Below are 230,686 nucleotides of genomic sequence, written 5' to 3'. Positions count from 1 at the left end.
TTTTACATTCCGACCACTGAATAAGTTGAAGTTTACAATCTTGTATCCCAAGCCGATAACGAAATCGCGGGAAGCGGTTTCTACCAGTTGACAAGCGCTCATGCTGAGGTTTAATATACGACTGGTTTTATATTCCACTTTGGCGGTAAGTCCGTTTTTGAGGGTGGCATCCATACCGATAAGGGGGGAGAATTGCTCGTTAATGGATACCATGCTGATGTCAAAGCGCGATGAAGGGATAGGATTTCCTGATTGCACGTCTTCTACAAAGCCTATATCACCCATATAGCTCATGAAATTCTGGAAAGTGTTGTAGCTGCCAACGCTGTAGGTGCTGCGATAGGCATGATTCAGATTGACACTGCGGAAGTTCTTTTTGAACCATGCTATCTTGGTAAGTCCTGTGTAGGTGATACGCCAGTTCGGCATCATGGAGAACAGGCTGGGAAAGAAGTCGAGGGCGGAGTTCCGGGCGCTCCTTCCGGTATAGGCGGCGAGGAAGGCAGGGATCATGACATCCGGTGAGTGCTTACTGATTGTGCCGTTTGCCGGATCGAATGTCTTTCCGGCAAGGGCGCTGCCTCGCGGATATTGTGCACCGAGGAATTGGGATTCCACACGGTCACGGATAACGTCAAGGTTGCGGCGGAAGCGTTCGAATGTACCGGAATGGTAACCGTCGCCGGCGCTGGGGCGTTCGAAAGCGCTACCGATAGAAATGATACTCATAGAGAAGTTACCACTGCGGGTATCCGGCATACCTTCGAACATATATTGTATTTCGCGGCTGCGGTTTCGGGTACGATTGGCGGTAAGGTCTATTTTGAGGTCGCGTATCGGTTCAAGGGAGATGCGCAATTGGAGATCTTCAAGGGCATTGCTGCTGGCGGGGCTGACAACGGAGTCGTTGCAGATGAGCCATTCGTTTTGCAAGGCACGGTCGATATAGCCGTCTCCGGTGAAACCGAATGCAAAGTCCATTCCCGGAGCAAGGAAGCCTCCGTGTTTCTTCTGGCCGAACATGTCACCGACTTCAGGACGGAAACCGGGAAGGGTCATGGCATACGTATTTTTGTAGGTAAAGCTGAAATTACGTACGCTCATGGCAATGCGGGCGGCATGCTGGCCGAATTTATACCACCAACCATCTTCCGGATCAGGACCGGGGATTACAGTGAGCTTTACGCGTGCCGTGTCTTGCGTATCAATACGTAGTGAATTAGCGTTTATAACCTTATAACGTACGGGATAACGACGTCCGTCCACTGTGAGAGCGGTGACTCTGGGACGACGGGAGTTCATGCCGTGCTGAATGGTAACCGTAGTGTCCGCGCGCAATTGTACTTCCTTGTCGAAGCGACGGGGCTTTTGTTCTTTGGGTGAGGCGGGTTTACGATAGGAAGCGGAAAAGCGGCGGTTTACTTTCTTTAAATAAGGTACCTTGTTATAGAGTGCTTCGAGATTGAAACGCGAGTTTACGTCGATGCTGCGCTGATTGCTGACAGTATTGCCCATTTCTACGCCATCGGAAAGGGAAACGCCCCGGTCCCAGTTGTAAGAAGAGGTGAAACGAAGGTCGGCACTGATCCAGTCGGTAGCGGGGAACTTGTCGAATGGGAGCTTATAAGTGGCATTGAATGTCTGCTGGAAATCAATAGGACGGCCGAGCGAGAACAGGCTGCGGCGTACTGTATCTTTCCAGGCTGAGTATTCATCGGGATAAAGGTCTTTATTTACTACACCGTAAGGTTCTTCAATCTCGGCGTGGGTAGCGGAGGTAAAGTTCAGTTTCAGGTTCTTTGTCAGGTCCCAGCGCAGGGCGAAGTCACGGTTCCAGAGGAATTCTTTAGCGACGGAGATGGGGATACCTTCGATACTGATATCTCCGCTACCGGCGGAACTGTTTCCGGCGGTCAGTGCTTCCAGGTCGCGGAGTTGAAGTTCGTAATAGTGACGCGTCATATCGGTATTGAACGAGACGCTTTGGGGTAGCCAGTTCAGGTTGAGCTCTTTGATGAAACGCATCCACGGAGATTTGCTTTCCATAGCTTTGAAAGGTTCCCACGGACGATAGACAGGAGCATAATTATAAGTCATCGCAGCGCGCCAGTCTGTTTCGTTTTCGTAAGCTGTGGTGCTACCCTGGTTGTGGCGGAGGGAACGGGAATAGCTGAAAGTAAAGTTTCCCGGATCGTATGGCATGGGGTTTTTACTTGTAATACCCAGTCGTGCATTGCTGAGGCTGAAATTGCGGTAGGTTGTAATTTCACGGGCGATATTCATCAGCGAGTCTCGTTCCCAATCGGTGGTACAGGCATCCAGGGCGTCATCCAGCAACATATCTTTATCCAGGGGATTGTACTTTGGCGTAGTGGCCTCCTTGGAGTAAGAGAAGTAAATAGGAGCGGTCAATTTAGCTTTTTTAGGAAAGAAGCGTCCCAGATCGAATGTAGTGGTGAAACTATACTGATAATAGTCGTCCAGCCGGCGCTCGCTGACGCTCTGTTCCAGTCCGCCGAAACCGGCTGTTTCCACGTGACCGGCCAGGTTGATACTGCCGATATCGGAAAGCTGTAAGTTGAGATTGCCTTGTGCGGCCCAGCCGCCGTCTTCGTTGAATTCGGTCAGGCGCAGTTCGTTCACCCAGACCTCTGCCGATTTGACGGTGCGTGAGTTGTTTCTCACACCAATCATCATTGTCTTGACCTCTGCCAGTGAAGGATTACCAATCACGCTTATCTTATTGGAGGGTTTATCCGGATCGTATTCCGAATACACTTTAGCATAGCTGACACCACTGTTCGAGATATTCTTCAAGCGATTACGGGCTTTCTTGACATTAGTAAGCACACTGAGGTCAATGTCCAGATTGTTGTCTTTGGGCCAGACGGCAAGGCAACCGGCAACGGTACTTCCGTTGTATTCTCCGTGCGGAGTGAGTGTGAGGGGGATTTCGTATTCATAATAGTTGCTGCGGTAATCTGATCCGAGGCGGATGAATACGGAAAGTTCTCCGTTCTGCGGATCTGTGGAGAGATCGGGCAGAGCTTCGGCATGAGCAAACATTTGCAGCCGGCGGTATTGCCGCATGTCCATACCCGTATTCTTGTAGACGGCACGGGCATCACCCGGAGCCAATTTTTCCAGCTTCAGGCTCATGGCTTGCTCGTTCTGCTGGCGAAGTTGCGGTTGTCCCGGATCGATGACACGGGAGATACCCGGAGGCATTACATAGTTCACCGGAGTACGGTCTCCATTTTCTTCGATATTGACGGCAGAAACGTCCAGTGCAGCAGAACTGGTGGTAGAAGTGCCTTGCTGTGTATTGCTCAGTGCATCGGTATAGGTGCGCCATTCGCCGCGTACCAACTCCAGGGTGGCAAAACGCAGCACGATGGGTTTCTCAAACCCGGTCAGGAACATGCGCATGAAGCGGATGGATTTGAAGTCTTTGATGTTTCCCACAGCCTCACCACTGCGTACGGGAACTTTGAACTGATACCAGGTCACTTCTTCCGTTTGTCCGTTGCGCAGGCGGACACTGGCGGTTCGTTTATCCGTGATGTAATTCTGCCCTACTTTCAGGTCGGCAGGTGTCAGATTGATGCGATATTGGAAATACTTCTCAGTCTCGTTCAGTGTATTGTCCTGATTGATATCCTCTACATCGGGCACGGTTTTTGAAGATATATCGTATCGTTCCGGAGAATCTTCACTGGCGGTGGAGTTCCCTTCGGTATTGTTATAGTATTTATAACGCTCCAGAATGCTACGCTCTTCACGGTCATAGTCCGAGCCACGGAAATAGTGATAATTGTCGCCTGCCGGATCGTTGTAGAATTTTTCGTAAGTGGAGGCATCCACTTTGCCTTGTATGTCTGTCAGATATTTCTGATAAGTGGAGAAGGTGCGTTCGTCTTCAGTAGAGAGCCCGTTCAGTCCGACATCTTGTCTACGGCGTGCACCGGCTGCATTATCAAAGGCATATACCACACTGCGGTCGCGGGGAACACGCCCCCAAACAGTTTCTTCGGTCTTTGTGGCATCTCCATCAATGGGCAGACCGTTTTCAAAGAACTTCTTGCCATCTTTGAGGATGTCTTCGGATACTTCGCCGAGGTTGATGTAGAGAGTGCCTTTGGAAGAGTTCCCCGCAGGGTTACGCTCCTGCACCCCTGCAGGGTTATGCTCCTGCACCCCCGCAGGATTACTACCCCCCTCTCCATAGATGAAGGGGTCGAGCAACCAAAACGTGACGTATTCAATGTTTGCCGCTTCAAAATCACTGGTATCCAGTTTACGCATCATGCCTCCCCAGCGATTCTCCGGATTTTGCAGAGTACCGTCGGAATTCAGGTCTGTATCCAGATTATACGGCCCTCGTTCCTGTGGATAATAGGCTAGGTTCAGCACGTTCATGGAAGCCGATTCCTGATAGGGAGTTTCTTTATTCGGAAACAGTTCCTGCTCATAGACCTCACGTACATAGTGGTTGCTGAGCTGGTTGAGGTCGTTTTTGATGTGTGTAGGTGTCAATGAAGAGTTACGGCGGGTGAAAAGTCCGTCAATATGGTACCATGCCAGCAGTGCCCGGTTCTTTCCATAATTGATATCATTGCTGCGGGTTGCTTCGGGAAAGAGGGGAGAGGGGGTGCTTGCCAACATCCAGTATGAGGGCTGGCGAAGGTCGATACCACTTTGCGTGCTTTCGAAATCGTCGATGTACGAAGCGTTTTGTTGCAGTCCTTTGGCATGTCCCGGAATGAGATGGGCGAATTCCACACCGAGATTGATGCTGCTGGGGGCGGTTGCGGTGACGAACGGTAGTTTGTCCAGCATGTTTGTCAGCCACTGGCTCTCTTTTTTCCATGAAGCATTCACTCCCCACAATGTATTGGAGAGAGGTTCGTCACCCATTGCCACTTTGCTCGTCAGCGGTTTCTCGCTGAGGTGCATGATGCTTCCTCCGAAAGAGAAGTTCTGTGAGAAATCGTAGGTGAAGTTTAGGCCCATCATCGTTTTGCGTTGCATGCTGTAGAGCGTATTACTTTCCAGATTTACGCTGATGGCTGTGCCGGCGTCAATGATGCTTTGGTTGAGAATGGTAACTACTCCCAATGTGTAGTCTACTGTATAGTCCGAGTTTTCTACCAGTGTCATGCCTCCTGCCGTTACCCGTACTGAGCCTTGTGGAATATTCATAGCTCCTAACCGTATTTCATTGGCATTGGAGGCACGGTATTCACCTGTTAGCCGGAATTTATTCTTTTCAGCTGTTTGTTGCGCTACGGTGCGGGTGGAGTCGTACAGTTCCTGAAACACATATTTGTCCGCCAGTGCATCATTCCCGATGGCTTTGCGCAGGTGGCTGCCGAAAGGTTCTACTACAGGAAAGTAGATACGTCCGTCCGATGCTGTCACCGTATAGCCTTCGACAAAGTCGAAGAAACCGTCCGCACCTGTTTGGTTCTGGCTATTAAGGCGGTCGAGGTTCATGACACGCAACAGGGGTGTTTTGGCAATCTTTCCTTCCGGGATATAGCGTAGATATACGCCTGTTGTATCGCTTTGGTAAGTGATATTCAACTGGAATTTCTCTTTCTGCACGGAGTAGGCATTGAGACTGTAGACGTTCTTCATCATCAGATCCCAGCAGGCTGCGTCCGGGGAGTTTGCCGTGTTCTTCAGTAATTTTACGAACAAACTTTGTCCGGTCTCCTTGATGTCTGAAGAAAACTCACCTACCTGATAACTTCGTCCACCGAGTGTGTATTCAAAAGCGACTGCCAGTACTTCGTCCGGTTGAAGGGTTTGCTTCAGTGAGATGTAACCCAGTTTACTGTTCAGTGTGTATTCTGAGGAAGTGAGCAGACGGGCACTTTCTATTTTTTCGTAATCCATGCCGGGTTCGGATCCGGGGATTGTACTCATGACATTACTTACCTGGCTGATATCGCGTGCGGCTGCATAACTGCTAATCATTTTCGCATAGAGGTTATTGGCGCTATTGGCGGGAGCGTTGACGTTTGAACTGGGGTTGGCCGGGTTGCCCACTCCGCTCCAGGCGGTAGTGTTGCCTATGTGAAAGGCTTCTCCAAGATCAGTTAGTGCTACGATGTTTCGCGGATTATCATAGTTATTTCGTTTGTTGGTTACCCATACTTCGATCCTGTTAATTGTGATTCCCGAAAGGATATTCGGAAGCTGTGCCAGGTTTTTGTCATAGACATCCCGAAAATAATGGGCAAGGAAAAAGTGTCGGTTTCCTTCGTAATTGTCTGCTGAGAAGTCGAAAGTAGTGGTTTGTGCACCGCCGCGGCTGGTCACTGTTTTGGCTTCACTCTCTTGCTGGCTGATAACAGCCTGTAGCTTTAGTTTGCCAAATTGCAGGTCTGTACGAATGCCGAACAGTGCGGATGCTCCGCGTATTAGTGAGTTATTGGTGGACATGCTCACATTACCGGCTTCAATCAGTTTGATGATCTCATCTTCTTTTCCCTCATATTTCAGTTTCAGCCGTTTGGTGTCAAAATCAAAGGTAGCATCAGTGTTGTAGTTCATGTTCATATTCACCTTGTCACCTACCTTACCATTGACGTTGATATTAATTTTCTCGTCAAAGTCAAAACCAAGTGTTTTGCGTTGACTTTCCGGAAGTGAGGGATTCTTTATGTTTTTGTATGTCATGCCGAAGCTGAGTTCTGCATTACCTTGTGTACGTATTTGTACCCCACCGGGGCCGAACAACTTCTCTGCCGGTCCAAGGTTGAACTTCATATCCATAAAGTCGAAAGCTTCTTTTCCTTTGCCGATTTGTTCTCCGTTCTTTTGGCGGTAATAAGATTGCATGGATTGTTTCAACGTCCAATCCAGATATTCTTCGGGGGTTAGTATCATCGGTACACCGATTTCGGTATTCCCTAATTTTGTGCGTATGTAGTACCTGTCTGTTTTTGCATCATATTCTGCCTCGGTTCGCAGGTTCATAGGTGATTGCAAGTCGGCAGGGTGGGGAGAAAGGTCTTTTAGTGTACCCGGCACGGTCTTGCGAACGGAATATCGCGGAGCTATTGCATCTTGTATGTTTTCCGCTTCCGTTTCTTGTGTATTTTTCCCATTTACATTCTGCCCCATAACGACAAAGCTGCTAGGCATGAGCCATAGCAGCAATAACCAGATGATATGTCGTATACGAGGAGACTTCATAATGTGTTTAATTGACAGTTGACAATTGACAATTAGGCTGCGCTATATTAGGTTTAAACAATCGTTCCGAATGGTAATTGTCAACTGTCAATTGTCAATTGTTAAAGTCTTTTCAGCGCCAACTTAATAACTTGTTCCACCGGTACATCCGGCTCTTCTTTCAATATTGCCAAAACTACCTTTTGTGATGGTGCCTGTGCAAATCCCAACATAGTCAATGCTGCAATAGCTTCTTCCTGCACCTGTGCATTAGTGGCAGATAGCATTCCGCCAAGGCTTCCTATCGAACTTCCTGCGGTTGCAGCACCTGTCTTGATTTTATCTTTCAAATCTACAATCACCCGTTGGGCTGTTTTTAGTCCGATACCTTTCACTGTCTTCAGTAAATTGGCGTTTTCAGTACTGATAACATTCACAAGTTCGGCTGGTGAAAGTGCTGAAAGTATCATTCGTGCAGTATTACCGCCAATGCCCGAAACGGAAATCAGTAACAAGAATAATTCACGCTCTTGTTTATCTGCAAAGCCGTAAAGGATGTATGCATCCTCACGTATAGCCTCGTAGATATACAGTTTACACTCTTTTTTGCCTTGGATGGCAGCATACGTATTTAATGAAATATTAACGGCATATCCCAATCCGTTACAGTCGATAACTGCGGTTGCCGGGCTGAGCTCGGCAAGTCCGCCTCTAATGTATTCTATCATAATACTTACTATAACGCATGCGCGCGAAGAATATTGTGTGGAAGAGCTACGAGTTCCCTTTCGGCATAATAGCGCAGCCACTTGTAGCTCGTAGCTTGTCACTCGTAGCTCTTTCATCTTGTTAATAAAGAAAAAACTCTGTGGAACACTGAATTGTTTTGTGGTTAAATTGAATGAAAATGATTACTTTTGTGCCGATAAAATAGAAAACTGATAAATAAATTCAATAAAAGAATGAAAAAAGTAAGAGCAGCCATTGTTGGCTATGGCAATATCGGGCAATACGTGCTCGAAGCGTTGCAAGCGGCTCCCGACTTTGAAATTGCCGGTGTAGTACGCCGCGCTGGAGCTGAAAACCGTCCCGCAGAACTGAGTGAATACCCTGTTGTAAAGAATATTAAGGAATTGGAAGGTGTTGATGTTGCAATTCTTTGCACGCCAACCCGCAGTGTAGAGAATTATGCTAAAGAAATCCTTGCACTTGGCATTAATACGGTTGACAGTTTCGATATCCATACCGGTATTGTCGATTTGCGTCGCACGCTGTCTGCTTCTGCAAAAGAACATAAAGCAGTTTCTATTATTTCTGCAGGTTGGGACCCGGGAAGCGACTCTATCGTACGTACCCTGTTGGAAGCTATTGCTCCGAAAGGAATTACTTATACAAACTTTGGTCCGGGAATGAGTATGGGACATACAGTAGCTGTAAAAGCTATTGATGGTGTAAAGGCTGCTCTTTCCATGACTATTCCTACTGGAACAGGAATTCACCGCCGCATGGTTTATATCGAATTGAAAGACGGTTATGAATTTGATAAAGTGTCTGCTGCCATCAAAGCAGATCCATACTTTGTGAATGACGAGACACATGTGAAATTAGTTCCCAGCGTAGATGCTTTGCTTGACATGGGACATGGTGTAAACCTCACTCGTAAAGGAGTTTCCGGTAAAACTCAGAATCAATTGTTTGAGTTCAATATGCGTATTAATAATCCTGCACTTACTGCTCAGGTATTGGTTTGTGTAGCTCGCGCTTCCATGCGTCAACAACCTGGTTGTTACACTATGGTAGAGGTTCCGGTTATTGATCTTTTGCCGGGAGATCGTGAAGAGTGGATCGGACACTTAGTGTAAGAAAATACGATAGATATTTCATATAATAAATAGACCATCTACTCACTTCGAATAGATGGTCTATTTGTTTTAAGCAGATAGTCCGTTTGGCATAAACAGACCATCTGTTTTTATAAAGTAGAACCTACGTTAGAACAGGAACCGCAGAATATCATTAAAGTTTGCCCAAAGCAGCAATCCGAATAGCAGGAACATACCCACCATTTGTGCACGTTCCATAAACTTATCACTTGGTTTGCGACGAGCCACAATCTCATAAATAAGAAACAGTACGTGTCCGCCGTCCAGTGCCGGAATAGGCAAAATATTCATGAAGGCGAGGATAATAGAAAGGAATGCCGTCATGTACCAGAACTGATGCCAATCCCATGTAGCAGGGAAGATGCTTCCGATAGTTCCGAAGCCACCCAATTGCTTGGCGCCTTCTTTAGAGAAGAGATATTTCATCTGTCCTACATAGCCTTTCAGAGTTTGTACTCCCAATGCTGCACCAGCGGGGAAAGAGGCCAGAAAACTATATTCTTTCTTTACAACCGGCAGTAACTGATTGGTTGCCGTACGTACTACTACACCTATCTCATAAATTGAATCTGTAGCAAAAGTTATAGTATCTATCACTCCGGCACGTGCATAAGTCAATGTGATATTATGAGAAGCCGAATCCGCTTTCTGACGGCGTAACATCTCTTCTTTGAAATCGAAATAAGCAATGTTCTTTCCGTCCAATTGCATAATGCTGTCACCCGCTTGCAGGCCGGCAAGGGCAGCAGGACGGTTGGCACAAATACTATCAATAACATATGGATAGCGGAATGAGGCAAAACGTACACTGTCTGCCAGCAAACGCTCCATAAAATTCTCAGGAATATAAACGGATACTTCTTGCCCATCACGGCGTACTGTTACTTGGCGGGCATCGACAACGCTTGTCAGCATATCACCACCGTAACGTTCAAAGGGTACACCATCAGCAGATATAAGTACGTCACCGTCACGGAAACCGATAGCTTTTGCTGTTTCGTTGAATTCCATACCCAACGGAGCTTTTTGTACCGGTACATATTCATCTCCCCAAGTAAAAAGTATCATAGAATAGATGAATAATGCCAATATGAAATTGAACAATACACCACCTATCATGATTAACAACCGTTGCCATGCCGGTTTGGCCCGGAACTCCCACGGTTGCATTGGCTGTTGCATCTGTTCGGTATCCATAGACTCATCTATCATACCTGCTATCTTTACATAACCACCTAACGGTAGCCAACCAATACCATATTCCGTATCACTATTTTTCGGCTTGAACTTGAACAGGGTAAACCAAGGGTCGAAGAACAAACAAAACTTTTCTACCCGTGTCTTGAAAAGGCGGGCGAAGAGGAAGTGCCCTCCCTCATGAACGATAACGAGCAACGAAAGGCTCATAATGAGTTGCAGGGCACGAATCAAAAATGTTTCCATCTAATAATTTTTCTATTTTACTATTAACTACTATTATCTTTACTATTCTTATTCTCCTCCTTCAGGGAAGAGGGGGATTGAGATTCTCTATTTATACCTGTACGATTTATTTTATCAACTCTTGTGCAATACGGCGTGTCATCGCATCCGTAGCTACATAGTCTTCATATTCCGGTTTTGCCACAAATGATACGGTGGACATTGCTTTCTCTATCACGTCACTCATGCCGAGGAATGAAATCTCATCCCGCAGGAAAGCGGCAACTACCACTTCATTGGCTGCATTCACGATACAAGGCATATTTCCGCCTTTATGCAAAGCTTCGTAAGCCAAAGCCAGATTACGGAAACGGGTGGTATCCGGTTGTTCGAATGTCAGGTTTGTGCACATCTTGAAATCTAACCGGGGAAATGAAGCCTTCAGGCGTTGCGGATAAGAGAATGCATACTGAATAGGCAGACGCATATCCGGCATACCCAATTGTGCCTTTACTGCACCGTCTTCAAACTGCACCATCGAATGTATAATAGATTGCGGATGTACTACCACTTCAATCTGATCCGGACGAACACCGAATAACCATTTTGCTTCTATCACCTCGAACCCTTTGTTCATCATTGAAGCGGAATCAATCGTGATCTTCGCTCCCATATCCCAATTAGGGTGTTTCAAGGCTTGGGCTTTGGTTACCGTAGCCAGTTGTTCCATTGTGCAATTGCGGAACGGGCCACCGGATGCCGTAAGGATCACCTTCTCTATCGGATTGCCGAGCTCTCCCGCTAAACATTGGAAAACAGCTGAATGTTCGGAATCTACCGGTAATATAGGTGTACCGGATAGGCGTGCCATATCGTTAATCAGCTCACCTGCCACAACAAGCGTCTCCTTGTTGGCAAGAGCGATAGGTTTACGGGCACGAATAGCATTCATGGTTGGTTTCAGTCCGGCATAACCTACCATTGCAGTCAGTACGATGTCAATTTCCGAGTCTTCCACAATCTGGCAGATAGCATCCGTTCCTGCATATACTTTGATAGGCAGGTCGGCGAGGGCTTCTTTCAGTTGGGCATATTTCGTTTCGTTGGCTATAACTACCGCTTCAGGCTTGAATTTCCGAGCCTGGGCAATGAGTTCTTCTACACGGTTATTGGCGGTCAGCACATACGCTTCGTACTGGTCGGATTGTTCTTCAATCACCTGTAATGCCTGCGTACCTATGGAGCCGGTAGAACCGAGTATAGCAATTTGTTTTTTCATTTATCTATCACTTAAAATACAATATATTGTTCCGGATTCACCGCCCGTCCTTTGTGCCATAACTCAAAGTGCAGGTGAGGACCGGTTGTCAGTTGTCCGCTGTTTCCTACCAAAGCAATAGCCTCTCCGGCCTGTACAGTGTCTCCTTCACGTTTCAATAAGGAACTGCAATGCTTATATACGGATATAAAGTCTTGATTATGTTGTACTTCTATCACATACCCTGTTTCGGCCGTATAAGTACTCAAGATAACTGTACCATCCAGCGTAGCAAGTACGCTCTCTCCGGGATTGGCGGCGATATCTGTACCGTAATGTTTTCTGTCAGCATCAAATTTTTCTGTGATCATCCCTCGCGTGGGACGATAAAATATCAATCCTTCTATGTCCGGGCGGGCTGTAATGCTTGTCAGATTATACTTTTCTGTTTCTTCATATTGTTTCCGGAACTCCGCTTCCCGCTGTGTGCGTTCCATCAACGAGTCTTCGCGTACGGTAGTCAGTGAGTCCATATTGTGCACAGTATCTACCCGTATGGTTCCACTGAAAATATCCTGTATATTCATGATATACAAATTCTGGCGATCTACCAACTGTTGAAGTGAATCTACTCGTAAAGCATTCTCTACCACTTGGGCACGGATTTCACTGTTCATATATCCCGGTAAGTAGTTACGCAACGGAGTGAAAGCAATGATAACTGAGGCAACCAAAAACAAAACAGTCAGCACAGAAAGTAATACCGAGATGCCGTTTAACTTGGATACACGGAGACCGACTACTTCTTCGAGTGTATTCTCGTTGATGATAGTCAGCTTATATTTGAATTTGATATTACTCCAGAATGCTTTATGTCGTTTCTTTTTCACCATATGCGTTTATCACTTTATCGCCCTATCGCTTTATCACTCATATTACACTTCCTCTGTTTCATCCAAAGCCAGCAATCCTTCGGGTAAATCCATTGTGATTACTTTGTGCTTTTGGTCAATGTTCAGGATGAATTCTTCTTGTGCAGGAATCAGTAACTCTTCTCCCTGATGATCCACTACAAACAAGGTGTTGATGGTTGCAGTATCCACCTCTGTCACTTCTCCTAAGTCTCCGTGGTTAACTTCTTCTACGCGGAAACCTACGAAGAAATCCCAGGTCAGTTCTCCCGGTCCGGCATCTTCGGCATGTTTGGCAGGAAAATAAACTTCCACGTTGGTGAACATCCGTGCACGTTCTGCCGTATCTACTCCTTCCAGCTTTACCAATGCAGTGGAGTCGGAACGGAAACGGTATTCTTCCAGGAAGAAAGGTACGAAAATACCATCCAACAGGCAGATTAGGTATTCAGCTTCCACCCGGTCAAAAATGTCATCGCTGAACGTGAATGACAACTCGCCGTGAATGCCGTGCGGTTTGTTGAATACTCCTATCTTATATATATCTTCTCTTTTTATCATCTTATCATCCTACCATTCTTAATCATCTTCCATCATCCCATATCATATTCTCGTAATTCTTGCTCCGATAGCGTTCAGGCGTCTTTCGATGTCTTGATACCCCCGGTCTATTTGTTCAATGTTGTGGATGCGACTGCTTCCTTCCGCACTCATGGCGGCAATCAGCAATGCAATGCCGGCACGAATATCAGGTGAAGTCATATTCCCGCCTCGCAGACGCATGGCATGGTTATGGCCAATGACGACGGCACGGTGAGGGTCACAAAGAATAATCTGTGCTCCCATATCTATCAGTTTATCCACAAAGAACAGGCGGCTCTCGAACATCTTCTGATGGATAAGCACGCTGCCTTTTGCCTGAGTGGCAACTACGAGCATTACACTCAGCAAGTCCGGCGTCAGTCCCGGCCAGGGAGCATCGGCAATGGTCATGATGGAACCGTCCATGAACGACTCTATCTGATACGTTTCCTGTGCAGGAACATAGATATCGTCTCCCCGTTGTTCCAGTTTGATGCCCAGACGGCGGAAACTTTCAGGGATGATGCCCAGGTTTTCATAAGAAACATTCTTGATGGTGAGCTCACTTTGCGTCATGGCTGCCATACCGATAAAACTGCCGACTTCGATCATATCGGGAAGTATCGTATGTTCGGTACCGTGCAGTTCGTCCACTCCTTCAATGGTCAGCAGATTGGAGGCGATGCCTTGTATCTTGGCGCCCATGCGGTTCAGCATTTTGCAAAGTTGTTGCAGATACGGTTCGCAGGCGGCATTATAAATAGTGGTTGTTCCTTTGGCTAGTACCGCTGCCATCACGATGTTGGCAGTTCCGGTTACCGAAGCTTCGTCCAGCAACATGTAGGTGCCTTTCAGTTTGCAAGCTGAAATCTCATACGCTTCGCGTTCTGCATTGTACGAGAAATCTGCACCCAGGTTCTGTATACCGATAAAGTGAGTATCCAGACGTCTGCGACCTATCTTGTCCCCACCCGGTTTTGATATCATCGCTTTATGGAAGCGTGCCACCATTGGGCCGATTAACATAACCGAACCTCGCAAACTGGAACATTTCTTCAGGAATTTATCACTTTCCAGATAACTCAAATCCAGCTTTTCAGCTTTGAAACAATATGTATCAAGCCCTTTTCTGGATACTGTAACGCCCATGTCACGCATCAATTGAATGAGATTGTTGACGTCCAGTATGTCCGGAATGTTATGTACGGTCACCTCTTCGGCTGTCAGCAGCGTGGCGCAGATAATCTGCAATACCTCGTTTTTTGCGCCTTGCGGATGAATCTCGCCGGATAATCTGTGTCCTCCTTCAATTACGAATGATGCCATTGGGATTTATGATTTATGATTTATGATTTCAGATTTATGAACAGATATACCGCTTATAAATCATAAATCTGAAATCATAAATCTATTAGTACTTTCTCTTATTATTTCGATTATCTCTCCGGTTATTCTGATTGTTCATTTTCGGACGGTAGTTCTGATTAATACGTTCAGCCATCAGTTTGATGATGTCATCCGTCATCTGCAATTTGCCACCCGAATATTCATTAAGATCTTCTGCAATCTTGCGGTCGTCTACCGTATCCTTGTTCCAGGTCATGTAGTCTTTCTTCATGTGATTGCAGATCAGAGCAATCAGATTCTGCTTTTCATCTCCTTCGGGGAAGTCAATTGCTTTCTTTATCAATACTTCCAGTGTACGGCCGTAGTGGCGGTAACGGATTTTTGTACTGGGATAGGGGATCACCTCCGGACGGGTATTCAAATTATCTTTGCGGATAATTTCATACGGGTAATCGATATCCAGTCTGAAGTCGGACATGATAGCCAGATGATCCCATAGTTTATGTTTAAAATCAGGTACATCACGCAGATGCGGGAACATATTACCCATAATGTTGATAATGGTGTTTGCGCAACGTTGGCGTTCGGTGCGATCTTTGATTGTTAACGCGTGGTCAACCATGTTTTGGATGCTGCGTCCGTATTCCGGCAAAGGCATCCGCTTTTGTTGAGTGTTATATTGCATATATTATAAAAGTTTTTTCGGTTGGGAAGCTACAAACTCTTTCAGATAGAATGGTTCAAAATAAGCTACATCTTTAAAGTCGTTTTCGGCTATTGCTTTTTCTGCAAGTGGGAACATCATCTTTGCCAACGGACGAATATCGTCAATGAAGTGCGCATTGGGATGAGTTATTTTATCTTTGCACTTGGCAGCTCCGTCTCCAAAGAAATAAACAGGATGTTGATCCAGAAATTCCGTATAAGAGTTTTCGTCTACAATGTCAGCGGCTATATCGCGCACAGGTTTTAAGGCACGGTCGTAGATGGCGGCATATACTTCCATGCGGCGTGCGTTGATCATCGGGCATAGCAATGCGTCTTCGGGCAATTCATCATGATAAAGCAATACTGGCACGCATTGTACTTTCAATGTCGGAAGACCGATCAGCGGAATATTGCGTCCGTAACAAACTCCTTTTGCCATAGATACGCCGATACGTAGTCCGGTGTAAGAACCCGGTCCGCAACTCACCGCCACTGCATCAATCGGCATGGCGTGACTGTCGGCAAACGACAGAGCTTCGTCTATAAAAACTCCTAGCAAAGCGGCATGAGACGGGCCGTTCAGGTCTTCTTTGTTAAATACATTTTGTCCATCTTCACTCACAGCAACGGAGCATGTCGAGGTGGACGTTTCAATATGCAAGATACACGACATAGTCTTTTGTTAGTTTAATTGTGGCAAATTTACAGGTTTATTTTCAGATACACAAGCGAATCCAAAAAGGGTTCGGTATCTTTCTTATGGCATAATTGGCAGGTTTTTAGATTATTTCTATCTTTGCTATCTGATTTTAGGAATAAATACTGAATTCGTTAACATAAAATAACCGGCACAAGGAGGTCGTTGTATCTGTAATTATGATCGTAGCTATTATTATTGTACTTTTTATTTTGGTGGTGATTTCGATGTACAACTCATTGGTGAGAAAGAGAAATCAGATAGAAAATGCTTTTTCCACTATCGATGTCATGTTAAAACGTCGCTTCGATTTGATCCCCAATCTGGTTGCAACAGTTCAGCAATATGCCAAGCATGAAGCGGATACATTTGCTGCAATAACGGAAATGCGCAACAAGACTTATACTTCTCTTAATGACAGCGAAAAGGCTGACTTTGACAAAATGTTTTCTAAAGTGCGTACTCAATTCTTTGCAGTGGCGGAGAACTATCCCGAACTAAAAGCTTCTGAAAATTTCCTGCAATTGCAGCGTTCGCTCAATGAAACGGAAGAACAGTTGGCGGCTGCCCGCCGCACTTACAATGCTTCTGTAACCGACTACAATAATGCTGTCCAGACTTTCCCTATAAATCTGTTGGCAGGTATGTTTGGCTTTACAAGAAAAGCGGTGCTGACAATTCCGGAAGCGGAACGTGTAACTCCGGATGTAAAGAACTTGTTCAATTCATAAAATAGCCGGCAATGGATTATGTAGATTTTGACTCTTTGGCGCAGAAGCTGGCCCCCACATTGCAAGTTCTGGAAAATAAGCGTAAGGAACTCCTGAGGAAAGGGCGTTCAGAGGGTTTGGCTTATGCTGCCATTTTTTTTGTAGTAGGAGTGATTGCTTTGTTAATACTTAAATTGGAAGGGATCTTTGGACCGATAGTTATTGTTGTTATTTCTGTAATCATTTTTATTACTTGTATCAATAATAAGTCGAAAATATTCTCCTCTTTTTATAAAGAAGAAGTGGTAGATGAAATAATCCATGCTTTTTGTCCGAATGCGACCTATTCTCCGAACGACGGAGTGGGTGAGGAGCTTTTTAGAAATAGCGGACTGTTTACTTCTCCCGACCGTTATCATGCCGAAGATCTGATAGAAGGATGTCTGGATAAAACCAGCTTTATTTGTTCCGAAGTACATGCTGAAGAGCGTAGGGCTCGTTCTACCAAGAATGGAGTGCAGTATTATTGGGAAGATATTTTCAAGGGATTTCTTTTCATTGCTGATTTTCATAAGGAATTTCAGGGAGAAACGACCCTCTTACGGAACAGTTTGTTTAAGGTTAAGATGGGAGCTTCAAGAGTGAAAATGGAAAATCCCGATTTTGAAAAAGTTTTTGATGTCTTTTCCACGAACCAGATTGAGGCCCGCTATCTGATTACCCCTTCCATGATGGAAAGAATGTTGAAGTTGGATAGCAATTTCAAGAAAGGAGTTACCATCAGTTTCCGGAATTCTACGATTCTGGTCGCCATTCCGGATTCAAAGAACCGGTTTGAAGCAGATGTGTGGAGTTCTTTGAACGATATGAGCATCCTTAAATCAGACTTTGCAGTGCTTCAATCCTTGTTGGATATTGTAGATGAACTGAACTTGAACACACGTATTTGGAGTAAAGAGTAAACGATAAATACATCACTTATTTCTTGAATAATTTTCACTAATGAAAATATTCATGTAATTTTGCGGAAAACTAAAGAATCTTATGATACAATCCATGACCGGATACGGTAAAGCGACCGCTGAACTGTCCGATAAGAAAATCAATGTAGAAATCAAATCGCTCAATAGTAAAGCGATGGATCTGTCAACCCGCATCGCTCCCCTCTACCGGGAAAAAGAAATAGAAATCCGTAACGAAATTGCTAAGGCACTGGAACGTGGTAAAGTGGATTTCAGTCTGTGGATTGATAAAAAAGATGCCTGTGAACTGGTTACTCCCATTAATCAGGATGTGGTTGTGGCGTATTACGAACGGATTCGCACTATCTCCGAAACTACCGGTATCCCTGCACCCGAAGACTGGTTCTCTACTTTGCTCCGCATGCCGGATGTGATGACAAAGAACGATATTCAGGAACTGAGCGAGGAAGAATGGAAAGCTGTGCATGCCACTGTGCTTCAGGCCATTCGGAACCTGGTTGATTTCCGTATACAGGAAGGCGCGGCTTTAGAGAAGAAATTCCGCGAAAAGATTTCAAATATTGCCAAGTTGCTGGCTTCTGTTGATCCGTACGAAAAAGAGCGTGTAGAGAAAATCAAAGAACGCATTACAGATGCTTTGGAAAAGACCATCAGTGTGGACTATGACAAGAACCGTTTGGAGCAGGAACTCATCTACTACATTGAGAAACTGGATATCAACGAAGAAAAACAACGTCTGAGCAACCACTTGAAATACTTCATCAATACTATGGAGGATGGAAGCGGACAAGGTAAGAAGTTGGGTTTCATTGCCCAGGAAATGGGACGTGAAATCAATACGTTGGGAAGCAAGTCCAATCATGCTGAAATGCAGAAGATTGTAGTGCAGATGAAGGATGAGTTGGAGCAAATCAAAGAACAGGTATTGAACGTGATGTAATTACTATTCCAATTTCAATATGGCTAAACTTATTATATTCTCAGCCCCTTCAGGGTCCGGGAAATCAACCATTATCAACTATTTGTTGGAGCAGAACCTGAATCTGGCTTTTTCTTGTTCCGCTACCAGTCGTCCGCCACGCGGAACAGAACAGCATGGAGTGGAGTACTTCTTTCTTTCTCCCGAAGAATTTCGTACCCGCATTGCCAATGACGAGTTTCTGGAATATGAAGAAGTGTACAAAGACCGTTATTACGGTACATTGAAGTCTCAGGTAGAAGCTCAGTTGACTGCCGGGCAAAATGTGGTTTTTGATGTGGACGTTGTAGGTGGTTGCAATATAAAGAAGTATTATGGCGACCGTGCTCTGTCAGTATTCATTCAGCCACCTTCGGTAGAGGAACTTCGTAAACGTCTGATAGGGCGTGGAACGGATGCTCCCGAAGTGATAGAAGCCCGCGTAGCCAAGGCGGAATATGAACTGACGTTTGCCCCTAAGTTCGATAAAATCATTGTAAATGATGATTTGGAGAAGGCAAAGACGGAAGCTTTGCAGGTAATCACAGAGTTTTTATCGAAATAATAAGGTCTGTCATGTATCAGCCGAAACCTGTTTCTCCTAAACAGAACAAGTCTTTGTTGATTCTCAACGCACTCCTGGCACTTATATCTTTGGTGTCAGGTCTGATGGCGTTGTATTATAGCCAATGGACAATAGTTCTTGGTATGACATTGGTATTGCTTTCAAGTTGCATCAATGTTTATACTTGCTGGAAACGTATGAAAACAAAAGAATGAAAACGGGTATCTTCAGTGGCTCCTTCAATCCGGTACACATCGGACATCTTGCCCTTGCCAATTATCTTTGCGAATATGAAGGGCTGGATGAAGTGTGGTTTCTCGTAACCCCTCATAATCCGTTGAAGGAAGAAGATGAATTGATGGATGATACCTTCCGTTTGAAGTTAGTTCAACTTGCCATTGAGGCGTATCCCAAGTTTAAAGCTTCTGATATTGAGTTTAATCTGCCCCGTCCGTCCTATACCATCCATACATTGGATAAACTGAAAGAAACCTATCCCGATCGGGAATTTCATTTGATTATCGGTTCGGATAACTGGGCACTCTTTCCCTGTTGGTATCAGTCGGAGCGTATTCTTGCCGAAAACCATATTCTTGTGTATCCTCGTCCCGGTTATCCGGTTTCTTCCGATTCCCTTCCGGAGAATGTAAAAGTAGTTTCTTCGCCTACTTTCGAGATTAGCTCTACCTTTATTCGCCGGGCGATGGAGGAAGGGAAAGATATTCGTTACTTCCTCCATCCTGCGGTTTTCGAGGCATTGCTTTCTGCGTTTTCCCGCTGAAAGGAGTATGGCTTATTCTTGATTCCTCTTTATATAAACCACTGAACGTCCTCCGCCCCGTTTGCGAATAATGCCTTCTGCCAGATATTCTTGTAAATCACTACTGGCGCGGCGGTCCGTTACATTCGTCAGGCGGGAGTACTCGGTGCGTGTGATGCAGATGTTTGCTTCCAGGAATTTCAGCATCATTTCTTTTCTTTTTTCCGGGGCTACTGCCGGTTTCTTTGTCGCCATCTTCTTGTCCAGCCTTTCCAAATGCATTTGATGCCTCACGTATTTTTTAAATTCTTTGCTTGGACGGAACTTTACCGTTTCGAACCGTACGGATTCGGCACGGATGTCTTTTTTGTTCATGGCGGGTCGCGTGCATTTCAGTGTAGTGCTGAAATAGCCCAACTCGTCAAATTCCACATTGTAGCCTTCGGCAAGCCAGTCGCCCAGCGCATTGCTGATGGCTTGCATGATGCCTACTATCATAGCGTGTGGCATATGTTGCTCTTTCATCACCCGTTCCTGAAATTCTTTTGCTGTAATGGTACCTTTGGAGTGTACACGTGCGTGCAGTGGTTTCTTCTTACCTTCGCCACTGGGGTCCGGTGTTTCGTAGAGGTCATAAAAAGTACTCATATATACATTGTTTTAAGAGGTTTATACTTCCGTAGAAACAAACTGGCATCGGAACCGCAAGAAACTAATGTCGGATGTGCTACAAACTAATATCTCAGATACAAAAAAGTATTCTTACTACAAATATAGTAGTTTCTTACAATAATTGTTCTATTTTCTTACAATAATTATAGAATTTTCTTACAACAGTTGATGTATAAATAATTTTTAGGCAACGAATTATTAGTTTCTTGCGGTGCAGGGATTAGTTTTTAGTAAGGATGATATTAGTTTTATTAAGGCATCAAGGCTTGGCTCTTGCTGGCCAGATTTACTACGCTTTCTTCTGTTTTCTGGTTTATTTTGTTTACTTTTGCAAAAGATTATTTAAACACGCTTATAACAACATTTGCTATAATTTGTCAAACCGAAAATGAGAAAAAGGTAATAAACCAAGTGAGTGCATGAAACCCAAAAGAAACAGGATATTTTGTCGTGATTGCAATAGATACAAAACACTATTTGAGTCAGAGTCAAAAGCGGATAATTTTATTAAATTCAATCATGAAGAGATAGAGGCGTGCAGTGGCCATGCTCCTAACCGGAGTTATTATTGCCGTTCGTGTGCTGGTTGGCATGTCACCAGTAAGCAGGAGTATGATGATAGTCTGCCTTCTTTGACCGATAAAGTGCTTGATGCTTATAGGGCAACTTTCTCAAAGACGTTAGTCCCCGATAATAGAATGTTGCTGCGGCACGCTGATGAAATAATGTCTGATATTGCAAAGCTCATAAAAGAGGAGAAGCCTGAAAAATGTGCTTCTCTTTTCCAAGAGGTAAATAGTATATTTCAGCGTATTCCTGATACGGATGATATCATTAAATATAAGGAGAGTCTGCTTTTGCGTTATAAAAAGCTGATAACTAAAATGGATTGTAATATGTTGGATGCATCTATTATCCCAATGGACAAAATGCAAGTTTCAGTTACAGAGTCTAAGTTGAAAGAACTTGAAATACAATATGATATGGGAAATTATGATGTTGTTAATGAACTTTTGCAAGATGCTTTGGATGCTGTGTCGAATGTTGATGATGGGCCGTATAAATTGGAATTAAATAAGCGCATTAAGGTAATAGGAACAAAGAGCAGTATCAAGGCAGGCATTGAGGCAATAGAGAGGATGCGGAATCCGGACAAAAATAGTTTGCTTACAGAGTGTGAGGAAAATCTTATTAAAGTAGACTTGTCGTATGTATACGGAGAGTATCATGAATGCGTAAAATTGATACAATATGTAAGAAGGGTATATGATGTGGCATTGACTATCGAAGGTTCTGAAGCAAGAAAGAAGAAGATAGAGAGTCAGTTACATAAATACATAGAATTAGTTTCTGTTGCATTGCAAGCTCTTTGATTCTATATATAACTACTATTCCCAAATATTCAATGTTTTCAGGATATCTTCTGTTACATATTCCCGGCTTTGGGTGTGAAGTACATCCTAAAACTCCCAAATATAGTTTTCAATCAGATTGATGCGCTTCATGCGCAAATACATTTCTGATGCCGGACATCCCATTGCACGGGCGGCGGACTCAATGCATGAGGATGCAAATATAGTTTTTAATTCTTCTTCTGTTACTGGCATAATAAATTAAGGAATAAAGCTATAATTGAAAAAATAGAGATTTTCTTTGGAAAAGCATGCAAAAGTTGGTCTTTTTATATAATAGCACTCATAGGTGTCTGAGAAAAAGAAAATCCCCTTCACACCGGGTGCAAAGGGGATTCTCATATATAACAACTATAGCTTTCTTTACACGATACCTTGTGCCATCATAGCTTTCGCCACCTTCATGAATCCGGCAACGTTAGCACCCTTCACATAGTTCACATAACCGTCAGCTTCTGTACCATACTGTACGCAGGCTTCGTGAATGTTCTTCATGATGCTCTTCAGTTTCTCGTCTACCTCTTCAGAGCTCCAGCTCAGTTTGATAGAATTCTGAGTCATTTCGAGGCCGGATACTGATACACCACCTGCATTGGCAGCCTTACCCGGGGCATACAGAATTTTGGCATCCTGGAATACTTTGATAGCTTCCGGAGTAGAAGGCATGTTAGCACCTTCGGAAACAGCTATACAGCCGTTTGCTACTAACTGGCGAGCGTGATCGCCGTTCAGTTCGTTCTGAGTTGCAGAAGGCAGAGCGATGTCAGCTTTTTCACCCCAAGGTTTAGCTCCTTCTACATACTTAACACCCGGATATTGCTCTGCATATTCGCGGATACGTCCACGGTAGAGGTTTTTCAATTCCATGATGTAATCCAGTTTCTCGCGGTCGATACCTGCCGGGTCGTAAACGTAACCGTCAGAGTCGGACATTGTCAGAACTTTACCACCCAGTTCGAGAACTTTTTCAGCAGTATATTGAGCTACGTTACCGGAACCTGAAATCAGACAAGTCTTGCCTTTCAAGTCGGTACCTTGCTTCTTCAGCATTTCCATCAGGAAGTAGATGTTACCGTAACCGGTAGCTTCCGGACGAATCAGTGAACCACCGAACTCACGGCCTTTACCGGTAAATGTACCGGTGAACTCACGAGTCAGCTTCTTGTACATACCGAACATGAAACCTACTTCACGACCACCTACACCGATATCACCGGCAGGTACGTCAGTTTCAGGACCAATGTGACGCCACAGTTCCAGCATGAATGCTTGTACGAAACGCATTACTTCGGCATTGGATTTACCGCGCGGAGAGAAGTCGGAACCACCTTTACCACCACCCATAGGCAGCGTAGTCAGTGAGTTTTTGAAAGTCTGCTCGAAAGCAAGGAATTTCAGGATTGAAAGGTTTACAGAAGCGTGGAAACGGATACCACCTTTGTACGGGCCGATAGCGTTGTTGTGTTGAACGCGGTAACCCATGTTGGTCTGAATGTTACCCTTATCGTCCATCCAAGTCACGCGGAACTGGTAAACACGATCGGGGATGCAAAGACGTTCAATCAGATTGACTTTGTCAAACTCCGGGTGTTTGTTGTACTCTTCTTCAATTGTAGAAAGTACTTCTTCCACTGCCTGATGATACTCTGGTTCGTTGGGGAACCGTCTCTTCAAATCTTCTAATACCTTAGCTGCGTTCATAATCTATTTCTTTTATTGGTTATTTTTCAGTTGACGAGAGTTCAGTTGACAAGTTGACGAGGGGTTCAGTTGATAAGGCATTTGCGCTGCCGCAGGGAATTCCTTGTAACTTGTTTCCTCGTATCTCGTTTCCCTTTTTCTCTGTTGCGGTTGCAAAAGTACACATAAAAATGAGACAAACAAACAATTTATAAAGAAAATGCGGTAGAAAACAACATTTTTATTGTTTTCTACCGCAAAAAGGAATAAAAAGACATTATTTATCCTCTCTTTAATGATTTTATTACCGGAATGAACACTAACGCTGCCGAAATGATAAGCGTCATGATGACTGGGCCATCAATTCGTTCGACAGTAGTCAGAACTATGTAGCAAAGTGCTGCCCAAAGCAGCACAATGCAAACACTTTGTGATTTCGATAACGGACGTCTCATTTACCTGCTTTCTTTTTGTCCACGATAGCATCGATAACGGCTACTGCGGTGATATTTACGATGTCGCGCACGGAACTTTCGAAGTCGGTGAAGTGGATAGGTTTGTTCAGGCCCATCTGTATCGGACCAATCAGTTCCATTTCCGTATTCATAGCCTGCAACAGTTTGTATGCGGAGTTGGCAGAGCTCAGGTTCGGGAATACGAGGGTGTTCACATCCTTGCCTTTCAAGCGGGTGAAAGGATATTTGGCGTCGCGCATCTTGCGGTCCATGGCAAAGTTCACCTGCATCTCACCGTCGATGGCGAGGTCGGGATAGTTCTGCTGCATGTACTCTACGGCTTCGTGTACGCTTACCGGACTACCTTCGGTGTCAGCGCCGAAGTTGGAATAGCTCAGCATGGCCATTACCGGGGTATGGTTGAAGAAACGTACGGTGTGCTCTGACAGTTTGGCAATGTCAATCAATGTTTCGGCATTGGGGTGACGGTTGATTAATGTGTCGGCAAGGAAATACGTTCCCTTCTTGGAGTTCAGGATGTGCATCGTACCGAAATGCTTGTATTGCGGTTGTATGCCGATAACTTCCTTGGCTACCTTGATGGTGTTGCTGTACTTCGTATAAAGACCGGTGATGAATGCATCCGCATCGCCTGTTTCCACCATCATCATACCGAAGTAGTTGCGTTCGAACATCTTGTCGTTGGCTTCCTCATAGGTAGCACCTTGGCGGGCACGCTTTTCAGAAAGGATGCGGGCATAACGTTCGCGGCGTGCTGCTTCATTCGGATGGCGCAGGTTTACAATTTCGATACCTTCCAGACTGAGGTCGAGTTCTTTTGCCAGTTTTTCGATGGTCTCGTCGTTACCTAAAACGATGGGATGGCAGATACCTTCGGCTTTGGCTTCTACGGCTGCTTTCAGCATATTGGGGTGAGAACCTTCGGCAAATACCACACGTTGCGGATTGCGGCGGGCGGTGTCGTAAAGCTGGCGGGTGAGTTTGCTTTCGTAACCCATGAGTTCGCGGAGTTGTACGCAGTAAGCATCCCAGTCCTCGATGTTCTTGCGGGCTACACCGCTTTCCATAGCTGCACGTGCCACGGCGCAGGAAACTTCGGTGATGAGGCGCGGGTCAACCGGTTTCGGGATGAAGTATTCAGGGCCGAAACTAAAGTTGTTTACATGGTAAGCCTCGTTCACAACATCGGGCACAGGCTGTTTTGCCAGGTTGGCGATGGCGTGTACGGCGGCAATCTTCATTTCCTCGTTGATGGCCTTTGCCTGCGTGTCGAGCGCGCCACGGAAGATATAGGGGAAACCGATTACATTGTTAATCTGATTCGGATAGTCTGAACGTCCGGTTGCCATCAATACATCGGGGCGGGCTGCCATGGCATCTTCGTAAGAGATTTCCGGTGTCGGGTTGGCGAGTGCGAAAACGATAGGAGACGGGGCCATGCTGCGTACCATGTCTTGTGACAGTACATTGCCTTTGGATAATCCCAAAAATACGTCTGCGCCTTTGATGGCTTCTTCAAGAGTATGGATGTCGGTGCGGTCGGTGGCGAAGTAACGCTTCTGTTCGTTGAGGTCAGTACGTGTCTTGCTGATTACGCCTTTGCTATCCACCATCACGATGTTTTCCAGGCGGGCACCCAGCGAAACGTACAGCTTCGTACAGGATACAGCCGATGCACCGGCACCGTTCACTACGATTTTTACATCTTCAATCTTCTTGCCTGCTACCTGCAAAGCGTTCACAAGTCCGGCACTGGAGATGATGGCCGTTCCATGTTGGTCGTCGTGCATCACGGGGATGTCGAGTTCTTCTTTCAGGCGGCGTTCTATTTCGAAACATTCGGGAGCTTTGATGTCTTCCAGGTTGATACCACCGAAGGTAGGGGCGATGGCTTTGACTGCCTGGATAAATTTTTCAGGGTCTTTCTCGTTCACTTCGATGTCGAACACGTCGATGCCGGCGTAAATCTTGAAAAGCAATCCTTTACCTTCCATTACGGGTTTGCCGCTCAACGCGCCTATGTCGCCCAGACCGAGCACTGCGGTACCGTTGGAAATTACAGCTACCAGATTACCCTTCGCTGTATATTTGTATGCGTCCTGCGGGTTCTTTTCTATTTCAAGACATGGCTCCGCCACACCGGGGGAGTATGCAAGTGAAAGGTCGGTTTGGGTACTGTAGGGCTTGGTGGGCACTACTTCTATCTTACCTGGTTTGCCTTGTGAATGATACAGCAAGGCAGCTTCTTTGGTTATCTTAGCCATGGTAGTTGATTATGAGTTGTTAGTTAAAAGTTATAATTTGGGCGCAAAGGTAGGAATAAATGTGATAAAATGTAAGTGCGTGTGCGATAAAAACTATTAAATTGTACTTATTTAGGGCTTATAGAAGGAAAAAATAAGCAAACTGTCTCTGAATAGCAACTTGCCGTTATTTTGCTCCGGATGACAGAGTGATGGGCTTCTTCCTATTCAGAGACAGTCTGAGGTTTGTTTTTGGGATTATAATTTTTCCCTATGTTTCTGCCTGTGAGTTAAGTAATTGCAGGCAGTATTTACTTTATTCGGCTTTTTCTTCTCCTTCCGCTTCCGGCGCCTTGTCTATCAGTTCCAGGAACTGGTCGAGCTTCGGAGTGATGATAATTTGCGTACGGCGGTTGCGTTGCTTGCCCAGTTCGGTGTCATTATCCGTGAGGGGATTGTATTCTCCACGGCCGGCAGCGGAAAGACGTTTGGGGTCAACGCCGTATTGATTCTGCAAGGCTTGCACTACGGATGAGGCACGCAGGGCGCTCAAGTCCCAGTTGTTGCGGATGTTGGGGCGGGAGATGGGCACATTGTCCGTGTTACCCTCTACCAATACTTCGTAATCCTTGTAATCGGTGATAATCTTGGCAATTTTGCTCAACGTTTCACCGGCGCGTTCGTTGATTTCGTAACTGCCGCTCTTGTATAGCATGTTGTCTGCCAAGGAGATGTAAACCACGCCTTTCAAGACCTTTACATCCACCTCTTTTAGCTCTTCGCGGCTCAGGGAGCGGGTGAGGTTGTTGGTCAGCACTACGTTCAGTGAGTCTGATTTGCTCTTGGTGTCCACCAGTTGCTTGATGTAGCGGTTGGAGGCGTTAATCTCATCCACCAGTTTGGAGATGTTGATGTTGCCTTGGGAGTTCTGCTGGAGGCTCTTGTCGAGGGAACCTTGCAGGGTGGCATAGCTGTTGCGCAACTCCTGATTGTTTTTTCGGGCTTCGCTTAGGCGATCCTCCAAGCTTTTGGCCTGCGTGCGGTACTCGGCAAGCTGGATTTGCGCATCCTGATAGGATTTATCGAGGGTGGTCTTCTCGTCCTTCAGCTTGTTATAATCTGTTTGAAGATTCACTAATTCTTTCTTGCTTACGCATCCCGTCAGGAGCAGAGTCCCGATCAACAGAAAGGATGCAGCTAATTTTGTACGTTTCATAAATCTTTCTATTATAATGTTTATAAGTAATATAACGCTAATAGTTTCCAAATGGTTGAACTGTTGCAAAGATAGTGAATACTATGCAATTATTCTTCTGCGGACATCACTTTTCTGATTTCAATGTCCGCATCAGCTCCTTCCGGCAATCCCAGTTTTATGCGTATCCGGTATCGTGTTTTCGAGACACTGGATTTGCTGATACCCAAGGTGCGTGCCATTTCGAAGTTGTCCAGTTGCAGCATGGCGAGCATGCAGAAGAGTTCGTCGCTGTAGGTCAGGTCGGGGCAACGGCTTCGCAGACGGTTCAGTGCTGTGGGATAAACGGCGGAGAAGTTTTGGCGGAAGCGTTCGGTGTCTTCTTTGCTGAAAAGGCTTTGTTGCAGGCTCTCCATGATGTTGTCGAGGTTGCAGGTGCTTTCGTGTGTGGCCTGGATGTCGGAGAGTTGGCGGACCAGGTCGAGATTGCGGTCGTTGAGTTGCTGGCGGTCGCGGATGAGGCTGTGCAGTTGCGTTTCCTGTTCGCGCAGCAGGGTGGCGGCGGCTTCCTGCCGGATGCGGATGGCACGATGTCTCATCACTACCCAAATGATGATGCCGGCAGCCAGCAGCAGGCAGAGTGTGCCAACGAGGAGGGTGGTGCGCAGACGACTGTCCTTCAGTGCCACTTCGGCGGTGAGGGCGCGGTTTTCCTGCTCTTTCTTTTCGGTTTCGAAGCGGATGTTGGCGGCGGCAAGCTGGCGTATCTTTGCGTCGCTGGCTATGGAGTCGGAAAGGGCTTGATAGCGGGGCAGGAAGTCGGCAAGGAGGGCGAGACGGCCGGTATGGCGGTAGCACTCAGTGAGCAGGCGGGCAGCCTGGTGGGCCATGAGGCGTTCGGAAATGTTCTCCGATTCCGTTACGGCACTTTCCAACAGGGGGATGGCGCGGAGGTATTGTCCGGCTTGGGCACAGGCGCTTCCGTAATAGTAAAGGTAGAAGGCTTGGCGATGGGCAGGTATCTGTCCTTCGAGGGTGGTGAAAATGCGCAGGCCTGCTTCCAGTGAGTCGGGCTGCAAAGTGAGCAGATGGGCGCGTTCGAGGGCGGCTTGCAGCTTATAGTAATCGTTGCCTGTACGGTTGAAGCAGCTGTCGGCTTGTTGCAGGGCGACGAGGGCATCAGCGGAACGGTTCATTTCGGCAAGGACGGCGGCTTTGTTGATGTAGGAGCGTCCGCGCAGGTTGTTCAGTATCTCGAAGTCTTTGGGGGCGTCGGTCACGATGGCGCAATAGCGCAGGGCTTCGTCGTAAAGGCCGAGACGGCGGTAGGCTTCGGTCAGGTTTTCGGCGGCGATATATTGCCCTTGTTCGTCGGGTTTGTCGGAGGGAGTGGAGGCAATGGCTTGGCGGCAGAGGGCGATGCTCTGTTCATATTTACCCTGGTGCAGGTAGATGTCGGCGAGGCGGGCGATAGCATGGGGATAGAGGCCACCCCGGAAACCGGTGTGGCGGGCAATGTCGATAACCCGCAGGAAGGCTTGCTCGGCACGGGTGCTTGCGCTGTCCACGCCCATGTAGGTGATGCCGGCGGCGGCACTCCAGTAGCTGTCGTTCTCGGGACATTCGAAGCGTCCGGTGGCTTGTGCGCGGGCAAGGAGGCCGGAAGGGAGGGTGGCGACGATACTGTCTTCTGTCCGGGCGAGCTTCATGGCTTGGTCGAGGCATTGCAGGGCTTCGGCGTGGCGGTCGAGGGGCATCAGCATCTGGGCTTTGGCGGTGAGGAGGCCGCGCAGGCAGTAGCGTTCCAGAAAGGGGAGGTGCAGGCGTTGGAGGCTGTCAAGGTGGCGGTAGCCGCCTTCAAAGTCTATTAGCAGGTTGTAGCTTACCATCAGGTAGCGCAAGGCACGGTTGCAGAGCAGGCGACCTTCGGCAGTGCTGAGGGTGTCAGAGTGTTGCGGGGCATCGGGATTGAGGCTGGCGGGCAGCAAGAAGATGGAGTCGAGATAGGGGATGGTTTCACGCTCCCGCCTTTGGTCGTAGAGTGGCTCTGTGGCGGCGAGGAAACGCAGGCTGTCGGCGTGGTAGCGGGGAGAACGGAGAGGGGCGGCTGCATTTCCGGTGATGGTTTCACTTCCGTTGCCGGTATGACAGGCGATGAGGCACAGTGGTAGTAACAGTAGTAGTAGCGGTTGTGGTATTTTATGCATGGTGGTTGTTTTCAGGTTTATACCGTAATTTGCTGACAAAGTTATATAACCAGATTGTTTCTCATATCAGTTTCTTTATCTTTTCGACAAGTTCTCTTGCTGGGGCACGCATTGCGCTGATTTCTTCTTCACTTAAACTCATACCTGTATAATTCCTTCTTGTTCAACGTTTTTATAAAACGGAGTGATGTGGCTTGCGGTCCACTCCTTCAGGGTGTACATGATGGGATTGATGCGTTCACCCAAGTCCCAGCCTAGCGTGGTGAGCGGATAGCTGACAGTGTCGTAATCGGCAGTTTCGAGTTTCTCCTTGTCAAGTACGATAAGTCTGTCCCAGTCCGAGTCCGGGCGTGCGTCGCCGCGTGCTTGCGATCCGAACAGCACGGCACGTCCGCCGGAAGGCAGGTGTTGAGCCAGCGACTGGCGGATGCTTTCGAGTACTTTATTGGCGTTGCGTTTCATAATGTCTCTTTTTAGGATACTTTTTTCGTGAAACAAAGATAAAGAAAAAAGTGTTACCCTCTGCACATAAACTCTTAAAAATGACCGATTATTCACGTACCATAACAACAGATGCCGGGGCAAACTTCGTAAAAATGAGTGCGTAGCGGTATATTTTCCGCGGTATGTCTTCTCTTTCTTGAGGAAATCGCTAACTTTGTACCTGTCACTAAAAGAAGTAAGATATGGAAACCACCCAGGAGATCGTCGACCGTCTGCGGGCTTATAAGGAAAAGTTTGCCGACAAGTATGGCATCGAACAGTTGGGACTGTTCGGTAGCGTGGCGCGGGGGGAACAGGACGAGAAGAGCGATATTGATGTCATAATCAAGTTGCGTCGTCCCAGTTGCTTCACATGCTTCGGCATTCAGGAAGAGTTGCGGAAGCTTTTTCATCGGAAAGTAGATTTGATAACCTTGCACGAAAACATGTTCCATAGTTTTCGCCAAAACCTTGATCGTGATGCGATATACGTCTGAAATGAGTGTGTAGGAGCGAATGGAGTTCCTCACGATGAAAGCGAAACAGGCTGTGGAGCGGGGTTATTTTCTCTTAGTTTTCCGCATCTTCCATATCTTTTAAAATCTCTTTAATGAACTCATCTGAAACATTTTCCATTTCATTCTTATCATAAATAAAGAGAAAGAAGACAATCCCTTCTTGTTGGTACAGACTGAGGATGAGGCGAGCACCGCCACTTTTTCCCCGCCCTTTTGCTGAAATAGCCATACGCATTTTACGGACGGTTGCAAAAAGAGGAACGCCGACCTCCGACGGAGATTCCTGAATTTCGTCCATAACCTTCAACAAATCTTGTTTCAACGTACGATATTTTTTCAATAGTCGTTTGAAGGCGACCTTAAAATCGTCCGAGAACTGGAACTTTACAGCTTCTCTTACCATTTTTCTATTTCCTTTTCAGCCTCCTCACGACTCAGTTCAGGATATTTATCACGTTCGTTCAGGCCGCGGCGGATAGCTTTGGCCACTTTGAAGCTTTCTTCCCATTGCATCATTCTCTTGAAGAAACTTTTACTTATTTCCACTGTGACATGGTCTTGACCTTCACTGATGATTTTGTAATTTCTCATAATTTTTCTCCTTTGTAATAAAATGTTTTATACCCATATTCCTCTTAGAGGTTTGGTATGCCAAAGGTACGAAAAAAAGGTGTACTCTAACGAAATATCCCCCTTAAAATCAGTTCGTTTCTAAATAGAACAACAGCAAATAGCTGTCCGCCTGTCTGCTGCTGTTCCTCTCTCTGCATCGAGGGAGGGCGTAGGGGCGCATGAGTGCCGTGTTCGCCTCCCGCCCGGTTATCGCAACGGAGTTCGGTTTCGGTTATCCCAACGGATTTTCCTCTATTCCTCCGTCTCCGCCGCTGCTGCCGCCACTGCCTGTGCCGTCCAACTGGCTGATGGAGTTGATATTTGCCCACGTCACGTTTTCGCCGACGAGGCCGCGGGTGATGGTGCTGCCTTGCCGATGCGACTCGGGCACGAAGCGTACGCGGGTGCCGGAGATTTGGTTGGCGTTCACCTTTTCGGCCGTGTCCAGGCCTTTGCCGGTGGAGATGCAGGTGTAGTAGAAGGTTCCCAGACCCTCCACGTGTACCGTGCGACCGGTGTTCATACATGTCCCCAGCACAAGGCCGAGGGCTTCGAGGGTAGCTTTGGTGTCGGCGCTGCTCACGGTGGAGATGAGCGCTATCTGCTTGCAAAGCTCGTCCATTTCGATGGGTTTGCCCACGCTCACGGCTTGGGGATGCCACTTCTTGGACAATTTTTTGTAAATAGGTTTGAAAAATGCCATATTCTATGGTTTTTTAAGTGAAACATCTGCCTGAGCCTTGTGCAGAGGGCTTGTGGAGCGGTTTTTTAGGGGTGCTGACACTTGTGCTAAGTGTCAGCGATACTTGTGCTAAGTGTCATGGACACCTGTGCTAAGTGTCGGGGATACTTGTGCTAAGTGTCAGCGAGGTGAAGCCGTATTCCGCTAAGTCTGCATTTATTATCAGGATTTATCTTAATATTCGTCAATCAAGGGGGACGCATCAGAAGTGCTTTTCTCCGCTTACTTCAGCCAGGCCACTACGTTGAGGTAGAAGTCGCTGAAGTTAGCATCCGTATAATCTTCGGCACACACGGTGTAGGAGATGCCTTTCAGACGTCCGTCGCTGCCGTATATCTGGGTGGCGCTGACCACGGTTTGGAGTTCTTCGGGATAGGAGTTCTCAATACTCACCTTCAGTTGGCTGCCGGCGCAGGTGTCCGAGCCTTCGCCCAGGAACTTGTAGGCGTAGTGACCTGTGCCTTCGTCGGCTTTGTTGAGGGTGAAATATCGATGACCCGTTTCGTCCGTCATGCTGACGGTGATTGCGCGGCTGGCGCGTGTGAAAGCGCTCCATGACAAGGCATAGCCTTTTTCTGCTCCTGATAGTATAATTTCTTTTTTCATAATGAATTTGTTTTTATCTGTGTTTCCCTCTCTCTTCCTCTTCGCAGCTTTCCCGGCAGGGAGGAACGGCAAAAAAACGAGAGTGAGGGTGAGGCAGCGTGCCGCCGACTGTATTCCCCGGTGGCTTGGGAAGTCTTTTCTGTGTGTGACCTCTCCTGCGATGTCTTCCTCCTTTCCTGATGCAGGCGGATTAGGGTGTTTCGTCCTTTTTTGTGTGGGTGAGGCTGCCGTCCGGGCAGGGACGTATGGCCCGGGATGGCAGTCTGTATTTCCTTCTTTCTGCACGCCGTATTTCGGCGGGGCAGGTTTAGTTGGCAACCTTCTTTGTGAGGTTTGCCGTTACGGTGTAGTATTTACCCGAAGATATCGCGCCACCGCTCAGCGTTACGGTGTATTCGCTACCCTCAGTATCCGTCACTGTGATGATGATTCCCCCGCTACCTGCATTGCCACGCACTAAGTAGGCTATCAGCTTTCCGTCAGTACACTGGAAACCATTTTCACCCTCTCCCAAGTGGAGAATTAGACGAGCATCTCCGATACCTTGCCCTCCGGCATACCCAGACTTCAGATTAACACTACGGTAGAGTGAGAGCCCATAGCTGCTGTCACCGCCGGTAGCGGTTAATTCCAGTTTCTTCACATTCTTATTCTTTGAATTATCAGGTAGCTGCAGGGTGAACTTCATCAGTGATACGTGTTGTTTAAAGGAAAAATGAGTTTGACCTTCGTCGGTATAAGTAGCGGTGGCGTACATGAAATCGTAATCGGAGATGTGGGCGGTGCTGTTGTTCGTGGTCTGCCGTTGCTCAACGAATGAATCCGGTTCTTTTTGTACAGTAGGAGCGGCATTTTTCGGCTTCTTTGTGAGATAGCTGAGGCAAGCTCGAAAATCCTTTCCATTGTCGTATATGAGTGCATTCTTGGGATTTACGTGGAAGGCAAAGAGTTTCGTTCCCGAGGTGACGCCGGTAAGTCCGCCTGTGGATGTAAATGTAGCTTGGGTTCCATTGGCTTGGTTGCAGGTGTATTTCTTGAAGCCGGCTTGCTCAAGGGTTTTTCTGCTTTCTTCCGTTCCTTGGGCAGGCGGCACGCCTATGTATATTTCGTCCCCCGTCTTCCAGATTACGTCCATCTTACCGCCGTTTTCTTGGTAGTTCAACCTTGTCTGCGCGCCTGCGTCTTGCGATACGGTTACGGTGGTCAGTGTGCCGGTTACGGGTTTGGTGTCCGGTTCTTGTGCGTTGTCCGGTAGGGGCATTTCGTTGGTGCAGGCTGTGGCGGCGGTCAGCATGAGGGCTGCTATGGCTGCTTTATATACCTTATTATATATATGTTTCATGGTTTTGTTTCCTTTCTTTTCTTTTAGGATGATTACTTGTTTTTGTTATTGCTCCACGGTGAGGATGTCGTTTATTAGGTCTTCCAAGTCGCTGCTCGACGCGGAGTTATAGCCTCGGTGGGCATTGCTGCTTCGGGAGGGGCTTCCCCAACTGCCACCACTCTCAAAACCCGTAAGGCTGGCACTCATCACGCTGCCTTCCAGGTCCATCTTAATCACTTCCATTTGCGGTGGCGTGTAGGTCATCTTGTTGCCGGCGGGGGTATGTGTGGCCGGGGCTTGGTGTTGTTTCATTTGTTCTGTTCTCATAATCATTTGTTTTTTAAGGGTTAATAAAAATGTTGTCATTATCTGATTTTTGTTTCTTTGTCTTCGGCGGGCTGCTCTCCGAGGAACATCATGTGTCCGGGCGGCAGTTTGTCCAGCGGTTCGCCCAGTAGCTGGAGCCATCGTGTCAGGTCTTCGTCGGCGGGCAGGCCTTTCAGTTTCTGTCGCAGGCGTTGTTTGGTCTTTATCACGCTGTTGGGCGTGATGCCCATGCTTTGGGCTATCTGTTTGTTTCGCAGACCCAGCTTGATGAGAAAACAGGTATGCTCTTCGCTGTCGGAAAGGCGGCCGTCGGTGTGTGCTGTCAGTTGCTTCAGGAAGTCGGGGTAGTAGGTCATCATGAAGCCCACCAGCATCTGGTGGCTTTGGCTCTTCACGGCGGGAGGGCTGTAGAGGATGTTTCGCTGGGCGTGCATCTGTGCCATGGGGCATTCTGCCTCGTGGCGGTGCAACTGCTGTTCTACGCGCAGCTTTATCAGGGTGTCTATGCGTCGGCGCATTCGGGGCCATCGGTGTGTTTGCAACCATTGCTGTGCCGTGATGGCAAGGGCGCATCCGCCTATAAAGGCGGCCGTGGCGAGTAGTGTGGTGTTTATATCCATTGTCAATATTCTTGTTTGTCAGTACATGTTTTGCCAATCAGCAAAACTTACGAGTTCAAGATAGGGCTTATCTGTGTAACCACCGCACTTTGTCTATGGACAGTTTGATGGACAGGTAGTGTAATTTTGCCGTGACAAGGCAAGTGAACGGCATGGTTTGTGAAAAATAACGGAAGCATGAGGGCACGAAACAAAAAAGGCGAAAGACTTTTCGGTCTTTCGCCTGAGTGGGGGATGAATGAGGAAATGTAAATATGTGTTGATGAAGGTGGGGGCTATGGCTTGTTAATCTCTTCGGAAGATAATCCGGTAGCTTTGATTATCACTTCTTCTGAAGCGCCAAGCTGTTTTAAATTTCGTGCGATAGAATAGCGTTCTTCTTCTCTTCCTTCTGCACGTCCCTCAGCACGTCCTTCTGCACGCTCCGTATATATATTGTCACGGAGAATGACGATATTATCTAAGTGACGGTAATATGCTTCGAGTTCTTCTTTTTTCATTCGGTCCAGTTTCAAACGTTCGCGTGCTTCATGTAGCCCCGGAGCTGTGGCATTGTCCGGAATATCTCCTGTATTCAGGTAATAAATCCACTCTTCCAGAGGGCTTTTAGCTACCTGATTAAAGTCATTTACTTTTAGAATATAGTATTCAGGATAAAGTTGACTTACTTGGTTCACCTTGAAGGTTTGTTTTTGGAAAGGAGTTAGTTCCAAAATGTCACCTTCGTGAATACCGCGGAATTCGGTTTTACCATGATATACGATATCTTTTCCGTTGCCTAAGGAGAAGTATACTATGTTGACGCTATATACTTTTCGTACCTTGTCATAGCCTTCTCCTCGATTGATGTATTCGGTCAATGTTTTAGATAACCCGAAAAGAATTCGTTGATAATAAGCATATTCATTATTATTCTGTATTTCGACTAATATTTGTTGTCCTTTTGTATTCTGAATTAACAGATTGATTCGAAACCTTTCACAGATATCATCGTCTGCATTTCGTTTGGTTTCAAAAATATCTAAAATGGTAATGGCTTCATTAAATAAGATGGACAGAAACCCTTCAAGTATTCGGAAATTGGCTTTATTGCGCGATAAACGCTTCATAGCCCAATCGAAACGAATATAATTACTTGCCATCAGTTCGTCTCCTTTTTCTTGTTTTGTTTTCATGCTAACAAAGGTAAAGTGAAAATGTTGAATTACAAGTCATTTGTAGTTATTTTATTTATCACTTTATTAACTGCTTGCCAAAGATAACAATTATCCCCGTACTCCGGTTGGGGAGTCGGGGATAATCTTATGGGAATAATACGTTGGCAGTCGCATTTAAGCGGAGCGATCCATCTAGTTTTCAATGATGATACTAGGCAGTCTGCCTAAATATTTAACATTATCCGTAACCATCATTCAATGATTAAGGATAGCGGTACAATTAATATATCAAAATCATCAATTAGTTTTCCTTCTCTTCTTAAATCGGCTTTAATATCGCCGAATAAAGGTATTTCATTTCTTCTTCCACTGAAGTACCGTCTTCCCATGCACCAGACAATGCATCAAAGAAGTTCTCAGAATTAGATGTCTTTTTTGCAAGATGAGATACCTTTTTTTAAAAAGAGCCACATACCCCATTTCTTATATATACGTAAATGTGGATAATGTGGCTCGTTAGTACTATTGATTATAAGAATCTGCTCTTACGCGTTCAGCGCCTGTTCAATATCTGCAATGATATCATCCGCATTCTCGATACCAACCGAGAAACGGATCAGGTCGGGACGTACACCGGCTTCCATCAATTGTTCGTCCGAAAGCTGACGGTGCGTATGGCTGGCTGGGTGCAGCACGCAGGTGCGGGCATCGGCTACGTGGGTGACGATAGCTGCCAGTTTCAGTGAGTCCATAAATTTGATGGCTACTTCGCGACCTCCTTTCAAGCCGAAGGTGACAACACCGCAAGAACCGTTTGGCATATACTTTTGTGCCAGTTCGTGATATTTGTCTCCGGGCAGGCCACAGTAATTAACCCATGCCACCTTATCGTTCTTGGAAAGATATTCGGCAACTGCCTGTGCATTTTTGCAATGTTGCGGCATACGCAGATGGAGCGTTTCAAGACCGATATTCAGCAAGAATGCATTCTGCGGAGACTGAATGCTGCCAAGGTCACGCATCAACTGTGCGGTAGCTTTGGTGATATAAGCCATTTTGCCGAAAGCTTTTGTATAAGTCAGGCCGTGATAAGATTCGTCGGGCGTACACAATCCGGGGAATTTGTCGGCATAGGCATCCCAATTGAAGTTTCCGCTATCCACAATGGCACCGCCTACGCTGGTGGCATGGCCGTCCATATATTTGGTGGTGGAATGCACCACGATATCGGCGCCCCATTCGAACGGGCGGCAGTTAATAGGAGTCGGGAAGGTATTGTCTACAATCAAAGGCACGCCGTGGCTGTGGGCGATGCGGGCGAACTTTTCGATATCGAGCACTTCCAGCGTCGGGTTGGAGATGGTCTCACCAAACAGTGCCTTGGTGTTCGGGCGGAAAGCGGCTGAAATTTCTTCTTCCGGTGCGTCCGGGTTGACGAAAGTAACTTCGATGCCCAACTTCTTCATTGTCACACCGAAGAGGTTGAAGGTTCCACCGTAGATGGTAGATGAACAGACGAAGTGGTCGCCTGCCTGACAGATATTAAAAATAGCGTAGAAGTTGGCAGATTGTCCGCTGGATGTCAGCATGGCGGCCACACCACCTTCGAGGGCGGCTATCTTGGCGGCAACGGCGTCATTCGTAGGGTTTTGCAGGCGGGTGTAGAAGTAGCCGTTCTCTTCAAGGTCGAAAAGGCGTGCCATTTGCTCGCTGGTTTCATACTTGAAGGTTGTACTTTGGTAGATGGGGAGCACGCGGGGTTCACCCTTCTTTGGAGTCCATCCGGCTTGTACGCAGAGTGTCTCCGGTTTTAATTGTTTTGCCATAATGCTATCTATTTTTATAGTTTCTTATCAATTAACGCATTTATGGGCGCAAAAGTAGGGAAAATAATTGTATTTTTGTCCGCAACAGTTGAAGTATGTTTGCTAAAAGCAGAGTAATTATGGTTCGGATATTATTTTTGTTGTTTATATCTTCTTTCCTGTTTTTCACTCCTTTCCACGCTTCGGCGCAGGAGGAAAGGGCTGCACCGAGGTCTGGTGAGGGCATTTCGGCCTTCTTGCAGCGCAATAAGCGTCCCGGTAAAGCCTACTATCTGGAGTTCCTTGAACTGAATAAAAAGCAATTACGCGGAAAACAGGAATTGCGCTTAGGGGTGAAGTACCTGCTTCCGCCACTGAGATCCAAAACCGAAACTGCTGCTAATTCATCTACTTCTTCTGCCTCTGCTGCCGGTTCCGGCAAAACAATTCATGAACCTCTTTTCGGAAAAGAACTGGCTAAAGTCCAGGTGACCGGTAACCGTTTGAAGGGTGCCTGTTTCTATGTGGTCAGCGGACATGGAGGACCCGACCCCGGTGCTATCGGTAAGATAGGGAACGTTGAACTTCATGAAGATGAATATGCTTATGATGTCGCCCTACGTCTTGCCCGTAATCTGATGGAAGAGGGGGCAAAGGTTTATATCATTATTCAGGATGCCAAAGACGGCATTCGTGACGACCGCTACCTTAATAATAGTAAGCGCGAAACTTGTATGGGAGACGCTATCCCTCTGAACCAAGTGGCTCGCCTTCGTCAGCGATGTATCAAAATCAATGAACTTTATAGAAAAGACCGCAAGAACTACACCTATTGCCGTTCCATCTTCCTGCATGTGGATAGCCGCAGCAAGCGACATCAGACGGATGTATTCTTTTATCATGCCCCCAACAGTGCCAACAGCAAGCGTCTGGCAACTACGATGAAGAATACTTTTGAGTCTAAGTATGATATGCATCAGCCCAATCGCGGCTTTACGGGCACGGTAGGCCCGCGCAACCTGTATGTATTGGCCAATTCTACTCCTGCCGGAGTTTTTGTAGAACTGGGAAATATTCAGAACACTTTCGATCAACGCCGTTTCGTAATCAGTTCCAACCGCCAAGCTTTGGCGAAATGGATGATGGAAGGCTTTATTACTGATTATAAAAAGAGTAAGTAATCACTCTTGTCAGCTTGTTTTCTTCTCGTGCATAATGACGACGGTGACTGCCGTCAATATCAACAATATGCCCAGGCCACTGCCCGGGGTGAAACTTTCTTTGAAGACCATACATCCGATAGCTACCGCCGTAAGAGGTTCTAAGGTTCCGATTCAAATTTTCATACAGGATTCTGGAATCCGTTGCAAAAGTACAAAATACAAAGGTGAAAAAATCCATAATCGAGAGCAAAATCGCTTTTATATTGTTATAAGCTCAACATCGGCTGTGTTCTTAGTTTATAAGGAGACTGTTTCCTTGTCAACTAATAAGTTGAGTATTTACGAAACTGAAATTAAAATGAAAAATTCTATGAGAAAGAAATTGTTAGTCTTGGGCGCATTTGTAAGCGCTGTTATGTTGGTATCCTGTACGGGCAGTAAGAAGGAGGCGGTGACTTATACCCCCGAAGAGATTGCAGATGCAGGGCAAGTGATGAAATATTACGATACTTCATTGGCTCTGTTGAAGAATATGGTGAAAGAGAGAGACATAAATGCTGTTCTGGGGTATATGGAACAACAGTCTAAGGTGCAGATGTTTTCGCATATCATGTCTCCAGTCATTTCAAAGAAAGATTCTGCGGTGGTGATGCAGCCGGGTGATTACTTTGGTGATGATGTGCGGCAGAACCTGATACAGAACTATACTGAACTTTTCCAGTCAAGAGGGCAGTTCTATGCTAATTTTAATAAATACCTGTCTCTGCTGAAAGAGAAGAAGACGGAAGGAATAGCGGATTTGCTGAATGATAACTATGAACTGAATGTGGAGATGTCCGAATGCAAGCAGAACATATTCGATATTCTGAGTTCTATCGTTGGGCAGGCTCAGCAAGTCTTGCTGGCAGAGAACCCGGTGAAAGAGCAGATTATTGCAATGAAAAAGATGAGCCTGACAATGCAGAGCATTATCAACCTCTATGCCCGCAAGCATGTGGAAGACAAAGCCCGTCTGGACCTGAAGATTATGGAACTGAGACTGCAACTGGACGCAGCCGAGAAACTGCCTGCCGTGAAAGGGCATGAGGGACAGACAGAGAAATTTAAGGATTTCTTGTCGAAAGCCGAAGAGTTCATGAAGATAGTGCAGGATATCCGCCAGAAGAACTCATATACTGAGGAAGACTTTGATGAAATCAGTAGCTACGGATTGAGTATCATATAATTATACCTATTATATAAGCTCTTTCACCACCCGCGGCACAATCATCTTGTGGAAAGGCTTGATAAAAAAGAAATAAATCTTTCCTAATGCATTGTGATACTGAACCACTGTCGTCACGTCTATCAGGTTATTGCCTATCTTGGCAATGGAAACATAAAACAACAGATGCTTGTCGTCCTTCCTCATGATGGCTTCGTTCTCAGTGTCTTCTATTATATAATCTTCCGATGTCAGAATGTCTCCACCTTCAATACCGAAAGGCTTCACCAGGATATTTCTGACTTTGTAAAGGAAACTAAGCCATGCCGGAGAGTGATTGAATATTTTCTTGATTACTTCTTTAGGAACAATCAGTTCCGCAGGTCTGCTGGCTTTGATGACGAATGTATCATGATAATCTGCCGGGAGGAATTTGTCGATAAGCTTTTCCATAATCAGAATAGAGGGGATTAGTTAAGATGTTCATTTCTGCAAATGTAGTGTTTCTGGGTGAAATAACCGGGATATTTGGGCAATCAATACATAAATTCAATATCTTTGTGATTTACCGTAAAATTAGATTCCTATGATAATTATCCGAAGATTAGAACTGCCTGAGTATGAGAATGCCGCAACACTTTCATTGGAAGTGTATCTTCAGTGTGGCAAGGAAGATTTTGACGAACAGGGTCTGGAAAGTTTCAAAAGCTTTGTCAAAGATAGAGAAGTGGTGAATGGGCTGGTCATTTACGGTGCGTTCGATGGAGATAATCTGGTGGGAGTGCTGGCTACGAAGAACCACGGAGAACATATTTCTCTCTTCTTTATCAAGGAAGAATATCATCGGAAAGGCATAGGGCGGAAACTGTTTGACGCCCTTATTGCAGATAATCCCGTATCCGGAATGACGGTGAACTCATCTTCTTATGCTGTTCCTTTCTACAGGAGTCTGGGTTTTAGGGAAGTGAAGGAGCCGCAAGTGACGAATGGATTGAGATATATACCGATGAAAAGAGAATAAGAAAACAGATTTTATTATCATTTCTTTCTGTCATCCTGAGCTTGTCGAAGGATCTCTTCTCTTGCACCTATGAGGAGAGATACCCCGACTACACTCAGCCTGGCAGACTCTTATTCCACCGGAATATAAATTTCTGTCAACAAATCCTCCGGTTTCGTATTGCACGGGTCATTCAGATAACGTTCGGCACTCGACTCATCTCTCATTGTACATTCCATTTCAGGAATGAACTTACCGTAAATCGTGTCGTATACGCTTTGTAGATATTCATAAGATCCTTTGTAAGTAAACACTGCATAACGTCCGGCAGGCAATTGCTTGAAGCCGACATCACCTTTGGGAGTTACGGCTACAGGCATCACCATGCAAACATCGGTACGCAACTTGTCGGCAGGCGTCACTTTGGGATCATCGTGATAGATGCAGTACGGAGACATATCGCCCATCGGCAGCTTTTCTTCTTTGATGAACTGGAACAAACGCATCCATGTGCCACCGTAATCATTCAGTTTATAATCTCCGAACAAGCGGATATAAATCACATTTCTGGCGGGCACTTCTCTTATTTCTTTCTTTAACTCTAAATCGGGTCTGATAATTGCTGGTTTCATAATTACAAAGTTTTTATTGTTACGATACTCATTAGGTGAAATTCCATAGAACTGCTTGAATATTTTCGACAGTGACGATGGTGAGGAATATCCGATGCGATAAGCAATGTCCGCTATCGGCAAATCCGAGTAACGCAACAGGCGGGCGGCGGCTTCAGTTCGTGTCCGGACTATGAACGTCCCGATTGGCTCGCCCAGAAATGCTTTCATGATGCGGTGGAAGTAGAACGGAGAGAAATGAGAAATCTTGGCCAACGATTTCAAATCTATCTCTTCTCCAAGATGGAGGTTGATGTAGTCCACCACTGCATTTACACACTTCTGATACTCTTCACGCGTTGTCTTCTTGCTATGTTCCATAGGTTCTTTATTGAATTTCACGATGCAAAAATAAGAGGAAATAGAATAGGGGACTTGTCCAAAGTTGCTATAAATTCAATATCTTTGAAATAAGATAAGCGGCATCTCAGCATAACTTTTTCATGCAAGCATGAAAGTTCTGCATTCGATTTGCATTATCTTTGCGTCCTCCTGATTTTAAAGAAATGACCAAAGATATAAAAAAGAAACTACAAGAGTGGGCTGCGACCTATCATTGTGCCGATTTTATTCAGAATGACCCGGTACAGTTCCCTCATCGCTATACGCTGAAACAGGATATAGAAATCAGTGGTCTGCTGACCGCCATCATGAGTTTTGGCAACCGCAGGCAGATTCTGAAGAAGGCGGATGAATTGCATGCGTGCATGGGAGCGTCTCCTTATCAATATGTTCTTTCGCGTCGGTGGGAGAAGGATTTCCCTGTGGAAGAGCGGCGCAGTTTTTACCGGATGCTTTCGTATGCGGACTTCCATTCTTATTTTGAACGCCTGCATACGGCTTATTCGGGTTATGACAGTCTGGAAGATGCATTGCAGGTATATCCGGGAAAGCCGATGGAGAAGCTTTGCCGGTTTCTGGAAGTTTCGTACAAAAGTCCGCAGAAGAAGCTGAATATGTTCCTGCGCTGGATGATACGGAAAGGACCGGAAGTTGATTTCGGTATTTGGGAAAGTTTTGATTGCCGGGAATTGATTATTCCTTTGGATACACACGTCTGCCGTGTAGCCCGCTTGCTGGAACTGACCGAGACGGAAACCTTTTCTTTGAAAAACGCACAAAGGATAACTGCCGCATTGGCGGAAGTATTTCCGGATGATCCCTGTTTCGGAGACTTCGCTTTGTTCGGGTATGGGGTGAATAATAAATAGTTTTTTGTTCAAGAATTAACCTTGGATTTGATATCAACTGAAAATCAGTTTTTTTGTATCGTATCCATATTGGGTAGCTGTGTTGAGAAGTTGTTCTTTTACATTTTCCGATAGTTGTTTCTCACGACACAATATCCACAGAAACTTATCATTACTGCTGCCTACTAATGCATAACTATAATTTTCTTTATCCAGTTCCAATATGTAATAGTCGGAATAGAACCACAGAAAAAAGGAAACCTTCAATTTGCCCGGTTGCTGCGGATCTGGCAATTTGGCATGTCCGGTTGCTTTCTTGCGCACACCGTTCAGGTAACCTGCATTTTCTACTTTGATACTTCCGTCGGATTGCAAAGTATAAGTTGCGGTGACATCTGTCATATCTTTCTCGAAATGATTTTCGTAACGGGCAATTTCATGCCATGTACCCATATAACGGGGAATATCCACTTCCTTCACGGTATGTCTGGTGATTGTTCTCATATCTTTTAGGCTTTAATTTATAACGTCTCCTATGTCGTGTTTGTTCTTGGCTTTTTATTTCGTTGATATTTTCAGCCGTTTGCTTACTTTCAACTGCAAAGTTTGCAGTTGGCGATATTCTATTTTACTGCAAGCGGGCAGATTCTATAAATAATGTCCCTTTTTTACTATTCCCCCTAAAACCCTTTGTCTACCTTTGCCGCAAAAATCAAATCCTTTATATTTGCACTATGCAAACCTTCCGTATCGTAAAACCTGCTCCTGCATTGTCTCCCTATATCCGTTATTACTGGATATTGCGGGATGATGCCGCTTTGCCGGTGTCGGAACGTACCTTGCCCGTCGGCTGCGTGCAACTGGTGTTTCATAAAGGCAAACGCTTGATGTGCCTGCAAGATTCGCAGTTGCAGCCGCAATCCTTTATTAGCGGACAAACTTTCGGTTTCTCCGATGTCGTGTCGACAGGAGTTATAGAAATGATAGCGGTCGTCTTTCAGCCCTATGCGGCAAAAGTCTTTCTGCAAATGCCCCTGCATCTTTTCAACGGGCAGAATGTTTCCACGGATGAAGTGGAAGACAGGGAACTCTCCGATTTATCCTGCCGGATAACGGAAACTCCGGATAACGACCAGTGCATCCGGTTGATTGAACAATTCTTTTTCCGTCGCCTGGTCTCCGGTTCCGAATATAATCTGAAACGGTTATCGACTGTTCTGGACGAAATCAATCTTCATCCGCAGGTAAACACTTTGCAACTTTCCGATGTAGCTTGTCTCAGTACCAAGCAGTTCGGTCGTGTCTTTACCGATTATATCGGTACTACCCCAAAAGAATTTCTCCGCATCGTGCGTATGCAGCGTGCCTTGTACGTCCTGCAACAGAATCCCAGTTCACCTTTCGCGCAAGTGGCCTATGAATGTGGCTTCTCCGACCAGTCGCACATGATTAAGGAGTTTAAACTCTTCTCCGGTTACACTCCTGCGGAATACCTGTCCGTATGCGCTCCCGTTTCCGATTATTTCTCCACTCTCTAAAGATGTCCGTTTTCTTCTATGGAGGTTTCCCGTCTTGCTCTACTTTTGCAATGTCTTTGCAAAGGCATAGTAATAACCCTAAAAAGAAACCAAAATGAAAAAGTTGATTGCATTTTTTGAGATTCCGGCTACTGACTTCCATCGGGCTGTAGATTTTTATGAGACCGTGCTGAACATGAAACTTCCGGTCTTTGAGTGTGAACAGGAGAAGATGGCATGCTTCACCGAAGACGGTGAAACCGTAGGAGCCATCTCACAATCTTTTGACCTCCTGCCTGATTTTCTCCCTTCTGAGAAAGGTGTACTTATCCATTTCAATACGGATAATATATCGACTACCCTTGAGCGTGTGTTGCAGAAGGGCGGGAAAGTACTCATTCCCTGCACGAAGATAGAAGCCGATGGCAAAGGCTATTTTGCAGTATTTGTCGATTCGGAAGGCAACCGCATCGGTATTTATGCAGACAAGTGAATCAGAGTTCCGACTTTTCTGTTTACATTTGCAGCGTACTTTTAAAATTCTACAAATATGATTAGACTGAATGTTTTTATTCAAGTAAACGAAAGTAACCGTGCTGCGGTGTTGGAAGCTGCAAAAGAGTTGGTGGTATCTTCTTTGAAAGACAAAGGCTGCATTGCCTATGATGTTTTTGAAAGCGCTACCCGTAATGATGTCTTGATGATTTGCGAAACATGGCAGGATGCAGAATCATTGTCCGCCCATGAGAAAGCGGAACATTTTGTGACGTTAGTTCCCAAAATACAGGGATTGGCTTCCATGAAGCTCGAAAAGTTTGATTTCTGATATCAACAGAGGATATGCTCCACAAGGGTATATCCTCTGAACTTTTTGCCACCATGCTGGCAAAATAACGGGAAAAGATAGACGTGTACTTCCCTACTATTTTCATCGCAATGATTTCTGTTTTTCATCGCTATAGAGCATCTGGGTGAGCTTTCTCTGGCGATAGCCAATATCCTGCGCAGTATCAACACCTGCTTCTTTATGGTGATTTTTGCATTTGCTGATACGGTCTGACTATCCCAGGCATCCAAAAGGAGGATACAGAAGGTTATTTCTTCTTTTCCTGTTTGCAATAGATGCAATAATCATAATGTACGGTTCTTAGTTTGCCGCAATCCAGACAAGTATATTTCTGGCTTTGACTGGTAATAAACGCCTCTTCTCCTTTCTGCCTGATGTAATCGAGGTTTTCAAGAATACTCATCTTGTATTTTAGTCGGTATTGCCTATCTAAATATTTCAGTCGCTTGCAGGGATATTCCATGCATTCAAAGCAATAGTTTCCTTTCTTATCACAGTTGGATATGGCGCAGTTCAGGCAGCTTTTACGAATTATCCCGATTATGCTTCTGCAACCGGGGCACTTCTTTTTTACGTTCTGAAAGGCGTGGCATAACGTGCAGTTGATGCCACAAGGAGCAATTGTAGTTATGGTTCCCATTATCTTAATGTGACATAATATTCTTCCTGTTTCTTCTTTGGCAGTTTCTTAACCACCTCCTCTATGGAATGATTGATTAATTCCTTTATAAGACTATCCGGCACATCACTTTCCAGATAGATGGTAATCCAGTATTTCTTATCGGAGTAGGGGCCGAATGTAATGCCGCTATACTGCTCCATCAGTTCCGTTGATTTGGTAGTGTCGCATTTCGTATCCGCCCAGAAACGTCCCTCTTTAGGATTCAACGGAGCAAAGGTAAACATCTTATCCATGATTTTATAGACAAGTGTATGCTCGTCAAAGGGGAAACTCTCTGTTACTCCCTTGATACTTAAACAATATTCCCGGTATTCTTCAATATTCATACTTACTCCTTTTTCATTGCTTCTTTCCTCAATTCCTGTGGCATTTTCTCAATAGCATACCTCAGTGCCGTCCGTGGCATGGTTGCCTTATGGCTGACTACAAAATCGAAGACCTCTTTCTGATAAGCCTCACTTGCCGCTTTCAGCATCCAGCCGTAACCTTTCTGTACCAGGTCATCCTTGTCGTGAAGCAGGGTGGTTGCTATTTGGAGAATATCATCGAAGAATAATCCTTTACGTGCAGGAATTATCAGCGTGACGGCAGCACCACGCCTTACCCAACGATTATCGGATGTCGCCCATTCCTTCAACTCAGAAATAAATTCAGGAAATATTTCGACGAACGTTCCGATAGTATGGTTGCATAGCGTGTCACAGGCTCCCCAATTATTTACATAGTCCTGCAACCAGTGTCTGAAAACATGAATGTCTTCCGGTGTATATTCTTTCCGGAGAGCATACGCCCATTCGCAGGCAATCACATTCTCTTCCAAGTATCCCGATTGCCACAACTCCTCGCAAAGTCCGAAAACATCAGCTTTCGGCAGTTCTTTGATTTCCTTGAAAGATTCTTTGGCTATCTTGCCTACATTATACATTCTAACTCCGTAGACAGGCACATTTTCTCCTTTCTTGAAGAAGTGCCCCGAAGTTTTCAACACTTTTTCATCTATATTGTCTTGTAAACACTGCCTGACTTCCCTGATAACTGAATTCATATAATCCTTCTTTATCCTTCTTTTAAATCTGGTAATTTCGTCTCAAAAATACGATTTCTTTTTATAAGCGCATGTAAAAGTTCCATAAAAAGAACTCAAATGCTACTTGGAATAAGGACTATGTGTTACTTTGTAAAAGTAACTGCTCTCACTAAATCATCCCTGCTCAAAATCTTATTCTATAGTCAGCATGCGGGAACTTTAATAGCTCGAATGTTTTGTCCGGTAGAAATGAATGTTTTATCAAATGTAAACACTTGAATGTATTACAAGCTTAATTGTTGTTTTGCATAAAACCGGCTTATCTCTTTTCTTATCTCGATAAAAACCTGTAACTTTGCCCTCCGATTTTAATAGTAATTGAAACAATTATGGCAGCAAAACCCAGTATTCCTAAAGGAACCCGTGACTTTTCGCCGGTAGAAATGGCGAAGCGTAACTATATATTCAATACCATTCGCGATGTATATCATCTCTATGGTTTCCAACAGATTGAAACGCCTGCAATGGAAATGCTTTCCACACTGATGGGGAAATATGGTGAAGAAGGTGATAAACTTCTATTTAAAATACAGAACTCAGGTGATTATTTCTCCGGATTAACCGATGAGGAATTGCTGAGCCGTAATGCAACCAAACTCGCAAGTAAATTCTGTGAAAAAGGTTTGCGTTATGATCTCACAGTGCCATTTGCCCGCTACGTGGTGATGCACCGTGATGAAATAACTTTCCCTTTCAAACGCTATCAGATACAACCTGTGTGGCGTGCCGATCGTCCGCAAAAAGGCCGTTATCGTGAGTTCTATCAATGTGATGCTGACGTGGTAGGTAGTGATTCTTTACTGAACGAGGTGGAATTAATGCAGATTGTCGATACTGTATTTACTCGCTTTGGTATCCGTGTTTGCATCAAGATCAATAACCGTAAGATTTTGACGGGCATTGCGGAGATTATCGGTGAGGCTGATAAGATCGTGGATATTACTGTGGCTATTGATAAACTGGATAAAATCGGTCTGGACAATGTGAATGCCGAGTTGAAAGAAAAAGGTATCAGCGATGAGGCTATTGCCAAATTACAACCTATCATTCTACTGAGCGGCACCAACGAGGAGAAACTGGCTACCCTGAAAGAAGTACTTTCCGGAAGTGAAACAGGTCAGAAAGGAGTGGAAGAAAGCGAATTTATCTTGAAAACTCTATCGGCTTTCGGTCTGAAGAATGAATTGGAACTTGATTTGACACTTGCCCGTGGGTTGAATTACTATACCGGTGCCATTTTTGAAGTGAAAGCATTGGATGTACAAATCGGTAGTATTACAGGCGGTGGTCGCTATGATAATCTTACCGGTGTATTCGGTATGGCAGGAGTTTCTGGTGTAGGCATCTCCTTTGGTGCGGATCGTATCTTTGATGTGCTGAACCAGCTTGATCTTTATCCTAAAGAAGCTGTAAACGGTACACAACTTCTATTTATCAACTTTGGTGAAAAAGAAGCAGCTTTTTCCTTGAATGTACTTGCCAAAGTACGTGCAGAAGGTATTCGTGCGGAAATCTTCCCGGATTCATCTAAAATGAAAAAACAGATGGGCTATGCCAATGCCAAAAATATTCCGTTTGTAGCTCTTGTAGGAGAGAATGAAATGAACGAAAATAAGGTGACACTCAAGAATATGGAGACTGGTGAACAGACTCTGGTTTCGGCCGAAGAATTGATACAAACTTTAAAGAAATAAAAACTTCATAAAAGAGTAAGCTCTTTGTAATCCATCTTGGTTATCTTTGTAGTACTAACCTAACAAAGATAACTATTATGGATGTTTTAGAACCGAAGTATTACGCAGCCATCGGTATGGTGATGACATTAATAGCCGTAATATTCCTTTTCTTGATGGGGAGTGCTTTAGTACATTCTACCAAGAGCTTCTGGCAGGGATATTCGACTGAATTGAGTTGTGATACAGACTTGGATATTGACTAAACTGTCTTAGTCTTGTTATTTATCAGTCGTCAACAGCTTGTTGACAAGAACTTAACTCCCTGTTGACAAGAAGTTAACTTTTTGTATGCAAAGTCTTAACTTCTTGTATGGGGGATTTTGGGGTACCATGACTGGCTACGGTGTTATTTCCGCTTCACTATTCCCACATATACTAATAGAATTATATTCATCATCAGTGCATAAATTATAGCCGGTATGGCAATTATGTCATTGTTGAAAATAAACGGGCTACTTGCAATAGCAATACTTTGGGCTGCATTTTGCATGCCTATTTCAATGATAAGCGTACGCTGTTCTTTCCTGTTCAATTTCATTGACCGGGAGATTAAATATCCTCCACCCATAGCCAATAATATCATTAGTGTGATGCACAGGCCTAATCGGCCGATCTGTGCAGCTATCGTTTCGTGATGTTGTATGAAGAAAACAGTAGCTAATAAAATCAAGGCAGGGAAGGCTATCTTAGATAATACTTTGTGTATCCGTTCGGCTGCTTTAGGACAAAAGTGTTTGGTTAAAACGCCTATTGCAATAGGAAGCAACATGAGCAGTAGATTCTGGATAATGAGGCTGCCGATAGGTAAATGTATAGTTATTCCACTATTGTCTCCTGCAATTTGCGTGGCAAGCTCCATAATGACAGGAATAGTAAACAAGGTGATAATACTGCTGAGTGCAGTCAGTGATACGGAAAGTGCGACATCACCTTTGGCTATCATAGAGAATATATTGGAAGAACTCCCACCCGGAGAACAAGCTATGAGCACAAGTCCGATAAAAAACAGAGGTTCCAAATGAAACAGATAACCCAATGCAAAAGCCAATATTGGTAAAAGGACTATCTGTCCTATCAATCCTGCAAAAACAGGATAGGGACGTTGACGAAATAATTTAAAATCTTTAATTTCAAGTGTTAGTCCCAACTCAAACATTAATAATGTGAGAATAGGTAAAACAATCCAGACTGTATTCATGTTCTAAAAACGTTTTTTGAGGGTACAAAGATAATGTAAATCGAAAGCATAACTTTTATGCTTGCATGAAAAAGTTATGCTGAGATGCCAATTTGTCAGTTTTTATACTGACAGAAATTTCGCTTTACCGTTTGGCACGATTTTCGCAATTTGTTCTGCGTCTCGCTAAAACGAGACAAGACATTACTATAATAAGTGTATAACATATAAAAAACAAAAGAACTATGAACATTAAACCATTGGCAGACAGAGTGCTGATACTCCCTGCACCTGCAGAAGAAAAAACAATTGGCGGTATCATTATTCCGGATACAGCAAAAGAAAAACCTTTGAAAGGTGAAGTTGTGGCAGTTGGTCACGGTACGAAAGATGAAGAGATGGTATTGAAGGTGGGCGACACTGTTTTGTATGGCAAGTATGCCGGTACTGAACTGGAAGTTGAAGGCACTAAATATCTGATTATGCGTCAAAGTGACGTACTCGCTGTGTTAGGTTAATATAGTAATTATAAAATATTTAAATTGTAAATATCATTATGGCAAAAGAAATATTATTCAATATCGATGCCCGCGACCAATTGAAAAAAGGTATCGATACACTGGCAAATGCAGTGAAAGTAACTCTCGGTCCCAAAGGTCGTAACGTGATTATCGAAAAGAAATTCGGTGCTCCTCACATCACGAAAGACGGTGTAACTGTAGCTAAGGAAGTAGAACTGTCTGATGCATACCAGAATACGGGTGCACAGTTGGTGAAAGAAGTAGCTTCCAAGACTGGTGACGATGCCGGTGACGGTACTACTACTGCTACTGTATTGGCGCAGGCTATTGTTGCTGAAGGCTTGAAGAACGTAACTGCCGGTGCAAGTCCTATGGATATCAAACGTGGTATTGACAAGGCTGTTGCCAAAGTGGTTGACTCAATTAAGTCACAAGCAGAAAAAGTAGGTGACAACTACGATAAGATTGAACAGGTTGCTTCTGTATCTGCCAACAATGATCCGGTTATCGGTAAGTTGATCGCTGATGCAATGCGTAAGGTTTCTAAAGACGGTGTAATTACTATTGAAGAAGCTAAGGGTACTGATACTACTATTGGTGTGGTAGAAGGTATGCAGTTTGATCGTGGTTATCTTTCCGCTTACTTCGTTACTAATACGGAGAAGATGGAGTGCGAAATGGAAAAACCATACATCTTGATCTACGACAAGAAGATTTCTAACCTGAAAGATTTCTTGCCTATCCTGGAACCTGCTGTACAAACCGGACGTCCTCTGTTGGTAATCGCGGAAGATGTGGATAGTGAAGCTTTGACTACGTTGGTTGTAAACCGTCTGCGTTCTCAGTTGAAGATTTGTGCTGTGAAGGCTCCGGGCTTCGGTGACCGTCGTAAAGAAATGCTGGAAGACATTGCCGTATTGACTGGTGGTGTAGTGATCAGCGAGGAAAAGGGTCTGAAGTTGGAACAAGCTACCATCGAAATGTTGGGTACTGCTGATAAGATCACAGTTTCTAAAGATAACACTACCATCGTAAACGGTGCCGGTGACAAACAAAATATCAAGGAACGTTGCGAACAGATCAAAGCTCAGATTGCTGCTACTAAATCTGATTATGACAAAGAAAAATTGCAAGAACGTCTGGCTAAATTGTCTGGTGGTGTTGCTGTTCTTTACGTAGGTGCTGCTTCTGAAGTTGAAATGAAGGAGAAGAAAGATCGTGTAGACGATGCTTTACGTGCAACACGTGCTGCTATTGAAGAAGGCATCGTACCGGGTGGTGGTGTAGCTTACATTCGCGCACTCGATGCATTGGAAGGTTTCAAAGGTGATAACATTGATGAGACTACAGGTGTTGACATTATTAAGCGTGCTATTGAAGAGCCGTTACGTCAGATCGTTGCCAATGCAGGTAAAGAAGGAGCTGTAGTTGTACAGAAAGTACGCGAAGGTAAAGGTGACTTCGGTTACAATGCTCGTACTGATGTATATGAAAATCTGCATGCTGCCGGTGTAGTTGATCCTGCAAAAGTAGCTCGCGTAGCTTTGGAAAACGCTGCCTCTATTGCAGGTATGTTCCTGACTACTGAATGTGTAATCGTTGAGAAGAAGGAAGACAAACCTGAAATGCCAATGGGTGCTCCCGGCATGGGCGGTATGGGTGGTATGATGTAATACCCGTTTTTCCCTGAATTCATAATTATAATAAATGACCACAGCATCTCTTTGAAGGTGCTGTGGTCTTTTTTTCTCTTTTTTGGCCTGTTTTTTCTCATATTACCTGTATATTATTACGAAACTGTTACAATTTTGATTAAAAAGAATATCTTTTGTTCGTTTTTTATGTTTTATAAATAAAAAGTGATACCTTTAGGCTGATAATAGGATAACCTAAACAAATCACCAATCAATTATTTAACCTTTTTAATAACGAAAAGAGATGAACAAAAGCGACATCGGCCTGAACGCAGGCAAAATTTGGAGGTTGCTTAGCAATTATGCCAAGTGGGACTATGGGACTTTGAAGAGAAAGTCCGGGCTGAAGGACAAAGAACTGGGAGCGGCCCTGGGATGGTTAGCTTGTGAAGACAAGATCGTATTGCACCAGGAGGACGGAGAGCTCTACATTTTTTTGGGCGTGAATGTTTATATCGGGTAAGAACGAAAAAACCGATTGAAAACCTAAACGAAAGCGTGGATTGTAAAATCCACGCTTCTTTTTTTCTACTAACGAATTATTTCGTTCCTTTGCATATCCTTTAGAGCTAAAGGATTATTTATACGCTATAACTATTTATCGATAAAATCAATATAACTATGAGAAGTTTTGCTTCAGACAACAATTCCGGTGTACATCCATTGGTGATGGAGGCGCTGAACCGGGCAAACCAAAATCACGCAGTTGGCTACGGTGACGATCCTTGGACAGAGGAAGCCATTCGCAAAATCAAAGAGACATTTTCGCCTGATTGCGAGCCACTGTTTGTTTTCAATGGGACAGGAAGTAATGCAGTAGCTTTGCAGTTGGCTACCCGCCCTTATAATTTAATTCTTTGTGCGGAGACTGCACATATTTACGTAGATGAATGTGGTGCACCTGCCCGTATGACAGGATGCCAGATACGTCCTATTGCAACACCGGATGGTAAACTGACGCCGGAGTTGATACGTCCTTATCTGAAGAACTTCGGGGAACAGCACCATTCTCAACCGGGTGCTATTTATATTTCTCAATGTTCGGAATTAGGTACTGTCTATACTCCGGGAGAATTGAAAGCGCTGACTACCCTGGCGCATGAATATGGTATGTATGTGCATATGGACGGGGCGCGTTTAGCGAATGCTTGTGTTGCGTTGAATCTTAGCTTCAAGGAACTGACAGTGGATTGTGGCATTGATATTCTTAGTTTCGGTGGAACGAAGAATGGATTGATGTTAGGTGAAAGTGTAATAATCTTCAATCCGGACTTGAAAAAAGAAGCGCTTTATGTACGGAAACAGTCGGCTCAGTTAGCTTCTAAATTGCGTTACCTTTCTTGTCAGTTCACAGCGTATCTTACGGATGATTTGTGGAAAAAGAATGCTGCACATGCCAATGCGATGGCACAGAAACTATATGAAGGGTTGCAAACATTGCCGGATGTACAATTCACACAAAAGATGGAGAGTAATCAGTTGTTCCTGACTATGCCTCGTCCGGTTATTGATAGATTGATGAAGTCTTACTTCTTTTATTTCTGGAATGAAGCTGAAAATGAAATTCGTTTTGTGACCTCTTTTGATACGACGGAGGAAGATATTCAGTCTTTGTTGCAGGCTGTGAAGGATAGTTTCTGATTCTTCGTTATCACGCATTTATTTAAATCTGACAATAGAAAAAGCTCCGGACCTTCGCAGGCATGGAGCTTTGGTTTGTAACTTTTTCCCTTGGGGGTGGGAAAAAGTCTACTGAAAACAAACCGATTGAATATTACCTTAAATACCTTTGCATGATAACCTTTAACTAACCTTTTTATAATAACTATGGGTATGAACTATATTCCTGTTGCTTCAAGGACAGGTACGAAAGTATAACCTTTCCGTTTCAACGTTTTAATCATTTTGTCCAGATAACCATTGTAGAACTTATCTGTACGGCGGTCGTCTGTACCGAAGTGTATCAACATCAGATGCCCGTTTAGTCCTTCTTTTTTCTCTACCTCCATGATTTTGTCATAGATGAACTTACTGCTACGGTATTTGGCACCCATGTCTGGAGTGGTATAGTCCGCATTGCTCATCGTGCCGGGTGTATAGTTGATAAGTTGTATACCCATATTCTTTGCCCATGCGGCAATTTCTTTATTATAATATTCGTAAGGTGGAATATATACCGGAGCATCTTTGTATTCGATACCTGCTTTGCGCATAACTTCGTAACTCTTCAGCATATCCTGCTCAAATTGCTCGCGTGTCACCAATAAAGAATCACGGTTTTCCCATGGCATATACAATAAGTGTCCATAACTGTGGCTACCTACCAGATGGCCTTCTACACGCAGTCGTTTCACTACATCGGGGTAAAGCTCATAAAATTCACCGGTGAAGAAGAAACCTCCTTTGATACCATGTTTCTTCAGTGTACTGATAATAGCATCAGCGCCGTCTGCTTTATCGGCGGCAGTAAAGACAAGCGTTATTTGTTTCTTTGATGGATCAGTGCGGATGATACCGCCATTTACATATACATTCTTATCACTCTGAATGTCCGCCTGCTTCATACCTTCTTTCTGCATGGCGGAGAGATAATAAGTGAGACAAGCTGTTCCGTCCATGGTCGGTTCGTTCGTGGAGTAGTCATGAATGGCATCATGATATACCATCAGGTTAGGCTGGAAACGTTCATAATCCTGTCCGGGAGTGCCGGGAATACCTGTCATGTTTACTCCGCGGAGGCTTTCGAAAATAGTGCGGTATACAGGGCCGTCTACGAGACCGCCTGTAGTATTTCCTACACCTGCGTTGAGTAATGAAGAGTGCGGTTGAGAAGGGTAATCTCCATATAGAGGGAGTTCTACAATCATGCTGGTTCCCCAGGGATTGCAACCGAACAACCAGTCAAGCATGCCGGCTTCCATTTCTTTATAAGTTTCGTCACCTGTTGCTTCACGATACAGACGGCATTGTGTCAGCATGGCAGTTGTCAGGTTATTGGAACACCAGGTGTAAGGAATGCCGTGCATGAAAGGACTTTCAACAGCTTTCTCATAGGTGCGTGCTATGCCGGCATGCATATTCCGGATAAATTCTTTGCTAAGGCGCTCGTTATGTACTTTTGCCAGATGATAATGTCCTATATTCATGAATGGATACCATTGGTAGTGGCGGGCACTGTCAGCCCCCATCCATGGAGTAACGGGTTCGCGACGTCCGTATTCAACGGCTTGTTCCAGGTATTTAAAATCTCCGGTACTTTTGAAAAGTTCCATAGCGCCCAGTTCCATATCGTCTACCCAATTGTCTTCTTCATAAATATAAGGAGACTTGACGGAGGCTGTCTGACAAGCACCCGGTTTCTTTACACCTTCCTGATAAGCTGCGTCCGCTTTTGTACCAATCTCCGCAGCAAATTCCGGATAGAAGTCTTTTAATAGGCGGGCACCAAGAGCGAAACAGGAAGCAAACTTACCTGCTGTGCTTGCCACGCCTGTGGTAGCATTCATAAATTGACCGCGTACCTGAGGTTCGCCACTACAAAAGTAAACGGGGCGTCCTTTACCCGGACCGTAACCATAATCTACCTCATCTTTATTGGGCAGGCGCATACCGGCATGGTCGCGGTCGTCGGCAATCTGATTATATAGTTCACCGGGAGCGGGGTTCATACGATTCAGCCAGTCCAGTCCCCATTTGATTTCGTCCACAATGTCGGGAATGCCGTTAGCGCCGGGGAGTCCGGCAGCATCATAGAAATCACCGAATGAGTTTGGATTTTCCTGATAGGCAAACATCATCTGATAAATGGCATTGGCAGAAGTTGTGGTATATTGCAAATAATCAGTTGCATCGTGCCAACCGCCTCGAACATCAATGTGTTGTCCGGTCTTGGTGGGATGGTATAGGATGTAGCCGTCGTGCACATGGCAACTGTCTTTCAAAAAGGGATTATAGCCGCAACGTTGCTGACGCATGTAGTTCAGCAAGAAGTCAGCAGTCCCATTGTACACATGATTGTTGATGGGAAAACGAGGTGAGACCGCTTTGCCCGCTTTCAGATAATAAGTTCCCGGCTGGTTAAAATCACTGAAGTCCAGACGATAGGTACTCTTCATGAGTCCCATTTTTCCGGTTGCTTTGGTCGAATTGAAAGTTCGGACGGTTTGTTCTGTGAAGGCGTCTATCAGTGCATACTCTTGTATGTCAGCTGGTTCTTCACTCATAAATACTGCCACTTTTACAGATTGCGGCAAGTAGCCAAGTTGGTTAATACGTATCCATGAATCCGCTTTTACTTGCAGGACGATGAAAGTGAGTGCTACCGTAAGTAGCCAATGGTTACTTTTCATAATAAGTCAATATATTAAGGTTGGGGAAAATTGTTTTCTGTGACTACCTTACTCACATGCAAATAAAGCGTTTTCTATTTATTTTAGGAAGTTTTAGTGTGGATAATTAATTGATGTTATGTGTCATTTACATTATTTTAAAATTTGAGTAGCATCGGTAAAAGCTGTTGTTACTGGTTAATATGTTGATTATCTTTGTATTATTGTTTTTAATACTTCTTTTTAATTTTCGTTTACGTATTTTAGTATTCAAAACTCCTGATTGGTGCGTTATTTGTGATAGGGTATATAAGAATAACAAAATTAATAGACTATGGCTTATATAGATTATTATCAAGTCCTTGGGGTGGACAAGACGGCAAGTCAGAATGATATAAAAAAGGCGTTCCGTAAGTTGGCACGTAAATATCATCCTGACTTAAATCCGAATGACTCTACTGCTAAGGATAAATTTCAGGCGATTAATGAAGCAAATGAAGTGCTGAGTGATCCTGAAAAGCGTAAAAAATACGATGAGTATGGTGAGCACTGGAAACATGCCGATGAATTTGAGGCGCAAAAGCGTGCCCGTCAGGAGGCGGGTGCCGGTGGCTTTGGTGGCTTTGGCGGTGGCGGATCGGGTGCAGGATATGGTACGGATGGTAGCTCTTACTGGTATTCATCCGATGGACAGGAATTTTCCGGTCATGGTGGCGGCTTCTCCGATTTCTTTGAATCTATGTTCGGAAACCGGGGGCGTGGAGGTGCTAATGCAGGCTTCCGTGGGCAGGATTACCATGCAGATTTAAACCTCTCGCTTCGTGATGCGGCCCAGACTCATAAACAAGTGCTGACTGTAAACGGTAAGAATGTGCGCATTACTATTCCTGCGGGGGTAGCAAACGGGCAAGTAATCAAATTGAAAGGTTATGGTGGCGAAGGTGTGAATGGTGGACCTGCCGGAGACTTGTACATAACGTTTGTGATTGCGGATGATCCGGTATTCAAGCGTTTAGGGGATGACTTGTATGTGGATGTGCCTATTGATCTTTATACCGCTATCCTGGGTGGTGACCAATTGGTGGACACTTTGGATGGAAAGGTGAAACTGAAAGTGAAACCCGAAACACAGAACGGTACGAAGGCCCGTTTGAAAGGCAAGGGATTCCCTGTATATAAGAAAGAAGGACAGTTCGGTGACCTCATTGTGACTTATTCCGTGAAACTGCCGACGAACTTAACGGAAGAGCAGAAAGAGTTGTTCCGTAAACTTCAAAGTATGAACTAAAAGGAGGTATCACTATGCAGAATGAATTAATCATAGTCAGCGAATATTGTCGCAAATGCCACATTGAGCCGTCGTTTATCGACTTATTACAGGAAGGTGGCCTGATAGAAGTAATGACTGAAGGTGGGGAACGCTATCTGACGTTTACTCAATTACCGGACATAGAACGTTACAGCCGCATGTATTATGACTTATCCATCAATATTGAAGGGATTGATGCTATCCATCACCTGTTACAGCGTATGGAGGAGATGCAGCATGAACTTCATGAGCTGCGCAGTCAATTGAGACTGTTCAGATGATGTGACGGAAGAATTGAACTAGTCCCCATTTACATGAAAGCGGTATACTAATGTACCCGAACACAGAATCACAGGGGCACAGAGGATTCTCTCTGCTTATTCTTATTTGTTTCTCTGGTCTCCGTGATTCTGTATTTGTTTTTTAAGAAGTGAAGAACTCTCCAAAGATGAACTGTTAGCATAATTTCCGTTTTATAGTCATAATGATATAATATCTGTGCTTTTAACGACGTGAGATATTTTAGAATCTTTCATTTTAGGACATCCTGTGAATAAATAAAGAATAATAATGTATTATTCTTGTATGTTTTTACATCTTTTAAGCAGTTTATGCAGAAAAGGGTTACTACTTAAGAGCGGTATCATTACTACTTTTAGGTGATATCATTACTACTTATGGGCAAAAGGGTTACTACTTATGCTCAATACACTTATTTACATTCTAATTTACTCTTATTATAAAGTATTTTGAGCTATATTCAGCTCTGGAAGAAATATACATATTTCAGTATTGTTTTCATAATCTGTTTATTGCAGACTTTTGTTCACGTATTTGCATTTCTTGTACGTATGGGATGGAAAGAACGCATTCTCAGTCAATCAAAAATGCAAAGTGTCAAAAAGACAAAGTTGAACTGTAACTCATACCTCCTTGCTGTATTATAGCCCGCTTTTTTCTAAATGACCATACCTGAATTGATAAATCATCAAGATTTCCATAGAACGACAAGTTTTGTCGTCAAGCCTCGTTATCTTTGCTACTATAATTAATCATAACCAAGATGAAAAAGTATGGGTAGAAAACTGGAAGGCTTGCAACGAATGCTGGTTATTATTAACAGATTGAGAGGACCTCAGCAATACGTTCCGAGAGAAGAACTGGAAAATTATATTGCATGTCGTATGGAGGAACGTGATGGAAGCTCCGTAGACCTCCGCACTCTGCAACGGGATTTTAACGAGATAGAAGAGTTGTTCGGCATTCGTATCTGTTTTGACAAACAGCGGAAAGGCTATTTTATCAACGAAGAAGATAGTTTGAAACAAGAACAATACGATCGGCTTTTGCTGAACTTTGATTTATTGAATGCTATTGATCGAACTTCCAATCTGCACACTTACGTTTTGGCCGAACACCACCGTCCAATGGATTATGAATGTCTTCCATTATTGATAAAAGCTATTAGGTTTTCACATCCGGTGGCTTTCAACTATATCTATATACGTGAAGGAGGCAAGATTCGTGAAAAGAAAGTTCTTCCCCATTACTTGAAAGAAGATCAGCAGAGATGGTATCTCCTTGCCTACGACAACGGGACATTGAAAACATTCAGCGCGAACTGTATCCGCAATCTCCGGATTATTAATGAAGAGACCTTTAGGCGTAACATGGATATTGACGTGGAAGAGTTATTTAAAGACAGTTATGGCATTTGGAATCAAACAGACATTCCTGTTGAAGAAATCGAATTGAGTTATGATGCGCTTGACGGCAGTTTCTTGAGATCTGTCCCCCTGCACCATTCGCAGGAAATCCTCACGGATAATGAAGAAGAGTTTCGTATCCGCCTTCGCTTGCGTATTACAAATGACTTTGTAATGGCTTTATTGGCAAGAAGCCGTTCGCTGACGGTCATCAAGCCAATGCGCCTAAGGGAACGGGTGAAGAAGGTCTATGAGGAGGCGTTGAAAAGGAACGCTTAGTGGCAAATCAAATTGTAGAATTTTATATCTAAAGAAGAAGACTATGAGTAACGGTTGTAATAAGAGAAAGGCTAATTTACTGAAAGGTATAAGTGTGTTTTGTGTTTTTGCCGTCTTCGGCTACTACTCTTATCAAGATGCAATGAACAGAAGTATGTTGGAAAAAAGTCTTAATGAAAACGCTGCTCCTCCGCAACGTGGCTTTAGTTATAAGTCATCCCGACTAAAAAGTTCATCTGCATCGCAGAGAAATGTATCTTACAAGAAAGCTACAAAAGAAATTTATAATTCAACTTCCGATTATGCCAATGACTATGACACTTTCAATGAACATCTGGACGAATATCTTGACGACCCGGAAGATGAAATCACTTATCCACCGGAAATTTATGATGCGTTGGCGGATGATGAGGAAGAAGAACTATAAACCTAAACTTGGTGAATGTAAAGCTGACGTTTAGGCGGCTAAACCTCAGCTTTGGAATTTAGCCGCCTAAAAACAGATATTTATCAAAGGAGGTGCCACATAACAATATCCCCGTTTTGAGCTTGATAATCAATAAACTTTTTTGTAGCTTTGCACAGTCTTGGCTTAATAGGTTAGGACATACATAGTTTATTGATGAAAGTGTAGCTTTTATCCTTCGTGGAAAGTCTGGTAAACTTTAAAAGTACGAGGAATAGCAATCACGCTCATCACTTGTCTGTATATGCTTACTCAAGTAATATACATTACAAGTGTGGGGATATTGTCTATTTGTACTTGGGCTTTACCAGACGCCTCCAACGAGATAGATGATATGACTCCACACTTTCTTTTTGATCATTAATGCCATTTAGGAGCCATAGTGGTACAAATAAAAGATAATCATGGAAACAAAAACAACGAATAATCCGACGATTGAAAGGATTATATTATCTAAAAGTATCGGTGTCAAAAAGTATGAATTCCCATATGTACTGCTTGCTATCTTATCAGGATTATTTTTCATATGTTGGATTCTTGCTCTCTTAAACCTTTTAGGAATTTCTTTTGAGAGTAAGAATACTACAAATGTTTTTAATACTCAAAGTAATACTCAAATTCCTAAAAATACTTTCACGAACGCCTCCATAGAAGAAACAGAAAAGCAGGAAGAGAAAGAAGGGAGAGAGGTTGATTTTCAGAATGTTGGAACTTGGAAAGGTAAAACTTTTAGTGGTGACAATTGCTCCTATACTTTATTAAAACATATCACAGATGGAACGTTTAAACTAAGAGAGAATAGTACTAATACTATTTTTGAATGTACAAAACGTTCTATTAAGAACAGTACAGACTACTATTTTGTAGATCCCGATATAGCAGACGTTAATGTCAATCTTGCATGCTTCAATCTTAAGAAAGGAGCAATAATATACATCATCCACAATTTTGATTATGATTCGATTGAACAAAAAAGCATGGACGGAATATTAGTGCCTTTTTCTGATAATAATGTGAGAATATATCTTGATATGCAAATCAATGGAACGGCTTATTACTGTAATAATGGGAATCCTCCCATTAGTCGCATCAATGAAAATGGTGTTTTAGAGTATTATAATAGTGATGGCTCAAATGACCCAGTATATGAATGTTATGCCAAGCTTCATTAATAGTAATATTATAAAATAGGAGAATAAAAATGGATAATAAAGAAAAAATAAAAGAGTTTACAGAATACGAAAAAGCACGAATCGAATTTTTAAAAGGAAAAGCTGAGTTTTTGCAAGGTTGTGGAGGGTGTTTGGCAATACCTATCATACTTGTTATCTTGTTTTGTATATTGATTTTGATATCTATGATTCTTGCTCCGTTTATAGATTAACAAATAATTTAAATTTTATATCTATGGATCACAAATGTTATATAAATCAAATGGAAGATATACAAGTCCATATCTTAATATCGAATAAGATTGGTGTCAGAATTTGTTATTACAGAAAAATAATAAGAGTGTTGTTAGATGTATTATTAATACCACTAAGCATTCTTTTTTGCTATTTGCTCAGCATGTCTATTAAAAAATTTTACGCATACATATAAAATAGCTAAATATAAATTGAATATGAAACAGAGTAATATCAAAATGGAAAAAAAAGGGGAGATTGCTATGGTTGAATGCCCTTCCTGCAACAGAGTTATCGAAGCACCAGCAAAATCCGATATCATTTTTGAGTGTCCTCATTGTCACAAAGAATTAATTACCTTTGATAAACATAAAGAGCAGCTACAAAAGCAATACAATAATAATATGAAGCAGAAGATGCAAGAATCCATAAAGCAGAAGAAGCAACTATTGATATGGGGATGTATTATAACTTTTCTATGTCTGTTTGTTTACACTTCTATTATCGATAAACCGGATATGCATGCTATTTACATTATCACAAAGGATTATGATGCCGCAATTAATGTGGAAGTTGAAAAAGCCTTAGTGAAAGCAGCCGTGGATGGTGACCGAATGAAAACCTTGGAAATAATAGGGAACAAACAAACCATCCATTTTTATCAAGGAGATCAAGTAAAAATAACAAGAGATGTAGTACGAGGTTTTCCCGACCATTATAGGGTAGAAAGGCTTTCTGATGGAGCATCGGCTCTCATACCTGTAAAATATCTTGTAAAAAAATAATATATCAATTTGAAACATACATAATATGCCAATAACCATCAAACAATTAGTAGAAAAAGTCGGGTTACCATCCACTGCCATTGAAGTGGTAAAATGGAACACCCCGATTGAGTGCAAAAACGAAGGTATTTATATCGTATCTTTATCAGAAAATGCAGAGTTGAACAGGACGATAGAAGAGATCCCTATTTCAATGACTATTTTAGAAGATTGGATTCAGAAACTAGGTTACTTTACTATTGATAAAGAAGAAACTCAAGATGCTGAAGTTATAAAAGGAAGACTGGCTGAGTTTTGGATTCCCGATGAAAACATTTTATACATCGGAAAAGCACCATTGCGAAAATCAAGTGGAGGAGTTGGTAATAGAGTTCGGGAGTATTATAAAACTGCTATAGGAGAGTCAGGACCACATGCAGGGGGACATTGGATAAAGATGCTCGAAAACTTGAATGACTTACACGTTTTCTATGTTGAATGTCCGAATTCCGGATATGTTGAAACTAAGATGTTTTCAAAATTTGGAGAGCTGGTTTCCGACAGTGTCAGAGAGAGGTTATCTATAAAGGGACCAATACTTCCATTTGCTAATCTTGAGGATGGAAAAAGAAAGAAGAAGCATGGATTGGGGCATATGAAGATAAAAAAACGACCGCAGTTTTCTGAATAGGTATATGCTAAGTGAATGGATTGGTCATTAAAAGAAAAAGTGAACCCTAATAGTCTTATATCCGGACTTTTAAGGTTCACCCTTATTTTGATTGTCTTCAAAGTCTTATAACTTCAGATCTCAATTACTTGCGATAGCTTTCCAGCTCCTCAGCCTTGAACTTGCGGATGAAATTGAAGTGTTTTTCTACTTCAGCTTCAGCATAGTTCAGATAAACAACAGCTGATTTTGCGAACAACTCAGGTGCTTTGGTTGCATCCTGGATGAGAAGATGAGACATGACGCATACAGCTGCCATTTCGTAAAGACGGCGGGCTACGAAGTCCAAGAGTTCTTGGTTGGCGGCTTCTTTCGTTGCATTGGTGACAGCCTCGAACTTATTCGTCATCTCTTTCAGGCGATCCATCAGCGGTTGCATTTCTTCACTGCAAGGAATTGTTTCATAATCACGGAGAGTAGCGGCATACGAACCGTTCGTTACGTAACGGATAGCGGCTACGGTCTGTAATTGAGTAGTGCCTTCATAGATGCTGGTAATACGTGCATCACGATAAATACGTTGGCAGGCATATTCTAACATGAAACCGGAACCACCATGAATCTGGATACAGTCGTATGCATTCTGGTTTGCATATTCTGAGTTCATACCTTTAGCCAGTGGAGTGAAAGCATCAGCAAGCTTAGAATACTTCTTTTGTTCCTGACGCTCTTCCGGAGTCAGTTTACGTTCGCGGGAGATATCATCCAAAGCTTTGTAAATGTCCACATAGCGAGAAGTTTGGTACAACAGAGCACGACCTGCATCCAACTTAGCTTTCATGATAGCCAGCATGTCATATACAGCCGGGAATTCAATAATAGCTTTATTGAATTGTTTACGATCCTTCGCATAAGCTAAACCTTCGTTGTAGGCAGCTTGTGATAGACCTACAGACTGTGCGGCGATACCCAGGCGGGCGCCGTTCATCAATGCCATTACATACTTGATCAAACCGAGTTTACGGTCACCACAAAGTTCAGCCTTTGCATTTTTGTAAACAAGCTCACAAGTAGGAGAACCGTGAATACCTAACTTATTCTCGATACGACGTACATCCACACCACCTTCGCGTTTGTCATAGATGAACATAGAAAGTCCACGGCCATCTCTGGTTCCTTCTTCCGAACGGGCCAGCACGAGGTGTAAGTCTGCATCACCATTCGTGATGAAACGCTTTACACCGTTCAGGCGCCAGCAGTTTTCTTTCTCATCAAATGTAGCTTTCAGCATTACGCTCTGCAAATCGGAACCTGCATCGGGTTCTGTCAAGTCCATAGACATGGTTTCTCCGGCACAGATACGTGGAATGAAACGGCTGTGTTGATCTTCGTTACCGAACTCATACAGGGTTTCGATACAGTCCTGTAAAGACCAGATATTGCCGAAACCAGCATCGGCAGCAGCCACGATTTCAGCGCACATGGTGTACGGAGTGATGGGGAAGTTCAGTCCACCGAAGCGGCGGGGCATGGTCATACCGTTCAGTCCGGCTTTCACCATTGCATCCAGATTCTGTCTTGTTCCACTGGCATATTCCACACGACCGTTGGCACAGTGGGGACCTTCTTCGTCCACGCCTTCGGCATTCGGGTTGATAATCTCTCCGGTAATTTCTCCGGTGATTTCGAGCACCTTATCATAAGAGTCCATTGCATCCGTATAGTCTTGCGGAGCGTAGTCAAATTTGTCTTTATCTTGGTATCCGCGCTCTTTCAGCTCACAGATACGTTCCATCATCGGGTTGTTCAGTTGGAACTTCAATTCAGGAACTTCGGTATAAAAATTAGCCATAGCTTACTTACTGTTCTGTTTGTAGTACTTAATCATTTTCGGGATCACTTCTTCTACCGTACCGTTGATTACATAATCAGCGATGGTATTGATAGGAGCATTTTCATCATTATTGATAGAGATGATAATGCCACTTTCCTGCATACCGGCGATGTGTTGGATTTGTCCGGAGATACCGCAGGCGATATAGAGCTTCGGACGTACCGTAATGCCAGTCTGACCGATCTGACGGTCATGGTCGCAGAAGCCTGCATCAACAGCTGCGCGGCTGCCGCCTACTTCAGCGTGAAGTTCTTTAGCCAGTTCGAACAACATGTCGAAGCTTTCACGGCTACCCATACCATAACCACCGGCTACAACGATAGGAGCACCTTTCAGGTTGTGCTTTGCTTTCTCCACGTGGCGGTCGATAACTTTCACTACATAGTCTGTAGTAGGCACATATTTGGCAACGTCATGATTGATAACTTCACCCTGATACTTATCGTTAAGAATCTCTTTCTTCATTACGCCTTCGCGAACGGTTGCCATTTGCGGGCGATGTTCGGGGTTGACGATGGTTGCCACGATATTACCACCGAATGCGGGGCGGATCTGATATAACAGGTTTTCATATACCACCCCTGCTTTTTTATCTTCGTGTTCACCGATTTCCAGTGAAGTACAGTCGGCAGTGAGGCCGCTGGTCAGTGCAGAAGAAACGCGTGGACCGAGGTCACGACCGATAACAGTGGCGCCCATCAGACAGATCTGCGGTTTTTCTTCCTTGAACAGATTGATAAGTACGGAAGAGTGGGGCAGTGAAGTATAAGGGAACAAGCCCGGAGCGTCGAAGACGTGAAGACGGTCAACGCCGAAGGGCAATACTTGTTTTTCGATGCCTGCAAGGTTAGTACCGGCAACAACGGCTTCCAGTTGGCAGCCCAGTTGGTTAGCTAACTTGCGTCCTTTGGTAAGGAGTTCGAGACTTACTTCGGCAACTACGGTGCCTTCAAGCTCACAATATACAAATACGTTATTCATAACTTTTATCCGATGGTGTGGTTAGCTAACAGTTCAACAATAAGATCTTCTACATCCTGGTCGCTTCCGGTCAGTGTACGGCTTTCTTTGGCTTGGAAAGAGATGTTCTGAATGGCTTTTACTTTAGTCGGTGAGCCGCTGAGACCGCATTGTGCCAGGTCACCGTTCACGTCTGCCACACTCCATTCGGTGATGTTCAGATAAGGGTACTTCTCGTAGAGGTCGGCATAAGGCAGGGTAGCACCTTCTTTGGTAATAGCCGCTTTTTCCTGTGCACCGAGAGCACGTTTGTACTTCTGTACCAACTTAGCGTTACGTGGGCGGCAGGGAGCTGCACTTCCGTTCACAGTGATAACGATGGGCAGAGGGCCTTCTACAGTTTCCACACCACCGTCAATGTGACGTTTCACGACAACACGTCCGGTAGTTTTCTCCACATTCAGAATTTCTTCGGCATAAGTGATCTGTGTCAGACCGAGCTTTTCCGCAACTTGCGGACCCACTTGAGCCGTGTCACCGTCGATAGCCTGGCGTCCGCCGATGATGATGTCATACTCGCCTATCTTCCTGATGGCAGTAGCAAGAGCGTACGAAGTGGCAAGGGTATCTGCACCTGCAAAAGCACGGTCGGTCAACAGATAGCCGTTGTCGGCACCGCGGAACAGTCCTTCACGAATAACTTCGGCTGCGCGTCCCGGTCCCATTGTCAGGATGGTTACGGTAGAGCCCGGATGTGCATCTTTCAGTCGGAGGGCTTGCTCAAGAGCGTTCAAGTCTTCGGGGTTGAAGATGGCGGGGAGTGCCGCACGGTTAATGGTTCCGTCGGCTTTCATGGCATCTTTCCCAACATTACGTGTGTCGGGAACTTGTTTAGCCAATACTACGATTTTCAAACTCATGTTATTAATTATTAGTATTAGTATTTCTCAAAGTGTCAGTGCCGGGAATAGGAGTAGGAGGTACATAGTGTCCAGCTACTGAAATTATCCGGTTAACTAATTATCAGCGTGCAAAATTAGTCAAACTGTTCGTTCTGACAAGAAATGCGGGCAAAAAATGCACATACAGAACGGTTTTGAGCAAAATAGGGTGGAAGAACTACATTATTTTTGATTGTGTTTATCGTTAAAAATCACTTGTTGGTTGAATCTATTTTCTTTGTTTCACTCCTGCGGTTACATTTGTCACAAAAACGAAACAGGTATGCAACAGAAGAAACATTGAAGGATATAGCGGAAATGCTGGATAGATTCGGTCCTGTCACGCTGGAAGAGTGGTTGGCATTGGTAATGAGAACTTTGCCTTCCTCTCAGTTTATGCGGGTACATCGTTCTTATATTGTCAATTTGAAAAAGATAACGGAAGTTTCTCGCCTGCGCATCGTCTTTGGAGAGACCTATATTCCGGTAGGAGAGAATTATAAGGATCAGTTTACGGAATATATTAATAGTAGGATGATGAAATGAAAGAGAAGTATTAAATATGAAGTATTAAGTATTAAGTGTGTTGCTTTACAGCGCAGCTTCAATACTTAATACTCCATACTTCATACTTTATTTAACTCCCAGCTTCTTCAACAATGCTTTGGGCACTGCATCCTTGTGTACCAGGATATTGATAGTTTTGTAAGCAACGAAAGGTTTAGAAGCATACCAAGTACCTTTGTATTTGTTGTTGGTACCCCAGGAGTTCTTTACCATGTAGTATTCCTTACCGTTCTGGTCTTTGGCTATACCGTAGATAAGCATACCGTGGTCATCGGTAGTTTCCCAATTGTCGAATGCTGTTTGGCGCATTTCCTGAGTTACGGTGATTTCCGGTAATGGACGGGAAGTCAGTTCTTTGCGTTTGTCGGCAGCTGTAAGACCTGTCCAGCGTGCCATGTCAGAACCGGTGAGTTCGGCACCACGATCCGCGTCGGGCATAACGGCGATACCGTCACGAGTGAAACCGCTTTCGCTGACGTCGCTACCCCAAGCTACAGTGTAACCGTTGTTAACGGCATTGTCGATAACAGACATGAATTCCATCAAAGGCAGGTTATAAGAAAGGCCGTTGCGCCAATTGTCCTGGATTTCGATGTTCATCTGAGTGTAGAATGGATGGTGGGTAAATGAAGTCAGAGATATGTAATCGTCCGGATTGATTCCGAGGAATTCGGCAAATGTCTTCGGAGTATATTCTTTTCCTTTGTAAGTGAAGCTTTCGGGGCACTTGCCGAGGTAAGTATCATAGATAGAGCACAGGCCTTTCTTCCATACCGGAGTCAGTTTGGTCAGTTTGCCTTTGGCAATAGCGTTTACGTAAGCACCGGCCACGGCATCCAACTCGTTGTGTACCGGCAATGTGTCACCGTACATGATGCCCGGCATAGCTTCCTGCGGAACAAGACCGTAGTTTCTCAGGCAGAACATGATGTCGTAGAAGCTTCCACCGGGTGAGAAAGAACTGTCACCGTGATAGCGTACGTAGTTCACGCCGCGGTCCATCATGGTGTGGTGTACCACAAACATTTCAGATAAATCATATTCGCCTTTGCCCATACGCAGCAATTCGCTTTCAAGGAAACCAAGAGCCGAAAAACTCCAGCATGTGCTGGAACGGTTTTGGTTTTTAACGGAAGTAATCGGGTTTTCTTTAACGGTTGTGAAGATGAAGCCTTCTTCCGCTTTCGGAGTGTCCTGTGCTGACACATTGAAACTCAATAAGCCTAAAGTGGCAATAAGTATTGACTTTTTCATCATAATTAAATTGATATTAAATGATTGTTACTGCCACAAAGATAGGGAGATTTCGGAAACAAAAGCTATCTTTGGAGCGTTTTATCAGATAATTATGGAGAAAAAGATACATATCAACCCCCAGACAGGATTGGTTCTTGAAGGCGGCGGCATGCGTGGTGTCTTCACTTGTGGCGTGCTGGACAGCTTTATGGACCGTGGCATCCGCTTCCCCTATACTATCGGAGTCAGTGCCGGAGCATGCAATGGACTTTCTTATATGTCCGGTCAGCGCGGACGTGCCAAGTACAGTAACATTGACTTACTGGAGAAATATCAGTATATCGGGTTGAAATATTTGTTGAAGAAACGTAATATTATGGACTTCGATCTGCTGTTCCAGGAATTTCCCGAGCATATTCTTCCTTATGATTATGAAGCATATTTCTCTTGCCCGGAGCGCTATGAAATGGTGACTACAAATTGTGTGACGGGCGAGGCTAACTATTTTGAGGAGAAACGGGACAAGCATCGTGTGATTGACATTGTGCGTGCTTCAAGCAGCCTGCCTTTTGTCTGCCCTATTGCTTATGTGGATAATGAGCCGATGCTTGACGGAGGTATTGTCGACAGTATTCCTCTGATGCGTGCCAGGAGTGAGGGATTTACTCATAATGTGGTAGTGCTTACCCGTAATCAAGGATATCGTAAAGAAGCGAAGGATATGCATATACCTTCTTTCCTGTACCGTAAATACCCAAAGATGCGTGAGGCTTTAAGCCGCCGTTGCCGTGTATACAACGAGCAGTTGGAGATGGTGGAACGTATGGAAGCGGCAGGAGAGATTACTGTAATCCGTCCGCAGAAACCTGTAACGGTCGACCGTATCGAACGGGATATCAGGAAATTGACTGATTTGTATGAAGAAGGTTATGCATGTGCGGCGAAGTATGACTTTCAGTGATTAATCAAAATATTGTAAACGCATTGCCAAATGATGATTGCTATAAAGTGGCAATCATTATTTGGCAATGCGCTTCTTTATTCTTATCTTTGTCGGACTACAAACTTTAGGAGGTCTGATATGAACAATCCATTTGTAACTAACGGTTATGTTTCTCCAAAGTATTTCTGCGACCGGGAAACAGAGACTAAAGATATTACAACGTTGCTGCTTAACGGAAATAACATAGCACTTATTTCTCCCCGTCGTTATGGAAAGACGGATTTGATTCGTCATTGTTTTTCCCAACCTGAGGTAGAGGAACACTATTATACTTTTATAGTAGATATTTATGCTACCCGTTCGTTGCGTGATTTCGTGAACAAGTTCGGAAAGGTTATTCTGGATGCTTTGAAACCGCGGGGGCGTAAAGTCTGGGAGATTTTTGTGAATGCTATTGCTTCTTTACAGGCAGGTATCACTTATGATATAGGTGGAGTTCCTTCCTGGAACATAGGACTTGGCGACATAACCAATCCTGCCGCTTCTCTTGATGAGATATTCCATTATTTGCAGCATGCTGACCGTCCATGCTTGATAGCTATTGATGAATTTCAGCAGATAGGGAAGTATCCGGAAGATACTATTGAGGCTACATTACGTACCTATGTGCAATATTGTAGTAATGCCCGCTTCGTCTTTTCCGGCTCACAGCGTCATCTGATGGGGACTATTTTCACCTCTCCCTCACGGCCATTTTACCAGAGTGTCACTATCATGAATTTGCCTCCTATCCCTCTTGAAAAGTATACAGAGTTTGCTATCTGTCATTTTCGAGAATATAAAAAGGTACTTTTGCCCGAGGTGGTGAATGTGCTTTACGACCGTTTTCATGGCGGGACTTTCTACTTGCAGAAAATAATGAATATCCTTTTTCTGAAAACTCCTGAGGGAGCTATATGTGGTATGGAAATGATAGAAGACGCTATCAACTACATTGTTAATTTCACAGCAGATACTTATGCCGAATTATTATACCAACTGCCCGAAAAACAGAAACAGGTGCTGATTGCCATCAATCGGGAAGGACAGGCGCGTAATGTAGTTTCCGGTGCCTTTTCTAAACGTCATGGATTGGTATCTCCCAGTTCTGTGCGCTCAGCGTTGGCGGGATTGCTTGATAAGGATTTCATCACAAAAGAACGTGACTCTTATCAGGTGTACGACCTTTTCTTTAGTATCTGGCTGTCTAAGGAGGAGCATTAATTCATTGATATAAGGAAATCATGCGGAATGTAGCGTTTTTCCGGCATTCGTAAATGCAGGGGGAGGATTGAATACACTTTAACTGATTTATAGAGAAATAGAGATGGTTAATTTATAGAAAATGGAAAAGCATAATAGTCCAAGAGGAGATTAAAAAGTACCTCTTGGACTATCTTAAGCTCTGTTCCGGCTATGTTACATCCAGATATTATCAAGTGGACGTATTTGTGCTTTTAGTTCCATATCAGTAGTTTGTAAACGATTGTATATACTGCGTGGAAATATAAGATTGGTTTGAGCCATCGAACCGTTTTGGGTAAATATCTCTACTGAAGACTGGTCGACAAAAATATCAAGTATAATTTTGTCTCCTTCAGTATTGAATGGCGATTTGATAGTAGGAATGGCATAATTGGAAGCAAAGGATATTAGTCCCGTATTACCGGTGCGACGGGTTACCAACTTTCCGGTAGTTGCACTGACAAATATTTCCAAATACTCACCGCTTTCATTGGCCAATGAAAAAGTACCGTCTTTGGTAATATCAATTTCCAGACGTAGCTGATAAGGCCCGCTGATATTCAATGATTCCGATGTTACGTTTTGCCATTCTCCGGCAATAGTCTCAATTTCACGCACTACAGTATTCGCTAAAAGTGGTTTCCCGTCGTATTCTATAAGTTTTAATTCGCGTGGGAGGGTCATAGCTGATCGCCAAGGAGATGTAGGTACAACACCGGCATAATTCCAGTTGTTCATCCAACCTATAAGGATAGTCCTGTTAGCCGTATTGCTCCAAGTCACGCCGGCATAATTATCCATGCCATAGTCTAACCATAAAGGATAATTATAACTATCAGCAACAAACTGCCTCCCATCGAAGTCTCCGATAAAATATTGTATTCCGGAACCGGAAACCGGACCTCCCGGGTTGACACTGACAATCAGTACCCATTTTTCCTTGCCGTTATATTCCATACGCAGCAAATCAGGGCATTCCCACTGACCGCGATTACACGAGACTATATCAGTGGAGAAGGAGCTGAGCCTGGTCCAGTTCTTCAGATCGGGAGAACTCCAAAATTCAATGGCATATTTCCATCCCATAGCCAAGGCCATGATCCAGCGTTGGCTTTCTTCATGCCAGAATACTTTCGGGTCACGGAAATCAGGTTCAGTGCTATTAGCAATAATTGGATTTTGAGTATATTTAGTGAAAGTTTGTCCGTCTGTACTATAAGCCAAGCTCTGTTGCTGATACTGTCCGCTGGAAGTGTAGATAGCCACAATGGTACTTGTTCCGAAGCCTGCTGTATTGTTTTTGTCATATACGGCAGAACCGGAAAATATATCTCCTAATTCATCTTTTGTCAGTGCTACCGGTTGCTCTTTCCATTTGATAAGATCGGTGCTGGTGGCATGTCCCCAACTCAGATTTCCCCATTCGTTGCCTTGCGGGTTATATTGGTAAAAAAGGTGATACACACCATCAACATAAACCATTCCATTCGGGTCATTTACCCAATTCTTGGCAGGTGTATAATGTATCAGTGGGCGATATGGTTCGTCATATCCACTTACGGGTATTTCTCCTTTACCACCATCTTCTTCAATTGGAGGAAGTTGGGGTTGCTCATCAAACTTGCTATCAGTACAAGAAAGTATGGCGAATGCTGATAAGACAGCAATTAATTCAAAGAGGTATAAATGTTTTTTCATACTATTAAAATTATCGGGTTTTCAGATATTCCAAACTATTCTTAGCCAGTTTTAAGACATTGTCTTGATAGATGTTATTTTGTGGATAGGCACTGATATCGGGTGTGCCGTCCGGATTTCTCATGGAAAATTCACAGCCTCCATTTCCTATGCAAAGGATAGTTCCCTTGAATTCGGTGTTACCCTGTTGTGCTTCCCATACGTTCAATTGTGACACCCAGTCTATTTGTGAGTCCCAAATGCCAAGTGGATAAATTCCATACTGTTCTGTCAGTAAAGAATAACAGGCTTCTTCTTGATTGCCCAGTCCTGTAAGGATGGAAGGTAGGTTGAAGAACAAACAGTTATGATCTTCCGTCCAGCCGGCACCTTTGAAAGCTATCAATTTCGTGCGGTCTGTTGTTACGACATCAAGCCCCCTGTATATAGGATGTGTGGAAAAATCTTTCTTGAATTTACTTCCGGGATGTAGCTGAACCGCCATAGACCATGCATCACCGTTCCATCCTCCGAAACCTGTACCGATGGCACGGTCATTGTTACGTAATATCTCAGCATCAATGCGTCCCAAGTTGGTGATATAGGGAATGGCATGACTCCACAGCAGTAAACTGCCTCCGGCAGCGTACCATGCTTTAATGGGTTCTACTGCATCTATTGCAACCTGAGGCATGTTCCATACTTCGTTTTCTCCGACTCCTTCCAAGTCGCGCATCCAGAAGAGAACGCGGTATGGATCAAGCTGTCCGGCAGAAACAATGTCACCAAAATAAATGTATTCTGCTGTAGGATATTCGTTTTTCAGCCACAACCAAGCCGAAGCTTCATCATCGTCACCGGTCTTCAGCAACTCTTCGGGAGTGGCATAAGCGCTAAGAAAGCCAATGGCTGTTTTGCCTATTTTCAAAGAAACGGTAGCGGATAAGGAAGTTCCTTTGGCATTGACGGCTGTCAACGAAACATTCCAGACGTCATCCACTTTCACATCCATAATGAGATATTCCGTGATATTGCCTGCCAGTGTCTCGTTTATAGTACGTTTGCCGTTTGTTGCGCTGAAGGTTATGTTCTCTGCGTCTGTGGGAGCTGACCACTCCACTTTTGCGTCATATCCTCCCGGCTTGTCAACTTGTACCATTGAGACACCCGTAACTTGGGTAGCTCCTTTTCGCATGTAATTTTTTACTATACCTGTGGAGTAGTTGCTACCATCTGTTAATTTGAATACATACATATATTCAATGTTGGTATCTACCGCAGTATGCGTATAGCTGTTTCCTTGAACTAATATGGTTCCGCCTTTGGTGCCGTTGGTATAAGTTGTAACCTGCATTTGCAAATTATCTTGTTCCGGCCAGGTCCAGATGTAATTGTCACCTTGTAATTCACCGATGATATCTTTTTCATCAATGGCATTCAGTTTCATTCCCTCTCTCTCTATGTCTTTATCTTGACAGGCACTTGAAATGAGGATCAGGGTAAACAAAGAAAATAAATAATATATATTTCTCATGGTTGTATGCATTTATATAGTTGTTTTTAATAACCTTTGTTCTGAACATAAAGTCCCGGCACATAATACAACTGATTATATGGAATCGGGTAAAATTCATTTTTGTTGGCAGTGTAATATGCATCATTATAATATTGACCATATGATTGCCCTTCGTAGACAGAAGCTTTCTCCGATTGGAAATATGCATTCAATGTTTCGGAAGCGATGCCCCAACGCTTTAAGTCAAAATAACGTCCATTTTCCATAGCCATTTCTAGACGTCGTTCCCAGCGTAAGCATTTGCGTGTAGTCTCTTTATCTTGGAAATACGTACTTGGGTAAAGTGCTATTTCACATTGTTCTGCGGCATAAGCAATGTGCTTATTGACAGAATTGGCGGCACGCTGGCGGATGTCATTGATAATCTGTCCGGCTTCGGCAAGGCGGTTTAATTCTACGAGAGCTTCGGCACGCATTAACATCACGTCAGTATAGCGGAATATATAATCGTTCATGGCAAAGGCCTGCCAGGAACCATTATAAGTTTCTCCTTTGGAACGTTGCGGCACTTCTTTTAGTGAGGTATAATATCCATACGTATTCGGTGTTCTGGAATTTTCTTTGGTAAGCGTGTATTCCGTCTCATATTTATAAGGGAATGTAGGCATACCTACCGTGTGGAACAAGCGGGGATCCCACTTCTGCCCTGTCACTTTTCCGTTTATCGGATAATTTGTTTCCTTGTTGTAATCTGTAAACATTGGCAGACCGTCTTGGGTTTTGAAAGCATTCACTAAGTTCTGTGACGGTTTATGGAAATCCCAACCGCAAGACCAGATTCCCCAACAACCATTTAGCATGTTGGACCAGTTGGCACGTCCGAATTTTGTATTGTCGTCCTGGTAATCGGAGCATTGCACTGCAAAGACAGATTCTTCACTGTTTTTATGTTCCGGTAAAAAGATATCTCCATAATCGGCCGCATAATTATATTTAGAATTCACTACATCATCGGTGTAGTCCACTACCTTCTGCATATATTCATTATTGATGTGGTTCAAACCATTGGTGGGTTCGTAGCCGTCACCCCATGCCAAAGTTAAATAGCACTTTGCCAGATAGGCGGCGGCAGCCACTTTGTGTACGCGGCCTCCGTCAGCTTGCTCTTTGGGCAGAACATCGTATGCATTCTGAAAATCTTGGATAATCTTATCAAACAGTTCCCCATACGTAAATTCATCATTGCGGGTCTGTTCGTGCAAACCATTCTGTAGTATTTGTTCATCAATCCAAGGCACTTGACGGAACATAGTCACCAATTTAAAATAATTGTGAGCGCGCAGAAATTTTATCTCTCCAATGCGGATTGCTTTAGTATCGGCTCCTAATTTTTCGTTGCCGTATTGTTCCAAGGAAATCAAAGCACGGTTACAACGGGATATATTACAGTAAAGACGATACCACAATTCATCCAATTCACCGGGAGTAGCGGTCAACGTAGACCATATCTCCATAGGATGATACCCCGTATCTGTAGTTCCTGACCCGCCTTTCAAACAGTCGTCGGAAGATACGTCACCATAAGGCCATAAATTGAACGGATAGGAATACCAACAATTGCCCAGCATGGCGTATGCTGCCGTTACCATTTCCTCTGGACTGGAGTAAGCTATTTCATCATCAATGACACCACTCGGAGAAACATTAATAAAATCATCGCAATTGCTGAATAGAAAGCCGAATACAGCTATCATGGTTATAATAGAAATCTTTTTCATAATCTGATCTATATATTAAATATTAGAAACCTAATTGAATACCAAATGAAATGGAAGTAGCTAACGGATAGGCCCAATTGGAGTTTTCTGGATCAGCACAAGTCAGTGATTTACTTTTGATTGTCAGTAAATTCTGCCCCGATACATAGAAACGGGCACTACTCATTTTGAATTTGGACAGAAAAGATGTAGGTACATTGTATCCTAACTGCAAAGAGCGTAGTTTGAGGTATGAACCGTTTTCCACGAAATAACTGGAAGCGCGTCCTTCGTCACCTGTATTGTTGGTGGTCAGTGCAGGAATGGTAGAACTTGTATTGTCGGCAGTCCATGCTTCCAATAACCGGCTACCCTTATTGGAACCAGCGTCTGTCAAACTCCAAAAATCAGTTTGGTACTTTTGGTTATTATATACGTCTTGTCCGCATACTCCTTGCCAGAACATTGCCAGGTCAAAATTCTTATAGTTCAATTCGATATTCAGACCATAAGAAAAGTCCGGAACCGGGTTGAATATCCAAGTTTGGTCATCTGAATTAATCACACCGTTACCATCAAGATCCGCATATTTCAGACCGCCTACACGGGCATTTTCCTGACCGGAGGCTAAAACTTCTTCTTTATTCTGATACAGACCATCCACTACATAACCCACTATGGAACCGTAAGGTACACCGGCTTCTACCAGATTCTCTTTTGTGGTATGTGCATACGAGCCTGTAGCCGTGGAAGGAAGATAAGTAACTTTGTTGCGGAAGAAGTCAAGGTTTGCATTGATGTTATAGCCTAAACCGCATTTTAAGGAATTGCGATAACCCAAGGCGAACTCCATACCCCAATTTCGCAATGAAGGACCATTGGACCATGAAGCACCTCCTTCTCCCATAGCTCCCAAATAAGCCGGAGAAATCAGCATATCCTCTACATCTTTGATGTAACCGTCTACTGAACCATACAAACTATTTTGAAAGCAAGCAAAGTCAAGACCAATATTATATTGGACGGCAGTTTCCCACTTTAAATTGTTGTTGGCAGCCTGGCTGGTACGAAAGCCTGAAGGAAAGTTGCCTGATCCTTGCAGATATAAGTCGTAAGCAGTAGAAGTTACCCGGTCTTGTCCATAGTCGGCTATAAAGATAGAATAACGGGCTGTATTTGAAATGGCTTGATTACCGGTTTTACCCCAAGAAACACGCAATTTCAGATCATCAATCCATTCCTCATTCAACATCTTCGAAATGCGATATCCTAATGTCGCTGCCGGAAATGTGCCATAGCGATTGTTTTTACCGAAACGGCTGGAACCATCGCGGCGAATAGTAAATGAAGCCAATAACAAGTCTTGCCAATTATAGTCAACCTTTCCGAAAAAAGACACTAAGGAATATCCGTTCTCAATGCCGGTAGCTTTCTGAACTCCGGTAGACGCATCCGGCCACATATAGTCAGGGTTTTCTATAGCAAAGTCTTCGGCATATCCGGACATATCCACGCGTTTCTGACGGAAAAGTTCCATGCCGGCAAGCAAGGTAAAGCTATGGCCTGTTCCTAATTTGAAATTATAATTGGCTGTATTGGACCAAGTCCATTTTAAGTCATTGGCTTGAGATACAGTAGTACTTGGCGTATCATTCTTCACGATGTCCGACTGAAAGGTATATCCCATTGAATGAATGAATGCGGCATCATAGTCCAAACCGAAATTGGAACGAAGAACCAGCCCTGTAACAGGTTTGATATCTACGTAAGCATTACCGAACAGACGCCATACCTCTAAACGGTTGTCACGATTTTGATAGAGTTCTCGTAAAGGGTTCTGGCGGTCACTCATGCCGCCTACAGGTCCGGCAAATGTCATTCCATCCGTTTCATAAACCGGTACGGTAGGCGCCATCTTTAATGCATTCTCCATTGGTGAAGAATTGACCTGGTTTGTATAAGTCACTGTGAAATTCTCACCTACGCTGATATGCTTGTTCACATGATATGTAGAATTCATACGGGCCGAAATATTTTCAAAGTCAGTATACTTCAAAATACCGGTATTCTTTTTGTAACCTAATGAAAACATGGATGAACGCTTGTCTGTGGCATGAGACAATGAAATATCGTAAATCTGAGAAAAGCCAATCCGGGAAATCGTATCCAGCCAATCCGTATTCGAACATTTCATTGTTTTAGACTGGTTGATATAGCCGTCATAGAGGCCGTTCACTACATAATCCTGATATTGTTTGGTTGCCGGATTATAAACGGAAATGCCCATTCCGGTTTTAGCATTCAGGTTCAGACCGTAGTTACTGGCATAGGCCACAGGATCTAAACCATCATTTAAAGCAGCCTGTGCCATAGCTGTAGCATACTCCGGAGTACTGCATAATTCCATCATGGACTGTGGAGTATAGAACTGAGCCGTTAAGTTAGCGGAAAAGTCTACTTTAACTTTATCGCCTTTTTTACCTTGTTTAGTGGTTATAATAATAACACCATTAGCGGCGCGCGAACCATAAATACTGGCCGAAGCTGCATCCTTCAGCACCTGCATACTTTCAATGTCATTAGTATTCAGTGAATTGAGTGTAGCATTGGTCGGTACACCGTCAATCACATACAAAGGATCTTGAGAAGAATTGAAAGAACCGATACCACGAATGCGTACCGTACCGACACCGCTTGGCGAGCCGTCTGATGTAATTGTCATGCCCGGCACCTTACCTTGCAAAGCTTTCATTGGATCAGTGCTTGATGTCGCTTTCAACGATTTGGTAGATACTACGGTAACCGAACCTGTCAAATCTGCTTTACGCTGGGTAGAATAACCGGTCACCACTACTTCGTCAATAAGTTGTGAATCTTCTTCCAACTCAATACGTAAAGTTGGCTGAGCTTTTACTGCAATCGTTTTATATCCTATATAAGAGATAGATAATGTGCTTCCCGAAGTAACGGATAATGTGAAATTGCCGTCAATGTCTGTAATCGTTCCATTACTGACAGGACCAACTTCCACAACAGAAGCACCGATAATGGACTCGCCATTCAATTTATCAACAATAGTACCTTTCACTTGAATCTGTTGGGCAAATGAAGTGATACTTGTAAGGAGAAGTACAAGTACAAATAGAAGTATTTTTTTTATGCCTTCCATGTTTTTAGATTTTAATTAATATGCTTTTCATTTTGTAATCGCTGAGGATTACCTCTCAAAACATGCTTTCCCGAGTAGTGTTTTGATGTTGCAAAGAAAGGGAATTTATGTGACAGGAAGTATAATTTATGTTTCGGATACTGGTAATTTTGATACAAAATTATATTTGAATATCCCTTTTTTTCTTCCTGTATCAATTTTGTTAGCTTCTGAAACATAAATGACAGACTATTTCCCTTTTATTCGCTTCCTTTGCAAAGTGCTTTCTCGAGCAACCCATTATTAATTAAATGTAATACCCAAAAACATCATGAATTTAAAAAACAATTTGTTGACTGTGCGATGGACCCTTACCTTTATAATAGGTACAATCTGGTCTGTCTTTTCGTGTCAGGCTATTAATCCTCCTTTCGTGATTAAACATTTAGGTGACGGACAGAGTATTGTCCAGATTGAGAACCAGAAGAAATTTTTGTTGCTTCCCGTGGAAGAGGCTTCTCCGGAAGCAAAACTGTATATGATAGCAGATAATGACGTAGTGCGCAATATGAATGTTCGTCTGGCTATAAATAAGGTGGACTATTTTGTTCCGGTAGATCTCTCAGGATTTGATGATAAATCACTTTCCTTCAACTTTCAGTTGATACCCGATACGGCTGTTTGCTGGGATGAAATGAAACTTTCCAATGAGTTTGATACATCCAATCGCGAGAGTTTCCGTCCGCTTTATCACTTCACTCCTCAATATGGCTGGATGAATGATCCGAATGGTATGGTATATAAAGATGGCGTTTATCATTTGTTCTATCAATACAATCCGTATGGTTCATTCTGGGGAAACCTGAGCTGGGGACATACCACCAGCACCGACCTCGTTTCCTGGGAACATCAGCCTGTAGCTATCGCCCCCGATGCACTCGGTGCTATCTTCAGCGGTTCTTGCGTAGTAGATAAGGATAATACGGCTGGTTTCGGTGCCGGAGCCATCATCGCTTTCTATACTTCGGCAAGCGAACGCCAGGTGCAGAGCATGGCTTATAGCCTTGATAATGGAAAGACTTTCAAAAAGTATGCGCGTAATCCGATTCTGACTTCTACACAGCGAGACTTTCGCGATCCGAAAGTATTCTGGCATGATACTACTGACAAATGGATTATGGTTCTTGCTGTGGGACAGGAAATGCAGTTCTACTCTTCGGCCAATCTGAAAGACTGGACTTATGAAAGTAGTTTCGGTGAAGGACAGGGAGCTCATGGAGGCGTTTGGGAATGCCCCGACCTGATTGAATTACCTATTGAAGGCACGGAACTGAAAAAATGGGTATTGATATGTAATATTAATCCGGGAGGACCTTTCGGTGGTAGTGCTGCCCAGTACTTTGTAGGAATGTTTGATGGAAAAACATTCGTAAATGAATCTCCGAAAATGACGAAATGGATGGACTGGGGAAAAGATCATTATGCTGCTGTAACCTGGAGTAATGCACCTGAAGGACGACATATCGCATTGGCATGGATGAGCAACTGGCAGTATGCCAATGATGTGCCTACCATGCAATATCGTAGTGCAAATTCTGTTCCCCGTGATCTGAGCCTCTATACTTCGGCGGGTGAGACCTATTTGAAATCTTCCCCTTCGCGAGAACTGCTGAAACTGCGTGGAAAAGAAGAAAAGAAGCATTCCTTCAAGGTGGACCGTACTTATAATATGGACAAACTGCTTTCGGATAATACAGGTACGTATGAAATTGAAATGACGATTAAGAACAGAAATGCAGAAGTCATTGGCTTCCAACTTTTCAATTCAAAAGGAGAAGAAGTGGATATTTACTATAATCTGGTAGAGAAGAAGTTTGCGATGGATCGTAGTAAGAGCGGAATCGTATCATTCAGTCCGGACTTTCCGGTGCTGACTCTTGCCCCGATAGAAGGCAATTCGGAAATGACGCTACGTCTTTTCGTTGATAAATCAAGTATTGAAGCGTTTGGCGATGACGGACGTTTCGCAATGACAAACCTTGTGTTTCCTTCGGAACCTTACAACCGTATCAGTTTCTATGCCAAAGGCGGTAACTATACGGTAAGTTCATTTAAGGTTTATAAGTTGAAATAAGATTGTTCTATATTTCCTCCTTTTCTGTACCCGGTCCGTATCAAAGCCGTACCCGCTCCGTAGCTGCTCCGTACCTAAGCGTTTGGACCAGATACGGACCAGGTACGGCTTTGATACGGACCGGGTCCGGGGAAGAACAAGAAATTGTTCTGTTTCTCCTTTATTCTTCTATTTCAATGGTATATTTTCCCCTGAATATCTCTTCGGGTTGCAGATGCTGTATCCAATCCTTATCTTTATACTCTCCTGTATAATGTGCTTTGTCGCAACGACCGTACCATGGTTCAATACAGACAAACGGGGCATTTTTGGCAGGTGGCGACCACAGTCCGACAACAGGTGCATCGAAATGGAGGCTGAGATAAGGGGATTTTTCCTTGTTATATAGAGTAACCCGCCGCACCTGGCTTCCCTCCAATATAAGTGCATCTTTGTCAAATGTATGTGTATCCAATGGCAACAAATCGTTTGTCAGTTTCAGAGGATATTGGGTGTCCGGGTCGGCACATCCTTTTTCAGAAATAAGTATGTATTTCAGTCCGCTTTTCTTATTGAAACCGAAGAACCCCCGTTCTTGCGTTTCGGCATCGAAATCCGGATAGTAGAATGCCGGATGTGCACCAATCTGGAAGTGCATTTCCTTCTCCCCGGTATTCTCTACTTCCCACATGACATCGACCTTCTTCTCGCGAATGCGATAGCCGATGGTGAGACGGAATGGGAAAGGATATTTCTTGAGCGTTTCTTCGTTGCTGACAAGCTGGTAGCGGACTTCATCGTTTTCCTCGGATATCAGTGTGAACTCCATGTCGCGGGCAAATCCATGCTGAGTGAGGACATAAGTGGTGCCTTCGTTTCGATATTTATTCTCCCATACGCTTCCTACAATCGGGAAGAGTACTGGCGAATGGCGTTTCCAGAATGCAGGATCTGCCTGCCATAGATATTCTTTTCCGTTAGAAAAAATACTGCATAGCTCTGCTCCATGTGCAGAGACTTCAATGCTGAGTCGTCCATTAAAGAGTGTTTCCATATTGTTGTTTAAAAAGTTTCTTTGGATAATTTTCCACAAATGTAGCTAAAAAGAGAAATAATGCCCTTGAAATGCGCTTAAAAAACATTCTTGTATCATAATTGCCACTCTTTGTAACAAGATTGTTATCCTGTTGCCTTGATATTCGCTTCCTTTGCAACGTGCTTTCCCGAGCAAGAAATACTTAAATTAATACCATACAACAATGAAATCTAATTCTTCGTTATCCAAGCTGATCCCTGTGATGCTCTGCTTTTTCGCTATGGGATTTGTGGATCTGGTGGGCATCGCCTCCAACTATGTAAAAGCAGATTTGGGTCTGACTGATTCTCAGGCTAACATCTTTCCCTCGCTGGTTTTCTTTTGGTTCCTGATCTTCTCTGTGCCGACAGGTATGTTGATGAGCCGTATCGGACAAAAAAAGACGGTACTCCTTAGTTTGGTTGTGACCTTTGCTTCGTTGTTATTGCCTGTTTTTGGTGATAGCTATATGTTGATGCTGCTTTCTTTCTCTTTATTAGGTATCGGCAATGCATTGATGCAGACTTCACTGAATCCGCTGCTTTCCAACATCGTGAGAGGTGACCGGCTGGCAAGTAGCCTTACCTTCGGACAATTTGTAAAGGCGATTGCTTCGTTTCTTGCACCTTACATTGCTATGTGGGGAGCTACACAGGCCATTCCGTCGTTCGGTTTGGGTTGGCGTGTACTGTTCCCTATTTATATGATGATAGCCGTGATAGCCGTTTTATTGTTGGGACAGACACAGATTGCCGAGGAGAAAGAGGAAGGAAAACCTTCTACGTTCGGTGAGTGTTTGGCTTTATTGGGTAAGCCGTTTGTTTTGCTTTCTTTCGTCGGTATCATGTGCCATGTAGGAATCGATGTAGGTACGAATACTACTGCTCCTAAGATTCTAATGGAGCGTTTGGGTATGGGATTGGATGACGCTGCGTTTGCTACCAGTCTATACTTCATTTTCCGTACGGCAGGTTGCTTCACAGGTTCTTTTATTTTGAGGAAGATGAATGCTAAATCGTTCTTTGCTATCAGTAGTTTTATGATGTTACTGGCAATGATTGGACTTTTTGCTTTCCATTCAAAAACATCTATTTATATTTGCATTGCGCTGATAGGTTACGGAAACTCGAATATCTTTTCGATTGTCTTCTCACAGGCGTTGCTGTATATGCCCGGCAAGAAGAATGAAGTTTCCGGTCTGATGATAATGGGACTTTTTGGTGGAACTGTTTTTCCGTTGGCAATGGGATTGGCAAGTGATGCCGTAGGACAAAGCGGTGCAGTAGCCGTGATGACTGTCGGAGTACTTTATTTGCTGTACTATACTTTGAAGATAAAAAAATAATAGTTTTCATAAATCATAAATCATAAATCATAAATCATAAATCATAAATCATAAATCATATCATGAATAAAATCATCGTAGGAATGGGGGAAGCACTCTGGGATGTGCTGCCCGAAGGAAAGAAAATAGGTGGTGCGCCTGCCAATTTCGCTTATCATGTATCACAGTTTGGTTTTGATAGTCGTGTAGTGAGTGCAGTGGGACGTGATGTTGACGGACAAGAAATATTGGATGTTTTTGCCCAAAAGAAACTGACTTGTCAGATCGAGCAAGTGGATTATCCTACTGGTACGGTACAGGTAACTCTTGATGCTGTGGGGGTTCCCTGTTATGAGATTAAAGAGGGGGTAGCTTGGGATAATATTCCTTTTACGGATGATTTGAAGCGTCTGGCCCTTTCCACCCGTGCTGTTTGTTTCGGTTCGCTGGCTCAGCGCAGTCCCGTGAGTCGTGCTACTATTCAACGTTTTCTGGACACCATGCCTGCTGGAGAAGATCAGATCAAGATTTTCGATATCAATCTTCGTCAGGGATTCTATACGAAAGAAATACTCTGCGAATCTATGCGCCGCTGCAATATACTTAAAATAAATGATGAGGAACTGGTTACTATCAGTCGTATCTTCGGTTATCCGGGTATTGATTTACAGGATAAATGCTGGATACTTTTGGCTAAATATAATCTGAAGATGCTGATTCTGACTTGTGGAACCAATGGCAGTTATGTATTTACTCCGGGTGTAGTATCTTATCAGGATACACCGAAAGTTCCTGTTGCCGATACTGTGGGGGCAGGTGATTCTTTTACTGCTGCTTTTACATCTGCTATACTTAGTGGGAAACCTGTTACCGAAGCGCATAAACTGGCTGTGGAAGTCTCCGCCTATGTTTGTACACAGAGTGGGGCCATGCCGGAATTGCCGTTTGCTTTTAAGAGCAGGTTGGCCTGAGTTTCCGAAAGATTACAATTAGATGTTTTGCACTCTAATAGTGCAAAATATCTAATAAATTGCACTATTATGGTGCAATTTGTTTTTTATCTTTGCCCCAAATATTATTATGGAGAAACTTCAGATTACTTTTGATAAATTGTTGCGTGAAACCCATGTTGATTTTCATCGTTACATGTATTCCCGTATCAATTGGGATAACCGGATGATTGGACTGGTAGGTCCGCGTGGCGTTGGAAAAACGACATTGGTCCTTCAATATATTAAAGAAAATCTGAACCGGAATGAAGCCTTATATGTGACTGCGGAAGATTTCTATAAGGTGTTGAGAAAGGATACGTTGTAAAAGATGATATTGAATCCGGTTACATGAATGTGATTCCATTGTGGCAGTTTGGGCTGAACTATTAAACTATCATCCGAATTTATCTTCAATGCTTTGCTGTTTCGCATTTTGGAAGTATATTTGTCATCGTTGCAGATTATTCCTGCATGAACGAACAGATAAAATTAAATTGCAATGAAGATTATCGGCAGTGAATGGAGATTAGGGCATTGGTTTGCGGTTGCGTCAGCTTCGGATGCCTATTATGTGAAGCTGGCTAACAAAATACATGATTATATACGCTTTGCCGGCCTTAATGACATACTAACAGAATTTGAACAGCACAATCTGGCAAAACTCATAACCTTTTATTTTGAAGATGTTATTTCTGATGTGGGGATATGGCGTGCTTTTGTTGCGGTCCATAAGGAAATGTACGGCAAATATCTGCCTTTCTATGACGTGGATGAGTCGCGATATTATGTGGATGAAATAAATCCGGAAGATATTTGTTTCCTCATCTGGATGGGCGTACAGCAATATCAGAAAGGTACTTTTATCAATCCTGAAAATCCGGGACTGATGCAATTGGCGGATAAGCTCTATACCCTGTTGGATAAAGAATTTGAGAATGCGCCCATCAATACAGAGTTGGTGGAAAAAATGTATAAGCCCGAATGGTTTGAAGACTTCTATCTGTTGAAAGACTGGTGCGCGCAGTTTTACAGAAGCGCCTATCTGTTGCAGGACGAACGTGAATGGGATCATCAAGATGAAGTGGACGAAGAATTCTCCAAAATGCTGGAAGATGATGACGTAAGGGATTATGCTGTAGTGTCTTATTTGGCAATTTGTTCTAAAATAGGTCCTTTGGCATTGACTGTGCCCGAATGGGCGCAGTATATACTGAAGAATAAGGGAATGGACCGGGAAGCGGAGTTGCTGGCCGGCATGAAATGTTTGCCCTATAATCTGTATTTATTGAGGGGATATGATGCGGATGTACTTATCGTGGAAAGTGTGGATGGAATTGTCTATACAATAGATCGTTCATCCATGGATTCTTTGCAGGATGACATTTTGGAGAAGCATAACGGATTGGTCGCTTCACTGGCTTTTTATGATAGCGGTAACTGGCAAGTCTGCGGTACAACCTCATGGATTGAGGATGCTGAAGATTTTTATAAGATGCGTGAGGAACAGGAAGAGAAGAAAGCGAGCGACCGGGAATTGTATGATAAATTGTTGCAAGTGACCGGAAACGATCCGTTGATTTACTTTGCAGGCCATGAAGATTTGATGCAATGGTTGGATAAGCATATTGGATTTGCTCCGGACTTTGTGGCGCCGGAAGGGATGAAAGATGAGGGGAATATTGCAGTCTTTATTCTTCCGGACGGGCAACTTTCTATTCTTCCCGATGGTGCTCTTTATATAAAGGATGAGCGTAATCCTTATTATAATCCGGATTGGGCGAAGAGGAAGGCCATCAGACTTCTTGTTGAACCGGAAATGGTATCAAAAGAAATGCTTCACTATCTGTTGGAACACCGAATGCTGCCTGATGCACAGATTAATTCGCTGCAAGGCCCTGAACGTGGGCGGCAATTAATTCAGGAGAATATTGATTTTGTGGTCCGTTTCAGCCGCAAATATAAATATTAAGGAGAGAAGGAATATCCTCTTCTCTGATACTTTGACCTAATGCAATGAAAATGAGAAGAATTTATTGGCTGTTGATATTTATACCGGTTTTTATTGGAGGACTGCTGGCTTCGTGTACCCATCGCGAAGCGCGTTTCCGTATCGGGGTGTCCCAGTGCAGCGATGATGAATGGCGACATCAGATGAACAATGAAATGTTGCGCGAGGCACTTTTCTATGACGGAGTGGAAATTGATATTCGTACGGTAAAAGATGATAATGCAGAACAGATAAAAGATATCCGTAATTTCATCAAAGAAGGAGTGGACTTGCTTGTAGTTGCACCCAACGAAGCCGCCCCCATTACCCCGGTGGTGGAAGAAGCATACGACCGCGGCATCCCCGTCATTGTTTTCGACCGCAAGATACTTTCTGATAAATATACCGCTTATATAGGTGCTGACAACTATGAGTTAGGAAAAGCAATAGGGAACTATGTTGCTAATATGCTTCATGGACAAGGAAACGTTGTGGAGATAGCCGGTTTGACAGGTTCTACACCGGCCATGGACCGTCATCAGGGATTTGTTGCCGCCATATCTCCTTATCCCGGCATTCAGCTTCTGGCACGTGAAGATGCCGGCTGGCTGCGCTCTGAGGCTGGAGAGAAGATGGATACTCTTTTGGCGCGTTTTCCTGAAATAGATGTAGTGTTTGCACAGAACGACCGAATGGCGGCAGGGGCTTATGATGTTGCTGAGCGGCAGGGTAGGGCAGAAGAAATGTGCTTTATCGGTACGGATGCTTTGCCCGGTGAAGGGTATGGCGTAGAACAAGTGCTGAATGGTCAACTGGATGCCACGTTTATTTATCCTACCGGCGGTGACCGCGTGATACAGATGGCGATGGATATCCTGAATAAGCGGGATTTCCCTCGTGAAACCATATTGAGTACTTCTGTTGTAGATGCTACCAATGCACAGATTATGCAGATGCAGACCTCGCATATTGCTACCCTTGATGAAAAAATAGAAACGATGAATGGAAAGATGAGTCAGTTCCTTGATCGTTACGCTACGCAGCAAGTCATATTATATGGCAGCTTATTGGTACTTTTATTGGTAATCGGTTTATTGGTTGCCGTTTATCTTTCTTTGCGTACCAAAAACCGCCTGAATCGTGAACTGTCCCGACAGAAGGAGAAGTTGGAAGAACAGAAGCAACAGTTAACGCAACAGAAGGAGCAGCTCATTCAGCAGAAAGAACAGTTGGAACAGCTTTCTCGCGAACTGGAAGAGGCCACCCATGCCAAACTGGTATTCTTCACGAATGTTTCTCACGATTTCCGCACTCCGTTGACATTGATAGCAGATCCTATCAACCAGCTTCTTGCCGATAAATCTCTTGGAGAGCATCCGCATCAGTTACTGGAACTGATGAAGAAGAATGCTAACATCCTTCTTCGTCTTGTTAATCAAATTCTTGATTTCCGTAAGGTAGAGAACGGGCGGATGGAACTTCATTTGGAACCATTCGATTTTTTAAGTAGTTTCCGCGGCTGGAATGATTCTTTCCGTATGGCGTTGTTGAAAAAGCATATCTCTTTCTCTTTTGAAGCTACACCTGACACCGATTTCCGCATGATGGCGGATAGTGAGAAGATGGAGCGTATCTATTTCAATTTGCTATCCAATGCTGTGAAATATACACCCGAAAATGGAAAAATAGTGGTTAAGCTGGAGGCGGAAACGGCTAATTACCGTTTCTCTGTATTTAACTCAGGTAGCCATATTTCTCCCAAAGAGGTAGATGCTATCTTTGAACGCTTCTACCAGATAGACGGACATCAGGCCGGTACAGGTATCGGATTAGCGCTTGTCCGTGCCTTCGTAGAGATGCATGGCGGACAGATCACTGCCCATAGCAATGAAAAAGGAGCGACTTTTACTGTTCTTTTTCCGGCGCAGAGTGTTTCTCTGTATCATCCTACGGTTGTTACTCTTCCCACTGAGGAAGCGGAAGTCTCTGCTACATTGATAGAAACGGATTTGCCCTTGGATGAGGAAGACACGAAAACTGCAGATCGCCCGACAGTGTTGGTTATTGACGATAATGCCGATATTCGCAATTACGTAAAAACACTACTTGCTGAAGAATATCATGTGCTGGATGCATCGGAAGCTGCTACAGGGATTCGTCTCGCAATGAAATACGTTCCCGATGTGATTGTTTCCGACGTCATGATGCCTGGTATGGACGGGATAGAGTGTTGCCGGAGGTTGAAAACCGAATTGCAGACTTGTCACATTCCCGTGATTCTTCTTACAGCATGTTCACTTGACGAACAACGCATTCAGGGATATAATGGTGGTGCTGACTCTTATATATCCAAGCCTTTCAATTCTCAGTTGTTACTGTCCCGTATCCGGAATCTGATAGATTCCCGTCGACAGCTTCGTCAGTTCTTCGGTGATAATCAGACATTGGCGAAAGAGAATATCTGTGATATTGATAAAGATTTTGTCTCTCGTTTTAAATCTCTGGTAGAGGAGAAAATGAGAGATCCGGAACTGAATGTGGAAGATTTAGGCAAAGATATGGGACTGAGCCGCGTGCAACTCTACCGTAAACTGAAATCACTCACTAACTATGCTCCCAATGAATTGCTGCGCCAGGCACGCCTTAAAAAAGCAATTTCCCTGTTGGCTTCTTCAGAAATGACGGTTGCGGAAATTGCTTATGAAGTCGGTTTCTCTTCTCCGTCTTATTTCACAAAGTGTTATAAGGAACAATTCGGTGAAAGTCCGACGGATTTCTTAAAGAGAAAGAATTTATAGCTTTACAGGGGGGGAACAATAATAATTGCCTACTTTTGTAGTCTGAAACAGGAATAGACATTTTATGAAATACAATCTTTGTTGCATTGGATATATTACTTTGGATAAAGTAGTTACTCCGAAAAAGACAGTGCACATGCCGGGGGGAACATCTTTCTATTTTGCACATGCCATCAAACATCTGAGTACAGATGGATTCCAACTTGTCACAGCCCTGGCGGATAGCGAGATGTCGGTGGTGGATGATTTGAGGAAACAAAACATCGAAGTGAAAGTGCTTCCCAGTGCCCGTTCTATCTGCTTTGAGAATATCTATGGTGAGGATACCAACGAGCGGAAACAACGGGTGACAGCAAAAGCAGATCCTTTCACGGTTGAAAGTCTGCAGGATGTGAATGCCCACATTTACCACTTGGGTAGTCTGTTGGCGGATGATTTCTCGTTGGAGGTCATTAAATCTCTTGCGGGCAAAGGCCTGCTCTCTCTTGATGTGCAAGGCTACTTGCGTGAAGTGCAGGGGGAAGAAGTGCTGGCGGTGGATTGGACTGAAAAGGAGGAAGCTCTGAAGTATATCCATATCCTGAAAGCTAATGAACATGAGATGGAAATGCTTACGCAGTGCGCAGACCCTTATGATGCTGCACTCAAACTGGCTGCTTGGGGCGTGAAGGAAGTTTTATTGACTTTAGGAGATAAAGGCTCGCTTATTTACGTGGACAATCGTTTTTATGAAATTCCTGCCTATCCGGTAGAGAACGTGGCGGATGCCACCGGTTGTGGAGATACGTATATGGCTGGTTATTTGTATATGCGTAATAAAGGTGCTTCTTATCAGGAGGCCGGTTGCTTTGCTGCCGCTATGTGTTCGGTGAAGTTGCAAAGCTATGGTCCGTTCAGTGGAACGGAAGAGGAAGTTCTGGAACTGATAGGAACAGTTATCAGTCAATAATATCAATCAAATAGTATCTCAAATTCTTCTCCCGGAGAGGAGGGAAATTTGAGATACTACAGTTTACAGCAATACTTGCTTATTTCAACATCTGCGGCAAGTTTTCCCTTCCCCAGAAGTAATAGACAGCCAGACCTATCCAGCTAGTCAGCAATACAAGGATGGCAACCAATAGTTTTTTCACTCCATCCACATTCCATCTCATAATTTCGAGTACAGCCTTTATGGCAAGTACTACACCGATGACCCAAATGATAAATCCAATCATAATGTTCGTTGTTTAAATTTGATTTAGAAACAAATAAAGGCTACAACCGGTTCGCGGTGCAGCCTTCATTTTTCAGAGTTTATTATTTACTATTTCAATAATCGAAATTATTCGGCATCTGCACCCCAGTTTCCTTTAGACAGACGCTTGTAGCTGTTGTAACGCCATTTAGCATTGTCTTCGGCAGCCTGGAACAGTTCAGCGGCTTCCGTAGGATATTGTTTCATTACAGAAGAGTAACGAACCTCGCTCTTCAGGAAGTCCTGGAATCCAGCCCAATCCGGTTCTTTGCTATCCAGCTGGAACGGATTCTTGCCTTCAGCTTCCAATGCCGGGTTGTAACGCCACAAGTGCCAGTAACCGCACTTAACAGCCTTTTCTTCCTCAGCCTGGCTCTTACCCATACCCAACTTCAGACCGTGGTTGATACACGGAGCGTAAGCGATGATGAGTGACGGTCCGGGATAAGCTTCAGCTTCGCGGATTGCTTTCAGAGTCTGAGCCTGGTCAGCACCCATAGCAATCTGAGCTACGTAAACGTAACCGTAAGTAGTAGCCATCAGACCGAGGTCTTTCTTACGTACACGCTTACCGGCAGCAGCGAACTTAGCGATAGCACCCACTGGAGTAGCCTTAGAAGACTGACCACCTGTGTTAGAGTAAACCTCAGTATCCAGAACCAGAATGTTAACGTCCTTACCGCTGGCGATTACATGGTCGAGACCACCGTAACCGATATCGTAAGAAGCACCGTCACCACCAATGATCCACTGGCTGCGTTTTACTAAATATTGAGTCAAGCCTTTCAGTTCCTTGCTGATCGGGCAGCCGGCAGCGATGCCTTGCTCGATGATAGCCTCGATCTGAGGTGCAAGTTCTTTAGTCTTGTCTGCATCGTACATGTTTTCAATCCATGCTTTCAATACTTCCTTAGCTTCAGCAGGAGCATTTTCGCCTTCCAGAATCTGGTTGAACAGTTTCACGATACGGTCACGCATCTTTTCATTAGCGAGTTCCATACCCAAACCAAACTCACAGAAGTCTTCGAACAGTGAGTTAGCCCATGCAGGACCTTGCCCCTTTTCGTTCTTAGTATAAGGAGTAGAAGGTACTGAACCAGAGTAGATAGAAGAACAGCCTGTTGCATTAGCTACCATTTCGCGGTCACCGAACAACTGAGTGATCAACTTCACATACGGAGTTTCACCACAACCGGAGCAAGCGCCTGAGAATTCAAACAACGGAGTAGCGAACTGAGAGTTCTTTACGTTAGCCTTAACGTCAACCAGATGTTGCTTGCTTGCTACCTTTTCAGCGCAGTAATCCCAGTTAGGAACTTGGTTCAACTGGCTTTCCAGATGTTTCATAGTCAAAGCCTTGCCACCCTTCTTCGGATTACCCGGACAGATGTCGGCACAGTTACCGCAACCCAGACAGTCGAGAACGTCAACCTGGATACGGAATGTCATACCGTCGAATACTTTACCTACCGCTTTCAGCATTTCGAAGTTTGCACCCTTCTGCTCTTCAGCATCCAGAACGAACGGACGGATAGAAGCGTGAGGACAAACATAGGCACACTTGTTACACTGGATACAGTTTTCAGCATTCCATTCGGGAACGAAAGCAGCTACACCACGTTTTTCGTATTTAGCTGTACCTTGATACCAAGTACCGTCTTCGATACCCTTGAATGCAGATACCGGCAATAAGTCACCGTCCTGTGCATTGATCGGACGAACTACTTCATTGATGAATGCGGGATCATTGTTTTCAGTCTTAGCGTCGTCAGCCAGATTAACCCAAGCAGGATCCACGGTCAATTGCTTGTATTCACCACCACGGTCAACGGCAGCATAGTTCTTGTTTACGATATCTTCACCCTTCTTACCGTAAGACTTCTGGATGAATTTCTTCATCTGTTCTACAGCCAAGTCAACAGGAATTACGCCTGTGATACGGAAGAATGCAGATTGCAGGATTGTATTGGTACGGTTACCCAAACCGATTTCCTGTGCAATCTGAGTTGCGTTGATATAGTATACGGAGATATTGTTCTTAGCGAAGTACTTCTTCACGCGGGTAGGCAGGTTCTTAGCCAGTTCTTCGCCTTCCCAGATTGTATTCAGCAGGAATGTACCGTTCTTGCGCAAACCACGGGTTACATCATACATGTGCAGGTAAGCCTGAACGTGGCAAGCCACAAAGTTCGGAGTATTTACCAAGTATGTAGAACGGATCGGAGTATCACCGAAACGCAAGTGAGAACAAGTGAAACCACCTGACTTCTTAGAGTCATAAGAGAAATAAGCCTGGCAGTGTTTGTCAGTGTTGTCACCGATGATTTTCACAGAGTTCTTGTTAGCACCTACCGTACCGTCAGCACCCAGTCCGTAGAATTTAGCCTCGAACATACCTGCACCGCCCAATGCGATTTCTTCTTCCTGAGGAAGTGAAGTGAAGGTTACGTCGTCTACGATACCGATAGTGAAGTGGTTCTTCGGCATCGGCATAGCCAGATTCTTGAATACGGCAATGATCTGAGCAGGAGTGGTATCTTTAGAACCCAAACCGTAACGGCCACCTACGATTACCGGAGCATCAGCTGCACCATAGTAGCAGTCTTTTACATCGAGGTACAACGGTTCGCCGTTAGCACCCGGTTCCTTCGTACGGTCAAGAACTGCAATAGTCTTAGCAGTCTTAGGCACAGCAGCCAGGAAGTGCTTAGCAGAGAACGGACGATACAAGTGTACAGCAACCATACCTACCTTTTCGCCATTAGCCATCAGGTGGTCGATAGCTTCGCGGGCAGCTTCGGTTACAGAACCCATAGCGATAATTACGCGTTCTGCGTCTTCAGCACCATAGTAATCGAACAAGCCATATTTACGTCCTGTGATTTTAGAAATTTCATTCATGTATTCTTCTACAATAGCAGGAACTGCTTCGTAGTAGTTGTTGCATGATTCACGGTGCTGGAAGAAGTGATCGGGATTTTCAGCCATACCACGGGCAACCGGATTCGTCGGATTCAATGCGCGGGCACGGAATTCTGCCAAAGCTTTCTGGTCGATCAGCGGAGCGAGATCATCGTTTTCCAACATCTCGATCTTCTGGATTTCGTGAGAAGTACGGAAACCATCGAAGAAGTTAACGAATGGTACACGAGCTTTGATAGTTGACAAGTGAGCAACACCGGCGAGATCCATAACTTCCTGTACAGAACCTTCTGCCAACATAGCGAAACCAGTCATACGGGTTGACATAACGTCCTGGTGGTCACCGAAGATACACAGAGCATGAGAAGCCAGTGTACGGGCTGATACGTGGAATACGCAAGGCAGGAATTCACCGGCAATCTTGTACATATTCGGGATCATCAGCAACAGACCTTGAGATGCAGTGTAAGTAGTTGTCAACGCACCGGCTTGCAATGAACCGTGAACGGCTCCGGCAGCACCGGCTTCCGATTGCATTTCCTGTACCAATACTGTTTCGCCGAAGATGTTTTTGCGTCCTGCGGCAGCCCATTCGTCTACGTACTCAGCCATCGTAGAAGAGGGAGTGATGGGATAGATAGCAGCTACTTCAGAGAACATATACGAGATATGCGCAGCAGCCTGGTTACCATCACAAGTAATGAATTTCTTCTGTTTAGTCATAACTAAATTGAATTATTATTAAGTGAATAAATCTCAATATAAAAAGCCGAACATCCAGAGTGGAATCTGATTCCCTCTTCCTATTTCCGCTTTGTGCAGGGCGTAGGTGACGCCGGGATTGTTCTTAATCTTCATTCCTTCCGGACAAATCTTGAAAGGCATCACATCGTCCACCAGGAACGACATATTCTTGTCGCCTTTGTTCACCTTGTGATCTTTCCACAAGGAATTTGCGAAGAAAGTGTCCAGCACATCCAGCTCTTCTACTTTCACGGGATAGATGGAGTACATCAGGTTAGAGTTGTGCATCATAATCTTCGATGGTTTCTTGGGGAATTCTTCTCCCTTCGGATATACCATATTGATAAGGCGTGCGTCTGCCAGATATTTGATGTAGTTCATCACCGTGGCACGGGATGTCTGTATATCGTTTGCCAACTGGCTTACATTTGGTGCTTTCGGACCATCTACTGCCAGCATATAAAGCAATTTCTTGATTTTTGAAAGATATTTCAGTTCAATCTGTTTGATAAGCAGGATATCCACTTCTACCATCATATTCATGGTTTTCAGCAGATTCTCCGAGAAATTGCGTTTCTCCAGGAAGAACGGATAGAAACCGTGGTGCAGGTAGTCCTGCAAGTAATCCAGTGGGCGTACCTTCGAAAGAATGCCTTTGGCAATCTGTTCGTGGTTACTCAGAATCTCTTCCAGTGTATAAGCCCGGAACTTCATGCCTGTTTGCAGGTTCAGATACTCACGGAAGGAGAAACCACGCAGGTTATAACTCTTCACTATATCACGCAGTTCCAAGTTTTCCTCTTTCAGTCGCATTACGGACGAACCGGTGAACACGATTTTGAGGTTTGGAAAACGGTCGTAACACATTCTCAGTTCTCTGCTCCAGTCCGGATGTTTGAATACCTGGTCTATCAGCAATACTTTTCCACCGCGGCGTTGAAATTCGTATGCGAAATCAACGATGCTGAAATTGGAAAAGTAGAAATTGTTCATATTAATGAAGAGGCAGGAACGGTCGGTTCCGAATTTCTCTTTGGCGTATTGCAACAGAAACGTGGTTTTGCCTACACCACGCGTTCCTTTAATACCGATAAGACGGTCGTTCCAGTTGATCTCATCCATGAGGTCACGGCGAACGGGGGCATTGGTATGCTCAACAAGATAGGCGTGTGTGCGGTAGAATGCTTCCATGCTGTTAAATTCGGTTTATCGGGCGACAAATATACGTCTTTTTTGTAGAATTGCAAAGTAGAGATGGCAAAATATCTTTTTTGTTAGTGAAGTTTATATATTTGCTTTGCCTTGTTTTTCTCTGTAATTTTGTGGCCTTAATAAATAAAGAACTGTAATAGTTATGAAACTCTATGTATTTAACCCAGACACGGACATGGCACTTGCTAGTAATGAAGAGAATTATATAGCTCCTGCATCTGCCCGCCGAATGGCTCAGGATCTCGCCTTATTACCTGTTTGGTATGTTCAGCCCGGTAGTGCAGTACTTGCCCCATCAGCTTATAATGCAGATTATTTGCAGAAAATGAAACAATTGTTTCCTCTTTCCGTGCAATTGGTCACTGAACCGGAATTACCCGATTATGCGGAATCCCAAATTGTACCTTGGGGATGGAACCGCGCTTTCCGCAAGCGTATGCAGAAAGCCGGTATTGCCGAACATAAACTTCCTACGGAAGCAGAGTTGCGCGAGTGTCGTATGCTCTCTTCCCGTGCGTATGCGATGGCTCTTGCTCTGACGTTTGAACTGAATAAAACCCTCAAATGTGCTTGTGGACGCCATTTTCTGATATCAGGGGAGGGCAAGGAATTCCGCGTTCCGGATATAGTCGATGATTTTAAGGACGGCTACTTGTTCAAGTCCGTGTGGTCGGGCAGCGGAAAGGGGTTACGTTGGTGTCGCCGCGGGCTGGCGAAATCTACGGCTGATTGGTGTCGTCGGGAATTAGCGAAATACGGAGCTCTTGTACTGGAACCTATATATAAAAAGGAGGGAGATTTTGCCATGGAATTCTACTCCAATGGCAGGGGGAAGGTACTGTTTAGCGGCTACTCGCATTTTATTACGGATGAGAAAGGTGTTTATCGTGGTAATATGTTGGTTTCTAATGAGGAAGTGGAACAGTGGATTCTACGGTATATCCCTTTGGAAGCATTTGTGGGCATTCGTGAGTATTTGCAGAAAGTTATAGAAGGAATTTATGGCAGGTATTATTCTGGTCCTATGGGGATAGATATGATGATCTGTCCGGATCAGAGAGGATATCCATACGCCATTTATCCACATGTTGAAGTTAATGTGCGCATGACTATGGGGATGGTTGCCCGTCAGCTTTATGATAATTTCGTCGCTCCCGGTAGCAAAGGAATCTTTAATGTCGACAATTTCCCTTCTGCCGAAGCTTTGCGGGCGCAACATGAACAGGACATGAGGGATTATCCATTGGTAGTGGAGGATGGAAGGATTGTTTCCGGCTATTTGTCCTTGGTACCGGTTACTCCTCAAAGCAGATATCGGGCTTACGTGCGGGTGGAGGTGTGTTAACCTTACGGAACCTCATTTAACCTCACGAAACCTCACATAACCTCACGGAACCTCCGACTGTCTCACATGCTATTCTTATCTTTATGGCTTTAAACTAAAACATAAAGAAAAGATGAAAAGGAATTTTTATTTGCAACATCCCTTGATGGCGATGTGCGACCCCAGGATGGAATATCTGCTGGAGAAGGAAAAGCTCAAGGGAACAGGGGCTTATTGGTTTGTCATTGAGAAACTGGCTATGCTGCCCGACTCATGCGGCGATATGAAATATCTGCGCCCTTTCTGTAAACTCTATAAAATTTCTTTTGCCTATGTCAAAAAGATCATCTTTTGTTACGGACTTTTCGATTTTGAAGAAGACGGTTCTTTCATGCCCGCCGAACTGAATCCGATAGGTCAACGGGTTCAGGTATGGAAGGCAACAGATGGGAATGAAGATGAAAAACCGGAGAAAACGGTTCGGGAAAAAAAATCAAAAACGTTCAAAAGTGCATCGGAATCGTCGATTTTTGAGTCAAAAAATGACGAAAAACAGCAAAAAACGTCGAAGGAAAAGGAGGAGAAAAGCGCTGAAAATTCAGCTAAAGTATTGGATAATAGTATTGTTGACGAAAATACCAATACAACTAATGAAGAGAATATAAAAGATATAATAACAACAACAGCAGAAAAAGAAAAAAGTGCTGCTGATGTTGATTTTTCTAATACTGAACTTTATTGTCCGGTTGCGGGGCTTCGTTGGTTGGATGCCACGCTTCATCGCCCTCAATGCCGTACCTTAGCAGGTGAAATGCCACATCTCGACGTCTCCGACGCCACACTTTGCACCTGTTCAAGTGTGGCATTTCCCCCGTTCAGGTGTGGCATTGGGGGTGTTGAAGTGTGGCATCCGGGAGAGTTATCTGCACGCTTCGCTTTCATTGCCGCAACGGTCCACGGCAGTGACGGCAAAATACCTCTTTGCCGTCCAGAAGCGGATGGGAGCATACGTGTATTCCGTTCCCTGTACTCGCTGGGCAATGATGTTTTCCGGATTGGAGGTATCCACCGGGTAAGTGTCCGAGCCGTAAATGACGTAGGTCGGTACGTTGTGTTTGTCATTGTCCGTGGCAGGCATCCAACTGAGGTGGATGTATCCGTCCGGCAGCTGGGTGACGGTAAGGCCGGTAGGGGCTGTCGGTGGTACGTTGTCTATCCAGGGCATGGCAGGTTGCAGGGCAGGAGCGGTATAAAAGTTCTCTTCCAATACATCATACAACCCTTGTGTGTTGTCCATCAGATATTTCACGCGATAATGGGCCTGACCTGCCAGTTTGTGGGTACGGATGAAGTGCATCTGACGCTCCACTTCATCCAGTGTCCAGTTTCCTTCACTGGGATCGAGAAAATAGATACCCAGTCCGGGAATGATCTGGCGACCATTACTTTGTTCCTGCCAGTCGAGGGCAAAAGGATAGAAATGGTTACCCCGGAAGTAAAGCATGGGATATATCTGATCCTGTATGCCTTCACCCAGCCAGCCTTGCGCATCCTGGTAGACAGTATGAAAAGCATTCCACCCGCGGGAAGGGTAACGGGAAGTATCGCGATATTTTCCTACGGGGCAGGTACTTACCTTTACCCAGGGTTTCAGGGCTTTCACACCTTTGTAGAGATGGCGGACGATTTCCGTAATATTATCCCTGCGCCATTGGGCGAGGTCGCGTCCTTTGCCGTATTTCCGGAAATCATAGGTGTCAGGGAATCGGGGAGCATTCTCCGGATAACGCAGATAATCGAAGTGAACGCCATCTACGTCATATTTTTCTACGACTTCGCGTACAAGGCTCATCAGGTATTCTTTGGTTTGCGGATTTCCGGGATTGAGGAAGTATTCACGCTTATAAGGCACACAAATAGCGGATTTCTGTTTGGTTACGGAAGCATTGCCCAGATTGGCAACATGCTTGCGATTGCCTAACGGAATGGCTACCATCCAAGCATGGCACTCCATACCACGCTTATGACACTCTTCTATGGCGAAAGCCAGTGGATCGTATCCCGGATCAACAGCTGTTTTCCCGGTCAGGATGGAATTGAACGGTTCTATCTTTGAGCGGTAGAGTACGTCACCGCGCGTTCGCGTTTGGAAGAGCACAGTGTTGAAGTTAGCATCTTTCAGTCGGTCAAGTATTTCGACTAGTTCTGCCTTTTGTTTTCGGATGCCTTCGGGACTGGTGGCACGGGTACGGGGCCAGTCCAAACCATAGACGGCGGTGACCCAGGCAGCGCGCACTTCGTATTTTGGAGGATGGGTAACCATCTCACCGGTGGGTTGCGCGGTAAGGGGCAGAACGAATGTGATAAATAATATAGTGAGAAGTAACTGTTTCATGTTGATAGAGATTTTATTGTAATACCTAATACTTATTCTAAACAAATTCTCTTTTCTTTCTTTATTTCTGTCATTTTTAGCGGCGAAGATAAGTAAAACACTTGAGAATGTTGTGCAGTTTCCTTAGAAACTATTACATTTGCGTCCATTAAAAATAATGAATAACGCACCATGATTACATTTACGCTTTGTCTGCTGGCATTAATAGCAGGTTATTTTCTTTACGGGCGTTTCATCGAACATATTTTCGGTCCTGATGATCGTAAGACGCCTGCTTTGACTAAGACCGATGGGGTGGATTATATCCCTTTGCCCACCTGGAAGATTTTTATGATACAATTTCTTAATATTGCCGGTTTGGGTCCTATCTTCGGTGCTATTATGGGGGCTAAATTTGGTGTATCATCTTATTTGTGGATTGTGTTCGGCAGTATCTTTGCCGGAGCCGTACATGATTACCTGGCAGGTATGCTCTCTCTGCGTAATGGCGGTGAAAGTTTGCCGGAGATCATCGGTCGCTATCTGGGAGTAACTACCAAGCAGGTGATGCGTGGCTTTACCGTTCTTTTGATGATATTGGTAGGAGCTGTCTTTGTGGCTGGCCCTGCCGGATTGTTGGCAAAACTGACACCGGAATCATTGGATGTTACATTCTGGATAATAGTGGTATTTATCTATTATATTTTTGCCACTTTGTTGCCGGTTGATAAAATTATAGGTAAGATATATCCGCTTTTTGCTATTGCATTGCTATTTATGGCGGTGGGTATACTGGTGATGCTTTATGTGAAGCATCCTGTCTTGCCGGAATTCTGGGACGGATTACAGAATACGAATCCTAATGCCGCTGAACTGCCCATTTTCCCGATTATGTTTGTCAGCATAGCCTGTGGTGCTATCAGTGGTTTTCATGCTACGCAAAGTCCGTTGATGGCCCGTTGTATGACGAGTGAACGTCACGGTTGCCCTGTGTTCTATGGTGCTATGATTACCGAAGGTATTGTTGCCCTGATTTGGGCTGCAGCTGCCACCTATTTCTTTCATGAAAACGGAATGGGGGAGACGAATGCTGCCGTAGTAGTGGATGCTATCACCAAAGATTGGCTCGGTACTGCGGGAGGATTCCTTGCTATATTAGGTGTGATTGCCGCGCCTATCACGAGTGGTGATACCGCTTTCCGCTCTGCCCGACTTATTGTGGCAGACTTCCTCGGAATGGAACAAAAATCCATGCGTCGTCGTTTGTATATATGTATTCCTATGTTTCTCGCTGCTATTGGTTTGTTGCTCTACAGTTTGAGCGACAAAGAGGGCTTTGACATGATTTGGCGTTACTTTGCATGGACCAATCAGACGCTTTCCGTCTTTACGCTTTGGGCGATTACCGTCTATCTGGTGCGTGAAAAGAAAGGGCATTACTTTTATGTAACTTATGTTCCGGCTGTATTTATGACAACTGTTTGTACAACATACATCTGCATAGCCCCCGAAGGCTTTGGCTTAGGACCTCAGGCAGCTCTCGGCGTTGCCATCCTGGCGGCTGTGGTAGCTGCGCTCTGGTTTAGTATCTGGTATTTTAAAACGACTAAAAAACTTTGGTAATGAAGAGATTTAAAAAATCTACAAGCATCACGATCGCTCTGCTTATCTATGTGAGTGCTACGGCAGCTTATTTCCTGCCGCGCAACACTGTTATCAGTGATACGGAAAAATACGTCACTGTTGCAGCATCCTATATCATTGTGTTTATCCTCTGGTTGGTGTTGCGTAAGAAAGAAGACTTGCAGCGAAAACGTAAAGAGGAAGATGAGAAGTACAATAACACCAAAAACTAATAAGTAACAATGAAAAAATTAGCATTACTCGTTTGTCTGCTTGTGGCCACAGTGGCTGCCCAGGCACAATTTGAAAAAGGAAAGTGGATCTTGAATCCGTCGATTTCCGGCTTAGGTTTGTCGCATAATACAGAGACAGACAAGACTTCATTTGGCATTGAAGCCAAAGGTGGTGCGTTTCTGCTGGATAATGTGGCGTTACTGATACATGCAGGAGCCAAATGGAATGAAAAAGGAGGTGATACGGATGTTTATACCCTCGGTGTAGGCGGTCGTTACTATTTCAGTAAGATTGGTCTATATCTGGGCGCTGATGTCAACGTAGACCGTTGGGATTGGGGGACAAGCGATGATACCAAGTTTTCTTTCGGTGCTGAAGCGGGTTACGCTTTCTTCCTGTCGAGGACGGTGACACTTGAGCCGGCTGTGTACTGGAACGTAAACGGTGACCGTTCGGTATTTGGTCTGAAGGTTGGTTTCGGTTTCTACTTCTAACTTACATAACTCATACGCAGGAGTTAGAGCCAATACTATTGACATCCGTAAAAAGCACTATCGGCTCTAACTCCTTTAACTCCTAACGAAGTGATAACTTCTTTAACTCCTATTATGAATTAAGCGGGTTAAGATTTTTCCGTTTTGCAGATTATTATAAATTCAATTATTTCATGTGCAGTTTTTCTTGCAGGAATTGTCCTGTATAACTTGCCGCACATTTTGCCACTTCTTCCGGTGTACCTGCCGCTACCAGATTTCCACCTTTGTCGCCACCTTCCGGTCCGAGGTCTATCACATAGTCGGCACACTTGATAACGTCCATGTTGTGCTCGATGATTACGATGGAATGTCCCCGTAATATCAAGGCATCAAAAGCCTCTAGTAATTTGCGAATATCATGGAAATGCAGTCCTGTAGTCGGTTCGTCGAAGATGAACAGGGTAGGGTCAGCCTTTTCCTGACTGAGGTAATAAGCCAGCTTCACGCGTTGGTTTTCACCACCTGAAAGGGTAGAGGAAGACTGTCCCAGTTTGATGTAGCCTAATCCTACATCTTGTAGTGGAGCGAGTTTTTTTACTATCTTCTTCTGTCCGTGCTTGGTGAAGAACTCTATAGCTTGGTTCACGGTCATTTCCAGTACATCGTAGATGTTAGCGTCATGGAATTTAACCTCCAATGTATCAGCTTTAAAGCGTTTCCCGTGACAGGTTTCGCATTCCAGTACCAGGTCGGCCATGAATTGCATTTCTACTGTGATGGTTCCGTCACCTTTACATTCTTCGCAACGTCCGCCCTCACTGTTGAACGAAAAATAGCCGGCAGTGTATCCCATTTGTTTGGCAAGTGGTTGTTCCGCCCATAGCTTGCGGATTTCGTCGTAAGCCTTGATATAAGTAACAGGATTTGAACGACTGGATTTGCCGATAGGGTTCTGATCTACAAATTCTACATTTCGCAGGTTTTGCAGGTCACCACGGATAGAAGCAAATTCACCCGGACGTTCGCTGCACTCATCCAGTTCGCGCTTCAGGGCACGGAAGAAGATGTCGCGTACCAGCGTACTCTTTCCCGAACCGCTGACGCCGGTCACTACAGTCATTACATTCAGAGGAAAGCGGACGTTTACTCCTTTCAGGTTATTTTCGCGTGCCCCGGTCAGTTCTATGTAGTTATTCCATGGGCGGCGATGTTCCGGGACAGGAATTTCTTCTTCTCCTAGTAGATACCGGACGGTGTAGCTGTCGCTGTTCGGCTGCAAATCTTTCATATCTCCCTGATAGACCACTTGTCCGCCCAGGCGGCCGGCTTTGGGACCGATATCTATGATATAATCCGCTGCACGGATGATTTCTTCGTCATGTTCCACGATGACAACCGTGTTACCCAGTTGTTGCAATTGACGCAATACGTGTATCAACTTGTCGGTATCGCGACTGTGTAGTCCGATACTGGGTTCGTCAAGAATGTAGAGTGAACCTACCAGGCTGCTGCCTAGTGAAGTGGCTAGATTAATACGTTGGCTCTCACCACCCGAAAGCGAGTTGCTGAGACGATTCAGTGTCAGATATCCCAATCCGACATCGAGAAGGAAGCGGATACGGCTGTTGATTTCCGTGAGGATACGGGTAGCAACATCCTTATCATGCTTATCCAGTTGCAGGTCGTCGAAGAAGGTTTTCAACTCCGTAATCGGCAGATCTACGAGTTGGGAAATATTTCGTCCTCCTACTCGTACATAGCCGGCTTCGGGTTTTAAGCGGGTACCATGGCACTTCGGGCAAAGTGTTTTGCCACGATAGCGTGCCAACATCACGCGATATTGTATCTTGTACTGATTTTCCTGCACCATCTTAAAGAAGGCGTTGATACCCTGGAAGTAAGGAGTGCCTTCCCATAGCATCCGACGTTGTGCGTCCGTCAACTCATAGTAAGGTGTAAAGATAGGGAATCCCGCTCTTTCGGCACCTCGTATCACCATATCTTTCCATTCACCCATCACTTCACCGCGCCAGCACACCACGGCGCCGTCGTAAACGGACAGCGAACGGTTGGGAACCACCAGATGTTCATCAATACCGATTACTTTACCGAAACCTTCGCACTCAGGGCAGGCACCGATGGGGGAGTTGAAGGAAAACATCTGGTCGCTCGGCTCTTCAAAAGCAATGCCGTCTGCTTCGAATTTGGTGCTGAAGCGATACAGGCTGGTTGTTCCGTCAGGCTGATAGAACCGGAGCAGACAGGCACCGTCGCCTTCGTACATCGCCGTTTCGGCAGAGTCCGTCAGTCGGCTGACCGCATCTTTTTCTTTGGATGCTACCATGCGGTCTATCAATAAGAAAACGGTATCTCCTTTCTTGGGTTCGTATTCATCAATGCGTATCATCTCTCCGTTTACTTCCAGACGATTGAATCCTTGCTTCATATCAATGTCCAGTTGTTGTTTCATGGTACGGTCTTCACGTACCAATATCGGAGCGAGCACTGTGTATTTTGTTCCTTCCGGATAACCTAACATACAGTTTACGATATCCTCTGTGGAATGTTTTTTTACTTCTTCTCCGCTAATGGGACTGAATGTCCGTCCGATGCGGGCATACAATAATCGTAGGTATTCGTATATTTCGGTAGAGGTGCCGACAGTGGAACGTGGATTGCGGCTGCTCACTTTCTGTTCTATGGCAATGGCCGGCGGAATCCCTTTGATAAAGTCACATTCAGGCTTGCTCATACGTCCCAGGAACTGGCGGGCATAACTGCTCAGGCTTTCTACATAACGACGTTGTCCCTCAGCATAAAGTGTGTCGAATGCCAGGGAGGATTTACCCGAACCGGACAACCCGGTGATGACGACAAGTTTGTTCCGGGGTATTTCTACGTCTATATTTTTCAGGTTGTTGACGCGTGCGCCTTTGATGAGTATGGAGTTGTTTTTGGTCATAATCTGAGTCACTAAAGTGAATTTAAGGCACAAAGATAATCACTGCAATTCAAATATGTATAATGATTGGCAGGTTAAGATTTGTTATACTTTTAAATAGTTGCTGACATACAAGCGGGAAAAGCACTATTTTTATGCGCACTTTAAAAACCAATCATCCTTATGCAATACCCTCGGATATGCTTGTGTGCCATGTTGGTATGCTTGTTTTTTTGTTTCGGGACAGTTATGGGACAAGAGACTGTTGATCTGAAATCGCTTGCCGACAGTGTACGGAAAGCGAATGGCAAACCGAATTTTCTACCCTTGGGTATGCACTTCCTTGAATTGGCAAAAGAGCGGAAGGATACGGCTAATATCAGTGACGCTTATGCTATTCTTACAAATCATTATTATGAATTAGGAGATACGGACAGTTTGCGCCTGATGACTTATGAATATATGGACTGGGCAGATCGTTGCCACCGTAATACCGATCGCTATCAGGCATGGAGGCAGTACATCCAGCGGATGACTGAAAAGGGGATGCAGGAAGAGGCGATGAAGGAGACGGATTTACTCTGTAAAGATGCTGAGAAACGGAAAGATAAATATGGCATGGCATCCGGTGAAATGTGTATAGGTTATAATCACCGTGTGTTTGGTCAGAATATAAAGCTATGCCTTGAATATTATGACAGTGCATTGAAGCACTTTGAAGAAGGCAAATATTACCGTGATGCTTATGTGGTTTCCCTCAATATCATTCAAACTTATCTGGCACGTCAGTCATATAGTGACGCCGTGCCTTATCTGGATCGGTTGGGACAGTTGGGGAAGACAGTAGAGGGGAAGGATGTTGTAATAGGAGAAGCCCTGTATATGCGCTATTATCAGTTCCGGGTTATTGCGGTTTTGGGGGTAAAAGGAGAGAAAGCGGCAGAACCTTATATTCGTGAAGCAAATGCTTATTATCTTAAAAATAAAGAGTCTATTTCACAGGAGGGCTGGTTCGGCTATAAAATTATGTGCAGTCAGATCTTGGGTAACATAGGCAATGCTGTGGCTTATATGGATTCTCTGATTAATTACCAGCGTTCGATAGGCAATTATTATCCGGGAAACTATCGGCAAAAAGCCATTATGCTGGAACAGATCGGACATTACAAGGAGGCATGTCGTGCTTTTGCAGAGTATTCCCAGTTGAATGATTCTGTGCGTACGGCAGAGATGGATGAACAGCTGAACAAGTATACCGCTCAGTTTGAGGTTGACCGTCTGAAGATGGAAAAGCTGGAACTGAGTGAGAAAATGAGTCGTGAGCGTCTGGCTTTTGTGTTTGGGGCGGGTTGTGTGATATTACTGCTATTGATATTGGTTACTTACCTTTATATTCGTACTCTTTCCATGAACCGGAAACTGGATGTTGCCCGTAAGGAATTGCAAAAGATGGGGCGCATTAAGAGCTCGTTCATCCAGCACGTCACGCATGAGTTGCGTACACCGCTTAATTCTGTAGTAGGTTTTTCTGCATTGCTTGCCGAAGAAGGCTTGGATGTGGAAGATGCCCGTGAGTATTCCGGCCAAGTGGAGAAGAACAGCGCTTATTTGCTGGAGCTGATTGATAATATTATAGATATTGCTGATATGGACTCCCAGACTGCGGATATGCCCAAAGAAGCGGTGGATGTAAATGCCTGCTGTCTTGAATGTATAGATGAGTTGGGCGGGAAGCATAAAGAAGGTGTGGAACTGCAATGGGTTCCCTCTCCGGACGCCCCGGTGATACAGACTGTACGTGCCTGGCTGAAACGTGTGCTTAGCCTTTTGCTGGATAATGCCGGGAAGTTTACCGAGAGAGGTGTGATCCGTCTGCAATGTGAGGAAGATAAGGAGAATAATATCATACGTTTCATAATAGAAGATACTGGTATCGGCATTGAGCCGCAATATCAGGAAACTGTTTTCGAGCGTTTCTTTAAAGTAGATAGCTTTACTCCCGGCACAGGTCTGGGACTTTCCATTGCCCGTCAGGTGATGGATATTGTAGATGGAAAGATTTACCTGGATACTTCGTACAACAGTGGCGTCCGTGTAGTTGTTGAATGGCCAATGAATTGAATAAACCCTAATCAGATTTTATATAGAATGAAAGTAAGAACCCTTTTGTGCGTATGTGCCCTGCTCTTTTCTCTGACAGTGGCAGCGCAATTTCAACCCGAAAGATACCCCAAACGTGAATTTCGTGCAGCCTGGATACAAGCTGTTAACGGACAATTCCGCGGAATTCCCACCGAGAAGTTGAAACAGACCCTGATCAGTCAGTTGAACTCCCTGCAAGAGGCAGGCATTAATGCCATTATCTTTCAGGTACGTCCCGAAGCTGATGCTCTCTATGCTTCGCAACTGGAACCGTGGAGCCGCTTTCTGACCGGTGTACAGGGACAAGCACCCAATCCTTATTGGGATCCCATGGAGTTTATGATTGAAGAGTGCCACAAGCGTGGTATGGAGTTTCATGCCTGGATTAATCCTTATCGTGTGAAGACTTCACTGAAGAATGAATTGGCGCCGGGCCATGTTTATAATATCCATCCCGAATGGTTTGTTACTTACGGTGATCAAGTCTATTTCGACCCTGCATTGCCGGAAAGCCGTCGCCACATCTGTATGGTGATTACGGATATTGTTTCCCGCTACGATGTCGATGCTATTCATATGGATGATTATTTCTACCCCTATCCTAAACAGGGAGTAGACTTCCCGGATGATGCCAGCTTTGCCCGTTATGGCGGTGGATTTTCTAATAAAGCGGATTGGCGTCGCAGCAATGTCAATGTGTTAATAAAGAAAATTCATGAGACAGTGCGTGAATTGAAGCCGTGGGTTAAGTTCGGTGTTTCTCCGTTTGGTATTTACCGTAATCAGAAGAGTGATCCGCTGGGTAGTAAGACCAACGGTTTGCAAAACTATGATGATCTTTATGCCGATGTGCTTCTTTGGGCCCGTGAAGGTTGGATAGACTATAACATTCCGCAGATATACTGGCAGATAGGTCATCCGGTAGCTGACTATGAGACATTGGTGAAGTGGTGGGCAAAGAATACGGAAAATCGTCCTTTGTTCATCGGTCAGTCGGTAATGAATACGGTGCAGAATGCTGATCCGCAGACTCCTTCCATGAACCAGCTTCCTCGTAAGATGGCGTTGCAACGTGCTTATCAGACGATTGGTGGAAGTTGTCAGTGGCCTGCAAGTGCAGTGGTGGAGAATGCTGGAAAGTATCGTGATGCTTTGATGGCTGAATACCACAAATATCCTGCCTTGCCTCCTGTTTTTGATTTCATGGATAATGAAGCGCCGGATAAAGTGCGCAAGATGAAACCGGTGTGGACAGAAGATGGATATATTTTGTTCTGGACAGCGCCGAAGTACAAGGATGAAATGGATCGTGCCGTACAGTATGTGATTTACCGTTTCGATGCTAAAGAGAAAGTGGACATCAGTGATCCTTCTCATATTGTAGCCATCACGCGGGATAACTTCTATAAGTTACCCTATGAAAATGGAAAGACTAAATATCGCTATGTGGTAACAGCACTCGACCGACTGCATAATGAGTCGAAGGTAGTGGCTAAAAAGGTGAAGCTATAAGCTTCACCTTTTTAGTTAATACAATATGAAACCTGCTATTCCGCAGACTATAATCATCACTATCGGATTGACTTTATATTTCCGGGTACTCACAAAAGCCACCAGGAAGATGATGCAACTGACGATAAACGAGTACATGTCTTCTTTAGGTGAATTAAAATTCTCAGTATTCATCAATACTAAGGCTGCCGATGCCAGAAGACCTACCACTGCCGGACGTAATCCGCTGAATACTGCTTCAACAGCCGGGTGTTTCTGGTATTTCAGGAAAAACTTGCTGATAGCCAACATCAGGATGAATGAAGGAAGCACTACTGCAAAGGTAGCGATGACAGAACCCCACACACTTCCGGTAGCCGTGAAGCCTACATACGTTGCCGAATTGATTCCGATAGGTCCGGGAGTCATCTGACTGATAGCTACAATATCTGTAAACTCTTGCGGCGTCAGCCACTCGTAACGTGTGACTACTTCACCTTGTATCATTGAAAGCATGGCATATCCGCCGCCAAAGCCGAAAAGACCTATTTTGAAGAATGTATAGAATAACTGGAGATAAAGCATGGGAGATTTATGATTTATAATGTGTAGCTAACTTTCAACATTGGGATGGTGTAACCGTCCGTACAGGTATCCACCTACACCGGCGATGATGATTACCCAGATAGGAGAGAAGTCCAACAACCAGATGATCAGTGCGGATACAATGGGTATCCAGACATTGTAACGGTTGATTTTTGCTGATTTCGCCATACTGAATGTAGGAGCGGCAATCAGTGCGACTACTGCCGGGCGGATGCCCTTGAAAATGCGCTCTACAACTGTATTGTCTTTGAAGTTATGGAAGAATAAAGCAATGGCAAGAATAATGAAGAATGATGGCAATATAGTACCTAAAGTAGTCACCAGGCTACCACGAATTCCCCGTAGTTTATATCCTATGAAAATAGAAATGTTAACCGCAAGAATGCCGGGAGTCGATTGGGAAATGGCAAGTAAGTCTATAAAATCGTCTTTGGCGATCCACTTTCGTTTCTCCACAATTTCTTCCTCTATGAGTGGCACCATGGCATAGCCACCTCCGATAGTGAAAACTCCTATTTTAGAAAAAAGGCCGAATGCCTCTAAATAAATATTCATAGTTTTAATGTTATAATGTGATAATATGGTATTATTCTACCACTTTATTACCCTTCTTCCTCTTCTTCTTTCTGTTTCGCATATTGGCTCGGGCTGACACTGAAATGCTTCTTGAATACTTCGCGGAAGTATTTCGCATCGCTGAAACCAGTCATTTCTGCAACTTCAGTTATGCTGTATTTCTGCTCTTTCAGTAGTTGTGCGGCACGTTTCAGACGTATCAATCGGATATAGTCCGCCGGAGCCTGGTCGGTCAGGGCTTTTATTTTATTGTAGAAGCTGGTACGACTCATATTCAGTAATGAACAGAGCATTTCCACATTGAGTGCGCCGTTATCCATATTTTCTTCCACATGCTTCTTGACGGAAGAAATGAATTTCCAGTCAAGGTCGGTGGAACAATTGGTACAAGTTGTGGCATCTTCATCATCATTCAGTTCCAGATTAGCATATTTATGTCGCAGCAAAGAGCGATTCGTCAGGATGTTGGATATCGTAGCACGGAGAATACCTATATTGAAAGGCTTCACAATATACTCATCGGCTCCGGTCTTCAATCCTTCAATGATGTTACGGTCATTGTTCAGTGCTGTGAGCAAAATGATGGGAATGTGAGAGGTTTCAATATCATTCTTTAAGACATGACACAATTCGTCTCCACGCATTTCCGGCATCATGATATCCGAAATAATCATGTTAGGCATATATTCCTTGACTACTTCGAGTGCTTGTTTGCCATCGCTGCATACTTGTATGTTATAGTCGTCCGACAGTGTATTGCGGAGATATTCCCTCAACTCATCATTATCCTCCACAATCAGGATTTTCGGAAGATCACTGTTTTGCTGTTGTTTCTGTTTAGTTGCATCATAAGCAATGTTTGGTATAACATTCTTAGGCACTCCCGATTCAGCATAAGCAACTTTCTCACTTCCCGGTTTCGGACTGTGAATAGCTTTTCGATAAGGTTTTTCACCTTTTGGGAATGTGACTTTAATACAGGAGCCTTTTCCTTCCGTACTTGTAAAGTTGATTTTGCCTTTATGCAGGTGAACAAGTTTCCATACCAGTAACAGTCCAATACCACTACCCGTTACTTTCGAGTTGATGGCATTACTACCCCGGAAGTGTATTTTAAAGAGCTTTTTCTGTTCAGAGGACGGAATACCGATACCCGTATCCTTTACTTCCACACTCCAATAGTCTTCTGTTTCTGCTGTATAGATATGTACGCTTCCACCTTCCGGTGTATATTTCAAGGCATTGGATATCAGATTTTTCAGAATCGAATCCATCTTATCCTTGTCAAGCCAGGTATTCATGTAGCGGAAATTACTCTCATAAGTCAGGCTGATACGCTTTACGTCGGCATAAGCCCGGAAAGCATTGATCATTTCCTCCATGTAGGTGCTCAACTCATATTCGGATACATATAGGGCACTGGAATAAGTGTCTGCACGTTCGAAGTTAATAAGATTGGTTGTCAGTCGCAACAGGGCATTCACATTTCGTATGGCAGTATTCATATTGCTTCGTCCGCTCGGTGTCAGATTTTCCTTTTCACTGAGTTCTTCCAGTGGCGCTTTGATCAGTGTCAACGGAGTACGAATATCATGCGCTGTATTGATGAAGAAACGTATTTTCTCATCCGAAGCCTTACGCTGTTTGCGCAGGATAATGACACGCAATGTGATAATGGCGATCGCGGCTACCACGGCGGCATAAAGTATTAATGCCCATATACTGAGCCATAAAGGCTGTTCTATCATGATTTCCATGTCACGCTCTTCAAGAACGATTCGCCGGTCTTCACTGGAGATGGCACGTACCCGTAATGTATATTTTCCGGGACTCAGATTTGTGAACCGGATCATGCACTCTTTCTCAGGACGGCTCCATCCGTCATAGAAACCTTCCAGTTTCCAGGAATACAGAACCAATGACGGATAATCGTAGTTGATAGAAGATATCCGTAGAGAGAATATGTTCTGATTGTATTTCAGCTTTAACACTTGAGTTTCATCTATGTCCACTTCCAATGGTGAACCCTCATCGCCGGGGTAAACGGTTTGATAGAATACGCGCAAATCGCTGAATATCATTTTGAACTCATAATTGCGTGGAATCATCATATCTTTGTGGAACTCTATTGCTCCGTCTGTACTTCCAAGGATAAAATTCCCGTTCTTCCTTAGAGTACCTGAGGTTGCATTGAAATGATCGCTTTTCAATCCTTGTTCTTTGGTCCAGTTATGGAAGATTTTCCCCTCCGGGTAATAACTTGTCAGACTATTTTCTGTACTTAGCAGGACACTTTTATTCCCGTCCGGAAGAATGGTATATATGTTGTTGGAAATCAACGGACAGTTATCTTTGTGAAAATGTTCGAATGAGTTTTTCTGATAATTATAAATAAGTAATCCTGAGTTGCTGGTTCCTATATATAGCAAGCTATCTGGTGTCTGATAAAGTGCGTTGATATAGAAAGACTCTATCGGCATCGAGATATTTTGAAACTTACCGGTTTCCTTATTTAGAAGATATAATCCTGTGGCTGTACCTATCCACATGTGTTGATCATCCTTTTCCTTTATATCCGTGATGCCGTTCAGTCCAGGATAAGCTCGTATGTTTTTGCGTGCAAAGTCTATTTGCTTTAAATTATAATAGCCACCGGACCAGATGCTGCCATCAGAAGCTTTCATAATAGAGCGTATGTATTTATCCGGACGGATATCGCAATCCCCAAATGTAGAAGGAGTGAAGAATTCCGCCTTCATCTGCTTTTTGTTGATTTGGTAAATTCCCGAACTGTATCCGCCAGCCCAAATGATGCCGGGTGACACTTCGCATAAAGATATGAAAACATGATTCTTGGTTATATTTTCATTATCGAATACGCTAAGAAATGAGTGCCATTGCTTGGTTTGAGTGGAATATAGACTGATACCGTTGTTGGTAGCAAACCATAAGTCTCCGTCTTGATCTTCAATGATGGAATTCACCTGGTCGTTAACAAGCGATTGTCTGTTACCAATGGAATGTTTGATCCATAGGTAACTGGAGTATTGATTATTGCGTACCGTGATGCCGATAGGATAGTTTGCCATCCAGATGCGATCACCATCCACATAGAAATCATAAATGCTGTTGCCGTTCATGGCATTATAGCTATTATAATCCGCTACAATGTAAGGTTCACATTTATAGGTATCCACATTCATTTTGTATATTCCGGCACCATCTGTAGCTATCAATATTTCTTTGTCATTGAAGGCTTTGATACGTGTAATGCTGACATCCTTCAAACCTACATTCAGTTCGATGGTTTGGTGGATATTCATATCGTATAGATAAATACCTTTTTGGAAAGTTCCGATGAATAGCTTGCGACTGGTTTTGTGGAAATACAATTCATTGACTTGTATTTTCAGGTTGTCGAGCCAATGGCAGGGGGAAAGATTGAGGACATAGTCTTTTAATTCGGCATGATGTATACCGACATCCGTACCGATGAAATAATGTTCGGAATCTATTTGCTCAACAGCTGTGATGCTTTCTCCGATATCGTTTTTTATAACGATGGTTTTCTCTGTATTCGTATCGTAGAGATATAGTGCTTCCTCATTGCAGAGCCACACAATATTGTTGCTGTCAATAAATCCATAGCTTACGGGAGTCGGATTCCCTTTTACTACTTCATCAGGTAGCTTGTATACAAGCTGAAAGCGGTCATGTTTGGCATCATAGCGGAATACTCTTCCTTTTTTGCCTATTTCCCACAATGTTCCATCCACACCAACATATAGCCAACTCAGGTTGAGCATGGAGTTAACTTCTATTTCGCTGTCTATAAGCCGGTATTGCTTGAAATTTTTTCCGTCATAGCGGTCAATGCCATTGTGCGTAAGAAACCACATATATCCTTTCGGCCCTTTCTGAATGGCATATACCCTACGGTTGCTCAAGCCATCTTCTACGCCGAGATATTTATAAGTTTGGGCGATGCAGAAGGAGGAAATGTATGTGAGTAAAAAGAAAATGATAAATTTTCTCATAACAGTTACGGTCGTTCGTTATTGGGGGTATTTGTGAAATTAACGCAAAAATATGCATTTTGTTTGATAAAAGCAACACGAAAGCAAGAAGAATAGTGTTCGATTCCTCGCATTGTTTAGACGACAACAGGCGCAAGTTGTATATTATAACCTGCGCCTGTGCTTCACTTATAGATTGTAGTCAGAACTACTTAACCTTTTCTTCTACCCATTTACGAGCATTGACGAAGGCTTCCATCCATGGAGTGATCTGGTCGCTGTGCAGGCGGTCGGCAGGATAACAACCGTTCTGCCACGGGAAGATAGAGCGCTCCAGGTGAGGCATGATAGCCAGATGGCGTCCATCGGCACTTGCTATGGCCGCTATGGAGTAGTCGGAGCCGTTCGGATTGGCAGGATACTCGTCATAACTGTATTTGGCTACCACGTTATATTTATCTTCGTCGTAAGGCAAAGAGAATTTTCCTTCTCCGTGAGCTACCCATATACCGAGTTTGCTGCCGCTCAGAGAGCCGAACATTACGCTGCGGTTGGTAGGGATGGTAACTCCCAGGAATCTCGATTCAAATTTATGAGATTCATTATGCAGCATTTTACCGTTTTTCTTATGTTCGGGATTTATGAGGTTCAATTCCATCATCAACTGGCAACCATTACAAACACCCAGTGAAAGCGTATCTTCGCGTGCATAATACTTGTCTAGTGCTTCTTTAGCTTTCGGATTGAAGAGGAAAGCTCCTGCCCAACCTTTGGCAGAACCCAGTACGTCTGAGTTGGAGAAACCACCACAATAAACAATCAGGTTCACGTCTTCCAGTGTCTCACGTCCGCTGATGAGGTCGGTCATGGTGACGTCTTTCACATCAAAGCCGGCCAGGTACAGGGAATAAGCCATTTCGCGTTCACCGTTCGTTCCTTTTTCGCGGATGATTGCTGCGCGGATGCCTGTCGGTGTACGGCGGTTCGGGTCGATGCCATATTGAGAGAATTTACCTTTGAAGCCGGGCATGAAAGCGAATTCCAGTGGCTGCATCTTGTAGTTCTCGAAACGTTTCTTGGCGCAACCGTTCATAGATTGCTTGCGGTCGAGCAGGTAAGAAGTAGAATACCAAACATCACGCATATAGTCGATACCGAACTGATAAGTAGCGTCATCTTTAGATACGAGGATGTGGCGTTCATCGGTCGGCTTACCAATCTTCACAAAACCTACTCCGGCATCTTCCAATATTTGTTTTACTTCTTCCTTATGCTTGTCGCTTACCTGGATAACAATACCCGGGTTCTCGGCAAACAGGAGTTTCACGAGGTCGTGTTCCTTCATCTTGTCGAGATTGATTTCCATACCACCTTCTACATTGGCGAAGCACATTTCGAGTAAGGTAGTAATCAGACCACCGGCAGAAATATCGTGTCCGGCAAGAATCAATCCTTTGTTCACCAGTTCCTGAACGGCAAGGAAAGCATCGCGGAAATATTCGGCATCTTGTACAGTGGGTACTTCGTCGCCAATCTTGCCCAATGATTGCGCAAAGGCCGAACCACCCAGCTTCAGTGTATCAAAACTGAAGTCAATATGATAAATCGTTGTCTTTTCGCTGTTGACAAGTACGGGAGAAACCACTTTCTTCACATCAGAAACTTCACCGCCTGCGGAAACGATGACGGTTCCCGGAGAGATTACTTTGCTACCGTCGGGATACTTCTGAGTCATGGACAGAGAGTCTTTTCCGGTAGGCACATTGATTTGCAGTGCACAGCAGAAGTCGCTCAATGCTTTTACGGCGGTGTAGAGACGTGCATCTTCACCTTCCTGTGAGCGGCAAGGCCACATCCAGTTGGCGGAGAGTGAAATACTGTCCATTCCTTCAGCCATCGGAGCCCATACCAGGTTGGTCAGTGCTTCGCTGACAGAAAGTACTGAACCGGCAGCCGGATCTGCCAATGCAGCTTGCGGAGCATGTCCCAGTGAAGTTGCGATACCTTTTTCACCACGATAGTCGAGAGCAACCACGCCACAGTCACTCAGCGGTAATTGCAATTCACCCTGGCATTGTTGGCGGGCAATTTTGCCGGTTACCGAGCGGTCCACCTTATTGGTCAACCAGTCTTTGCAGGCAACAGCTTCCAACTGCAATACATTTGTCAGATATTCGTGCAACTTGGATTGTTCGTATTTGGGCATTTCGTAGTGGCGTTCCACGGTTTTGTCTACCATGTAAGTTTTGGGAGACGAACCGAACATCTGTTCTACGGCAAGATCGAACGGACGTACACCGTCAGCTTGTTGGAAAGCGAAGCGATGGTCACCGGTAGTTTCACCTACCACATACATTGGGGCACGTTCGCGTTCAGCCACTTTACGTACATGCTCGATAGCTTCTTCTTCAATCAGCAATCCCATACGTTCCTGGCTTTCGTTGGCGATAATTTCTTTGGCAGACAAGGTCTTGTCACCTACGGGCAATTTACTCATGTCTATCATGCCACCACATTCTTCCACCAATTCGGAGAGACAGTTTACGTGTCCGGCTGAACCATGGTCGTGGATGGATACCACCGGATTGTTGTCTTCTTCGCAGAGGGCACGTACCACGTTGTAGGCACGTTTCTGCATTTCTGCATTGGCGCGCTGTACGGCGTTCAACTCAATACCGCTGCTGTAACGTCCGGTATCTACTGAAGATACGGAACCACCACCCAAGCCGATACGGTAATTATCACCACCAATCACGACAACTTTGTTACCGGCTTCAGGAGCACCCTTCAGGCAGTCACGTTTCGTACCGTAACCGACACCGCCGGCAAGCATGATTACTTTGTCGTAACCGTAAACTTCGTCGTTTTCCTTATGTTCAAAAGTCAGTACGGAACCACAGATCAGCGGTTGGCCGAACTTGTTACCGAAGTCACTGGCACCATTGGATGCTTTGATCAGAATCTGTTCGGGAGTCTGATACAGCCATTGGCGTACCGGAAGGATTTCTTCCCAGGGACGATCTTCGTCTGTACGGGGATATGAAGTCATGTAAACGGCAGTTCCGGCAATTGGCCAGGAACCTTTACCACCGCCCATACGGTCACGAATCTCTCCACCTGTACCGGTAGATGCACCGTTGAACGGTTCTACGGTAGTTGGGAAGTTGTGTGTTTCAGCCTTCAGTGAGATAACACTCTTAATATCTTTCACCTGGAAATAGTCGGGTTTTGAATGGTCTGCCGGGGCAAACTGTTCAATTACCGGGCCTTCGGCAAAGGCTACATTATCTTTATAAGCTGAAATGATTTTATTCGGATTTTCCTGTGTGGTCTTCTTAATCATTTGGAAGAGGGAAGACTCTTGTTCCACACCATCGATGATGAATGTCCCGCCGAAGATTTTGTGGCGGCAGTGTTCGGAATTGATCTGGGCGAAACCGAATACTTCGGAGTCGGTCAGTTTACGTCCAAGGTCTTGTTCTACTTTCTTGAGGTAGTCCATCTCTTCTTTAGAGAGTGCCAGACCTTCTTTTTCGTTGTAAGCTTCCAGGTCTTCGATGTGGATGATCGGTTCCGGCTTACGGTTGGTGGTGAATACTTCCTGATCCAGTCCCTTGTACATGCGTTGCAGCATCGGGTCACGGTCAGCGTTTTCGTCCTTTACGGGGAAATACTCTTCGATACGTGAGATACCGCTCAAACCCATATTCTGGGTGATTTCCACAGCATTTGTACTCCAAGGAGTAATCATTTCGCGGCGCGGACCAACGAAATGTCCTTTCAGGTTTTCTTCACTTTCGGGGGTGGCTTCTCCAAAAAGCCAGCAGAGTTTGTCGCTTTCTGCCTGGGTGAGCGCATGGTCACATTCTACGGCCATCACGCTCTTGGATGGGGTTCTGAAAAAAAGAATCATACTGATATTTTTGATTTTTCGTTCTTTGGCGCAAAGATACATAAAATCGTTGGTGCAGAGAAAGAAAAGGAATAAAAAATAGAAGGGTGTCAAAAGTAAAGTATTGAGTGTTTTATGATAATCAGTCGAAAAAACGTTAACACAATTGGTTCGTCTCATAAAAAAGTACGATATTTGCAGCCATGATTGAGATAAGGACCATATTCGATATATTATGGAAGGGTTTTATTATTGGGGTAGTTGTGTCTGCACCATTAGGACCCGTGGGTGTATTGTGCATCCAGCGTACGTTGAATAAGGGGCGTTGGTATGGTTTCATAACAGGACTGGGAGCCTCGTTGAGTGACATTGCTTACGCCTTGCTGACAGGATACGGAATGAGCTTCGTATTCGATTACGTAAATAAAAATATCTTTTATTTGCAGTTGTTCGGAAGCATCATGTTGTTAGCATTTGGTATTTATACGTTTCGCAGTAATCCCGTCCAGTCCATCCGTCCCGTCTCAACCAACAAAGGTTCTTATTTTCATAACTTCATTACCGCCTTTGCCGTCACCTTATCCAATCCACTTATTATATTTCTCTTTATCGGACTCTTTGCACGCTTTGCCTTCGTCAGTGAGGGAGTATTAGTGTTCGAAGCGGTTACCGGATATCTGGCTATTGCACTGGGAGCATTAGCATGGTGGTTCGGCATTACTTTCTTTGTTAATAAAGTCCGTACGCAATTCAACCTGCGCGGCATCTGGATATTGAATCGTATCATTGGAGGCATTGTCATTGTTGTGTCTGTGTTTGGGTTGGTGTTTACGTTGATGGGTGAGTCACTTTACTGAGAAGAAATTATAGAATCATGAAGATAGCGCAACAATTGAAAGCGAAGAATATCGCGGAATACCTTATATATATGTGGCAAGTGGAAGATTTGATACGTGCCAACGGGTGCGATATCGATAAGATCCGCGAAAACATTATCTCCCGTTATCCGGAAGAAGAACATCCGGTGCTTGAAGAATGGTACGGTAATCTGATAGACATGATGCGTGCGGAAGGAGTGAAGGAAAAGGGACATCTGCAAATTAATCGTAACGTAATAGTGAATTTGACGGAATTGCACGTAGAACTGTTGGCGTCACCGAAGTATCCTTATTATAGTGCGGCTTATTTCAAAGCATTGCCCTTCATCGTAGAACTTCGTCAGAAGAGTGGGAAGCAGGAGGAACCGGAACTGGAAACCTGTTTTGAGGCTTTGTATGGCGTTTTATTGCTGCGTTTGCAGAAGAAAGAAATCACGGAGGGAACCGCAAAGGCGATAGAGGCCATCAGCAGTTTCATTTCTTTGCTTGCCAATTATTACGAAAAGGACAAGAAGGGAGAACTGAAACTGGATGAGTAACAGAGGCAGCTTTCAAAGATAGTAAATTGTAAATAATAGATAGAGCATGAGAGTATTAGTAACCGGTGCCAACGGACAACTTGGCAACGAGATGCAAGTTCTTGCAAAAGAGAATCCGCAACACACTTATTTTTTTACTGATGTACAGGAATTGGATATCTGTGACGAACAAGCTGTGCAGGCTTGCATTGCAGAGAATCGGATTGAGGTTGTAGTGAACTGTGCTGCTTACACAGCAGTTGACAAAGCGGAAGATAATGAAGAATTGTGCCGCAAACTGAATCAGGAAGCTCCGGGAATACTGGCACGTGCTGCGCAGGCCCATGGTGCCGCTATGATACAGGTTTCTACGGATTATGTTTTTGATGGAACAGCGCATATACCTTATAAAGAAGATTGCGACCCCTGTCCTAATTCTGTTTACGGCTTTACCAAGCTGGGTGGAGAAAAGGAGGTTATGCAGAATTGTGAGAAAGCGATGGTAATTCGTACAGCATGGTTATACTCTATTTATGGAAACAACTTTGTGAAAACGATGATTCGTCTGGGACGTGAGCGTGAGTCTTTAGGTGTGGTTTTTGATCAGATTGGTACACCGACGTATGCAAATGATCTGGCACAAGCTATCTATGCTGCCATTAATCAGGGTATTGTTCCCGGAATATATCATTTCAGCGATGAAGGGGTATGTTCATGGTATGACTTTACGGTGGCTATCCATCGCATTGCGGATATCACGACATGTAAGGTGAGTCCCTTACATACGGATGAGTATCCGGCAAAGGCGCCGCGTCCACATTATTCCGTATTGGATAAGACGAAGATTAAAAAGACTTTCGGCATTGAAGTACCTCATTGGGAAGAGAGTCTGAAAGTATGTATTGAAAAACTGAATGCCCAATAATAATATTATACCAGATTTTATATATGGCCAATAATAACGAAATTGAGAGGAGAAGAACCTTTGCGATTATCGCGCATCCGGATGCCGGTAAAACATCTTTGACTGAAAAGCTATTGCTTTTTGGTGGACAGATTCAAGTGGCGGGTGCTGTAAAGAGCAATAAGATAAAGAAAACCGCTACATCGGACTGGATGGATATAGAGAAGCAGCGTGGTATCTCTGTAACCACCTCTGTGATGGAGTTCGATTATAAAGAGTATAAGATTAATATCCTCGATACTCCCGGTCACCAGGATTTTGCTGAAGACACATATCGCACGTTGACCGCTGTAGATAGCGTTATCATCGTTGTGGATGGCGCCAAAGGTGTGGAAACGCAGACGCGTAAGTTGATGGAAGTGTGCCGTATGCGTAATACGCCGGTCATTATATTCATCAATAAGATGGACCGTGAGGCCAAAGATCCTTTCGATTTGTTGGATGAACTGGAAGAAGAACTTGCCATTCATGTACGTCCGTTGACCTGGCCTATCGAAAGTGGTATCCGTTTCAAGGGTGTTTATAACATCTATGAAAACAATCTGAATCTTTTCCAACCTTCCAAGCAAGTGGTGACGGAAAAGGTGGAGGTAGATATCAATACTGAAGAACTGGACAAACAGATTGGTGCGCAACTGGCTGATAAATTGCGTGGTGAGTTGGAATTGATAGATGGAGTTTATTCTGAATTTGATAAGGAAGAATACCTGAAAGGTGAAGTGGCGCCTGTCTTTTTCGGTTCGGCTCTGAATAACTTTGGTGTGCAAGAGCTGTTGGATTGCTTTGTAGAGATAGCTCCAAGCCCTCGTCCTGTACAGGCGGAAGAACGTGAAGTGGAACCGGAAGAGCCTAAATTCACCGGATTTGTCTTTAAGATTACGGCGAATATCGACCCGAATCATCGTTCCTGTATCGCGTTCTGCAAGATTTGCTCGGGCAAGTTTACGCGTAATACGCCCTATCTGCATGTGCGTCATGGAAAGACGATGCGTTTTTCTTCGCCCACACAGTTCATGGCACAGCGTAAGACGACTGTTGACGAGGCTTGGGCGGGTGATATCATCGGTTTGCCGGATAACGGTACTTTTAAGATCGGCGATACGCTGACGGAAGGGGAAATGCTTCATTTCCGTGGTCTGCCGAGTTTCTCACCGGAGATGTTCAAGTATATCGAGAATGCTGACCCGATGAAACAGAAACAGCTTGCCAAAGGTATCGATCAGTTGATGGACGAAGGTGTGGCACAGCTGTTTGTCAACCAGTTCAACGGCCGGAAGATTATCGGTACGGTAGGGCAGTTGCAGTTTGAGGTTATCCAGTATCGCCTGGAGAATGAATACAGCGCGAAGTGTCGTTGGGAGCCGTTGAGCCTTTATAAGGCTTGCTGGATAGAGAGCGACAATCTTGAAGAACTGGAAGCATTCAAGAAGCGTAAGTATCAGTATATGGCGAAAGACCGTGAGGGGAGAGATGTCTTCCTGGCGGATAGCGGTTATGTGCTGCAAATGGCTCAGATGGATTTCAAGAATATAAAATTCCACTTTACGAGCGAGTTCTGATTCGTATTCTGAATTGGGATTGACAGATACAGGGATGCAAAGAATAGAAACTTTGTATCCCTGTATTCTTTATATATAAGGATAATGAACTGGCTCCAGATATATTGGCTACTGATAATATGGATGTGCTGAGAACGACCCGTCGGGCTTTCTCTTGATTGATAAAGCGCGGGAGGCATGAGCTTGTTAAAAAGTTTATGCTTCCTGTGCTTTTTTGTGGGGAGAAAGTGCTACCTTTACACCTTATTATATTAACAGATACATTCAATATGAAACACGCATTTCTTCTTCTCTTTTTGCTGATTTCTTTTTTAGGGCTGACAGCCTGCTCAAAATCTGCCGCCCCGACTTTGATGAACTACGAACAGTTTCTTGTCCGTGCTGATTCGTTGGCGCAATCCGGTGTCACTGATAGTACCATTACCGTTCGGTTACTGTCTGATCTGCACAATGAATATATTCAGGTGAAGGAACATTCCGGTGGAAGTCTGGTTCGCATAAAGCCTGCCGACAAGCGGAAACAATTTATGTGGGGAACATTCACCGCATTGATGATAGGCCTCAATGTATGGCTTTCCATCAAAGATATCCAGTTTTCCAAGGATCGTAAGCACCGCCGCTATCTCATAAATTTGAGCGAGAACGAACAACGCTTGCGTAACAACGAGCGCGAATGCGAAGAATTGGAAGCGTGTTTGAACGAAATGGCGTTGACGGACGAAGAGCGGGAAGAAGTACGTCAGTCTTTAGTAAATCTTACGGATCGGAATGTATTCCTGCGAGGAGAGAACGACTCCCTCCGCATTCGCCTTAAGGAATATGAAAAGCGTCCGTTGCCTCGTGAAGCGGAATTGCTGGAGGCGCAGAACGAACGCATCTGTCTGCTTGATAAACAAGTACAGACTCTTACTTCAGCGTTAATAGACCGTGACGACGTGGTGGAACGCCTGCGCCGTCAGCCTAAGTTTCTCTCTGACAAAGATTGGGAACACTTGATACAACTCGCAAATCGCGTGTACAATGACTTCACCAACCGTCTCGCCACACGTTTTCCTTCATTGACTGCCGCCGATCTGCAACTTTGTCTGTTGATACGTCTGCATTTCACGAATGCACAAGTAGCTACCCTTATTGCGGTGTCGCCTGCTTCGGTTTCACAACAAAAATTCAGGCTGAAGAAAAGGCTGATGCAAGAGGAGGAGACACTGTTCAAGGAGGGGGAGACGTTGGATACCGTGGTGGGCGGATACTAAATAACCGAAATATAACAACAAAGAAATGCTTCCGAATCTCTTGCTTTGATGGAGGTATCCTCAGTCGTTATATGAGGTACCCTCTGTCGTTATGTAAGGCATCCTCTGTCGTTATGTGAGGTACCCTCAGTCGTTATCTTTGAATACCCCGCCGAGAAGTGCTTCTGACGGGGCTTTTTGCGCTCGGATGACAATTCTTGCTATTTTGCATTTTTTTGCAGGAATGCGATAAAATTTTACTTGTTCCCAAGCATAAGCTATCGGCTTTAATTCCTGACAAAGTGATAACTCCCTTAATTCCTGCTATGAATAATACAGATTATAATGTATATACAGTTTCGTCTCCGCATATATTACGGATTTTCATTCGCAAAGGCTTATGGTCGCAGCGGATACGGGCATCCCAGAACTCATTGGTTTTGATTCCGTTTCGGATAGTATAGCCCAGCTTGTCGATTTTTATCTCGCTGTCGCTATGCCAGATGGCCTCCTTGTCGGCTGTAGAGCAGTCTAGGCTGATCCACTCGATGGTTTCAAGCCCTTCATCGCTGATGGTGATGGGAGAGTGTTTCTTTTCCTTGCCCTTGCCGGAGTTCTTCAGGTTGAACTGCACGACTTGCTGCTCCGCTTTGAGGTTGATAACTTCTATCTTCTTAAGCACACGGTCGCTGTGGAACTGTATGATTTCTACTTGCCATCCTTTGAACAGGTTGTCCTGTGTTTCCGTAAGTTGCCATTCGGCATAGTCTTCCACTACTACGTTGTCAAGCACCTGCTTCAGGTCGCGTAGTTCGATTTCAATGAGCGGGTTGCCTTGCTCTTTGATGAATTGCTCTATCTCTTTCCGGTCGATGATATCTATGTAATAGACGATTACGCGCTTTACATCATCAGGCAAATCGGGCATGGCTTCGCGGATGATGCGGTTCATTAGTGGTTTGTCCAACAAGCGGGTGCTGCTGTCCATCAGATTGGGCAGATAGACAGGCATCATACCGCATTTGGTATCCATAATACTGCCTTCCCAGAATTTGTCCAGGGCATCTTCGTTGCGAAGGCCAATAATCAGACTTTTTAACTTTTCCATGGTTTGCACGGGGTTTCGGTAGAGTGAAACGCCGTCTTTTATTTCGAGAATGTCGAATTCGGCCTTTGCAGCCATGAGGCGGTCGCGGACGGTTTGTATGCTGTTGATGCCGATGTCACAATGAATGAACCGACGGTTATTAAGATGGGAGGCAGTTGATAGAACTCCACTACCTCCAAAAAAATCAGCTACAATATCATTGGAATTAGAACTTGCTAAAACTATTCTCTCAATGAGTGGGTATGGTTTCTCTGTTGCATATTCTACTCGTTTTATTCCATCAACAGGATATCTTGAGGCAACAGCATATTTCCACCAATCTTCTGGTATTTTCCCTTTTTCATTTAAGTCGTATGTATCAGAAATGAAGCCTGATCCAACAAGTCCTTTTTTGAAATTGTCAATAGTCTTGGCGTTATGTGTCATTCGAATATCTTTATCATTAAAGATATAGTCCTGTTTATCTTTACAATACCAAAATATAGTATCATGTTTTTTATTAAAGTGTTGCATTCCCGGTGAACCAGGTCCATTATAACACCACACTATCTCGTTCACAAAGTTATCTTCTCCGAAAACCTCATCCATCAACACCTTCACATAATGTCCTATATGCCAGTCCAGATGAACATAAATACTTGCCGTATCGCTCATCACACTCTTGATGGCCATCAGATTCTCGTACATCCAGTTCAAATAGCGTTCCTTGTCCCAAATGTCACCGTACATCTTCTCCTCAAAGGCTTTCAGTTCTTCCACATCCAGCTCCGTTTCAGCCTGTCGCATTGCTTCCGCCACTTTGGGGTTCCTCCTTATATAAACCTTCTTCGCATAATCCGCCCCGCTGGCGAACGGGGGATCGATATATACCAAATCCACACTGATGCCTTTATCTTTTAAGTAAGCACAAGCCGAAACACACTCACCACGGATAATCAGGTTCCCGTCCGGGTTCTTACCTATCTTTTCCTGCAACTCTGTTTCGTAGAACGGCATGCCACGTTCTATGTGTTCTATCACTTTGTCATTGTCGCGATAGCGCAGGATGCGTTTGGTGCGCACAAAGTTGTCGAGCAATGCTTGGCCTTCCAGTGTATTCGGGAAATAGGGTACATATTTAATAGCCATATCTTGAATGTATTTTTAGTTGTTAAAGAATTGATTGATTGCACGCAGGGTCCGTCTTTCTTGTTCCTCCCTGTTTAAAGTGTCTTCCAGATAGAGGAAGCTGAAACGTGGGTAGCCGAACTTTTCGTTGTTCTTCTTGATGAATTCGGTCTCGATAAAGTTGCGCTTATCTGCAAACTTGGCGGCAAACCCTTCACCCTTCGTCTCAATGATAATGATTTTATGAATTTGCTTGTCGACATTTCGGCTGATGAGAAGGAAGTCGGGGACGTATTTTCCTATGTATCTCCATTCCTTGCCCGACTGTCTGTAACAGTTAATCTTGAATTCGGTCATGGTGTCGTCACCGTTGAAGTATATTTCCAGCTCCTTATCTTTGATTATAGGCAGGACGGATTGCGAGAAATACTCCCTCTCCAGAGAGCTGTCGAAACGGTAAGGAAGGTAATGATAGGTTTTCCCACGTTCGGGGTGCGGGTCGCGCGGGTGTAGCGATGTGGTATCCATTCCTTGTGCTTCTAATATCTCCATGGCAGCCTGCACTTCGGGGGTAAGTGGAGCGTCGGCAGGGCGATTGTCCCATTGGAGCACTTCTTTCACCTCTTTTTGTGAAGGGTAGAAATGGCTGTCATCCGTCACTTCAATCGGAGAAACTAATTTTTCTATTTGCAGCAGGTTGGCTTTGGCAGGTACAATCTCTTCATTGGTGCGGAAATCCCGCCTGGGGACGAATGCCTGGCGTATCAGAGAACGTATCTGCATGTGGTCAAAATGGTGATTGAAGGACAGGAGTTCTCCTTCTTTGACTGTAATTCGGCGAAAGATGTCGTTTAACTCTTTATCGTATTTTCTTAGTTCCGTAATGGAGAGTGTACCGAAGCTTTCTTTGGCGATGAACTGTAGCCAGTGATTGAAAGAAGCGATTTCATGGCTCGATTGTCTTTCTTCTTCATAGTGCCCTATGATGTGCCCTTCCATGTCTTGATGATGGATGATGGACAACTCGGCCTGCCGCAGTATGCCTTCGTCTGTCAGCCGTTCTGCGGTATGCGTGTCTCCGTCGATGATTAATGTCTGATAAGAAACCTTTAACTGAAAGAAGTCGATGGGAGGCACCTGCATCCGCTCCATGCGTGAAAACCGTTCGATGGATTTGAAGGAATATGTTTTCTTGTCACTGAACTCCTGCAAAGTGATGTTCTGTTGTTGTTTCAACTGCTTGTTCAAGGTATCGGCATTAAATTTGTTCAACCAGATCAAGGCAGTTTCCGCATGGTTTTTCTGCACTTGGCGCAGGCAGCGGCAACTTGTTTGTAGCACCATATTCGTGGGGCATACTCCTTTTTGAGGAAGGATTACACCGGCGAGGCTCTTACAGTCCCATCCCTCTTTGCCAATTTGTACCAGCAAAATTATTCTGATTTTGGAAAAGATAGTGTCGATTGATGCAAACTCAGTTTCCGATCCTTCCGGCTGTGGATATTTAGAGTTTCCACCATGATATTTCAGAATACTTGTCACGGGGTCCAGTCCATAAGCGGCTGATATTTCGGCGGCGAGCGGATAAATCTGCTCTTCCAGTGTCTCTATCTGTCCGCAATAGATGGCGAGTTTGGCACAGGTGCTGTCCGGGTAAACGGTTTCCTTGTATTTTTCCAGGAATTCCTTTATTCCGTTGCGGACAATCATATCGGTCTCATTATCGGCATACTTCACCTCAGGTGTTTTCAAGAAATTACCGATTCCCTCAATGAGAGGGTAGTAATACACCACGTTGGCCAGGTCTGTATTCTTGATGCTGAATGTTTCTCCCAAGACCACATTCTCCGCTTTTTCCAGATAGGGGGTACCCGAAAAGCCTAATACGGCATTGAAAGAGTGGGCGCGCGTCCATTCGTTCACTACTTTGCGTAGTTTTATTTCGCCATCGGCGGCATGGTGCACTTCGTCTATGTAGATGGCCAGATTAGGTAATTGTCCGATGATATTCCGCAATTCATTAGCAAGTTTCACCTTATTATATTCTTCTTCCGTGAACAGCTTGCTGTCTTCTTCCTGGTCCATCCTGTCCAATATTACTTTTTCGGCGTTGGTAATAGCTACCAGTCCCATCAAGTCTTCCAGTGGCTGGTGATTGTTTATCTTTTGCGCATTGGGGTTTTTGATGAGATTACTCTTTTTGGCTGATTTCTGTTCGTTCAGTATTTCGAATTTGATTAACCGCTTGAGCTGTGAGGCGGTAGGTTCGGGTATTACCCATGACGGATCGAACCCTTTGATATGCTTCAGGCTGGGGATAATGGATGATTTCAGTCCGGAAGGGGCAAATATCATGAAGTTATGTGCAAAGCAAGGGTTGCTTGGCTCATTTTGTGCAAAATACAGATCTATATAGATGAATGCTGCCATCAGATAGGTTTTCCCGGCTCCCATGGGCAGGCTGAACAGATAATCCGTATAGGCTACGTCATAAAATATCTTTCTGAAAGTCTTCTCATAGTCTATCTCTGTGGCATGCTCTTTGATGAAAGTTTCCAAGGATGGAGCAAGTTGCCGTCCGTTCTTATCCTTCAGCAAGGCATACTCCAATAAGGCGGTGGCGGCTTTGTTTGTCGTCAGCACGTTGCGTGCATCTACAGTGAGCGGCATTGTGCTTAAGTCCATGCTGTTGAATGTTCCATTAACGAACAGTTTCCACAAAGGTTGGTTTTTACATGCTATCTTGAGAAACAGATAGGTCTTTATGGCATCTAACTGGGCATCGCGCATCCTTCCTTTGCGGTCGATATAGGACAACAATTCGCGGATAGTGCAATCCGCAGAGCATAGCCATTCATCACGCTTTTGGGTTATAAGTCTATAGAACATATATTTAAATTATGGAGCAATCTTTTATTAAAAAAGTATTAGGGTGCAAAGTAATGAAATTATGCGCAATTAAAAGCGAGAAAGAGAAGAAAAGTTCTTTTGCCCATATTGTAGAGATACTCTGTTTTCTTACTGTTCATTATCAGTTCTTTAATTCCTCCCCTTGTAGAGATACCTATTGTTTATTCATCTTCTGTTTTTTGCTCCTGTTCATGTACTGTAGAGATGCGTTTTTGCAACATGCTGATTAATAGGAACTTGTTGTTGTGCGTTGTAGAGACAGTTTTCTTGCTTTTCCCTCTTGCGCACCCTAACTTTGCAACATCGAATTTGAGAAAAACGAAAGGCTTAATCGTTGAGGCCTCGCGATGAAATTCTTTCTTAATAACCTCTTAAAGGAGATGCGGCCTCGGTCAGTCCTTAACCTGACCGGTCAAAGCAGTGATGACTGGTTCATTTGCAACTATATCTATATTTACTTAATACATTCTTAATTATGTTTTATAAGAAAAATCAACAGAAAATCAATGGCTTGTGGTATCCTAAATCTATTACATGGGGTAAAGCCATTACAACCGATCAGGTTGCGGATCAATTGGCATATCTTTCTACCACTACTCGTGGTGATGCGTATGCTATCGTCAAAAATCTGGGAAAAGTACTCTCTCTTTACATGGCACAGGGACGTACGGTGAAAATAGATGGGGTTGGTACTTTTTATTATACGGCTGCTGCCAATAAAAAGGGAGTACAAACTGCTAAGGAGGTAAGTGCCTCCCAGATAGTGGGCGTGCGCGTCCGTTTCATTCCCGAAGTTGAACGCGATGTGAATAGTAAAGTTGTTACTCGCAGTATGGTGGATAATAATATCTGCTGGGAAGAGTGGGGCAAAAACTCCACTAATAGTGGAGGTGCCAATTCCGATAACCCAGGCGGTTCCGGTGAAGGTGGTTTGGATGAAAATCCGTTGGGATAACTTCCCGAGCACTTCGTTTAATTCTATTTTGGAGCATCCGACTTGTGATAAATGGTTCCCGTACAGCCCCTTCCGGCAGTACGGGAACTTTTGTTTTAGCATCTTTTATCATTTTTTTCTGCCTTTCTTCTATAAATATTCGCTAATTTCGGACGATTTTTTGTAAAACAGACCGAATAACTAATAATTTATAATATGGAAAATCTCAACACAGCGCTTCTGCTGATGGTGGTAGGTATGACGACAGTGTTCGCTATCCTGCTGATTGTAATCTACTTAGGTAAAGGACTTATTCTTCTGGTTAACAAGTACGCCCCCGAAGAGGTGGTGCCGGATAAGAAAGGCGCGCAAGGTCCTGCAGCAATTCCCGGAAACATTTTGGCTGCTATCAGTGCTGCTGTAACAGTGGTGACACAAGGCAAGGGTAAAGTAGCCAAGGTCGAGAAAGTAAAATGATAATCTTTAATAAAAAACACACATCTATTTATTTAGTATGAAAAAGGAAATTAAGTTCAGCCTGGTTTTCAGGGACATGTGGCAGAGTGCCGGAAAATATGTGCCCCGCGTAGATCAGCTGGTAAAGGTTGCTCCCGCTATTGTTGAAATGGGCTGTTTTGCCCGCGTAGAAACCAATGGCGGAGGTTTTGAACAGGTAAATCTATTGTTTGGTGAAAATCCTAATAAAGCTGTACGTGCATGGACGAAGCCGTTTCACGAGGCTGGTATACAAACTCACATGTTGGACCGTGCACTGAACGGTCTTCGCATGAGCCCCGTACCTGCCGATGTGCGTAAGCTGTTTTATAAAGTGAAGAAAGTGCAGGGAACGGATATTACACGTACGTTCTGCGGACTGAACGATACCCGTAACATTATTCCTTCCATCGCTTACGCTAAAGAAGCCGGAATGATTTCCCAGTGTTCGCTCTGTATCACTCATTCGCCTATCCATACAGTAGAATATTACACCAATATGGCGTTAGAACTCATCAAGGCAGGTGCTGATGAAATCTGTATCAAGGATATGGCAGGTATCGGACGTCCGGTATCGCTGGGCAAGATTGTGGCTAATATCAAGGCTGCACATCCCGAAATCCCTATCCAGTATCATAGCCATGCAGGTCCGGGCTTCAATATGGCAAGTATTCTCGAAGTTTGTGAGGCGGGTTGCGACTACATTGACGTAGGTATGGAACCGCTTTCCTGGGGTACAGGACACGCTGACCTGCTGAGTGTGCAGGCTATGCTGAAAGACGCGGGCTTCCAGGTGCCTGAGGTAAATATGGAAGCATACATGAAAGTGCGCGCGTTGATTCAGGAATTTATGGATGACTTCCTCGGTTTGTATATCAGTCCGAAGAACCGCTTGATGAACTCCTTGTTGATAGGTCCGGGACTCCCGGGTGGTATGATGGGTAGTTTGATGGCTGACTTGGAGTCCAATCTGGAATCTATCAATAAATATAAGGCGAAACGTAACTTGCCGTTTATGACGCAGGATCAGTTGCTTATCAAGCTGTTCAATGAAGTGGCTTATGTATGGCCGCGTGTAGGTTATCCTCCGTTGGTAACTCCGTTCAGCCAGTATGTTAAGAATCTGGCGATGATGAACGTGATTGCTATGGAAAAAGGCAAGGAACGTTGGGGTATGATTGCTGATGATATCTGGGATATGTTGTTGGGCAAGGCAGGTAAACTGCCGGGTACGCTGGCTCCTGAACTCGTGGAGAAAGCGGAACGTGAAGGCCGTAAGTTCTTTACCGGGAACCCACAGGATAATTATCCGGATGCGCTCGACAAGTATCGTAAGATGATGAAAGAAAACAAATGGGATTTGGGCGAGGATGATGAAGAACTCTTCGAATATGCCATGCATCCGGCACAATATGAAGCATACAAGAGTGGCAAGGCGAAAGAAGACTTCCTGGCGGACGTGGAAAAACGCAAGGCGGAACTTAATAAGTCCCCGTTGGATGACGCTAAACCGAAGACGCTAACCGTACAGGTGGATGGACAGGCTTATCGCGTGACGGTGGCTTATGGTGATATTGACCTACCGGCAAATGCTACTGCGAAAGTGGAAGCCCCCGTAGGCGAAGGTCAGGATGTGATCGCTCCGTTGGAAGGTAAGTTCTTCCTGACGAAGAATGCACAGGAAACTCCGGTGAAGGTGGGCGACAAGGTGAAGAAAGGTGACTTGCTTTGCTACATTGAAGCAATGAAGACATATAATGCCATCCGTGCCGACTTTGACGGAACAATTACGGCTATTTGTGCCACTCCGGGGGACACCGTTTCAGAAGATGATGTATTAATGAAGATAGGATAAACAGCGATGGAAGAAATATTTGCAAAACTCTATGATATGACGGCGTTCAGCAATATCATTGCCGACCCGTCGTTTCTGGTGATGTATGCCATTGCTTTCATTCTGCTGTACTTGGGTATCAAGAAGCACTACGAACCGTTGTTGCTGGTGCCCATCGCTTTTGGTGTACTTATCGCCAACTTTCCCGGTGGCGATATGGGGGTCATTCAGGCGGATGAAAACGGAATGGTAATGGTAAATGGGGCGTTGAAGAACATCTGGGAAATGCCGTTGCATGAAATTGCACACGACTTGGGATTGATGAACTTCATCTACTATATGTTGATTAAGACAGGCTTCTTGCCGCCCGTCATCTTTATGGGTGTGGGGGCTTTGACGGACTTCGGACCGATGCTCCGCAACCTGCGTCTCTCTATCTTTGGTGCTGCTGCACAGTTGGGCATCTTTACGGTACTGTTGTGTGCAGTGATGATTGGTTTCACGCCGCAGGAAGCGGGTGCTCTCGGTATCATTGGTGGTGCTGACGGCCCGACTGCAATTTTTACGACTATCAAGTTGGCTCCGCATTTATTGGGTCCGATTGCTATTGCGGCCTATTCTTACATGGCGTTGGTGCCGGTGATTATTCCGTTGGTAGTGAAGCTGTTCTGCTCTAAGAAGGAATTGATGATCAATATGAAGGAACAGGAAAAGCTCTATCCTTCGAAGACGGAAATCAAGAATCTGCGTGTACTGAAAATCATTTTCCCGATAGCGGTAACTACAATTGTCGCTCTCTTTGTACCGACGGCAGTGCCTTTGATCGGTATGTTGATGTTCGGTAACCTGATTAAGGAAATCGGTGCGGACACCAGCCGTTTGTTTGATGCGGCTGCAAATAGCATTATGAATGCGGCAACCATTTTCTTAGGATTGAGTGTAGGCGCAACTATGACAAGCGAAGCGTTCCTGAACTGGACAACCATTGGTATTGTCATAGGTGGTTTCCTTGCATTTGCGCTTTCCATTACGGGTGGTATCTTCTTTGTGAAGCTGTTCAACCTGTTCAGCAAGAAGAAGATCAATCCGCTAATTGGTGCAACAGGACTGAGTGCTGTGCCTATGGCGAGCCGCGTATGCAATGAGATTGCTACGAAGTATGATCCGAAGAACCATGTGCTGAATTACTGTATGTCCAGTAATATCTCCGGTGTTATCGGTTCGGCGGTGGCTGCGGGTGTGCTGATCTCGTTCCTGGGATAAGGAGAATAGATACGCGGACGACGCGGATTGATGCGGATGAACGCGGACTTTTTAGGCGTGGATTACGCAAATTACACGGATTCATTTCTTTATTGTAATGAAAGAATCTGCATAATTTGTGTAATCCGCGCCTGAATCTTTATTCACTAATCACTTTCCTGTATTCTGCCACTGCCATTTTCTCTGCCAGATATGCATTAATCAGGTTCGTATGCGCCTGTGTCCATGATAATTGTGCGGACAAAACATCTGCCATGCTGGACTTTCCTTCGTTATAAGAGAAAGTGACAAGGTCCAGGTTCTCTTCGGCAAGATCCATATTCTCCTTTGCTGTCTTTACTTGTTGCTCTGTTTCCGTCAGTTTTGTGGTGGCGGCGGAGAGTTCTTCAAGAATATTATCAGTGATATAACTTTGTTGCAGCTTCTGGATACCAATGAATGCTTTCTGTTGCCGGTTTGTCTTGAAACGCGCCCCCCAACGGAAGATGGGGATACTGACGTTTACTCCGGCTACAGGCGTATGGGGGATTTCCTGTCCCATGTACGTGATACCGGTATCCCAACCTGTGGCAAGGAACATGCTTACCTGAGGATTGTACTTGCTGAGGGCGGCATGGCGTTGTGCTTCACTTCGGGCTATGTTTACCGTTGTGCTGGCATAATCGGCACGGCGTGGAAGTACATCGTCAAGTCCAAGAATGTCGATGGGTTCACTGGCTATACTGATTTCACTTAGGCTATCTACAGGGGTATTGGGTGCTACTCCCATCAGAATGTTCAGTTGTTGCAGAGCAAGGGTATAGTTTTGGCGGGCCTTGATATACTGCAATTCAGCTTCTTTCTGGCGGGTGGAAATCATCAGCAGGTCTGTACGACTGATAGCGCCATCGTTGAAACGATCCTGAATAATATCGTGCTGCTTCTTTATGATATCCTGAAATGTAGCAGCAGCCTCAAGACTGGCATAGGCGGCTGAAGCATTCCAGTAAACGGCATCGCTTTGATAATGAATTTGATCGAGAGTCAGTTCGGTGGTGAGCTGGCTTAATTCTTCATCAGCCTGCGCCATACGTTTCTGGGCTATCAGAGAACCACCGGTATAGAGGGGTTGTGCCAAAGTTGCGAGTGCCTGATAGGTGTAGGGGCGGTATTCACCTTTCGGACTGTTCCACTTATCCAGGTGGTTGAGGTTGGCGGTACCTTCGGCTGTGATGTCTATTTGTGGCAGGAAGCCGGTATTTGCTATTTTTCGCGCTTCAGTGCTTGCCATGGTTTTCAAGCGCTGCTGTTTCAGCGCCTGGCTGTAGGCTTCTACTTTGTCACGATATGCTTCGCGGCTGAGGTATTGCTGCGCTCCGGATTTCAGGCCGAAGCAACAGAGTAGGGCGATTATCAATATCTTCTTCTTCATGATTACTTGTATTTCTTCTTTTTATATATTTACGGATAAATGACGGTTATCACACCGAAAGGCACTTGTCCCTCGTAGCTTGTAGCTCGTCACTCTTTTATCTTATGTATCGCGCAATATGCCACCGGAAGCACGAACAGCGTCAATGCTGAGGCTACCAGCAGACCACCCATGATGGTTGCCGCCATACCACCGAACATAGCGTCGAATAGCAACGGCAACATACCCAGAATCGTAGTTCCGGACGCCATGGCTACAGGTATGATACGGCTGGTTGTAGCACTGATTACGGCATTTAGGGGGGCTTTTCCGGAAGCTGCTTCTATATCGATCTGGTCTACCAATACAATTGCATTCTTGATATTCATACCAATCAATCCCAGTAGGCCGAGAACTGAGAAAAAGTCGAATGATTTACCAAGCAAGATTAATCCCAGTACGATTCCGATAAAGATAAGCGGCAACATCAATAGGATGACAATTGGCTTGCGGTAGGTCCTGAACAGGAACAACAGGGTGACGAACATCAGGAAAAACGTCAATGGCATATTAGCTGCCAATGCTGCATTACTTTCTGCCTGACTTTCCTGTTCACCAAAATACTTCATGGTATATCCTTCCGGTACCTGAATTTCTTCTTGTACTTCTTTCCATATCTTATTGAATGCTGCTATGGCATTTACTCCCCGGCGTGGATCGGCTTGCGCCATCATTACCATCTGACGGTTATAGTCTTTCACATTCGAGAACTTATATTGGAAATCAAATTCACTGACTACTTGTTCCAGGGTAGTGGTTTCCTGTGTTGTTCCGAATACGGGTAGTGTACGCAGGTCGTTGATGCGGAAAGAATCGACCGTGTTATCCTTTAGCAGGATGGGCAGCACCTGATCGCCTTCACGATATTCACCTAATGTCATACCGCTTGTACCGATCTGAATGCTCTGTGCCATACTTTGCCGGGAGACACCTAACGGTTGGGCACGTTCCGGACTGTAAACGGGTTTCCATACAGGAATCTTATTCCCCCATGAATTGCGTACGTTGATGAGATCATTATCCCGATGCATGATTTCCAGGACTTTGTTGGTCAGCATCACCAGTGAATCGACATTATTACCGATAAAGCCGATTTCAATGGCGGCGTCTACCGCAGGCGATAGCTTAAACAAAGTGGTACGGGTAATGGCATTCGGATAGTTTGCCTTCATATATTGGTCGAAGTTCTCTTCGTATTCCTTTGTATATTTACTGTCGGTCAGTTCGATAAGTATATTGGCAAAGTTGGGCTTGGGACCGACGGAAGTAGATGCCAGATAGTAACGTAACGGTGTACTTCCGAATGTGGTGGATATTCGTTTCACTTCCGGTTGTTGCAGGAGGTGCGCTTCCACCTGTTTCATTTCCTTTTCCACGTCACGGATGCTGTAACCGTCCGGATAGAATATGTCGGCACGGAAATAGGGCTTATCCAATGAGGGGAAGAAGTTTTGCGGCATCATTCCCATGATGACCAGTGAGATGACAAACAGGACTACCATACTACCCAGTGTGAGCGTCTTCTTTTTGATAAGTACTCCGAGGATAGATGCGAACTTGTGATAGAAAGGTTTATCATACGGATCTTTATTAGTATCGCCGGATTTGGTTTTCAAGATAAAATTACCGAAAGTGGTAGTCTGTGTGAGTGCCAGTACCCAGCTTAATCCCAAAGAAATGGCAAGTACGACAAACAGAGGTTTTACGATTTCCGCTACGGCAGAAGGGGCGAGGTACAGCGGGAGGAATGAACAAATGGCGATGAACGTGGCGCCAAGTAAGCCCCATTGTGGTCCGGTAGCTCCATCTATCAGTGCTTTTCTACGGTCTATTCCTCGGGCAATGGCTATTTGTGCATTGTCCGTCACTACAATGGCATTATCCACCAGCATACCCATGGCAATGATGAAACCTGCCAGGGAAGTACGGTTCAGTCCTACCCCCATGAAGGACATGATGAGCAACGTGCCGCCAATGGTAAATAGCAGTGAACTTCCTATAAGTATACCAGCACGTAGCCCCATCACCAGCATGATGATAACGATTACAATGAGGAGGGATTCTATCAGGTTAATGATGAAACCATTATTTGCTTCCTGAGCTATGACATTTTCCGGATACAGACTTTCCAACTCCAACCCTACCGGAATAAGGGGAAGAAGTTCAGCCAGTTTCTGATCTACCAGTTCTCCGGTCTTTACTACATCCTTTGTCGGGTCGGTGGAAACGCCGATACCTATGGCACGCTTCCCGTTGACGTGCATGATGTTGCCGGGAGGATCCATATATCCTTTTTCAATGACGGCGATATCGCCCAGTTTTACCTGTCCGCCCGGAGTGGTAATCACTTGGTTCCGGATGTCATTGACGGTGGTATAGGTTCCGTTGGCTACAATGCGCAGTTGTTGTTCACCGGCATTGATTTCACCAGTATTGATAATTTGGTTTTGCGATTGTAGCAGACTTGCCACTTGTTTCGGATCTATGCCCATACCGGCCAGTTTATTGACGGATATATAGATATTCACCACCTCGGTTTGTGTACCGAACAAGGCTACTTTCATTACCCCGTCGGCAGTGATAACCTGGGTTTTGATACGTTCTGCCCAGTTGCGCATTTCTTCGTAAGAGAAACCGTCATCGCCTACCAAGCCATAGTATATACCGAATACATCGCCGAAATCATCCGATACCGTGGGAACGGAAGCACCGGCGGGTAGTTGCGGTTGTATGTTGAGCACCTTGCGGCGAAGTTCATCCCATTTCTGCGGAATAGACTCTGCGGAAAGGGAAGGTTGAAGCTCGAATGTTATCTTGGATAGTCCGTACATGGACTCCGATTTAATTTTATATGCACCACTCATCGACTGTATCTCGCGGGAGATCGGTTCGGTGATCAGTCGTTCTACTTCTGCCGGTTCTGCCCCCGGATAGCGAGTCATAATGACCGCTGACTTGATGACGAAGGGTGCATCTTCTTTCTTTCCCAACCGGCCGAATGATAGTATACCGCCGATTAGCAACACAGCCAGGAAGAAATAAACAATCTTGGTGTTGTCTAATGCATATTTAGCTAAATTCATATGATTTATATTTGGGCGACCTCAAGGTCGCAGTAGTTGGTAGTCTAATTGATAACTTTCACCGTTTGTCCGTCCACCAGTTGGTGCACTCCGGCTATTACGACACTTTCTTCCGGTTGCAGTCCGGCAGAGATAAGAGCATTGGCTTCTCCGGTAGGGGAGTATACGGTTACTTCCCGCTTGCTTACCTTATTATCCTTTACTACCCACACATAGGTTTTCTGGTTCTCGCTTTCACCGAATATGGCACTGAGCGGAATATTCACAAGCTTTTCTTCCAGGAAGGGAGCTACGTCCGAAGCCAGTTTGATTTTGCACGTAAATCCCGGTTTTACATCGTATAGGGAACGGTTGAAAGCAGGATCTTCAATTGTAATAGTTACCGGGATACCTGTTCCGGCTGTAGAAATGTCCAGATATTCTTCCAACTGTGCGTTGAATACCGTGGCCGGATAGGTATCGAATACCACTTTGAATGTTACGTCCTTTGCCCGGAGTAGATAGAGATAATCATCCGGTACGGTGAATTTGATACGGAGCTTTTGTGTGTTCACCAATTGTACAATGCCTTCCCCAGAGTTCACGCGCTGATAGTTTTCTACCAGACGTTTTTCAATAGAACCGTCGAAGGGAGCGGTAAGTTTGGTATCCCGCATATTATTGCTGGATAATTCATAAGCTGACTTTGCCTTTTGATAATTGGCAACGCTGATTTCATATTCCTGCACGGAGATAGCTTGGCGTCCCAACAGGCGTTTGTTACGTTCTACCTGTGCTGCGGCAGTCTCGTAAGCGGCTTTGTCGGCGGCGTATTGCAGGGAAATGTCACGCGGATCAATGGCGGCGATCAGCTGTCCTTTCTTTACCCGCTGCCCTTCTACCACAGGCAGATTTATGACCTGTCCGCTGACACGGAAGGCCAGTCGTACGTATTCTACGGCTTCTACAATACCGGAGAAGTCTTTCCGGATGACCGATTGGGAGCTGGCGGTAGCTGTCTTGACAGGTCGGATCAGCATGGCATCGCCCTCTTTCTTGTGCCCGCATGATGTGGCAAGCAGCATCACGCTGATGGCAAACAAATAGATTTTCTTCATACTAATGTATAGTTGTTCGTTTAGGTATAAAAACATAAAACCGGAAAAACAGATAATTGTTCTCCCGGTTTATTTTGTTACGCATTATTAATGATACAGGCTTCTACTCCTCTATCCTGAGCAACAAATCGGTGCCCAATTTGAGCTTATAAACGTTTTTATATACTTGTATGTTCAGTTCCTCTCCGGCAATAAGTGAAATATTTATTTCTTTGCCTACATGCATATGAAGTGTACGTCCCTGATAATTTATCTGGAAGGAGTAACTGTTCCACTTCTTTGGAATGACTGGGAAGAAAGAGAGTATGCCCTCCAGAATCTGCATCCCTGCAAAGCCTCGTACAATGGCAAGCCAGCTGCCCGGCATACTGGTGATATGCAGTCCTTGATGAGTTTCGTTGTTGTAATCATCCAGGTCGAGACGGGTGGCATGCAGAAAGAGTTGGTAAGCCTTTTCTACTTCGCCGATGCGGGCGGCAAGAATGGAGTGTATGTGCGGGGAAAGTGAAGATTCATGTACCGTCATTGTTTCATAGAAATCAAAGTTGCGGCGGACAGTTTCCTTGTCGAAATTGAAGTAATACAGATATAATCCCAGTAATACATCGCTTTGTTTGATGTAGCATGAACGAAGAATACGATCCCACGACCAGTGCTGATTGATGGGGCGTTCTTCGGGTGGAATGGCATTGGTACTGTTCAGTTCCTTATCCAGGAAACCGTCATTTTGTACAAAAATCCCCAGTTCTTTATCTTCCGGCAGATACATACGGTTGATGATGTCGCGCCAGCATTCAGCCTCTTCTTGTTGGCGGAGATTGGTGACACGGCGTACACGCGCATATTCGTCGGGGTATTCTCCGGCAATGATTTCAAGATAGTTAAGTGTCATCTGCAGGCACTGCGCACACGAGTAATTGGTGTACCAGTTATTATCTACGTTGTTCTCGTACTCATCCGGTCCGGTGACACCCAGTATCACATATTTCTGTTTTGGTTTGGAGAAAGATACACGTTGGCTCCAGAAACGGGAGACGGCAATCATTACTTCCAGTCCGTATTTGGCTATATAATCTTTGCTGCCTGTAATTGCGGCATGTTGTGCAATGGCATAGACGATGATATTGTTGCGGTGTATTTCTTCAAAAGTGATTTCCCATTCGCTGTGGCATTCCTCACCACTGTAAGTGACTTGCGGAAACAGTGCGGCACCATCTTTGAAACCCAGTTTGCGGGCATTCTCTATCGCTTTCGGCAGTTGGTTATAACGGTATATCAACAGGTTCTTCACAATCTCCCTCGGAGTAGAAAGCAGGAAGAACGGTACACAACAAAGTTCTGTGTTCCAATATGTGTTTCCACCGTATTTTTCGCCAGTGAATCCTTTCGGACCGATATTCAGGCGCGGATCATCACCACGATACGTCTGGCATAGTTGGAAGATGTTGTACCGGATACCTTGTTGTGCTTCCGGGTCACCTTCGATAACCACATCCATTTCCTTCCATATATTGGCCCAGGCTTGCCGGTGATCGTTTTCCAGCTTGTCCCAGCCATCGATTTTAATCTGGCGGGCTTTGGCGATGGAATGTTCTATCAATTCCTGACGTTCATCATAGAGCGACGAATTTATGGCGGTATATTTGATGAGCATCACGTTGTCTCCAGGTTTTACATCTGCTCCGATACTGAATCCGGTTTGTTTTTCCTTTTCAATGCGTATCGGGTTTGAGGTGGTTTCTTTGCCGTTCTTGAAGAACTGATAGGTCATGGCATAGCACACTTGTGCATCTTCCCGCCGGGTTTGCGTCCATAGATAAGCACAATCCTTTGTGACGCCGGAACGGAGGATATTCCATATCTTCTCGTTCGGATCATCATCCTTATTGACTATGATTGCATCCAGGGAGGGAATCAGTGATATTCTTCCTGTATAATTGATGGAGGTGACGCTGTATTTTATCAGGCATAAATCGGGGTGAGCCATGTTGTTGATATGCTCCACATGTACCCGTATTTGGTTTCCCCTGGGAGAAGTCACTTCAAAATCGCGGTAGGAGATACCCGCTTTCATATCGAGACGGCGATTGAAACTATTTACGTCCCATTGTGCCAGGTCCAGTTCTTCATCGATGAGACGCAGGCTGACGCGTGCCCAATCCGCTGCATTGGGAATGCGGGTGTAGAAAGCAGGAAAGCCGTTCTTCCACCAGCCTACACGCGTTTTATCCAGAAAAGTGATACCGGCTACAAATGAACCGCGATACGAGTCGCTTGAATAAGGCTCTTCAAAATTTCCCCGTTGTCCGAAGCGTCCGTTCCCCAGGCTGAATATACTCTCGGACATTCGCAGGTTGTCAGCGTGAAAGTTATCTTCAATAATATTCCATTCATCGGTTTTAAGGTATCTTTTCATGGCGTGTATTTCGTTGGTGATTATGGCCGTAAAGATAAACAAATTAACGGATAAACGGCAAAAAGAGGAAAAAAAGAAGACAAAATTTACTTTTGGGTTAAAATGTGCTCTACTTCTCTACGAGCAACGCCCCATTCATCGTAGTGAAACAGGGCGTTGGTCGTAGAAGAAAGAGGTTGTTATCGTAGAGCAACGAAGACTTCCTTCAGAATATAGTTTCGCAAGGATTATGCTTTTGCTTGTTCTCCTTTGGTCTCTTTGATTAAATATACACAAACGGCGCCAATAATCAGCATGACACCTGCCATAACCAGCATATTGATTTCGGGAGGCAACATACCTTTGGGAGTGAACAGGGCAAGAATGCTTCCACCAAGTGAAGCAGCCACAATCTGCGGAATACAGATTGTTCCGTTGAACAAGCCCAGGTAAGTTCCCATGTGTCCACCGCTCAGTGCGTTGGTCAGGATGGTGAAAGGCAATGCCAGCATAGCGGCCCATGCGCAACCGATCAGTAAGAAGGAAATGAATAATACATATTGATTATGAACAAAATAGGTAGAGATGAAACCTAATCCACCCAGTACCAGACTGAGAGAATAGATCAGTTTGCGATCCTTGAACAGCGGGATGCAGACAGCCCATAGTACAGAACCGATAGCCTGTACGGCGAACAACACGCCTACCCAGTCGGCAGCATCCTGATATTGAATACTCTTGGTATCCAGCATAACTTTGCTGACTCCGTTCACTGCGGTTTCTACTGTAGGAGCATCGAATACATTGGCAGCTACACTACCATTGGTATACGTCCACATAAACATGAAAGCAAACCAACAGAAGAACTGAACCAAACCTACTGTCCAGAAAGCCTTCGGTGCTTTCACCAATAGCTTCACCATATTGATCTTTTCTTTTTCTTCCTCTTCGGTGATGCCGTGGTATTCAGCGTATTCGGCGGGTGGCATTTCCTTTACTTTCACTGTGGTATAGATTACACAGAGTATCAGAATGGCTGCTCCGATATAGAAGGAATAGATAACCGAGTCGGGAACTACACCTTGGGGAGCTATGTTGCTGATGCCTATCCATGTAAAGATGAACGGAAACAGGAAACCTACCAGGCTGCCGGCATTACACAGGAAACTCTGGATAGAGTAGGCAAGTCCTTTTTGCTTTTCGTTTACCATGTCGCCCACCATCATTTTGAATGGCTGCATCGCCATATTGATTGATGTATCCAGGAACATCAACGATACCAGTCCGAATATCATTGCCGTGCTGACTGCCATACCGAAACTACCGGCATTGGGCAACAGGCACATTACCAGTACGGCTACCAGTGAACCGACAAAGAGGTAAGGAATACGGCGCCCGAAGCGCGTCCACGTCTTGTCGCTTGCAGCGCCCACGATGGGCTGCACGATGATACCTGCCAATGGTGGCAATATCCAGAAATAACTTAAACTGTGCGGGTCTGCACCCAATGTCGCGAAAATACGGCTGATGTTCGCACTCTGCAAGGCGTATGCAATTTGTACGCCAAAAAAGCCGAAGCTGATATTCCACAGCTTCCAAAAGCTCAAATCAGGTTTTACTTTCATTCTTATATTTGGTATTAGATATTATAATCTGTTTTATAAATGATAATTTACCAGCGTAGCGCTGGAGCAAGGTTCTCCTTCGACGTGCAAGTAATCTTTCAGACGCGGATGACACGGATGACGCGGATTCTTTTTTCCTTCGGTGTGATATGCCGGTATGTATAGCGCAGCTTTAAAAATCCGTGTCATCCGCGTCTAAAAGATTAAAGTCCGCGTTCGTCCGCCTTATCCGCGTAGTCCGCGTACCCATTCCCTCGCCGCTAAATTATCATTTCTTTTTCTTATTTCGTCGTCCCCCTCACTACAAGATTCGTCCTCACAATCTTGTTGCTACTCTTGTCATCGCCCCCTTCCAGCTTGCCTATCAGAATGCTGAAAGCACTTTTCCCTACTTCTTCTCCATGCTGTTCCACGGTTGTCAGCTTCGGGTCGGTGCTTTGGGCAATGGCTCCATCGGTAAATCCGCAGATCGATACTTCATCGGGTACTTTCTTCCCAACCAGCTTACAGGCATAAAGAATTCCTGAGGCCGTTTCGTCGTTGATGGCGAAGAAACCATCCGGATGGCCGGGCCCTTCCAGAATATCCGGAGTGATGGCTATGGCACGTTCACGCGTATCACACAGCATAATCATGCTGTCGTCCACAGGAATTTTATACTTCTTCATGGCGTCCAGATAACCATTCCGGCGGTTCTTGGTGATTTCCAGATGCGGGGCTGCTCCATAGAACAGGATACGCTTGCAACCTGTCTGTATCATATACTCCACGGCGGCAAAAGAGCCGGCATAGTCGTCCACTACTACCCGCTCCGTTTTCAATCCGGTGCAGATGCGGTCGTAGAATACAATGGGGATATTGTTATTCAGCAAGTCCTGATAATGGTCGTATTGGGAAGTATCTTTTGCCAGTGAGGCAATCACACCACAGACGCGGGCGGCAAGGAATGAATGTACGATTTTCACTTCCTGTTCGTAAGATTCGTTGCTCTGGGCTACCAGAATATTGTATCCTGCTTCGGCGGCAGCCTTTTCAATGCCACTCAGCACACACGAGAAAAAGTGGTGTACCAGTTGCGGCACGATTACACCGATTGTATTCGAACGGCTGGCACGAAGATTAACGGCAAGTACGTTGGGTTTGTAGTTATGTTCCCGGGCATACGCATGTATAAGGTCACGGGTCTCCTGGCTGATGTCCGGGTTATCTTTCAGCGCCCTCGACACGGTGGATGGCGAGACGTTCAACGCCCGGGCAATATCCTTGATGGTTATCTGCGGTTTATTCATGGTATATAAATTGTTTCAGCCAAAGATAATGCAAACCGGAGGCAGTACAAAATAAGCTTGCTTATTTTTATTGCTGAGGTGCAGTTCTTCTTATTCAAAGGTTACTTAAACAGGGATAGCTGCCAAACTGAAAAACGTAAAGCCAACTAATCCGATTGCAAAAATAGCGGAATAGATGAGAATAAGCTTCTGTGTTGAGAATTATCGGATTATAGAATAGTGCAAACGTTTGCAAAGCCGTAGAAAGTCTTATTTCCCTTCTGTTTACATTGGGAGGCGGAGATAGGTGGTATAAAAAGATGAAGTTTTCAGGATTAATTATTTGGCACACAATGTAAAAAGAACTAATTTTGCCGTTATAACGCTCTTATCACATGGATGAAACGACATACGAGTTTTTAACGGGTGCTTCCGCCTTTGTTATTGCAATATTAGGAGTTATGTTGGCGACTACGAAGATATTGCCGGAAAGCGGATTGGCGAAACTTCGAAAAGCCCGTAATATTCTTGTACCTTCTTATTTTGTGCTCTCACTTCTCAGTGCGATGTGTTGCCTGACGGGGTATGACCGCCGTATCGAACCGGCCAGTACGCTTTTTGTTGCTTCGTTCCAGTCTCTGCTTTTTACGATGTCCATGTTGGTTTTCATACGTCCCAATGCGGTCAGATGGAGTGTGGTATTCCGGCAGGCGGGAGGTATCACAGTAGCGGGTATTGTCTTGTTTGTCTCCCTGTTCTGCTTTACGGATTATTTCTCATGGTTTTTTTATGCGGGTCTTATTGCTTATGTCGTTCAGCTGATTGTCTATACGAGGCAATTCATATCGTCTTACCGCAAAACGGTGCAAGAGGTAGAAGACTATTATGACGACGATGAGGAAAGTCGTTTGGCATGGGTGAAGATCGGGTTCTATAGTGCACTGGCTATCGGAGTAATGGCTATACTTATTATATTTAATCCCGGTTGGTACAAATTCTTCGTTCCCCTGTATGTGGTTTTCTATAGTTTCATGGTGATTTGGTTTGTGAACTACTACCATAGAATGAAATTTGTAATCCCGGTCATTGCGTCCGTACCGCAAGAGGCGAATGTTTGTGCGGTCTCGGCGGAGACAGTTGCATCAGAGACAAATATGAAGGAAGAAACGGCGGAAGAGACAACAGAGGATGCAACACCGGAAGATGCGATAGCGGAAGATGAGATGTCCGAAGCGAGGCAGGCATTAAAAGAAAGGTTGCAGAAATACGTAGATGAGAAAGAATACTGCCAAAGCGATGTTCCTTCCGGTATGGTGATTGCTTCTTTCGGGACAAGCAAGGCTTTCTTCCGGCAATATATGAAAAGTTGCTATGGCATCGACTTCCGTCCGTGGCGTAAGGAACTACGCATACGCGAGGCATCCCGGTTATTTGCCGAGCATCCCGAATATAGTATAGAAGATGTATGTGAGATGGTAGGTTACAACAATAGTAGCAATTTCAACAGAGACTTTAAGCAACTAATGGGAATGACTCCCAAATGCTATTGTAAGCAATTCTTGTAGTCCGCTTGAATTAAGAGCCTGTTTTAGTTTCCTTTTCAGGCTATCTTTCATTGATTTTCCTGCTTTTCAGCATAGGTGAAATTATCTTTCGTTCGATTGAACGAAAGATAATTGATATTATTTGGCATGAATACGTCTGTGCGGTAATTTCGTGGCAAACAATTCAGTATTCATTATACAAAAGACAGGAGACAACGAGTATGAAACCAACAGAAAAGCAAAAGTACACCGCCCCCGCCATCGAAGTGATACGGATGGAAAGCGAGGGAATTATGGCAAGTAGTCTGGGCGACATGCCGCAAAGACCTTGGGGCAGTAGCGCCGGCCGCACCCGTTCCACCGGCTATGGCCGCGCCGCATCCGGCAGTGACCTGGAAGACCTTATCAACGACATTCTCACCATTGAAAAATAAGCGCTATATGAAGAAAATCATCATACCCACCATCCTCTTCTGCCTGACAATGGCGGCAGGATGCAGCCAGGACGAACCGGCAATGGAAACTCCCGATAACGGCAACGCCCCGGGAAAACAGATAACCGTCACCGCCGCCATGCCCGGTACGGGAGCGGATACCCGCCTGACATACGACGACCAAACCAACGCGGAAGGCAACGGAAAGCTCATAGTGAAGTGGGCGGCAAGTGGCGAAAAGATATACCTTTATAATAGGACTAAACAAGCGTCATCCACCCTTCAACAAAAAGCAAGTTCACTCAGCCCGGATGGCAAAAACACCGAATTCACCGGGAATTTGCCTGAGGGAACAGAAACGGGCGATGAACTGTACGCCTGCTACCAACACGGCTTGACTGACATGAACTTTACTCTCGCGGTAGTTCCGGCTATATCTGAGTATATCCCGGAATGGCTAAGCTTGAGCATCCCCGACATCACAAGTGACGGAACTCCGCGCAACATAAAGCACACCATCTTTGCCAAGACCACCTATCAGGGAGAATCCACCGTCAGCTTCAGCTTCCTTCCCCTGACGGCGGCGCTGAAACTTACTATACAGGGAATACCCGCCGGAGTAACCATCACCGGCTTGCAACTGAGCAATGTGTCTCGTGCGGCAGACGTGGATCTGACGGTTCCTCCTCTCGCCTACTACTCTGAAAATGAAATATCCATGGAGAAAATAGAAAACCTCTCCCTTACCTCATCGGGTAATGTTTTCTATACCGCCCTCGTGCCCGACAGAATACCCGAGGTGTTCATAACCGCCACCGATAGCGAAGGGAAAAAGTATGTAGCCGCCCTGCCCACTATCACAATAGAAGCGGGAAACGTATACGTGGCAGAAGTGACACTGAAAGACGTAGTACCCGACGAACCTATCGATATGGACCAGTATGCCTCTGCTGTTGAAGTAAAGGCCGCTATCCAAGCCATCCTCAATGCCGACGTCACCGAAATCAAGCTCAAGGGCGACCTTGCCAAGGCGGGAATGGGCGGTGGCTGGGGTACATTTGCCGATAATAAACAAATCACGAAATGCGACCTCACCGGAGTGACGGGCTGGGGTGCAACGCCAACACTGCCCGACAACGCCTTTATTAATTGCACCGCCTTGCAGGAGGTGGTGTTGCCCGATGACGTGCGGGTAATCGGAGAGTATGCTTTTGGCAACTGCTCTGCGCTGACTACGGTGAATCTTTCGCAGGTTGTCCAAATTGATAAATACGCATTTCAGAACTGCACTTCATTGGCGGAACTCACGCTGGATAATGTGACGGTGATAGACGGGGATGCTTTCTTCGGATGTACAAGTCTGCAAACGCTCAAAATACCGAAGTGCAACCGGTTCGACAATTATATCGTTACGGGATGCAACTCTCTTACCCGGATAGAGGCCACCGCAGCCGGTGATTTCGTTGGTATAGATAATGCCAACAGTATAGAGCGCAAGGCTGTTTTTCACAACAGAAGCACTCATTCCGGAGATAACGCATTTAATCCTGCCAATTGCGACCTCGTACTGAACGTCGATAAGAAAGAGGATGGCAGTGCCGTCCCCAAAGTCTCCAACGGTAACGGATGGACTGTGGCGGCCAATGCTAGCCCCATGATTTGGAAAAGCATCGGCTTTCAATGATTGACATCGGGGGCATTCCCTCTCCCGGCACGGAATAAGCCTTTTCCCGAAGTTAAACTTTGAGGCGGTCAAAGTTCAACATTGGCATCGTCAAAGTTTAACTTCGGCACAGTCAAGGCTCAGCCTCCTCCTTTGGGAAGTTTCACCTGCCCGGAGTAATAGTGGCGGGAGGAGACGGAGCGGATAATACAGCAACAATATATTCACTTTAAAAAACTTACAATTATGGCATTTTGGAAAAAACAACAGAACAAGTCAAAGAAAGTATATTACCCCCAGGCCATCGTCAAGGGCAAACCCGTAGAAACCGAAGACATAGCCAAGGAACTGGCTCGCATCTCCACCGTCAGTAACTCCGACGTGCAGGCGGTGCTGGGCGACATAGCCCCCGTGATGCACACCCAGATGAAACAAGGAAAGTCCGTCCACATCAAAGGGCTGGGCTACTTCCGCTACACGCTCAATACCGTAGGCGTGGCCGACCTCAAGGATTTCGATTTTCAGAAACAAGTGAAAGCCGTCCGTGTGGAGTTCACTCCCGACCGGGAGAAGACCTCCAGCGGCACCTACACCCGTGCGCTGGTGGACAGTGGCACGCTGGAGTGGATTGAGCTCCCCTCCGATACTGTGGACGATAGTCCCTCAGGAGGCGATGGCGGCATAGAGGAAAATCCGTTGGGTTGACATCGTTTTTTTTGTTACTCTAAAACAAAATCCTTAAATATTGTGGACTTTAAAAGAATTGCATTAACTTTGCATCAGTTGACTACAATCAAAGCATGGAGATAAAGTTTGATAAAGAATATTTAGAGGAATTGTATCTCAAGGGAAAGACTTCTGATAAGAAGCATCGTTTTCAGCCCCCAATCGTTGCCAAATATCGTAAGACGATAGATCTGTTGGAATCGGTGGCAGTAGTAGAAGATCTTTTTAGATACCATTCGTTGCATTACGAGGTACTTGTTGGCGATAAAGCCGGCTTGGAATCGGTTCGGGTGAACGATCAGTATCGTATAGAGTTCAAGACAACTAAAGTGGTTTCTGAGATTGTAATCACCGTGTGTAATATAATTGAATTGTCTAATCATTATAAGTAAATAAAAGATATGGCAACTGTAAGATTCGGATATACCCCGACCCATCCCGGCGAGGTGCTGAAGGATGAAATAGAATACCGCAAGATTTCACAACGGAAACTGGCGGAACAGATGGGCATTTCTTACAAGGTACTCAACGACCTTTTGAATGGACGTCGCACGTTGACCACTGCCACTGCCATGATGTTTGAGGCTGCATTGGATGTTCCTGCCGATTCACTGATGCGATTGCAATTGAAATATAACATGCAGCAAGCAATGAGCGACAGAACGCTTATGGAGCGTTTGAACCAGATACGTAAATACGCTGCTCTGCTATAGATGCCCCCTTTATAAGAACTTTTGTTATCTTTGTGTCGTTATCCCGTCATAAAGCGACGGATTAAATATCCCAAAAACAGTAGGAGGACAGCATATGGACCCATTAGAATACTTAGTACCCGGCAGAAAGAGACTTCCCTACGGCATGATGAACTTTGCCGACATCCGCCTCGACAATTATTATTATGTGGATAAAACCCGTTTCATCCCTTTGATAGAACAGGCAGACCGCTTTTTCTTCTTCATCCGTCCGCGTCGTTTCGGGAAGAGCCTGACGCTGAACCTGCTGAGGCAATACTACGACGTGCGCACCCGCGACAAGTTCGAAGCACTGTTCGGCGATCTGTACATCGGCCAGCACCCCACGCCGAGTCGTAATACTTATCTCGTGCTCTACCTCAACTTTTCCGGTATCACCGGTGAACTACACAACTACCGCAAAGGACTGGATGCGCACTGCCAAATCTGTTTTGACTACTTCTGCGAGGTCTATGCCGACCTTCTGCCGCAAGGCACCAAAGAAAAGTTGGACGCAATAGAAGGAGCTGTCAACCAGTTCGATTTCCTCTATCATGAGTGCGAACGCGCCGGACAGGATATATACCTTTTTATAGATGAGTATGACCACTTCACCAACGCCATCCTTTCCGACCCCGAAAGCCTGCATCGCTACACCAACGAAACACATGGCGAAAGCTACCTGCGTGCTTTCTTCAACAAGGTGAAAGCGGGAACGGATTCCAGTATCAAGCGCTGTTTCATTACAGGAGTAAGTCCCGTGACGATGGACGACCTCACCAGTGGCTTCAACATCGGAACAAACTACTCCCTCACGCCGAAATTCAATCAGATGATGGGATTTACGGAAGAAGAAGTGCGCGAAATGCTGACCTATTATTCAACGAACAGCCCCTTCAAGCACACTGTAGACGAACTGATAGATATAATGAAACCGTGGTACGATAACTATTGCTTCGCGCAGGAATGTTACGGTGAAACCACGATGTACAACTCCAACATGGTGCTTTACTTCGTCAAGAATTACATCTCGTGCGGTAATGTTCCGGAAGACATGGTGGAAGACAACATCCGCATCGACTACGAGAAACTGCGCATGCTCATCCGCAAGGACAAGGAGTTTGCCCACGATGCCTCCGTCATCCAGACTCTCGTGAGCCAAGGTTTCATCGTCGGAGACTTGAAGAGAGGATTCTCTACCACTAACATCACCAATCCCGATAACTTCGTGAGCCTGCTTTATTACTTCGGCATACTTACCATCAGTGGTATGTACCAAGGAAGAATCAAGTTTACCATTCCTAATTTAGTGATTCAGGATCAACTCTATACTTACTTGCTGAGTATCTTCAACTCCAGCAACTACGAAAAGAGTGAATTCCCCAACCAGCTCGCTCATGATGCTGATTGGCAAGCCTACTTCGACTACATTGCCGACTACCTGAAGAATTATGTCTCGCAGCGCGACAAGTAGTCTCCGGACCTTTAACGTAACCCGGCATATGCACAAACCAGTTCTTTTTCTTTTCATTCTGTTACAAATCTGGCTTCCTTGCACTCTGGCAGGGCAGAAGTCCGATTACAGGCTGTTTGATAATATCAGTCTGGGGACGGAAGCATCCGTTATCAGTTGTTTCCTGCAAGACACGCAAGGACTGATATGGATAGGTTCCAACAAAGGACTGTTCAGTTACGACGGCTATTCCTCACAACCGCATTTCACTTTCGGTGAGCGCAGCAATACGCGCATTTATTGCGGTGAAGTGGTGGACAGCACTTATCTCTATATGGGTGCGGACAATGGCTTGCTGATTTATAATTACCGGACAGACACCTACCAAGAACCGGAAGCGGACTTCCCGACCGACATACGCACACTGGCATTGCGTGACGGCGTGCTGTGGCTGGGAACACTTAACGGTCTTTACACCTACTCACCTGAAACCCGGCAGCTCTCCGCCATCACCGAAGGACTTCCGCATCAGACCATTTATTCCATTATCCGCGCCTCGGACGATAACCTCTACATTGGCACGTACAACGGCTGTTGCCGCTACATCCCCGCTACCGGACGCTTTGAAACCATAAACCTTCCCGTCACTGGGGGAAGAAGCAACCAGTTTGTCAATTCACTTCTGGAAGATACCGCACGCAGTTGCATCTGGATAGGCACAGAAGGATGTCTTTTCAAATACACCCCTGCCGATGGGCATACACGGCGGATAGATGCTTTTCATGATAACTCCGTCAAATCTCTGGCACTGGACGGAAACGGACAATTGCTGGTAGGTACCGATAATGGTCTGTACGTCTATCAGGAGGACGAACCCCTGTTGCACGTTGTTCATGACTCCCGAAACCTCCAGTCCCTTTCTAACAATATCATCTGGACCATTTTTGCCGACCGCGAGCATAACGTCTGGCTGGGTACGGATTACGGCATCTCCATGTCCCGCCATAACAGTGTGTTGCGTCACATCCCTATCTCGCAGATTACCGGAACAGGGGAGGGCAACCAGTTCTATTCCATGCTGCGTGATGCGCACGGAACTTATTGGTTTGGTGGCACCAACGGCCTCATTCGCTTCACCGCTCTTATGGATGGGGAACAGGACGTTGCCTGGTATAAGATGGGAGACAGGAAATATCCTTTGTCCCACAACCGGGTACGCCATCTTTACGAAGACCGTGAACAACAACTCTGGGTGGCTACGGATGGCAGTATTAGCCGCTACGACCCGGCGAAACGCCAGTTTATACATTATAACATAGTGGACAGCACCCGCCGCTACAACGCCAATTGGACGTATAGCCTTTTTGAAGACCGTGACGGGCGACTTTGGATAGCTACCTGTCTTGGTGGCATCTTCGTGGTGGATAAGGAAAAACTCATGCGTTCTTCCGGCGGACTCTACATGGCGGAGAAGACTTATTCCATCCACAACGGCCTGTCCGGCATGTTCATCAACCAGATGATTCCTGACCGGGAAGGGAATGTATGGGCGCTGCTCTATAACAGCCCTAACAGTATCGAAAAGATAAATCCCCGTACAGGCGAAGTCACCCATATTGCCGCCGGTGAACTGAAAGGCGAGCGTACTCCCAACTTTATCCTTTGTGCCGAAGACGGCTACATCTGGATAGGTTTCCCCGGCGGAGTGATGCGCGTGACTCCCGAAAACGACAGTATCCGCATGTTGCCCTTTGATGCCTATAATCATTACGAAGTGCTTTCTATGGCCGAAGCCGACGGCCGCATCTGGATCTCTACTACCGACGGTTTCTGGGTAGCAGACCAGCAGACGCTGGAAATCCGTCGGTTGAATATCACCGATAAACGTTTCACCAGTATGTTCTTCGACCGGACAAGCAGAGAATTTTACTTGGGTACGGCAGATGGCTTTGCCATATCTTCACCGGAAGCTCTGCTGGCAGAACACACTGAAAAGTCGCTTATCCTAACTGCCATTTACATCAATAACCAACAGTATCATCCCAATGCCTCACAAACAGATGTCTCACATTCCGGTATCGGACGCCCCGGCACTTCCTCATTGCCCGGACAAAGTATCCGTTACTCGCAACGGATAGAACTGGCTTATGACCAGAATAATCTTGCCTTTGAACTTTCCGATCTGCCTTATTCTCTTGAAGAGAAAAGTAAACTTGTATATTGTCTGGAAGGTGTGGATCGTAAGTGGAACTTGCTGAAAGCGAATACGAACCGTATCACTTATAATAATCTGAGTTATGGAGACTATCGTCTGCTGGTGAGCAAGTTGGACGCTTATGGAAAACCATCGGACCTGGCTTATACATTGGAGGTTCATATCATTCCGCCCTGGTACTATACTCTGTGGGCCAAGGTACTCTATGTTTTGCTCTGTCTGGTACTGGTGATCTGGACCATCAACTTCTTCCGCGTTAAGAACCGCTTGAAGCTGGAGCGTATGGAGAAGGAGAAGATTCTGGAACAATCGCAGGCGAAGATGGAGTTCTTCACCAATCTTTCCCATGACTTGAAAACTCCGTTGAGCTTGATTATCGCCCCTATAAGCAAGTTGCTGCCCGGCATCAAGGATCAGCAGGAGAAGAAACAACTGGAGCAGGTACATCGAAATGCCATGAAGCTGAATTCACTTATTCATCAGGGGCTGGACTTTAACCGGGTGGATAGTGGAAACAATACATTACTGATACTTTCTCAAATCGAACTGGTATCTTTTGCGCATGGCTTGTTCACCTTGTATGCAGAGGAGAAGGCGAAAGAGAAGAAGCTAACTTTCCATTTCCATACCGACCGTGAAAAGATATACATACAGATGGATGCCATAAAACTGGAATCTATCTTGGATAACCTTTTGTCTAATGCCGTGAAGTATACTCCGGAAGAGGGTGAGATAACGCTTCGTTTACAGGCTTCTGATAAAGAAGTGCATATCTCTGTATCCGATACTGGTATCGGTGTTCCCCGTCAGGATCAGCCGTATGTCTTCCAGCGTTTCTTCCAGTCTCCCAAGACGGCAGGCAAAAAGGAGGGAACGGGTATCGGACTATATTTGGTAAAGACTTATACGGAACTGCACGGCGGTAATGTCCTGCTTTCTTCTGAAGAGAATAAAGGTACTGTCATTACGCTGACCCTTCCGGTGATTGCTATGGAACAGTCTGCCGTAGAGGTTTCTCCGGAAACTGTTTCTTCTGATATCGAACCTGTCGCTGCCGGAGTTGAAGTTGTGGTTCCAGATACAGGTATGCCCACTTCGGATGCCCCATTGCTTCTGATTGTGGATGATACTCCGGAGGTTTCAGAGTTTATTTATCAGATACTGCATACCAAATATCGTTGCCGTTTGGCGGAAAATGGTAAGATAGGTATGGAACTCACTATGGAATTAATGCCCGATCTGATTATAGCTGATGTCATGATGCCCGTAATGGATGGGCTTGAAATGGTGCGTCATATCAAGAAGAATATTCCCACATCCACTATTCCCATTATCTTGCTGACAGCGAAAAGCGATAAGGAAACAGAGCTTGAAAGTATCCAGTTACATATAGATGCTTTCATTCCTAAACCCTTTGAACCGGATATTTTACTTTCGCGCGTGGAGCAGTTATTACATAGCCGGGAGACGTATGAGGTGAAAGCCCGTATGGAAGTTCTTTCCACTCCGAAGGAGATAGAGGCGGTTTCTTATGATGAGAAGTTTCTGGCAAGCGTGATTCATTTGATTGAAGAACATATCTCGGACTCCGAACTGAATGTGAATGCCCTTTGCGAATGGACCGATATCAATAACAAGCAGATGTATCGCAAGATAAAGCAACTGACGGGCATGACACCTGTGGAATACATTAAGTCCATCCGCATGAAAAAGGCGGCTATGCTGCTGAAACAGCAGAAGTTTACTGTGGCCGAAGTGATGTATATGGTTGGTTTCTCCAATCATTCTTATTTCTCTAAATGCTTCCAGGCAGAGTTTGGGGTGACGCCGAAGCAGTATGTCTGAGAGGCTCTTTTATAAGAAGACTTCCGCACCAAGCAGGTTGTTGAAATAGGTTGCGTTGCGTTCATCCTCCAATCCGCCGTCGAGAGTGAACAGTAGCTGGTATCTGGTCTGTGTATTCGCCATTCCCACAATTACGGAAACCACCGCTTCTCGTTTAGGAAACTGAACTAAGGTGACTTCCTGCACCATTCCATCGGAATATTCGCTTGCTGCAAAAGCATTGTACACGGCATTGGGCACTTCATCCATCGTTTCCCAGTCAATCTGTCTCATTTCCCATTGTGCTTCGGAGTTGAACCAGACCTTTGTGTCGAAACCATTCTGTATAAAGTCCGCTACATAGTAAGTCTCATCCCGTGACCAAGCAACATCCTTGGCGGCAGGATACATCTTTTTCAGTGCTGTCTGCACATTGACAGGCGCATAGTCGGCCAGGGCCGGAACTGATGTCAGGAGCATCAGAAGCAAGAAAGAATACGTCAACTTTTTCATTGTTCCTTCATTAGATTGTTATCGTTTCGAAAAGAACAACGAGTGGTGAGTTTTGTTTAGCAGGACTTTATTTATCAGGAATACTGTCCAGTGGAAGTATAAACAGGAAGCGTGCTCCTCCGGTGTAATTCTTATCCAGTTTCACTTCCCCTTTTAGGCGTCCGGCAATGATGGAACAGATATTCAATCCGAGTCCTGTGCCCTGTTTAAATTCATCCAGCTTGCTGAACCGGTCAAAAACGCAATCTGCCTGGTCTGCCGGAATTCCCGGGCCGGTATCTGCAACGGAGAAGGTTATCTTTCCCGGATTCTCCGTAAGAGAGCAATGAAGGTGAATCTCACCCCGTTCCGTGTGTTTCTCCGCATTGGTCAGGAAATTGATAAGTACCTGTTGCAAGCGTTCTTTATCCGTTACGAACAAGAAGTCATTCGGCACATCGGAAGTGAAATAAGACTTCACTTCTTTCGGATTACGATGCACTACGGAAACCATTGCTACCTGGCATAATTCATTGCAACGGTGGGGTGCCAAATGCATTCTGTATTTACCACTTTCCAGACTGGCAAGGTCGAGGACATCATTGATCAGCGTAGTCAGCAACTCGGAATTCTGCTGGATGAGCATGCTGAACTCAGCTTTTTCTTCTTCGTCTACTTCCATATCCGGAGTGGATAAAACTTGTGAGAATCCGACTATGGCATTGAGCGGCGTACGTATCTCATGGCTCATGTTTTGTATAAAGAAGCTTTTCATCCGGTCTGACTCCTCGGCGTGATCGCGCGCAACGGTGAGTTCTTCGTTTTTCTCCTGTAGGATAGCCATTGTTCTGCGACGTCTGTACAGGTAGAATATTAGGAAGCAGGTGAAAAGAAACAAGAATGAGAGCACAAGACTGAGGGTTACGATGTAATGTTGAGAGGCGCTTTGCTGCTCTTTTAAGATGGCTTTCTGTTTTTCCGCTTCTACATTGAGACGTGCCAGTTCCAGATTCCGGTTCTTCAATACCAATCTGCTGTTCTCAGCATTTATCTTTTCCAGTTCAGATTGTGACTTAGTCCGCTCCAGTTCCAGTTGGGTATTCCTCAAGTTGAGTGCTGCATTCTTATATTCCAGGGCCTTGGCATCCAGTTTTATGCGTTCGTTGCCTATCTGTGCATTCAGTTCGGCGATGTCTGCGGATTGTACCAGGCGATTGATTGAATCCTGATATCTGTGAATCAACTTATTATATATATAGGCTTTTTCATAGTTTCCTGATTTCAGATATAACCCGTGGCGTATCTGATAAATCTGTAATGGGCTTCCTATTGAATCAGCGGCTATATATGCCTGATCGTATTTTTTATCCAGAACAAGTTTGCAGATACGTAAACGCAACAAAGCTGATTTGCGGATAACACCATATTGTTCGACCAATTGCAGGCATTCTTCATAGCAAGTGTTAAAGTCATCAATTCGGTCCATGCTATACAGAGTCTGACATTTGTCCATTAGAGCTGCTACCCGGCTCTCGTTGGTTTTAGATGTTTTCACCGCTTTCTCATTGTATTCCAATGCAACTTCACCTTCGTCTTTCTTTCGGTAATACTCAGCAAGGTTCATATAAAGGTATGACGGATCTTGTTCTGGCAAATGCTTCAGCATGTATTCCAAAGCATTTTTGTAGTACTCGGCTGCTACTTCGCTATTCTGACGCATATAGTAGATGTGTCCCAAGGTACGAATACACGAAAAAATTCCGTAGTTGTGCTGGTCTTTGAAAGCCTGTTCTTTCATTTCTTCGGCTTTGTGCAGGGCACGCAGTGAATGTCCGTTGTTAAGGAGCCAATTTATTTCGCTCGTATATGCGGAATAGTAATATTGCAGATAGTTGTTTTTGCGTGCCTCTTCCTTTAATCTGGTGGCTGCCTGTTCCAGTTTCTCATAATTACCGGAACTATAGTAGAAACTTACCGGAATAGTAAGTGCCAAACATTGTGCTTTTTTGTCTTTCTTTTTGGTTGCTTCTGCATAAAGAGTGTCAGCGATAAGCAATCCTTGGGGATAAGTTCGTGATTTGGTGGCACGCTGAAAAAAGGGGTATAAAGAGTCATCGATCTTATAAGGGTTGTTTTGTGCTCCGGCAGGAATAAAAAGTCCTGTAAGAAGTAGTAAAATTAGTATGTTAGTGTATCTTTTCATCTTATCTTTTGCAAAGGGATGTGGCAAAGATACTTTTTTATGCTTAATAATTACAAGAAAATGGAGAAAAAGTAGTAGTCTTTTGATTGAGAATTTCCGACTGTTGTTGTGCTTATTGTTCATAAATGTTGTGTGTATATTGTTGATAATCAGGTAATGTCCTTTTTGTGTTGTTTTATGTCCGATATCTGCTTTGATGAATATTCGCCCTCCATTACTTTTGCCGTCAAGAAAAACCAACTTGAATTTGATGACATGCAGAGACACATTCTTATCTTGATTACTTGTTTGCTGGCAGTAGTTGCTCCGGCACAGAACAAAGTACAAAAAAGCGTTCCTACTATTTATGTAGATGCCGGCGGCGTCATGCGTTGGTCGGACACGAAGAAAGAAGCTTCTTTCTTTGGTGTGAACTATACCTTACCTTTTGCACATGCCTACCGGGCGATGGGCTATTTGGGAGTGGACCGTAAAACGGCTATCGACCGTGATGTCTATCACATGGCACGCCTGGGACTGAATGCTTACCGTATTCACATCTGGGACGTAGAGATTTCCGATGCAGAAGGTAACTTGCTGGAAAATGAGCACCTGGAACTATTGGACTACCTTATCCATAAATTACAAGAACGTGGTATCCGTACCGTTATCACGGCACAGACAAATTTTGGTAACGGTTATCCGGAACGTAACCAACCCACTGGTGGCTTTTCATCTCATTATGATAAATGTGCCGTTCATAGCGATGCTGAAGCTATTGCTGGACAGGAAAAGTATATTGCTGCTCTTGTACGCCACGTGAATCCTTATACAGGTTATGCTTACAAAGACGATCCTTATATCGTAGGCTTTGAAATAAACAACGAGCCTTGCCATCCGGGCACTGTTGTTGAGACGCGTAATTATATAAATAAAATGCTGTCCGCCCTAAAGCGTGCAGGCAACCGTAAGCCGGTATTCTACAATGTGAGCCATAACCAGCATGTGGTAGAGGCTTACTATTCTACAGCCATACAAGGTACTACCTATCAATGGTATCCCATTGGACTTGTATCCGGACATACCCGTAAGGGGAACTTCCTGCCTTTCGTTGACCGTTACGATATTTCTTTCTCCAATCTGAAAGGTTTCAAAAAGAAGGCTCGTATGGTTTATGAATTTGATCCCGCTGATATTCTTTATTCCTATATGTATCCGGCCACTGTACGTACTTTCCGTACAGCCGGTTTCCAGTGGATTACTCAGTTTGCCTATGATCCTATCGACATGGCGGCATACAATACCGAATACCAGACTCATTACCTGAATGTAGCATACACCCCGAATAAGGCTATCGGATTGATGATTGCCGCAGAAGTGGCGCAGAAAGTGGGCAGGGGAGAGAGTTTTGGCAGTTATCCGGCAGATACATTATTCAATGATTTCCGTGTCAGCTACGTGCAGGATTTAAGCGAACTGAATGACGGAGAGAAATTCTACTATTCCAATACAACTCAAACCCGTCCGAAAGATATTTCTCAGCTTCGCGCAATTGCAGGTTGTGGCAAATCTCCGGTGGTGAATTATGAAGGTACGGGAGTTTATTGGCTGGATCGTTTGGAAGAGGGTGTTTGGCGTTTGGAAGTAATGCCCGATGCCGTACAGATTAGTGATCCGTTTACAAAGCCTTCTATGGATAAAGAAGTAATGCGCATTGTTTCCGGTGTATGGGATATGACTCTGAATTTACCTGATTTAGGTAAGCAATTCCGGGTGAACGGCTTGAATAATGGAAATACATTCAGTACACAAGCTGCGAATGGTAAGATTTCGACCCTTCGTCCAGGTGTCTATCTGCTACAGCGTGAAGGTATTTCTGCTTCCGGTAAATGGACTGCTGATGCTCATTGGCAGAATATTACTCTTGGTGAATATGTGCGTCCATCCATTTCAGATAATAAAGGTTTTACTGTTACTCATTATCCTGCCAAGACAGTAGATGCTAGTAAAGATTTACAGATAGAGGCCATTGTGGCGGGTAATGAAATGCCTGATTCCGTTATTATCTACACAGATAAGATATCTTTCTGGAATGAAAAGAATCCTTATCTGAAAATGAATCATGCAGACGGTTACACTTACCGTGTTACCATACCTGCTACAGAGATAAAAGAGGGTTGTTTTAGGTATAACATCGTCGTTTGTCAAGGCGATAAGCGACAAACGTTTCCTTCGGGAGTAGCCGGGAGTCCGCTGGATTGGGACTATACTTCGGCTACCCTGTGGGAAACCAATGTAGTCGCTCCTAAAAAATCACTGTCTCTGCTGGAAATAGTGGATGCTGATAGTAAATTGGAAACATATACTATGCCCGAATGGAGCCGTACGAACCGCCAGTTAATACAAAATGCACCGACAGAGAAGCCTACCCTGCGCATCACCTTCGAGTCTAAAGATAAGGCACCCGTCTTTGTTCTTCGTTGCTACATTAAGGGTGATATCGACGGACGCCCTGAGCGACTGGCTTCCTGCCGTACCTTGTGCATCCATGTAAAGAAGATTCCCGAAGGACTAAAAGCCGGCTTCATTACTTCTGACGGATATACCTATCTTGCTTCGTGTACCGCTACGGCTGATGGTATCATTCGTGTACCCTTGCAGGATTTAAAACAAACGAATACCGCTTTACTTCCCCACGCCTATCCTGTCTTCCTTGATCATTATTTCCGTCCGCAGACTGAAATACCTTTCAGAGTAGAGGGGATTGAAACTCTTGAACTCTCCTTTGACGGAGTTGCTGAAAAGATAGCGGAAATAGAGATAGGAAGTATCTGGCTTGAATGATTATGCTTTTATTCATTATATTTGTATCATTGATAACTATATTTGCCATGAAACACATGAAATTTTTGTCTTTCTTTTTGGGTATTGCTTTTGCTATAATAGCGTGTAGCAGTAATAACGAAACAATTCCTGCACCGGAGGTCGATCCCGACGGTGACGATGGAACTACAGAGGTGGAATTTGCCAAAGGTGCTGACATAGGGTGGGTCACCGAATACGAATCCAAAGGTTACCACTTTTATAATGCCAAAGGTGAGCAGCGTGAGTGTACGGCTCTGATGAAGGAACTGGGACTTAATGCCATCCGTATTCGCGTATGGGTAGACCCGAGCAAACATGGCAATTGGTGTAACACTGCCGATGTGGTGGAGAAGGCCAAAAGAGCCAAAGAGTTGGGGATGGATGTAATGATAGACTTTCATTACAGTGATTGGTGGGCCGACCCTGCCCAGCAAAACAAACCTGCGTTATGGGTAGGAAAGAATCTGGGAAATTTGAAAAGTGCCATTAAAGACCATACGGTGAGTGTGCTTCAGGCCTTGAAGGAGATAGGGGTTATTCCTAAATGGGTGCAAGTGGGGAATGAAATTCGTCCGGGCATGTTGTGGGATGAAGACGTGGCTTTGAGCGGTGCATCTTATAATGTGACGGAGAAGGATTTGAAAGATGCACCGGCAAGTGCTACCGACAAAGTGGTATATCCTATGAATTGGGCCAACCTTGGTGTTTTCGTCACTACCGGATACGATGCTGTGAAGTCGGTTTTTCCCGATGCTATTGTGATTGTTCACTTGGACAATGGATGGGACAGCGGTTTGTTCACTTGGTTCTTCGATGAATTGAAGAAGAACGGCGGCAAGTGGGATATGATAGGTATGTCGCTTTACCCTTATTGGTCGCGTGATGCCAAAGAAGGCTATTCATCTGCCGATGCTGTCATTACGGACTGCATCAGCAACATCAAAGCTTTGAGTACCAAGTACAATTGTGATGTAATGGTGGTAGAAACCGGTATGGAGTGCGCCGATGACAATGGTAAGTTGGCAAGTACCTCTGTTTTAAACGAGGGAAAGAGGCAACTTGCCCGTATCTTGAAGGAGTGCAAGGAAAATACCAACGGTCGTTGTAAAGGAGTGTTCTATTGGGAACCGGAGTGCAGGCCGAGTCAATATAGGTTGGGAGCATTTACAGAAGGTGGCTATCCTACTGTTATAATGGATGCTTTTAGATAACATTAATTAAATACTTTGATTGAAAATGAAGAAGATACTATTCATCTCTTTCTCCTGCTGTATTCTTTTCTCTTTGATAGCAAAAGCTCAGCGTATAGAAACACTGTTGGAGAAGAACTGGAAGTTTACGAAAGGTGAAGTAGCGGAAGCCATGAAGCCTGAATTTGATGACCGTAAATGGGAAACCGTAACCGTACCTCATGACTGGGCCATCTTCGGTCCTTTCGATCGCAGCAACGACTTGCAGGAAGTAGCAGTAACGCAGAACTTCGAAAAGAAGGCTTCTGTCAAGACTGGACGTACAGGTGGACTCCCTTACGTAGGAATAGGTTGGTATCGTACTACGTTCGATGCTCCCGCTAATCAGCAGACGACACTTGTCTTTGATGGTGCAATGAGTGAAGCCCGTATATACGTTAATGGGCAAGAAGCATGTTTCTGGCCATTCGGTTATAATTCTTTCCATTGCGATGTCACCGGACTTCTGAATAAAGATGGTAAAAACAATACCCTTGCTGTGCGTCTGGAGAATAAGCCTCAATCTTCCCGTTGGTATCCCGGTGCTGGGCTTTATCGCAATGTACGTGTAGTGAGTACCGATAAAGTACATGTTCCTGTATGGGGTACTCAGCTGACTACTCCTCATGTTTCTGATGAGTATGCCTCAGTACGTCTGTTGACGACTATTGCTAATGATGAAGGAAAAGATCTCCGTATCGTAACAGAAATTATCTCTCCCGACGGGAAAGTTGTTGCAATGAAGGATAATACCCGTAAGATTAATCATGGTCAACCTTTTGAACAAAACTTCCTGGTGAATGCTCCTTGCTTGTGGTCGCCGGAGACACCTTATTTATATAAGGCTGTTTCCAAAGTCTATGCCGATGGCAAACAAACGGATGAATATACTACTCGTTTCGGTATCCGTAGCATAGAAATCATTGCCGACAAAGGATTCTTCCTGAATGGTAAGCACCGTAAGTTCCAGGGGGTATGTAATCATCACGATCTCGGTCCGTTGGGTGCTGCCATCAATGTTGCTGCATTACGTCGCCAACTCACACTGTTGAAAGATATGGGTTGCGATGCCATTCGTACCGCTCACAATATGCCTGCGCCGGAGTTAGTGCAACTCTGTGATGAAATGGGCTTTATGATGATGGTGGAACCTTTCGACGAATGGGACATTGCCAAATGTGAGAATGGCTATCACCGCTATTTCAACGAGTGGGCAGAATGTGATATGATAAATATGCTGCATCAGTTCCGCAACAATCCTTGTGTAGTGATGTGGAGCATCGGTAATGAAGTTCCTACTCAATGTAGTCCTGTTGGCTATAAAGTTGCTTCTTTCTTGCAGGATATCTGTCATCGTGAAGACCCGACACGTCCTGTTACTTGTGGGATGGATCAGGTTTCCTGTGTTTTGAAGAATGGTTTTGCAGCAATGATTGATGTACCTGGTTTTAATTATCGTGCACACCGTTATCTGGAAGCTTATGAACTGCTACCGCAGAATATAGTGCTTGGTTCCGAAACTTCTTCTACCGTTAGTTCCCGTGGCGTATATAAATTCCCTGTAGAGAAACGCGGGGATGCGAAATACGATGATCACCAGTCTTCCGGATATGACTTGGAGCATTGTGCCTGGTCTAATGTTCCCGATGAGGATTTTGCTTTAGCAGATGATTATGACTGGACTATCGGCCAATTCGTTTGGACAGGATTCGACTATCTGGGTGAGCCTTCTCCTTATGATACGGATGCATGGCCGAGTCATAGTTCGCTGTTTGGTATCATCGACCTTGCCAGCCTCCCTAAAGACCGTTACTATCTGTACCGTAGTCTTTGGAATAAGAATGTGAATACACTCCATGTACTTCCTCACTGGACATGGCCGGGTAGGGAAGGAGAGAATATTCCTGTCTTCGTCTACACAAACTATCCGACTGCTGAACTTTTCGTTAATGGGAAAAGTTATGGTAAACAGTATAAACTGACAGCCGAAGAAAGTAAAGCTATTCAAGGCAAAGATGCGCTTGCTCTCCAACGTCGTTACCGTTTGATGTGGATGGATGTTCCTTATGAGCCGGGTGAAGTGAAAGTCGTAGCTTATGATGCTTCAGGTAAAATAGCAGAGGAGAAAGTGGTCCGTACTGCCGGTAGACCTCATCACCTGGAAGTGGTAGCTGATCGTTTACAACTTACTGCCGATGGCAAAGACTTAGCCTATATTACAGTTCGCGTAGTTGATAAGGATGGAAACCTCTGTCCTTCGGATAGTCGTCTTGTTAACTTTACGGTGAAAGGTGCGGGTCATTATCGTGCTGCAGCTAATGGAGATGCTACTTCACTCGATTTGTTCCACTTGCCGAAGATGCCTGCTTTCAGCGGTCAGTTGACGGCAATTGTTCAGACTGCCGAGCAAGCCGGTGAGATAGTATTTGAAGCTAAAGCCAAAGGGGTAAAGTCCGGTAAACTTACACTTTATTCTTCAAAGTGATAAGGTATTGATTTAAGAAGATTTTCCATTCCTGTCCTCTCATTTGTGATTATAACAAATGTGCGACAGGGATGGGATATGTACGACCCATAATGGCTGCTTTATATAGGAGGCTGAATTAGTGAGGACAAGGATATAGCTAATTGTCATTGTGACAAATTGTATTTTAGGTTAGCTGAGACTGCGCTATTTTTGGTCGTAGACCTATAGAGTTGGAAATATGACAATGAAAAGAAACAAATGTCAGATTAATAGTTGAATAGCGAAATGATTACATTCGTTTTAGAATGAAATATTTATGGAAAATAGCTCTTATAGGTGAGAGACGTGATGCAAATAAGTGTATTGGCTGTAAGTAGTAACCCTTTTGTTTGTAAGTAGTAACTCTTTTACCTGTAAGTAGTAACCTTATCACCTGTAAGTAGTAACCCTTTTCTGTATAAATAGCGATCAAAACTGCAATAATATGCAGTATTAGTGCATTCTTATTCTTAATTTATTCGAAGAATGTGCTGGTTTGCGGATTTACAAAATGAGGTATGTTATGAAAATAGGGAATGGGCTACCATTATGGATGTAAAATAAGCGTTTCTATTGTTGTTTTGATATTTGGTAATTCTTTGTTCCTTGAAAATGATTATGTATTTGTCTATCTCAAAGACTAATTCTTTTCTTGTGTAACGCGCAATTTCCTGCAATCGTTTGCACTGTTGCTATTGCATATTTCTCATCTTTCTTATATTTTAATATTTTAATAAAGCATATTTTTGTTGCGTCGTGTTATAGATACCTTAAAAGCAAAAAAGCAATCGAAAGATAATTTCGAATATATAATATAGGTAATTAATATTGTTAACTTTAATTTTTTAAATGCATGAAGCAAGTTAATCTTAGAATCTATCGAATGATTCTTCCCCTATTGATGGGGTTATTCTTGTCTGTTAGCGTTTATGCACAGAACATCACCGTGAAAGGGCATGTAAAGGATGCCATGGGTGAGGTGATTGGCGCTAATGTCGTGGAAAAAGGTAATACCTCGAATGGTACAATCACCGACCTTGACGGTAATTTTACACTGAGTGTTCCCAAAGGGGCAACACTGGTGGTTTCTTTCATTGGATATCAGACGCAGGAAGTGGCTGCAGCTCCTTCGGTAATTATTACCTTGAAGGACGATGCCGAGTTGTTGAGTGAAGTTGTCGTAATTGGTTATGGTCGCGCTAAGAAAAACGATTTGACTGGATCGGTGACAGCTATCAAACCTGATGAAATGAACAAAGGTTTGCAGGTTAGTGCGCAAGACATGATTACTGGTAAGATTGCTGGTGTTAATGTTCAGAACAGTGGTGGTGAACCGGGTGGCGGAGCTTCAATTCGTATTCGTGGTGGTTCATCATTGAATGCCAGCAATGATCCGTTAATTGTAATAGATGGTCTGGCTATGGATAATTACGGTATGCAAGGTATGTCCAACCCTTTAAACCTTGTAAATCCTAATGATATTGAAAGCTTTACAGTGTTGAAAGACGCATCTGCTACAGCAATCTATGGTAGCCGTGCTTCTAATGGTGTGATTATTATTACCACTAAGAAAGGACGCAAAAATATGAAGCCGACTATTTCTTATAATGGAAATGTGTCGGTGAGTACTGTTACTAATAAGTTGGATGTGCTGAGTGCTAATGAATTCATGAACTTTATAAAGAACAAGAGTGGATTGGAAGGTGCTGACTGGGAAGCCAGTGAGTATTATAAGAATATGGGTTACTGGAGTGCATATAATGCTGACGGAACACCAGCTGATGGAGCTCAACACCTTTTTGCTGATACAGATTGGCAAGATGAAATTTACCGCACAGCCATTGCTACCGACCATAACATCACGTTGACCGGTGCTTATAAGAATCTTCCTTATCGTGTTTCTTTGGGTTATACAAAACAGCAAGGTATTCTTAAAACCTCAGACTTTGAGCGTTATACTGCTAGTGTGAGTTTGAATCCTACTTTCTTGAACGATCATTTGACTGTGAATTTTAATGCCAAAGGAATGTATTCTAATACAACGTATGCTAACACCAGTGCTATTGGTGCGGCCAGTGAAATGGACCCAACAAAACCTGTTATGATTGACAGTGAATTCTACAACAAAAACTTTGGTGGGTATTTCCAATACAGTTCACCTGTAGATCGTGGTGATGATGAATGGAAATATTCTATTAACTCTCTGTCTACGCGTAATCCTATGGCTTATTTGAATACAACTTCAGATAAGGGTAAAGGTAAGGAGCTGACTGGAAATATTGAGTTGGATTATAAAATTCATGGTCTTGAAGATCTCCATTTGCATGTGAATGCCGGTATGGACTTGAAGAGTGGTAAGAGTGACAAATATTATAGCCGTTATAATTACGACAATTATTATTATGGCAGTCAGGGCTGGAATACTCAGGATACTTATAATCTCTCACTGAATATGTATGCCCAATACACTAAGGATTTCGGTAAGAATCATCATTTCGATGTAATGGGGGGGTATGAATGGCAGCATTTCCATAAGGAAACTGATTATTACTATTACGGTACTTATCCTGATACCAATAAGGAACATCCAGGTGAAATAAAAGACCCATCAGAAAATACTCTCTATAAAACTGAGAATTATTTGGTATCTTTCTTTGGTCGTTTGAACTATTCGCTACTGGATCGTTACTTGCTGACTGTTACGCTGCGTAATGATGGTTCTTCACGTTTCCATAAAGACAATCGTTGGGGATTGTTCCCTTCTGTTGCGGCTGCATGGAAAATCAATGAAGAAGCTTTCCTCAAAGATTCTAAAGTCGTTTCTGATTTGAAACTTCGTTTAGGTTGGGGTAAAACTGGTCAGCAGGAAGGTATTGGCGATTACACTTATTTTGCTTCTTATACGACTAATGGTTTGGGGGCATATTATCCAATTGTAGGCAATGGTATGACTTACCGTCCTGATGCTTATAATGCCGCCCTGACTTGGGAAAAGACTACTACCTACAATGCTGGTATTGATTTGAGTCTTTTAAATGATCGTTTTACTGTGAATTTAGATTATTATTACAGAAAGACTACTGACCTTATCAATACAGTGGCTGTTGCTGCAGGTTCTAACTTTAAGAATAAGGTTACAAGTAATATTGGTGAGTTACATAATCAAGGTGTCGAATTGTCGTTCACTTATCGGCCTATCCAAACGAAAGATTGGCGTTGGGAATTGGGTTATAATATAACTTATAATGACAATAAGATTGATAAACTGTTAGCAAGTGATGATGCTGATTATAAAATCCTGCATGGAGGTCTTGCAGTAGGTGATTCTGGTTCAGATGGTATTAAAGCTTGGGCTGTGGGACATCCGGTATCAGCCTTCTATACTTATCAACAGGTTTATGACCAGAATGGCCAACCTATTGAGGGGCAGTTTGTAGATCGTAATGGAGATGGTACTATCAACTCGGCAGACCGTTATTTCTATAAAAAAGCTGATGCTGATGTGATAATGGGTATGACGTCTAAATTGATTTACAAGAATTGGGACTTCGGATTTTCTCTTCGTGCAAGTCTTGGCAATTATGCTTATAACGGTGTGGAAGCCGGGCGCTCGAATATTTCTGTAGAACGTTTATTTAATGGCAATACATGGCACAATGTAACTAATATGACCATGGCTAAAGATTGGAGTTATATTTCTACGGAAGATGCTTTGTCTGACTACTTCATTCAGAACGCTTCATTCTTGAAGTGCGATAATATTACTTTGGGATATAGCTTTGAGAATTTGTTTGGAATGAAAATTAGTGGTCGTGCTTATCTTACAGCTCAGAATGTCTTTACAATCTCTAAATACAAGGGTATTGATCCGGAAATCAATGGTGGCTATGATGGAAATATTTACCCCCGTCCATTCACTGGTGTATTTGGTGTAAGTCTTAATTTCTAAACCATATTATAGAAAAATAACATGAAAACAAAAATACTGAAATCAATAATACCTGCTGCGGCACTTGCGCTAACATTGAACTTTAGTTCTTGTATAGGCGACTTGGATGTCAGTCCAATTAATCCGCAGCAAACGATGGAGTTCGATAATGATGCCGTCTTCAACAAAATTTATGCTAGTTTTAGTCTGACAGGGCAATCAGGACCTAATGGCAATGGTGACATTGATGATGTTGATGAAGGACGTTCAGGTATGTTCCGCTCTCAGTGGTATCTCAACGAATTTACCGCTGACGAAGCACATTGGGTATGGGCAACAGATGCTGGTATACCGGAATTGCTTCACAACTCATGGGGGGAAAGTTGCGTATTTTCTGCAGCTCTTTATTATCGTCTGTATTTTACAATTACGCTTTGTAACTTCTATTTGAGTCAAGAGGGTAATGCGGCAGACCAAGAGATGCGTAATGCAGAAGTACGTTTTATACGTGCTTATAACTATGCACTTGTTATGGACTTGTATGGAAATGCGGCCTTTACTGAAGCCGTGTCTGCTGAAATGGCTGTAGGTTATACAAGAAGCCAGTTCTTTGAATATGTTGAGAAAGAATTAAAAGAATGTGCTGATTTGATGGCGGAACCTGGTAAAAACACTTACGGTCGCGCTGACCGTGTAGCTGCTTGGAACCTATTGGCACGTATTTATTTAAATGCAGAAGTCTATACAAGTACACCTCGCTGGGATGATGCCATGACTTATGCTGAAAAGGTTATTAATAATGGATATTATCATCTTAATACAACGGGAGCTACTAATCCGGTAACTGGTGAGAAATATACAGGTTATCAAATGTTGTTCTTGGCCGATAATAATCGTAATGGGGCACAATATGAGAACTTATTGGTAGGCCTTACTGATGGTGAAACTACCAAAAGTTATGAAGGAACCAATTTCCTTATTCAAGCTTCTTACTCTAATAAAGTGCCGACAGACAATTATGCTCCTTCAGGTGCTGATAACAATTGGGGTAAATGTATTCGTCTGCGTAAGCAACTTATTGATAAGTTTTTTGCTACTAAGCCTGCTGAAGCTGCAACATTGCAGGATATGATTACTGCTGCTAATGATGATCGTGCATTGTTCTTCAATAAAGGAATGGATATTTCTGTTTCCGATGAAGGCACTGATGAAAATTTGGGGTATAGCTGTGTGAAGTTCCGCAATGTTAATTCTGATGGAAGTAACAATGCTGTTATTGAGTTTGTCAATACGGATTTACCTGTTATGCGTATAGCTGAGGCGTATTTGACTTATGCGGAAGCTTCAGTTCGTAAGAATGGTGCTACTGGTAATAGTAATGCCAAAGCAAAAATAGATGAATTGCGCACCCGTGCACATGCTCCTGTAAAAAGTACTTATACATTGGATGATATCTGTGATGAATGGAGCCGTGAGTTCTGGCTTGAAGGACGTCGGCGTACCGATCTTATTCGCTTTGGTAAATTTGCCGGACAGTCCAGCTATAAGTGGGAATGGATGGGAGGAGTTTATGAGGGTAATCAATTCCCCTCTTATATGAGTATTTTCCCTTTACCGGTAAATGAAATCTCGAATAATAAAAATCTGAAACAGAATACAGGTTATTAATCTCTAAATGAAAACAAGGAATATGAAAAAATATATTATTGCATCTTTGTTGGCAGGTGTTGCTCTTATGGGTTTTACATCGTGTGAAGATGACAGAGACTCCAATCCTACCTTGACGGTACCTGATAGTTTTGTGCTGAATACACCTGCATTAGCTGGTAATGTGTATGATTTAGCTAATTGTGAGGGGATTGAACTGTCATGTAAACAACCGAATTTTGGTTATACGGCTGCTGTAAGCTATTATCCGCAACTTTCATTAACTGATGAATGGGAAAATGTGCTTGATGAGAATGGTGAAATTGTAGGCAATCCAAAATTTGTACAATTGGAAAGTTATAGTACGAAGGCTAAATTTGATGTTGTGGCTAAAGATTTCAATAGAGCCATTATGAAGATAGGTGGATATACAGCAGAAGAACAAATACCGGATAATTTGGATGTATATGTACGTCTTAATGGTGTTCTGAATTCAGGCCAAAATACTTATTCAAATAGTATAACAATGAAAGTTAAACCTTTCTTCCAGGCATTGGTTGCTGCGGATACAGAATTGTGGTATCTTATCGGTGCTTGTGTAGGAGATGGTGCATGGGGATCGGAAATCGGTGTTTCTGTTTATCCGATGTCTCCAGTAGAAGGTGGTAAGTTTGATGAGGCAACGGGTAAAGGTCCTCTTACTTATACAGGTTATTTCACACCCGAGCTTGGCTTCAAGATTATTCGTGTTCCCGGTGAGTGGGCTGATCAATGGGGTGGTGTTGATGGAGATATTAACCAACCTCGTCTGAAAGATGATACTGGTGAAGGTGCGGATTTTAAAGTTCCTTCGGCAGGCTACTATCGAATTGATCTTGATTGTTATACAAACACTTTGACATTTACTGCTCTTGATAAGGACCCGGCAGAGTACCAGCAGATGATGATTGCAGGTGACTTTACGAATTGGGGTGATGGAGCTGTGCACATGTCTCCGGTAGATACTTATGCGGGTGCTCGTCCACATGTATGGATGTATGATATGAGTATAACTGAAAATACAGGAATGAAGTTCCTCGTTGATAGCAGTTGGAATCCTAATTGGGGCGGTGATAAGTTCCCGTTTGGTTGGGGTGTTGGCGGCGGTGCTAATATTCCTGTAGAGGCTGGCGATTATCGAGTCATCTTTAATGATATTACCGGTTACTATCATTTTTACAATAAATAATAATGCATAAATAAATAATTTGATTAGTATGAGAAAATCATTCATATATGGTATAGTTCTTACAACCGCGTTTCTTAGCGGTTGTAAGGGTGATTATGATGACTGGGCAGCTCCTCAAGGTTTTGATGCGGAGGAAGCTAAAAATATAAACGTGAATATTACACCTGCTGCGGGCATTGAAATGGAGAATGTTACCACTGAAACTATTCAGCTTTTTACTGCGTCGGTAGATGCTCCGGAAGGTATGGAAGTTACTGCTTATGAAGCTGTACTGAGCAAAATAGATGAGAATGGAGTCGCACAGGGAAAAACTATCTTGGCAACTGATGCTTCAGGAAATGTATCTACTAAAGAAGTTGTGAGTGCAGTAGAAAGCTATTATGGTAAGAATCCGATTGCACGTAAATTGGCTGTAACTGTAATGGCATACATTAAACAAGCTGAACAGGCTTTTTGTGTAAGTTCCAATCAGGTAGAAGTACAAGTAACGCTTATTAAACCTGATATCTCAGAATCGTATTATCTTGTTGGTGATATGGTTGGATGGAATGAAGCGAGTATGGTAAAATTCACTCATAGTGATGTGAATGTTTATGATGATCCTGTGTTTACCATCTCCTTTACTACAACAGTTGATGATCAGTATTGGAAAATCATTCCTCAAAAGAATATTGATGCAGGTGATTTTTTTGCAAATCCTGGAGTTGTAGGTCCTAAAGTGGATGGAGATGATGCTATGAGCGGTCAACTCGTGAATGAGGGTGCCGGTGCAGGAAAGATTGCGAAAGCCGGTAAGTATAATATGACCATTAATATGATGGATTATACTTATGAAATTACGGAAGCTCCTACGGAACTTTATATGACGGGCAGTGAATACTCTTGGGGTGGTGTATGGAAACAACTTACTCCGGTAAATGGTACAGGTACTGATTATTGGACGATTGTATATTTGAGTGTTGGCGAAAAGATTAAGTTTGCTCCGCAGGCTGGCTGGGGAAATGATTTCGGTGGTCAGGCAACGGTGAATGATGAGGCCGGTGCAGGTTTGGTTGCTGATGCTGATAATAATTTAGAAGTTAAGAACGCCGGTTGGTATCTGCTTCATGTTGTTAATGGTGTGGAACGTATAGTTAATGTGTTGGTTCCGAATGTTTATTTGATAGGGGATACGGCTCCTGCAGGATGGAGTGTTGATGAAACGGGAAAGTTTGTTATTCCGGAAACAAAGGATGGGGAATTTGTATCTCCTGCATTCATGACAAATAAAGAAGTGCGTATGTGTGTCAGTTTTGGTGGCTATGATTGGTGGAAAGCGGAATTCATCGTTCTCGATGGAAAGATTGTTTATCGAGGCAACGGTGGCGACCAGGAACGGGTAAGCGTTTCAGAAGGTCAGAAAGCTTATTTGAATTTCACTGACGGTACAGGAGTTTTTAAGTGATTCTAGTTTAGAATTTAAATTAAGCCCTCTTTCTCATTTTTAATATGAGGAAGAGGGTTTAGCTTGTTTTTTAGGCTGCTCAAGTTACTTAAAACAAAATCTGATATATTTTGCTTTATATTCATAAAAGGAATATATGCTTTGGCTCATGCAACCGTTTGCACTACTTCTTCTCTTGCTTCTGTTTCAAGCACTTGATAATTTGGGATAACTACTGTACTTTTGAACCATTAACTAATAAATTGATACCGAATGAAAAGACTCTACGCTTTTTCTATTTGTTTGTTAGCTGTTTTAGCCATGCAAGCGCAAATAGTAACCACTACTCCGGCTTTCCCGACGGAGAATGATGAAGTCACCATTATTTTTGATGCAACGAAAGGTACGGCCGGATTGAAGGGCTTTACCGGTGATGTGTATGCACATACAGGGGTGACAATTGGGGGCACAGCTTGGCAATATGCTCCGACATGGGGAGATAACTCAGCAAAGTATAAAATGACTTCACTGGGAAATGATAAATGGCAATTAAAGCTAACTCCTAGTATTCGTGAATATTATGGCGTTAAGAGTGGCGAAACTGTAACACAGTTAGCTTTCGTGTTTCGTAGTGCTGATAAATCAAAAGAAGGAAAGGAAACAGGTGGTAAAGATATATTCGTAGATGTACATGCTGTTGGTTTAACCGTTCGATTCGACCAACCTGCTGAAAAAGAAAATATACTTATTGGTACACCTTTTACGATTAAAGCTTCTGCCTCTACGGCTTCCGATTTGAAGCTTTATGTAAATGCGGACGAAATAGCTACAGCAACTAATACTACTACTATTTCCCAACCTCATACATTCTCAACTGCCGGAAGCTATACTTTGAAAGTAGAGGCTACTGCTAATGGTAAAACAGAATCAGCTACACAAGAAGTAACAGTACTGAATGGAACAAGTACTTCGGAAACGATGCCTAAGGGAGTACGTCCCGGTATTAACTATATCAGTGATACGGAAGTAACTTTGGTATTGCAGGCTCCGGGTAAAAAGTATGTGTATGTGGTAGGTGACTTTAATGATTGGACGCCTAAAGCAGACTATCAACTGAAACAAGACGGTGAATATTTCTGGATAACTCTTTCAGGCTTGGTTAAAGGTGAAGAATATGCTTTCCAATATTTGGTAGATGGTTCTATTTATGTGGCAGACCCATATACAGATAAAGTTTTGGATCCTTGGAATGACAAGTATATCGAGAGTACAACATATCCGAATTTGAAAGCCTATCCGACCGGAAAAGCAGAAGGTATTGTTTCCGTCCTGCAAACAGGACAGACTGCTTATAACTGGAAAGTGAAGAACTTTGAGCGCCCTGCTTCTGAAAAGTTGGTTATTTATGAAATGCTGATTCGTGACTTTACTGAGGAACATACTTTTAATGCTGCAAAAGAAAAACTGGAGTACTTGAAGAATCTGGGGGTAAACGCAATAGAACTGATGCCCGTTAATGAGTTTGAAGGAAACACGAGTTGGGGGTATAATCCTTCATTCTATTTTGCCGTAGATAAGTATTACGGTACAAAAAATGATTTAAGAGCTTTTGTAGATGAATGTCATGGTCAAGGGATGGCTGTTATTATCGACCTTGTGCTGAATCATAGCTTTGGTCAGTCTCCTTTTTATCTCCTATATAGGGATGCGGATGGAAAACCTTCTGCTGATAATCCGTGGTATAATCAAGAATCAAATATCAAGAATCCGAGCCTTTCATGGGGATATGATTTCAATCATGAGAGTGAGTATACCCGTGCTCTGGTAGATAGTGTAGCCGGTTTCTGGATGTCAGAATATAAAATTGATGGTTTCCGTTATGACTTTACAAAGGGTTTTTCTAATACCCCTTATGGATCGAATGACTGGGCAAATGGACCGGATAATGCACGTATTGCTAACTTGAAGCGTATGTCGGCTGCCGTACAAGACCGTCAGCCAGGTGCTTATGTTATTTTTGAACATCTGGCAATTACCAATGAAGAAAAGCAGTTAGGAGATGCGGGTATCTTGTTGTGGCGTAATATGAATCATTCATATTGTCAAACTGCAATGGGATGGACTACAGAAAATGATTTCAGTGGTTTATATGCGGGAACGAGTATGCCTGCCGGTAGTTTAGTGGGGTATATGGAGAGTCATGATGAAGAGCGCACCGGATTTAAAGCCTGGAAATGGGGAAATACCGGAGTAATAGCATCAACAACGAGTAAGAATGACGGAATAAGCCCTGCAACAGGAAGTAATATTAATCTCTCTACCCGTACCAAACGTTTAGCCACCAATGCGGCCTTCTTCCTTACCGTACCTGGACCGAAGATGATCTGGCAATTTGGTGAGTTAGGATATGATTTCTCAATAAATAACAACAGTGACGGTTCTAAATATGATGATCAAGGTGGTTATCGTACTGACCCCAAGCCAATACGTTGGGACTACTTTGAAGATGCTGATCGAAAGAAATTGTATGAAACGTATGCTGCTCTTTTAGATTTACGTCATTCCTATCCTGAACTGTTTGCTTCAAGCACTACATTTAGCTGGAAAGTAGGTACCGCTAACTGGGACAATGGACGTACTTTGTCGGCTACTTCCATTGACGGCAAGTCTCTTGTAGTTGTTGGCAACTTTACATTGGCAGATAAGAACCTTTCTGTAACTTTCCCGGAAACAGGTACATGGTATGAATTGCTGAAAGACAATGAGCCGTTGAATGTAACAGGTGCTACACAGATTATTGCTGTTCCTGCCCATGAATTCCGTCTCTTTACTAACTTTAAACCGACTCTGACAGGTATCGAGACTACTGCTCCTGATACAGAAAAGCCTTTGATATATTACAATAGAGGTATGGATACTTTGGTGCTGCCTGCCGGAGAAGCTAAACGCGTAGAAGTATATTCTGTGAATGGAATGCTGGTGATGACACAGGAAAAATGTACTTCTGTCGGTTTGTCTGTTTTGCCTGTTGGTTATTATATGGCACGGGCTTATATGGAAGATGGCAGAGTACAGGTTTGCAAAATAATGAAATAGATTAGGTACGATAAAATAGGTTAGTTGCTGTAAATATGATCAACAACAAAGTGAATTTATGCTTTTCGAAGAAAGCTGCGGGTATATTACTCGCAGCTACTTCTTTTTTAGTGATGGCTTGTAGTGGAAATGTAAAGGAGTTATCTCCGCTAAGTACGCACGAATTAGGCATTGCCATACCTGATGGCCAGTCGCGTGAATATTCTTATACAGACAAAAATGGAGGTTTCTATTATGGAATGACCTCTACAGATGATTGGGGAGATTGGTATGCAGGCTGGAATATTTATGCCAAACGCATCTTTGCCGATTACCGCTTGTATGTGGATGGAGAAAGATTGCTTCGGGAAAATGCCTGTACGTCGGTGTATCCTGACAAATTAGTTCGCCGATATGAAAAGGCTGTGGAAACATTCTGTCTGGTGGATGAACCGAAGCTGCTGTATGTTCGTATGGATAGCGTACAAGGGAAGCGGATCTCATTCATGCTGATGGGGGAAAATGTGGTGGATGCACGGAAGGATGGAAAGTCTGTACTCTATACAACGAAAGAGTCACCGGAAAATGTAGTGCGTATAGCACCTGTAGCGGAGGCGGGTATTGAATTTGCAGATAATCTGATAACTGTTCCGGTTGCTGCCGGTGGTTTCCTGATTGCTTTTGGCACGGAAGAAGATAGTCGGCAAGCAATAGACGGTTTCCGTAAAGAAGGAGAGAAGTGGTTGGCTGCACGTAGTCAACGTATTCAATCCTTATTGGACCATAATCCTTTAAAGACCAATCTGGATTCTTTGGATCATGCCCTTGCCTGGATTATGCTTACCAATGACCAGTTGATAACCAATCAGCATGGCGGTTACGGCATGTATGCCGGTCTGCCCTGGTTCACGGACTTCTGGGGGCGGGATATGTTTATCTCTATGCCGGGCGCGGTGCTTTGTACAGGGCAGTTTGATACGGCACGAAATATTCTTGCGTCATTTGCACGTTATCAGGATACCATTTCCACATCTCCTACTTACGGACGTGTACCTAATCGTCTGAATCTGGAAGGTATTCTTTATAATACCACTGACGGAACCCCTCGTTTCGTTATGCAGGTGCACGATTATCTGAAATATACGGGTGACACCGCTTTCGTGAAAGAAATTTATCCTTCAGTGAAGATTGCTACGGATGCTTCTCTTCGCCTGTATACGGACGAAAAAGGATATCTCACCCATGCGGATGCAGATACCTGGATGGATGCCAAGCGGCAGAGCAAGTATCCCTGTTCACCACGTGGCAATCGTGCTGTGGATGTGCAGGCATTGTGGTATACCCAATTGACGAATGCTTCGGATCTTGCCCGCTACATGAACCGTGAGGAAGATGCCCAGCGTTGGAATCTTGCCGCGGAGCGTCTCCGCTCAAATTTTGAACAGGACTTTGTAGACACAGCCGCCCAGTCAATCTATGATCATCTGAATACAGATGGAAGTGGGGATGTGCAATTCCGCCCCAATGCTATCTATGCGTTGGATCTGGTTTCTGATCCTGACTTGAAGATGCATGAGACAAAAGAAGTTTGGGAACGTCTGGTATATCCGTGGGGAGTGTCTTCACTCGATCAGTCCGATGAACAGTTCCATCCTTATCATGAGCAATGGTATCGTTATCATAAAGATGATGCTTATCATAATGGCACGATATGGCTTTGGAATAATGGTATGGCCATGCAGCGGATGATAGAAAACGGACAAGCTGACATCGCGTATACTTTGTTCAGGAATATGAACCGCCAGGCACTTGTGGAAGGTGCTGTCGGCAGTTTATCAGAGAATGCGGATGCATGGCCACGTGCCGGACAGACATGGGTACGTCGAAGTGGAACTTTCCTGCAGGCGTGGAGTAATAGCGAGCATATCCGCGTGTGGAACCAATACTTCCTGGGAATTCGTCCTGATATGCTCAATCATTCCATAACCATTGCTCCGCAGCTTCCTTCTGAATTGAAGGTAGTGGATAGTCGGGTAAATATAGGAGATGGTACATTACGTATGATTATTGCTAAAAACGATGCTAGCGGAACTTACCGCTATGAATGGACCGGTACACCCGTAACTCTCAAACTGGATATCGATTCTTATCAGACATTGAATGTTCCGGTTCCGACAGACCACTCGGTAAGTATCAGGACAGAGGGAGCACGTATGACAGTGAATGTCTCTGATGCCTCCGGTAAGAAGACAGCCAATTACGTAGCAGAACTGGATACGCTCAAACAGGAACAGAAGAAACAACAAGATGATTATTTCATGAATACTCATTTTGCAAAGCCTTCTTACAGAGAAAATATGAAGAGTATGTCCCGTTACTTTGATCCGCCATTGACGTATCAGAGTGTGGAATAATTCTATTCGTAAATCTTATTCAGCAATTTGTTCAGCCACTCCCACCGGAAAAGAAACCAGCGACGGGTACTGCTTTGTTTACCACCGAAGCGTAAGACGAATTCGCGGTAACCGTGCTTGCGGAAGGGGAGACCGACATCCATAAATTCAAGGTGGCGGTATCCCCGCTGCTTGGCATCGAACAAAGCATACCATACGGCAAGTATACCTGGGTATTGAAGGGCATACATCTTGCGCATACCACCGGAGAACCAAAGGTAAGCACTGTCTTCGGAATAGATACAGGCACTGCCGCCTATTATTTTATCTTTGTAAGTGACAATGAATATTTTGCTTTGTTCCCCTTTCATCATTTCTTCTTCCATGCGTAGGAAGAACACTCTGCTGGGGAAATGACGGCGTATTTTAGAAGAATAGACATGGTGCAGCATCTGGGAGAATGCATGCACTTCCTCTGGAGTATGAGCTTCCTTTACTTCTGCGCCATTTTTTAATCCTTTTTTGATTTGCCTGATGCGCGAGGGACTGAAGCGGCTTTCTACATGCTCAATGCTATGTAATGAATTACGTACCCGTAGCCAGTTTATGGCGAAGTAATGATTTTTGCGGAAAGATTTATAACCGAACAGGGAGTTTTCCAAGTTACGGAATTCAATAAGGAATGCCTCCCGTAATGCTTCAGCCGTTAACCGTTGCAACATCTCACCAAAGACAAACTCCTTGTCAACAGTTTCATCAAAATACTCTCCTGTGCCATAAACCTCACATCGTTTGATAATGGCGGGCGGGAACAAACGGGCACTCTTTCGTACTGCTGCCAATAGCTTGGCGACAGGCTTTTCGGTTTCTGATGCAACAATGAGAAGGGGCGTATAACCCGGGGTTGCTTCGTAGATATGAAACAACTCGATGGAGTGAAATGTATTATTGCCCGGCAGTTCCGGGATGTCACTCCCGTGGTAATATGTCGTCAGTTTCAAAGGCATTGACTGCAAATTTAGAAAATAATCTTGTATCTTTGCGTTCCTAAATGGTAATTTAGCGCAATGCGCTAAATTAAGTTACAAGCTACCAGCTACGAGCTACGAGTGCCATTCGGTATAATAGCGCAGCTACTTGTAGCTCGTAGCTGGTAACTCGTAACTTAATAATATTATGATATATGGAAAATTTCAGTGAATTGCTAAAAGTTCGCCGCAGTATGCGGAAATTTACGGATGAAGAGTTGGCGCAGGAAGAGGTGGTTACCCTGATGAAAGCTGCGCTGATGTCACCCACTTCCAAGCGGACAAATGCATGGCAGTTTATTATGGTGGACGATAAGGAGTTGCTTGAAAAACTATCACATTGCAAGGCGCAAGCGTCGCAATTTATTGCTGATGCACCGTTGGCAATTGTAGTAACGGCTGATCCGTTAGTGAGTGATGTGTGGATTGAAGATGCTTCCATTGCTTCGATTATTATACAATTACAGGCAGAAGATATGGGCTTAGGCAGTTGCTGGGTGCAGGTACGCGAACGTTTCACCGCTTCTGGTATGCCGTCCGATGAATATGTGCGCGAAGTACTCGATATTCCCTTACAACTGCAAGTGCTCAGTGTCGTTGCTATCGGACACAAAGGCATGGAACGTAAGCCTTTTAGTGAAGAACATCTGCAATGGGAAAAAGTTCATATCAATAAATACGGAGGAAAGTAACGGTGGGTGCGGCAAAAGCAAACAATAACCGCGATACTTACAGGGCCACAGCGGTTACGTTGATTGTTTTCGGTATACTTTATCTGGTGGACAAATTGATACATTTCTCAAGTATCGGTCTGCCGTGGGTGATGAATAAGGATAATTTTCTGCTTTATACGGCGGTGATATTTCTCATCTTCAAGCGTGATAAATCGGTGGGACTGGTGTTGATTGGTCTGTGGCTGATACTGAATTTCGGATTGATAACGGCATTGCTCGGCACGATGTCTGCCTATCTGCTGCCTGTGACTTTGCTGGTTCTTGGAATTATTCTATATTGGTTGGCTACAAGATGAAAAGGAGTGTACAAGATACGTCGGTAGTCTTTATCGGTGCTGGAAACCTTGCAACGAATCTGGCCAAGGTTTTATATCAAAATGGTTTTCGTATAGTACAGGTCTACAGCCGTACAAAAGAGACTGCATGTGCTTTGGCTCAAGCGGTAGAGGCGGAATATACGACTGAACTTTCGGAAGTATCCAGGGATGCGCGGCTCTATATTGTCTCTTTGAAGGATGCTGCTTTCGTGGAACTGTTACCCGACATTGTTTCCGGGAAGGAAGATGCTTTGTTGGTACATACAGCCGGGAGTATTCCGATGAGCATTTGGGAAGGAAAAACTTCGCGTTACGGTGTGTTTTATCCTATGCAGACTTTCAGCAAACAGCGCGAGGTGGATTTCCGTACGATTCCTTTCTTCATAGAGAGTAATTCATCCGAAGATACGGAATTGTTGAAGGCAATTGCTTCTGTCCTTTCGGAAAAGGTGTATGAAGCTACCTCTGAGCAGCGTAGAAGTCTGCATCTGGCAGCTGTGTTCACTTGTAATTTTACGAATCACATGTATGCTCTGGCGGCTGAATTATTGAAGAAATATAATCTTCCATTCGATGCGATGTTACCCCTGATTGATGAAACAGCCCGTAAAGTGCATGAACTGGAGCCGAAGCAAGCTCAGACAGGCCCGGCTGTACGTTATGATGAAAATGTAATCAATAAGCATTTGGAGATGCTTGCTGATGAACCGGAGATGCGGGAATTGTATCAGCTTGTGAGCGAGAATATACATCGTTTGCATAACAAGTAATGTTTCGATGCATAACAAGTAATGTTTTGGTACATAACAAGCATAGTTTTATCCTAAAACAAGCATTGTTTTTTTGAAAGGTAACCTAATTTAAAACCGAATATAGTGAGTACTATCAATTACGATCTGAAAAAGATAAAAGCACTTGTATTTGATGTCGATGGCGTTTTGAGTGCTAACGTCATACCGATGAGTCCGGATGGAGAACCGATGCGCACCGTGAACATTAAAGATGGTTACGCTTTGCACCTTGCCTGTAAACAGGGTTTGTTACAGGGAATCATTACCGGTGGACGCTCCGAAGCTGTTCGCAAACGCTTTATGGCCTTGGGAATTCCTTCTGAGGATATTTACATGGCTTCTTCCGTAAAAATCCATGATTATCATGATTTTCGTGACCGTCATGGCTTGAAGAACGAAGAGATTCTTTATGTAGGTGATGACATTCCGGATATTGAAGTAATGTGTGAGTGCGGATTACCTTGTTGTCCTAAAGACGCGTCAGCAGAAGTGAAGACTGTCTCCCGCTACATTTCCTATGCCAATGGTGGCTATGGCTGTGGTCGGGACGTTGTAGAACAAGTATTGAAAGTTCAGGGACTTTGGATGGATGATAAAGCCTTTGGTTGGTAATCTCCTCTTATACTTAATGCTTAAAAATTAATACTTTAAATCGTTATGTTAGACAATTTAGAGAAATATAAGGTGATTCTTGCCTCGGGATCTCCCCGCAGGAGAGAATTGATGGCAGGTTTGGGCGTGAATTATGAAGTGCGGATTCTTCCGGATGTGGATGAATCTTATCCGGATACTTTGCAGAGGGAGGAAATACCGCTCTACATTGCTAAGGAAAAAGCGGACGCCTACATACCTATGATGCAACCTGATGAACTGATAATTACGGCTGATACGATTGTATGGCTGGATGGTAAGGTTCTTGGCAAACCCCGGGATAGGGAAGATGCTTTGCAGATGTTGCGGACTATGTCGGGGCGTACCCATGAAGTTTTCACCGGCGTATGCATAACCACTACTGATTGGCAACGAAGTTTTACAGCACAGACTGAAGTACGTTTCGCCACATTGAGCGAAGATGAAATTATATATTACGTAGATAACTTCAAACCAATGGATAAAGCCGGAGCCTATGGAGTGCAGGAGTGGATCGGTTTTATTGGGGTGGAGAATATCTCGGGAAGTTACTATAATATCATGGGACTTCCTGTGCAAAAACTATATAGGGAATTACTGAAGGTATAGTTTAGTACTCTTTCTCGTTTGCCAGATTCCAGACATTCAGAAAAGATGCTTTGGTTATCTCCACAATCTTTTCCCAATTCAGTTTGTCGGCATGATCGGAGGGCTGGTGGTAGTCCGGATGTCCATCCGTATGATACCAGATAATAGGAACTCCCGCTTTGGCAAAGGAACCGTTGTCACTACCGCCTATGGGATTATCCCATGGACGATAGTCGGGCTCCAACCGGAGATTGTATTTCTTCATATCTTCTTTGAGCCACTTTCCAAAAGCCGCGTTGGCCTCTGTATAGAAATAAACCACGTGCATCGGTTGCTGCGGTTTATTGTTACGGCCTATCATATCGAAATTCAGATAACCCCTGACTTGTGAAATGAACGGGCAGGTTTGTACAAAGAATCTTGAACCCAGCAACCCTTTCTCTTCGCCATCCCAGAAAGCAAAAATAATATTTCTTTCCGGTTGTTTTCCGCTGGCAATGAATGCTTGGGCTATTTGTAGAACAGCTGATACTCCGGAAGCATTATCGTCGGCACCGTTATAAATCTGATCACCATCCAAAGCCGGATCTATTCCTAAATGATCGAAGTGTGCGCCGACAATTGCATACTCATTGACATTTTTACCGGGAATTATTCCCAGGACATTAGCCATTGAGAGTTTCTGATGAACTTCTTTGCTGAATAAAGCAATCGAATCGGGATGTACTTCCAACCGTCCTCTTTTCTGCCGTTCTCTCCGGTAGGCTTCAAAAGGCTGAAAATAACTGTCTCCTAACGGCTGTACTCCCATTGCCTGAAGTAATGAAGCAATATATTGCGCCGCTACCTTGGAACCGTGGTATCCGGCTTCCCGGCCTTGCAATTCATCATGCGCCAGAAAACTGATATACGCTTCGGCGGATGCCCGGTTTATGCTTTCCAGTCCTTTTTCCACGGGACTCTGTGCTGCTGTCAGATAGCTGAAACAACAGAGTATAGCCAGAATACAGTATTTCTTCATCAGATATTTATTTATGCCTTTATTCAATCATATCCAACATTAATGGAATTTCTTCGGCTACGATACCTTGTCTGAGCAGACTGTTCCGGTCTCTGTCGAATATTTCCAGAAATGCGTCCTTGCTACCACTTTCTGCCATAGCTTTACCATATAGTCCGGCAGCTTTTTCTATATTTCCCAATACCCATGCCACGTGTCCGGCATTGAGATAATCTGTTGCAAGCGGCTTGGCAGCGAGAAGCTTGTCGTAATACTTCATAGCTTGTTCATGCTTACCACTGACAAATGAGCACCAGCCGATACCGCGCCATGCTTTCATGCAGTTGTTTTCCAGAAAGTCCAGTTTGAAGAAGTATTGCAGTGCATCTTCGTATCTTTTCTGTTCTGCCAGGCAACTTGCGGTATAGAATAACACATTGTGGTTTTCTGGTTGAATTGTTTCCACGCGGTGGTAGTATTCCAGAGCGGCATCGAAATTCTTCATTTGACGGTAACAGGTAGCCAGATGGCGGAGCGTCCACAAATGATCAGGTTTCAGCATATCGGCTTTCAGATAGGCATCCACAGCTTCCTGATAGCGTTTCTCCTTTTGCAGGCAGAAGCCTGTTTTCTGGAAAATATCCGCATTGGCCTGTTTCCGGTCTATCAATATCCGGTAGAGCTCCAATGCTTCGGCAGGGTGCTCTTTGCGGAAGTGGAAATCGGCAACAGCCACCAATAGTTCGGGAGCACTCAGCAATCCTTTCAGTACAGGGTTACGGTGCAAAGCAATCTCTTCCTGGAAGATGTTGTGGAACTCATATCTGCGTTGGCTGAGTTTGAAGAAACGATATAAATCGTGAATATACTGGTTGCTGATAACGTCAGGCCGTTCTGCGTATTGCTTCAGGCTGGTGCTATTCTTTTCTTCCATAAAGTCACTTTGATCCTGGGGCGTCATCTGGCTCAACATCATATCCCGCTGTCCTTGCGGAAGTTGGGCAATGGTGAAGCAGAATGAGTACTTATCACTGTTGCAGAAGAATCCGGATTGCAGAATGATAGAGAGTACCGAACTTTCACTCGTCTGGTTCAAGCCGACTTGGTGGATGATACTGGAGTGCATCCGGTCGAAAGGATAGAACCAGTTGTGCGGTTCGCGGAAGAAAGGATAGCCTTTTAGTTGTGCGAATGTACTCATGTATACATCAGCGCCTTCCAACTGCAAATCGTTCATCTCTCTTATTTTGTCTCCTAGTCCTGATTGTTCGAAAGCCTGTTCCCAGTCCGGATTACGGTCGTTTTCATCTGTTTCTTCAAAACCGAATTTCATGTTGCGCATGATATTCACGTTCCTCATCATTTCGGGAATGATTTCTTCCCGCATCTTCTTGTCTATTTTCTCGGTTTCTTGGCTGCGAAGCAGTTGGATGTAAACACGGTTCACCTGTTTACTGAAGTCCGGATCTTCTCTGAAAAGAGAGATGCGCGCTTCCAGTTCCGGATAGAGTACAATGCGTGTAGGGTAGAGATGCAGGGTGATGACAAGTCCTACCAAAGCTCTTTGGTTGATTTGCGGATGGGTATGGCGGAGTCCGTCGAGCAGCCAATTGATCTTACGTTCGTCGAAACACTCCATTAAACTAAGTGTGACAGCACTGACAAACAGACATAAATCATTGATTGGTAATGTTTCCGAGCGGAGCATATCCTCTGCCTGGGCAAATTCTTCCAAAGTCCAGTTATTGTTGCTCCAGGTAGTAAGAAACATAACCTGGTGTGTTTCTTCATGCCGTTTCAAGATAGCGTCCAAACCCTGATAGTTTGCCAACTGCGATACAGCCATTTCGTCTGCGAATCCTTCCAGTATCCTCTGTTGGACAGAGAGGTCATAAGCCTTCGGCAACTGGTTGGGATTTCTGCGCAAAGAATGATAGTAGTGGGTGGATATCTCATCCAGCAATAGGATGCGCGTCTGGTCGGCAATTTCCCAGGTATCGGCTAATAGCTGACGATACAATTTATGCCGTTCCGGATCTTTCATTCCCAACTTCATGTATTGCAGCATATACTGATAGGAAGTCTGGATTTGTTCTAGGCGGTTGCGCAGGGTCCAGTCATTACTATTATATAAGAAAGCATCCAGCTGAACGAGAGCCTCTTTCAGCCGTTTATCTTCCAGTAAACTGACTATCTGATTATATTGTTTTTGGATGGATTGTTCATTCATATTCAGTCCTTTCTTTAATACTATATGAGTATAAGGTACAAAAATGATGCCAAAAAAGTTTAGGTTCTTAGAAAATACTGACAGCAGTTTTGGTTGTCAGTAATTCCAGAGCTTTCATGCCCATTACGGAGTTGCCTTTGGAATTGAGCCGCGGACTCCATACAGCTACTGCGTACTTGCGTGGGCATACAGCTGCGATACCACCGCCGACACCACTTTTCCCGGGTAATCCTACCAGATAAGAAAACTCACCGGCTTCATCATAGAAACCGCATGTTTGCATAATGGCATTGATACGCTTCACTTGCGAAGTCGTCAGTTCGGTTCCATCAAAACTGAACGGTCTTGTGTGATCGGCAAAGGGGAGGAAAGAACATGCCAGTTCACGGCAATTCATACCTATGGAACATTGACGGAAGTAGAAGCGAAGTACTCGCTCGATATCGTTTTCTATATTGCCGTGATATTTCAGCATATTGGTGATGGCGGCATTCAGATATCCATACTCCCGTTCGGAAGTAGCCATGCTTTCATTATATTGAATCATGTCATTGCCGCAGAGTTTCCGCACAAACGAGAGATATTCCCTTTCCGGATATTCAAGTACTGAGAGCAAGACGTCTGCCATTACCAATGCCCCTGCATTGATGAGTGGATTGCGGGGGATTCCTTTCTCCATTTCCAGCTGAAAGATGGAGTTGAATGCATTACCGGACGGTTCTACGCCTATACGTTTCCAAAGTTCGTTACCTATCCGGCCAAAACTCATGGCAAGGGAAAATACTTTCGAAATACTCTGCACGGCGAAACGTTCATCACTGTCTCCCTGGGCATATTCCTTGCCTTCGATGGTGCGCAGACAGATGCCATAACGATCAGGATTAACTTTCAGCAGTTCAGGGATATAACTTGCCGATTTGCCTTCCTGTGCATACGGCTGTATTTCTTCGTATATTTCTTTCAGAATTCGGCTGTATTCCATAGCATGTAAGGTTTTTCTTTAGAAGCGCACTTGCAACTGCGCCTGTAATAAATTACTATTTTCTCCGATATGGCGGTTGCAGTACGTATATTGTGCCTGTACTCTGCACTTAGGATAAAACCAGTATTGCAGTCCCACTACGTAATTGGTTTGCTTGTCATCCAGTACTTTGCTTTTGTTAAGATAGTCATAGGATGCAATGACATCTACTTTGGGGAATACATGTGCAGATGCCGTTACGTAGTAGCCGTCGCTTTTCACGTGTCCGTCTTTTCCGGCCAGGTATTCTGTGCGTACATCAACCGGTTTGGTCTTAATCACTGCACCTGCCGACCAACGGTTACGCGTATAGTTTTCACCTATCTGTATATCCGGATTAAGAGTGGAAGTGGCTATTGCGCATCCCTTTCCTTTAACAAAAGAACCACCTACGGACAGCCAGCCGAGCGGATGAACCATCAGACTGCCTACAATATCTTTCTGGTTGTTCTTGTCTTTCAGATTGATGCCTTGTCCATTCATCAATGCAAGATTATAATTTACCAGTTTGCCGAACAGGTCTCCATAAATCAGGAGACCCATATCGCGTCCGCTGCTGGAACCATATAACGGATCGCTGCCATTGATACCGGCCAGGTAATTGACAGACTGCGCATAACAATTTATCAATTCCACATAGCAGGGAGACATTGGGTTTTCAATGGTGTACATCGTCTTGAATTGTCCGATGCGGGCAGTCAGTTGAGGGAGGAATTTGTATTCGGTATATGCTTCAAGTATTTTTCCCGTATTGGCAAAGCTGTACATGAAGTAACATAGCCAGCGGTCAGTGATTTTACCTTGTGCCATGAAGATAACCCGTTTGATGTCGAATGTATTGCTGCCATCACCGGCATCATCATACGTATATCCCACCTGCGCATAGCCGGCAAGACTGATACGGTCTTTAAGAGTGTTTACTACGTCGTTTAAACAAGCATCTTGTGCTGTTGCTATCAGAACAGAGAACAGGAAAGCGAAGGATAACAGAATTCGTTTCATGATTTTTATAGATGTGAAGATATAAGATTAAAAAAGGCAACCCTTCTTTTCAAAGAGCTGCCTTTGGGTATGATAATGTCTGTTTTTATTCGTTGATAGCAGCGATACCCGGAAGAACTTTTCCTTCGATTGCTTCGAGCAATGCACCACCACCGGTTGAAACGTAAGAAACACCGCTTGCCAAACCGAACTTGTTTACGCAAGCTACAGAGTCACCACCACCTACAAGTGAGAAAGCACCGTTTTTGGTAGCCTCTACGATAGCTTCACCTACGGCACGTGAGCCATGAGTAAAGTTTTCGAATTCGAATACGCCAGTCGGACCGTTCCACAAGATAGTCTTGGAGTTTTTAATAACGTCTGTGAAGATTTTCTCTGTTTCAGGACCGATATCCAAACCTTCCCAACCATCAGGAATTTGGTCAACCGGACAGAACTTAGTGTTGGCGTCGTTAGAGAAAGCATCAGCAATCTTAGCGTCAACAGCCAATACCAGGTTTACACCTTTTTCTTTAGCTTTTGCTACCAGGTCAAGAGCCAGATCCAGTTTATCATCTTCGCAAATAGAAATACCGATCTTGCCACCCATAGCCTTAGTGAAAGTATAAGTCATACCACCGGCGATGATCAGGTTATCAACCTTGCTCAGCAGGTTCTCAATGATTTCGATTTTAGAAGAAACCTTAGAACCACCCATGATAGCAGTGAACGGACGTTTGATGTCATTCAATACTTTATCAACAGCTTTCACTTCTTTCTCCATCAAGTAACCGAACATCTTGCTGTCTTTGTCGAAATATTTAGCGATCAAAGCCGTAGAAGCGTGTGCGCGGTGAGCTGTACCGAAAGCGTCATTTACATAACAGTCAGCATAAGAAGCCAATTTCTTGGTGAATTCTTTCTGGCTTTCTTTTACGGCTTTCTTGGCGGCAGCTTTTTCTTCGTCTGTCGCATCTTCTGCCAAACCACGGGGTTTACCTTCCTCCTCAGCATAGAAACGAAGGTTTTCAAGCAACAGTACTTCACCCGGTTGCAGAGCAGCAGCCTTTACAGCAGCTTCTTCGCCCATACAGTCGCTAGCAAATTGCACCTCAACACCCAACAAATCTGACAGATGTTTCTGGATATGTTTCAAAGAGAACTTGTCAGCCGGACCTTTCGGACGACCGAGGTGAGAACCGATAATTATACTGCCACCGTCAGCCAGAATTTTCTTCAGCGTAGGAAGAGCAGCACGCATACGGTTATCATCTGTAATGTTGAAGTTTTCGTCCAAGGGTACATTGAAGTCCACACGAACGAATGCCTTTTTACCGGCAAAGTTGAATTGATCAATTGTCATAATACTCTATTTTATTTAAAAGTGTTATTAATTCCTTTTAGTGAGTGCAAAGATAATGTATATTTCTTTTTTTTGCTATGAAACCGTTATTTATTCTTTATCTTCCGGCTTCTCTTTGCTAACTTTGTACTTCTCGCAATAATATTTGCACATCAATTGCAAACCGCAGTTGTCACATTGCGGTGTACGTGCCTGACAGACGTATCTTCCGTGCAGAATAAGCCAGTGATGAGCAATGGGAATGTCGGCTTCCGGGATGTTTTTCACCAGTTCTTTTTCTACGCTGAACGGGGTGGTACATTGGTCCGAAACCAGTCCGAGGCGATGGCTTACACGGAACACATGGGTGTCTACTGCCATTGCCGCTTTGTTGAATACGACGGATTGGATGACGTTTGCCGTCTTACGTCCTACACCGGGAAGTTTTATGAGTTCTTCCAGTGTGCCGGGTACTTCGCTGTTGAAGTCTTTCACCAACATTTGCGCCATGCCTACCAGGTGTTTTGCTTTGTTGTTGGGGTAAGACACGCTACGGATGTATTCATAGATCACTTCCGGAGTACTGGCAGCGAGAACTTCCGGGGTAGGGAAGTCGCGGTACAGTGGCGGAACAATCATATTCACCCGTTTGTCCGTACATTGGGCGGAGAGGATGACCGCTATCAGCAGTTGAAACGGGGTCTCATAGTGCAGTTCCGTTTCGGCTACGGGACGATTTTCCCGAAACCAGGCAAGGACTTTTTCATAACGTTCTTTCTTTCTCATCGCAATTTATTTTTATGGTAATTGGGAGCCACTTTGCCATTGAAGTAGAGCATGGATACAATGGTAAGGCAGGCTCCGAATAAATAAGCTTTATCAAAGGTGCTGACTTCTGCAATATATCCTCCTGTCAACATACCGATACCGATGCCTACATCCCAGGAGGTCAGGTAGGTGGAAGTGGCGGTACCACGTTGGCTGTTGGGAGCGAGGTTGACAAACAAGGTGTTGTAAGCGGGGAACATAATTCCGAAACCTACTCCCAGCAACAAGGCCACGGAAAAGAAAACAATCGTGCATACCATGTTGTTCCAACTGATGAGATATACACAGGCCGAAAGCAGGAAAAAGCTGAACACCACGAGATACAGTCCGGCGGAAATAACCTGCGTTATCTTACCTCTGTCCACAATCTTTCCGGAGAATATACGTGAAATAGCCATCCCTATCGCCATGAAAGTGAAGAAGAAACCTGTGGTGGCATTGATTCCGATTTGTTTGGCATACATAGCCACATAGTTGGTCGTCATTCCATAAGGAATGGAAAGCAACAAGAGGCTGATACCTGCCGGAATCCCTTTCAGTAATATGAATCGGTCGAGAGATATCGGTTCCCGTCTCACAGGTGGTTTATAAGGAGTCTTTACAAGAGAAGCGCAAACGAAACCTGCCATACAGGATCCCAGTGAACTGCAGAATATGGTAGTAAAACTCATTCCCGCATCATGCAGAAATAATCCTGACATCGGACCCACTGCCATTGCAATGTTGTTTGAAAGCCCATAGTATCCCAGTCCTTCTCCGCGTCGTGAAGATGGCATGATGTCAATCACCACTGTGTTACCACCTACGGTTACCATTCCGAACGATACTCCCTGTATGATACGGAACATGATAAACAGTGTAAGCGAGCCTGCAATGATGTATCCGGCAAACATCGTCATAAAGATGAAGTAAGCTATCAAATATAAAGGTTTGCGTGCAAAGCTGTCCAGAAAATAACCGGAGAAAGGACGGATACACAATGCAGCTACTGTGTAGCAGGAAAGAATGATACCGATTGTAGAATTGCCGGCACTGAATACTTCGGACAGGTAAAAAGGTAGTACCGGTATCAGCAACCAGAATCCGAAGTACAGCAGGAAGTTGGCTGCGAGAATAAAACAATAACTGGAAGTAACAAGCTTATCTTTCATTCTTATTAAATTGAGAGTTGAGAATTCTCAACTCTCTACTTATTTTAGTAAGCGGCTTCGAATTCCTTCAGGAATCTTGTGTCGTTTTCGGAAAACATACGAAGGTCTTTCACCTGATATTTCAGGTTCGTAATACGCTCGATACCCATACCGAGGGCGTATCCGCTGTATACCTTACTGTCGATACCGTTACTTTCCAATACGTTGGGGTCTACCATACCGCAACCTAGGATTTCTACCCAGCCGGTATGCTTGCAGAACGGACAGCCCTTTCCACCACAAATGTTACAACTGATGTCCATTTCGGCACTAGGTTCCGTGAACGGGAAATAAGACGGACGCAGACGGATCTTGGTATCTTCGCCGAACATTTCTTTGGCAAAGAGCAATAACACCTGTTTCAGATCAGTGAAAGATACGTCTTTATCTACGTACAACGCCTCTACCTGGTGGAAAAAGCAGTGTGCGCGATAGCTGATAGCTTCGTTACGATATACGCGTCCCGGACAAATAATGCGGATAGGAGGTTGTGAGACTTCCATAATGCGTGTTTGTACAGATGAAGTGTGCGTACGCAATACGATGTCAGGATGCGCTTCGATGAAGAAAGTATCCTGCATATCGCGTGCGGGGTGATCTTCAGCAAAATTCAATGCGGAGAACACGTGCCAGTCATCCTCAATTTCCGGACCTTCGGCAATACTGAAACCCAGACGTGCAAATATATCGATGATTTCGTTTTTTACGATGGTGAGCGGGTGGCGTGTACCCAGTTCTACCGGATAAGCGGAGCGGGTGAGGTCAATGTCGTCACAATCCGTATCCTGGCTTTCGAACTGTTCTTTCAGGGCGTTAATCTTTTCCTGCGCCTTGTTTTTCAGTTCATTCAGTCTCATGCCGACTTCTTTCTTCTGTTCGGCAGCCACGTTGCGGAAGTCTGCCATCAAGTCATTGATAGCACCTTTTTTACTAAGGTATTTGATGCGGAGCGCTTCCAGTTCCTCGGCGTTGGCAGCTTTCAGTGCTTCCACTTCTTGCAGAAGCTGGTTGATTTTATCTATCATATCGTCGTTATTATTTATTTCTGAAATACATAAAACAGTGCAAAGATACAACTTTATCATGATTTCGCTCCCAATCTTTTTATAAAATTAATCTGTCGCGGGGAAAAAGTCTGTGGCTGGTTAGGTGTAAATCTTCGTAGTATCTCCATGCAATCTCCACGCAATCTCCGTATCAGGTCCGTATCAAGTCCGTAGATGCTCTGTATCAGCTCTATATTTTACCTGATTTCTTAGATACGGAGCAACTACGGACCTGGTACGGGCCGGGTACGAATCGTATAGATTGCGGATAATCATTATCCTTGTCGGCTATGCACCGTCCTTCTTATCTTTGTGGGAGGTTAATTAGCTTCTTCTTTGTTCTTTTTTAGTGCTTTCTGATAAAGTTTTTCTTGCAATACACAGAATTCTGCTACAAGCTCAATAGGAATACATGAGTCATTTTCATCTTCCGCATTATTCATCAATTGCTCGATTTTTTTAGAGAGGGAAAGGTAACGCTGCATTTCAGGGTCATAAGGGTTAAGCGTATGCAGTATGATGTCGCTTTTCCCTGATTTAGTTTGTTTCATTTTTTATGATTGATTTGTTAGGCAAAGGTAGCAGCTTTTTTTAGTATTCTTAAGTATTCCGGCGTAAATAATCTTTTTGCTAAGCAATTTTTTCGAACAGATATTAAAAAAGTATATTAATAGGCCTCTCTGATAACAACTTAATAGCTATTCAACTATCTTTATTACAGAAAATAGTGGCCACAAGTGTTTTCGTATTACTAACAATATCTGTATAGTGTCGGATTCTTAACGGAAGACATTATATAGTAACTAATTTGTAAACTATGGAAACCAAAAAAACACCCAAAGCAAACTTGGAAAGCAAGAGACCCACGTGGTTACTTGTGGGTTATGTAGTCGTACTTGCCTTCATGTTCGTAGCGTTTGAATGGACGCGTGATATTAAGATTGACACGAGTGGTCGTATCGTCGAAAATGTGTTTGAACAGGACATGGAGATCCCTCTTACAAGGCAGCCTGAGGTTGCTCCCCCACCTCCACCTCAGGTTACTCCTATTAATGATGTATTGATAATAATAGATGATGACGCTAATGTAGAAGAAACCAATTTCGCCTCTTCGGAAGAAACCGGTGAGGATGTGGTAGTGAAACATATACCAGTCACTGTGGACGAAGATGTGCCGGTAGAAGATGAGATTTTTGAAGTTGTGGAAGAAAATCCGCAATTTCTCAATGGTGGTACAGTCGGTCTTTTACAGTATTTGAGTAAGAATATCAAGTATCCCACCATTCCACAAGAGAATGGAACCCAGGGGCGTGTAACTGTGCAGTTTGTTGTAAACAAGGATGGTAGTATCGTGGATGTGACCGTGATAAGAGGCGTTGATCCTTATCTGGACAAAGAAGCGGTTCGCGTTATTTCTACCATGCCGAAATGGAAGCCCGGAAAACAACGTGGCGTACCCGTACGCTGCAAGTTTACAGTGCCTGTGACGTTTAAGTTAAAATAGGATAAGTTTTAGCAATCATTACATTGTTTGATTAAAGGTGAAATGGTTCGTTTGAGTGTGAATGCTTGAATGAACCATTTCACTTTATTCACTTACTACTTTTCCGGATTTATAAAAGATAGATGGGGAAATGGAATAAAAAAAGGAATATATCATCTTTCTGATATATCCCTCGTTTTCTATGGTGGAGAGTATCGGACTCGAACCGATCACCTCGACACTGCCAGTGTCGCGCTCTAGCCAGATGAGCTACCCCCCCTTTTTTTGACCCTTCGCTAACGTTTGCGAGGTTTCTCTCTTTTTGATGGCGCAAATATAATGCATTATTCTGAAATAATTGCTATGTTTGCGAAACAAAGTGAAAGAAAAAAATATGCTGATTTATAATACCACCTATCAAGTAGAAGAAGGACAGGAAGATAACTTCCTGATCTGGATCAAAGAATTCTATTTACCCGAAGTAGAAAAGACAGGGTCATTGCATACACCGCGCATTGTTCGTGTACTCAGTCATCGTGAAGAGGGTAGTACCTGTTATTCCCTTCAGTTCGAAGTGGAAAATTCCGGTATCTTGCATCGTTGGCATCTGGAACAGGGAACGAAGTTGAACGAAGAACTGGTTAAGATATTCCAGGATAAAGTGGTAGGGTTTCCTACACTGATGGAGGTGATAGAGTGATACAGCCTGTCAAGGAAAAGATAATTCTGGGCATTGACCCCGGTACGACCATTATGGGATACGGAGTTTTGCGTGTACAGGGAACAAAACCTGAGATGATAGCTATGGGCATTATTGATCTGCGTAAAATGGGTGATCATTACCTGAAGTTACGTCATATACACGAACGGGTGTTGAGTATTATCGAGAGCTATCTGCCTGATGAACTTGCCATTGAAGCACCCTTTTTCGGGAAGAATGTACAGTCTATGCTGAAGTTGGGGCGTGCACAAGGTGTTGCTATGGCGGCCGCTCTCAGCCGGGACATACCGATTACGGAATATGCTCCTTTAAAAATCAAAATGGCTATCACCGGAAACGGTCAGGCTTCTAAGGAGCAGGTAGCGGATATGTTGCAACGCATGTTGCATTTTGCAAAGGAAGATATGCCTACATTTATGGATGCTACGGATGGTCTTGCCGCCGCTTATTGCCACTTTCTGCAAATGGGACGTCCTACAGTAGAGAAAGGATATCACGGCTGGAAAGATTTCATCGCCAAGAATCCCGATAAAGTAAAGCGATAATATCTCATACCTAATACTTAATACTTGATACTTAATACTTAAAATAACTACCATGAAAATGAATGAACTTGCCTTGATTGGAGTGGCGGCTGCTACGATTGTCAGTTGTTCTCCGGCAAAAAAAGAGTACGCATCTTATGAACTGTATCCTGTCCGCTCGGATGACTTGACGGAGATGGAGTATACTCCTGAAGTTACAAGTTTTACATTGTGGGCACCTACTGCCGATGAAGTACGTCTGATGTTGTTTGATACCGGTGACGGTGGTCATGCTTATGAAACCGTTTCAATGATGGCTGATAAGGAAGGAACATGGACAGCAAAGGTGGAGAAAGACCTGATAGGGAAATTCTATACATTCAATGTGAAGATTAAAGATAAATGGTTGGGAGATACTCCGGGCATCAATGCCAAATCCGTAGGAGTAAATGGAAAGCGTGCCGCAATTATAGATATGAGTGCGACTGATCCCGAAGGCTGGGCAGCAGATAAACGGCCTGCGTTGGCTTCTCCGGTAGATGCGATTATTTATGAAATGCATCACCGCGATTTCTCTATTGATCCTTCTTCCGGTATTCAGCACAAAGGTAAATTCCTGGCATTGACAGAAGAAGGTACATTGAGTCCTGAACAATTGGCAACAGGTATTGATCACATGAAAGAACTGGGTGTGACGCATGTACATCTTCTGCCATCTTATGACTATGCTTCCGTAGACGAGGCCAGATTGGATGAAAACAAATACAATTGGGGGTATGATCCGCAGAATTACAATGTGCCTGATGGTTCATATTCTACCGATCCTTATGATCCTGCTGTTCGTATTAAAGAGTTCAAACAGATGGTGCAGGCTTTGCATAAAGCAGGAATTCGCGTAGTGTTGGACGTGGTGTATAACCATACATTCAATACGGCTGAAAGCAACTTTGAACGTACGGTGCCGGGATATTTTTATCGCCAGATGCCGGACGGCAGCTTTGCTGACGCTTCCGCTTGCGGCAATGAAACGGCAAGTAACCGTCCTATGATGCGGAAATATATGATAGAGTCTGTGTTGCATTGGCTTAATGAATATCACCTTGACGGTTTCCGCTTTGATCTGATGGGGATTCATGATATAGCAACGATGAATGAAATTCGTAAGGCAGTTACAGCAGTTGACCCGAGTATCATTATTTATGGTGAAGGTTGGGCGGCTAAAGTTCCCCAGATGCCGGAAGACTCGTTGGCTATGAAAGCGAATACTTACCGGATGCCGGGTATTGCTGCATTTTCTGATGAAATGCGTGATGGATTGCGTGGTCCGTTCAATGACAATCATCAAGGTGCTTTTCTTGCCGGAGTTCCGGGAGGAGAGGAGAGTATCAAGTTTGGTATTGTTGGTGCTGTCAAGCATCCGCAAGTGGACAATGATTTGGTGAATTATAGTAAGGCTTCCTGGGCTGAACAGCCGACACAGATGGTCAGTTATGTTTCTTGCCATGATGATATGTGCTTGGTTGACAGACTGAATGCAAGTGTTCCGGGTATTACGCCACAGGAGTTGATAAAATTGGATAAATTGGCTCAAACGGCTGTATTTACTTCACAAGGCATACCGTTTATTTATGCCGGTGAAGAGGTGATGCGTGATAAGAAGGGCGTGCATAACAGTTATCAAAGTCCTGACTCTATTAATGCTATTGACTGGAAACGTAAAGCAGAACATGCAGATGTTTTCGCTTATTATAAAGGTCTGATACAGTTACGCAAGAATCACCCTGCTTTCCGCATGGGAGATGCGGATCTGGTACGTAAGCATTTGGAATTCCTTCCGGTGGAAGGCAGTAACTTGATAGCCTACCGTTTGAAAGAACATGCCAACAGTGATACATGGGAAGATATTATAGTGGCATTGAACTCACGTAAAGAACCTGCTAAACTAACAGTTCCCGAGGGTAAGTATACAGTTGTTTGCAAGGATGGCTTTATCAGTGAAAAAGGATTGGGTACGCTTTACGGATCAGAAATGATCGTTCCGGCGCAGTCTGCATTGATTATTTATAAATAAGAACAGTATATCTTATGATAAAACATCGCCCCTACAAGTAGTCTTACTTGTAGGGGCGAATCTGTATTCGCCCGGATACATTTAATTGAGAGTTTGGGCATTATATTATAGTTTGTGTTATTCTTTAGCGATATCCATTTTCAGGTAATTTCGCTTATATCCATTAATTCAAGTTTATATATTCCAGCTGGTATATCGCTAATTTTTTTTCAATATTATTATGCAGAAAAATAAACCTATCCAATGCCGTACGGAGAACCTGAGAAAACATTCCGGAAAGCTCATAGGCATGACCCGACGGGCGTTCTGATGTTGATTTTTTCTCCATAGACTCCTGTATTATTTATCTTGATTGTTCTTCCTTAAAATATTTGGTTGCAAAATGTTTCCTGATAGGCCACCTATGACAGTTCCCCACAATGTGCTGTTTAGTGGAGATGAGGTAATTGGACAAGTACCCGTACTACAGCCGACATACCTCCAATATAGATAGCCGCTTATAGCCCCGACTATTGCACCTACGATTGTAGGCCAATATCTTTTAGCGAATGTTTTTTCCATCCTTTTTTAATACTTTTGATACATGTCTTTTAAAGAAACATATTTCCTGGGGAAATTGTTTCCCAATATATGGATTATTTTTCATGTTAGTTGCTTAAAAAAGGAAGAATTGATTAAACTGCTCTCATTTTGAGCATTTAGAAGGAAAACTTGGTATCTTTGTGGCATCACTAAACAAAATACGTCTGAAATAATGCAACCATATACTATATGTTTGACGGGTGGTGTGGCCCGTAATCCGCTTGTGCGATTAGCTGCACCTGCTTCCGCATCTTTTCCGGCAGATGAACACATTGCCATTGTCGGACCTAATGGTTCCGGAAAAAGCCTTTTGGTAGATATGCTTATCGGAAAATATCCTTTGAAGGAAGGAACAATAACCTATGACTTTTCTCCTTCAACGTCAAAAACAGTCTATGAGAATATCAAATATATTGCTTTTCGCGATACGTATGGTTCGGCAGATGCCAACTATTATTATCAGCAGCGCTGGAATACTCATGATCATGATGATGTTCCGTTAGTCAGGGATATGTTGGGAGAAGTCAGGGATGAAAAACTGAAACAAGAACTTTTTGAATTATTCCGTATTGAACCTATGCTGGATAAGCCGATGATTCTTCTTTCCAGTGGTGAGTTGCGTAAATTTCAGTTAGTGAAAGCGCTGCTTACAGCTCCCCGTGTTCTTATCATGGATAATCCTTTCATTGGGTTGGATGCCCAGACCCGTGAATTGCTGAATACTTTGTTGGCAGGACTAGCCAAACGCTCTGCCGTACAACTTATCCTGATACTTTCTATGATGGATGATATTCCCTCATATATTAATAAAGTGCTGCCGATAGCTAATCGTACGGTAGGACAAATGATGCAACGTGATCAATATCTTACCATATTCAGGAATGCAGATATACCTGTACCCGAAGATTTGCAGCAGCGTATTGTTGATCTTCCTTATGATAATACCAATTATGTATCCGATGAAGTGGTCAGATTGAATAAAGTCAGTATTCGCTATGGTGACCGTACTATTTTGAAAGAACTGGACTGGACAGTGATGCGCGGACAGAAGTGGGCGTTGAGTGGTGAGAATGGAGCGGGAAAGTCTACTTTACTTAGTCTTGTGTGTGCCGATAATCCTCAATCATACGCTTGCGATATCAGTTTGTTCGGGAGAAAGAGAGGGACGGGGGAGAGCATTTGGGAAATAAAGAAACATATTGGTTATGTCAGCCCTGAAATGCACCGTGCTTATTTGAAGAATCTACCGGCGATTGAAATAGTTGCCTCCGGCCTGCACGACAGTATCGGACTATACAAGCGCCCGAAAGCGGAACAGATGTCTGTTTGCGAATGGTGGATGGATATTTTCGGTATTGCTGCCTTAAAAGACAAACCTTTTTTGCAATTATCCAGTGGTGAGCAACGTTTGGCTCTTCTGGCACGTGCTTTTGTAAAAGATCCGGAATTATTGATACTGGATGAGCCTTTGCATGGTCTGGATACATACAATCGTCGGCGGGTAAAGAAGATAATCGAAGCATTTTGTCGCCGGCAGGATAAAACCATGATTATGGTTACCCACTATGAAAAGGAGTTGCCCGCTACTATTACAGATCGCATAGTTTTAAAGCGTAATCGGTAATCAGTCAAAATTATGAAGAAACTGTTATTCCTATTTTTGATACTTTTTTTCCTCTTTTCTTGTGGGAGAGAGAAGGCGCCGATAAGTGAAAGTTTCCGGATAATACCCGATTCTTTCGCAATTGGTTTGAATTTGTATAATAAAGGAAGGGCAGTTTATCATCATTCCAATAACATGGACAGCATGTTATTCTATATGCAATTGGCTGAAGGTTTCTTCATACGTGGTGGGCATAAAGCGCAGGTGAACCGTTACATTGCTTCTGTCTATTCGGCAAGAGGAGAATCGGATGAGGCTATCCGTTATTTTCTGAGGGCTAGTCGTACGGCAGAAGAATGGCAGTATAGTTTTATCTGTCAGGGAATAGCTGATGTTTATACTGCTGCCGGGCGCTTTCGGGAGGGGGTATCTGGATTAGATTCTATACGGAAGAATATGGATAACAGGCAGATGGTACCTTATTATCATTTAGCTAAAGGAAATCTTTGGGCCGGTATCAATGAATATGATTCTGCTTCTACCTATTATCGTATTGCGTCGATGTCCTTGAACCGTTGGGTTGCAGCCGAGGCATCCCGGAGGTTGAAGTTGCTATACTCTTCGCTGGGGAAAGACAGCTGCTCTTTCTATTCAGCACTTGCTGCTAATGAGCATCTTGTAAATGAACTGAGAAGAGAGGAAGGAGTTGAAAGCCGGACGAAGTATGAAAGGGCTAAACTGGAAAATGAACTGAACCGGTTGAAAATAGATAAGCAGAGGCGGGAAATCTGGCTGTTAAGTTTAGGGCTTTGTTTTGTTGTGGCATTCGCTGCGGGTTATATTGTTTGGCAACGTCGCAAACGCCAGATGTATAAGCAGCTTTGGCGTGAGCAATCCCTGAGACTGAGTCAGACGGAACAATTGTTACAGCAGTCGGAAGAGTTGAGTATATTGTGCGAAAAAGAGAGTCTGCTTCGTGAATCGCTTTTTCGACGGATGAAGTCGTTTCATAAAATTCCCTCTTTGGAAAAAGAAGAAGAGAGTGCTGAAGAGGAAAATGATAATCAAAATCGACGTATAGCCTTGTCTAATGAAGAGTGGGAAGATATACGCCAAACGGTGGATGGAAGTTATGATAAATTTTCAGTGCGATTACTGGAAGCTTTTCCGGGATTGAGCATGAAGGATGTGTATTTCTGTTGCCTGGTGAAAATAAACGTTAGTATTAAAGATCTATCTGACATTTACTGTATCAGTCGTACCTCGATAAGTCGTAAGAAACAGCGGATGAAACGAGATAAGTTGGGATTGACGGAGAATAATGAGACTTTGGATGATTTTTTGCGCCGTTTTTGAACTTTTGTCTATACTTATTGTGATTGACTAATTTGTATGTGGTTTATAATCATGTATTTATGTGCTTGATAACTTATACCTTTTGTCTATAAGATAATTTGTATTTCCTTCCTTGTCCAGCTATCTTTGCCTCATTGTTTCATGTAAAAAATAAAAATATGAAAAGCAAACAATGGAAAAGTGCAGGACTGATATGCCTGATGTTTATTGGAGGGTTGAGTTCTTGTACAAATGGTGGACAAGGATCAAAAGGTGATGTATTAGACGCACAACCGATAGTTGGTTCGGTGGAGATTTTAAACGGAGATTCTGTATGGGTTTGCAACCTATCGGCACTGAAAGATACATTAGTACTTCCATTGAGTTATTTTGCAGATGAATTGCAGATTGTGAAGTTGGATAACCGGGATGAAGCATTGGTGCCTGTGCGGAATGTGATTGTTTCTGACAATTATATATTGGTACGGGGCAAAGACCAAACTCCTTTTAAGCTTTTCGATAAATCAGGGAAGTTTCTTGGCAATGTGGGGGCGTTTGGACAAGGTCCCGGTGAGTATCAGTTGATTTATGATGCCCAAATAGACGAGGCCGGTGGGCGTATATATTTGCTTCCATGGAATGCAAGATCTCTGCTAGCCTATGATTTGAAAGGACAGGCTGTACAGAACATTCCATTACTTGGTTTGGTGCCGAAAGGTGTCTTCAAGGCAAATACAAAGGATTCTCTTTTGTCTGTATTCCTTCTGCCTTTTGATTATTTGCCGTATGTGGCATGGACTCAGAAGTTCAGTGGAGAAATACAAGATACGATACGTTCACGCCATCTGGCCTTAAAACCTGATTTTAGCAATGAGGTACACAGTAATAAGAATGGTGCTGATTTTGATGTATCTCTTTCCCCATTCTGGGAACGCCGTTCGGATAGCCTTTATCATTATGCCAACGGGCGTTTGAATCCTCGTTTCACTATGAGTTTTGCTAAGAAAGAGGTTCCTATCCATGATTATAGGGAACTTCCACATCATTTCTTGGGAAGTATATTTGTAGAAAAACAAGTGGCTGAAAATAATTTTACGACTGAGGCTCCTGCTGATTTTGTCATAGATAAACAGTCTTTGAAAGGGGCTTTCTATAAAGTAGAGAATGACTATCTGGGAAATTTACCTATTTCTTGGTTTTCAGACTGTTGCTCAAACGGATATTATACGGCCAACATGGAGCCTGTAACTCTGAAAGAAACATTGGAAAAATATCTGGTAGATACTAAAGACATTTCTGCTGCTGACCGGGAACGTATACAAAAGCTGGCAGATAGCATTCATGAGAATGACAATAACTATATTCTGTACGCTAAGTTGAAATAATAAATGAAACACTTACTTTACATTATATTGCTGTCTCTATTGTTTCTCTCTGCCTGCAAGCCGCGGGCAGAGCAGAAGCAACGGGAGGCGAACGACACGATTATTGCAGAAACTCCGAAGGTGATACAAGATGCTCCTTTGGTGGCCGGATGTGTGACATTAAAAGATGAGGATTTTGGAGAACTTATAGAATTGGCTGGTATTCATCAAATATTAGATGAAGAAGGTCCTATCTTCAAAATGTCAGAACCGGAAATGCTGATTAGGAATGGATATTTCCTTTTGCAAAATCGTCCAGCCATGTCTTATAAACGCCGTTCAGATGGAACTGTTGAAATCCTGAAGCCGGCAGATGAAGGTCTCGATTGTTTCTTTCACTGGTATAGCTTGCCGGATTTCCGTTATATTACTTCTTTCGGAATAGGAGGAAATGGACCCAGTGAATTTAACTATCCCCATCTGGTACCTTCCAGTGTGTCTACTCCCGATACATATGTATATGAAACCAGCACTATGCAACTGTTTGAAACCGATACGACAGGTGTCTTTAAACCTTTGCCCTTTACTTTTAAGTCAGAAAAAGGTTCTTCTTATTCTGACCGGCAGATATGTGCAGTTTCCCGGGATATTTTCTATTATGCTGATAATGTATCAGGAGGAAAAGCCATTATTCGTGCTGTTTATCAAGGGGACAGTTTGCATACAGAGCAGATATATAATCTTGCATTTAGTAAAAAACATCGTTCCTGGAGTCCGTATATTGGCGATTTTATTGTTTCTCCTTCCGGTAACCGGATGGTATATGCCTATAAATATTTTCGTAAAGTCTTGGTAATGGATACATCTGCTCAAACCGTACGAGATATTACTTTTGTTGCTGACGGTGTGGAAGTCAAGAATGATATACTAACATTAGGTCCGGATAATGTGACTTATTATTGGGGAATATCTGCTACGGATGATTATTTCTTCCTGACTTATAGCGGACGTACTCCACTTCAGGTATCACATGAGAACGGTAAAAGTGACGGATATATCTTTGTGGAGCAATATGATTGGGGCGGTAATCCGGTAGCACGTTATAAACTTGACCATTGGGGCAGGGTTGTATCAGATGGGAAGCGATTGTATCAGGTATGTTATATGTATGACGATCCGCTCTTTTTGTATATATTACCCGGAAAAGAATAAAAGAGGTCCGTAAGATAAAAGGCCAAAATGATTCATCTCTGAAAAATACTTTTTATATTTGCAGCCGTTATGGCGAAGTATATACTTTTATTTTGCATATTGTTAGGTGTATTCCTTGTATCGGGATTCGAGTCTGTATCCGGTGATGTGAAGGAGTATGAGGAACTTTGTGTAACAGACCTGCAGCAGGGTAGGACGGAATGTAATATATCTGAGGCAGGTGCAGAGCAATGTAGGAAAGTTGTCTATGGCGGAGAATATGCAAGTAAGGCTATTGGAAATATAGCAACATCCGTTTCACGCAGTAATATTCCTTCTTCACAAGTTCTAAGATTTAATGCCCTTTCAGTTGTAGCAAAGATCGTCAAATCCATAAAGGTGCTACTTCCCGAAGAAAAAAGAATGTCTTTTCCGTATCAACTCTCTCTTACTCACTATTCCAGTAGATACTATATCTATGCGTTAAGACATATTATTATTTAATTTTTCTCTTTTCTATAAGGCATTTAGTGTGTCTTATATCTTCTTATTACTTCAATTCATATGTATTCCTCTCATTGAGAATAACTGGAAAGTCATATCTCTGTTGTGGAATATGTATATACTTATATGTTAATACTCAATAGATAATGGAATTTATATTAGATTTTATTCTTCACATTGATCAATATATGATAAACATTGTGCAGGAATATCATGCCTGGACTTACATAATATTGTTCATAATCATTTTTTGTGAAACGGGATTGGTTGTTACTCCTTTTCTTCCGGGAGATTCATTACTCTTTGTGGCGGGAGCTATTGCCTCGTTACCCGGGACGCCTCTTGAGGTAAATATTCTTGTTTTGATCTTGTTTTTCGCCGCAGTTTTGGGAGATTCTTGTAATTATATGATAGGGCATCTCTTCGGGCGCAAATTGTTCAATAATCCCAATTCTAAAATATTCAAACAAAGTCATTTGAATAAAACACATGAATTTTATAAAAAGTATGGAGGCAAGACTATAATAATAGCCAGGTTTGTCCCTATTGTGCGCACTTTTGCTCCGTTTGTAGCAGGAATGGGTAAAATGCATTACTATTATTTTATGGTATACAATCTGATAGGAGGTGCAGCTTGGGTGGCACTTTTCTGCTATGCCGGATATTTCTTCGGAGACCTCCCGATTGTGCAGGAAAATCTTAAATTGTTGATTGTGGCAATTATAGTTATATCCATATTACCTGCCATTATAGAGGTGATACGGGCAAAAAAGAAATAAAAAAAAACAGAAATAATTTGATATATTTATTCTTATGAAAAATTCTTTTTTTAGCAGGTTTACTCCCAAAGAACCTAAGTTCTTTCCTCTGTTGAAGCAATTGTCTGAGATTTTGTCTGCATCATCTACTCTTTTGGTAGAAAGTTTACAACATGATAAACCGGAGGAGAGAGCAGATTATTATAAAAGAATAAAAGACCTGGAACGTGAGGGGGATAAATTAACTCATTTAATCCTTGATGAGCTTGGAACTACTTTTATTACTCCTTTTGACCGTGAAGATATTCATGCGTTGGCTTCAACCATGGATGACGTTATAGACGGGATAAACAGTTGTGCCAAACGTATTAATATCTATAATCCCCGCCCGATTTCCGATAGCGGAAAAGAGTTGAGTCGCCTGATTCAACAGGAGGCTGTATATATTGGCAAGGCGATGGATGAACTTGAAACTTTCCGCCAGAAACCGGCCGCATTGCGTGGATACTGCAATAAGTTACATGATATAGAAAATCAGGCAGATGATGTATATGAACACTTTATCACGAAGCTTTTTGAAGAAGAAAAGGATTGCATTGAACTTATCAAGATTAAAGAGATCATGTATGAATTGGAAAAAACAACCGATGTGGCAGAGCAGGTAGGTAAGATACTAAAGAATCTGATTATAAAATATGCATAGAAGAAGCTGAGAACATGGAATTATTAGTAATAATTATTGTACTGGCTCTGATATTCGACTATATCAATGGCTTCCACGATGCGGCAAATTCAATAGCCACTATTGTGTCGACCAAAGTTCTTACTCCCTTTCAGGCAGTAATATGGGCGGCTTTCTTTAACTTCGTTGCCTTTTTTATTGCCAAATATTTAATCGGTGGTTTCGGTATAGCCAATACTGTGTCCAAGACTGTGATGGAACAGTTTATTACACTGCCGATTATATTATCCGGAGTGATTGCTGCCATAGTATGGAATCTGTTTACCTGGTGGAGAGGTATTCCCTCATCTTCTTCCCATACCCTTATTGGCGGATTTGCAGGAGCCGCCATAATGGCTCATGGTTTCGATGCTATTCAATTCAATATCATTCTGAAGATTGCGGCTTTCATATTTCTTGCTCCTTTGATAGGAATGATTATTGCCTTCGGATTTACATTGTTGGTTCTTTATGCTTGTCGGCGTGCACATCCCCATACGGCTGAAGTCTGGTTTAAGAAATTGCAACTTGTCTCTTCGGCCATGTTCAGTATAGGGCATGGTTTGAATGATTCGCAAAAAGTAATGGGTATTATAGCAGCAGCTATGATAGCAGCCCATTCGGAAGGCTTGGGAATGGGAATAAACAGTATTGAGGATTTACCGGATTGGGTGGCATTTTCCTGTTTTACTGCCATTTCGCTTGGTACAATGTCCGGTGGGTGGAAGATTGTGAAAACGATGGGTACCAGGATTACCAAAGTAACACCTTTGGAAGGTGTTGTCGCGGAAACAGCCGGTGCTTTTACTTTATATCTTACGGAATTCTTGAAAATTCCGGTGAGTACTACACATACAATTACCGGAGCTATTATTGGAGTCGGTGCTACCAAAAGACTCTCCGCTGTACGTTGGGGAGTGACAAGAAGTCTGATGATTGCTTGGGTGCTGACTATCCCGGTGAGTGGGCTTTTGGCAGCCGGAGTTTATTGGATTATTGGCTTGTTCTGTTCTTTATAAGGATAAAATAGCATGCACTGAAAACATTTAACTAAACTATCTGTTCTTATTATATATGCTTCACATTCGTAAATTCAATTAGTTTGATGTAGCATGATTATCTTTTAAATCATAATAAAACAGTTTATGCCATGAAGTTTTTTATTGACACTGCAAATTTAGATCAAATCCGGGAGGCTTATGATATGGGCGTTCTTGATGGAGTGACAACCAATCCTTCGCTCATGGCGAAAGAAGGTATCAAAGGAGTAGATAACCAGCGGAAACATTATGTCGAAATCTGCAACATCGTGCAAGGCGATGTCAGTGCCGAAGTAATTGCTACGGATTATGAAGGTATGATTAAGGAAGGTGAAGAACTTGCTGCACTCAACCCTCACATCGTAGTAAAAGTTCCCTGTATTGCCGACGGTATCAAGGCTGTCAAATATTTCACTTCCAAAGGGATCCGTACCAATTGCACATTAGTATTTTCCGTAGGACAAGCATTGCTGGCCGCCAAGGCAGGAGCTACTTATGTTTCTCCGTTTGTCGGGCGTCTGGATGACATCTGTGAAGACGGTATTGCACTGGTAGGCAAGATTGTAGAAATGTATCGATATTACGGTTATACTACACAGGTACTTGCAGCTTCCATTCGTCATACAGCGCACATCATGCAATGTATCGAAGTAGGGGCTGATGTAGCAACCTGTCCGTTGTCTGCCATCAAAGGTCTACTTAATCATCCGTTGACGGATTCCGGGTTGAAAAAGTTCCTTGAAGACTATAAACGTGTAAACGGATAATAAAAAATACTCTATAAGCCTATCTTTCACGGTTTTCTTGAACAATATTGGCGTAAAATAGAATAAAACAACTATTTTTGCGCTCAATATAAATATAAAAAGAGAAAAAGCTGATGAAAGAAAGGCTTATTGGATTGATAAAGACGTACATTCTCTTCGTCTGTATCTTTATACTACAGAAACCGTTATTTATACTCTACTACAGTTCTTTGTATGCAGGAACTTCCTGGACAGACCCTTTCAAGGTTATCTGGAATGGTTTACCCCTCGATCTCTCGCTTGCCGGATATTTAACGGCTATTCCCGGACTACTCTTCATAGCGTCCGCCTGGACACTTTCCAAGACACTCCGCCGTATCTGGAACGGCTATTACTTCTTCATCGCTATTTTGCTCGCTGTCATTTTCATTGTTGATATAGGTTTATATGAGTATTGGGGCTTCCGTCTGGATGCTACACCGCTCTTTTATTTCTTCTCTTCTCCCAAAGATGCGCTGGCAAGTATCAGTATATGGCAGGTGCTGGGAGGAATAGTAGCCATGATCCTGTATGCATCATTGCTTTACGCTCTTCTTCTTTGGATACAGAAAGGTATCTGGAAAAGGTTGAAACTGCCTTATCGCCGATTGTCGGTGTCAGGTGTAATGCTGTTACTGACCGGTTTGCTCTTTATTCCTATTCGTGGCGGTTTTACCGTTTCTACAATGAACACCGGCAAAGTTTATTTCAGTTCTAACCAACGCTTGAATCATGCGGCTATCAATCCGGCATTCAGCCTGATGGAATCTCTATCCAAACAAAAAGATTTCGGCAAGCAATATCGTTTTATGGAAGCGGCACAGGCGGATGAGTTGATAAAGAATCTGGTAGATCCGTCAGTGCTGGACAGTACTGTAATGGTTCCTGATACTTTACGTACGACTTTATTCAAGACAGAACGCCCCAATGTTATCTTTGTTATATTGGAGAGCTTCTCATCCAGATTGATGACTACTTTGGGCGGTGAATCGGATATTGCCGTACAGATGGACAGTCTGGCAAAGGAGGGAGTACTTTTTACAAACTTTTATGCCAATAGTTTCCGTACAGACCGTGGACTGGTGGCTATTCTGAGTGGCTATCCCGCACAGCCTACCACGAGTATCATGAAGTATCCCCGTAAGACACAGAATCTTCCTGCTATTGCAGGTAGTCTGCGTGATGCCGGATACCGTACTAAATATTATTATGGAGGTGATGCCGACTTTACGAATATGCGTTCCTATCTGATGTCTTCCGGTTTTGAGCATATTATTTCCGATCAGGACTTTCCCGTATCAGAGCGCTTGAGTAAATGGGGAGCGCATGACCATCTTGTTTTCAACCGTCTGCTGGAAGATATGAAGGCTGAGGCGGCAGACACAGCTTCGGCGGAAAATGCCCGTCCCTTTTTCCAGGTATTGCAAACTTCCAGCAGCCATGAACCCTTTGAAGTTCCGTATCGCCGTCTGGCGAATGATCGTTTAAACGCTTTTGCTTATACTGATAGTTGTGTAGGCGACTTTGTGAAGCGTTTCCGCGAATTGCCCCAATGGAAGAATACAGTGCTGGTATTGGTTCCCGACCACCTGGGCGCGTATCCTGAATATCTGAATTATCTATCGGTAGAACGTTACCAAATTCCCCTGTTATTGATAGGAGGTGCGGTTAGCGAACCAAGACGCATTGATATATATGGTTCCCAACATGATATTGCGGCTACTTTATTGGCACAATTATCATTGCCACATCAGGATTTTGTGTTCAGTAAAGATATGCTGAATCCGGCTTCTCCACATTTTGCATTCTTTGCCGTGCCGGATGCCTTTGGTATGGTGACACCGGACAATCAGTTGATATTTAACTGCGAAGCTAATGCCGTGGCAGTAGATGAAGGCAGTACGAAAGGCAAGAACTTGCTGCCGGGCAAGGCCTATTTGCAGAAATTATATGATGATATTGCTAAAAGATAAAACAAGATGATGCTATTAGAAGTATTGAATGAGGTTGTTGACATTGATACTGACATATTCCTCTCCATCAACCGGATGCACAGTCCGTTCTTTGATTATTTCATGAGTACCTACAGTGGTAAATGGATTTGGATACCCATGTATGCCGCCATTTGGTACGTGATGCTACGCAATTTCCATTGGAAAGTGACTTTGTTCTGCATGGTCGCCCTGGCACTCGTAATTACCATTGCCGACCAGACGGGGGCAACATTGATACGTCCGTATGTGGAACGTCTCCGCCCTTCCAATCTGGAAAATCCTATATCCGATATGGTGCATATTGTAAACGGACGTCGGGGAGGACGTTATGGTTTCCCGTCTTGCCATGCTGCCAATACTTTCGGGCTGGCATTCTTTATCTGGTTTCTTTTCCGTAAACGATGGCTCACCGTATTTATGATGGGGTGGGCGTTGCTGACCTGCTATTCACGTATCTACCTGGGAGTACATTATCCGGGCGATCTCATAGTGGGAACACTGATCGGATTATTTGCCGCATATATTGTATACCGCCTTTTCCTGAAAGTCAGCGGACATAAGACTATGGAGAAAGTTCCTCACATTTATGCTCCGATACTGGTGGGCGGACTGACGATAGTGGGGATACTGATATATTCCACGGTGATGATCTTATAGATTCAGAACTGATAATTGGCTGTTACCATCGCTTCCCTCGGACGTATATTTAGCCGTGAAGTGTAACTTTGCGTGGCGGAATACGTTGTGTAAGCATACTCTTTTTTGTTGAAGAGATTGTTGAGGGTTGCTTCCAATCTCCATCTTTTTCTTTTATAGATAAGGGACGCGTCTGCGAATACTGTGTTGAGATGTCTGTTTCCTCTCAAGTCATTCCGGTAATGCTCGCCGGAGAGGCACAGGTCTACTTGCCCGATACTGAATGTGAGATGTAATCGTTGTACGAAGTCCAGTAACGGGGTGAGACGGGTGTCACTTCCTATCTTGCTGCCACCATAGCCTAATGTGGCATGATATTCCGCTTCAAAAACATCTGCGGGCGACCAGATAATTTTAGGCTCTGTCTTCAGATAATCATAACGATAGGTTTGCAGAAGACTTTGCTGATTGCCCTCCCTGTCAGCCAAGCGGGTAAGCTGTTCACCATTGCTACGACTGATTAGTAGGGTGAGTGAGGTTTTCAAATGCCAGTCATATATACCTTTGGACAGGGTACTGCTGAGATTCCAGCTATCGTTATGGTTCGGTAGTTCACGACGGGTGTAGACAATGGCATCTTCGGAAACACTCTGTTCGAAAAGGGTATTCCGATTGTTGCGGCTGTAGGTTAGTGCGGCGGTGATGAAAAATTCCTGTACAGTGTTTTTGTACTCTCCGTAGAGATTGTAGGTTTGCGTGGTGCTGGTAGGGAAAAGTCCGTTGCCGTCTCGCCAGGTGCGGTAATCGGTTTGGTAGAGTCCCGGATACAAGTCGGAGAAGTCTCCTGCTGAACGTTTCAGACTGCCATAAAGGGAGAACGTCCAATGATAATCCAGTTTATAACGCAAATACGTGGACGGATTGAAGAACAGGAACGAACGCTGTTGTGAGAAATACCGTTCTGCTTTCAGAGGAAGGGAAAGCGTAGTCAGCCATTTTCCCCGTTTCAGCTGGAAGTAGGGGGTAAGATATAATGATAGATGCGAAGCATTGAAATCATAGGACTGTCCTGCCGGAGTATATTTCAGGGTAGCCCGTTCTCCTTGTATTCCTGCTTTATATTGTTGGGTAAATCCATTATACTTTCGTAGATATGCGGCACTGTTATCTGTGTAGAAGTTATGCTGGTTGAATTTACTTTTTCCTTCTTCGAGTAGTAAGAATGCAGGCTGGTAAGCATACTGCGCCGCCGAACGGAATTCCCAGGTTCCGCTTTCCCGGTTCCGGATAAGATTGAAGTAGTTTCCGGCACTTAGTTGTGAAGTTTGCAGAGTTTGTCCCAGTTCCTCCGAACGTCCGCGATTTATTTCTCCGTCTACGGTGAAGCGGTTGGATATATAATTCCGGCTGCTGTTATCTTCATAACGCAGTTCCAGATTAGCGATGTCACTTCTTAGACGATAATGGTAGGTTTCGTCTATTTGTATGGTATCTGTCGGTTGATAATAGATTTGGGTATTTCCCCGTTGCTGTTGGATTAGATCATGAGTGTATCCAGCTTGCAGGCGCAAGCTGTGGTCATCATTCCATTTGTACATGCGGTTGCCGTTCAGGGTGTGGGTTTCATTGAATAGCAAGCGATTCTTGTCTAATGGTGCGCTGATGCCCGGCTGGGAGAGAAAACCGGAAAGCGGGACTTGCTGCTGGTTATTTCCCGTCAGTCTTGTTTGCTCGTTGCTGAGGTCTTTGCCATTGTTATTTGTCTTGTAATTATAGACACTCTGTTTTCCTTTACCCAGTTGAAGGGCGTTCAGTCCGCCTTCCCACAGGAGTTTGTCGTTGTTGTCACTCCATCCGGATCCAAGTGTACCGTTTGCTATCCATTGGTCACGTGCTTTCGGGTCCAGTTTCAGGTTCAATGCCACTTCATCGGAATTGATCTTTCCTTTCAAGGCCTTTACTGACTGATAGTTCTCCATGATTTCCGCACTCTTTACGGCTTTGGCACTCAGATTGTTGTTGATTTGGTTATAACGTCCGCCTGTCACATCCATTCCTTCCACAAAATAATGGTCAATGGCCTTCCCTTTATACTTTACCTGTCCGTTTTCATCTATATCCACACCCGGAAGTTTCTTTAATACATCCTTTATGTGTACATCTTTGGATGAGGCAAACTGTGCCAGGTCATATCTCACCGTATCCTTTCGGGTATTGATACGTCCGGGACGTATTTGTACTTCTTTTAGCATAATCGATTCTGCCTGTAGGTTGATATTCAGGGTTCCTGCTGCACTGATATTGCGCATTTCTCTTTTATAGCCTAACAGGGAAATATTAAGCTGCAATGTCCCGTTATGCTTCCAGGGCAGAGAATATTGTCCTTTGGCATCGGTCAGCGTGTAATCTATCATTATGTTTCCGCGTAACACACTGATCATTACAGCTTCCAGCGGTTGATGGGTTTCCGCATCTGTTATTATTCCGCTCAGAGTTTGAGCACGACTAATTGTTGAAAAATAAAGAAAAGAGAGGAAAGCCATAAAGAAAACTGATCTGTTCATATATTCAATTCATTAAAAAAATAAAGGATACGGTTATTAGTCCATCTTTTATCCCAATGATGACTTTGTAAATATATATAAGATAGTAAAAAGTACTTATATATATCTATATTCTGATATCATCACTTTACAGATGAAAATTCCCAAGTTGAGTAGGTGTTAACTCCCCAGCTGGGGAGTAACGCATTCCCCAACTGGGGAGCAACGCACTCTCTAACTGGGGAGTAACGCACTCCCCAGCTGGGGAGTTAACACCCCCCTAAAATGGGAGGTATTACCCCCTCTACAATACACTGTAGCATGGGTTAGCAAAATTCAGCTTGTCCAGTCACTAAAATCAGAAGATAAAGAATAAGGAGATAAATATAGGAAAATAGACGTATATAATTATTGACAATTAGCCTATAGCTTGCAGCTCATAACTCATTCATCCCGTTCCAATGGATTATGAGGAACGTTCTTCGGGTTCTTGGTTGCATTACCGTGTTCATCACTTATTTTAATGGTAACGTTCGGCATACTTCCGGTGATAAATCCTACCGGATCTGCATAATAGCATTCATGTACTTTGTTGTATGCTTTACGATTCATCGGCTCATGCTTCTTTCCATCGAAGAGTATGGGTCTGTAAGTATGGCATTGCTCTACACCTGTGGCGGTGAATGAATAATGCCCTTTACTGTCTATGGCTTTCAGTATCAGCCCTGGCAGTCCGCATAATTTCCAGGGACCTTCGCTGACAGGAATTTCTGTAGTGAACCATGCTGTCCATGTCCGGCCTTTGAACCGGCATTCGGCTTTGCCGCAGAGGTAGGAGAGGATACTGTCATTTTCTGCCAGTATCTTCCACTGCGGACGTTCATCCAGTTCTTCACAACGCAGGCGGGATATGCCTGCTATTTCATCGAGAGTCGTTACTTTTCCGGCAGGATAACCTTTGAAGGTACGTTCGCTCAGTTTGCTTGTTCCGTATTGTTTCAGATGTTCATTAATCGTTTCCTGCGAGGCTTTATTGGCGAAGTCCACTGCCAGTACAGAGTCGCAAACATACTTGGTGTAACTGTAGAACTTAGAGAGATTTTTACCGACTTCCAACATCATAGTTTCTTCCGTAACATTTTCCGGCTTTTCCGTATTGCTGATACAGCGCGTTTCATATTGCACAAGGAGCTGTGCCTCACCGATGGTATCATTCTGGATTTTCGTTCCATCGGAAACGATGATTTGTGCCTTCGCTTGTGATGCAAGCAACATGGCGAGACACAGATTAAGAAAGATAATTCTTGTACTCATAGTTTTACTTTTTAGAGGTTTGACATGCTGTTGCCAGCAAATATTGTAGTGCAAAACTATGCGGATTTTACTTCAGAAGAGGCTGAAAGTTATTACTGAAATATTACTCAATGCATAATATCTGTCTCGCACGTACTTATATTTGCAAGCTAACTTTTACCTTTGCCGCTACTAAATGCAAGTCTTTCTAAGAGAGACTAAAAAAAGAACAATTATGGAACAACGGATTAAGGTCATTTGGATATTCTCCATCATATCGATGCTGCTTATCACCTGCGGACAGATCTACTGGTTACGTAATCAGTATCAGTATATGAATGATGAACAGATCAATGATATTTATGATCGCATCTTGCAGACCACTCAACAGTATGACTCTATCCGTGCTCCTCAACCCAAAAAGGTGCTCAACAATACCAATATGTTTTTCTATCACCTGAGCAAGTCCATTGATTTGGAACAGCGCACCACCATAGATGAAGTGATTTTGGGTGCTCTGAAAGGAAGAGATTTGCAGAACATAGGGGCGAATGTAGAAACTCTCAAGATAGAGACGCAAGATTCGGCTAAGGTGGATGACCAAACAAAGAAAACACAGCGTGAGCAATGGACATTGGATAGTATCATTCCTAAAGAAAGGATCATCGTTATGGATTCATTTAAGATCAATATGTCAGATAAGGATGCTCCTAATCTGAATTCGGTGATTAATCTTTATCGTCTTGAATTGGATGTGCCTTTCGCATTGCAGCAATTTGATTCTTTGCTTGCCATGCGCTTGGACAATCAACCGTTTACTACACATCTGGTGGTTTCCGAAGATTCCATTTACCAGTGGAATGCTGAGCTGAAACGGCAAGGCACATTGTTCAATCCATATATAGAAGTAATGTATCCTTATAATCCCCTGAAACGCCAGTTTGTGCTTGTTTCCGTGAAGGTTTCGCCCCATGCGGTACTTGTGCGTATGGGTTGGCAGTTAGTGGGAAGCACTTGCCTGATCTTTTTGCTGGGGCTTTGTCTGCTGTTTCAGATAAAAACCATCTTGAAGCAACGGCGGATAGACGAACTGCGAAAAAGCTTTGTAAACACTATGATACATGAACTGAAACGTCCCGTCCAGGCTCTGAAAATGTGTATAGCCTTTCTCAATGACAAGTCTATGCGAACAGACGAGAAAGCGATGGATGAAGTGATTCACGATTCCATGTCCGAGCTGGATAACCTGTCGGCCTATCTTTCGAAATTACGTGATATGACGCGTGCCGATGATGAACACACGCAGCTTTCCGTCCGTACATTTGATATAAAGACGAGTTTGGAAAAGCTTGTCCGGCTTTATCATGTCCCTGAGGATAAGGATGTTTCTATTGAAACCCATTTCAGCTCGGAGACTCTGGTAACGGCAGACCCGGTGCATGTTTCCAATATTATCAGTAATTTGATAGAGAACGCCGTGAAGTATTCGGGCAGGTCTGTGCATATTGTTGTAGATTGCCTTTTGCGGGATCACCGGTTGATGATACGGGTGTCTGATGATGGTATCGGTATTCCGGTTTCCGAACAGAATCGTGTATTCGATAAGTTCTATCGGGGCAGTAATCTTCCTGACCGTTCGTTGCCCGGTATTGGTCTGGGGTTGAGTTATGTAAAGTTGCTGGTAGAAGCGCATCATGGAAGTGTCTCTTTAAATAGCCAGGCAGGCAAGGGGACGACGATTGAAATTAATATTCCCCAATGAGGAAGCTACGAGTTACAGGCTACGAGTAACAAGCTACAAGCTACGAGTTGCTACGCTGTACTTGTTCATTTAAAAAAACGTTTAGCTATATGAAAGCTTTGAAAATACTTTTTGCCGATGATGATTTGAAGTACTCGATGCTGTTGAAACGCTTTCTTGAGAAGGAAGGTTATGAGGTGACTTATGCCGGAAACGGTACGATTGCTCTGGAACAGTTTCCGCTTGTAAAGCCCGATTTGGTTTTGCTCGATATCAATATGCCCGGTTACAATGGCTTTGAAGTGGCCGAACGCATCCGCGAGACGGATAAACACGTCCTGATCTTCTTCCTTTCCGACCGTAGCGATAAGGCCGACCGCCTGCAAGGTTTCCAGCTTCGTGCGAACGATTATCTTGCCAAGCCGTTTTATCCGGAAGAACTTATAGCCCGTATCCATGAGCGTTTTACTTCCCAATTTTCCGATACGGTGGAGGAGGAGACTTACCGTTTTGGTCACTCTGTCTTCAATTACAGTACCAATGAAATACGAACGGGAAATAATAAAGTTCTTATTACCTCCCGTCAAGCAGAGATCCTCCGCTTGTTGGCGAAGAATCTCAACTTGGCTGTAGACCGTGACTTGCTGTTGAATACAGTTTGGAGTAGTACTTCTTATGCAAACTCTTTGGCGTTGAACGTGCAGATAACTTATTTGCGCAAGGCGCTTCGCAATGATCCTTCAGTGAAGATAGAATCGTTGATGAAGAAAGGGTATGTATTGAAAGGATAACTAAAGTCATCCTTTGATAACCGCAATCGGCGACAAGGTGGTACGAATCTTTACCAGGTCAGTCTGATTAGCCATAACTTCATCAATATTCTTATAAGCGCCGGCAGCCTCTTCCAAGTCTTGGCGTCCACGAATGGCATGTATGATATTCTGCGATTCAAGACGGGCAATTTCCTCTTCGAGTGATAGACTGCGTACAGCCTCGGAACGGCTCATCGCGCGTCCTGCCCCGTGTGAAGAACTCAAGAAACTTTCCGGATTGCCCAATCCCTCTACTATATAGGAATGTGTACCTTGTGATCCGGGAATAATACCTGTTTCTCCGATACCGGCATGTACAGCTCCCTTCCGGTGTACGATTACATTTTCCCCGAAATGTTCTTCCCATGCAGCATAGTTGTGCGCAATGTTGATCATTGGTTTGAAAGTGGCGTTAGGCAATGCTTCGGCTATTATTTCTTCAATGCGTTCCATCATAAGTTTACGGTTGGCAAGGGCAAAAGCAACGCAATATTCCATTTCCGCCCAGTATTGTTTGAATTCCGGTGCACGTAGCGGGAGGAAAGCGAGTTTTATATCCGACTTTACACTGGAATACCAGCGGGTATTTAGTGTTTCGGCCATCTGGTTATAGTAATCGCCTACCATCTTCCCTAAATTTCGGCTACCGCTATGCAACATAATCCACAGGTAACCGTCATTGCAACGTTGCAGTTCGATGAAGTGGTTGCCACCACCCAGTGTACCGATTTGTTTTCGTGCCGATACTAATTGACGATTTACGACTGTCATTTTCTCTGTATCGAAACCGGTTGGCATGTATTGTTCATCTTGCGCGGTTTTATGATGCTCTCTTCCCAAGGGGATCCGTTTACGTATTCCTCGCATTATCTCTTTGCGAAGTACATCCTGCGGTATTTCTTCAACAAGAAGATTGGTTTTCACGGCACACATACCACAACCTATATCTACTCCTACCGCATTGGGGATTACCGTTCCTTTCGTTGCCAGTACACCACCTATCGGCATACCTTTACCCCCATGTGCATCGGGCATCAGTGCAAGGTGATGGAAAAGGAAAGGTAGTGTTGTCAGGTTGTTTACTTCTTCCCAGGCATGTGCATCCAGTTGGTCTACCCAGAGTTTTACGGGTACATTGTTCATTGTAATAACTTTCATATTTCGATGTCTTTTAAGTTGATGTTACAAAGATTTGCATGGAGGTGCGCAATATTTTTGCGTAGTCTGAATTATTTCTCTATTTTTGGGCAAAAAGTAGATATGCCTGCCAATAGAAACGCATTAATAAGGTATAAGACGATAGATAATTGCCTACGCAATCCTTATCGCCGCTGGACACTGGATGACTTGGTGGAGGCTTGTTCCGAGGCTTTATATGAGTATGAGGGGATAGACAAAGGCATCTCGCGACGCACGGTGCAGATGGATATTCAAGTGATGCGAAGCGAGAAGCTGGGATATAATGCTCCGATCGAAGTGTATGAGAATAAGTATTATCGTTATGCTGAGTCTGACTATACCATAACGCGCCTGCCTCTGTCGCGCAACGATATAGAAGTTCTGTCGGAGGCGGTTAATCTGTTGCGACAGTTTCAGGATTTTGATTACTTCTCGGAGATGGCGGATGTGATTGGCCGCCTGCAGGACAGTGTGGCGGTAGCCCGGCATCATACTCCGGCAGTGATAGACTTCGAACGGAACAAGAACCTGATAGGTTTAGGGTATTTGAATCCCATTTATGATGCCATAGTGCGCCAGCAGACACTGCATTTGCGTTATCGCTCGTTCAATTCGCGCACTGCTAAGGATTATTATATTTATCCTTATCTATTGAAGGAGTATCGTAACCGCTGGTTTGTGTTTGGTGCGCGTGTAGGAGATCGGGAATTGGTGAATTTGGCTCTGGATCGCATCAAGGAGTTACTACTGGCGCCCGAAATACCTTATTATGCAAGTAAAGATTTCCATCCTGATACTTTCTTTGAAGATGTGATTGGGGTGACTAAGCACGAACGTTTGTCTAAGGCGACTATTCGCTTTAAAGCTGATAACCGTCAATCATCGTATATTCGGACTAAACCTTTGCATGCTTCGCAGACGTTGATAGAGCAGTGTGAGGATGGAAGCATGATTTTTGAAATCACTGTGGTTTTAAATCCGGAGCTTTATACGGTGTTGATGGGATTCGGACCGGGGGTAAAAGTGCTGTCACCGGAGAAGGTGGTGGTGGAGATGCGGAGATTATATCAGGAAGGGGCTGAAAACTATAAGAAGCTCCGTTGATTACATTCCGGTAAAGCTTAAAATAACTTGTGAAGCTCCGCTTCGCTAAATTATATTTAGTTCGAAACCGCTCGGTTTTGAGTCAAAAGCCGCATATCCAATTTATTGAGCGAATATCCTGTGGCATCTTTTTCTGTTCAATTCTCATAGGAGTTTTTTCATATATTTGTCAGCACTTCGTCACTCTTGAGGTAAGAGGCAGATCTATAGTATGTTATCAGTGCTGATAGCAGTGACGGTAAGTGCTGACAAGTGTTTTGGCGTCACTGTTTTTATTCTGTTATTTTACAAAATAGTTGATTAATGTATTCATTATCAGACTGTAATATAACTTTTTATATTTGTGGTTGATATTGGTGCGAATGCTCTGTTTTTGTCTATATACTATGGGAATTCATTGTTCTGGGATGAATATGCTGCTGCCGGTTCTACAGAGATGAAGTTTGTTCCCCTTGATGGTATGTCAGTTTCCCCTTAATGGGAACGCCAGTTTCTCTTCATGGGAACGACAGTTTGGTGCATACTCTGATGTGATGTGTACTGGGCAGTTGTAGTGGGAACCTATCTCGGTCCTGGTGGAAACATACCCCGATGAAGGCTTAGCAACAACTCGTTGTTAGTAAAAAGAAGAATACTGTGTTATTCTGATATGTATGCCAATATAATAATAACATTATGAATATGTGTAGTTTCTTCCTGCTCAGAAATAAATTGAGGAAACGCTTTATATGAGAACGCAAATTATGCAAATTGATTACATATACCGCCGGTCATTGGCGGTATCTTCTTCTACCTTTGTCCTCCAAATAAATGAAAGAAAAAGCGGGCAGCTCCTAATATTTTTATTCTTTCGTATTTCTTTTACGGAAATCTTTTATACATTTGCCTATGTATAAAAAGGAAGTATAAAAGAAAACGAAAAAGAGGACGAAAGATAAAATATTGTAGAACGTCGAAGACGTATTATTCTGAAGGTTAAATCTGGTAAATTGAACTTTTGGTCATGAATAATATAAGTCTGAGCATTGTTCACACCCGTACAGGGCGTGGAGCTGCTTCGCTTATTTCATGACCAAGGCTTACCAGAGCCGAACCTTCAAGAAATTTGTGATGTGGGTTCGCGCTCTTTTTTAATATAAGAGAACATGATATTATTAACTAAATACTGATTGAGATATGAGTAATTTCGCAATTCCTACAGATGGATTAAAAGAAAAATTTGATGAGGCTTATAGTGAACTCAAGAAGAATATAAAATCCCCTAATATATTGTTGTTAGGTCAAACTGGGGTTGGCAAGAGTTCTTTGATAAACACTATCTTTGGAAAAGAAATGGCTAAAGTTTCTAATGTTAAGCCTGAAACACGTGGTTTTCATATCTATTCGAATGCCAGTGTGCCTGTGAATATAATAGATAGTGAAGGCTATGAGCTGGCTTCGGCAGAACAATTCAAAGATTCTCTATCTCAGTATATTGATGAGAACTTCGCGGATATAACCAAACAGATCCATATAGCATGGTATTGCATTAGTATTTCGTCTGCTCGTGTGTTACCTTATGATTTGGAAAATTTGGATTATCTGGTGAATGCAAAAAAAATACCGACTTGTGTCGTGTTTACCCAATGTGATAATGATACTCCTGAAGGAGATACAGCAAAGGCTCTTCAATCAGTAGTTACGCAGCGTTTTGGAAGGCACATGCCTTGTTTCCAAACCTCAAATGATGAGATTATAAATAAAGAACTTGATTTGGGCAAACTCATAGAATGGTCTGTCAATAATCTGAGTGATGAAAATTTGCGTTCCGGTTTCTTGATAGCGCAGAAAGTGGATTTGGAGAAGAAGGGTGAGAAGGCTCGTTCACGAATTAAATATTATGTTGGATTGGCAGGTGCCATAGGAGCGAGTCCTATTCCAATGTCTGATGCTGTACTCTTGACAGGGCTGCAAGTGAAGATGACTTCTGACATATTTACCTTATACGGATTAAATACTCAGTTTACAGATACGATAAGGAATATTATTGGGGGACGAGTGATTTCCATGTTAGGAAAAATGGTAGCCGGTTCTTTACTGAAGTTTATTCCAGGGTTGGGTACCATTGCCGGTGCGGCTATCAACGCAGGGGTAGCAGTGAGTATTACAGCTTCTCTTGGATATGCATTGTGTCTTTTAACAAAAAAAGCCATTGAAGAAGAGTGGAGTGGTAATGTAGCTGTACTTGAGAAGCTTTTTACCGAAGAAAATATACAGCGCCTGATGGATGAGTACAAAAAGAAAAATCTGAAATGGGAGAAATAAAATTGACGCTTGCGCAGGCTTTACGAATGTTTAGTCAGGAACTTGGGGACGGGAAGATATATACCGTTTATTCCCCTTTGACAAATGTTCCTATGTACTGCGAAAATCTGGTTGTATTTAGGCGGAAATTGCGTACGCTTTTCGGCATAAAATTGTCTGAAGATAAGATACCGGTTAGCTGTTTTACAACGGTAGGTGATTTACTTGATTGGTGCATCCAAAGGACATACCTCACGGAAGCGGAAGTACATGATGGAGAAAGTCGGGAAGAGTCTTCTTGGGTATCGGCTTCTTTGAGTAAGCCGATGCTGAATATTATTATTACCGGAAGATCGGGGGCAGGCAAAAGTTCTTTTCTGAACTATTTGATTGATAAGGAACTTTTCAAAACGGGTGAAGGTGCTCCTGTGACTTCCGGCTATTTCGAGGATTTTATCTACACTTCTCCCGAGAATGGGGTGACTTATCATCTGTTTGACACAAAAGGGATTGAACCTACTACTACGATTGAATGCCAACAACAGGTGATAGGCGAGATATATAAGAAAGATAAATCGTATGATATATATCAATGGATCCATACGGTATACTATTGTTTTGATGCTTCTGCCAAGCGTATCCAGCCTTTTGAAGTGTCTTTTATTAAAGTGTTGATGAAGGAGGCATCTGTGGTTATACTTCTTACTAAAAAGGATTTGGTGACAGATGAAGGCATCGCAGAACTTAAAAAACAAATTGAGAAAGAAATAGGGACCAATGTTCAAGTAGTGTCTGTGTGTAGTGTTGTGAAGCGGACTCGTAAAGGAATTTCTTCACGTTCAGGTAGAGAAGATGTTCTGAAGGCGAGTTTCTTGGGGCTATGGGAAAAACTGTCTAAGATTTATCCGCAGAATGAAATGCGTTTTTTGACAAAGGAAGATGCTGTTTCTTCGTTGGATTTGAAAGGGGTGGAACGCTTTAGAAAAGAAAATGAATATGCAAAAGAGCTATTGGCGAATTACACGGAAAAATTGAAAAAAGGAGCAGAAAAGTCTTTCTGTTTACTCTCCCTTGACTACTTGTGTGATTATCCGACACTGCGAGAATTATTCTTGGACGGACTGAATAGGGAAGACCGGACGGATATAGAATGTTTGATGACTATAACGAATGTTTTTTTGAGGAATCTTTCTGATACACTATGCCGTATAGATGTGGAGCGACTTTGGGCTACAAATGAAAAAAAACATGAACAAGTATTCGATTTTTATATGAAGTTGAATAGAGAAAGACCTCATGTTTTTTATTCTCATCAATCTAAGGATGCTTTGGTTAAGTTACATGAATATGGCAAAAACCAATCTTTTGCAGAAGCAACCTCATGTTCTTGCAATGTTAATAAGGCTTTGCAAGATATAGCAGATTGCTGGTTTAGTGATCGTTCTGAGAAAGAATATGCTCGTGGAGCTTATGATATTTATCGGGATAAGGTTAGGGAAATTAGCTGTGAAGTGAAGCGGCTTATTGATAATTTTATAGTCGCATATCAATCGGAACTACATCAGTATGGACAGTGTTGCCTTCGAAATGATGATTTGAAAAATATGAGTCGACAGAGTGATCTGATATTTACTGAAACCGATTTGAATTCTAATGAAAGAAGCTATTATGCCACTTTGTGTGATTTCTTGAAAGATCATAAAATTACTACAACAGAACGTATTTTGCTTGATAATATGCGAAAAAATCTGGGTATTTCGCCGATGCGGGCAGGGTTGATAGAAGATTTTATAAGAAATGAATATTTGAGGAAATAGAATAAATGAAGTTTTCTTTTAGTATTAGACGTTATCAACCGAATGATTGAAGAACAAGTTAGATTTAAAATGAAGTATCCTGATTATCCTTTATCATTGGAAAACCTTGATACTGAGGCTTGCATTGTCAGTGACTGCGATATTCCTTCCGGCAGTGGTGGTATCAATGCTGAACGCTGTACTTACGGGCAACTGTGCCACCATCCCATTATCTCTGAATTGATGCGGAAAATAACGAATGAAAGGTTAAAGCAATATGCCGAAGAATGTAATTCCCGTAATTCTCAGGAAGGTTTCCGTATGTTCAAAGTCGAAGGTGAGTACTGCTTTTGGGGATTAAGGGTGGGGCCGGTAGTCAGAACACCATCTGCATCAGAGATGAAACAGATATTGCTGAAGAATTCCAAAACTGCTCAAGCGGTAAAGGAACATCAAGTTACAGCCGCCATGATACGGGCTGTTACCTATGACTTACTGCGTGAAGAGCTGGGGCGTTGCTGCAGAATATCCAAGGAGGAAGCCGGACTTGCTATAGGGAATCAATTGGATTGTGCTCCTCATGAGGATGGTTCAGGATATATATTTATGGTGCCTAACTGGGCTCATAAGTGGTTTCACCATGATGGATATGTTTCAAAAATGCTAAGTGAAATAAATCAATAACATATTGAAATGAACGATTTATCTAAAGTGCGAGAACTCCTTTTTCTGAAAAATAACTAAGATGCCGCCTGCCCATGGCCGAACCTCCCCCTAACTTTGCCTCCATAAAACAAACGGAATATAAACATTAAAATCGTTTAGTTATGGAGACAATTAAAGGTTTGATTAAGAGCCTCATTAACGGAGGTATCGGAGCTATTGTCGGTGCGGCTTTTGCCACTGCTTTCGGATGGAACGAATGGATTCTTGCTGTCATTGGCTATATCCTTGGATGGCTATTGCTTTCCAAAAGTTTTTGGGAAGGCGTCAGGGAAAGTAAAGAAGAACTGGCGGAAGAGGATAGAAGAGAAGAAGAACGAAAAAGAAAGGAGGGAAAGTGATGACAAAGAAAGGTGTAGCAGAGTGGGTGTCTATTATACTTTGCCTGTTGCCTTCGCCGTTCGTAATAATGTTTCTTCTCATTATGGCAGGAGAAATGCGTGAGGTATGGCATATCACTAATTTTCTGGCGGTAACTTTGTGCGCCATAGTGGGGTTGATAACTTTACTTTTTACCTCGTGGGTTCTGGGCAAACTTGTTTATTTCATTATTAAATAAGGGTAAGGACTATGAGAGGCTGTCTGACAACTATTGTGTTCTTGTTGATAACAAGTGGGTTATCAACTTTCATGCTTGGAAGTGCATTTTTTATTGCGGTATTGCTTGATCCTGATGCACCCAGCATATTTGAATTGCAGTGGCATACTAATGTGATTCTATTGGTTTATTTAATTGTATTTATAAAAATAATAGTGAAGGTCAGTAGAATGTTGAGTAATTCGATATGTGACTTTCTTTTCGGTAAGGAGGATGAACAATGATATTCAAATATAAATTTTGTTTGTGGTTGATCGATACCTTGAGTATCCAGCCGCTTACTTTGCCTGAGATACAGAAAAAATGGTTGAATGCATCGGCTAATGAGGATGGAGATCCGTTGGCGGAACGGACTTTCAACCGTTACCGGCGGGAGGCGGAATCATTGATGTATGTAGACATCAAATGTGATAAGCATGATGGAAATTTATATAAAATTATTCGACCGGATGGTTTTAAAAATGATGAGTTGCAGCAGTGGCTTTTAAGTGCTTTTCGTGTATATAGTCTTGCTGAACGTGTGAATCAACGGGAGGAAGTGATGATAGAACCTGCACCACCGGCTGCCAATCTTTTACAGGATGTGATGGAGGCTATCGATGGAAAGAGACTGCTTCGGGTAGTGTATAAATCACATTATCAGGATGAGAAAGAAATAATTCTGTTGCCCGCTTTTGTTCGTCTGTTTAAACAACGATGGTATGTGATAGGCGAAGTTAGAGGCAAGGAGTGCACCATGACTTGTGCACTGGAACGGGTGAAAGAAATAGAGTTGTTGGAAGAAAGTAAGGTGAAATTCTCCTCTAAATTGCGGGCAATCTTGAAGCCGGAAGTTTATTTTGAACATTGTTTTGGAATTATACGACAGTTTGAGCCAATAACTATTCGTTTTCGTGCCTTTTGGCCCCAAGATGCTTATCTAAAAGATGTTCCGCTCCACGCATCCCAAATAGAAGTGAACCATACGGAAGATTATACAGACTTTGAAATGTTCGTGCGACCTACGTATGATCTAAAGCAAGAATTACTTTGGCATCGGGATAAATTGGCGATACTTTCACCGGAATCATTCCGACAGGATATGATACAGGTGCTTCGTGCAACTCTATCAGGCTATGAAACAGGAGAAAATCATGCAATAGATGAATAGTCCGGTAAGTCTGCTTTACTGAAGCCGGAAAGAAGTTTCATTAAACAACCGCCCCCTTTATTTGTTCTTATTTTCATAAGCAACTAAAATCGGAGGAATATATGACGACATTAGGAGGGTGGATGAATAAAACCCTTATAGGGTGGGGAGTAGATCCTAAAATAGCGAATACATTTGATGAAACTATCATCGCCATATTAATCATTGCCGTAGCTATAGGACTGGACTATCTGTTTCAGGCAATATTGGTAGGGGGAATGAAGCATTATACCAATCGTTCACCCCATCGCTGGAATACTTTGCTGATGAAGCGGAAAGTGGTTCCCCATCTGATACATACCTTACCGGGAATTCTGATTTACTTCCTGTTGCCTCATACCTTTGTACACGGAGTAGAACTGTTGGAGTTGTCGCAGAAAGTTTGTGCCGTGTATATAGTGGCTGCTTTAGCCTTTGCGTTGAATGGGCTGTTGCTCGTTTTTCTGGATTTTCATAATCAGAAGGACAATAGTAAGAATCATCCGATGAAAGGCTTTGTCCAGGTATTGCAGGTATTGTTATTCTTTGTGGCGGCTATCATTGCCATTTCTATTCTTATAGATAAATCTCCCGCAACCCTCTTTGCCGGGCTGGGTGCTTCGGCGGCAGTATTAATGTTAGTATTCAAGGATAGCATTCTGGGCTTTGTGGCTGGAGTACAACTATCTGCCAATGAAATGTTGCGTATCGGCGACTGGATTGCTTTGCCCAATGGCTCCGCCAACGGTATTGTGAAAGAGATAACCCTCAACACCGTAAAGATACAGAACTGGGATAACACGATTTCTACCATCCCACCTTATACCTTGGTGAACGGCTCTTTCCAGAATTGGCGCGGTATGCAGGAGAGTGGTGGCCGGCGTGTGGATAAGAATATCTATCTGGACATGACGACCCTGAAGTTTTGCACTCCCGAAATGTTGGATACCATCCGTAAGGAAGTTCCTTTGATGGCAGACTATCAGCCGGCAGAAGGCGAGGTACCTACCAATGCGCAACTCTACCGTATTTACATCGAACGTTATCTTTGCAGCCTTCCTGTCGTGAACCAGGATTTGGACTTGATTATCAGCCAGAAGGAAATGACCACTTATGGAGTTCCCATTCAGGTTTACTTCTTTTCCCGAAATAAGGTATGGAAAGAATATGAACGTATTCAGTCCGATATATTCGATCATTTGTTGGTGATGGTACAGAAGTTTGATTTGAAACTGTATCAGTATTCGGATTAATAAATGAGCCGGAAATCCGCCCATACTGGGAGGTGATCGCTGTAACCACCTTGATACTTCATTCCGTAGTAAGTGCGGAATGGCTGTATTCCGCCATACTTTTTATCTTCCGTCAATAGGAACGAAGAATGAAATACATCAGCTTTATCCTCGCCGGTGCAGAAATCCGCATCCGGTTGAAGAAGAGTGCCGGACACGATGATATGATCCAGTAATCCCCATTCACCCTGATATTTGTAACTGCCGAAGTGCTTTCGAATTGCGCTCTTGCGGGCAAGTAAGTGATATAGCTTTTGCGGTTGCAGGCTGTCACCATTCTGGGGTGGTGCTTCTGCTGAGAGTATTTTGTTGACGGATGCATTATCGGGATAATCATTGAAGTCTCCCATGATAAGAATTTGCGGATGATGCCGATGGGAATAGATACTGTCTACCGCAACTTTCAGTTGTCCGGCAGCAAGTAGACGATAGGGTTCACTCTCCTTGGCACCTCCTGAACGGGATGGAAGATGGACAACAAAGATGTCCAGGGTATCGCTGTTCAGCAACATTCCGCAGACGTGCAGTATATCCCGTGTAGGGCGGAATTTCTTTTTGCCGGATCTGCGAGGTATGGGAATACCCTGATGGGAAATCAATTTGAACTGATCTCTCTGATAGAGCAGTGCCACATCAATTCCGCGCTGGTCGGGTGAGTCGGTCATTACATAGCGGTATTCGGCTTCCTTAAGAACCGAACGCCGGGTCAGGTCGCGCAATACGCTGTCGTTTTCTACTTCGCAAAGGGCTACGAGTGCAGGCGGAGTCCAACCGCCTACGGCTGTGATCGTGCGGGCTATGGCATCCAGTTTCTTCTTATATTTCGTATAATTCCAGTGGCGCATCGCGTCGGGTAGAAACTCGTAATCATTCTTTAGCGTATCGTGGCGGCAATCGAATAAGTTTTCAACATTATAGCTGACGATGCGAAAAGAGAGAGTATCTTTCTTCGTTTGTCCGTAGAGGGTAAAAAAAGGGAAGAACAGCAAGAAGAGGAGATGCCATTTTAAGGTATAGCAATTATTATTCATCTTTTGAAGCCGATTTCTCATAACATCCCGCATCCGGTGCTGTATCTTGTAGTCGGGAGTTCCCGTTTCTGTCTGTCGGATAAGCGATAGCATCTTCTTGCTTTCCTAAATTGATGGCTTTAGACTTTTCATTGAGGCTAAAGCTGTATTCCTGCGTACGGCTATCCATCAGCAAGAAGTTATCGTCTTTCTCCCAAATCACATTAACTATCTTGTCATTCTCTTCTTTCACCGAGTTGATGAGGCAGTGTGAGAAGTAATAATTGAAAGCTATACTCTCGTTCTTGGAGCGTCCTCCGTTGATTTCATCCGTGCCCGAACCTGCAATGATACAGTTACGGAAGATAGCCGATGAAAGCGGATAGGCCATGTCATCCTGTTCATTCCGGACTTGCAATGTCGTTCCTTTCCGTACGTTCCAACTGAAATAATTAGCCAGCGTACAGTGAGTGAATGTATAATCTCCCCCTAACAAACTGACGCAATTCTCTCCCGCATTACTGATTTCACTGTTTCCTACCACCACCTGGCACGATATCAACTCCAGTCCGTTGCCTGATACCTGCCGTATGATAGAAGACTCCAATGTCAGTTTCTTGCGGTCTGTCATCGAAGAGTCACAGCGAATACCGAAACTTCCTCCATGAATGTCTGCATAAACAAGATGATTCTCGTAACTGCTCTTGTAGAATCGTATGCCGCCCCATTGTCCCGGTAACCGGTCGTAAGGAAGATAAGGGAACATACGGTCGGTGCGATCTCCCCGGAAAACGACCGGGGCGGATAAACTGCCTGTCACAGATAAGCGTCCGTGTACCTGCATTCCAGCCTTGCCGTGGAAATACAGGCGGGTACCTGCCGCCAGCGTTAAGTGCGCATCCGGAGCTACACTGATACTGTCATAAATCAATATCGGCCGTTGGGAGGCTATCAATGTATCTTTCTCGATTACTTTCCCCCGGAAAGTAAAAGCATCCTGTGCATACGCCCGTAGCTTAACTTCTTGCCGGATGCCATTCAGTTGAAAGAGGATAGAGTCTTTTATCAACCTGATGTCTGCATTATCCTGCTGAGGCAGAGTCGCTTCTACAAAAATGTAGAGGCTGTCTTCTCCTGCAATTTCTATGTCGGAGAATTGATCTCCCCTAATGCCATCCACATTGATACGGAAACCGGATTTGCCGGCATCGGCAAGAATAATGGAAGATATCAGCAATGCCTTCTTATGTGGATTGTAAACTTTCAGTTGGCGGGTGGAAGTGGGAATGCCGGTGAGTACGGTGTCCATACGCAGCGTGTCCTGTGAGAACCAAAGTGTATGCTTCGGGTCGGACGAATAATCATCCATGTCGTCGCAGGCGGCAAAGGACAACAGGAAAAGTATCGGGAATATATATATAAGGTATAGTGCTTTCGATTTCATACCATACGTTCTGTAGGTTTTACTAAATAACGGTATTTCTGTCGCTTTATTATATCTGTCGCTTTTATCTTACTACCTTGATGAGACGATGGTATATTGAAAGGAGTTATATCTCTATAGGCTATTATGCAAAAGATGCCATCTTTTGCAGCGAAAGGTGGCATCTTATGTTACGAAAGATGGCATCTTTTACATCAAAAGATGCCATCTTTTACATACTCCCCTTTAACCATCCGTATAAGAGGAATAAGGGATGTGGGTTATCTCTTTACGGGAACATTAGCCAGGATATCCAGCAGGTGTTTCCAGAACTTATCTACTGTAGGAATCAGCATCCGTTCATCGGGAGAATGCACACCCTGCAAAGTAGGACCAAAGGAAATCATATCCAGTGCCGGGTACTTATCGAGGAACAGACCGCATTCCAGTCCGGCATGGATAGCTTTCACCTTGGCATCTACACCGAATAAACGTTTGTATGACTCGACGGCGATTTCCAGTATTTCAGAGTGTGGATTAGGTTTCCAGCCCGGATAACCTTCACCGAAAGTAACTTTGGCGCCTCCCATATCGAATACGGTACGTACCATATTGGCTATATCTTGCTTAGACGAAGCGGTAGAACTGCGTTGGCTGGTTTCGATGCGGATAACATTGCCCGGCTTCATCTTGACGGATGCAAGGTTTGTAGACGTTTCTACCAGTCCGGGAATGTCCTGGCTCATAGCGTACACTCCGTGAGGACAAGCGTAGAGGCTTTGCAGCAGACGCTTCGTAGTATCTTTGTCGATGGCTTTCGCACGGGCGTTTTCCGATTCTAAGATGAGTTGCAACCCCGGATCGACTACGGTATACTCAGCTTGTACTTCCGCTGCAAAAATATTCAGATCGGCACGCAGGTCATGCTTGTAATCCTCCGGTATAGCAATAACCGCGTGTGCTTCGCGTGCAATGGCATTGCGCAGATTACCACCGTCTATTTCACACAAGTACATATCATACTTCTGGAAAGTTTGACTCAGGAAACGGTTCAATATCTTATTGGCATTACCGAGCCCCAAATGGATATCTCCACCGGAGTGTCCGCCTTTCAATCCTTTCACTTGTACCTTGCAGCAGAAGTATCCGGCAGGTACATCCACCTCTTTATATGTAAACTCTGCAACGGAGTCGATACCTCCTGCACAGCCGATAAAGAGTTCACCTTCATCTTCCGAGTCGAGGTTCAACAGAATATCACCGTTCATGAAACCTTCTTTCAGGGCAAAGGCACCTGTCAGTCCGGTTTCTTCGTCCACCGTAAACAGACATTCCAAAGGTCCGTGCTGGATGCTGTCGTCTGCAAGGATAGCCAGTTCTGTAGCTACACCGATACCGTTGTCGGCTCCCAGCGTTGTACCTTTGGCTTTCAGCCATTCCCCTTCAATTACGGTTTCTATCGGGTCGGTGAGGAAGTCGTGCTGCACATCGTTGTTCTTTTCACACACCATGTCGATGTGAGATTGCAGCACTACGGTCTTACGGTTCTCCATACCCGGTGTAGCGGGCTTTTTGATGAGGACGTTGCCGGCTTCGTCAACCAGCGTTTCCAACTTATGTTTTTCACCGAATGCTTTCAGATAAGCAATCATTTTCTCTTCCTTCTTCGAAGGACGCGGCACTTGGCAGATTTCATCGAAATAATGAAAAACGCCTGCCGGCTTCAGTTCATTCTTTTCCATATTAATTCCTTTATGAATGTTCGTATTTAATCTCTTATTGCTAAATATAGTTAAATCAATTGGCTATTTTATAACCGCTTCTCTTTTTTTATGGTAAAAAAAGTGGGTTAGTCCATACAAAGCCCTATATTTGCACCCACAAAAATAGAGCAAATTGAATGCAAAAGAAAATTTTATTTTCATTTTGCTGAAATGCAGTCTATTTTCGTATTACAAAAATAGTAGAAATGCTCGATACAGTATTGATAAGTTTGTTAATAGTTGCTATTTGCATTGCATTATTAGGTGTAAAAGTCTTTTTTGTGAAAGGCGGAAAGTTCCCGAACGGGCACGTCAGCGGTAATAAAGCAATGCGGGAGAGAGGTATTGGGTGTGCCCAGTCGCAGGACCGGGAAGCACAGAAGAAACCCCGTTTCTCCATTGACGAATTGGAAAAAGCCTTAAATGATAGTATGAATTAATAATTTAAAAACTATATTTTTTACAAGTTATGAAGAGATTGAACTACCTCGTAAACGGTTTGGCTGCCCTTGCACTTATCGTTTTATTTTCTCAGTGTACAGGTAAAGCTGATAATCAAACGGCAACTACGTCAGGACAAGCTTCAGGTGAACTTTCTGGAATGAAGATTGCTTATGTTGAAATAGATACGCTTCTGTCACAATATAATTTCTGCATCGACCTGAATGAAGGTATGGTAAAGAAGAGTGAAAATGTTCGTTTGACGATAAACCAGAAAGCTCGGGAATTAGAAAAACAGAAACAGGAATTCCAGACGAAGTATCAGAATAATGCGTATCTTTCTCCGGAAAGAGCTCAACAGGAATACAACCGTATTGCTAAACTGGAGCAAGACTTGCAGGCTTTGAGCAATAAATTGCAGTCAGAGTTGATGAGCGAAAACGAAAAGAACAGCTTGCAATTGCGTGATTCTATCAATGCTTTCCTGAAAGAGTATAATAAAACAAAGGGATACAGCATGATTATCAGTAATACCGGTTTTGATAACCTGTTGTATGCTGACAGCATCTATAATATTACAAAAGAAATTGTAGACGGATTGAATGCAAGATATTCTTCTCCGGCACCGGCTAAGAAATAAATAATTTCTATTTTTAGAAAAGGGTCGTCCCCTTACGTTGTAATCACAATGTAAGGGGACGATTTTTTTATATCTGCACTTCAGGTTTATAAAAACGTACCATTCTTTTGAATTATCTTCTCAAACTACTTCCGGAGGGAAGGAGGCTATTTCCGTTCATGTTTTAATCATCTATATTTGCTCTGTGATTTTAAACTCTAATTGAAAAACATGATGAAAAAACTTTGTGTTCTTTTGCTTTTAACAGTGTCACTCTTTGCTAATGCCAAAGAGTATACATTTTCACCGAAAGATGTTCCGGCGATGAAACAGTTGCTGGGTAGTGGAAATTTGCAGCCGGGGGATGCCGTCGTACTGAAAGACGGAACGTATCATAATCTGGAAGAAATACATTTTACGGGTAAAGGGGTTTTTGGTAAACCGATTGTCTGGCGGGCTGAGAATCCCGGAAGGGCTATTGTTTCGGGGAAGTTAAGGCTGAAGATATATGGGGAGTATCTGCAACTGGAGGATTTACTCTTTTATAAGGCGTGGGCCATAGGGCATGATATGATTGATTTTCAGAGGGAGAAAGGAGAATATGCATCTTATTGCCGGATGACTCGTTGTGTGATTGATGAGTGTAATGACCCTCAGAAAGGTGAACGACCGAATGAAGGGGATGAATACTGGGTTGGATTACGAGGAACCAATAACCGGATAGACCACTGTTATTTTGCTAATAAACGGGTAGGAGGACTGGTTCTACAAGTGTGGCTCAGTGCTGATAACCATTTGAATAACCACTTGATAGATCATAATTTTTTCGGCGAACGTCAGCCTTATGGTGGCAACGGAGCAGAAATTATTCGTATCGGACACTCTTGGTCTTCTCAGTTGGAATCTCGGACAATTGTTGAGGACAATGTCTTTTTCAGGTGTAGTGGAGAAAATGAGATTATTTCTGTGAAGTCTTGTCATAATGTATTGCGTAGAAACTTGTTTTATGAATCTGCCGGTGGATTGGTTTGTCGTCATGGACATTACAATGTAATAGAGTCGAATACATTTATAGGACATAATTTGCGTGGAACT

The 230,686-nt window shown here is 43.9% G+C and carries 179 protein-coding genes, 1 tRNA gene and 6 pseudogenes (2 of these 186 running past the window's edge); 105 read left to right on the top strand and 81 right to left on the bottom strand.

What is annotated here, in order from left to right; all coding sequences use genetic code 11:
• Both sov and ruvA read right to left on the bottom strand, forming a co-directional pair.
• Positions 1 to 7,206, bottom strand: partial view of a T9SS outer membrane translocon Sov/SprA gene (gene sov, locus VYM24_RS24210; protein WP_330941083.1) — the 5' portion only. Its footprint begins 282 nt before the window's first position; 7,206 of the gene's 7,488 nt are visible here — the first part of the coding sequence; the start codon lies at positions 7,204 to 7,206; the stop codon falls past the left edge of the window.
• A gap of 101 nt (positions 7,207 to 7,307) precedes the next feature.
• Positions 7,308 to 7,913 (bottom strand): Holliday junction branch migration protein RuvA, encoded by a 606-nt coding sequence (gene ruvA / locus VYM24_RS24205; RefSeq protein ID WP_330941082.1) that lies wholly within the window; start codon positions 7,911 to 7,913, stop codon positions 7,308 to 7,310.
• Positions 7,914 to 8,147: 234 nt separating this feature from the next.
• On the opposite strand from ruvA, the gene VYM24_RS24200 reads away from it, so the two are divergent.
• Positions 8,148 to 9,047: a diaminopimelate dehydrogenase gene (locus tag VYM24_RS24200; RefSeq protein WP_291550742.1), complete on the top strand. Its 900-nt coding sequence runs from the start codon at positions 8,148 to 8,150 to the stop codon at positions 9,045 to 9,047.
• Between the two features lie 129 nt (positions 9,048 to 9,176).
• On the opposite strand, the gene rseP is transcribed toward VYM24_RS24200, so the two are convergent.
• From rseP to tsaB, 7 genes are all read right to left on the bottom strand, one after another.
• Positions 9,177 to 10,511 carry an RIP metalloprotease RseP gene (gene rseP, locus VYM24_RS24195; protein ID WP_291536257.1) on the bottom strand — a complete coding sequence of 445 codons (1,335 nt, stop codon included), beginning with the start codon at positions 10,509 to 10,511 and terminating at the stop codon, positions 9,177 to 9,179.
• Between the two features lie 106 nt (positions 10,512 to 10,617).
• The gene (locus VYM24_RS24190; RefSeq protein WP_291550743.1) at positions 10,618 to 11,769 is read right to left on the bottom strand and encodes a 1-deoxy-D-xylulose-5-phosphate reductoisomerase; all 1,152 of its coding nucleotides are present in this window, start codon (positions 11,767 to 11,769) and stop codon (positions 10,618 to 10,620) included.
• 11 nt (positions 11,770 to 11,780) lie between these two features.
• Entirely contained in the window at positions 11,781 to 12,641 is an 861-nt protein-coding gene (locus VYM24_RS24185; RefSeq protein WP_007667822.1) for a M23 family metallopeptidase, read from the bottom strand.
• Between the two features lie 42 nt (positions 12,642 to 12,683).
• Positions 12,684 to 13,220, bottom strand: coding sequence for a ribosome maturation factor RimM (gene rimM / locus VYM24_RS24180; RefSeq protein WP_299094130.1), 537 nt, complete (start codon positions 13,218 to 13,220; stop codon positions 12,684 to 12,686).
• A gap of 42 nt (positions 13,221 to 13,262) precedes the next feature.
• Positions 13,263 to 14,567, bottom strand: coding sequence for a UDP-N-acetylglucosamine 1-carboxyvinyltransferase (gene murA / locus VYM24_RS24175; RefSeq protein ID WP_299094131.1), 1,305 nt, complete (start codon positions 14,565 to 14,567; stop codon positions 13,263 to 13,265).
• Positions 14,568 to 14,652: 85 nt separating this feature from the next.
• A complete protein-coding gene (locus VYM24_RS24170) occupies positions 14,653 to 15,273 on the bottom strand; it encodes a DUF4290 domain-containing protein (RefSeq protein WP_291550749.1) in 621 nt (206 codons plus the stop codon).
• A gap of 3 nt (positions 15,274 to 15,276) precedes the next feature.
• Positions 15,277 to 15,969 carry a tRNA (adenosine(37)-N6)-threonylcarbamoyltransferase complex dimerization subunit type 1 TsaB gene (gene tsaB / locus VYM24_RS24165; protein WP_330941081.1) on the bottom strand — a complete coding sequence of 231 codons (693 nt, stop codon included), beginning with the start codon at positions 15,967 to 15,969 and terminating at the stop codon, positions 15,277 to 15,279.
• 203 nt (positions 15,970 to 16,172) lie between these two features.
• Here tsaB and VYM24_RS24160 point away from each other — a divergent pair, with 203 nt between their 5' ends.
• The 6 genes from VYM24_RS24160 (at position 16,173) to nadD (ending at position 19,990) form a co-directional block, all read left to right on the top strand.
• Positions 16,173 to 16,724, top strand: a complete 552-nt coding sequence (locus tag VYM24_RS24160; RefSeq protein ID WP_291550753.1) for a LemA family protein — start codon at positions 16,173 to 16,175, stop codon at positions 16,722 to 16,724.
• Positions 16,725 to 16,735: 11 nt separating this feature from the next.
• On the top strand, positions 16,736 to 17,665 hold the full coding sequence (locus tag VYM24_RS24155; RefSeq protein WP_291550755.1) for a DUF3137 domain-containing protein: 930 nt from the start codon (positions 16,736 to 16,738) through the stop codon (positions 17,663 to 17,665).
• A gap of 82 nt (positions 17,666 to 17,747) precedes the next feature.
• Positions 17,748 to 18,626, top strand: coding sequence for a YicC/YloC family endoribonuclease (locus VYM24_RS24150; protein WP_291550757.1), 879 nt, complete (start codon positions 17,748 to 17,750; stop codon positions 18,624 to 18,626).
• A 19-nt stretch (positions 18,627 to 18,645) separates the two neighbouring features.
• Positions 18,646 to 19,209 (top strand): guanylate kinase, encoded by a 564-nt coding sequence (gene gmk / locus VYM24_RS24145; protein ID WP_291550758.1) that lies wholly within the window; start codon positions 18,646 to 18,648, stop codon positions 19,207 to 19,209.
• An 11-nt stretch (positions 19,210 to 19,220) separates the two neighbouring features.
• On the top strand, positions 19,221 to 19,424 hold the full coding sequence (locus VYM24_RS24140) for a hypothetical protein (protein ID WP_118464208.1): 204 nt from the start codon (positions 19,221 to 19,223) through the stop codon (positions 19,422 to 19,424).
• Positions 19,421 to 19,990, top strand: a complete 570-nt coding sequence (nadD, locus tag VYM24_RS24135) for a nicotinate (nicotinamide) nucleotide adenylyltransferase (protein WP_330941080.1) — start codon at positions 19,421 to 19,423, stop codon at positions 19,988 to 19,990. Before VYM24_RS24140 ends, nadD begins: the two co-directional genes overlap by 4 nt.
• Before the next feature lie 12 nt (positions 19,991 to 20,002).
• Here the strand turns inward: nadD and VYM24_RS24130 are convergent, their stop codons facing one another.
• The gene (locus tag VYM24_RS24130) at positions 20,003 to 20,617 is read right to left on the bottom strand and encodes an HU family DNA-binding protein (RefSeq protein WP_330941079.1); all 615 of its coding nucleotides are present in this window, start codon (positions 20,615 to 20,617) and stop codon (positions 20,003 to 20,005) included.
• Positions 20,618 to 21,060: 443 nt separating this feature from the next.
• Between VYM24_RS24130 and VYM24_RS24125 the strand changes: the two genes are divergently transcribed.
• The gene (locus VYM24_RS24125; protein WP_330941078.1) at positions 21,061 to 22,014 is read left to right on the top strand and encodes a hypothetical protein; all 954 of its coding nucleotides are present in this window, start codon (positions 21,061 to 21,063) and stop codon (positions 22,012 to 22,014) included.
• Between the two features lie 87 nt (positions 22,015 to 22,101).
• Here the strand turns inward: VYM24_RS24125 and VYM24_RS24120 are convergent, their stop codons facing one another.
• From VYM24_RS24120 to VYM24_RS24095, 6 genes are all read right to left on the bottom strand, one after another.
• Positions 22,102 to 22,248 (bottom strand): DUF3791 domain-containing protein, encoded by a 147-nt coding sequence (locus VYM24_RS24120; RefSeq protein WP_291599832.1) that lies wholly within the window; start codon positions 22,246 to 22,248, stop codon positions 22,102 to 22,104.
• A gap of 168 nt (positions 22,249 to 22,416) precedes the next feature.
• Positions 22,417 to 23,754 carry an NADP-specific glutamate dehydrogenase gene (locus VYM24_RS24115; protein WP_224320297.1) on the bottom strand — a complete coding sequence of 446 codons (1,338 nt, stop codon included), beginning with the start codon at positions 23,752 to 23,754 and terminating at the stop codon, positions 22,417 to 22,419.
• A gap of 430 nt (positions 23,755 to 24,184) precedes the next feature.
• Positions 24,185 to 26,473: an NADP-dependent malic enzyme gene (locus VYM24_RS24110; protein ID WP_025834143.1), complete on the bottom strand. Its 2,289-nt coding sequence runs from the start codon at positions 26,471 to 26,473 to the stop codon at positions 24,185 to 24,187.
• A gap of 295 nt (positions 26,474 to 26,768) precedes the next feature.
• Positions 26,769 to 27,668, bottom strand: coding sequence for an OmpA/MotB family protein (locus tag VYM24_RS24105; RefSeq protein WP_330941077.1), 900 nt, complete (start codon positions 27,666 to 27,668; stop codon positions 26,769 to 26,771).
• Between the two features lie 89 nt (positions 27,669 to 27,757).
• Positions 27,758 to 29,854 (bottom strand): tetratricopeptide repeat protein, encoded by a 2,097-nt coding sequence (locus tag VYM24_RS24100; RefSeq protein ID WP_330941076.1) that lies wholly within the window; start codon positions 29,852 to 29,854, stop codon positions 27,758 to 27,760.
• Between the two features lie 138 nt (positions 29,855 to 29,992).
• The gene (locus VYM24_RS24095) at positions 29,993 to 30,316 is read right to left on the bottom strand and encodes a nucleotidyltransferase domain-containing protein (protein ID WP_330942291.1); all 324 of its coding nucleotides are present in this window, start codon (positions 30,314 to 30,316) and stop codon (positions 29,993 to 29,995) included.
• Positions 30,317 to 30,540: 224 nt separating this feature from the next.
• Between VYM24_RS24095 and VYM24_RS24090 the strand changes: the two genes are divergently transcribed.
• Complete coding sequence (locus tag VYM24_RS24090) at positions 30,541 to 30,834, top strand: nucleotidyltransferase family protein (protein WP_118423181.1); 294 nt, start codon at positions 30,541 to 30,543, stop codon at positions 30,832 to 30,834.
• Positions 30,835 to 30,907: 73 nt separating this feature from the next.
• Here VYM24_RS24090 and VYM24_RS24085 read toward each other — a convergent pair whose 3' ends face one another.
• From VYM24_RS24085 to VYM24_RS24045, 9 genes are all read right to left on the bottom strand, one after another.
• Positions 30,908 to 31,258 carry a type II toxin-antitoxin system RelE/ParE family toxin gene (locus VYM24_RS24085; protein WP_276944719.1) on the bottom strand — a complete coding sequence of 117 codons (351 nt, stop codon included), beginning with the start codon at positions 31,256 to 31,258 and terminating at the stop codon, positions 30,908 to 30,910.
• Positions 31,252 to 31,446, bottom strand: coding sequence for a hypothetical protein (locus tag VYM24_RS24080; RefSeq protein ID WP_117707816.1), 195 nt, complete (start codon positions 31,444 to 31,446; stop codon positions 31,252 to 31,254). Before VYM24_RS24080 ends, VYM24_RS24085 begins: the two co-directional genes overlap by 7 nt.
• A 253-nt stretch (positions 31,447 to 31,699) precedes the next feature.
• Positions 31,700 to 32,170: an HU family DNA-binding protein gene (locus tag VYM24_RS24075; RefSeq protein WP_330941075.1), complete on the bottom strand. Its 471-nt coding sequence runs from the start codon at positions 32,168 to 32,170 to the stop codon at positions 31,700 to 31,702.
• A gap of 261 nt (positions 32,171 to 32,431) precedes the next feature.
• Positions 32,432 to 32,815 (bottom strand): hypothetical protein, encoded by a 384-nt coding sequence (locus VYM24_RS24070; RefSeq protein ID WP_330941074.1) that lies wholly within the window; start codon positions 32,813 to 32,815, stop codon positions 32,432 to 32,434.
• A 307-nt stretch (positions 32,816 to 33,122) separates the two neighbouring features.
• Positions 33,123 to 34,157, bottom strand: a complete 1,035-nt coding sequence (locus VYM24_RS24065) for a hypothetical protein (protein ID WP_330941073.1) — start codon at positions 34,155 to 34,157, stop codon at positions 33,123 to 33,125.
• Between the two features lie 45 nt (positions 34,158 to 34,202).
• Positions 34,203 to 34,505, bottom strand: a complete 303-nt coding sequence (locus VYM24_RS24060) for a hypothetical protein (RefSeq protein WP_330941072.1) — start codon at positions 34,503 to 34,505, stop codon at positions 34,203 to 34,205.
• Positions 34,505 to 35,086 carry a helix-turn-helix transcriptional regulator gene (locus VYM24_RS24055; RefSeq protein ID WP_138293028.1) on the bottom strand — a complete coding sequence of 194 codons (582 nt, stop codon included), beginning with the start codon at positions 35,084 to 35,086 and terminating at the stop codon, positions 34,505 to 34,507. Before VYM24_RS24055 ends, VYM24_RS24060 begins: the two co-directional genes overlap by 1 nt.
• A gap of 275 nt (positions 35,087 to 35,361) precedes the next feature.
• Positions 35,362 to 36,261: an Rpn family recombination-promoting nuclease/putative transposase gene (locus tag VYM24_RS24050; protein WP_330941071.1), complete on the bottom strand. Its 900-nt coding sequence runs from the start codon at positions 36,259 to 36,261 to the stop codon at positions 35,362 to 35,364.
• Positions 36,262 to 36,788: 527 nt separating this feature from the next.
• A complete protein-coding gene (locus tag VYM24_RS24045; RefSeq protein ID WP_007667750.1) occupies positions 36,789 to 38,069 on the bottom strand; it encodes an O-acetylhomoserine aminocarboxypropyltransferase/cysteine synthase family protein in 1,281 nt (426 codons plus the stop codon).
• Positions 38,070 to 38,188: 119 nt separating this feature from the next.
• On the opposite strand from VYM24_RS24045, the gene VYM24_RS24040 reads away from it, so the two are divergent.
• Positions 38,189 to 39,229, top strand: a complete 1,041-nt coding sequence (locus tag VYM24_RS24040) for an N-acetylmuramoyl-L-alanine amidase family protein (protein ID WP_044532872.1) — start codon at positions 38,189 to 38,191, stop codon at positions 39,227 to 39,229.
• A gap of 9 nt (positions 39,230 to 39,238) precedes the next feature.
• Here VYM24_RS24040 and VYM24_RS24035 read toward each other — a convergent pair.
• Positions 39,239 to 39,379, bottom strand: a pseudogene (locus tag VYM24_RS24035) (DMT family transporter); the annotation flags it as partial.
• A 202-nt stretch (positions 39,380 to 39,581) separates the two neighbouring features.
• On the opposite strand from VYM24_RS24035, the gene VYM24_RS24030 reads away from it, so the two are divergent.
• Positions 39,582 to 40,436 (top strand): DUF6845 domain-containing protein, encoded by an 855-nt coding sequence (locus VYM24_RS24030; RefSeq protein WP_330941070.1) that lies wholly within the window; start codon positions 39,582 to 39,584, stop codon positions 40,434 to 40,436.
• A 9-nt stretch (positions 40,437 to 40,445) separates the two neighbouring features.
• Here VYM24_RS24030 and VYM24_RS24025 read toward each other — a convergent pair whose 3' ends face one another.
• Positions 40,446 to 40,868, bottom strand: a complete 423-nt coding sequence (locus tag VYM24_RS24025) for a DUF2867 domain-containing protein (RefSeq protein ID WP_291550792.1) — start codon at positions 40,866 to 40,868, stop codon at positions 40,446 to 40,448.
• Between the two features lie 133 nt (positions 40,869 to 41,001).
• Between VYM24_RS24025 and VYM24_RS24020 the strand changes: the two genes are divergently transcribed.
• On the top strand, positions 41,002 to 41,436 hold the full coding sequence (locus VYM24_RS24020) for a GNAT family N-acetyltransferase (RefSeq protein WP_289123793.1): 435 nt from the start codon (positions 41,002 to 41,004) through the stop codon (positions 41,434 to 41,436).
• 110 nt (positions 41,437 to 41,546) lie between these two features.
• Here the strand turns inward: VYM24_RS24020 and VYM24_RS24015 are convergent, their stop codons facing one another.
• Positions 41,547 to 42,407 carry an AraC family transcriptional regulator gene (locus VYM24_RS24015; protein WP_044532861.1) on the bottom strand — a complete coding sequence of 287 codons (861 nt, stop codon included), beginning with the start codon at positions 42,405 to 42,407 and terminating at the stop codon, positions 41,547 to 41,549.
• Between the two features lie 185 nt (positions 42,408 to 42,592).
• On the opposite strand from VYM24_RS24015, the gene VYM24_RS24010 reads away from it, so the two are divergent.
• The gene (locus VYM24_RS24010) at positions 42,593 to 43,297 is read left to right on the top strand and encodes a TIGR02757 family protein (RefSeq protein ID WP_294612745.1); all 705 of its coding nucleotides are present in this window, start codon (positions 42,593 to 42,595) and stop codon (positions 43,295 to 43,297) included.
• Between the two features lie 33 nt (positions 43,298 to 43,330).
• Here VYM24_RS24010 and VYM24_RS24005 read toward each other — a convergent pair.
• A pseudogene (locus tag VYM24_RS24005) lies at positions 43,331 to 43,765 on the bottom strand (lipocalin family protein); the annotation flags it as partial.
• A gap of 245 nt (positions 43,766 to 44,010) precedes the next feature.
• On the opposite strand from VYM24_RS24005, the gene VYM24_RS24000 reads away from it, so the two are divergent.
• The 3 genes from VYM24_RS24000 (at position 44,011) to VYM24_RS23990 (ending at position 45,619) form a co-directional block, all read left to right on the top strand.
• Positions 44,011 to 44,814 carry an AraC family transcriptional regulator gene (locus tag VYM24_RS24000; protein WP_330941069.1) on the top strand — a complete coding sequence of 268 codons (804 nt, stop codon included), beginning with the start codon at positions 44,011 to 44,013 and terminating at the stop codon, positions 44,812 to 44,814.
• 94 nt (positions 44,815 to 44,908) lie between these two features.
• On the top strand, positions 44,909 to 45,286 hold the full coding sequence (locus VYM24_RS23995; RefSeq protein WP_299094177.1) for a VOC family protein: 378 nt from the start codon (positions 44,909 to 44,911) through the stop codon (positions 45,284 to 45,286).
• A gap of 57 nt (positions 45,287 to 45,343) precedes the next feature.
• Complete coding sequence (locus tag VYM24_RS23990; RefSeq protein WP_299094178.1) at positions 45,344 to 45,619, top strand: putative quinol monooxygenase; 276 nt, start codon at positions 45,344 to 45,346, stop codon at positions 45,617 to 45,619.
• 268 nt (positions 45,620 to 45,887) lie between these two features.
• Here VYM24_RS23990 and VYM24_RS23985 read toward each other — a convergent pair whose 3' ends face one another.
• The 4 genes and pseudogenes from VYM24_RS23985 to VYM24_RS23970 form a co-directional block, all read right to left on the bottom strand.
• Complete coding sequence (locus VYM24_RS23985) at positions 45,888 to 46,043, bottom strand: hypothetical protein (protein ID WP_330942290.1); 156 nt, start codon at positions 46,041 to 46,043, stop codon at positions 45,888 to 45,890.
• Positions 46,044 to 46,088: 45 nt separating this feature from the next.
• Positions 46,089 to 46,280 (bottom strand): annotated as a pseudogene (locus VYM24_RS23980) (DUF3795 domain-containing protein); the annotation flags it as partial.
• On the bottom strand, positions 46,280 to 46,648 hold the full coding sequence (locus VYM24_RS23975) for an MmcQ/YjbR family DNA-binding protein (RefSeq protein WP_044263408.1): 369 nt from the start codon (positions 46,646 to 46,648) through the stop codon (positions 46,280 to 46,282). The pseudogene VYM24_RS23980 and the gene VYM24_RS23975, both read right to left, overlap by 1 nt.
• A 2-nt stretch (positions 46,649 to 46,650) precedes the next feature.
• Positions 46,651 to 47,367, bottom strand: a complete 717-nt coding sequence (locus VYM24_RS23970) for a DNA alkylation repair protein (RefSeq protein WP_044263407.1) — start codon at positions 47,365 to 47,367, stop codon at positions 46,651 to 46,653.
• A gap of 371 nt (positions 47,368 to 47,738) precedes the next feature.
• Here VYM24_RS23970 and hisS point away from each other — a divergent pair, with 371 nt between their 5' ends.
• On the top strand, positions 47,739 to 49,103 hold the full coding sequence (gene hisS, locus VYM24_RS23965) for a histidine--tRNA ligase (protein ID WP_217715360.1): 1,365 nt from the start codon (positions 47,739 to 47,741) through the stop codon (positions 49,101 to 49,103).
• Positions 49,104 to 49,180: 77 nt separating this feature from the next.
• Positions 49,181 to 49,348 carry a hypothetical protein gene (locus VYM24_RS23960; RefSeq protein WP_007214867.1) on the top strand — a complete coding sequence of 56 codons (168 nt, stop codon included), beginning with the start codon at positions 49,181 to 49,183 and terminating at the stop codon, positions 49,346 to 49,348.
• A 143-nt stretch (positions 49,349 to 49,491) separates the two neighbouring features.
• On the opposite strand, the gene VYM24_RS23955 is transcribed toward VYM24_RS23960, so the two are convergent.
• Complete coding sequence (locus VYM24_RS23955) at positions 49,492 to 50,343, bottom strand: bile acid:sodium symporter family protein (RefSeq protein WP_291550806.1); 852 nt, start codon at positions 50,341 to 50,343, stop codon at positions 49,492 to 49,494.
• Between the two features lie 224 nt (positions 50,344 to 50,567).
• On the opposite strand from VYM24_RS23955, the gene VYM24_RS23950 reads away from it, so the two are divergent.
• The 4 genes from VYM24_RS23950 (at position 50,568) to VYM24_RS23935 (ending at position 54,178) form a co-directional block, all read left to right on the top strand.
• Positions 50,568 to 50,840: a co-chaperone GroES gene (locus VYM24_RS23950; RefSeq protein ID WP_005679636.1), complete on the top strand. Its 273-nt coding sequence runs from the start codon at positions 50,568 to 50,570 to the stop codon at positions 50,838 to 50,840.
• A gap of 38 nt (positions 50,841 to 50,878) precedes the next feature.
• Complete coding sequence (gene groL / locus VYM24_RS23945) at positions 50,879 to 52,516, top strand: chaperonin GroEL (protein ID WP_007217362.1); 1,638 nt, start codon at positions 50,879 to 50,881, stop codon at positions 52,514 to 52,516.
• A gap of 265 nt (positions 52,517 to 52,781) precedes the next feature.
• Positions 52,782 to 53,000 (top strand): winged helix-turn-helix domain-containing protein, encoded by a 219-nt coding sequence (locus VYM24_RS23940; RefSeq protein ID WP_007214862.1) that lies wholly within the window; start codon positions 52,782 to 52,784, stop codon positions 52,998 to 53,000.
• Positions 53,001 to 53,158: 158 nt separating this feature from the next.
• Positions 53,159 to 54,178 carry a threonine aldolase family protein gene (locus tag VYM24_RS23935; protein WP_291550809.1) on the top strand — a complete coding sequence of 340 codons (1,020 nt, stop codon included), beginning with the start codon at positions 53,159 to 53,161 and terminating at the stop codon, positions 54,176 to 54,178.
• Positions 54,179 to 54,375: 197 nt separating this feature from the next.
• On the opposite strand, the gene VYM24_RS23930 is transcribed toward VYM24_RS23935, so the two are convergent.
• Positions 54,376 to 56,886, bottom strand: a complete 2,511-nt coding sequence (locus tag VYM24_RS23930) for a bifunctional glycoside hydrolase family 9 protein/polysaccharide deacetylase (protein WP_330941068.1) — start codon at positions 56,884 to 56,886, stop codon at positions 54,376 to 54,378.
• A gap of 313 nt (positions 56,887 to 57,199) precedes the next feature.
• Here VYM24_RS23930 and VYM24_RS23925 point away from each other — a divergent pair, with 313 nt between their 5' ends.
• The 8 genes from VYM24_RS23925 to VYM24_RS23890 all read left to right on the top strand — a co-directional run bounded on the left by VYM24_RS23925 (position 57,200) and on the right by VYM24_RS23890 (position 63,486).
• Positions 57,200 to 58,153, top strand: a complete 954-nt coding sequence (locus tag VYM24_RS23925; RefSeq protein ID WP_291550813.1) for a DnaJ C-terminal domain-containing protein — start codon at positions 57,200 to 57,202, stop codon at positions 58,151 to 58,153.
• Between the two features lie 14 nt (positions 58,154 to 58,167).
• A complete protein-coding gene (locus tag VYM24_RS23920; protein WP_291550814.1) occupies positions 58,168 to 58,455 on the top strand; it encodes a chaperone modulator CbpM in 288 nt (95 codons plus the stop codon).
• Positions 58,456 to 59,247: 792 nt separating this feature from the next.
• Positions 59,248 to 60,159 (top strand): helix-turn-helix transcriptional regulator, encoded by a 912-nt coding sequence (locus tag VYM24_RS23915; RefSeq protein WP_299094197.1) that lies wholly within the window; start codon positions 59,248 to 59,250, stop codon positions 60,157 to 60,159.
• 43 nt (positions 60,160 to 60,202) lie between these two features.
• The gene (locus VYM24_RS23910; RefSeq protein WP_025831575.1) at positions 60,203 to 60,586 is read left to right on the top strand and encodes a hypothetical protein; all 384 of its coding nucleotides are present in this window, start codon (positions 60,203 to 60,205) and stop codon (positions 60,584 to 60,586) included.
• Positions 60,587 to 61,029: 443 nt separating this feature from the next.
• Positions 61,030 to 61,797, top strand: a complete 768-nt coding sequence (locus tag VYM24_RS23905) for a hypothetical protein (protein ID WP_291550648.1) — start codon at positions 61,030 to 61,032, stop codon at positions 61,795 to 61,797.
• 29 nt (positions 61,798 to 61,826) lie between these two features.
• Entirely contained in the window at positions 61,827 to 62,009 is a 183-nt protein-coding gene (locus VYM24_RS23900) for a hypothetical protein (RefSeq protein WP_291550647.1), read from the top strand.
• 240 nt (positions 62,010 to 62,249) lie between these two features.
• Entirely contained in the window at positions 62,250 to 62,816 is a 567-nt protein-coding gene (locus VYM24_RS23895; RefSeq protein ID WP_025831588.1) for a hypothetical protein, read from the top strand.
• 25 nt (positions 62,817 to 62,841) lie between these two features.
• The gene (locus VYM24_RS23890; RefSeq protein ID WP_330941067.1) at positions 62,842 to 63,486 is read left to right on the top strand and encodes a hypothetical protein; all 645 of its coding nucleotides are present in this window, start codon (positions 62,842 to 62,844) and stop codon (positions 63,484 to 63,486) included.
• 124 nt (positions 63,487 to 63,610) lie between these two features.
• Here VYM24_RS23890 and VYM24_RS23885 read toward each other — a convergent pair whose 3' ends face one another.
• The 3 genes from VYM24_RS23885 to VYM24_RS23875 are packed head-to-tail and all read right to left on the bottom strand — an operon-like array spanning position 63,611 to position 67,239.
• Positions 63,611 to 65,317, bottom strand: a complete 1,707-nt coding sequence (locus tag VYM24_RS23885; RefSeq protein WP_291550642.1) for an acyl-CoA dehydrogenase family protein — start codon at positions 65,315 to 65,317, stop codon at positions 63,611 to 63,613.
• 3 nt (positions 65,318 to 65,320) lie between these two features.
• Complete coding sequence (locus VYM24_RS23880; protein ID WP_007214856.1) at positions 65,321 to 66,340, bottom strand: electron transfer flavoprotein subunit alpha/FixB family protein; 1,020 nt, start codon at positions 66,338 to 66,340, stop codon at positions 65,321 to 65,323.
• Between the two features lie 5 nt (positions 66,341 to 66,345).
• Complete coding sequence (locus VYM24_RS23875) at positions 66,346 to 67,239, bottom strand: electron transfer flavoprotein subunit beta/FixA family protein (RefSeq protein ID WP_291550640.1); 894 nt, start codon at positions 67,237 to 67,239, stop codon at positions 66,346 to 66,348.
• A 399-nt stretch (positions 67,240 to 67,638) separates the two neighbouring features.
• Here VYM24_RS23875 and VYM24_RS23870 point away from each other — a divergent pair.
• Positions 67,639 to 67,806 (top strand): annotated as a pseudogene (locus VYM24_RS23870) (LytTR family transcriptional regulator DNA-binding domain-containing protein); the annotation flags it as partial.
• An 87-nt stretch (positions 67,807 to 67,893) separates the two neighbouring features.
• Here VYM24_RS23870 and VYM24_RS23865 read toward each other — a convergent pair.
• Complete coding sequence (locus tag VYM24_RS23865; RefSeq protein WP_330942289.1) at positions 67,894 to 69,081, bottom strand: C1 family peptidase; 1,188 nt, start codon at positions 69,079 to 69,081, stop codon at positions 67,894 to 67,896.
• 94 nt (positions 69,082 to 69,175) lie between these two features.
• Here VYM24_RS23865 and VYM24_RS23860 point away from each other — a divergent pair, with 94 nt between their 5' ends.
• Positions 69,176 to 70,024: a patatin-like phospholipase family protein gene (locus tag VYM24_RS23860; protein ID WP_044263435.1), complete on the top strand. Its 849-nt coding sequence runs from the start codon at positions 69,176 to 69,178 to the stop codon at positions 70,022 to 70,024.
• 120 nt (positions 70,025 to 70,144) lie between these two features.
• Positions 70,145 to 71,269, top strand: a complete 1,125-nt coding sequence (locus VYM24_RS23855) for an AAA family ATPase (RefSeq protein ID WP_227087788.1) — start codon at positions 70,145 to 70,147, stop codon at positions 71,267 to 71,269.
• Positions 71,270 to 71,464: 195 nt separating this feature from the next.
• Here VYM24_RS23855 and VYM24_RS23850 read toward each other — a convergent pair whose 3' ends face one another.
• From VYM24_RS23850 to VYM24_RS23835, 4 genes are read right to left on the bottom strand one after another with little or no spacing between them, the layout of a single operon-like run.
• Positions 71,465 to 72,988, bottom strand: coding sequence for a glycoside hydrolase family 32 protein (locus VYM24_RS23850; protein WP_330941066.1), 1,524 nt, complete (start codon positions 72,986 to 72,988; stop codon positions 71,465 to 71,467).
• Between the two features lie 10 nt (positions 72,989 to 72,998).
• Complete coding sequence (locus VYM24_RS23845; RefSeq protein WP_330941065.1) at positions 72,999 to 74,501, bottom strand: DUF4960 domain-containing protein; 1,503 nt, start codon at positions 74,499 to 74,501, stop codon at positions 72,999 to 73,001.
• A gap of 26 nt (positions 74,502 to 74,527) precedes the next feature.
• Positions 74,528 to 76,261 carry a RagB/SusD family nutrient uptake outer membrane protein gene (locus VYM24_RS23840; protein WP_118402458.1) on the bottom strand — a complete coding sequence of 578 codons (1,734 nt, stop codon included), beginning with the start codon at positions 76,259 to 76,261 and terminating at the stop codon, positions 74,528 to 74,530.
• Positions 76,262 to 76,283: 22 nt separating this feature from the next.
• Entirely contained in the window at positions 76,284 to 79,409 is a 3,126-nt protein-coding gene (locus VYM24_RS23835) for a SusC/RagA family TonB-linked outer membrane protein (protein ID WP_118402457.1), read from the bottom strand.
• 310 nt (positions 79,410 to 79,719) lie between these two features.
• Here VYM24_RS23835 and VYM24_RS23830 point away from each other — a divergent pair, with 310 nt between their 5' ends.
• A complete protein-coding gene (locus tag VYM24_RS23830) occupies positions 79,720 to 81,522 on the top strand; it encodes a glycoside hydrolase family 32 protein (protein ID WP_291550636.1) in 1,803 nt (600 codons plus the stop codon).
• A gap of 160 nt (positions 81,523 to 81,682) precedes the next feature.
• Here the strand turns inward: VYM24_RS23830 and VYM24_RS23825 are convergent, their stop codons facing one another.
• Positions 81,683 to 82,555 (bottom strand): aldose 1-epimerase family protein, encoded by an 873-nt coding sequence (locus tag VYM24_RS23825; protein ID WP_217715373.1) that lies wholly within the window; start codon positions 82,553 to 82,555, stop codon positions 81,683 to 81,685.
• Between the two features lie 205 nt (positions 82,556 to 82,760).
• Here VYM24_RS23825 and VYM24_RS23820 point away from each other — a divergent pair, with 205 nt between their 5' ends.
• The 6 genes and pseudogenes from VYM24_RS23820 to VYM24_RS23795 all read left to right on the top strand — a co-directional run bounded on the left by VYM24_RS23820 (position 82,761) and on the right by VYM24_RS23795 (position 90,626).
• Positions 82,761 to 83,921, top strand: coding sequence for an MFS transporter (locus VYM24_RS23820; RefSeq protein WP_270575879.1), 1,161 nt, complete (start codon positions 82,761 to 82,763; stop codon positions 83,919 to 83,921).
• Between the two features lie 62 nt (positions 83,922 to 83,983).
• Positions 83,984 to 84,871 carry a carbohydrate kinase family protein gene (locus tag VYM24_RS23815; RefSeq protein WP_330941064.1) on the top strand — a complete coding sequence of 296 codons (888 nt, stop codon included), beginning with the start codon at positions 83,984 to 83,986 and terminating at the stop codon, positions 84,869 to 84,871.
• 109 nt (positions 84,872 to 84,980) lie between these two features.
• A pseudogene (locus VYM24_RS23810) lies at positions 84,981 to 85,190 on the top strand (AAA family ATPase); the annotation flags it as partial.
• A gap of 201 nt (positions 85,191 to 85,391) precedes the next feature.
• Positions 85,392 to 86,861, top strand: coding sequence for a DUF3843 family protein (locus VYM24_RS23805; protein WP_291550632.1), 1,470 nt, complete (start codon positions 85,392 to 85,394; stop codon positions 86,859 to 86,861).
• Positions 86,862 to 86,911: 50 nt separating this feature from the next.
• Positions 86,912 to 89,677: a substrate-binding domain-containing protein gene (locus tag VYM24_RS23800; protein WP_330941063.1), complete on the top strand. Its 2,766-nt coding sequence runs from the start codon at positions 86,912 to 86,914 to the stop codon at positions 89,675 to 89,677.
• Positions 89,678 to 89,741: 64 nt separating this feature from the next.
• The gene (locus tag VYM24_RS23795; RefSeq protein WP_291550628.1) at positions 89,742 to 90,626 is read left to right on the top strand and encodes a PfkB family carbohydrate kinase; all 885 of its coding nucleotides are present in this window, start codon (positions 89,742 to 89,744) and stop codon (positions 90,624 to 90,626) included.
• 79 nt (positions 90,627 to 90,705) lie between these two features.
• Here the strand turns inward: VYM24_RS23795 and VYM24_RS23790 are convergent, their stop codons facing one another.
• The 3 genes from VYM24_RS23790 to VYM24_RS23780 all read right to left on the bottom strand — a co-directional run bounded on the left by VYM24_RS23790 (position 90,706) and on the right by VYM24_RS23780 (position 95,771).
• Positions 90,706 to 90,894, bottom strand: coding sequence for a hypothetical protein (locus VYM24_RS23790; RefSeq protein ID WP_009132724.1), 189 nt, complete (start codon positions 90,892 to 90,894; stop codon positions 90,706 to 90,708).
• Between the two features lie 107 nt (positions 90,895 to 91,001).
• Positions 91,002 to 94,559 carry a pyruvate:ferredoxin (flavodoxin) oxidoreductase gene (gene nifJ, locus VYM24_RS23785; protein ID WP_330941062.1) on the bottom strand — a complete coding sequence of 1,186 codons (3,558 nt, stop codon included), beginning with the start codon at positions 94,557 to 94,559 and terminating at the stop codon, positions 91,002 to 91,004.
• 33 nt (positions 94,560 to 94,592) lie between these two features.
• A complete protein-coding gene (locus VYM24_RS23780; protein WP_007664449.1) occupies positions 94,593 to 95,771 on the bottom strand; it encodes an ATP-binding protein in 1,179 nt (392 codons plus the stop codon).
• 163 nt (positions 95,772 to 95,934) lie between these two features.
• Here VYM24_RS23780 and VYM24_RS23775 point away from each other — a divergent pair, with 163 nt between their 5' ends.
• A complete protein-coding gene (locus VYM24_RS23775) occupies positions 95,935 to 97,137 on the top strand; it encodes a hypothetical protein (RefSeq protein WP_291550622.1) in 1,203 nt (400 codons plus the stop codon).
• A gap of 898 nt (positions 97,138 to 98,035) precedes the next feature.
• Here VYM24_RS23775 and VYM24_RS23770 read toward each other — a convergent pair.
• Positions 98,036 to 99,511 (bottom strand): glycoside hydrolase family 10-like protein, encoded by a 1,476-nt coding sequence (locus VYM24_RS23770; protein ID WP_291550620.1) that lies wholly within the window; start codon positions 99,509 to 99,511, stop codon positions 98,036 to 98,038.
• A gap of 171 nt (positions 99,512 to 99,682) precedes the next feature.
• On the opposite strand from VYM24_RS23770, the gene VYM24_RS23765 reads away from it, so the two are divergent.
• The 3 genes from VYM24_RS23765 to VYM24_RS23755 are packed head-to-tail and all read left to right on the top strand — an operon-like array spanning position 99,683 to position 101,841.
• A complete protein-coding gene (locus VYM24_RS23765) occupies positions 99,683 to 101,113 on the top strand; it encodes a carbon starvation CstA family protein (RefSeq protein ID WP_330941061.1) in 1,431 nt (476 codons plus the stop codon).
• On the top strand, positions 101,113 to 101,346 hold the full coding sequence (locus VYM24_RS23760; protein WP_044263376.1) for a hypothetical protein: 234 nt from the start codon (positions 101,113 to 101,115) through the stop codon (positions 101,344 to 101,346). Before VYM24_RS23765 ends, VYM24_RS23760 begins: the two co-directional genes overlap by 1 nt.
• Positions 101,347 to 101,355: 9 nt before the next feature.
• Complete coding sequence (locus tag VYM24_RS23755) at positions 101,356 to 101,841, top strand: outer membrane beta-barrel protein (RefSeq protein WP_007214818.1); 486 nt, start codon at positions 101,356 to 101,358, stop codon at positions 101,839 to 101,841.
• Between the two features lie 166 nt (positions 101,842 to 102,007).
• Here VYM24_RS23755 and uvrA read toward each other — a convergent pair whose 3' ends face one another.
• Positions 102,008 to 104,785, bottom strand: coding sequence for an excinuclease ABC subunit UvrA (uvrA, locus tag VYM24_RS23750; protein WP_330941060.1), 2,778 nt, complete (start codon positions 104,783 to 104,785; stop codon positions 102,008 to 102,010).
• A 192-nt stretch (positions 104,786 to 104,977) separates the two neighbouring features.
• Here uvrA and VYM24_RS23745 point away from each other — a divergent pair, with 192 nt between their 5' ends.
• The gene (locus VYM24_RS23745) at positions 104,978 to 106,885 is read left to right on the top strand and encodes a sensor histidine kinase (RefSeq protein ID WP_425286667.1); all 1,908 of its coding nucleotides are present in this window, start codon (positions 104,978 to 104,980) and stop codon (positions 106,883 to 106,885) included.
• Positions 106,886 to 106,912: 27 nt separating this feature from the next.
• The gene (locus VYM24_RS23740; protein WP_291550612.1) at positions 106,913 to 108,418 is read left to right on the top strand and encodes a glycoside hydrolase family 10-like protein; all 1,506 of its coding nucleotides are present in this window, start codon (positions 106,913 to 106,915) and stop codon (positions 108,416 to 108,418) included.
• 15 nt (positions 108,419 to 108,433) lie between these two features.
• Here VYM24_RS23740 and VYM24_RS23735 read toward each other — a convergent pair whose 3' ends face one another.
• The 4 genes from VYM24_RS23735 to purL form a co-directional block, all read right to left on the bottom strand.
• A complete protein-coding gene (locus VYM24_RS23735) occupies positions 108,434 to 108,982 on the bottom strand; it encodes a chromate transporter (RefSeq protein ID WP_291550610.1) in 549 nt (182 codons plus the stop codon).
• Positions 108,983 to 109,009: 27 nt separating this feature from the next.
• Positions 109,010 to 109,558, bottom strand: a complete 549-nt coding sequence (locus tag VYM24_RS23730) for a chromate transporter (RefSeq protein ID WP_291550609.1) — start codon at positions 109,556 to 109,558, stop codon at positions 109,010 to 109,012.
• A 47-nt stretch (positions 109,559 to 109,605) separates the two neighbouring features.
• Complete coding sequence (locus VYM24_RS23725) at positions 109,606 to 113,616, bottom strand: hybrid sensor histidine kinase/response regulator transcription factor (protein WP_291550607.1); 4,011 nt, start codon at positions 113,614 to 113,616, stop codon at positions 109,606 to 109,608.
• Between the two features lie 187 nt (positions 113,617 to 113,803).
• Positions 113,804 to 117,508: a phosphoribosylformylglycinamidine synthase gene (gene purL, locus VYM24_RS23720; protein WP_291550606.1), complete on the bottom strand. Its 3,705-nt coding sequence runs from the start codon at positions 117,506 to 117,508 to the stop codon at positions 113,804 to 113,806.
• Between the two features lie 182 nt (positions 117,509 to 117,690).
• Here purL and VYM24_RS23715 point away from each other — a divergent pair, with 182 nt between their 5' ends.
• From VYM24_RS23715 to VYM24_RS23695, 5 genes are all read left to right on the top strand, one after another.
• Entirely contained in the window at positions 117,691 to 118,344 is a 654-nt protein-coding gene (locus VYM24_RS23715; RefSeq protein WP_044263364.1) for a LysE family translocator, read from the top strand.
• Between the two features lie 17 nt (positions 118,345 to 118,361).
• Positions 118,362 to 118,904 carry a DUF4924 family protein gene (locus tag VYM24_RS23710; RefSeq protein WP_330941058.1) on the top strand — a complete coding sequence of 181 codons (543 nt, stop codon included), beginning with the start codon at positions 118,362 to 118,364 and terminating at the stop codon, positions 118,902 to 118,904.
• Between the two features lie 46 nt (positions 118,905 to 118,950).
• The gene (gene rfbD / locus VYM24_RS23705) at positions 118,951 to 119,808 is read left to right on the top strand and encodes a dTDP-4-dehydrorhamnose reductase (protein ID WP_291550603.1); all 858 of its coding nucleotides are present in this window, start codon (positions 118,951 to 118,953) and stop codon (positions 119,806 to 119,808) included.
• 23 nt (positions 119,809 to 119,831) lie between these two features.
• The gene (locus VYM24_RS23700) at positions 119,832 to 121,406 is read left to right on the top strand and encodes a peptide chain release factor 3 (protein ID WP_291550601.1); all 1,575 of its coding nucleotides are present in this window, start codon (positions 119,832 to 119,834) and stop codon (positions 121,404 to 121,406) included.
• Between the two features lie 269 nt (positions 121,407 to 121,675).
• Positions 121,676 to 122,659, top strand: coding sequence for a helix-turn-helix transcriptional regulator (locus VYM24_RS23695; protein WP_291550600.1), 984 nt, complete (start codon positions 121,676 to 121,678; stop codon positions 122,657 to 122,659).
• A gap of 319 nt (positions 122,660 to 122,978) precedes the next feature.
• Here the strand turns inward: VYM24_RS23695 and VYM24_RS23690 are convergent, their stop codons facing one another.
• On the bottom strand, positions 122,979 to 124,874 hold the full coding sequence (locus VYM24_RS23690) for a DNA-methyltransferase (protein ID WP_291550599.1): 1,896 nt from the start codon (positions 124,872 to 124,874) through the stop codon (positions 122,979 to 122,981).
• A 15-nt stretch (positions 124,875 to 124,889) separates the two neighbouring features.
• Positions 124,890 to 127,742, bottom strand: coding sequence for a DEAD/DEAH box helicase family protein (locus VYM24_RS23685; RefSeq protein ID WP_330941057.1), 2,853 nt, complete (start codon positions 127,740 to 127,742; stop codon positions 124,890 to 124,892).
• Between the two features lie 496 nt (positions 127,743 to 128,238).
• Here VYM24_RS23685 and VYM24_RS23680 point away from each other — a divergent pair, with 496 nt between their 5' ends.
• The 4 genes from VYM24_RS23680 to VYM24_RS23665 all read left to right on the top strand — a co-directional run bounded on the left by VYM24_RS23680 (position 128,239) and on the right by VYM24_RS23665 (position 132,289).
• The gene (locus VYM24_RS23680) at positions 128,239 to 128,718 is read left to right on the top strand and encodes an HU family DNA-binding protein (RefSeq protein WP_425286617.1); all 480 of its coding nucleotides are present in this window, start codon (positions 128,239 to 128,241) and stop codon (positions 128,716 to 128,718) included.
• A 195-nt stretch (positions 128,719 to 128,913) separates the two neighbouring features.
• Positions 128,914 to 129,174: an OadG family protein gene (locus VYM24_RS23675; RefSeq protein ID WP_007664426.1), complete on the top strand. Its 261-nt coding sequence runs from the start codon at positions 128,914 to 128,916 to the stop codon at positions 129,172 to 129,174.
• Between the two features lie 37 nt (positions 129,175 to 129,211).
• Positions 129,212 to 131,047: a biotin/lipoyl-containing protein gene (locus VYM24_RS23670; RefSeq protein WP_291550596.1), complete on the top strand. Its 1,836-nt coding sequence runs from the start codon at positions 129,212 to 129,214 to the stop codon at positions 131,045 to 131,047.
• 6 nt (positions 131,048 to 131,053) lie between these two features.
• The gene (locus VYM24_RS23665) at positions 131,054 to 132,289 is read left to right on the top strand and encodes a sodium ion-translocating decarboxylase subunit beta (RefSeq protein WP_291550595.1); all 1,236 of its coding nucleotides are present in this window, start codon (positions 131,054 to 131,056) and stop codon (positions 132,287 to 132,289) included.
• 139 nt (positions 132,290 to 132,428) lie between these two features.
• On the opposite strand, the gene VYM24_RS23660 is transcribed toward VYM24_RS23665, so the two are convergent.
• The 6 genes from VYM24_RS23660 to VYM24_RS23635 form a co-directional block, all read right to left on the bottom strand.
• Positions 132,429 to 133,700, bottom strand: coding sequence for a TolC family protein (locus tag VYM24_RS23660; protein WP_330941056.1), 1,272 nt, complete (start codon positions 133,698 to 133,700; stop codon positions 132,429 to 132,431).
• A gap of 89 nt (positions 133,701 to 133,789) precedes the next feature.
• Positions 133,790 to 136,822 carry an efflux RND transporter permease subunit gene (locus VYM24_RS23655; protein ID WP_330941055.1) on the bottom strand — a complete coding sequence of 1,011 codons (3,033 nt, stop codon included), beginning with the start codon at positions 136,820 to 136,822 and terminating at the stop codon, positions 133,790 to 133,792.
• A gap of 44 nt (positions 136,823 to 136,866) precedes the next feature.
• On the bottom strand, positions 136,867 to 137,919 hold the full coding sequence (locus VYM24_RS23650) for an efflux RND transporter periplasmic adaptor subunit (protein WP_330941054.1): 1,053 nt from the start codon (positions 137,917 to 137,919) through the stop codon (positions 136,867 to 136,869).
• A gap of 103 nt (positions 137,920 to 138,022) precedes the next feature.
• Positions 138,023 to 140,335: a family 65 glycosyl hydrolase domain-containing protein gene (locus VYM24_RS23645; RefSeq protein WP_330941053.1), complete on the bottom strand. Its 2,313-nt coding sequence runs from the start codon at positions 140,333 to 140,335 to the stop codon at positions 138,023 to 138,025.
• Between the two features lie 227 nt (positions 140,336 to 140,562).
• Positions 140,563 to 141,939 carry an MFS transporter gene (locus tag VYM24_RS23640; protein ID WP_330941052.1) on the bottom strand — a complete coding sequence of 459 codons (1,377 nt, stop codon included), beginning with the start codon at positions 141,937 to 141,939 and terminating at the stop codon, positions 140,563 to 140,565.
• A 281-nt stretch (positions 141,940 to 142,220) separates the two neighbouring features.
• Complete coding sequence (locus tag VYM24_RS23635; protein WP_115501556.1) at positions 142,221 to 143,228, bottom strand: LacI family DNA-binding transcriptional regulator; 1,008 nt, start codon at positions 143,226 to 143,228, stop codon at positions 142,221 to 142,223.
• Positions 143,229 to 143,602: 374 nt separating this feature from the next.
• Here VYM24_RS23635 and VYM24_RS23630 point away from each other — a divergent pair, with 374 nt between their 5' ends.
• From VYM24_RS23630 to VYM24_RS23595, 8 genes and pseudogenes are all read left to right on the top strand, one after another.
• A complete protein-coding gene (locus VYM24_RS23630) occupies positions 143,603 to 144,772 on the top strand; it encodes an AraC family transcriptional regulator (RefSeq protein WP_330941051.1) in 1,170 nt (389 codons plus the stop codon).
• 200 nt (positions 144,773 to 144,972) lie between these two features.
• Positions 144,973 to 145,185 carry a hypothetical protein gene (locus tag VYM24_RS23625; RefSeq protein WP_330941050.1) on the top strand — a complete coding sequence of 71 codons (213 nt, stop codon included), beginning with the start codon at positions 144,973 to 144,975 and terminating at the stop codon, positions 145,183 to 145,185.
• Positions 145,186 to 145,192: 7 nt separating this feature from the next.
• Positions 145,193 to 146,869, top strand: a complete 1,677-nt coding sequence (locus tag VYM24_RS23620; RefSeq protein WP_330941049.1) for a leucine-rich repeat domain-containing protein — start codon at positions 145,193 to 145,195, stop codon at positions 146,867 to 146,869.
• Positions 146,870 to 147,094: 225 nt separating this feature from the next.
• The gene (locus VYM24_RS23615; protein WP_330941048.1) at positions 147,095 to 147,553 is read left to right on the top strand and encodes an HU family DNA-binding protein; all 459 of its coding nucleotides are present in this window, start codon (positions 147,095 to 147,097) and stop codon (positions 147,551 to 147,553) included.
• Between the two features lie 95 nt (positions 147,554 to 147,648).
• A complete protein-coding gene (locus VYM24_RS23610) occupies positions 147,649 to 147,966 on the top strand; it encodes a type II toxin-antitoxin system RelE/ParE family toxin (RefSeq protein ID WP_330941047.1) in 318 nt (105 codons plus the stop codon).
• Positions 147,967 to 147,975: 9 nt separating this feature from the next.
• Positions 147,976 to 148,287, top strand: a complete 312-nt coding sequence (locus VYM24_RS23605; RefSeq protein ID WP_330941046.1) for a HigA family addiction module antitoxin — start codon at positions 147,976 to 147,978, stop codon at positions 148,285 to 148,287.
• A gap of 94 nt (positions 148,288 to 148,381) precedes the next feature.
• Positions 148,382 to 149,776: pseudogene (locus tag VYM24_RS23600) on the top strand (AAA family ATPase); the annotation flags it as partial.
• Between the two features lie 31 nt (positions 149,777 to 149,807).
• The gene (locus VYM24_RS23595) at positions 149,808 to 153,818 is read left to right on the top strand and encodes a hybrid sensor histidine kinase/response regulator transcription factor (protein ID WP_330941045.1); all 4,011 of its coding nucleotides are present in this window, start codon (positions 149,808 to 149,810) and stop codon (positions 153,816 to 153,818) included.
• A gap of 9 nt (positions 153,819 to 153,827) precedes the next feature.
• Here VYM24_RS23595 and VYM24_RS23590 read toward each other — a convergent pair whose 3' ends face one another.
• Positions 153,828 to 154,310 carry a PepSY-like domain-containing protein gene (locus VYM24_RS23590; protein ID WP_330941044.1) on the bottom strand — a complete coding sequence of 161 codons (483 nt, stop codon included), beginning with the start codon at positions 154,308 to 154,310 and terminating at the stop codon, positions 153,828 to 153,830.
• Positions 154,311 to 154,377: 67 nt separating this feature from the next.
• Entirely contained in the window at positions 154,378 to 156,492 is a 2,115-nt protein-coding gene (locus VYM24_RS23585; RefSeq protein ID WP_330941043.1) for a tetratricopeptide repeat-containing sensor histidine kinase, read from the bottom strand.
• Positions 156,493 to 156,747: 255 nt separating this feature from the next.
• On the opposite strand from VYM24_RS23585, the gene VYM24_RS23580 reads away from it, so the two are divergent.
• From VYM24_RS23580 to VYM24_RS23540, 9 genes are all read left to right on the top strand, one after another.
• A complete protein-coding gene (locus VYM24_RS23580; RefSeq protein ID WP_330942288.1) occupies positions 156,748 to 159,315 on the top strand; it encodes a glycoside hydrolase 5 family protein in 2,568 nt (855 codons plus the stop codon).
• Between the two features lie 47 nt (positions 159,316 to 159,362).
• Positions 159,363 to 160,547: a glycoside hydrolase family 53 protein gene (locus tag VYM24_RS23575; protein WP_330941042.1), complete on the top strand. Its 1,185-nt coding sequence runs from the start codon at positions 159,363 to 159,365 to the stop codon at positions 160,545 to 160,547.
• A 25-nt stretch (positions 160,548 to 160,572) separates the two neighbouring features.
• On the top strand, positions 160,573 to 163,050 hold the full coding sequence (locus VYM24_RS23570; RefSeq protein WP_330941041.1) for a glycoside hydrolase family 2 TIM barrel-domain containing protein: 2,478 nt from the start codon (positions 160,573 to 160,575) through the stop codon (positions 163,048 to 163,050).
• 874 nt (positions 163,051 to 163,924) lie between these two features.
• The gene (locus VYM24_RS23565) at positions 163,925 to 167,020 is read left to right on the top strand and encodes a SusC/RagA family TonB-linked outer membrane protein (protein WP_291549333.1); all 3,096 of its coding nucleotides are present in this window, start codon (positions 163,925 to 163,927) and stop codon (positions 167,018 to 167,020) included.
• 21 nt (positions 167,021 to 167,041) lie between these two features.
• On the top strand, positions 167,042 to 168,667 hold the full coding sequence (locus VYM24_RS23560) for a RagB/SusD family nutrient uptake outer membrane protein (RefSeq protein ID WP_330941040.1): 1,626 nt from the start codon (positions 167,042 to 167,044) through the stop codon (positions 168,665 to 168,667).
• A 22-nt stretch (positions 168,668 to 168,689) separates the two neighbouring features.
• Positions 168,690 to 169,874 (top strand): SusE domain-containing protein, encoded by a 1,185-nt coding sequence (locus tag VYM24_RS23555; protein WP_330941039.1) that lies wholly within the window; start codon positions 168,690 to 168,692, stop codon positions 169,872 to 169,874.
• 28 nt (positions 169,875 to 169,902) lie between these two features.
• The gene (locus tag VYM24_RS23550; protein WP_291549337.1) at positions 169,903 to 171,318 is read left to right on the top strand and encodes an Outer membrane protein SusF domain-containing protein; all 1,416 of its coding nucleotides are present in this window, start codon (positions 169,903 to 169,905) and stop codon (positions 171,316 to 171,318) included.
• A 252-nt stretch (positions 171,319 to 171,570) separates the two neighbouring features.
• Positions 171,571 to 174,393 carry a DUF4961 domain-containing protein gene (locus VYM24_RS23545; RefSeq protein WP_330941038.1) on the top strand — a complete coding sequence of 941 codons (2,823 nt, stop codon included), beginning with the start codon at positions 171,571 to 171,573 and terminating at the stop codon, positions 174,391 to 174,393.
• A 35-nt stretch (positions 174,394 to 174,428) separates the two neighbouring features.
• Positions 174,429 to 176,786 (top strand): amylo-alpha-1,6-glucosidase, encoded by a 2,358-nt coding sequence (locus tag VYM24_RS23540; RefSeq protein ID WP_330941037.1) that lies wholly within the window; start codon positions 174,429 to 174,431, stop codon positions 176,784 to 176,786.
• Positions 176,787 to 176,788: 2 nt separating this feature from the next.
• On the opposite strand, the gene VYM24_RS23535 is transcribed toward VYM24_RS23540, so the two are convergent.
• Positions 176,789 to 177,772: a GNAT family N-acetyltransferase gene (locus VYM24_RS23535; protein ID WP_330941036.1), complete on the bottom strand. Its 984-nt coding sequence runs from the start codon at positions 177,770 to 177,772 to the stop codon at positions 176,789 to 176,791.
• A gap of 176 nt (positions 177,773 to 177,948) precedes the next feature.
• Between VYM24_RS23535 and VYM24_RS23530 the strand changes: the two genes are divergently transcribed.
• The 5 genes from VYM24_RS23530 (at position 177,949) to VYM24_RS23510 (ending at position 180,874) form a co-directional block, all read left to right on the top strand.
• Positions 177,949 to 178,485 carry a nitroreductase family protein gene (locus VYM24_RS23530; RefSeq protein ID WP_291549346.1) on the top strand — a complete coding sequence of 179 codons (537 nt, stop codon included), beginning with the start codon at positions 177,949 to 177,951 and terminating at the stop codon, positions 178,483 to 178,485.
• A gap of 2 nt (positions 178,486 to 178,487) precedes the next feature.
• Entirely contained in the window at positions 178,488 to 178,823 is a 336-nt protein-coding gene (locus VYM24_RS23525; protein ID WP_007214761.1) for a hypothetical protein, read from the top strand.
• Entirely contained in the window at positions 178,820 to 179,614 is a 795-nt protein-coding gene (locus VYM24_RS23520) for a Rossmann-like and DUF2520 domain-containing protein (RefSeq protein ID WP_291549348.1), read from the top strand. The genes VYM24_RS23525 and VYM24_RS23520 overlap by 4 nt, the downstream gene beginning before the upstream one ends.
• Positions 179,615 to 179,719: 105 nt before the next feature.
• The gene (locus VYM24_RS23515; RefSeq protein ID WP_299088624.1) at positions 179,720 to 180,247 is read left to right on the top strand and encodes a KdsC family phosphatase; all 528 of its coding nucleotides are present in this window, start codon (positions 179,720 to 179,722) and stop codon (positions 180,245 to 180,247) included.
• A gap of 45 nt (positions 180,248 to 180,292) precedes the next feature.
• Positions 180,293 to 180,874, top strand: coding sequence for a Maf-like protein (locus VYM24_RS23510; RefSeq protein WP_299088623.1), 582 nt, complete (start codon positions 180,293 to 180,295; stop codon positions 180,872 to 180,874).
• 1 nt (position 180,875) lies between these two features.
• On the opposite strand, the gene VYM24_RS23505 is transcribed toward VYM24_RS23510, so the two are convergent.
• The 9 genes from VYM24_RS23505 to VYM24_RS23465 form a co-directional block, all read right to left on the bottom strand.
• Entirely contained in the window at positions 180,876 to 181,874 is a 999-nt protein-coding gene (locus tag VYM24_RS23505; protein ID WP_299088622.1) for a M20/M25/M40 family metallo-hydrolase, read from the bottom strand.
• A 19-nt stretch (positions 181,875 to 181,893) separates the two neighbouring features.
• Entirely contained in the window at positions 181,894 to 184,083 is a 2,190-nt protein-coding gene (locus tag VYM24_RS23500) for a tetratricopeptide repeat protein (protein WP_299088621.1), read from the bottom strand.
• 67 nt (positions 184,084 to 184,150) lie between these two features.
• Complete coding sequence (locus tag VYM24_RS23495; RefSeq protein ID WP_291549355.1) at positions 184,151 to 185,065, bottom strand: glutaminase; 915 nt, start codon at positions 185,063 to 185,065, stop codon at positions 184,151 to 184,153.
• A gap of 18 nt (positions 185,066 to 185,083) precedes the next feature.
• Positions 185,084 to 186,106 (bottom strand): porin, encoded by a 1,023-nt coding sequence (locus VYM24_RS23490; protein ID WP_291549357.1) that lies wholly within the window; start codon positions 186,104 to 186,106, stop codon positions 185,084 to 185,086.
• An 85-nt stretch (positions 186,107 to 186,191) separates the two neighbouring features.
• A complete protein-coding gene (locus VYM24_RS23485; RefSeq protein ID WP_291549449.1) occupies positions 186,192 to 187,451 on the bottom strand; it encodes a phosphoglycerate kinase in 1,260 nt (419 codons plus the stop codon).
• Positions 187,452 to 187,538: 87 nt separating this feature from the next.
• Positions 187,539 to 188,213: an endonuclease III gene (gene nth, locus VYM24_RS23480; protein WP_007217431.1), complete on the bottom strand. Its 675-nt coding sequence runs from the start codon at positions 188,211 to 188,213 to the stop codon at positions 187,539 to 187,541.
• Positions 188,210 to 189,406, bottom strand: coding sequence for an MFS transporter (locus VYM24_RS23475; protein ID WP_291549360.1), 1,197 nt, complete (start codon positions 189,404 to 189,406; stop codon positions 188,210 to 188,212). The genes nth and VYM24_RS23475 overlap by 4 nt, the downstream gene beginning before the upstream one ends.
• A 44-nt stretch (positions 189,407 to 189,450) precedes the next feature.
• Entirely contained in the window at positions 189,451 to 190,470 is a 1,020-nt protein-coding gene (gene pheS, locus VYM24_RS23470; protein WP_291549361.1) for a phenylalanine--tRNA ligase subunit alpha, read from the bottom strand.
• Positions 190,471 to 190,811: 341 nt separating this feature from the next.
• Complete coding sequence (locus VYM24_RS23465; RefSeq protein WP_044263303.1) at positions 190,812 to 191,042, bottom strand: hypothetical protein; 231 nt, start codon at positions 191,040 to 191,042, stop codon at positions 190,812 to 190,814.
• A 266-nt stretch (positions 191,043 to 191,308) separates the two neighbouring features.
• On the opposite strand from VYM24_RS23465, the gene VYM24_RS23460 reads away from it, so the two are divergent.
• Entirely contained in the window at positions 191,309 to 191,995 is a 687-nt protein-coding gene (locus tag VYM24_RS23460) for an energy transducer TonB (protein ID WP_330941035.1), read from the top strand.
• Positions 191,996 to 192,177: 182 nt separating this feature from the next.
• On the opposite strand, the gene VYM24_RS23455 is transcribed toward VYM24_RS23460, so the two are convergent.
• Positions 192,178 to 192,254 (bottom strand) — tRNA-Ala (locus VYM24_RS23455).
• A gap of 114 nt (positions 192,255 to 192,368) precedes the next feature.
• Between VYM24_RS23455 and VYM24_RS23450 the strand changes: the two genes are divergently transcribed.
• Genes VYM24_RS23450 through pulA form a run of 3 tightly spaced genes read left to right on the top strand, consistent with a single transcriptional unit; the run spans position 192,369 to position 195,290 of the window.
• Positions 192,369 to 192,674 carry a DUF4286 family protein gene (locus tag VYM24_RS23450; RefSeq protein WP_291549450.1) on the top strand — a complete coding sequence of 102 codons (306 nt, stop codon included), beginning with the start codon at positions 192,369 to 192,371 and terminating at the stop codon, positions 192,672 to 192,674.
• The gene (gene ruvC / locus VYM24_RS23445; protein WP_007214744.1) at positions 192,671 to 193,240 is read left to right on the top strand and encodes a crossover junction endodeoxyribonuclease RuvC; all 570 of its coding nucleotides are present in this window, start codon (positions 192,671 to 192,673) and stop codon (positions 193,238 to 193,240) included. The genes VYM24_RS23450 and ruvC overlap by 4 nt, the downstream gene beginning before the upstream one ends.
• 52 nt (positions 193,241 to 193,292) lie before the next feature.
• A complete protein-coding gene (gene pulA, locus VYM24_RS23440; protein ID WP_299089666.1) occupies positions 193,293 to 195,290 on the top strand; it encodes a type I pullulanase in 1,998 nt (665 codons plus the stop codon).
• Between the two features lie 339 nt (positions 195,291 to 195,629).
• Here pulA and VYM24_RS23435 read toward each other — a convergent pair whose 3' ends face one another.
• On the bottom strand, positions 195,630 to 195,851 hold the full coding sequence (locus VYM24_RS23435; RefSeq protein WP_074435090.1) for a DUF6132 family protein: 222 nt from the start codon (positions 195,849 to 195,851) through the stop codon (positions 195,630 to 195,632).
• A gap of 193 nt (positions 195,852 to 196,044) precedes the next feature.
• On the opposite strand from VYM24_RS23435, the gene VYM24_RS23430 reads away from it, so the two are divergent.
• The 11 genes from VYM24_RS23430 (at position 196,045) to VYM24_RS23380 (ending at position 207,824) form a co-directional block, all read left to right on the top strand.
• Entirely contained in the window at positions 196,045 to 197,496 is a 1,452-nt protein-coding gene (locus VYM24_RS23430) for an ATP-binding cassette domain-containing protein (RefSeq protein ID WP_291549364.1), read from the top strand.
• Between the two features lie 174 nt (positions 197,497 to 197,670).
• The gene (locus tag VYM24_RS23425) at positions 197,671 to 198,831 is read left to right on the top strand and encodes a hypothetical protein (RefSeq protein WP_330941034.1); all 1,161 of its coding nucleotides are present in this window, start codon (positions 197,671 to 197,673) and stop codon (positions 198,829 to 198,831) included.
• 158 nt (positions 198,832 to 198,989) lie between these two features.
• Positions 198,990 to 200,195, top strand: coding sequence for a 6-bladed beta-propeller (locus VYM24_RS23420; RefSeq protein ID WP_299089668.1), 1,206 nt, complete (start codon positions 198,990 to 198,992; stop codon positions 200,193 to 200,195).
• A gap of 3 nt (positions 200,196 to 200,198) precedes the next feature.
• The gene (locus VYM24_RS23415) at positions 200,199 to 201,386 is read left to right on the top strand and encodes a TolB-like 6-bladed beta-propeller domain-containing protein (protein ID WP_299089670.1); all 1,188 of its coding nucleotides are present in this window, start codon (positions 200,199 to 200,201) and stop codon (positions 201,384 to 201,386) included.
• A 69-nt stretch (positions 201,387 to 201,455) separates the two neighbouring features.
• The gene (locus tag VYM24_RS23410; protein ID WP_044263297.1) at positions 201,456 to 201,869 is read left to right on the top strand and encodes a hypothetical protein; all 414 of its coding nucleotides are present in this window, start codon (positions 201,456 to 201,458) and stop codon (positions 201,867 to 201,869) included.
• Between the two features lie 146 nt (positions 201,870 to 202,015).
• Positions 202,016 to 202,648 carry a DedA family protein gene (locus VYM24_RS23405; protein WP_299089676.1) on the top strand — a complete coding sequence of 211 codons (633 nt, stop codon included), beginning with the start codon at positions 202,016 to 202,018 and terminating at the stop codon, positions 202,646 to 202,648.
• A gap of 34 nt (positions 202,649 to 202,682) precedes the next feature.
• Positions 202,683 to 203,330: a DUF47 domain-containing protein gene (locus tag VYM24_RS23400; RefSeq protein WP_291549373.1), complete on the top strand. Its 648-nt coding sequence runs from the start codon at positions 202,683 to 202,685 to the stop codon at positions 203,328 to 203,330.
• A gap of 14 nt (positions 203,331 to 203,344) precedes the next feature.
• The gene (locus VYM24_RS23395) at positions 203,345 to 204,367 is read left to right on the top strand and encodes an inorganic phosphate transporter (RefSeq protein ID WP_291549374.1); all 1,023 of its coding nucleotides are present in this window, start codon (positions 203,345 to 203,347) and stop codon (positions 204,365 to 204,367) included.
• 131 nt (positions 204,368 to 204,498) lie between these two features.
• On the top strand, positions 204,499 to 205,155 hold the full coding sequence (fsa, locus tag VYM24_RS23390) for a fructose-6-phosphate aldolase (RefSeq protein ID WP_007214717.1): 657 nt from the start codon (positions 204,499 to 204,501) through the stop codon (positions 205,153 to 205,155).
• Positions 205,156 to 205,268: 113 nt separating this feature from the next.
• Positions 205,269 to 207,146, top strand: coding sequence for an LTA synthase family protein (locus VYM24_RS23385; protein WP_330941033.1), 1,878 nt, complete (start codon positions 205,269 to 205,271; stop codon positions 207,144 to 207,146).
• 6 nt (positions 207,147 to 207,152) lie between these two features.
• Positions 207,153 to 207,824, top strand: a complete 672-nt coding sequence (locus tag VYM24_RS23380) for a phosphatase PAP2 family protein (RefSeq protein ID WP_299089688.1) — start codon at positions 207,153 to 207,155, stop codon at positions 207,822 to 207,824.
• A 2-nt stretch (positions 207,825 to 207,826) separates the two neighbouring features.
• Here the strand turns inward: VYM24_RS23380 and VYM24_RS23375 are convergent, their stop codons facing one another.
• The gene (locus tag VYM24_RS23375; protein ID WP_425286616.1) at positions 207,827 to 210,367 is read right to left on the bottom strand and encodes a carboxypeptidase-like regulatory domain-containing protein; all 2,541 of its coding nucleotides are present in this window, start codon (positions 210,365 to 210,367) and stop codon (positions 207,827 to 207,829) included.
• 423 nt (positions 210,368 to 210,790) lie between these two features.
• Positions 210,791 to 211,660 (bottom strand): GLPGLI family protein, encoded by an 870-nt coding sequence (locus tag VYM24_RS23370; RefSeq protein WP_330941032.1) that lies wholly within the window; start codon positions 211,658 to 211,660, stop codon positions 210,791 to 210,793.
• 214 nt (positions 211,661 to 211,874) lie between these two features.
• On the opposite strand from VYM24_RS23370, the gene VYM24_RS23365 reads away from it, so the two are divergent.
• Together VYM24_RS23365 and VYM24_RS23360 are read left to right on the top strand one after the other, a co-directional pair.
• Positions 211,875 to 213,401, top strand: a complete 1,527-nt coding sequence (locus tag VYM24_RS23365) for a sensor histidine kinase (RefSeq protein WP_291549382.1) — start codon at positions 211,875 to 211,877, stop codon at positions 213,399 to 213,401.
• Positions 213,402 to 213,490: 89 nt separating this feature from the next.
• The gene (locus tag VYM24_RS23360; protein WP_299089694.1) at positions 213,491 to 214,171 is read left to right on the top strand and encodes a response regulator transcription factor; all 681 of its coding nucleotides are present in this window, start codon (positions 213,491 to 213,493) and stop codon (positions 214,169 to 214,171) included.
• Between the two features lie 6 nt (positions 214,172 to 214,177).
• Here VYM24_RS23360 and VYM24_RS23355 read toward each other — a convergent pair whose 3' ends face one another.
• The gene (locus VYM24_RS23355) at positions 214,178 to 215,350 is read right to left on the bottom strand and encodes an RtcB family protein (RefSeq protein WP_291549386.1); all 1,173 of its coding nucleotides are present in this window, start codon (positions 215,348 to 215,350) and stop codon (positions 214,178 to 214,180) included.
• A 102-nt stretch (positions 215,351 to 215,452) separates the two neighbouring features.
• Between VYM24_RS23355 and VYM24_RS23350 the strand changes: the two genes are divergently transcribed.
• The 8 genes from VYM24_RS23350 (at position 215,453) to VYM24_RS23315 (ending at position 224,296) form a co-directional block, all read left to right on the top strand.
• Positions 215,453 to 216,475 (top strand): helix-turn-helix transcriptional regulator, encoded by a 1,023-nt coding sequence (locus VYM24_RS23350; RefSeq protein ID WP_291549454.1) that lies wholly within the window; start codon positions 215,453 to 215,455, stop codon positions 216,473 to 216,475.
• Positions 216,476 to 217,651: 1,176 nt separating this feature from the next.
• A complete protein-coding gene (locus tag VYM24_RS23345) occupies positions 217,652 to 218,779 on the top strand; it encodes a YcjF family protein (protein ID WP_291549387.1) in 1,128 nt (375 codons plus the stop codon).
• Positions 218,767 to 220,575, top strand: a complete 1,809-nt coding sequence (locus tag VYM24_RS23340) for a GTPase domain-containing protein (RefSeq protein WP_299089701.1) — start codon at positions 218,767 to 218,769, stop codon at positions 220,573 to 220,575. The genes VYM24_RS23345 and VYM24_RS23340 overlap by 13 nt, the downstream gene beginning before the upstream one ends.
• Before the next feature lie 42 nt (positions 220,576 to 220,617).
• On the top strand, positions 220,618 to 221,238 hold the full coding sequence (locus VYM24_RS23335) for a hypothetical protein (RefSeq protein WP_299089703.1): 621 nt from the start codon (positions 220,618 to 220,620) through the stop codon (positions 221,236 to 221,238).
• Positions 221,239 to 221,381: 143 nt separating this feature from the next.
• Positions 221,382 to 221,618, top strand: coding sequence for a hypothetical protein (locus tag VYM24_RS23330; protein ID WP_007214703.1), 237 nt, complete (start codon positions 221,382 to 221,384; stop codon positions 221,616 to 221,618).
• Positions 221,618 to 221,836 (top strand): hypothetical protein, encoded by a 219-nt coding sequence (locus VYM24_RS23325; RefSeq protein WP_291549391.1) that lies wholly within the window; start codon positions 221,618 to 221,620, stop codon positions 221,834 to 221,836. Before VYM24_RS23330 ends, VYM24_RS23325 begins: the two co-directional genes overlap by 1 nt.
• Before the next feature lie 259 nt (positions 221,837 to 222,095).
• On the top strand, positions 222,096 to 223,025 hold the full coding sequence (locus VYM24_RS23320) for a WYL domain-containing protein (RefSeq protein WP_299089710.1): 930 nt from the start codon (positions 222,096 to 222,098) through the stop codon (positions 223,023 to 223,025).
• A gap of 101 nt (positions 223,026 to 223,126) precedes the next feature.
• Complete coding sequence (locus VYM24_RS23315) at positions 223,127 to 224,296, top strand: mechanosensitive ion channel family protein (protein WP_291549394.1); 1,170 nt, start codon at positions 223,127 to 223,129, stop codon at positions 224,294 to 224,296.
• On the opposite strand, the gene VYM24_RS23310 is transcribed toward VYM24_RS23315, so the two are convergent.
• The 3 genes from VYM24_RS23310 to VYM24_RS23300 form a co-directional block, all read right to left on the bottom strand.
• Complete coding sequence (locus tag VYM24_RS23310; protein WP_330941031.1) at positions 224,293 to 225,366, bottom strand: endonuclease/exonuclease/phosphatase family protein; 1,074 nt, start codon at positions 225,364 to 225,366, stop codon at positions 224,293 to 224,295. The genes VYM24_RS23315 and VYM24_RS23310 overlap by 4 nt on opposite strands.
• On the bottom strand, positions 225,359 to 226,789 hold the full coding sequence (locus VYM24_RS23305) for a choice-of-anchor Q domain-containing protein (RefSeq protein ID WP_330941030.1): 1,431 nt from the start codon (positions 226,787 to 226,789) through the stop codon (positions 225,359 to 225,361). The genes VYM24_RS23310 and VYM24_RS23305 overlap by 8 nt, the downstream gene beginning before the upstream one ends.
• 260 nt (positions 226,790 to 227,049) lie before the next feature.
• On the bottom strand, positions 227,050 to 228,510 hold the full coding sequence (locus tag VYM24_RS23300; RefSeq protein ID WP_217714677.1) for an aminoacyl-histidine dipeptidase: 1,461 nt from the start codon (positions 228,508 to 228,510) through the stop codon (positions 227,050 to 227,052).
• A 227-nt stretch (positions 228,511 to 228,737) separates the two neighbouring features.
• Between VYM24_RS23300 and VYM24_RS23295 the strand changes: the two genes are divergently transcribed.
• From VYM24_RS23295 to VYM24_RS23285, 3 genes are all read left to right on the top strand, one after another.
• Positions 228,738 to 228,971 carry a hypothetical protein gene (locus VYM24_RS23295; protein WP_007214686.1) on the top strand — a complete coding sequence of 78 codons (234 nt, stop codon included), beginning with the start codon at positions 228,738 to 228,740 and terminating at the stop codon, positions 228,969 to 228,971.
• A gap of 29 nt (positions 228,972 to 229,000) precedes the next feature.
• Positions 229,001 to 229,612 (top strand): OmpH family outer membrane protein, encoded by a 612-nt coding sequence (locus VYM24_RS23290; protein ID WP_291549403.1) that lies wholly within the window; start codon positions 229,001 to 229,003, stop codon positions 229,610 to 229,612.
• 210 nt (positions 229,613 to 229,822) lie between these two features.
• Positions 229,823 to 230,686 carry the 5' portion of a polysaccharide lyase 6 family protein gene (locus tag VYM24_RS23285; protein WP_291549405.1) on the top strand. The gene runs 534 nt beyond the window's last position, so 864 of the gene's 1,398 nt are visible here — the first part of the coding sequence; its start codon is at positions 229,823 to 229,825; its stop codon lies beyond the right edge, outside the window.

This window comes from Bacteroides sp. MSB163 (assembly GCF_036416795.1).
Taxonomy (GTDB): domain Bacteria; phylum Bacteroidota; class Bacteroidia; order Bacteroidales; family Bacteroidaceae; genus Bacteroides; species Bacteroides maternus.
Note: the sequence above shows the minus strand (reverse complement) of the source record. Positions and strands in the feature narration are given on the sequence as shown.

What these genes read in the sequence shown, in the direction of transcription:
- ruvA (WP_330941082.1), bottom strand. Translation starts at nt 7,913, where the DNA reads ATGATAGAATACATTAGAGGCGGACTTGCCGAGCTCAGCCCGGCAACC.
- VYM24_RS24200 (WP_291550742.1), top strand. Translation starts at nt 8,148, where the DNA reads ATGAAAAAAGTAAGAGCAGCCATTGTTGGCTATGGCAATATCGGGCAA.
- rseP (WP_291536257.1), bottom strand. Translation starts at nt 10,511, where the DNA reads ATGGAAACATTTTTGATTCGTGCCCTGCAACTCATTATGAGCCTTTCG.
- VYM24_RS24190 (WP_291550743.1), bottom strand. Translation starts at nt 11,769, where the DNA reads ATGAAAAAACAAATTGCTATACTCGGTTCTACCGGCTCCATAGGTACG.
- VYM24_RS24185 (WP_007667822.1), bottom strand. Translation starts at nt 12,641, where the DNA reads ATGGTGAAAAAGAAACGACATAAAGCATTCTGGAGTAATATCAAATTC.
- rimM (WP_299094130.1), bottom strand. Translation starts at nt 13,220, where the DNA reads ATGATAAAAAGAGAAGATATATATAAGATAGGAGTATTCAACAAACCG.
- murA (WP_299094131.1), bottom strand. Translation starts at nt 14,567, where the DNA reads ATGGCATCATTCGTAATTGAAGGAGGACACAGATTATCCGGCGAGATT.
- VYM24_RS24170 (WP_291550749.1), bottom strand. Translation starts at nt 15,273, where the DNA reads ATGCAATATAACACTCAACAAAAGCGGATGCCTTTGCCGGAATACGGA.
- tsaB (WP_330941081.1), bottom strand. Translation starts at nt 15,969, where the DNA reads ATGTCGTGTATCTTGCATATTGAAACGTCCACCTCGACATGCTCCGTT.
- VYM24_RS24160 (WP_291550753.1), top strand. Translation starts at nt 16,173, where the DNA reads ATGATCGTAGCTATTATTATTGTACTTTTTATTTTGGTGGTGATTTCG.
- VYM24_RS24155 (WP_291550755.1), top strand. Translation starts at nt 16,736, where the DNA reads ATGGATTATGTAGATTTTGACTCTTTGGCGCAGAAGCTGGCCCCCACA.
- VYM24_RS24150 (WP_291550757.1), top strand. Translation starts at nt 17,748, where the DNA reads ATGATACAATCCATGACCGGATACGGTAAAGCGACCGCTGAACTGTCC.
- gmk (WP_291550758.1), top strand. Translation starts at nt 18,646, where the DNA reads ATGGCTAAACTTATTATATTCTCAGCCCCTTCAGGGTCCGGGAAATCA.
- VYM24_RS24140 (WP_118464208.1), top strand. Translation starts at nt 19,221, where the DNA reads ATGTATCAGCCGAAACCTGTTTCTCCTAAACAGAACAAGTCTTTGTTG.
- nadD (WP_330941080.1), top strand. Translation starts at nt 19,421, where the DNA reads ATGAAAACGGGTATCTTCAGTGGCTCCTTCAATCCGGTACACATCGGA.
- VYM24_RS24130 (WP_330941079.1), bottom strand. Translation starts at nt 20,617, where the DNA reads ATGAGTACTTTTTATGACCTCTACGAAACACCGGACCCCAGTGGCGAA.
- VYM24_RS24125 (WP_330941078.1), top strand. Translation starts at nt 21,061, where the DNA reads ATGAAACCCAAAAGAAACAGGATATTTTGTCGTGATTGCAATAGATAC.
- VYM24_RS24120 (WP_291599832.1), bottom strand. Translation starts at nt 22,248, where the DNA reads ATGCCAGTAACAGAAGAAGAATTAAAAACTATATTTGCATCCTCATGC.
- VYM24_RS24115 (WP_224320297.1), bottom strand. Translation starts at nt 23,754, where the DNA reads ATGAACGCAGCTAAGGTATTAGAAGATTTGAAGAGACGGTTCCCCAAC.
- VYM24_RS24110 (WP_025834143.1), bottom strand. Translation starts at nt 26,473, where the DNA reads ATGGCTAAGATAACCAAAGAAGCTGCCTTGCTGTATCATTCACAAGGC.
- VYM24_RS24105 (WP_330941077.1), bottom strand. Translation starts at nt 27,668, where the DNA reads ATGAAACGTACAAAATTAGCTGCATCCTTTCTGTTGATCGGGACTCTG.
- VYM24_RS24100 (WP_330941076.1), bottom strand. Translation starts at nt 29,854, where the DNA reads ATGCATAAAATACCACAACCGCTACTACTACTGTTACTACCACTGTGC.
- VYM24_RS24095 (WP_330942291.1), bottom strand. Translation starts at nt 30,316, where the DNA reads ATGAAACGCAACGCCAATAAAGTACTCGAAAGCATCCGCCAGTCGCTG.
- VYM24_RS24090 (WP_118423181.1), top strand. Translation starts at nt 30,541, where the DNA reads ATGGAAACCACCCAGGAGATCGTCGACCGTCTGCGGGCTTATAAGGAA.
- VYM24_RS24085 (WP_276944719.1), bottom strand. Translation starts at nt 31,258, where the DNA reads ATGGTAAGAGAAGCTGTAAAGTTCCAGTTCTCGGACGATTTTAAGGTC.
- VYM24_RS24080 (WP_117707816.1), bottom strand. Translation starts at nt 31,446, where the DNA reads ATGAGAAATTACAAAATCATCAGTGAAGGTCAAGACCATGTCACAGTG.
- VYM24_RS24075 (WP_330941075.1), bottom strand. Translation starts at nt 32,170, where the DNA reads ATGGCATTTTTCAAACCTATTTACAAAAAATTGTCCAAGAAGTGGCAT.
- VYM24_RS24070 (WP_330941074.1), bottom strand. Translation starts at nt 32,815, where the DNA reads ATGAAAAAAGAAATTATACTATCAGGAGCAGAAAAAGGCTATGCCTTG.
- VYM24_RS24065 (WP_330941073.1), bottom strand. Translation starts at nt 34,157, where the DNA reads ATGAAACATATATATAATAAGGTATATAAAGCAGCCATAGCAGCCCTC.
- VYM24_RS24060 (WP_330941072.1), bottom strand. Translation starts at nt 34,505, where the DNA reads ATGACAACATTTTTATTAACCCTTAAAAAACAAATGATTATGAGAACA.
- VYM24_RS24055 (WP_138293028.1), bottom strand. Translation starts at nt 35,086, where the DNA reads ATGGATATAAACACCACACTACTCGCCACGGCCGCCTTTATAGGCGGA.
- VYM24_RS24050 (WP_330941071.1), bottom strand. Translation starts at nt 36,261, where the DNA reads ATGAAAACAAAACAAGAAAAAGGAGACGAACTGATGGCAAGTAATTAT.
- VYM24_RS24045 (WP_007667750.1), bottom strand. Translation starts at nt 38,069, where the DNA reads ATGGCAAAACAATTAAAACCGGAGACACTCTGCGTACAAGCCGGATGG.
- VYM24_RS24040 (WP_044532872.1), top strand. Translation starts at nt 38,189, where the DNA reads ATGGTTCGGATATTATTTTTGTTGTTTATATCTTCTTTCCTGTTTTTC.
- VYM24_RS24030 (WP_330941070.1), top strand. Translation starts at nt 39,582, where the DNA reads ATGAGAAAGAAATTGTTAGTCTTGGGCGCATTTGTAAGCGCTGTTATG.
- VYM24_RS24025 (WP_291550792.1), bottom strand. Translation starts at nt 40,868, where the DNA reads ATGGAAAAGCTTATCGACAAATTCCTCCCGGCAGATTATCATGATACA.
- VYM24_RS24020 (WP_289123793.1), top strand. Translation starts at nt 41,002, where the DNA reads ATGATAATTATCCGAAGATTAGAACTGCCTGAGTATGAGAATGCCGCA.
- VYM24_RS24015 (WP_044532861.1), bottom strand. Translation starts at nt 42,407, where the DNA reads ATGGAACATAGCAAGAAGACAACGCGTGAAGAGTATCAGAAGTGTGTA.
- VYM24_RS24010 (WP_294612745.1), top strand. Translation starts at nt 42,593, where the DNA reads ATGACCAAAGATATAAAAAAGAAACTACAAGAGTGGGCTGCGACCTAT.
- VYM24_RS24000 (WP_330941069.1), top strand. Translation starts at nt 44,011, where the DNA reads ATGCAAACCTTCCGTATCGTAAAACCTGCTCCTGCATTGTCTCCCTAT.
- VYM24_RS23995 (WP_299094177.1), top strand. Translation starts at nt 44,909, where the DNA reads ATGAAAAAGTTGATTGCATTTTTTGAGATTCCGGCTACTGACTTCCAT.
- VYM24_RS23990 (WP_299094178.1), top strand. Translation starts at nt 45,344, where the DNA reads ATGATTAGACTGAATGTTTTTATTCAAGTAAACGAAAGTAACCGTGCT.
- VYM24_RS23985 (WP_330942290.1), bottom strand. Translation starts at nt 46,043, where the DNA reads ATGAGTATTCTTGAAAACCTCGATTACATCAGGCAGAAAGGAGAAGAG.
- VYM24_RS23975 (WP_044263408.1), bottom strand. Translation starts at nt 46,648, where the DNA reads ATGAATATTGAAGAATACCGGGAATATTGTTTAAGTATCAAGGGAGTA.
- VYM24_RS23970 (WP_044263407.1), bottom strand. Translation starts at nt 47,367, where the DNA reads ATGAATTCAGTTATCAGGGAAGTCAGGCAGTGTTTACAAGACAATATA.
- hisS (WP_217715360.1), top strand. Translation starts at nt 47,739, where the DNA reads ATGGCAGCAAAACCCAGTATTCCTAAAGGAACCCGTGACTTTTCGCCG.
- VYM24_RS23960 (WP_007214867.1), top strand. Translation starts at nt 49,181, where the DNA reads ATGGATGTTTTAGAACCGAAGTATTACGCAGCCATCGGTATGGTGATG.
- VYM24_RS23955 (WP_291550806.1), bottom strand. Translation starts at nt 50,343, where the DNA reads ATGAATACAGTCTGGATTGTTTTACCTATTCTCACATTATTAATGTTT.
- VYM24_RS23950 (WP_005679636.1), top strand. Translation starts at nt 50,568, where the DNA reads ATGAACATTAAACCATTGGCAGACAGAGTGCTGATACTCCCTGCACCT.
- groL (WP_007217362.1), top strand. Translation starts at nt 50,879, where the DNA reads ATGGCAAAAGAAATATTATTCAATATCGATGCCCGCGACCAATTGAAA.
- VYM24_RS23940 (WP_007214862.1), top strand. Translation starts at nt 52,782, where the DNA reads ATGAACAAAAGCGACATCGGCCTGAACGCAGGCAAAATTTGGAGGTTG.
- VYM24_RS23935 (WP_291550809.1), top strand. Translation starts at nt 53,159, where the DNA reads ATGAGAAGTTTTGCTTCAGACAACAATTCCGGTGTACATCCATTGGTG.
- VYM24_RS23930 (WP_330941068.1), bottom strand. Translation starts at nt 56,886, where the DNA reads ATGAAAAGTAACCATTGGCTACTTACGGTAGCACTCACTTTCATCGTC.
- VYM24_RS23925 (WP_291550813.1), top strand. Translation starts at nt 57,200, where the DNA reads ATGGCTTATATAGATTATTATCAAGTCCTTGGGGTGGACAAGACGGCA.
- VYM24_RS23920 (WP_291550814.1), top strand. Translation starts at nt 58,168, where the DNA reads ATGCAGAATGAATTAATCATAGTCAGCGAATATTGTCGCAAATGCCAC.
- VYM24_RS23915 (WP_299094197.1), top strand. Translation starts at nt 59,248, where the DNA reads ATGGGTAGAAAACTGGAAGGCTTGCAACGAATGCTGGTTATTATTAAC.
- VYM24_RS23910 (WP_025831575.1), top strand. Translation starts at nt 60,203, where the DNA reads ATGAGTAACGGTTGTAATAAGAGAAAGGCTAATTTACTGAAAGGTATA.
- VYM24_RS23905 (WP_291550648.1), top strand. Translation starts at nt 61,030, where the DNA reads ATGGAAACAAAAACAACGAATAATCCGACGATTGAAAGGATTATATTA.
- VYM24_RS23900 (WP_291550647.1), top strand. Translation starts at nt 61,827, where the DNA reads ATGGATAATAAAGAAAAAATAAAAGAGTTTACAGAATACGAAAAAGCA.
- VYM24_RS23895 (WP_025831588.1), top strand. Translation starts at nt 62,250, where the DNA reads ATGAAACAGAGTAATATCAAAATGGAAAAAAAAGGGGAGATTGCTATG.
- VYM24_RS23890 (WP_330941067.1), top strand. Translation starts at nt 62,842, where the DNA reads ATGCCAATAACCATCAAACAATTAGTAGAAAAAGTCGGGTTACCATCC.
- VYM24_RS23885 (WP_291550642.1), bottom strand. Translation starts at nt 65,317, where the DNA reads ATGGCTAATTTTTATACCGAAGTTCCTGAATTGAAGTTCCAACTGAAC.
- VYM24_RS23880 (WP_007214856.1), bottom strand. Translation starts at nt 66,340, where the DNA reads ATGAATAACGTATTTGTATATTGTGAGCTTGAAGGCACCGTAGTTGCC.
- VYM24_RS23875 (WP_291550640.1), bottom strand. Translation starts at nt 67,239, where the DNA reads ATGAGTTTGAAAATCGTAGTATTGGCTAAACAAGTTCCCGACACACGT.
- VYM24_RS23865 (WP_330942289.1), bottom strand. Translation starts at nt 69,081, where the DNA reads ATGAAAAAGTCAATACTTATTGCCACTTTAGGCTTATTGAGTTTCAAT.
- VYM24_RS23860 (WP_044263435.1), top strand. Translation starts at nt 69,176, where the DNA reads ATGGAGAAAAAGATACATATCAACCCCCAGACAGGATTGGTTCTTGAA.
- VYM24_RS23855 (WP_227087788.1), top strand. Translation starts at nt 70,145, where the DNA reads ATGAACAATCCATTTGTAACTAACGGTTATGTTTCTCCAAAGTATTTC.
- VYM24_RS23850 (WP_330941066.1), bottom strand. Translation starts at nt 72,988, where the DNA reads ATGAAAAAACATTTATACCTCTTTGAATTAATTGCTGTCTTATCAGCA.
- VYM24_RS23845 (WP_330941065.1), bottom strand. Translation starts at nt 74,501, where the DNA reads ATGAGAAATATATATTATTTATTTTCTTTGTTTACCCTGATCCTCATT.
- VYM24_RS23840 (WP_118402458.1), bottom strand. Translation starts at nt 76,261, where the DNA reads ATGAAAAAGATTTCTATTATAACCATGATAGCTGTATTCGGCTTTCTA.
- VYM24_RS23835 (WP_118402457.1), bottom strand. Translation starts at nt 79,409, where the DNA reads ATGGAAGGCATAAAAAAAATACTTCTATTTGTACTTGTACTTCTCCTT.
- VYM24_RS23830 (WP_291550636.1), top strand. Translation starts at nt 79,720, where the DNA reads ATGAATTTAAAAAACAATTTGTTGACTGTGCGATGGACCCTTACCTTT.
- VYM24_RS23825 (WP_217715373.1), bottom strand. Translation starts at nt 82,555, where the DNA reads ATGGAAACACTCTTTAATGGACGACTCAGCATTGAAGTCTCTGCACAT.
- VYM24_RS23820 (WP_270575879.1), top strand. Translation starts at nt 82,761, where the DNA reads ATGAAATCTAATTCTTCGTTATCCAAGCTGATCCCTGTGATGCTCTGC.
- VYM24_RS23815 (WP_330941064.1), top strand. Translation starts at nt 83,984, where the DNA reads ATGAATAAAATCATCGTAGGAATGGGGGAAGCACTCTGGGATGTGCTG.
- VYM24_RS23805 (WP_291550632.1), top strand. Translation starts at nt 85,392, where the DNA reads ATGAAGATTATCGGCAGTGAATGGAGATTAGGGCATTGGTTTGCGGTT.
- VYM24_RS23800 (WP_330941063.1), top strand. Translation starts at nt 86,912, where the DNA reads ATGAGAAGAATTTATTGGCTGTTGATATTTATACCGGTTTTTATTGGA.
- VYM24_RS23795 (WP_291550628.1), top strand. Translation starts at nt 89,742, where the DNA reads ATGAAATACAATCTTTGTTGCATTGGATATATTACTTTGGATAAAGTA.
- VYM24_RS23790 (WP_009132724.1), bottom strand. Translation starts at nt 90,894, where the DNA reads ATGATTGGATTTATCATTTGGGTCATCGGTGTAGTACTTGCCATAAAG.
- nifJ (WP_330941062.1), bottom strand. Translation starts at nt 94,559, where the DNA reads ATGACTAAACAGAAGAAATTCATTACTTGTGATGGTAACCAGGCTGCT.
- VYM24_RS23780 (WP_007664449.1), bottom strand. Translation starts at nt 95,771, where the DNA reads ATGGAAGCATTCTACCGCACACACGCCTATCTTGTTGAGCATACCAAT.
- VYM24_RS23775 (WP_291550622.1), top strand. Translation starts at nt 95,935, where the DNA reads ATGAAACTCTATGTATTTAACCCAGACACGGACATGGCACTTGCTAGT.
- VYM24_RS23770 (WP_291550620.1), bottom strand. Translation starts at nt 99,511, where the DNA reads ATGAAACAGTTACTTCTCACTATATTATTTATCACATTCGTTCTGCCC.
- VYM24_RS23765 (WP_330941061.1), top strand. Translation starts at nt 99,683, where the DNA reads ATGATTACATTTACGCTTTGTCTGCTGGCATTAATAGCAGGTTATTTT.
- VYM24_RS23760 (WP_044263376.1), top strand. Translation starts at nt 101,113, where the DNA reads ATGAAGAGATTTAAAAAATCTACAAGCATCACGATCGCTCTGCTTATC.
- VYM24_RS23755 (WP_007214818.1), top strand. Translation starts at nt 101,356, where the DNA reads ATGAAAAAATTAGCATTACTCGTTTGTCTGCTTGTGGCCACAGTGGCT.
- uvrA (WP_330941060.1), bottom strand. Translation starts at nt 104,785, where the DNA reads ATGACCAAAAACAACTCCATACTCATCAAAGGCGCACGCGTCAACAAC.
- VYM24_RS23745 (WP_425286667.1), top strand. Translation starts at nt 104,978, where the DNA reads ATGTTGGTATGCTTGTTTTTTTGTTTCGGGACAGTTATGGGACAAGAG.
- VYM24_RS23740 (WP_291550612.1), top strand. Translation starts at nt 106,913, where the DNA reads ATGAAAGTAAGAACCCTTTTGTGCGTATGTGCCCTGCTCTTTTCTCTG.
- VYM24_RS23735 (WP_291550610.1), bottom strand. Translation starts at nt 108,982, where the DNA reads ATGCTTTATCTCCAGTTATTCTATACATTCTTCAAAATAGGTCTTTTC.
- VYM24_RS23730 (WP_291550609.1), bottom strand. Translation starts at nt 109,558, where the DNA reads ATGAATATTTATTTAGAGGCATTCGGCCTTTTTTCTAAAATAGGAGTT.
- VYM24_RS23725 (WP_291550607.1), bottom strand. Translation starts at nt 113,616, where the DNA reads ATGAGAAAATTTATCATTTTCTTTTTACTCACATACATTTCCTCCTTC.
- purL (WP_291550606.1), bottom strand. Translation starts at nt 117,508, where the DNA reads ATGATTCTTTTTTTCAGAACCCCATCCAAGAGCGTGATGGCCGTAGAA.
- VYM24_RS23715 (WP_044263364.1), top strand. Translation starts at nt 117,691, where the DNA reads ATGATTGAGATAAGGACCATATTCGATATATTATGGAAGGGTTTTATT.
- VYM24_RS23710 (WP_330941058.1), top strand. Translation starts at nt 118,362, where the DNA reads ATGAAGATAGCGCAACAATTGAAAGCGAAGAATATCGCGGAATACCTT.
- rfbD (WP_291550603.1), top strand. Translation starts at nt 118,951, where the DNA reads ATGAGAGTATTAGTAACCGGTGCCAACGGACAACTTGGCAACGAGATG.
- VYM24_RS23700 (WP_291550601.1), top strand. Translation starts at nt 119,832, where the DNA reads ATGGCCAATAATAACGAAATTGAGAGGAGAAGAACCTTTGCGATTATC.
- VYM24_RS23695 (WP_291550600.1), top strand. Translation starts at nt 121,676, where the DNA reads ATGAAACACGCATTTCTTCTTCTCTTTTTGCTGATTTCTTTTTTAGGG.
- VYM24_RS23690 (WP_291550599.1), bottom strand. Translation starts at nt 124,874, where the DNA reads ATGGCTATTAAATATGTACCCTATTTCCCGAATACACTGGAAGGCCAA.
- VYM24_RS23685 (WP_330941057.1), bottom strand. Translation starts at nt 127,742, where the DNA reads ATGTTCTATAGACTTATAACCCAAAAGCGTGATGAATGGCTATGCTCT.
- VYM24_RS23680 (WP_425286617.1), top strand. Translation starts at nt 128,239, where the DNA reads ATGTTTTATAAGAAAAATCAACAGAAAATCAATGGCTTGTGGTATCCT.
- VYM24_RS23675 (WP_007664426.1), top strand. Translation starts at nt 128,914, where the DNA reads ATGGAAAATCTCAACACAGCGCTTCTGCTGATGGTGGTAGGTATGACG.
- VYM24_RS23670 (WP_291550596.1), top strand. Translation starts at nt 129,212, where the DNA reads ATGAAAAAGGAAATTAAGTTCAGCCTGGTTTTCAGGGACATGTGGCAG.
- VYM24_RS23665 (WP_291550595.1), top strand. Translation starts at nt 131,054, where the DNA reads ATGGAAGAAATATTTGCAAAACTCTATGATATGACGGCGTTCAGCAAT.
- VYM24_RS23660 (WP_330941056.1), bottom strand. Translation starts at nt 133,700, where the DNA reads ATGAAGAAGAAGATATTGATAATCGCCCTACTCTGTTGCTTCGGCCTG.
- VYM24_RS23655 (WP_330941055.1), bottom strand. Translation starts at nt 136,822, where the DNA reads ATGAATTTAGCTAAATATGCATTAGACAACACCAAGATTGTTTATTTC.
- VYM24_RS23650 (WP_330941054.1), bottom strand. Translation starts at nt 137,919, where the DNA reads ATGAAGAAAATCTATTTGTTTGCCATCAGCGTGATGCTGCTTGCCACA.
- VYM24_RS23645 (WP_330941053.1), bottom strand. Translation starts at nt 140,335, where the DNA reads ATGAAAAGATACCTTAAAACCGATGAATGGAATATTATTGAAGATAAC.
- VYM24_RS23640 (WP_330941052.1), bottom strand. Translation starts at nt 141,939, where the DNA reads ATGAAAGTAAAACCTGATTTGAGCTTTTGGAAGCTGTGGAATATCAGC.
- VYM24_RS23635 (WP_115501556.1), bottom strand. Translation starts at nt 143,228, where the DNA reads ATGAATAAACCGCAGATAACCATCAAGGATATTGCCCGGGCGTTGAAC.
- VYM24_RS23630 (WP_330941051.1), top strand. Translation starts at nt 143,603, where the DNA reads ATGGATGAAACGACATACGAGTTTTTAACGGGTGCTTCCGCCTTTGTT.
- VYM24_RS23625 (WP_330941050.1), top strand. Translation starts at nt 144,973, where the DNA reads ATGAAACCAACAGAAAAGCAAAAGTACACCGCCCCCGCCATCGAAGTG.
- VYM24_RS23620 (WP_330941049.1), top strand. Translation starts at nt 145,193, where the DNA reads ATGAAGAAAATCATCATACCCACCATCCTCTTCTGCCTGACAATGGCG.
- VYM24_RS23615 (WP_330941048.1), top strand. Translation starts at nt 147,095, where the DNA reads ATGGCATTTTGGAAAAAACAACAGAACAAGTCAAAGAAAGTATATTAC.
- VYM24_RS23610 (WP_330941047.1), top strand. Translation starts at nt 147,649, where the DNA reads ATGGAGATAAAGTTTGATAAAGAATATTTAGAGGAATTGTATCTCAAG.
- VYM24_RS23605 (WP_330941046.1), top strand. Translation starts at nt 147,976, where the DNA reads ATGGCAACTGTAAGATTCGGATATACCCCGACCCATCCCGGCGAGGTG.
- VYM24_RS23595 (WP_330941045.1), top strand. Translation starts at nt 149,808, where the DNA reads ATGCACAAACCAGTTCTTTTTCTTTTCATTCTGTTACAAATCTGGCTT.
- VYM24_RS23590 (WP_330941044.1), bottom strand. Translation starts at nt 154,310, where the DNA reads ATGAAAAAGTTGACGTATTCTTTCTTGCTTCTGATGCTCCTGACATCA.
- VYM24_RS23585 (WP_330941043.1), bottom strand. Translation starts at nt 156,492, where the DNA reads ATGAAAAGATACACTAACATACTAATTTTACTACTTCTTACAGGACTT.
- VYM24_RS23580 (WP_330942288.1), top strand. Translation starts at nt 156,748, where the DNA reads ATGCAGAGACACATTCTTATCTTGATTACTTGTTTGCTGGCAGTAGTT.
- VYM24_RS23575 (WP_330941042.1), top strand. Translation starts at nt 159,363, where the DNA reads ATGAAACACATGAAATTTTTGTCTTTCTTTTTGGGTATTGCTTTTGCT.
- VYM24_RS23570 (WP_330941041.1), top strand. Translation starts at nt 160,573, where the DNA reads ATGAAGAAGATACTATTCATCTCTTTCTCCTGCTGTATTCTTTTCTCT.
- VYM24_RS23565 (WP_291549333.1), top strand. Translation starts at nt 163,925, where the DNA reads ATGAAGCAAGTTAATCTTAGAATCTATCGAATGATTCTTCCCCTATTG.
- VYM24_RS23560 (WP_330941040.1), top strand. Translation starts at nt 167,042, where the DNA reads ATGAAAACAAAAATACTGAAATCAATAATACCTGCTGCGGCACTTGCG.
- VYM24_RS23555 (WP_330941039.1), top strand. Translation starts at nt 168,690, where the DNA reads ATGAAAAAATATATTATTGCATCTTTGTTGGCAGGTGTTGCTCTTATG.
- VYM24_RS23550 (WP_291549337.1), top strand. Translation starts at nt 169,903, where the DNA reads ATGAGAAAATCATTCATATATGGTATAGTTCTTACAACCGCGTTTCTT.
- VYM24_RS23545 (WP_330941038.1), top strand. Translation starts at nt 171,571, where the DNA reads ATGAAAAGACTCTACGCTTTTTCTATTTGTTTGTTAGCTGTTTTAGCC.
- VYM24_RS23540 (WP_330941037.1), top strand. Translation starts at nt 174,429, where the DNA reads ATGATCAACAACAAAGTGAATTTATGCTTTTCGAAGAAAGCTGCGGGT.
- VYM24_RS23535 (WP_330941036.1), bottom strand. Translation starts at nt 177,772, where the DNA reads ATGCCTTTGAAACTGACGACATATTACCACGGGAGTGACATCCCGGAA.
- VYM24_RS23530 (WP_291549346.1), top strand. Translation starts at nt 177,949, where the DNA reads ATGGAAAATTTCAGTGAATTGCTAAAAGTTCGCCGCAGTATGCGGAAA.
- VYM24_RS23520 (WP_291549348.1), top strand. Translation starts at nt 178,820, where the DNA reads ATGAAAAGGAGTGTACAAGATACGTCGGTAGTCTTTATCGGTGCTGGA.
- VYM24_RS23510 (WP_299088623.1), top strand. Translation starts at nt 180,293, where the DNA reads ATGTTAGACAATTTAGAGAAATATAAGGTGATTCTTGCCTCGGGATCT.
- VYM24_RS23505 (WP_299088622.1), bottom strand. Translation starts at nt 181,874, where the DNA reads ATGAAGAAATACTGTATTCTGGCTATACTCTGTTGTTTCAGCTATCTG.
- VYM24_RS23500 (WP_299088621.1), bottom strand. Translation starts at nt 184,083, where the DNA reads ATGAATGAACAATCCATCCAAAAACAATATAATCAGATAGTCAGTTTA.
- VYM24_RS23495 (WP_291549355.1), bottom strand. Translation starts at nt 185,065, where the DNA reads ATGGAATACAGCCGAATTCTGAAAGAAATATACGAAGAAATACAGCCG.
- VYM24_RS23490 (WP_291549357.1), bottom strand. Translation starts at nt 186,106, where the DNA reads ATGAAACGAATTCTGTTATCCTTCGCTTTCCTGTTCTCTGTTCTGATA.
- nth (WP_007217431.1), bottom strand. Translation starts at nt 188,213, where the DNA reads ATGAGAAAGAAAGAACGTTATGAAAAAGTCCTTGCCTGGTTTCGGGAA.
- VYM24_RS23475 (WP_291549360.1), bottom strand. Translation starts at nt 189,406, where the DNA reads ATGAAAGATAAGCTTGTTACTTCCAGTTATTGTTTTATTCTCGCAGCC.
- pheS (WP_291549361.1), bottom strand. Translation starts at nt 190,470, where the DNA reads ATGATAGATAAAATCAACCAGCTTCTGCAAGAAGTGGAAGCACTGAAA.
- VYM24_RS23465 (WP_044263303.1), bottom strand. Translation starts at nt 191,042, where the DNA reads ATGAAACAAACTAAATCAGGGAAAAGCGACATCATACTGCATACGCTT.
- VYM24_RS23460 (WP_330941035.1), top strand. Translation starts at nt 191,309, where the DNA reads ATGGAAACCAAAAAAACACCCAAAGCAAACTTGGAAAGCAAGAGACCC.
- VYM24_RS23450 (WP_291549450.1), top strand. Translation starts at nt 192,369, where the DNA reads ATGCTGATTTATAATACCACCTATCAAGTAGAAGAAGGACAGGAAGAT.
- pulA (WP_299089666.1), top strand. Translation starts at nt 193,293, where the DNA reads ATGAAAATGAATGAACTTGCCTTGATTGGAGTGGCGGCTGCTACGATT.
- VYM24_RS23435 (WP_074435090.1), bottom strand. Translation starts at nt 195,851, where the DNA reads ATGGAAAAAACATTCGCTAAAAGATATTGGCCTACAATCGTAGGTGCA.
- VYM24_RS23430 (WP_291549364.1), top strand. Translation starts at nt 196,045, where the DNA reads ATGCAACCATATACTATATGTTTGACGGGTGGTGTGGCCCGTAATCCG.
- VYM24_RS23425 (WP_330941034.1), top strand. Translation starts at nt 197,671, where the DNA reads ATGGACAGCATGTTATTCTATATGCAATTGGCTGAAGGTTTCTTCATA.
- VYM24_RS23420 (WP_299089668.1), top strand. Translation starts at nt 198,990, where the DNA reads ATGAAAAGCAAACAATGGAAAAGTGCAGGACTGATATGCCTGATGTTT.
- VYM24_RS23415 (WP_299089670.1), top strand. Translation starts at nt 200,199, where the DNA reads ATGAAACACTTACTTTACATTATATTGCTGTCTCTATTGTTTCTCTCT.
- VYM24_RS23410 (WP_044263297.1), top strand. Translation starts at nt 201,456, where the DNA reads ATGGCGAAGTATATACTTTTATTTTGCATATTGTTAGGTGTATTCCTT.
- VYM24_RS23405 (WP_299089676.1), top strand. Translation starts at nt 202,016, where the DNA reads ATGGAATTTATATTAGATTTTATTCTTCACATTGATCAATATATGATA.
- VYM24_RS23400 (WP_291549373.1), top strand. Translation starts at nt 202,683, where the DNA reads ATGAAAAATTCTTTTTTTAGCAGGTTTACTCCCAAAGAACCTAAGTTC.
- VYM24_RS23395 (WP_291549374.1), top strand. Translation starts at nt 203,345, where the DNA reads ATGGAATTATTAGTAATAATTATTGTACTGGCTCTGATATTCGACTAT.
- fsa (WP_007214717.1), top strand. Translation starts at nt 204,499, where the DNA reads ATGAAGTTTTTTATTGACACTGCAAATTTAGATCAAATCCGGGAGGCT.
- VYM24_RS23385 (WP_330941033.1), top strand. Translation starts at nt 205,269, where the DNA reads ATGAAAGAAAGGCTTATTGGATTGATAAAGACGTACATTCTCTTCGTC.
- VYM24_RS23380 (WP_299089688.1), top strand. Translation starts at nt 207,153, where the DNA reads ATGATGCTATTAGAAGTATTGAATGAGGTTGTTGACATTGATACTGAC.
- VYM24_RS23375 (WP_425286616.1), bottom strand. Translation starts at nt 210,367, where the DNA reads ATGAACAGATCAGTTTTCTTTATGGCTTTCCTCTCTTTTCTTTATTTT.
- VYM24_RS23370 (WP_330941032.1), bottom strand. Translation starts at nt 211,660, where the DNA reads ATGAGTACAAGAATTATCTTTCTTAATCTGTGTCTCGCCATGTTGCTT.
- VYM24_RS23365 (WP_291549382.1), top strand. Translation starts at nt 211,875, where the DNA reads ATGGAACAACGGATTAAGGTCATTTGGATATTCTCCATCATATCGATG.
- VYM24_RS23360 (WP_299089694.1), top strand. Translation starts at nt 213,491, where the DNA reads ATGAAAGCTTTGAAAATACTTTTTGCCGATGATGATTTGAAGTACTCG.
- VYM24_RS23355 (WP_291549386.1), bottom strand. Translation starts at nt 215,350, where the DNA reads ATGAAAGTTATTACAATGAACAATGTACCCGTAAAACTCTGGGTAGAC.
- VYM24_RS23350 (WP_291549454.1), top strand. Translation starts at nt 215,453, where the DNA reads ATGCCTGCCAATAGAAACGCATTAATAAGGTATAAGACGATAGATAAT.
- VYM24_RS23345 (WP_291549387.1), top strand. Translation starts at nt 217,652, where the DNA reads ATGAGTAATTTCGCAATTCCTACAGATGGATTAAAAGAAAAATTTGAT.
- VYM24_RS23340 (WP_299089701.1), top strand. Translation starts at nt 218,767, where the DNA reads ATGGGAGAAATAAAATTGACGCTTGCGCAGGCTTTACGAATGTTTAGT.
- VYM24_RS23335 (WP_299089703.1), top strand. Translation starts at nt 220,618, where the DNA reads ATGATTGAAGAACAAGTTAGATTTAAAATGAAGTATCCTGATTATCCT.
- VYM24_RS23330 (WP_007214703.1), top strand. Translation starts at nt 221,382, where the DNA reads ATGGAGACAATTAAAGGTTTGATTAAGAGCCTCATTAACGGAGGTATC.
- VYM24_RS23325 (WP_291549391.1), top strand. Translation starts at nt 221,618, where the DNA reads ATGACAAAGAAAGGTGTAGCAGAGTGGGTGTCTATTATACTTTGCCTG.
- VYM24_RS23320 (WP_299089710.1), top strand. Translation starts at nt 222,096, where the DNA reads ATGATATTCAAATATAAATTTTGTTTGTGGTTGATCGATACCTTGAGT.
- VYM24_RS23315 (WP_291549394.1), top strand. Translation starts at nt 223,127, where the DNA reads ATGACGACATTAGGAGGGTGGATGAATAAAACCCTTATAGGGTGGGGA.
- VYM24_RS23310 (WP_330941031.1), bottom strand. Translation starts at nt 225,366, where the DNA reads ATGAATAATAATTGCTATACCTTAAAATGGCATCTCCTCTTCTTGCTG.
- VYM24_RS23305 (WP_330941030.1), bottom strand. Translation starts at nt 226,789, where the DNA reads ATGAAATCGAAAGCACTATACCTTATATATATATTCCCGATACTTTTC.
- VYM24_RS23300 (WP_217714677.1), bottom strand. Translation starts at nt 228,510, where the DNA reads ATGGAAAAGAATGAACTGAAGCCGGCAGGCGTTTTTCATTATTTCGAT.
- VYM24_RS23295 (WP_007214686.1), top strand. Translation starts at nt 228,738, where the DNA reads ATGCTCGATACAGTATTGATAAGTTTGTTAATAGTTGCTATTTGCATT.
- VYM24_RS23290 (WP_291549403.1), top strand. Translation starts at nt 229,001, where the DNA reads ATGAAGAGATTGAACTACCTCGTAAACGGTTTGGCTGCCCTTGCACTT.